The sequence below is a fragment of the Moraxella osloensis genome (assembly GCF_001553955.1).
Lineage (GTDB): Bacteria > Pseudomonadota > Gammaproteobacteria > Pseudomonadales > Moraxellaceae > Faucicola > Faucicola osloensis.
In genome coordinates this window covers 1,151,401-1,382,086 of record NZ_CP014234.1, presented here as the reverse complement: position 1 = coordinate 1,382,086, position 230,686 = coordinate 1,151,401, and the positions used below count along the sequence as shown (strand labels likewise).

General features: G+C 44.3%; 192 protein-coding genes, 6 tRNA genes, 3 rRNA genes and 3 pseudogenes (2 of these 204 running past the window's edge). 128 read left to right on the top strand and 76 right to left on the bottom strand.

Translation table 11 applies throughout. The features are described 5' to 3' along the window. The 8 genes and pseudogenes from AXE82_RS06015 to AXE82_RS05980 form a co-directional block, all read left to right on the top strand. Positions 1–363 carry the 3' portion of a chemotaxis protein CheW gene (locus AXE82_RS06015; protein ID WP_062332551.1) on the top strand. Its footprint begins 174 nt before the window's first position, so the window shows 363 of its 537 coding nt (coding positions 175–537); the start codon falls outside the window, past its left edge; its stop codon occupies positions 361–363. Positions 364–785: 422 nt separating this feature from the next. Then, a pseudogene (locus AXE82_RS06010) lies at positions 786–1,817 on the top strand (methyl-accepting chemotaxis protein); the annotation flags it as partial. Between the two features lie 237 nt (positions 1,818–2,054). After that, positions 2,055–2,366, top strand: a complete 312-nt coding sequence (locus AXE82_RS06005; protein ID WP_062332548.1) for a protein-glutamate O-methyltransferase CheR — start codon at positions 2,055–2,057, stop codon at positions 2,364–2,366. Continuing rightward, positions 2,323–2,919: a CheR family methyltransferase gene (locus AXE82_RS06000; protein WP_167541438.1), complete on the top strand. Its 597-nt coding sequence runs from the start codon at positions 2,323–2,325 to the stop codon at positions 2,917–2,919. The genes AXE82_RS06005 and AXE82_RS06000 overlap by 44 nt, the downstream gene beginning before the upstream one ends. Before the next feature lie 171 nt (positions 2,920–3,090). After that, positions 3,091–9,738, top strand: a complete 6,648-nt coding sequence (locus AXE82_RS05995; RefSeq protein WP_062332542.1) for an Hpt domain-containing protein — start codon at positions 3,091–3,093, stop codon at positions 9,736–9,738. A 28-nt stretch (positions 9,739–9,766) separates the two neighbouring features. Beyond that, on the top strand, positions 9,767–10,720 hold the full coding sequence (locus tag AXE82_RS05990; RefSeq protein WP_062332539.1) for a chemotaxis protein CheB: 954 nt from the start codon (positions 9,767–9,769) through the stop codon (positions 10,718–10,720). Between the two features lie 60 nt (positions 10,721–10,780). Next, positions 10,781–11,344 carry a hypothetical protein gene (locus tag AXE82_RS05985; protein WP_062332536.1) on the top strand — a complete coding sequence of 188 codons (564 nt, stop codon included), beginning with the start codon at positions 10,781–10,783 and terminating at the stop codon, positions 11,342–11,344. A 104-nt stretch (positions 11,345–11,448) separates the two neighbouring features. After that, positions 11,449–12,006, top strand: a complete 558-nt coding sequence (locus AXE82_RS05980) for a cytochrome b (protein WP_062332532.1) — start codon at positions 11,449–11,451, stop codon at positions 12,004–12,006. Between the two features lie 103 nt (positions 12,007–12,109). Here AXE82_RS05980 and minE read toward each other — a convergent pair whose 3' ends face one another. From minE to AXE82_RS05955, 5 genes are all read right to left on the bottom strand, one after another. Then, complete coding sequence (gene minE / locus AXE82_RS05975; RefSeq protein WP_007115412.1) at positions 12,110–12,385, bottom strand: cell division topological specificity factor MinE; 276 nt, start codon at positions 12,383–12,385, stop codon at positions 12,110–12,112. Between the two features lie 3 nt (positions 12,386–12,388). Continuing rightward, complete coding sequence (minD, locus tag AXE82_RS05970; RefSeq protein WP_062332529.1) at positions 12,389–13,201, bottom strand: septum site-determining protein MinD; 813 nt, start codon at positions 13,199–13,201, stop codon at positions 12,389–12,391. Between the two features lie 255 nt (positions 13,202–13,456). Beyond that, positions 13,457–14,479, bottom strand: coding sequence for a septum site-determining protein MinC (minC, locus tag AXE82_RS05965; protein ID WP_062332527.1), 1,023 nt, complete (start codon positions 14,477–14,479; stop codon positions 13,457–13,459). Positions 14,480–14,660: 181 nt separating this feature from the next. After that, on the bottom strand, positions 14,661–15,722 hold the full coding sequence (locus AXE82_RS05960; protein WP_062332524.1) for a hypothetical protein: 1,062 nt from the start codon (positions 15,720–15,722) through the stop codon (positions 14,661–14,663). Positions 15,723–15,856: 134 nt separating this feature from the next. Further along, positions 15,857–16,825, bottom strand: a complete 969-nt coding sequence (locus AXE82_RS05955; protein ID WP_062332521.1) for an acyltransferase — start codon at positions 16,823–16,825, stop codon at positions 15,857–15,859. Between the two features lie 572 nt (positions 16,826–17,397). Here AXE82_RS05955 and AXE82_RS05950 point away from each other — a divergent pair. Then, positions 17,398–18,048, top strand: coding sequence for an OmpA family protein (locus tag AXE82_RS05950; protein WP_062332518.1), 651 nt, complete (start codon positions 17,398–17,400; stop codon positions 18,046–18,048). Between the two features lie 180 nt (positions 18,049–18,228). Continuing rightward, the gene (locus AXE82_RS05945; RefSeq protein WP_062332516.1) at positions 18,229–19,335 is read left to right on the top strand and encodes an RNA-guided endonuclease InsQ/TnpB family protein; all 1,107 of its coding nucleotides are present in this window, start codon (positions 18,229–18,231) and stop codon (positions 19,333–19,335) included. 176 nt (positions 19,336–19,511) lie between these two features. On the opposite strand, the gene AXE82_RS05940 is transcribed toward AXE82_RS05945, so the two are convergent. Next, positions 19,512–20,216 carry a pseudouridine synthase gene (locus AXE82_RS05940; RefSeq protein ID WP_062332513.1) on the bottom strand — a complete coding sequence of 235 codons (705 nt, stop codon included), beginning with the start codon at positions 20,214–20,216 and terminating at the stop codon, positions 19,512–19,514. 277 nt (positions 20,217–20,493) lie between these two features. On the opposite strand from AXE82_RS05940, the gene AXE82_RS05935 reads away from it, so the two are divergent. The 3 genes from AXE82_RS05935 to glyA all read left to right on the top strand — a co-directional run bounded on the left by AXE82_RS05935 (position 20,494) and on the right by glyA (position 23,846). Next, on the top strand, positions 20,494–21,732 hold the full coding sequence (locus AXE82_RS05935; protein ID WP_062332510.1) for a GNAT family N-acetyltransferase: 1,239 nt from the start codon (positions 20,494–20,496) through the stop codon (positions 21,730–21,732). After that, positions 21,732–22,337: a chorismate--pyruvate lyase family protein gene (locus AXE82_RS05930; protein WP_062332506.1), complete on the top strand. Its 606-nt coding sequence runs from the start codon at positions 21,732–21,734 to the stop codon at positions 22,335–22,337. Before AXE82_RS05935 ends, AXE82_RS05930 begins: the two co-directional genes overlap by 1 nt. A gap of 249 nt (positions 22,338–22,586) precedes the next feature. After that, on the top strand, positions 22,587–23,846 hold the full coding sequence (gene glyA / locus AXE82_RS05925; protein ID WP_062332503.1) for a serine hydroxymethyltransferase: 1,260 nt from the start codon (positions 22,587–22,589) through the stop codon (positions 23,844–23,846). Positions 23,847–24,001: 155 nt separating this feature from the next. Here glyA and AXE82_RS05920 read toward each other — a convergent pair whose 3' ends face one another. The 5 genes and pseudogenes from AXE82_RS05920 to AXE82_RS05905 all read right to left on the bottom strand — a co-directional run bounded on the left by AXE82_RS05920 (position 24,002) and on the right by AXE82_RS05905 (position 29,838). Beyond that, on the bottom strand, positions 24,002–24,931 hold the full coding sequence (locus tag AXE82_RS05920) for a response regulator (RefSeq protein WP_197931441.1): 930 nt from the start codon (positions 24,929–24,931) through the stop codon (positions 24,002–24,004). 136 nt (positions 24,932–25,067) lie between these two features. Continuing rightward, positions 25,068–27,473, bottom strand: coding sequence for a sensor histidine kinase (locus AXE82_RS05915; RefSeq protein ID WP_062332497.1), 2,406 nt, complete (start codon positions 27,471–27,473; stop codon positions 25,068–25,070). 659 nt (positions 27,474–28,132) lie between these two features. Further along, positions 28,133–28,227: pseudogene (locus AXE82_RS12440) on the bottom strand (GTP-binding protein); the annotation flags it as partial. Further along, complete coding sequence (locus AXE82_RS05910) at positions 28,223–28,813, bottom strand: hypothetical protein (RefSeq protein WP_062332494.1); 591 nt, start codon at positions 28,811–28,813, stop codon at positions 28,223–28,225. The pseudogene AXE82_RS12440 and the gene AXE82_RS05910, both read right to left, overlap by 5 nt. 320 nt (positions 28,814–29,133) lie before the next feature. Next, entirely contained in the window at positions 29,134–29,838 is a 705-nt protein-coding gene (locus tag AXE82_RS05905) for a DUF4230 domain-containing protein (protein WP_062332491.1), read from the bottom strand. Between the two features lie 283 nt (positions 29,839–30,121). Between AXE82_RS05905 and AXE82_RS05900 the strand changes: the two genes are divergently transcribed. Together AXE82_RS05900 and AXE82_RS05895 are read left to right on the top strand one after the other, a co-directional pair. Then, entirely contained in the window at positions 30,122–31,894 is a 1,773-nt protein-coding gene (locus tag AXE82_RS05900; protein ID WP_062332488.1) for a proline--tRNA ligase, read from the top strand. A gap of 151 nt (positions 31,895–32,045) precedes the next feature. Further along, positions 32,046–34,229 (top strand): carboxy terminal-processing peptidase, encoded by a 2,184-nt coding sequence (locus tag AXE82_RS05895; protein ID WP_062332485.1) that lies wholly within the window; start codon positions 32,046–32,048, stop codon positions 34,227–34,229. Between the two features lie 332 nt (positions 34,230–34,561). Here AXE82_RS05895 and AXE82_RS05890 read toward each other — a convergent pair whose 3' ends face one another. The 3 genes from AXE82_RS05890 to AXE82_RS05880 all read right to left on the bottom strand — a co-directional run bounded on the left by AXE82_RS05890 (position 34,562) and on the right by AXE82_RS05880 (position 37,070). After that, positions 34,562–34,771, bottom strand: coding sequence for a CsbD family protein (locus AXE82_RS05890; RefSeq protein ID WP_036593367.1), 210 nt, complete (start codon positions 34,769–34,771; stop codon positions 34,562–34,564). Positions 34,772–35,084: 313 nt separating this feature from the next. Next, the gene (locus AXE82_RS05885) at positions 35,085–35,573 is read right to left on the bottom strand and encodes an FKBP-type peptidyl-prolyl cis-trans isomerase (RefSeq protein WP_007115434.1); all 489 of its coding nucleotides are present in this window, start codon (positions 35,571–35,573) and stop codon (positions 35,085–35,087) included. Positions 35,574–35,921: 348 nt separating this feature from the next. Continuing rightward, positions 35,922–37,070, bottom strand: coding sequence for an AI-2E family transporter (locus AXE82_RS05880; protein WP_172460482.1), 1,149 nt, complete (start codon positions 37,068–37,070; stop codon positions 35,922–35,924). A gap of 230 nt (positions 37,071–37,300) precedes the next feature. Between AXE82_RS05880 and AXE82_RS05875 the strand changes: the two genes are divergently transcribed. The 8 genes from AXE82_RS05875 (at position 37,301) to AXE82_RS05840 (ending at position 45,554) form a co-directional block, all read left to right on the top strand. Then, positions 37,301–38,881: a peptide chain release factor 3 gene (locus AXE82_RS05875; protein ID WP_050325426.1), complete on the top strand. Its 1,581-nt coding sequence runs from the start codon at positions 37,301–37,303 to the stop codon at positions 38,879–38,881. Positions 38,882–39,068: 187 nt separating this feature from the next. Continuing rightward, positions 39,069–39,395, top strand: coding sequence for a hypothetical protein (locus AXE82_RS05870; protein WP_065252203.1), 327 nt, complete (start codon positions 39,069–39,071; stop codon positions 39,393–39,395). A 172-nt stretch (positions 39,396–39,567) separates the two neighbouring features. Next, positions 39,568–39,753 (top strand): hypothetical protein, encoded by a 186-nt coding sequence (locus AXE82_RS05865; protein WP_062332479.1) that lies wholly within the window; start codon positions 39,568–39,570, stop codon positions 39,751–39,753. A gap of 131 nt (positions 39,754–39,884) precedes the next feature. Continuing rightward, positions 39,885–40,793 (top strand): TatD family hydrolase, encoded by a 909-nt coding sequence (locus AXE82_RS05860; RefSeq protein WP_197931442.1) that lies wholly within the window; start codon positions 39,885–39,887, stop codon positions 40,791–40,793. 8 nt (positions 40,794–40,801) lie between these two features. Then, on the top strand, positions 40,802–41,602 hold the full coding sequence (locus AXE82_RS05855) for a tRNA threonylcarbamoyladenosine dehydratase (protein ID WP_404932323.1): 801 nt from the start codon (positions 40,802–40,804) through the stop codon (positions 41,600–41,602). Positions 41,603–41,647: 45 nt separating this feature from the next. Beyond that, positions 41,648–43,315, top strand: a complete 1,668-nt coding sequence (locus AXE82_RS05850; protein WP_062332473.1) for a GAF domain-containing hybrid sensor histidine kinase/response regulator — start codon at positions 41,648–41,650, stop codon at positions 43,313–43,315. Between the two features lie 536 nt (positions 43,316–43,851). Then, positions 43,852–44,976 carry an N-ethylmaleimide reductase gene (gene nemA, locus AXE82_RS05845; protein WP_062332470.1) on the top strand — a complete coding sequence of 375 codons (1,125 nt, stop codon included), beginning with the start codon at positions 43,852–43,854 and terminating at the stop codon, positions 44,974–44,976. A gap of 209 nt (positions 44,977–45,185) precedes the next feature. Next, positions 45,186–45,554, top strand: a complete 369-nt coding sequence (locus AXE82_RS05840; protein ID WP_040403396.1) for a hypothetical protein — start codon at positions 45,186–45,188, stop codon at positions 45,552–45,554. A gap of 8 nt (positions 45,555–45,562) precedes the next feature. Here AXE82_RS05840 and AXE82_RS05835 read toward each other — a convergent pair whose 3' ends face one another. Then, the gene (locus AXE82_RS05835; RefSeq protein ID WP_062332467.1) at positions 45,563–46,486 is read right to left on the bottom strand and encodes a LysO family transporter; all 924 of its coding nucleotides are present in this window, start codon (positions 46,484–46,486) and stop codon (positions 45,563–45,565) included. 274 nt (positions 46,487–46,760) lie between these two features. On the opposite strand from AXE82_RS05835, the gene AXE82_RS05830 reads away from it, so the two are divergent. The 6 genes from AXE82_RS05830 (at position 46,761) to AXE82_RS05805 (ending at position 52,025) form a co-directional block, all read left to right on the top strand. Beyond that, positions 46,761–47,834, top strand: coding sequence for a DUF475 domain-containing protein (locus AXE82_RS05830; protein WP_062332465.1), 1,074 nt, complete (start codon positions 46,761–46,763; stop codon positions 47,832–47,834). A 345-nt stretch (positions 47,835–48,179) separates the two neighbouring features. Continuing rightward, positions 48,180–48,755 (top strand): TerD family protein, encoded by a 576-nt coding sequence (locus AXE82_RS05825; RefSeq protein WP_062332462.1) that lies wholly within the window; start codon positions 48,180–48,182, stop codon positions 48,753–48,755. A gap of 192 nt (positions 48,756–48,947) precedes the next feature. Next, the gene (locus AXE82_RS05820; protein ID WP_062332459.1) at positions 48,948–49,700 is read left to right on the top strand and encodes a TIGR00266 family protein; all 753 of its coding nucleotides are present in this window, start codon (positions 48,948–48,950) and stop codon (positions 49,698–49,700) included. A gap of 75 nt (positions 49,701–49,775) precedes the next feature. Continuing rightward, on the top strand, positions 49,776–50,384 hold the full coding sequence (locus tag AXE82_RS05815) for a TerD family protein (RefSeq protein WP_062332457.1): 609 nt from the start codon (positions 49,776–49,778) through the stop codon (positions 50,382–50,384). 277 nt (positions 50,385–50,661) lie between these two features. Beyond that, entirely contained in the window at positions 50,662–51,753 is a 1,092-nt protein-coding gene (locus tag AXE82_RS05810; protein ID WP_062332454.1) for a hypothetical protein, read from the top strand. Further along, a complete protein-coding gene (locus AXE82_RS05805) occupies positions 51,750–52,025 on the top strand; it encodes an RnfH family protein (protein WP_007115779.1) in 276 nt (91 codons plus the stop codon). Before AXE82_RS05810 ends, AXE82_RS05805 begins: the two co-directional genes overlap by 4 nt. An 86-nt stretch (positions 52,026–52,111) precedes the next feature. Here AXE82_RS05805 and AXE82_RS05800 read toward each other — a convergent pair whose 3' ends face one another. Further along, complete coding sequence (locus AXE82_RS05800; protein ID WP_062332450.1) at positions 52,112–52,495, bottom strand: outer membrane protein assembly factor BamE; 384 nt, start codon at positions 52,493–52,495, stop codon at positions 52,112–52,114. Between the two features lie 321 nt (positions 52,496–52,816). Between AXE82_RS05800 and fur the strand changes: the two genes are divergently transcribed. Beyond that, entirely contained in the window at positions 52,817–53,254 is a 438-nt protein-coding gene (fur, locus tag AXE82_RS05795) for a ferric iron uptake transcriptional regulator (RefSeq protein WP_062332447.1), read from the top strand. A gap of 130 nt (positions 53,255–53,384) precedes the next feature. Here the strand turns inward: fur and murJ are convergent, their stop codons facing one another. Together murJ and ampD are read right to left on the bottom strand one after the other, a co-directional pair. Continuing rightward, positions 53,385–54,974 (bottom strand): murein biosynthesis integral membrane protein MurJ, encoded by a 1,590-nt coding sequence (gene murJ, locus AXE82_RS05790; protein WP_062332443.1) that lies wholly within the window; start codon positions 54,972–54,974, stop codon positions 53,385–53,387. 10 nt (positions 54,975–54,984) lie between these two features. Then, positions 54,985–55,563 carry a 1,6-anhydro-N-acetylmuramyl-L-alanine amidase AmpD gene (ampD, locus tag AXE82_RS05785; protein ID WP_406946753.1) on the bottom strand — a complete coding sequence of 193 codons (579 nt, stop codon included), beginning with the start codon at positions 55,561–55,563 and terminating at the stop codon, positions 54,985–54,987. A 180-nt stretch (positions 55,564–55,743) separates the two neighbouring features. Here ampD and AXE82_RS05780 point away from each other — a divergent pair, with 180 nt between their 5' ends. The 8 genes from AXE82_RS05780 (at position 55,744) to gshB (ending at position 66,435) form a co-directional block, all read left to right on the top strand. Beyond that, the gene (locus tag AXE82_RS05780) at positions 55,744–58,860 is read left to right on the top strand and encodes a DUF2339 domain-containing protein (protein ID WP_062332440.1); all 3,117 of its coding nucleotides are present in this window, start codon (positions 55,744–55,746) and stop codon (positions 58,858–58,860) included. A 514-nt stretch (positions 58,861–59,374) separates the two neighbouring features. After that, positions 59,375–61,048 (top strand): DUF3999 family protein, encoded by a 1,674-nt coding sequence (locus tag AXE82_RS05775; RefSeq protein WP_062332437.1) that lies wholly within the window; start codon positions 59,375–59,377, stop codon positions 61,046–61,048. 83 nt (positions 61,049–61,131) lie between these two features. After that, positions 61,132–62,004: a carboxylating nicotinate-nucleotide diphosphorylase gene (gene nadC, locus AXE82_RS05770; RefSeq protein WP_062334819.1), complete on the top strand. Its 873-nt coding sequence runs from the start codon at positions 61,132–61,134 to the stop codon at positions 62,002–62,004. Between the two features lie 82 nt (positions 62,005–62,086). Beyond that, a complete protein-coding gene (locus tag AXE82_RS05765; protein WP_227713375.1) occupies positions 62,087–63,001 on the top strand; it encodes a Rossmann-fold NAD(P)-binding domain-containing protein in 915 nt (304 codons plus the stop codon). 67 nt (positions 63,002–63,068) lie between these two features. Next, on the top strand, positions 63,069–64,004 hold the full coding sequence (locus tag AXE82_RS05760) for a hypothetical protein (RefSeq protein ID WP_147285558.1): 936 nt from the start codon (positions 63,069–63,071) through the stop codon (positions 64,002–64,004). A 36-nt stretch (positions 64,005–64,040) separates the two neighbouring features. Beyond that, positions 64,041–64,790 carry an orotate phosphoribosyltransferase gene (gene pyrE / locus AXE82_RS05755; protein ID WP_197931443.1) on the top strand — a complete coding sequence of 250 codons (750 nt, stop codon included), beginning with the start codon at positions 64,041–64,043 and terminating at the stop codon, positions 64,788–64,790. Between the two features lie 70 nt (positions 64,791–64,860). Next, positions 64,861–65,442, top strand: coding sequence for a hypothetical protein (locus AXE82_RS05750; protein ID WP_062332425.1), 582 nt, complete (start codon positions 64,861–64,863; stop codon positions 65,440–65,442). A 42-nt stretch (positions 65,443–65,484) separates the two neighbouring features. Next, entirely contained in the window at positions 65,485–66,435 is a 951-nt protein-coding gene (gene gshB, locus AXE82_RS05745) for a glutathione synthase (RefSeq protein ID WP_062332422.1), read from the top strand. A gap of 75 nt (positions 66,436–66,510) precedes the next feature. Here gshB and AXE82_RS05740 read toward each other — a convergent pair whose 3' ends face one another. The 11 genes from AXE82_RS05740 to tpiA all read right to left on the bottom strand — a co-directional run bounded on the left by AXE82_RS05740 (position 66,511) and on the right by tpiA (position 77,151). Continuing rightward, entirely contained in the window at positions 66,511–67,575 is a 1,065-nt protein-coding gene (locus tag AXE82_RS05740; protein WP_062332419.1) for an IS701 family transposase, read from the bottom strand. 337 nt (positions 67,576–67,912) lie between these two features. After that, positions 67,913–68,857 (bottom strand): tRNA pseudouridine(55) synthase TruB, encoded by a 945-nt coding sequence (gene truB / locus AXE82_RS05735; RefSeq protein ID WP_197931464.1) that lies wholly within the window; start codon positions 68,855–68,857, stop codon positions 67,913–67,915. A 23-nt stretch (positions 68,858–68,880) separates the two neighbouring features. After that, the gene (locus AXE82_RS05730) at positions 68,881–69,897 is read right to left on the bottom strand and encodes an Lnb N-terminal periplasmic domain-containing protein (RefSeq protein ID WP_062332413.1); all 1,017 of its coding nucleotides are present in this window, start codon (positions 69,895–69,897) and stop codon (positions 68,881–68,883) included. A gap of 78 nt (positions 69,898–69,975) precedes the next feature. Continuing rightward, positions 69,976–70,365, bottom strand: a complete 390-nt coding sequence (locus tag AXE82_RS05725; protein ID WP_062332410.1) for a ribosome-binding factor A — start codon at positions 70,363–70,365, stop codon at positions 69,976–69,978. 105 nt (positions 70,366–70,470) lie between these two features. Further along, the gene (gene infB, locus AXE82_RS05720) at positions 70,471–73,200 is read right to left on the bottom strand and encodes a translation initiation factor IF-2 (protein WP_062332406.1); all 2,730 of its coding nucleotides are present in this window, start codon (positions 73,198–73,200) and stop codon (positions 70,471–70,473) included. 13 nt (positions 73,201–73,213) lie between these two features. Then, positions 73,214–74,695 (bottom strand): transcription termination factor NusA, encoded by a 1,482-nt coding sequence (nusA, locus tag AXE82_RS05715; protein ID WP_062332403.1) that lies wholly within the window; start codon positions 74,693–74,695, stop codon positions 73,214–73,216. 117 nt (positions 74,696–74,812) lie between these two features. Beyond that, a complete protein-coding gene (gene rimP, locus AXE82_RS05710) occupies positions 74,813–75,322 on the bottom strand; it encodes a ribosome maturation factor RimP (RefSeq protein WP_062332400.1) in 510 nt (169 codons plus the stop codon). A gap of 225 nt (positions 75,323–75,547) precedes the next feature. Then, positions 75,548–75,624, bottom strand: a tRNA-Met gene (locus AXE82_RS05705). A gap of 68 nt (positions 75,625–75,692) precedes the next feature. After that, a tRNA-Leu gene (locus AXE82_RS05700) sits at positions 75,693–75,777 on the bottom strand. Between the two features lie 108 nt (positions 75,778–75,885). After that, positions 75,886–76,206 carry a preprotein translocase subunit SecG gene (gene secG, locus AXE82_RS05695; RefSeq protein ID WP_062332397.1) on the bottom strand — a complete coding sequence of 107 codons (321 nt, stop codon included), beginning with the start codon at positions 76,204–76,206 and terminating at the stop codon, positions 75,886–75,888. A 90-nt stretch (positions 76,207–76,296) separates the two neighbouring features. Beyond that, positions 76,297–77,151, bottom strand: coding sequence for a triose-phosphate isomerase (gene tpiA / locus AXE82_RS05690; RefSeq protein WP_062332394.1), 855 nt, complete (start codon positions 77,149–77,151; stop codon positions 76,297–76,299). A gap of 433 nt (positions 77,152–77,584) precedes the next feature. On the opposite strand from tpiA, the gene pilB reads away from it, so the two are divergent. Genes pilB through coaE form a run of 4 tightly spaced genes read left to right on the top strand, consistent with a single transcriptional unit; the run spans position 77,585 to position 82,105 of the window. Then, on the top strand, positions 77,585–79,291 hold the full coding sequence (pilB, locus tag AXE82_RS05685; RefSeq protein ID WP_062332391.1) for a type IV-A pilus assembly ATPase PilB: 1,707 nt from the start codon (positions 77,585–77,587) through the stop codon (positions 79,289–79,291). A 56-nt stretch (positions 79,292–79,347) separates the two neighbouring features. Further along, a complete protein-coding gene (locus tag AXE82_RS05680) occupies positions 79,348–80,571 on the top strand; it encodes a type II secretion system F family protein (RefSeq protein ID WP_062332389.1) in 1,224 nt (407 codons plus the stop codon). Positions 80,572–80,576: 5 nt separating this feature from the next. Then, a complete protein-coding gene (locus AXE82_RS05675) occupies positions 80,577–81,452 on the top strand; it encodes a prepilin peptidase (RefSeq protein ID WP_062332387.1) in 876 nt (291 codons plus the stop codon). Next, positions 81,449–82,105, top strand: a complete 657-nt coding sequence (coaE, locus tag AXE82_RS05670; RefSeq protein WP_227713376.1) for a dephospho-CoA kinase — start codon at positions 81,449–81,451, stop codon at positions 82,103–82,105. The genes AXE82_RS05675 and coaE overlap by 4 nt, the downstream gene beginning before the upstream one ends. A 57-nt stretch (positions 82,106–82,162) precedes the next feature. Here the strand turns inward: coaE and AXE82_RS05665 are convergent, their stop codons facing one another. After that, entirely contained in the window at positions 82,163–83,569 is a 1,407-nt protein-coding gene (locus AXE82_RS05665; RefSeq protein WP_062332386.1) for a nicotinate phosphoribosyltransferase, read from the bottom strand. 68 nt (positions 83,570–83,637) lie between these two features. Then, the gene (locus AXE82_RS05660; RefSeq protein ID WP_082741424.1) at positions 83,638–84,741 is read right to left on the bottom strand and encodes a bifunctional nicotinamide-nucleotide adenylyltransferase/Nudix hydroxylase; all 1,104 of its coding nucleotides are present in this window, start codon (positions 84,739–84,741) and stop codon (positions 83,638–83,640) included. 297 nt (positions 84,742–85,038) lie between these two features. Between AXE82_RS05660 and nfuA the strand changes: the two genes are divergently transcribed. After that, a complete protein-coding gene (gene nfuA / locus AXE82_RS05655; RefSeq protein ID WP_062332384.1) occupies positions 85,039–85,656 on the top strand; it encodes a Fe-S biogenesis protein NfuA in 618 nt (205 codons plus the stop codon). Between the two features lie 133 nt (positions 85,657–85,789). Here the strand turns inward: nfuA and gltA are convergent, their stop codons facing one another. Beyond that, on the bottom strand, positions 85,790–87,076 hold the full coding sequence (gene gltA, locus AXE82_RS05650; protein ID WP_062332382.1) for a citrate synthase: 1,287 nt from the start codon (positions 87,074–87,076) through the stop codon (positions 85,790–85,792). Between the two features lie 780 nt (positions 87,077–87,856). Here gltA and sdhC point away from each other — a divergent pair. From sdhC to AXE82_RS05540, 23 genes are all read left to right on the top strand, one after another. Beyond that, positions 87,857–88,246 carry a succinate dehydrogenase, cytochrome b556 subunit gene (sdhC, locus tag AXE82_RS05645; RefSeq protein WP_082741423.1) on the top strand — a complete coding sequence of 130 codons (390 nt, stop codon included), beginning with the start codon at positions 87,857–87,859 and terminating at the stop codon, positions 88,244–88,246. Continuing rightward, the gene (gene sdhD / locus AXE82_RS05640) at positions 88,246–88,581 is read left to right on the top strand and encodes a succinate dehydrogenase, hydrophobic membrane anchor protein (protein ID WP_036594948.1); all 336 of its coding nucleotides are present in this window, start codon (positions 88,246–88,248) and stop codon (positions 88,579–88,581) included. The genes sdhC and sdhD overlap by 1 nt, the downstream gene beginning before the upstream one ends. Positions 88,582–88,677: 96 nt before the next feature. Further along, on the top strand, positions 88,678–90,540 hold the full coding sequence (gene sdhA / locus AXE82_RS05635; protein WP_172460505.1) for a succinate dehydrogenase flavoprotein subunit: 1,863 nt from the start codon (positions 88,678–88,680) through the stop codon (positions 90,538–90,540). 77 nt (positions 90,541–90,617) lie between these two features. Next, complete coding sequence (locus AXE82_RS05630; RefSeq protein WP_007115066.1) at positions 90,618–91,328, top strand: succinate dehydrogenase iron-sulfur subunit; 711 nt, start codon at positions 90,618–90,620, stop codon at positions 91,326–91,328. A 427-nt stretch (positions 91,329–91,755) separates the two neighbouring features. Beyond that, positions 91,756–94,698 (top strand): 2-oxoglutarate dehydrogenase E1 component, encoded by a 2,943-nt coding sequence (locus AXE82_RS05625; RefSeq protein ID WP_062332375.1) that lies wholly within the window; start codon positions 91,756–91,758, stop codon positions 94,696–94,698. Between the two features lie 139 nt (positions 94,699–94,837). Further along, a complete protein-coding gene (gene odhB / locus AXE82_RS05620) occupies positions 94,838–96,073 on the top strand; it encodes a 2-oxoglutarate dehydrogenase complex dihydrolipoyllysine-residue succinyltransferase (protein ID WP_062332373.1) in 1,236 nt (411 codons plus the stop codon). An 87-nt stretch (positions 96,074–96,160) separates the two neighbouring features. After that, complete coding sequence (gene lpdA / locus AXE82_RS05615; protein ID WP_062332370.1) at positions 96,161–97,609, top strand: dihydrolipoyl dehydrogenase; 1,449 nt, start codon at positions 96,161–96,163, stop codon at positions 97,607–97,609. A gap of 221 nt (positions 97,610–97,830) precedes the next feature. Further along, positions 97,831–99,006: an ADP-forming succinate--CoA ligase subunit beta gene (sucC, locus tag AXE82_RS05610; protein ID WP_062332367.1), complete on the top strand. Its 1,176-nt coding sequence runs from the start codon at positions 97,831–97,833 to the stop codon at positions 99,004–99,006. Between the two features lie 87 nt (positions 99,007–99,093). Next, the gene (gene sucD, locus AXE82_RS05605) at positions 99,094–99,996 is read left to right on the top strand and encodes a succinate--CoA ligase subunit alpha (protein WP_062332365.1); all 903 of its coding nucleotides are present in this window, start codon (positions 99,094–99,096) and stop codon (positions 99,994–99,996) included. Positions 99,997–100,209: 213 nt separating this feature from the next. Next, positions 100,210–101,097, top strand: coding sequence for a UTP--glucose-1-phosphate uridylyltransferase (locus AXE82_RS05600; RefSeq protein ID WP_062332362.1), 888 nt, complete (start codon positions 100,210–100,212; stop codon positions 101,095–101,097). Positions 101,098–101,114: 17 nt separating this feature from the next. After that, the gene (gene pgi / locus AXE82_RS05595; protein WP_082741422.1) at positions 101,115–102,761 is read left to right on the top strand and encodes a glucose-6-phosphate isomerase; all 1,647 of its coding nucleotides are present in this window, start codon (positions 101,115–101,117) and stop codon (positions 102,759–102,761) included. A 28-nt stretch (positions 102,762–102,789) separates the two neighbouring features. After that, entirely contained in the window at positions 102,790–104,052 is a 1,263-nt protein-coding gene (locus AXE82_RS05590; RefSeq protein WP_062332360.1) for a UDP-glucose 6-dehydrogenase, read from the top strand. An 8-nt stretch (positions 104,053–104,060) separates the two neighbouring features. Beyond that, positions 104,061–105,095, top strand: a complete 1,035-nt coding sequence (gene galE, locus AXE82_RS05585) for a UDP-glucose 4-epimerase GalE (RefSeq protein ID WP_062332357.1) — start codon at positions 104,061–104,063, stop codon at positions 105,093–105,095. Between the two features lie 139 nt (positions 105,096–105,234). Beyond that, positions 105,235–106,341, top strand: coding sequence for an RNA-guided endonuclease InsQ/TnpB family protein (locus AXE82_RS05580; protein WP_062332341.1), 1,107 nt, complete (start codon positions 105,235–105,237; stop codon positions 106,339–106,341). A 167-nt stretch (positions 106,342–106,508) separates the two neighbouring features. Then, positions 106,509–107,468 carry a 16S rRNA (cytosine(1402)-N(4))-methyltransferase RsmH gene (rsmH, locus tag AXE82_RS05575; protein ID WP_062332338.1) on the top strand — a complete coding sequence of 320 codons (960 nt, stop codon included), beginning with the start codon at positions 106,509–106,511 and terminating at the stop codon, positions 107,466–107,468. A gap of 183 nt (positions 107,469–107,651) precedes the next feature. Continuing rightward, on the top strand, positions 107,652–108,158 hold the full coding sequence (gene ftsL, locus AXE82_RS05570) for a cell division protein FtsL (protein WP_228140526.1): 507 nt from the start codon (positions 107,652–107,654) through the stop codon (positions 108,156–108,158). A 12-nt stretch (positions 108,159–108,170) separates the two neighbouring features. Then, positions 108,171–110,240, top strand: a complete 2,070-nt coding sequence (locus AXE82_RS05565; protein WP_101965082.1) for a peptidoglycan D,D-transpeptidase FtsI family protein — start codon at positions 108,171–108,173, stop codon at positions 110,238–110,240. A gap of 19 nt (positions 110,241–110,259) precedes the next feature. Beyond that, a complete protein-coding gene (locus tag AXE82_RS05560) occupies positions 110,260–111,837 on the top strand; it encodes a UDP-N-acetylmuramoyl-L-alanyl-D-glutamate--2,6-diaminopimelate ligase (RefSeq protein WP_065252166.1) in 1,578 nt (525 codons plus the stop codon). Between the two features lie 14 nt (positions 111,838–111,851). Continuing rightward, a complete protein-coding gene (locus tag AXE82_RS12100) occupies positions 111,852–111,965 on the top strand; it encodes a histidine phosphatase family protein (RefSeq protein ID WP_115304574.1) in 114 nt (37 codons plus the stop codon). A gap of 62 nt (positions 111,966–112,027) precedes the next feature. Next, positions 112,028–113,509: a UDP-N-acetylmuramoyl-tripeptide--D-alanyl-D-alanine ligase gene (locus AXE82_RS05555; RefSeq protein WP_062332328.1), complete on the top strand. Its 1,482-nt coding sequence runs from the start codon at positions 112,028–112,030 to the stop codon at positions 113,507–113,509. A 221-nt stretch (positions 113,510–113,730) separates the two neighbouring features. Next, complete coding sequence (mraY, locus tag AXE82_RS05550; RefSeq protein ID WP_050324892.1) at positions 113,731–114,849, top strand: phospho-N-acetylmuramoyl-pentapeptide-transferase; 1,119 nt, start codon at positions 113,731–113,733, stop codon at positions 114,847–114,849. A gap of 202 nt (positions 114,850–115,051) precedes the next feature. Further along, entirely contained in the window at positions 115,052–115,624 is a 573-nt protein-coding gene (locus AXE82_RS05545) for a hypothetical protein (RefSeq protein ID WP_062332325.1), read from the top strand. Positions 115,625–115,686: 62 nt separating this feature from the next. After that, positions 115,687–116,583, top strand: coding sequence for a putative RNA methyltransferase (locus AXE82_RS05540; protein ID WP_062332322.1), 897 nt, complete (start codon positions 115,687–115,689; stop codon positions 116,581–116,583). Positions 116,584–116,593: 10 nt separating this feature from the next. Here AXE82_RS05540 and xerD read toward each other — a convergent pair whose 3' ends face one another. The 6 genes from xerD to recN all read right to left on the bottom strand — a co-directional run bounded on the left by xerD (position 116,594) and on the right by recN (position 121,138). After that, positions 116,594–117,538, bottom strand: a complete 945-nt coding sequence (gene xerD / locus AXE82_RS05535; RefSeq protein WP_062332318.1) for a site-specific tyrosine recombinase XerD — start codon at positions 117,536–117,538, stop codon at positions 116,594–116,596. Positions 117,539–117,573: 35 nt separating this feature from the next. Next, positions 117,574–117,846, bottom strand: a complete 273-nt coding sequence (tusA, locus tag AXE82_RS05530; RefSeq protein ID WP_050324895.1) for a sulfurtransferase TusA — start codon at positions 117,844–117,846, stop codon at positions 117,574–117,576. Then, positions 117,839–118,291, bottom strand: coding sequence for a hypothetical protein (locus tag AXE82_RS05525; protein WP_062332315.1), 453 nt, complete (start codon positions 118,289–118,291; stop codon positions 117,839–117,841). The genes tusA and AXE82_RS05525 overlap by 8 nt, the downstream gene beginning before the upstream one ends. Continuing rightward, the gene (ruvX, locus tag AXE82_RS05520; RefSeq protein WP_065252164.1) at positions 118,288–118,773 is read right to left on the bottom strand and encodes a Holliday junction resolvase RuvX; all 486 of its coding nucleotides are present in this window, start codon (positions 118,771–118,773) and stop codon (positions 118,288–118,290) included. The genes AXE82_RS05525 and ruvX overlap by 4 nt, the downstream gene beginning before the upstream one ends. Further along, positions 118,766–119,332, bottom strand: coding sequence for a YqgE/AlgH family protein (locus tag AXE82_RS05515; RefSeq protein ID WP_062332311.1), 567 nt, complete (start codon positions 119,330–119,332; stop codon positions 118,766–118,768). The genes ruvX and AXE82_RS05515 overlap by 8 nt, the downstream gene beginning before the upstream one ends. Positions 119,333–119,431: 99 nt before the next feature. Continuing rightward, entirely contained in the window at positions 119,432–121,138 is a 1,707-nt protein-coding gene (gene recN / locus AXE82_RS05510) for a DNA repair protein RecN (protein WP_062332308.1), read from the bottom strand. 574 nt (positions 121,139–121,712) lie between these two features. Here recN and ppnP point away from each other — a divergent pair. The 5 genes from ppnP (at position 121,713) to AXE82_RS05485 (ending at position 126,001) form a co-directional block, all read left to right on the top strand. Beyond that, entirely contained in the window at positions 121,713–122,051 is a 339-nt protein-coding gene (gene ppnP, locus AXE82_RS05505) for a pyrimidine/purine nucleoside phosphorylase (RefSeq protein ID WP_007115041.1), read from the top strand. A gap of 61 nt (positions 122,052–122,112) precedes the next feature. Beyond that, the gene (gene rlmB / locus AXE82_RS05500; protein WP_062332305.1) at positions 122,113–122,889 is read left to right on the top strand and encodes a 23S rRNA (guanosine(2251)-2'-O)-methyltransferase RlmB; all 777 of its coding nucleotides are present in this window, start codon (positions 122,113–122,115) and stop codon (positions 122,887–122,889) included. Between the two features lie 75 nt (positions 122,890–122,964). Then, positions 122,965–123,624 carry a potassium channel family protein gene (locus AXE82_RS05495; RefSeq protein WP_062332302.1) on the top strand — a complete coding sequence of 220 codons (660 nt, stop codon included), beginning with the start codon at positions 122,965–122,967 and terminating at the stop codon, positions 123,622–123,624. A gap of 37 nt (positions 123,625–123,661) precedes the next feature. Then, on the top strand, positions 123,662–125,059 hold the full coding sequence (locus AXE82_RS05490; protein WP_062332299.1) for a TrkH family potassium uptake protein: 1,398 nt from the start codon (positions 123,662–123,664) through the stop codon (positions 125,057–125,059). Between the two features lie 231 nt (positions 125,060–125,290). Next, entirely contained in the window at positions 125,291–126,001 is a 711-nt protein-coding gene (locus AXE82_RS05485; RefSeq protein ID WP_062332296.1) for an exonuclease domain-containing protein, read from the top strand. Positions 126,002–126,045: 44 nt separating this feature from the next. Here the strand turns inward: AXE82_RS05485 and hemJ are convergent, their stop codons facing one another. The 5 genes from hemJ to aciT all read right to left on the bottom strand — a co-directional run bounded on the left by hemJ (position 126,046) and on the right by aciT (position 131,169). Continuing rightward, a complete protein-coding gene (gene hemJ, locus AXE82_RS05480; protein WP_050324904.1) occupies positions 126,046–126,489 on the bottom strand; it encodes a protoporphyrinogen oxidase HemJ in 444 nt (147 codons plus the stop codon). Positions 126,490–126,580: 91 nt separating this feature from the next. Continuing rightward, positions 126,581–127,732, bottom strand: a complete 1,152-nt coding sequence (locus AXE82_RS05475; protein WP_062332293.1) for an aminotransferase class I/II-fold pyridoxal phosphate-dependent enzyme — start codon at positions 127,730–127,732, stop codon at positions 126,581–126,583. Positions 127,733–127,804: 72 nt separating this feature from the next. Continuing rightward, positions 127,805–128,764 (bottom strand): biotin synthase BioB, encoded by a 960-nt coding sequence (bioB, locus tag AXE82_RS05470; RefSeq protein WP_062334807.1) that lies wholly within the window; start codon positions 128,762–128,764, stop codon positions 127,805–127,807. A gap of 223 nt (positions 128,765–128,987) precedes the next feature. Next, on the bottom strand, positions 128,988–130,391 hold the full coding sequence (locus tag AXE82_RS12250; protein ID WP_065252165.1) for a hypothetical protein: 1,404 nt from the start codon (positions 130,389–130,391) through the stop codon (positions 128,988–128,990). A gap of 343 nt (positions 130,392–130,734) precedes the next feature. After that, positions 130,735–131,169, bottom strand: a complete 435-nt coding sequence (gene aciT / locus AXE82_RS05460) for an AciT family ciprofloxacin tolerance protein (protein WP_062332289.1) — start codon at positions 131,167–131,169, stop codon at positions 130,735–130,737. A gap of 581 nt (positions 131,170–131,750) precedes the next feature. Here aciT and glyQ point away from each other — a divergent pair. The 5 genes from glyQ (at position 131,751) to AXE82_RS05435 (ending at position 139,378) form a co-directional block, all read left to right on the top strand. Then, a complete protein-coding gene (gene glyQ, locus AXE82_RS05455) occupies positions 131,751–132,689 on the top strand; it encodes a glycine--tRNA ligase subunit alpha (RefSeq protein WP_062334805.1) in 939 nt (312 codons plus the stop codon). A 269-nt stretch (positions 132,690–132,958) separates the two neighbouring features. Beyond that, positions 132,959–133,828, top strand: coding sequence for a sulfite exporter TauE/SafE family protein (locus AXE82_RS05450; RefSeq protein WP_062332286.1), 870 nt, complete (start codon positions 132,959–132,961; stop codon positions 133,826–133,828). A 122-nt stretch (positions 133,829–133,950) separates the two neighbouring features. Continuing rightward, positions 133,951–136,053, top strand: coding sequence for a glycine--tRNA ligase subunit beta (glyS, locus tag AXE82_RS05445; protein ID WP_062332283.1), 2,103 nt, complete (start codon positions 133,951–133,953; stop codon positions 136,051–136,053). Between the two features lie 362 nt (positions 136,054–136,415). Then, positions 136,416–137,861, top strand: coding sequence for a hypothetical protein (locus AXE82_RS05440; RefSeq protein ID WP_062332280.1), 1,446 nt, complete (start codon positions 136,416–136,418; stop codon positions 137,859–137,861). Between the two features lie 230 nt (positions 137,862–138,091). After that, complete coding sequence (locus AXE82_RS05435; RefSeq protein WP_062332276.1) at positions 138,092–139,378, top strand: O-acetylhomoserine aminocarboxypropyltransferase/cysteine synthase family protein; 1,287 nt, start codon at positions 138,092–138,094, stop codon at positions 139,376–139,378. 148 nt (positions 139,379–139,526) lie between these two features. On the opposite strand, the gene tsf is transcribed toward AXE82_RS05435, so the two are convergent. The 3 genes from tsf to msrB form a co-directional block, all read right to left on the bottom strand. Further along, positions 139,527–140,405 carry a translation elongation factor Ts gene (gene tsf / locus AXE82_RS05430; protein ID WP_007115804.1) on the bottom strand — a complete coding sequence of 293 codons (879 nt, stop codon included), beginning with the start codon at positions 140,403–140,405 and terminating at the stop codon, positions 139,527–139,529. Positions 140,406–140,633: 228 nt separating this feature from the next. Then, on the bottom strand, positions 140,634–141,407 hold the full coding sequence (rpsB, locus tag AXE82_RS05425; protein ID WP_050324911.1) for a 30S ribosomal protein S2: 774 nt from the start codon (positions 141,405–141,407) through the stop codon (positions 140,634–140,636). A 271-nt stretch (positions 141,408–141,678) separates the two neighbouring features. After that, positions 141,679–142,149 (bottom strand): peptide-methionine (R)-S-oxide reductase MsrB, encoded by a 471-nt coding sequence (msrB, locus tag AXE82_RS05420; RefSeq protein WP_062332273.1) that lies wholly within the window; start codon positions 142,147–142,149, stop codon positions 141,679–141,681. 160 nt (positions 142,150–142,309) lie between these two features. Here msrB and map point away from each other — a divergent pair, with 160 nt between their 5' ends. The 6 genes from map to rrf all read left to right on the top strand — a co-directional run bounded on the left by map (position 142,310) and on the right by rrf (position 149,225). Next, entirely contained in the window at positions 142,310–143,095 is a 786-nt protein-coding gene (map, locus tag AXE82_RS05415; RefSeq protein ID WP_062332270.1) for a type I methionyl aminopeptidase, read from the top strand. Positions 143,096–143,523: 428 nt separating this feature from the next. After that, positions 143,524–145,055, top strand: a 16S ribosomal RNA gene (locus tag AXE82_RS05410). Positions 145,056–145,218: 163 nt separating this feature from the next. Then, positions 145,219–145,295 (top strand) — tRNA-Ile (locus AXE82_RS05405). Positions 145,296–145,416: 121 nt separating this feature from the next. Further along, a tRNA-Ala gene (locus tag AXE82_RS05400) sits at positions 145,417–145,492 on the top strand. 384 nt (positions 145,493–145,876) lie between these two features. Then, a 23S ribosomal RNA gene (locus tag AXE82_RS05395) occupies positions 145,877–149,011 on the top strand. 100 nt (positions 149,012–149,111) lie between these two features. Continuing rightward, a 5S ribosomal RNA gene (gene rrf / locus AXE82_RS05390) occupies positions 149,112–149,225 on the top strand. The 16S, 23S and 5S rRNA genes sit together here with 2 tRNA genes alongside, the layout of an rRNA operon. Positions 149,226–149,370: 145 nt before the next feature. On the opposite strand, the gene AXE82_RS05385 is transcribed toward rrf, so the two are convergent. Continuing rightward, positions 149,371–150,156 carry a transglutaminase-like domain-containing protein gene (locus AXE82_RS05385; protein ID WP_197931445.1) on the bottom strand — a complete coding sequence of 262 codons (786 nt, stop codon included), beginning with the start codon at positions 150,154–150,156 and terminating at the stop codon, positions 149,371–149,373. A gap of 255 nt (positions 150,157–150,411) precedes the next feature. Here AXE82_RS05385 and AXE82_RS05375 point away from each other — a divergent pair, with 255 nt between their 5' ends. The 3 genes from AXE82_RS05375 (at position 150,412) to rapA (ending at position 154,694) form a co-directional block, all read left to right on the top strand. After that, positions 150,412–150,876 (top strand): diacylglycerol kinase, encoded by a 465-nt coding sequence (locus AXE82_RS05375; RefSeq protein WP_062332261.1) that lies wholly within the window; start codon positions 150,412–150,414, stop codon positions 150,874–150,876. A gap of 43 nt (positions 150,877–150,919) precedes the next feature. Then, positions 150,920–151,732, top strand: coding sequence for a DUF72 domain-containing protein (locus AXE82_RS05370; protein ID WP_062332258.1), 813 nt, complete (start codon positions 150,920–150,922; stop codon positions 151,730–151,732). A 112-nt stretch (positions 151,733–151,844) separates the two neighbouring features. Then, the gene (gene rapA, locus AXE82_RS05365; protein WP_062332255.1) at positions 151,845–154,694 is read left to right on the top strand and encodes an RNA polymerase-associated protein RapA; all 2,850 of its coding nucleotides are present in this window, start codon (positions 151,845–151,847) and stop codon (positions 154,692–154,694) included. A 110-nt stretch (positions 154,695–154,804) separates the two neighbouring features. Here rapA and AXE82_RS05360 read toward each other — a convergent pair whose 3' ends face one another. Then, entirely contained in the window at positions 154,805–155,008 is a 204-nt protein-coding gene (locus AXE82_RS05360; RefSeq protein WP_062332252.1) for a hypothetical protein, read from the bottom strand. Positions 155,009–155,173: 165 nt separating this feature from the next. Here AXE82_RS05360 and AXE82_RS05355 point away from each other — a divergent pair, with 165 nt between their 5' ends. Both AXE82_RS05355 and AXE82_RS05350 read left to right on the top strand, forming a co-directional pair. Further along, on the top strand, positions 155,174–157,066 hold the full coding sequence (locus tag AXE82_RS05355) for a putative nucleotidyltransferase substrate binding domain-containing protein (RefSeq protein WP_062332251.1): 1,893 nt from the start codon (positions 155,174–155,176) through the stop codon (positions 157,064–157,066). A gap of 52 nt (positions 157,067–157,118) precedes the next feature. Then, positions 157,119–157,766, top strand: a complete 648-nt coding sequence (locus AXE82_RS05350; RefSeq protein ID WP_062332250.1) for a 3'-5' exonuclease — start codon at positions 157,119–157,121, stop codon at positions 157,764–157,766. Between the two features lie 63 nt (positions 157,767–157,829). Here AXE82_RS05350 and AXE82_RS05345 read toward each other — a convergent pair whose 3' ends face one another. After that, a complete protein-coding gene (locus AXE82_RS05345; protein ID WP_062332249.1) occupies positions 157,830–158,588 on the bottom strand; it encodes a hypothetical protein in 759 nt (252 codons plus the stop codon). Positions 158,589–158,867: 279 nt separating this feature from the next. Between AXE82_RS05345 and AXE82_RS12355 the strand changes: the two genes are divergently transcribed. After that, complete coding sequence (locus tag AXE82_RS12355) at positions 158,868–158,990, top strand: hypothetical protein (RefSeq protein ID WP_257721693.1); 123 nt, start codon at positions 158,868–158,870, stop codon at positions 158,988–158,990. Between the two features lie 19 nt (positions 158,991–159,009). On the opposite strand, the gene AXE82_RS05340 is transcribed toward AXE82_RS12355, so the two are convergent. Further along, positions 159,010–159,609 carry an NUDIX hydrolase gene (locus AXE82_RS05340; RefSeq protein WP_062332248.1) on the bottom strand — a complete coding sequence of 200 codons (600 nt, stop codon included), beginning with the start codon at positions 159,607–159,609 and terminating at the stop codon, positions 159,010–159,012. A 20-nt stretch (positions 159,610–159,629) separates the two neighbouring features. Then, positions 159,630–160,289 carry an OmpA family protein gene (locus AXE82_RS05335; protein WP_062332247.1) on the bottom strand — a complete coding sequence of 220 codons (660 nt, stop codon included), beginning with the start codon at positions 160,287–160,289 and terminating at the stop codon, positions 159,630–159,632. A gap of 105 nt (positions 160,290–160,394) precedes the next feature. Here AXE82_RS05335 and AXE82_RS05330 point away from each other — a divergent pair, with 105 nt between their 5' ends. Both AXE82_RS05330 and AXE82_RS05325 read left to right on the top strand, forming a co-directional pair. Further along, positions 160,395–160,955 (top strand): NUDIX hydrolase, encoded by a 561-nt coding sequence (locus AXE82_RS05330; protein ID WP_062332245.1) that lies wholly within the window; start codon positions 160,395–160,397, stop codon positions 160,953–160,955. A 323-nt stretch (positions 160,956–161,278) separates the two neighbouring features. After that, positions 161,279–162,688, top strand: a complete 1,410-nt coding sequence (locus AXE82_RS05325; protein WP_197931446.1) for a patatin-like phospholipase family protein — start codon at positions 161,279–161,281, stop codon at positions 162,686–162,688. Positions 162,689–162,765: 77 nt separating this feature from the next. Here the strand turns inward: AXE82_RS05325 and dapC are convergent, their stop codons facing one another. The 6 genes from dapC to parC form a co-directional block, all read right to left on the bottom strand. Next, on the bottom strand, positions 162,766–163,974 hold the full coding sequence (gene dapC, locus AXE82_RS05320) for a succinyldiaminopimelate transaminase (RefSeq protein WP_062332241.1): 1,209 nt from the start codon (positions 163,972–163,974) through the stop codon (positions 162,766–162,768). Positions 163,975–164,169: 195 nt separating this feature from the next. Continuing rightward, positions 164,170–164,535, bottom strand: a complete 366-nt coding sequence (locus AXE82_RS05315) for a hypothetical protein (protein ID WP_062332239.1) — start codon at positions 164,533–164,535, stop codon at positions 164,170–164,172. Positions 164,536–164,652: 117 nt separating this feature from the next. Beyond that, positions 164,653–165,987, bottom strand: coding sequence for a RelA/SpoT domain-containing protein (locus tag AXE82_RS05310; RefSeq protein WP_062332236.1), 1,335 nt, complete (start codon positions 165,985–165,987; stop codon positions 164,653–164,655). 116 nt (positions 165,988–166,103) lie between these two features. Further along, positions 166,104–166,373 carry a hypothetical protein gene (locus tag AXE82_RS05305; RefSeq protein WP_147285560.1) on the bottom strand — a complete coding sequence of 90 codons (270 nt, stop codon included), beginning with the start codon at positions 166,371–166,373 and terminating at the stop codon, positions 166,104–166,106. Next, positions 166,360–166,674, bottom strand: coding sequence for a BrnT family toxin (locus AXE82_RS05300; RefSeq protein WP_062332223.1), 315 nt, complete (start codon positions 166,672–166,674; stop codon positions 166,360–166,362). Before AXE82_RS05300 ends, AXE82_RS05305 begins: the two co-directional genes overlap by 14 nt. Beyond that, complete coding sequence (gene parC / locus AXE82_RS05295) at positions 166,674–168,923, bottom strand: DNA topoisomerase IV subunit A (RefSeq protein ID WP_062332220.1); 2,250 nt, start codon at positions 168,921–168,923, stop codon at positions 166,674–166,676. Before parC ends, AXE82_RS05300 begins: the two co-directional genes overlap by 1 nt. A gap of 553 nt (positions 168,924–169,476) precedes the next feature. On the opposite strand from parC, the gene AXE82_RS05290 reads away from it, so the two are divergent. From AXE82_RS05290 to AXE82_RS05270, 5 genes are all read left to right on the top strand, one after another. Then, positions 169,477–171,198 carry an AMP-binding protein gene (locus AXE82_RS05290; protein ID WP_062334803.1) on the top strand — a complete coding sequence of 574 codons (1,722 nt, stop codon included), beginning with the start codon at positions 169,477–169,479 and terminating at the stop codon, positions 171,196–171,198. A 107-nt stretch (positions 171,199–171,305) separates the two neighbouring features. Continuing rightward, positions 171,306–173,060, top strand: a complete 1,755-nt coding sequence (locus tag AXE82_RS05285) for an AMP-binding protein (RefSeq protein WP_082741418.1) — start codon at positions 171,306–171,308, stop codon at positions 173,058–173,060. A gap of 132 nt (positions 173,061–173,192) precedes the next feature. Further along, the gene (rph, locus tag AXE82_RS05280) at positions 173,193–173,909 is read left to right on the top strand and encodes a ribonuclease PH (protein ID WP_060994509.1); all 717 of its coding nucleotides are present in this window, start codon (positions 173,193–173,195) and stop codon (positions 173,907–173,909) included. Positions 173,910–173,982: 73 nt separating this feature from the next. Next, a complete protein-coding gene (locus AXE82_RS05275) occupies positions 173,983–174,465 on the top strand; it encodes a hypothetical protein (protein ID WP_144918721.1) in 483 nt (160 codons plus the stop codon). A 165-nt stretch (positions 174,466–174,630) separates the two neighbouring features. Next, positions 174,631–175,194 (top strand): c-type cytochrome, encoded by a 564-nt coding sequence (locus AXE82_RS05270; protein WP_062332214.1) that lies wholly within the window; start codon positions 174,631–174,633, stop codon positions 175,192–175,194. 53 nt (positions 175,195–175,247) lie between these two features. On the opposite strand, the gene AXE82_RS05265 is transcribed toward AXE82_RS05270, so the two are convergent. Then, the gene (locus tag AXE82_RS05265) at positions 175,248–175,970 is read right to left on the bottom strand and encodes an elongation factor P hydroxylase (RefSeq protein WP_062332211.1); all 723 of its coding nucleotides are present in this window, start codon (positions 175,968–175,970) and stop codon (positions 175,248–175,250) included. A 210-nt stretch (positions 175,971–176,180) separates the two neighbouring features. Here AXE82_RS05265 and AXE82_RS05260 point away from each other — a divergent pair, with 210 nt between their 5' ends. The 5 genes from AXE82_RS05260 (at position 176,181) to acpP (ending at position 179,861) form a co-directional block, all read left to right on the top strand. Continuing rightward, a complete protein-coding gene (locus AXE82_RS05260; RefSeq protein WP_062332208.1) occupies positions 176,181–176,813 on the top strand; it encodes a YceD family protein in 633 nt (210 codons plus the stop codon). 246 nt (positions 176,814–177,059) lie between these two features. Continuing rightward, on the top strand, positions 177,060–177,245 hold the full coding sequence (gene rpmF / locus AXE82_RS05255) for a 50S ribosomal protein L32 (protein WP_007115626.1): 186 nt from the start codon (positions 177,060–177,062) through the stop codon (positions 177,243–177,245). Between the two features lie 496 nt (positions 177,246–177,741). Continuing rightward, positions 177,742–178,689, top strand: coding sequence for an ACP S-malonyltransferase (fabD, locus tag AXE82_RS05250; protein WP_062334799.1), 948 nt, complete (start codon positions 177,742–177,744; stop codon positions 178,687–178,689). Positions 178,690–178,706: 17 nt separating this feature from the next. Continuing rightward, positions 178,707–179,435, top strand: coding sequence for a 3-oxoacyl-ACP reductase FabG (fabG, locus tag AXE82_RS05245; RefSeq protein WP_062332205.1), 729 nt, complete (start codon positions 178,707–178,709; stop codon positions 179,433–179,435). 183 nt (positions 179,436–179,618) lie between these two features. Then, a complete protein-coding gene (acpP, locus tag AXE82_RS05240) occupies positions 179,619–179,861 on the top strand; it encodes an acyl carrier protein (RefSeq protein ID WP_007115622.1) in 243 nt (80 codons plus the stop codon). Positions 179,862–179,944: 83 nt separating this feature from the next. Here the strand turns inward: acpP and AXE82_RS05235 are convergent, their stop codons facing one another. Further along, a complete protein-coding gene (locus tag AXE82_RS05235; protein WP_172460484.1) occupies positions 179,945–180,742 on the bottom strand; it encodes a cytochrome C assembly family protein in 798 nt (265 codons plus the stop codon). 165 nt (positions 180,743–180,907) lie between these two features. On the opposite strand from AXE82_RS05235, the gene ffh reads away from it, so the two are divergent. Both ffh and AXE82_RS05225 read left to right on the top strand, forming a co-directional pair. Beyond that, positions 180,908–182,374: a signal recognition particle protein gene (gene ffh / locus AXE82_RS05230; protein ID WP_062332199.1), complete on the top strand. Its 1,467-nt coding sequence runs from the start codon at positions 180,908–180,910 to the stop codon at positions 182,372–182,374. A gap of 179 nt (positions 182,375–182,553) precedes the next feature. Next, positions 182,554–183,642, top strand: coding sequence for a sulfate ABC transporter substrate-binding protein (locus AXE82_RS05225; protein ID WP_082741417.1), 1,089 nt, complete (start codon positions 182,554–182,556; stop codon positions 183,640–183,642). A gap of 8 nt (positions 183,643–183,650) precedes the next feature. Here the strand turns inward: AXE82_RS05225 and AXE82_RS05220 are convergent, their stop codons facing one another. The 4 genes and pseudogenes from AXE82_RS05220 to AXE82_RS05205 all read right to left on the bottom strand — a co-directional run bounded on the left by AXE82_RS05220 (position 183,651) and on the right by AXE82_RS05205 (position 188,512). Then, positions 183,651–184,319, bottom strand: a complete 669-nt coding sequence (locus AXE82_RS05220; RefSeq protein WP_227713377.1) for a regulatory protein RecX — start codon at positions 184,317–184,319, stop codon at positions 183,651–183,653. Positions 184,320–184,392: 73 nt separating this feature from the next. Further along, positions 184,393–185,448 (bottom strand): recombinase RecA, encoded by a 1,056-nt coding sequence (gene recA, locus AXE82_RS05215; RefSeq protein ID WP_062332196.1) that lies wholly within the window; start codon positions 185,446–185,448, stop codon positions 184,393–184,395. A gap of 438 nt (positions 185,449–185,886) precedes the next feature. Further along, positions 185,887–187,527, bottom strand: a pseudogene (locus AXE82_RS05210) (acyl-CoA synthetase); the annotation flags it as partial. Between the two features lie 154 nt (positions 187,528–187,681). Continuing rightward, on the bottom strand, positions 187,682–188,512 hold the full coding sequence (locus AXE82_RS05205) for a DegV family protein (protein WP_167541437.1): 831 nt from the start codon (positions 188,510–188,512) through the stop codon (positions 187,682–187,684). 311 nt (positions 188,513–188,823) lie between these two features. Here AXE82_RS05205 and AXE82_RS05200 point away from each other — a divergent pair, with 311 nt between their 5' ends. After that, on the top strand, positions 188,824–190,929 hold the full coding sequence (locus AXE82_RS05200) for an NADPH-dependent 2,4-dienoyl-CoA reductase (RefSeq protein WP_062332190.1): 2,106 nt from the start codon (positions 188,824–188,826) through the stop codon (positions 190,927–190,929). 67 nt (positions 190,930–190,996) lie between these two features. Here the strand turns inward: AXE82_RS05200 and AXE82_RS05195 are convergent, their stop codons facing one another. Beyond that, positions 190,997–191,779: a YbjN domain-containing protein gene (locus tag AXE82_RS05195; RefSeq protein WP_062332187.1), complete on the bottom strand. Its 783-nt coding sequence runs from the start codon at positions 191,777–191,779 to the stop codon at positions 190,997–190,999. 284 nt (positions 191,780–192,063) lie between these two features. Between AXE82_RS05195 and ccmA the strand changes: the two genes are divergently transcribed. From ccmA to ccmE, 5 genes are all read left to right on the top strand, one after another. Then, a complete protein-coding gene (gene ccmA / locus AXE82_RS05190; RefSeq protein ID WP_172460485.1) occupies positions 192,064–192,726 on the top strand; it encodes a heme ABC exporter ATP-binding protein CcmA in 663 nt (220 codons plus the stop codon). An 11-nt stretch (positions 192,727–192,737) separates the two neighbouring features. Then, a complete protein-coding gene (locus AXE82_RS05185; RefSeq protein ID WP_007117161.1) occupies positions 192,738–193,406 on the top strand; it encodes a heme exporter protein CcmB in 669 nt (222 codons plus the stop codon). Between the two features lie 105 nt (positions 193,407–193,511). Continuing rightward, complete coding sequence (locus AXE82_RS05180) at positions 193,512–194,303, top strand: heme ABC transporter permease (RefSeq protein ID WP_062332184.1); 792 nt, start codon at positions 193,512–193,514, stop codon at positions 194,301–194,303. Between the two features lie 116 nt (positions 194,304–194,419). Then, positions 194,420–194,629 carry a heme exporter protein CcmD gene (gene ccmD / locus AXE82_RS05175; protein WP_062332181.1) on the top strand — a complete coding sequence of 70 codons (210 nt, stop codon included), beginning with the start codon at positions 194,420–194,422 and terminating at the stop codon, positions 194,627–194,629. 84 nt (positions 194,630–194,713) lie between these two features. After that, entirely contained in the window at positions 194,714–195,199 is a 486-nt protein-coding gene (gene ccmE / locus AXE82_RS05170; RefSeq protein ID WP_036602407.1) for a cytochrome c maturation protein CcmE, read from the top strand. Between the two features lie 188 nt (positions 195,200–195,387). On the opposite strand, the gene AXE82_RS05165 is transcribed toward ccmE, so the two are convergent. After that, positions 195,388–195,708: a hypothetical protein gene (locus tag AXE82_RS05165; protein WP_062332178.1), complete on the bottom strand. Its 321-nt coding sequence runs from the start codon at positions 195,706–195,708 to the stop codon at positions 195,388–195,390. A 577-nt stretch (positions 195,709–196,285) separates the two neighbouring features. On the opposite strand from AXE82_RS05165, the gene ypfJ reads away from it, so the two are divergent. Further along, positions 196,286–197,170: a KPN_02809 family neutral zinc metallopeptidase gene (gene ypfJ / locus AXE82_RS05160; RefSeq protein ID WP_062332173.1), complete on the top strand. Its 885-nt coding sequence runs from the start codon at positions 196,286–196,288 to the stop codon at positions 197,168–197,170. A 123-nt stretch (positions 197,171–197,293) separates the two neighbouring features. Here the strand turns inward: ypfJ and rho are convergent, their stop codons facing one another. Continuing rightward, the gene (gene rho, locus AXE82_RS05155; protein ID WP_007117155.1) at positions 197,294–198,562 is read right to left on the bottom strand and encodes a transcription termination factor Rho; all 1,269 of its coding nucleotides are present in this window, start codon (positions 198,560–198,562) and stop codon (positions 197,294–197,296) included. A gap of 583 nt (positions 198,563–199,145) precedes the next feature. Further along, positions 199,146–199,469 carry a thioredoxin gene (trxA, locus tag AXE82_RS05150; RefSeq protein WP_062332170.1) on the bottom strand — a complete coding sequence of 108 codons (324 nt, stop codon included), beginning with the start codon at positions 199,467–199,469 and terminating at the stop codon, positions 199,146–199,148. Between the two features lie 494 nt (positions 199,470–199,963). On the opposite strand from trxA, the gene AXE82_RS05145 reads away from it, so the two are divergent. The 5 genes from AXE82_RS05145 to AXE82_RS05125 all read left to right on the top strand — a co-directional run bounded on the left by AXE82_RS05145 (position 199,964) and on the right by AXE82_RS05125 (position 205,864). After that, positions 199,964–201,487, top strand: coding sequence for a Ppx/GppA phosphatase family protein (locus AXE82_RS05145; RefSeq protein WP_062332167.1), 1,524 nt, complete (start codon positions 199,964–199,966; stop codon positions 201,485–201,487). 130 nt (positions 201,488–201,617) lie between these two features. Further along, positions 201,618–202,427 carry an acetyl-CoA carboxylase carboxyltransferase subunit alpha gene (locus AXE82_RS05140; protein ID WP_062332163.1) on the top strand — a complete coding sequence of 270 codons (810 nt, stop codon included), beginning with the start codon at positions 201,618–201,620 and terminating at the stop codon, positions 202,425–202,427. A gap of 150 nt (positions 202,428–202,577) precedes the next feature. Next, entirely contained in the window at positions 202,578–204,065 is a 1,488-nt protein-coding gene (gene tilS, locus AXE82_RS05135; protein WP_227713378.1) for a tRNA lysidine(34) synthetase TilS, read from the top strand. A gap of 209 nt (positions 204,066–204,274) precedes the next feature. Further along, the gene (gene proC / locus AXE82_RS05130; protein ID WP_062332158.1) at positions 204,275–205,114 is read left to right on the top strand and encodes a pyrroline-5-carboxylate reductase; all 840 of its coding nucleotides are present in this window, start codon (positions 204,275–204,277) and stop codon (positions 205,112–205,114) included. A gap of 117 nt (positions 205,115–205,231) precedes the next feature. Further along, a complete protein-coding gene (locus AXE82_RS05125) occupies positions 205,232–205,864 on the top strand; it encodes a YggT family protein (RefSeq protein ID WP_062332155.1) in 633 nt (210 codons plus the stop codon). Positions 205,865–205,913: 49 nt separating this feature from the next. Here the strand turns inward: AXE82_RS05125 and AXE82_RS05120 are convergent, their stop codons facing one another. Both AXE82_RS05120 and AXE82_RS05115 read right to left on the bottom strand, forming a co-directional pair. Beyond that, a complete protein-coding gene (locus AXE82_RS05120; RefSeq protein ID WP_062332152.1) occupies positions 205,914–207,566 on the bottom strand; it encodes a phospholipase D-like domain-containing protein in 1,653 nt (550 codons plus the stop codon). Between the two features lie 10 nt (positions 207,567–207,576). Further along, on the bottom strand, positions 207,577–208,386 hold the full coding sequence (locus tag AXE82_RS05115) for a hydroxymethylpyrimidine/phosphomethylpyrimidine kinase (protein ID WP_062334792.1): 810 nt from the start codon (positions 208,384–208,386) through the stop codon (positions 207,577–207,579). 333 nt (positions 208,387–208,719) lie between these two features. Here AXE82_RS05115 and AXE82_RS05110 point away from each other — a divergent pair. Both AXE82_RS05110 and AXE82_RS05105 read left to right on the top strand, forming a co-directional pair. Further along, a tRNA-Ser gene (locus AXE82_RS05110) sits at positions 208,720–208,809 on the top strand. A 103-nt stretch (positions 208,810–208,912) separates the two neighbouring features. Then, positions 208,913–208,989, top strand: a tRNA-Arg gene (locus AXE82_RS05105). 38 nt (positions 208,990–209,027) lie between these two features. On the opposite strand, the gene AXE82_RS05100 is transcribed toward AXE82_RS05105, so the two are convergent. Next, positions 209,028–209,210, bottom strand: coding sequence for a hypothetical protein (locus tag AXE82_RS05100; protein WP_062332149.1), 183 nt, complete (start codon positions 209,208–209,210; stop codon positions 209,028–209,030). An 89-nt stretch (positions 209,211–209,299) separates the two neighbouring features. Between AXE82_RS05100 and AXE82_RS05095 the strand changes: the two genes are divergently transcribed. Then, the gene (locus AXE82_RS05095; protein ID WP_320159290.1) at positions 209,300–209,923 is read left to right on the top strand and encodes an RDD family protein; all 624 of its coding nucleotides are present in this window, start codon (positions 209,300–209,302) and stop codon (positions 209,921–209,923) included. Between the two features lie 17 nt (positions 209,924–209,940). Here AXE82_RS05095 and AXE82_RS05090 read toward each other — a convergent pair whose 3' ends face one another. The 3 genes from AXE82_RS05090 to AXE82_RS05080 all read right to left on the bottom strand — a co-directional run bounded on the left by AXE82_RS05090 (position 209,941) and on the right by AXE82_RS05080 (position 213,384). Continuing rightward, a complete protein-coding gene (locus AXE82_RS05090) occupies positions 209,941–210,516 on the bottom strand; it encodes a hypothetical protein (protein WP_062332142.1) in 576 nt (191 codons plus the stop codon). Between the two features lie 40 nt (positions 210,517–210,556). Beyond that, complete coding sequence (locus AXE82_RS05085; protein ID WP_062334790.1) at positions 210,557–211,462, bottom strand: polyprenyl synthetase family protein; 906 nt, start codon at positions 211,460–211,462, stop codon at positions 210,557–210,559. Positions 211,463–211,563: 101 nt separating this feature from the next. Next, positions 211,564–213,384 (bottom strand): acyl-CoA dehydrogenase C-terminal domain-containing protein, encoded by a 1,821-nt coding sequence (locus AXE82_RS05080; protein WP_062332139.1) that lies wholly within the window; start codon positions 213,382–213,384, stop codon positions 211,564–211,566. Positions 213,385–213,538: 154 nt separating this feature from the next. Here AXE82_RS05080 and AXE82_RS12095 point away from each other — a divergent pair, with 154 nt between their 5' ends. From AXE82_RS12095 to AXE82_RS05065, 4 genes are all read left to right on the top strand, one after another. After that, a complete protein-coding gene (locus tag AXE82_RS12095) occupies positions 213,539–213,682 on the top strand; it encodes a hypothetical protein (protein WP_156627504.1) in 144 nt (47 codons plus the stop codon). Between the two features lie 142 nt (positions 213,683–213,824). Next, positions 213,825–214,463 (top strand): MarC family protein, encoded by a 639-nt coding sequence (locus AXE82_RS05075; protein ID WP_007117140.1) that lies wholly within the window; start codon positions 213,825–213,827, stop codon positions 214,461–214,463. A 677-nt stretch (positions 214,464–215,140) separates the two neighbouring features. Further along, complete coding sequence (locus AXE82_RS05070) at positions 215,141–215,446, top strand: hypothetical protein (protein ID WP_007117138.1); 306 nt, start codon at positions 215,141–215,143, stop codon at positions 215,444–215,446. A gap of 155 nt (positions 215,447–215,601) precedes the next feature. After that, a complete protein-coding gene (locus tag AXE82_RS05065; protein WP_060994548.1) occupies positions 215,602–216,759 on the top strand; it encodes a 5-(carboxyamino)imidazole ribonucleotide synthase in 1,158 nt (385 codons plus the stop codon). Between the two features lie 246 nt (positions 216,760–217,005). Here the strand turns inward: AXE82_RS05065 and AXE82_RS05060 are convergent, their stop codons facing one another. After that, entirely contained in the window at positions 217,006–218,235 is a 1,230-nt protein-coding gene (locus AXE82_RS05060; RefSeq protein WP_062332136.1) for a toxic anion resistance protein, read from the bottom strand. A 301-nt stretch (positions 218,236–218,536) separates the two neighbouring features. Further along, complete coding sequence (gene efp, locus AXE82_RS05055) at positions 218,537–219,109, bottom strand: elongation factor P (RefSeq protein ID WP_007117135.1); 573 nt, start codon at positions 219,107–219,109, stop codon at positions 218,537–218,539. A gap of 154 nt (positions 219,110–219,263) precedes the next feature. Between efp and epmB the strand changes: the two genes are divergently transcribed. The 7 genes from epmB (at position 219,264) to AXE82_RS05020 (ending at position 229,279) form a co-directional block, all read left to right on the top strand. After that, on the top strand, positions 219,264–220,265 hold the full coding sequence (gene epmB / locus AXE82_RS05050) for an EF-P beta-lysylation protein EpmB (protein ID WP_062332133.1): 1,002 nt from the start codon (positions 219,264–219,266) through the stop codon (positions 220,263–220,265). A gap of 151 nt (positions 220,266–220,416) precedes the next feature. Beyond that, a complete protein-coding gene (locus tag AXE82_RS05045) occupies positions 220,417–222,183 on the top strand; it encodes a hypothetical protein (RefSeq protein ID WP_062332131.1) in 1,767 nt (588 codons plus the stop codon). 203 nt (positions 222,184–222,386) lie between these two features. Continuing rightward, complete coding sequence (locus tag AXE82_RS05040; RefSeq protein ID WP_062332130.1) at positions 222,387–224,576, top strand: GGDEF/EAL domain-containing response regulator; 2,190 nt, start codon at positions 222,387–222,389, stop codon at positions 224,574–224,576. A 42-nt stretch (positions 224,577–224,618) separates the two neighbouring features. Next, positions 224,619–225,059 (top strand): c-type cytochrome, encoded by a 441-nt coding sequence (locus tag AXE82_RS05035; RefSeq protein WP_062332127.1) that lies wholly within the window; start codon positions 224,619–224,621, stop codon positions 225,057–225,059. An 84-nt stretch (positions 225,060–225,143) separates the two neighbouring features. After that, complete coding sequence (locus tag AXE82_RS05030) at positions 225,144–226,103, top strand: AAA family ATPase (protein WP_062332124.1); 960 nt, start codon at positions 225,144–225,146, stop codon at positions 226,101–226,103. A 96-nt stretch (positions 226,104–226,199) separates the two neighbouring features. Next, positions 226,200–227,216, top strand: a complete 1,017-nt coding sequence (locus AXE82_RS05025) for a DUF58 domain-containing protein (RefSeq protein WP_062332122.1) — start codon at positions 226,200–226,202, stop codon at positions 227,214–227,216. Beyond that, complete coding sequence (locus tag AXE82_RS05020) at positions 227,186–229,279, top strand: transglutaminase TgpA family protein (protein WP_227713379.1); 2,094 nt, start codon at positions 227,186–227,188, stop codon at positions 229,277–229,279. The genes AXE82_RS05025 and AXE82_RS05020 overlap by 31 nt, the downstream gene beginning before the upstream one ends. 114 nt (positions 229,280–229,393) lie before the next feature. On the opposite strand, the gene metH is transcribed toward AXE82_RS05020, so the two are convergent. Beyond that, positions 229,394–230,686, bottom strand: the end of a protein-coding gene (gene metH, locus AXE82_RS05015; RefSeq protein ID WP_082741414.1) for a methionine synthase. Its footprint extends 2,475 nt past the window's final position; the window shows 1,293 of its 3,768 coding nt (coding positions 2,476–3,768); the start codon falls outside the window, past its right edge; the stop codon is at positions 229,394–229,396.

The following is a 230,686-nucleotide window of genomic DNA, read 5'->3' as shown; positions in this document are numbered from 1 at the left end:
TATACCTCAGTGCCTTTGTCAAAACCTTGGCTGCTCGGGATTGCCAATGTGCGGGGACGGTTATTACCGATTACCAATTTGTCGAAATTTTTAGGTTTACCTCCAGCAAGCTCAAACTACCAATCCGCCAATCAAAAGATTTTGGTGATTGATCAACCCAAGCTCTTTAGTGGCTTACAAGTTGATGAGATATTGGGTATCCAAACCTTTAGCCAACGGCAATATCAGCCTATCGAGATGCCGAACGATTCACCGCTCGCTCAGTATACGCATGGCGGGTTTAAACAAAATGAGCAGATTTGGTATGTGTTTATGCCAAGCTTATTGGCCGAAGACACGCGTTATTTAGAAGCAGCGCTATAACCTAATTTTCTAACTCATTAAAATAATTGAAGGATTACCGTGTCATGGATACTAAAACTTCGACCCTAAGTACCAATACCAATTCCCCTGTCACGGTCGGGCCTGGCAATAGTAATTATCGTATGGATAGGGGGCGCTCAACCAACTGGATTTTTTGGGCAAGTATCTTTGGTGGCGTGGCTGCGTTGGCATTTATTTATCAACTCTACCAGTTGCTGATTTTGGTACGTCAAGATAATAGTGTTGCCAATAGTTTTTTGACGATTTGGTTGCCCTCTATTTTGATTGTAATAGGCGTCATTGGGGCGATTTACTTTTTGACTCGCCAGATTAATGCTAAAACCTATCGAGAGAAGGCAGAAGGTGAGCGTGAAACGCTGCGTCAACGTCATGAAATGGAAGTTGAATCTGAGCGTGCTCGCAAAATCCAAGAAGAAAACGAACGTAACCAAAGGGCGATTTTGCGTTTGCTTGATGAGTTAGGCGATTTAGCGGAAGGTGACTTGACGGTGAACGCGACAGTATCAGAAGACTTTACAGGGGCGATTGCAGACTCGGTCAACTTTGCGATTGACCAATTGCGTCAACTGGTTTCTGCGATTAACGTCACTGCAGAGCGGGTCGCGCGCGCATCTGACCAAACACAGGCAACGGCAGTTGAACTGGCTGAAGCCTCTGAAAACCAAGCGCAAGAGATTGCAGGAGCTTCTGCAGCGATTAATGAGATGGCGGTGTCGATTGACCAAGTATCGTCAAATGCCGCCGAATCTGCGGCGGTTGCGGACCGTTCGGTTGCGATTGCCTATAACGGTGCAGAAGTGGTACAACGTACTATCGATGGTATGAATACCATTCGTGACCAGATTCAAGAAACCTCAAAACGTATTAAGCGTCTCGGTGAATCATCGCAAGAGATTGGCGATATTGTTGGACTGATTAATGACATTGCTGACCAAACCAACATCCTTGCATTGAATGCGGCGATTCAGGCATCGATGGCGGGTGAAGCAGGGCGTGGTTTTGCGGTTGTTGCTGACGAGGTTCAGCGCCTAGCAGAACGTTCGGCCACAGCGACCAAACAGATTGAAACACTGGTTAAAACCATTCAGGCAGATACGAACGAAGCCGTGATGTCAATGGAATCAACTACCGCAGAAGTTGTACGGGGAGCGAAACTTGCAAAAGATGCGGGTGAGGCGCTTGAAGAAGTACAAACCGTATCTAACAACTTGGCATCATTGATTCAAAGTATCTCGAATGCGGCGCGTCAGCAGGCAGCCTCAGCGGGTCATATTTCAAATACCATGAACGTCATTCAAGATATTACCTCGCAAACCACCTCAGGTACCATGGCAGCCGCTCGTTCAATCGGTCAGCTTAATGAAATGGCGGCGGCGCTTCAAGAATCAGTATCGGGCTTTAAATTGCCAGATGATACTTTAGCAAAAGCTTAATGGCTAATTAGGTTTAGTAATCAACAGTTGGCTAAAAGTAAAGGGTGGTTTTAACCACCTTTCTTTTTATGACTGTTAGATAAAATTATGAGTAGTAGCTAAGGTTACGAGTCTTGGATGAGGTATTGGACGCGCTTGTTTTAATCATTGATTGAGATTTTTTAACGCCAAGTCATGCACCGATAATAAGTTATTCACCCATAATAACTGGGGTAGAGGTAAGACTAAATAACGTTTATGCAACAATACCATCTATCTGAGCAAGCATTGTCACTGTGGCTCAACTATGTTGAACACCAAGTGGGTTTTATCCTACCAAAGTCTCAGAACAACTGGATAAAAGGTATCATTGAGCGGCATATGCGGCGCAATGCGCTTGACAGTACGGCGTTATTACAGACAATTGTGCAGAATACTACTATCTATCATCAGCTAATCGATGATATATTAATTCCTAGAACCCAGTTTTTTCGGCATTTACCCACTTTTGCGTTTGCTGAAGCAGTTGCCAACGCATTGGCATTTGCAGCCGCAAAACCAGCAACGTAGTTTTACAGCGTGGAGTGTGGGATGTTCGACAGGGCAGGAAGCTGTCACGATTGCGTTATGTCTAGAAAATGCCTCGGATGGGATGCAAGTTTATCAAGTGTTTGGTTCAGATTTTCACCAGCAATCATTGATTGATGCGACCCTTGGCGAGTATGAAAACGCGCAAAAACCGTTTATTCCTGCTGTCTATCATCAATACCTTAAAGACGTTGGCAGGGATAAATTTGCGCCAGTCCCTACAATAAAATCGCAATTGCATTTTTTTAGCAAAAATTTAGTCGATGCTAAGCAATCGATTCCTTTAGAGACAGGTCAATGCCAACTGATTGTCTGCAACAATGTGTTAATTTATTTTTGGCAATTTGAGCAGCGTGACATCGTGCGTTATTTAGCCCGTTATTTGGCGGATGATGGTGTTTTGTTATTAGGCGCAGGTGAAAGTCTGGGGTTTAGTGATCCAGATTTACAGCAAATTGCCGTACCGACAATCCATGGCTATTGCAAAACGGTTGCACCAGATTGGCTCAAGGCAGTGGCAAATATTGCGCGCTAATCAGGGAAGTCAATATTGAAGGGTATAAAAGCTATCAACCTAAGTTGACGCCAGACAGCGGGTAAGTTATTTTAAGTGATATAAGAAATTAATAAACGACTGCGTTACAGCTAAGTTAAAATCGAGAAAAATCGTCATCGTTTTTGACAGTCGTTGTCCTAGGAATATGGTATGAGTAAACAACGTAATTTGATCGCCTTAGATTGGTTGATGCCGGTTTTAAAAGACGTATTTAGTGAGCTTAACCAGTTGCTACAACGACATAACGCGCCCCCAGCGTGGCAGTTAATCGGTCAACATTTGCACCAAATCACCGGTGCGCTCGCGCTTGCCAACCAGCCAGCTTTATCAAAACTGGCAAAAACGCTTGATAAAACCACTATCGCTATTCAGCAAGAAACTCTATCCCCGCAGTATTTTAGTCAAATCAGCCATGCGGTGAGATTGCTGCAATTTGACATTGAACAAGTACAAGCTAAACAGCAGATTCATACTGACTGGGTCAATGACCGAATCGCTTATTTTGAGCAACTGCTTGGCATAGCGTCATCTTATGAGCCCATCCAAGCTGCCGCAGACAATACTTTATTATTTTTAAGCCAATTAGCCACGCCAGACATCAAACATTCATGGGACAGTGCCCAAGCCGATGACTTACTTAAAGTCTGGCGTTATACCAGTTTGCAGCTACTACAAAACGAGACCAACGACAGCAAACATTTAGATATACTGACCAAGGTTGCTGGCTATTTGTCCCAAGCTGCCATCAATCCTGCTTGGCGTCAATTTTGGCAGTTGGTCGCAGTGTGGTGCAATAACCTAACCCTCAATGAGCAGCCTGCGCCAACCGCTTATGCTACGCTATTAAACAGTCTGTCATTGGTGCTGACGCATGATTTGACTCTCACCCCTGATATTACCGTGTCTCGTCTGGCAGTTGATGTGTTATTAGCGCTCAATGCGTTAACCCACAAATCGCATGACGCTAAAGCCCTGCTATCAAGCTTGGATATCAATAGTAGCGACACGCTTGATAATTTATTTAGTCAAGTATTGGAAAAACTTGAAAAAATTATTTATCAAGTGCACGAGCCCCTCACCATTTTGCCGCTGCTTGAATCAGTCAAAAATAGTTTGGCAAATCGCGGTTGGGTGTTTTATGAAAACCAAATGGCGCAAATTATCGATGATGTGCGCTTAATGACGCAAGATACTTTGATGGCGTCATCACTGACTTGGCAGGTAGAACGCCAGCTACAAGATTTTTATAGCCAGTTGTTGTCAACGGTTGAAACCCTTGATAGCCAAATTGGCTTACAGCATTTTGCCTATGCCAGCAATCCGCAAAATGAAGCGCTGCGGCAAACGCGCGTGCATGTTGAAAATATCAAGCGCTCGTTTAATCAATATATCCAAACCCGTGATTTAAATAAGTTAACAGTTAATGACGAATTGATTGCCACTATTCAAGTTTTTGGGGCATTGGGCTTAACACGTCCCAAAGAATTGGTCGAACAAATTCGCTTACTATTTAGCCGTATCCATAAAAATTCGGTACACGTCTTAAGCTGGGAAGCCAGTGATGCCATCGCCGACATGATTGCTCGCTTTGAACTATTTTTGGATTATTTATCCAATCAGTCTGTCAACGAAGAATTTTTGGATCAAACTCAAACTCAGCTCAACCGCGCCAATTTATTGCTTAATCGTTTAATCGAAACGCCATTAACCGCCGCTGAAGTGGTAGCACCCACCAAGCACTTTGGCAAAGATACGGTGATTTACGATGATGAAGGCGAACGTATTGCCAGTGATATTAAATCACCAGCACAAGTGCTAGCTACTGCTGCAGAAGCGCCTAACACGCAAACGCCTGTCGTGCAAGAATCGCAAGCACTAGCGGCTGCAAGGCAAGCCCTCAAAGATGATGACTATAGTATGGATGAAGATATCCGAGATATTTTCATTGAAGAGGCGCAAGAAGTCCTCGCTGAGTTGGGTGAGAAGATTCCCGTATGGGAAGTGGATACCCATGAATTAGTCGCGCTCAAAGGTATCCGCCGAGGTTTTCATACTTTAAAAGGCTCAGGTCGTATGGTCGGCGCTCATCAAATTGGTGAGATGTGTTGGGCAGTAGAAAACATGCTCAACCGTGTGCTAGATGGCACTTTAGCGGTTAGTGATGCGTTAGTGGGCTTTATCAAAGATACCCATCGCAAACTGCCGATATTGGTTGAAGATTTTCAGCAGCAGCGGGCGCCAAGTATCGACCCTGCGGTTACCGTGTTGCAAGCGACTAATCTGTTACAGCAGCAGCCAATTAACACAGGCCTGCCAGAAACCAATGGCTTAGACAATCTTGTATCAGTCAGTGATAAGGTAGCTGAAGACAGTGATAATATGGCTCAAGGCAATGAGGTTACGAGTGACACTGCGCCATCAACCACAGGGGATATTCATGCCTTACCTGAGGTGGTGGCTCGCGAATATGAGCAGCTAACGACGGTCACAGATGCGGTCAGCGATCCTGATATTCAAGAAATTTATATCGAAGAAGCCAATGAAGTGATTGAGACAATTGCACCACTTAACCAAGCTTGGCAAGCCAATCCCGATGATTTTGATACCTTAAAAGAAATTCGCCGAGGTTTTCATACTTTAAAAGGCTCAGGTCGCATGGTTGGCGCCAATCAGCTAGGAGAGCTTGCTTGGTCGATTGAAAACATGCTCAATCGCGTGCTTGACCATACCATAGCGGTTGATGAAGGGGTTTTACGTCTAGTTAGTGATGTCATTGAGGCATTTGCTGGGCTCATCACGATTTTTGCCCAAAATCGTACAGCCTATCCTGCCGTGATTCAATTTTGGCAAGCTGTCGCTAATAGCTATGCCAAAAAACATGGCGACAGCTTTAGCTACCATCAAGCCTTATCCGCTTTCGCGGGGCAGGCAGCAGCTTCGCCAACTGCGTCACACACAGATGCGGCGCTTTCATCTAGTCACGCCACCGCCCAAACTCAAGCGCTACAGGATGTCAGTGGCATTAGTGACATCAGTGAAATGGATATCGCTGATGACGTATTTATTGAAGAAGCAGACGAGTTATTGGCCGATATTGATAACTTTATCACCCACCATTTGGGGGAGCCTGCAACGCATGTGCCTGATGCCATATTACGCGCATTTCATACCTTGCGTGGTGGCGCAGCGCTGATTGAACTCAACAATGTCTATCGCTTAAGCGCCGCGGTAGAACAAGCACTGGGCGACTTATTACATAATGAAATACCGCTCACGGCCAGCCAGTTATTGACCTTGCAAGAGGCCAAAGATCTGTTGCAAACCTACATTGATGAGCATAAAATCCATCATGATGTGACGATGGTGGAAGATAACACTGACATTGTTGCCGACTTGATTGAGCGGCTAACAGATGCCAATACCGAATCTTATGAAAGCACAAAACTGACGGTCAAAGACCTGATAGCGCTTGGGATTGATGACTTACTCGATGCCGATCAGCAAGCACAGGCTAGGTTTGCTGGTGAGAGCGAACAAGTTATTGCCTATGCCCAGCAGCTTGAACAGCAAGCGTCAAGGCTTGCGCAAGCGACTGACGGTTTGAGCTATTTCATCATTCCAAGCACCTTACAGTTTGCCTATAAAAAAATCGCTGATTATCCGCAGTTTGCCAAAAACGAAGCCATTTATGATGCCTTAATGGGCGTACACAATCAGCTCATCAATATGTTTGACGCCATTGCAGCAGGACTGCGCGTCAATATCAATGAAGAGGCGATTGAAACCTTAAGAAAATTATTGGCAAAAAGTCAGTACCAAGCCGAGATGGATGCTATCGAGTACCAACCAGTTGCTACCGACGATGAACTGTTGCAGATTTTCTTGGATGAAGTGCAAACCATTCAGCCCGATGTGCAAAATTACTACAACCAATGGCTCAATAACCTTAGCAATCTAGAAGTTGTCAAAGAACTAGCTAATTATATGCACATCTTAAAAGGGGGTGCAGAGCTAATCGGGGTATCGAGTATTGTCGAGATGGCGCTACGTGGTGAGCAAGTGTATAACGCCATTGACAAAGGTATTTTACCCAGTGATACCGATACTGCTTCATTGCTGCAAAAGCTGCATGAAACCATTGCCTCACAGATCAAGCAAGTTCGACAATTTAGTCGCTCTTTTGAAGCCACAGATTTTGCCCAGCAAATTGATGAGGTCATCGCTGGCACAGTACAAATTCGAGACTTGGTATTTGCGGTGCCACTGATTGTTGAAGCCAATCCTGAAGAGTCGATAGAGCAAAAACAATCTGCCAAAGAGGGTGATAGCGCACTTGCGAAAAATGACCCACTCTACATCGAAGAAATTATTAATAACTTTGAAGAGCGTCGTTTAGAGACTTGGAAAGGTCAAGAGCCTGATGAAGATATCTTAAAAGTGTATCTTGAAGAAGCCAAAGAGCTGATTGATAGCAGCAGCCAGCATTTACAAGAATTCCGTAGTAATAACAGTGATCTTGCAGCCTTACAAGCCTTGCAACGTGAATTGCACACCATCAAAGGTGGCGCAAGAATGGTCGGTGCAGAAGGGATTGCCACGTTGGCGCACGAAATGGAAACCATCTACGAAGAGCTAGGCAGCCGCCGCAAACCTGCGACTCGGATGATTGGCAACCTATTGGCGGTGTGTCATGACTGGTTAGCAAGTGCGATTTATGTCTTAGAAAATAAATTTAACCCACAAACGCCGGTGGCATTGGTTGCAGCGCTGCAACAATTCTCGCGAAAACCTGATAGCTTAAAAGAAATCCCCAATGCTAACCTCGCCAGCCAAATTGAACAAATTGATATCTATCGCAGTAGTCTCGGGCAAGACACGTTAGAAGTCAAACAGCGCGACCTAAGCGTCATGCCGCTGATGACGGGTAACTTTGAATCTGAGCAAGATCAATCGAGCCTTAATGCTGAGACGCTTAGGATTTCTGCAAGTACCATGGATCGCATGATTAACCTATCGGGTGAGTCCGCGATCAACCGCTCACGAATCGAGATGGGTATATCGAGTCTATCGAACAATATCGAAGAGATGGGTACAACCGTACAGCGTCTAGCAGATCAGCTACGCCGTATGGAAACCGAGCTTGAGATTCAAATTTTGTCACAAATTGGTGATGAGCATGCGTTAGAAAGTGACTTTGACCCGTTAGAGATGGACCAATATTCAGCGCTTAACCAACTGTCAAAATCGCTCTCGGAGTCGGCATCGGACTTATTAGACATCAAAACCACCATGCTCGATAAAACCCGTGAAACCGAAAACTTGCTACTGCAATTATCACGCACCCAGACTGATTTGCAAGAAGGGTTGATGGACTCACGTACTGTGCCATTCTCGCGTATCACGCCACGTCTGCAACGGATCGTCCGCCAAACAGCCACTGAGCTTGGCAAATCTGTTGAACTGCGAATCCTAAACGATGAAGGTGAAATTGACCGTAATATCCTTGAGCGTATTACTTCACCGCTTGAGCATATGCTACGTAACGCCGTTGACCATGGTATCGAAAAATCGCAAGAACGTATTGAAAGTGGCAAATCAAGAACAGGCTTAATCACACTTGAAGTGCTACGTGAAGGTGGTGAAATCGTTATCAATTTAACCGATGATGGGCGCGGTATTAATGTGAATGCGGTACGCCAAAAAGCGATTGAGCAAGGCTTGATTTCTGCCAAAGATACCAGTCTAAAAACACTTGATATCATGCAATATATCTTTAACGCAGGTCTGTCCACCGCCAAATCCGTATCACAAATATCAGGCCGTGGTGTCGGTATGGATGTAGTACAAAGTGAGGTCAAGCAGCTAGGTGGTGTAGTCACCGTCGATTCTGAAAGTGGCAGAGGCTCACGCTTTACCATGCGTTTACCATTGACGGTTGCTGTGTCTGATGCCTTGATGGTTAGGGCAGGGGATAAATACTTTGCTGTACCATTGGTGCAAATTGAACGTGTGATGCGGGTCAATGTCGATGCGATTGCTAATTTTTATACCACCAATGCCGATAGTATCACTATCGATGGACAAGCCTATCGTCTGCGCTATCTCAATCAGATTTTATACGGTAGCGACCCGGTGGATGCACTAGCCCACCAGTCAAGCAGTGTACCAGTGATTATTATTCGTACTGATTTAGGTCAGCGCATGGCGCTGCAAGTGGATATGATTGCAGGCTCTCGTATCGAAGTTGTCGTTAAACCGCTTGGTCGTCAGCTCTCGCATATCGATGGCATTTCGGCTGCTACCATCATGGGTGATGGTTCGGTCATGCTCATTCTTGACTTGGTGGCATTGATGCGTAATGTCAGCAATATCGCCAAAGTCGAGCAGCAAAAAGCCAATAAGTCGGTCAAACAAGCGCACAAACCCGTGGTACTGATTGTCGATGACTCAGTAACCGTGCGTAAAGTCACCTCGCGCCTACTGGAACGTAACGGCTATGAGGCTCAAGTGGCAACGGATGGTATTGATGCGCTAGAAAGACTGCAAGAAATGCTACCGGAAGTCATTGTATTGGATATTGAGATGCCACGTATGGACGGCTTTGAAGTCGCCAATCATATTCGCCATAACCCACGACTTAAGCATATCCCTATTGTCATGATTACATCGCGTACCGGTGAAAAACACCGTGAACGCGCGTTTGGTATCGGGGTAAATGAATACATGGGTAAACCATTCCAAGAACAAATGCTGTTAGACACCTTAGCGCGCTTTACCCAACAAGCAAAAACTGACTAAGCCGACCATGTAAAGGATACAATCATTCATGCTGTCAAAGCACTTAACGCCGCCGCGATTTTTTATCGTTGCTGAGGAAAATCAGCAGCGGCTTGCCTTTAGCGATACTATTCGTTCATGGGGGTTTGAAATCGTGGAATGCTTGGCAGCGTCACAGCTGACCGAAAAACATTTTCAGCAAAAAGTGGATGTGTGGCTAGTCGATACCCAAGACGATTACGCCGTGATTCAAAATATTGAAAAACAACTGAATGTCAATTTGACTAAGGTCGTACTACTGGGCTTTGTCACGGCGCCTTATATCAATGAAAGTCTGTTATATGCCAAATGGCAACGTCAACTCAAGCGAAAAATCGCCATAATGCTAGAACGTAGCGATTTGCTAGCGCACTATGAGCCTGCCAAGCGTGAAATCAAACCGTGGAAATATGTGGTATTGCTCGCGGCATCGATGGGCGGACCGCTCGCCATTAAGGAATTTTTAGATAATTTGCCCGAAGATTTGCCAGTATCACTGTTACTAGCGCAGCACTTTAACCAAAATATGCTCAACACCTTGCCAAGAATTTTAAATCGTCACAATGAGTGGCGCTGTGACATAGTGACCAATACCCAAAAATTATTGTCAGGGCGTTGTTTGATTTTACCGATTGAGCACAGCGTGGTATGTGATTCCAATGGACGGGTAATTTTGCAGCGTAAACCTTGGCAAGGCAGTTACAAACCGCCAATCAGTGAGGTCATGCGTAATTGCAGCGAAGCGTTTGGCAACAATTTAATCACTATCGTGTTCTCTGGTATGGGCAATGATGGTAGTGATATGGCAGCGACGGTCAAAAAAAATGGCAGTATTATTTGGGCGCAAACCCCTGATAGCAGCACCTGTGCCAGCCAGCCACAAAGTATGATTGAAAGCAATCAAGTTACTTTTGTTGGCACCCCTAAGCAGTTAGCCGAGCAGCTAATCGCCTTGTGTGGCTAATGCTATAGACTGGCTAAGATAACCGCTAAATTTCTTATTAATCACTAAAATGAGCAAGCCATGGCAAACGAGTTAAACCGTTACTTTAAGCAAGATGAAGATGTAGGCGTCCTAAGTATCACTACAGGTCAATTAACCATTGCTCGAATTCCTTCTAGCAGTTCGCCTGACTGGATTGTGCCGCAAGCCTTGATTTTGAGTATTGATAACTATGATGAGCGCATCTGGAATTATCTTTGGCGCGGTCAAGAAGTGCCGGTGTATCACTTGTTGCCAAAAGATGAGCAGCCCACCCACTTAGTGGTGTTAGAAAGCGTCACCGACATCCATCGTCTTGCCTTACAAATCCACGGGGAAGTGACTTTCCATTCTGTGCGTATTGCCGATCTCAAAGACGCTGATGACGCCACTTACCAAGCTGAATTAGCGACTAACTACCCTGACTTATTAACCGCCTTAAACGCGCCAGATGATGCGCTCGTCGAGAGTTCACGCGCACCGAATTTGGCAGATTACAGCCTACAGCACGCTTATATTTCTCAGCCAGTCATGTTGGCAGGTGAGCTATGTGTGGTGGCAGATTTGGACAAACTCTCGCATTTCTTGGTGGATTTAGATAGTTAGACGCAGTCCGCTTTTGTGCTATTTTACCAACAGTCTGTTACTTTTATTTTGCCCAAACATTGCTAGAATAACCCAAAACAAATCATGATAAGGTAAAATCCATTATGGCATTATTTCCTGCAAATGAAGCGCCACAGCCGATTGCCCCACACGGTATCAACAAATGGTCGCTATCGTCACGTATTTTCCATTGGATTAGTGTGGTATTGCTGATTGCAACTTGGGCAATGATTGAGCTGAATGAAGATGCGACTGACTTTACCTATTTTGATTTGCATAAAGCGTTTGGACTCAGTGTATTATTTTGGACAGTAGGTCGTATTATCAACCGTTTTGTCACCAAAGCCCCCGCCGATGTACCGATGCCAAAATGGCAAAATAAACTATCGCATTTAACCCATTTGGCACTGTACTTGATTTTGCTTGCCATGCCTTTGGCGGGCTGGTTTTCTGTTATGTTTGATGGGGAAGGGGTGAGTATGTTTGGGCTGTTTGATATCCCAGCCTTTGTCAGTGAAAACAGTGATTTGTCAGGCACGTTAGAAAAAATTCACAAAAATCTGTTGTGGACGTTGCTGCTGGTGTTCACGGCTTTGCATATCATCGGCGCGCTGTATCACCAATTTATCCAAAAAGACCATTTGATTCGCCGTATGCGCTAAGTTAGCTGATAGTATAAAAAAGCCCATGTATGATGGGCTTTTTAGTAACAATTTTTTAAAAGCAAGCTAGATTAAAAACAATCTAGATTAAGCGCAACATGAATTATTGGCGTGTACTATCAGGCAAGCTGATATTCATCTCCAATACTTCCATGTTCGCTTCATTGTGATGTTGAATATTGACGTCATCAATGTTGACACCTGACACGTAGGTATTGACCACGGCCAAAATCTCACGTTTCATTTTTTCGATACGCTCTGGGGTTAACCGATTGTGCAAGCGGTTTTCGCTGGCAACGATGACCTTTAGGCGCTCTGCGGCAGTATTGGCACTGTTTGACTTTTGCTCACCGCCAAATAAATTACTCCAAAATCCCATAGCCTAACCTCCAAACCAGCGTTGTAGGAAGCTTTTCTTCTTCACCTCGATATGGCGATAGGGACGTTCTTCCCCCAAGAAACGAGCGACCATGTCATCATAAGTTTGACCGGCTTTTGAATTTTGATCTAGCACCACAGGGACACCTTGGTTTGATGCCTCAAGTACGCTATTGCTTTCAGGAATCACGCCAAGTAGTGGCACTTTTAGGATGTCATTAGAGATACTGTTGATGTCCATCATTTCACCGCGCTCAGCACGCTCAGCGTTATAGCGGTTGATGACCAAGTGCTCGCGTACCACGCCTGTACCTTCTTCAACTTTTTTGGTACGGCTTTGCAAAATACCAATGATACGGTCTGAGTCACGCACCGATGAGATTTCTGGGTTGGTCACGATGATGGCTTCATCGGCATGGTACATAGCGAGCTGGGCACCGCGCTCGATACCAGCGGGCGAGTCACACACGATGTAGTCAAATTGTTTGGCTAACTCATTAATGACTTCCGCGACTCCTTCATCGGTCAAGGCATCTTTGTCACGCGTTTGGCTGGCAGGTAAAATAAACAAGTTATTGAGCTGTTTGTCTTTTACCAACGCTTGTGACAGGCGCGCGTTCCCTGAGATAACATCAACAAAGTCATACACGATGCGGTTTTCACAGCCCATAATAAGGTCAAGGTTTCTAAGACCCACGTCAAAGTCAATCACCACAGTTTTAAAGCCGCGAACGGCGAGACCCGTAGCGAAAGAGGCACTGGTGGTGGTTTTACCTACCCCGCCTTTTCCTGAAGTTACAACAACGATTTTTGCCACTTTGGCATACTCCTATTCATAGCACGGTGTCAGTGAGGCAGTATTGAATCATTCAAGCCATACACACATTCACGCTAAACTGGTTTGAAAAATATGGATATAAATTAACGTAAATCGTTAAAAATTAAGACTTAAATGTTAGTTAGCCTAAATTTGGTTAATTGGACTAGTTTAGCATAAAAAACTTTTCGAAGTTAATCGAGAGATTGACGATTTTTGCATAGATTGTGGTATAAGTGGTTGTTTAGGTGATTGTTATTCCATCAATTCAAACACCAAACCTTGTCCATCCAAGTAGCTGACTTGTACCGCTTTATCCAAATACTCAGTAGGAATATTTTCTTTTAGGCAATAAGTACCCGCAACTGATACCAGTGACGGGTTAAAACGCAAACAGAATATTTTGGCATTGGTGTCGCCCGTCGCCCCTGCGACCAATCGCCCTTCGGCTTTGCCATACACGTGTAGGCTATAATCGGTAATGGCTTCCGCGCCGGCATTGATGCCTTTGGTCAAAATCACGTCGCCACCAACATGGTTGATACTTTGACCTGAGCGCAACATTTGACTATGCACCAAATCGCCTTCAAGCTGCGATTGGTGATGCGGTGAGGCGACAAATTTGTCAGGTGCAGCTACGGTATTATTGCTTGTGGTCGCATTGCTTGCGGTATCATTGGTTACGATATCATTGGCGGTTTGGTGGAGAGTGGCAGCATGGGTGGGTCGTTTGGTTGCTTGACTGTCGGATGTGAGTGATTGGGTAGGGGATTGCGCAATGTGTTGAGACGATGGAGTATTTGCTGTGCTGTCTGATTTTCGCTCACTACCCGTCGCCACATTTTTTGCTGCTTTGCCGTCAATGCGTTGCCCATCTGCTGGAAAAATGGCAATGCGAAGCTCATTGGCCTGGGTGTCATTGGCGCCTGTGACCAACCCAATCGGCTGTAACCCTAGCACCCATAAGCCGCCCCAAAGCTGGGCTAAATTTAATGGCTGTTGACAGCTGACAATCACCGGTAAGTTGGACTGGCGTTGACGACCTAGCTTTTGTGCAATCTTTGTCAAAATTACTTTGATATCATTGCCTTCAATATTTAGGCGGGTAAAGTTCAGTAGCCTGCCCGTAAGTTTCACGCTAGTGGCTACAGGGTCGGTGGGTAATGGGTTGGCTGGCTGCTGACTTTGCGCTGAATCCTGCTCTGATAGGTTGGGTACGCTTTGTAAGTTTTGTGATGAACTATCTTGGGTCAAGTCAAGGGCAGCGGGCTGTGTCATGAAAAACCTTTTTATAATAACTTTTTATACATCAAAATTGATTCATACCGCATATTAGCAAGTATTATTTAAAACAACAACCATTCACCGCGCTATTTATTGTTTGGCAACCAAAGCCGTAATAGGGCAATAAAAAAAGCGTTGCACAGCCGTTAGCTGCCAGCCAAATTGGTGGATTGAATCAGCGTATTTGGTGCTTCCATTGTTGAATGCGAACTTGGTTGGCAAGTGACGTCAAACTATCATCAATAATATCGCTAACTAATTTTTCTAGCGCAGGGCTAGTGACATCAATTTGCACCAAGCTTTTGGCGATTTCTTCATACATCAGCGTGAGCGTTTGCGGTTTGGTAAGGTTGGTGGTCAAGATTAATGTCAGATTTTCCCCAATGTGTTGCCCGATGCTGTGCATTTGGTTCTCTATTATACTACCTGCAATTGGTATCAAGCGTAATATGCGATGCAGCTCGGGCGTATCGGTTAGCGCTTGCTGAATGGCTAGACCTACTTGTTTTGCCAAAGGTTTGGCAAAGATGGCAGGATGGTCGGGCGTGGATTGTAATAACGGTGTGGCTTCTTGCTGCAGCACTTCGACAATGACCTTTTGAATGTCATCTCGATGCTTGTCGATGATGTTTTTGACCAAATGCCCATCGGCGTTGCTAATTTCGGTGCGGATATTGTCAATCGCAGTTAAAATCACCCGATCAGAAATCTCTTCCATAATCATTTGATAATAAAATTTGATAGTGGCAAGCCAACTGGCGGGCAAAACTTTGTAGCCCAGCTCATGCAGCCGATAGCCAATCACGCCAACGCGCAGCAGTCGCAATGCGCGCAGCTGCGGTGCACAGCCCAACACTTCATACCAATGCACGAATGGAAAGAAAAACCAGCGGTAATAGCGTTTTTGGACGATGGCAATCAACCAACGAACCACAAGCTCGGCTACCAAAAAGATGGTAAACAGACCCCCTGCCACTTTGAGCGGCTCGTGCCATCCTTGCTGATAACTGACGATACTGTCAACAAACCCCAGCCAACTTGCTATTTTTGCCATAAAACTACTTAGCATCAAAGTGTCAAACCCCATGAGCAGCAAGTCCAACACAATGGCAACCATCATGATGATATCGTAGGCTAACTGCCAACGACTGGGTTTGGCAGGGTGGGTAGTGAGCGGTTGGTTAATATTCGGGCTTGGCGTTGGGCTGGATTTTGGGTCTAAATTAGCAGTTGGCATAAAAAATTGCTCAAAATGGGGTCGATACCGCAAAAAATGTGAGTGAGGACAAGGCAGGTAAGTCATATATCGCATGGCTTACCTGAGATTTTAACTAGTAGTGTCACTAGTGATATGTCACTAGTAAGGCGTCGCTAGGGATGACGGGTAAAATCATCGAGCATGGCTTGGATACGTTGGTCCTTTTGTTGCCACAAGTCATTAAGCCAACGGTACATATCTTTTTTGGTTTGTTCATCCTGTTGGTATTTGCCATCCATGAGCCGCTGTAGCAAGTCATCTGGCAATGCAATTTTTTGAATATCAACCCCGATGCGTTTGATATTACCTTGCCACAAATCCTGATAGCTAGGAACACCGTCAGGATACACAATCGTCATATCAAGCACGGCGTCTAGATCATCACCCAACGCACCCAATGCAAGTGCAATGCCGCCCGCTTTGGGTTTTAGCAAATGTTGATACGGTGATTGTTGCAAATCACGTTTTTTTTCGGTAAACCGCGTGCCTTCGATAAAGTTAAGTAAGGTAAAAGGCTTGTCGAGTAAGTTTTGACAAGCGCGTTTGGCTTCGATGATATCGCGGTCTTCTAGCGCTGGATTTTTAGCAATCGCTGTTTTCGAGTAGCGTTTCATCATCGGAAAGTCTAAAAAATAAAAGGCCTGCCCCACAATGGGGATATAGATTAGCTCGTATTTGGCAAAAAATCGCGTTAATGGCAGTCGGTTTTCACTGATATATTGGATGACAGTGGTGTCGACCCAAGATTGGTGATTGCTCAGCAAAATATATTTGCCATCAACCGACAAATCATCAGGCAGGTTGACGCGAAAATCAATATCGGGCAGGATATTTTCAATTAAGCGATTGTTGGTGTTGATCCAGTGATTGGCTATTTTTAACACGGATTTATCGGCCAATGTATGACCCGTTAATGTTTTTACCGCGCCCATCGCCCAAAGCGGTAGACTAAACAGCACTGAATTGCCGGTAATGGTCCCTACCGCCATTGCTAAGCTGGCGTTTTGCGCCAAAGGTAATGATGTTTTACGCAGTTTATTTAACGTGTTTTTGAGCAAGGATGGTTTATTGTTATTTGTCATATCTGGCTCTAACTCCCACAAAGCTTCCTTGAAAAAGCGTATTTAAATGAGACATAAAAACATACTTGGCTTTATTCACTTAGCTTTATTAACTTAGCTTCGCTAATTGTAAAAATAAGTGTTAGTTTAGCAAACGTCAAAAATGTTCACTAATAAATTTTTATACACTGGCAAGCACAAATCTTGCAGGTTTATTGGTGCTACGCTATACATCCCAGTAAAGTTAATTGTCAAAAAATTTTTTTAAAAATTAACAAGTTATTGAATAAGCTATGGATAATAGATTGACCATCCAGCACAGTTTTCATCAAAATCACGAAGCATTTAATATATAAAAATAAATAATATAGATAATGAATACTTGAAAATATTTTGTAACAAATTATGCCATCCTACAACATCCTTAAGACAAATCATTACATATAACGAAAAAGTTTATTGCATAATGAGCTCAATCACAAAGCAACTGAGTGTTGTCAGGTTTATCTGGCAAATGAGATAAAAACAACAAGTTGGTGCGTGACAATTATAACTAAGTAATTATAACTAGAGGAATTCAAAGGAGATTACTCATGCGTACTAAATTATTAGCAGCTACTTTAGCATCAGGTGTTATCTTAACAGGTTGTGCAACAACGCCAACTGGTACGACAACAACAGGCATTACCGACAATAAAGCGCTTATGGGGGGTCTATTAGGGGCAGCCGCAGGCGCGGGTATTTCAAAAGCAACGGGCGGTGAAAAAACCGGTCGTGATGCGGCAATCGGTGGTGTACTAGGTGCAGGCGTGGGTTACTACATGCAGCAACAAGAAGCAAAACTTCGTGCAGAAACCGCAGGTTCTGGCGTAACGGTAACGCGTGACCCAGTGACTAATAACATTAACTTGTCTATCCCAGAAGCGATAACTTTCCGCGTTGGTGATTCTACTATTCTACCTAACTTCTATAATACGTTAGACAAAGTAGCTACCACACTACGTGACTATAACCAAACTAACATTCAAGTAAATGGTTACGCCTCAGTGGAAGGTGATGCAAATAGAAACCAAGCGTTATCACAACGCCGTGCATCAGCAGTCGCTAATTACTTAGTCAATCGTGGTATCTCTAGTAACCGTATCAGCGCTATTGGTCGCGGTGCGACAACACAATTTGGCTCAAGCTATGAACCAAACCGCCGTGTAGAGATGATTATCCTTGCACCACAGTCAGTTAACTAATCAGTCAGTTAACTAATCAAGTCAAGCTAGCTGATATTTTCATCCGCGAATTGATAAAAAAAGCACCTTTTATAAGGTGCTTTTTATCATCCGTTGCCGTAAAACCACCGACTTTAGGCGGTGGATATAAGGCAACTTGTACACTATAACGCTTGCATAAATTTTGCTAAAATAATTTGCATGAAAACACTCAAGCTACGCATACGAGATAAACACACAGCAAAGCTTAACCGCCTAAGTGGTTTGGTTAATTTCGTATGGAACTATGTCAATGCGTTAAGCTACGAGCATCTTAAGCGTACTGGCAAATTCTTTAGTGCGTATGATTTAAACGAATATACCAAAGGTAGTGGTGAACTACTTGGCTTACACAGTCAGACTATCCAAGCCATCAATGAAACCCACGCCAAATCGCGTCGCCAATTCAAAAAAGCCAAACTAAACTGGCGAACCAACAACCCAAATTCAAAACGTAAATCATTAGGCTGGCTACCATTCAAGCAATCGGCTATTAAACACATCGCCACCCACCAAACAGGTAAAAAAGGCTTAAAATCAACCCTACAGCTTAGTTTAGCTAAAGGGCAAAAGCTCATCATTGACCTATGGGACAGCTACAACCTTAGCCTATATCAAATTAACACACTAGAAATCGTCCAAGATAGCCGTAACCGTTGGTATGCCTGTATCACCGTCAAAGACTACCCTAAAACACAATGCGGAACGGGTAGCGTAGGCATTGACTTAGGGCTTAAAGACAGTGCCACTACCTCAAGCGGTGACAAACTCACCATCAAGCAAACGCTAAAATATGCAAAACAATTAGCTATAGCCCAACGCTCAAACAACAAAAAACGTATCAAGGCTATCCATGCCAAAATCAAAAACACAAGGCAAGACCTGATACACAAATTCACCACCCAATTAGTTAAAGATAATGCGCTAATCGTGGTCGGTGATATTCAGAGTAATCAATTTAATAGTAAAAAAGGCAAACTCGCCAAATCGGTTTACGATGCAGGCTGGTTTGAACTGAAACGACAACTGACCTACAAATGCGAGAACGCAGGTTGCCGTTTTGAAATCGTGAATGAGAGATACACGACCCAGCGATGTTCGTGTTGCGGTGAAATCACCGCCAATAGTCCGAAAGGTAGAAAATCGCTTGGAATAAGAGAATGGACTTGTGCAACGTGTGGCACACGGCATGATAGAGATATCAATGCCAGTAAGAACATTCTTGCGGTCGGGCTTGACCGTCTTGTAGAAGGAATCCCCTTGCTTTAGCAAGGGGAGGAAGTCAAGTTAAGACGAGGACCACAAGCGAAGATAGTATAACTCATACCGCAAGCGATTTTGACGATATACTCACTTGAATTGAACCGACTTATTTAGCTGACTTATTTAACTCTAACCGATTAGACCCGCTGACATATTGATTAACGAGGCTAATGGCTGTCTGCTCATGGCTGCCTGCGCCGGCTTGTTGGGTGCTTTGATTGTGGCGATTTAGGCATTAAAACGCGAGGTTTTTTGCGCGCTTGTGGTTTTGTCGTTGCCGCGGATAAAGGTTGGACACCCAGTCGCTTTAAATCGGCAGGTGATAGCGGTATTTGTGTGGATGCGCCAACCTCTAAATTCCCCAAGCTAAAGCCACTTGATGCCATGCGAATCAGCCGCAAACAGGGCAGTCCCACATGGGCCGCCATGCGACGCACTTGACGATTTTTACCTTCGAAAATAGTGATGGCTAGCCACGTGGTGACTTTGCGTTTGGCAATCTTGTCCGGCGCTTGCCAAATATGCTCGGCAATTTGTGCTTCGCTTAGCCGCACAACTTCGGCAGGTAAGGTGATACCGTCTTTGAGTGGCACCCCTGTTTGTAGTTGCTGTAGCTGGGCATCGCTTGCATCGCCTTCCACTTGTATCCAGTAGGTTTTGCCTTGTTGTTTGCCTGCATTGGCTTTGGGTGGATGGGTCAAGGCTTTATTGACTTGCCCATCAGCGGTTAGCAGTAGTAATCCTTCGGAAGTGGCATCTAATCGCCCTGCAACGCGTAAGCTTCTGTCGCTAAAATAATCGCTGAGCGTCGCAAAGTTGTTATTGTCATCGCTGCGAAATTGGCTAAGTACGCCATAGGGTTTGTTAAATAAAATCAGTGTCGGCATGGTAGAGGATGACAAGTGAGTGAAAAAAAAGCTTAAAGTGCATCAAGCAGATAAGTTACTCAGTGTAAACGCTAATCCTGGCTATTGCAATTTGGCTATTGCAATAAAGTCACCGTTATAAACCACACCGCCCAACGCCATACATATTTTGCAAAATTGTGCCAAATTGTGCCAGATTGTGCCAGATTGTGCCAGATTGCGTAAAAGGATAAGCCCGTATTTTTGGCTAAAAACAAGGTATAATAATCCGTTCATACAACTACAATAATACTGACATATGTCCTATCACTATCAATTTACTACTGAGTTTGATTGGCGCTCACAGACACAGTGGCAGACGCCTGATACGCCCTTTATGTCCTTTGATTTTTGGCAAGCGCTGATAGATGCAAAGCTGATTGGCGGGCGCAGCGATTGGTGGGTGCAGTATGTGCAGATTGTCGATGACAGCGCTCAACTGATTGCCGTGATGCCCGTGTTTATCAAAAAGCATCACCAAGGCGAATATGTGTTCGATTTTAGCTGGGCAGAAGCCTTTGAGCGCTATGGTAGAAATTATTATCCAAGATTGGTGACAAGCGTCCCCTTTACCCCCGTCACCGGCGAGCGGATTTGGGTGGCACAAGGCAAGTCATTAACCGCGTCACTGTATCAGACCTTACTACAAGCGATTGATGAATTGGCAAGCCGCTATCAAGCATCCACTTGGCACGGACTGTTTTTCTCCCCAAAAAATGTCCAAGCGTTGCAAAATGCGCCCAATCTTTGCGAGCGGCTAAGCTGTCAGTTTTTATGGCAAAATCGCAATCTACAGGATAAAAAATGCGCCAATTTTGATGAGTTTTTGGCAACATTAACTGCCAAAAAACGCAAGTCAATTAAGGTTGAACGCCAAAAGGTGCTCAAACAAAATCTAAGTTGTCAGGTTAAAATCGGTGACGATATCACCGAGGCGGATTGGGCAGTTTTTTATCAATGCTATGCCATGACCTATCTGGTCAGAGGGCGGCAGCCGTATTTGAATTTAGCGTTTTTTAAGCAGGTTGGGCAGACTATGGCAGACAAGCTGATGCTCGCTCAAGCGCATAACGCGCATGGCGATATCGTGGCTTGTAGTTTGTTTTTTTTCGATGACGATGCCGCTATCAGCACGTTATATGGTCGCTATTGGGGCTGCCTAGAAGAATATGATTGTTTACATTTTGAGCTGTGTTATTACCAAGGCATTGAGTTTGCTATCAAGCATGGCCTTCGCTACTTTGACCCCGGTACCCAAGGGGAGCACAAGTTGATTCGCGGCTTTTATCCGGTGTTGACTCATTCGCTACACCGTGTCTACGACAAGGTGTTTGCCCCTGCCATTGCCCAGTTTTGTCAACACGAACAGCACGCTGTATTGGCGTATCAAGCCGATGCGATGACCGCGTTACCTTTTAATGACACCTATAAAAGCCAATTTTTTGGTGACGGTGCCGCGCAAGGCACAATACCCGATAATGAGTTTTTGAAAAAATAATGATAAATGTTGGTTTAAACCTAAACTTAGCTTTCGCGCATTTGAGCGTGGCACACAAACAGCAGATACCGCCGAAACTCATCCCTTGGCTGACGTCAACAGGGTCGCTCACCGCCAAATTTGAAGCTTTATCTCGGCATAAACTCATCGTACAGCCGACGTTTGAAGGGCGGCAAACCTTGTCCCTGAGCGAAAAGCGCCAATTGCAGTTACCGCTTGGGGTGAGCCAATCGGCATGGGTACGCGAAGCCTTATTATTCGGCAAGCCTAATCAAGAGGCGTGGGTGGTGGCGCGGTCTGTATTTCCGTTTGCTAGCCTCATTGGTAATGCGCGAAAACTGGCGAATTTGGGCACAACACCGATTGGCTATATACTGTTTCGTCGGCATGGCGCAGTGATGACCAATCGCTGGATTGATGTGACAGCGCAAGGCTGGCGACGCACCACCCTTTACCAGTGGCAGGGCAGGCATTTTTTGATTAGTGAGACTTTTTTACCGGCATTTGAAAATAGTCTTATGGGCGAAGAAGAAAACGGCATGATTCATGTCAGTAGCGATAAAGGCGAAGGCTGGGTACAAAAACCATTGGTTGCTGTGCGCTAGTATTTAAATAGTTAGCCAAAAAAAGACAGTTAGGGTAACTGTCTTTTTTTATGAAAATTTTTTGGATGGCGCGTTGTATTAATGAGTTTTTCAAACCAATATCAGTCAGGTCATTAGCCGACGACAAGTAATAGGACAAATTCAGCCAAATGGCTGGATTATTCACTAAAAAAAACCAAACCATGCTAAACTAAGCCATATTTTCGGTTTTATCCGCCCATTTTTTGACTCACTTAAAAGGAAATTGCCATGTTTAAAAATGTGACTATTCACCAGTTTGACGCTGAACTTGCCCAAGCGATGGACAATGAAGCCAAACGTCAAGAAGACCATATTGAACTGATTGCTTCAGAAAACTACTGTTCACCAGCGGTGATGGAAGCGCAAGGTAGCCAATTGACCAATAAATACGCTGAAGGCTATCCAGGCAAACGTTATTACGGTGGCTGTGAATATGTTGACGTGGTCGAGCAATTAGCGATTGACCGTGCCAAAGAATTGTTTGGCGCAGACTACGCTAACGTACAGCCACACGCCGGCAGCCAAGCCAACAGCGCGGTATTTTTAGCCTTATTAAAAGCGGGTGATACGGTACTTGGCATGAGCCTTGCTGATGGCGGTCACTTGACGCATGGTGCGCATGTAAACTTCTCTGGTATCAACTATAAAGCCGTACAATATGGCTTAAACAAAGAAACGGGCATCATCGACTATGATGAAGTCGAACGCCTAGCCAAAGAACACCAACCCAAAATGATTATCGCGGGTTTTTCTGCTTATAGCCAAGTGGTTGATTGGCAAAAATTCCGTGACATCGCAGACAGCGTTGGCGCATACTTGATGGTCGACATGGCGCACGTAGCAGGACTGGTTGCTGCAGGGGTTTATCCAAGCCCTGTGCAAATCGCTGACGTTACTACTACCACTACCCACAAAACCCTACGCGGTCCACGTTCAGGCTTAATCCTGGCAAAAGCCAACCCAGAGATTGAGAAAAAACTCAACTCTGCTGTGTTCCCTGGCAACCAAGGTGGTCCATTGATGCACGCGATTGCGGGTAAAGCTGTGTGTTTTAAAGAAGCGTTAAGCGAAGATTTCAAAGCCTACCAACAACAAGTGGTTAAAAACGCCAAAGCCATGGCAGACGTCATCATGTCACGTGGTTATGACATCGTCTCGGGCGGCACGGAAAATCACTTAATGCTGATTAGCTTAATCAAACAAGAAATCACCGGTAAAGAAGCGGATAAATGGTTGGGCGATGCCCATATCACCGTCAACAAAAACGCGGTACCAAATGACCCTAAATCACCGTTTGTGACTTCTGGGGTGCGTATTGGTACGCCCGCAGTCACTACCCGTGGGTTTGGTGAAGCGGAAGTAAGAGAATTGGCTGGCTGGATTTGTGATGTGCTCGATAGCCGCGGTGACGAAAACGTTATCGGCGAAGTGCGTGAAAAAGTCCAAGCAATTTGCGCTAAACACCCAGTGTACGAGCAAACAGCTTAATCATCGGCTATTAAAAACCGCTCAAAAAACCGCCTAAGTCGTGACTCTGGGCGGTTTTTTTATGGCTAGCATTTATTGACCCAGACGGCTCAAAAGCGACGCTTTGAACCTGTTATCTTACGCACTAGATTTTAAGCTAGGCAAAGCATTTTAAGCTAGGCAAAGCGCGATTTACCAATACCAAAGCGTGATAAGAATTTTTTGACTTTATTACCAAAACTACGGGTTTCAACTTCAGTGACTGCATCAACGACATGTCGTGCTTGTAATTTTGGTTGATTGACTAAGGTTTGGTGATAATCATAAGCGCGCTGAATACTGATTTCGAGTAACAACAAATTACTGGGGCGCGGTAGGTAGCGATAGACTTGCCCTTTATTGATCAAGTCGATTAAGGTGTGGCTATCGTTGAGTGAGGTGAGTACCAATACCGCTAAATCTGGAAAGCTTTGTTTTAATGCATAGATTACGGGTGAAATATTCTCGCCACCCAAGGACACATCGGTGATTGCCACGCCAAAACGGTCATTTTCAAGTAACTCAATCGCTTTTTCTAATGAATTTGCCCAGTGCGTTTCAAACTGGGTGAATTTTTGCTGCATCTGTAAATATACCATTTCACTGTCATCGATAACCAACACTTTGCGTTTGGCGATGGTTGGCTGAGCGACATGCAGATTTTCTTTGAATACATCTTTGGTTTGCAGCGCGATTTGGGTGGCTTGATTAACGATACTTTTAAGTTCATCCGTCTGCCAAGGTTTGGTGATATAACGAAAAATCTCCCCTTCGTTGATGGAATCAATTACCGCAGTTAAGTCTGCATAGCCGGTCAATAAGATGCGGATAGTATGGGGTGATACGTTTTTGACATCTTTTAGTACTTCGACACCCAGTTTTTTTGGCATGCGTTGGTCGCTAATCACCACTTGGACCTCGTTATTTTGCACATAGCTTAGTAGCTCATCGGGCTCGGTAGTGGTAAACACATCATGGGTGGTGCGAAAATGCATTTTTAGGCTGCGTAGAATGCGGTCTTCATCATCGATAAAGGCAATCTTAGGTTTAGTTACGGTCGTTATCATGGTCATGTCACTTATGCATGTTGACTAAAATCAAGGTTGACTACAATTAAGGTCGACCACAATCAAGTGTGGCTCGTGTATGGCTGAGCAGATTGCCTGTCAGCCGCCATCGGTTATCGGTTATCTAACATTAGCATTAACTTTCTTCTGCGATTAAAAGCTTGGGTGATTGCTCGCTGCTAATCGCTGTTTTAGGCAATCTGATGGTAAATGTCGTGCCTTCGCCAAGTTGTGATTGCACATGAATATCGCCGTTATGCTGCTCCATGATTTGGGTCGAAATGGCAAGACCCAGTCCCGTACCTTCGCCTGCCGCTTTGGTGGTAAAGAACGGTTCAAAAATCTTGGCTTGGGTCTCAGCGCTCATCCCCGTACCGTTGTCTGCCACGCTGATATACACATTGGCGGCATCTTCTGTGCTAGTAATGTGTAATGTAGGGTGCTGATTTTGCCCCATCGCTTGTGCCGCGTTATTAAATAAGTTTAGCAGCACTTGGTTAATCTGGGATGGGTTACAACTAACCGGTTCGATAGCATTTAATTCAGTTATCACCTCTAAATGCTTGATATTGTTACGGGCAATGACTAGGGAGTTTTTGATACAGTCGTTGATATCGACGGCTTTGATTTTGGCTTGGTCGATACGAGAAAAATCACGTAAATTGACGACCAATTCTGAGATTTGGCTAACCCCAAATTTGGCGTCATCCACCAATCCATGCAAATCATCACTCACCGCATCAGCGACCAATTCATCACTGCAAGCAATGGTTTGTTCAATGGTTTGGTTGATGGTTGCTGTATCAGTCGGCGACGCTTGCATCAGATGTTTGAGCTGCTGGGTATGGTCAATCAATTCGTCATAGCGTACGATATTTTCATCAATCAACTCTAAGTTACTACCCACATAGCCCAATGGCGTGTTCACTTCATGGGCAACACCTGCGACCATTTGACCGATGGTTGCCATTTTCTCTGATTGTACCAACTGCACTTGAGAGGCTTTTAAATCTTTTAATGCTTGGTGTAAGTTTTCGGTACGCTCTGCCACTTGCTGCTCCAAGCGTTCATTGACTTTTGCTAATGCGCCTTCGTTCTCGACCACCCGATCAACCAGCTGGTTCATCGAGTCAGTAATCACGCCAATTTCTTGAATGTTTGCCGGTGGCAATTTGTGATCACTGAGTGACAGATATTTTTTTTGTGCAATCAACTGACCGATTTCACGGACGTTACGAGCGACTTGGTGCAGCGGTACCGCCAAAATACGGTGGAAAATATAACCACTTAATAGCAGTACCGGTAAGAAACCCAATAGCATATACCATTGCAGCTGTTTACCTAGTTGATTGGCAAATAACATCAGTTCTTGATTGGGTTTGACGATGACCATTTTCCAATTGGTCATCGGCATGGCAAAAATAAACGCGGTTGAAGGGGTTTTGAGCAATAAATCGTTGTCTAAGCTTACTTGTTCGACAAAATGGGTGGCGTTGAGATTTTCATTTTGCCCGCTTTGGGTCATTAGCATGGCTGAAATGATGCGTGCTTCTGAGGCGGAGATTTTTTGTAGATTGGTACTACTTACTAGCGTATTGGCCGTAAAATCAAATTTACCACCGTCTATTTTTTGCGCTTGTTTGATGATGTTGTCATTGATGTTGTCTAAGCTTTTGGCAATGGGGGCAAAATCAGGGTTTTTCTTGGCAAAACTATTAACATCAATCATCTCGCCTTGCGGGTTAGTAGCAGTCACTTGTTTGACTTGGGCTTCATTGGGGAAGGTCAAAAAGTTGTTGTTCATATCGACCAAAAACACATAACCGCCTGTTTTGCGCTGCCATTCTTTGACCATCGACTGCATACGCCCGAGCAGCACATCAAAACTCACCACCCCTTCAAAGCCATTGTTTTGGGCATTAAAAATCGCCTTGGCACAGGTCATGACGGGCTGTTTGGTGGTCGGGTGAATATAAGCACGGCTCCACACACAGTGGTCATGATTGGCATATACGGCGGGCACATACCACCAATCACGGTAATAGGGCATGGCAAGCTGTGGTTGGGTTTTTTGGTCGGCTACCCGATTTGCGGTAAGTTTGCTTGGTGCTTGATAGCCAGGATTGATGGTTTGATATTGGCTGGCAGACTGCATGACACCCTTCATATCGCGTTGCCAAACAAACGCGGCTTCATCGACGTTAGGTTTGTACATCAAAGGGTCGTACCACACACCGCCGCCGACAATGCCTTTATCCATATTTGCCATTAAATTGCCAACACTGGTGTTGATAATATCGGCATTCTTGGGCAAACTGCCAGTCATACGACTGGCTGTCACTGCCATGCCATCAATTTGACTCACACGCGACAAAATACCATTCACTGCCTCATTGCCAGTTTCAATGATAGTCTGAGAAGTCAGTTTGGCGACTTCAGGCTTGGCTTGCTGGTCAATTATCCAATACACCATCGCCAAAAACACCAAAAAAACCAGCAATAATACGCATAACAAGCGTGTGGTAAGGTTGGAAAAATTCATCATTGTCACTTATCTGTTGGCAAATTGATTGGCTAATTAAATGACCTATTGCATCGCTTAGCGCCCAAGTAAAAAAGCTTATAACCTCTTAAAGCCGCCGTTAACGCAAAATAAAAACGATGGTTGATCTAAATTTCCCAAATTGCGTCATCCTGCTTAGAAAATCGATTGCACCATCGTCGGTGGCGGTAGTTTAGTGAGGTTATATGACAAAATGATGAATTATATCGATGGAAGGTAATGAGGCAATCTATAGCAATTTTTGACGGGCATATTTTTAAGTTATTAAACTTAAGTTGTATAAAAAGTCGGATGAACTGTAGAAAATGTTAAGAATGGATTGTTTGATATGGTTGACATGAGGGACATGAAAAAAGCCCTGAATGCTGTTGAGCGCTTTTCCATGGCTAATAGTTAATGGTGAACGGTTACCGTGTAAACTAACGCTACATTAATGAGATGCTTTATCGTGCTCTGTCAAACGATTAGCTGCTTTATTCATAGCCACTTATGGTATGGATTAATTCGTGCAATTCTTCATTAGATAGCACAGTAAATGGCTCACTGGGCTTAATACGGCTGTCCATTTGAAACAACTAATTATTCATATTTGTATCCAAATATTTACTAGCGTAACGGTTTTAAAAATGCCCATCGCTTTGCGATAACATCGGCCAAATAAAGCTAAAGCGTTCCTGCCCAGGTGTGCCATATAGACCAATGCGTTAATGCCGCCCTCTAGCGCCAATTCACCGACTGACTAGATTTGGCAAGAGGGTTAGGGGCATTCGGGTATCACTGATGGTAACAGCTAAAACTTGCGCAGACTGCGCAACACCAGATAATGGATTGGCAACTTGAGCAGGCGGATTTGAAGCTACGCGTTGGTTGGCTGTAGTGTCTGTCGCTGATTGATAAGCGTGAGCGACATCAGCGGTGAGTTTAGCGGCAGTCGATGCCTTATTGCGGACAGGGACACCAGACAAAAACGGCAACTGTGAAAACAACCACTCACTCAGCGGCTCTAAATCTTTGAGCGGCAATACCAATAAATCTTGCGATAAATAGCCGTTTTCCGTCTCACTACGCGCGGTATAAATAGTGGCTGTATTGGGTTTGCTATTAATTAACTTTTGAACGCTTTCAGCATGACGAAAATCATGATTGACCATAAATAAATCAATTTGCTGATTGTTCGCTGATACCCATTCAAGGTCTGCTTCGAGTCTCAGCAAGATGCGTAGATACCCTTTTAGCATCACTTGGTCGCCAGGCTTGATGCCAACCAAAGCAATCCGCATCACTTTTTTTAGACGATCTGAGGCAGACGTGACATTCATTGAGTAAACTCTCCAACAGCTAGCGAATTGACCTTTTACACAACTAAAACGCCATCAAGCATCCTTGCAATAAATTAACCTAACCCTTGGTGAAATGGATACGTTAATTTATTGCAATTTTTGATGAGAGTAGCAAATAAATGTCGTCTAAAACTAGCAGGTTTTAAAGTTGAGATTTTAGCAACATTCTTATGATTAAGGTAGGTTACATATCTATTATTTATGCCTTTCATACCAATTCTGACAGCCCCAAAAACAATACAAAACTAAAAAAACGCTTTTATCCTTGGATTGGTGTTATTGATAGGCAAAAAATCGGTTTAACCACAATTTTTAGCAGGCGCGGTGACTTTCACAGTGACTGGTACATTTGCCAGCGCAAATAACGATTGCACTTGCTTTTGGGCATTATCATTGGCAGTTTGTAAAATACCAGAGCGGCAAGCCGATGTCAGCACTTGGTTTTTGCCAGCCTCTTGCGCTTGGTTAAATATTTGCGGGTCGGCTTGTACCATGCCAAATACCCCTGTTTGAATATCATACACTTCAATGTTATCTAAATAACTATCCAAAATCTGCGCAGCGGGCAAGGTAATACTGACATGGCTACCATCTGGGGTCACTTGTACATCAGTGGGTTTTAGTTGATTTAAGTCAATGCCCGCGGTCACCCGCCCATGAGCAACAAACAACCCCTTTTGCTCATCTTGCCACAGGGCGTACCAATTGCCCTCTTTTTGGCTAGTGATAACGGTATCGACATTATACGCCACGGTTTGTAGTCGATTGAGGCTTTGAATCTTAGTGACCACCCCTTCGCGGGTTAAAACCTCAACTTTTTTAGGCGTATTTGCTTGTTGCCACTGCAAAAATAGCCAACCCGCCACCGCAATCACCGCCAGCAAAAATAAACTCACCCAAAAAGAAACCGGTTTTTTATTGCCCGGTGCGGGCGGTTTTGGCAAGTTTGTAGTCGGTTTTGCCTCAGGTGATGGCGTGGAAGACGAAGTGGGTAGTTGGGTCATATAGCCATTCCTAATCGTTTATTTAATAGTGGATGCTATTTTGTATGGTTATGACTTGCCATAATTTCAATGTAGCTAGTTTAAATAGCCAATGGGTATGACCAAATTGTCATAATTATTGTCCTAATTTATAAAAATGCTAAGTCCAAAAATACGGCATCGACTTGGCAAAAATTAAAAAAACTATTGCGCCACCCAGTGGCATAAAATAAGATAATCGGTTTACCAAATAGTCTATCCATTCTCGTTTTTCTTATTTCAAGCCGTACAAACAAGGTGTGCCATGCGAGCCAGTCAATTTACTTTTGCAACGTTAAAAGAAACCCCAAGTGATGCTGATATCATCTCCAGCCAATTAATGCTCCGTGCAGGGATGATTCGTAAATCTGCGTCGGGTCTCTACACGTGGCTACCGATGGGTCTAAAAACCTTACAAAAAGTCAAAAAAATCATCCGTGAAGAGATGGATGCCATCAACTGCCAAGAGCTGCTCATGCCTGTGGTGCAATCGGCCGAGCTTTGGCAAGAATCAGGTCGCTGGGAAGCCTATGGCCCTGAATTGCTGCGGTTTAAAGACCGTCACCAACGCGACTTTGTGTTAGGTCCAACGCATGAAGAAGTGATAACCGACATCGCGCGTAACTTGCTAAAAAGCTATAAACAGCTCCCTGTGAGCTACTACCAAATACAAACCAAATTTCGTGACGAAATTCGCCCACGCTTTGGGGTGATGCGTTCACGTGAATTTATCATGAAAGATGCCTATTCATTTCATATCGACCAACCCTCACTACAGCGCACCTATGATGATATGTACCGCGCTTATCATAATATCTTTACCCGTCTTGGGTTAGACTTTCGTGCGGTGCAAGCCGATACCGGCTCGATTGGTGGATTTGCGTCGCATGAGTTTCAAGTGCTCGCTGGCAGTGGTGAAGACGATATCGTATTTTCAGATAGCTCAGATTATGCTGCCAATATTGAGCTTGCTGAAGCGGTGGCGGTCGGTGAACGTGCTGCCCCAACGCAGGACAAAGCCGATGTCAGTACGCCCAATATGCCAACCTGTGAGCAAGTGGCTGAGCATTTAGGCTTGCCATTGTCACAGACGGTGAAAACTTTAATCGTCGAAGGCGAACCTACCGCAGAAGGTAAAAGCACCTTAGTCGCGTTAGTGTTACGGGGCGATCATACCCTAAATGAAATCAAAGCCGAAAAATTGGCGCAAGTCAAAGCCCCACTCACCATGGCGAGCGAAGAGGCGATGCAAGCAGCGGGTCTGCACAAAGGGTATATCGGGGTGTTTGATTTGAACATGCCAGTGATTGTAGATCGTGCTGCTGCGGTGTTATCAGATTTTGTTAGCGGTGCTAACAAGCCAGATTTTCATACCACAGGCGTCAACTGGGAGCGTGATGCGTCCATCACCGAAATCGCCGATATCCGCAACGTGGTAGCAGGCGACCCAAGCCCAGATGGAGAAGGTACTTTACAAATCCGCCGCGGTATCGAAGTCGGTCATATTTTCCAGTTGGGTGACAAATACACCAAAGCATTCAACTGTGCGGTGATGGGCGAGCAGGGCAAACCTGTCATTACTATGATGGGCTGTTATGGTATCGGCGTGACCCGTATCGTCGCCGCCGCCATTGAACAAAACCACGATGACAATGGTATCATTTGGAAAACCAGTAGCACAGGTGAGAGCCTTGCGCCATTCACTGTGGCGATTGTACCGATGATTAAAGGCAAAATGAAAGATGCTCTAGACCCAGCGAAAGGGGACAAAGCAATGCAACTTGCCGAAGCGCTTTACACTGAGCTAAAAGCCCAAGGTGTTGATGTGCTACTTGATGACCGAGACGAGCGTGCGGGGGTAAAATTCGCCGATTTAGAGCTCGTTGGCATTCCCCATCGTATCGTTATCTCAGAGAAAAATATCAGTGAAACAGGCGAGGTGAAATACGAATATGTCAATCGCCAAGACGGTGAAAAACAATTACTCACTGCCGAGGAATTAACCCAACTGTTTAAAGACAATCAATTGATTGGCTAATACAATAAGTTACCGCTACAAACGGTGAGGTTTGATAGATGATTTGAGTCGAATATTTACACGTTTTGTATGGTATGGAAAAACTGACAGTGCTAAGATGGGCTGTCAGTTTTTTCTGTTTATCGCTTCATTAAATAGAGTAAGGAAAGTCATGCAATACAAACAACTTACCGCCAGTGTATTTGCCCTGTTGATGGGTGGGGCGATACTGGGACAAAGTTACCAAACCGCAATTGCAGCATCGACGAGCGTCGGACAGATTAATAACGAGCAGCGGCAGGTGACACGGCAAGTCGCAGCGTTGTTGGATCGTAGCCATTATCTAGATAAAAGAATGGATGCGGCAACGGGCAGGCAAATTTTAAGCGACTATTTTGATGCGCTTGACCCCAATCATAGCGTGTTTTTGCAGTCCGATATTGATGAATTTACCCAAAAATATGGCAATAGTTTTGCCGATTATCTCAAACGCGGTGATTTAAAACCAGGTTTTGAAATCTATCAGCGCTTTATTGAGCGCTCAAAAGCGTATTATAGCTTTGCCGACAGCTTTTTAAAATCCCCTGTGAGCTTACAGAGTAACGAAACGGTCATTATGAACCGTGAAAAATTGCCACGGTTTAAAACCGTTGCCGAGCAACGCGATTTTTGGCGCAAACAGCTGACCTACCAGCTCATTGGCATGACCATCAATCAAGATGAAGACAAAAACAAAGACAAGTTTTTGCAAGAAAATGCCGATAAATACAACGCCAGTGATTTAGTCAAAAACGAAACGCGCTCACCAAGCCAAGTGCTAGACCAGCGTTTAAAGCGCCAATATGCGCAGCTACAGCGTATCGATAGCGACCAAATCGTTGAAACCCTGTTAAATGCAGCGATGGCAGCCTATGACCCGCACAGTAATTACTTTGCCCCCGTGCAAGCCAATGAGATGCAAATCCAATCGACCCTTGAATTGGTCGGTATTGGTGTCTCGATTCAGCCTGATCGCAAGAATCCTGACTACACCCGTATTATCAGCTTAGTTGATGGCGGGCCTGCCGCTCGTTCGGGTCAAATCAAACCCAATGACTTAATCATCGGCGTATCCACTGAAGATAAAGGCATGGTCGATACCGTCGGTTATTCGACACGGGAAGTAGTGAACCTCATTCGCGGTAAAAAAGGTTCATCCGTCACCGTGCGCGTCAAAGCGCCTAACACCCCAGACAGTAGCGCGCGTAATGTCACCCTCATACGTGACGTGATTAAGCAAGAAGAGTCGGGCGTCAATCATCGGGTAATTAGTGTCAAAGATAAAAACGGGCAAGCCAAAAAAATCGGTGTGCTAGAAATCCCAAGCTTTTATCTCAACTATAAAGCCCGCCGTGCGGGAGAAGACTATCGTAGCGTCAGCATTGATACGGAAAAGGCGTTAAAAGCCTTGAACCAGCAAAATATCGATGGCTTAGTGGTAGACCTGCGTGATGACCCAGGCGGCTCACTCGATGAAGTTGCCAAAATGATTGGCCTGTTCATCAAGTCAGGTCCGCTGGTACAGATTCGTGATAACCGCGGCAATATCCAAGTGTATGAAGACGAAGACAAAGGTAAGCAGCTGTATACAGGCCCGATGACCGTACTCATTAACCAAGGCTCGGCATCAGCCAGCGAGATTTTTGCCGCAGCGATTCAAGATTATGGTCGCGGTCTGATTGTCGGCAGCACGAGCACAGGTAAAGGCTCAGCACAAATTCAGCTTGATAACCTTGCTTTAGGGTCAGCGACGTTAACCCAGCGCAAGTTCTACCGTATCACGGGCGGCAGTACCCAAAATAAAGGCGTGGTACCCGATGTGCCCTTAGTCAATATCTATGAAGGCATGGAGTTTGGTGAACGTAGCATGAAAAACGCATTGGCATGGGATACCATTCGTGCCGCGCCGTACCAACCTGCGGGCAACTATTCCCGTGAGACCTTGCAATCGCTCAATGCCTTGTCACAGCAGCGTCAAGCAGCCAATGCCCAGTTTGCTTATCTAAGCCAACTCAACAGAATCCGTAATGAGGAAGATGATAAGAAACCTGTCAAATTAGACATCAATGACCGCCGTACTTTCCGCAAAAACATTGAGGCAAAAATGTTGGCAGCAGAAAATGCCAGACGCCAAGCCAATGGGGAAAGCCCCTATAGCACGTGGACAGCGTACCAAGCTGCGCAAGATGCAGAGTTAGAAGTCCGTAGCCGTTTAAAACAAGCCGAACGTCCAAAGCTGCCTGAAAATGAAGCGTTTGTGATTGAAGCGGCTAATGTCATGCTTGATGCACAGACCGCCAACAACCAGCGCCCCTAACTAATGGCAAAATGCGTGTAAGCAAAAGCTTACATGCATTGACGTTTGTACCACTGTTACCGAATGGTAAATTTTGTAATAATACATTCAACGGCACAGGGATGGTTCTCAAGGATTGAGATAGGGACAGAATTGCCAATAAAGGAATGGTTTATCATAGTATTAAGGAATGATGCTTGATAAACACGTGGAGTGAGACTTAGGATAAGTCAAGAAATTCACTACCAGTTAGTAAGGACCTTAAGGATGAGGTCAGTGATGCTAGGATAGCAGGTAAAAAAGCCATATCATCTGATATGGCTTTTTTACTTTGGAGGAGGGGTTAATCTATTCTAGAAACGATAGTTGTGACGTGTTGACCAGTCGTCGATTTCTTTTTCTACTACATCTTCGGCGCGGCCATAACGCTCTTGGATTTTACCTGATAGCTTTTGGCGATTACCTTCCAATTGGGTGATTTCATCATCAGTTAAGTCACCCCAAGTTTCTTTTACAGCGCCTTTAACTTGTTCCCATTGACCTTTAATTGTATTCTCGTTCATGAGTAGTATCCTTTTTTGTGATTAGTTTAATGTTATATAACTAAAAATATATACCCAATCATACGTCTTTATTGTTTCTTAGGTTGTTTGTTGGGTATACAGCTAGTATGCCAAAATTTAGCGCAGGGTGTGTGGTAAAAACTGTAGTAAAGCATCAAAAAACGTAACTAAATCAATGATTTTGTAAATAATATCAAGCGTTTCTTACATCCCGTAAAATTATTTCATAGGATAAAATTTTGCACAAAAAAAGAAGGCTATAAATATAGCCTTCCATTTAATCTGTCTAAGCTTGCTGAGCTTTAAGGGTGACTTAGTGGTGATGACCGCCTGCACCGTGTACATGACCGTGTTGCAACTCTTCATCTGATGCATCACGAATGCTTGCTACTTCTACATCGAAATGAAGTTTTTTGCCCGCTAAAGGATGGTTAGCATCAACAATCACTTTGTCCTCTTGTACATCTTTCACAGTGACTAACATCACATGACCGTCTTCAGTTTGCGATTGGAACTGCATACCTGGTTGGATATCTTCGACACCTTGGAAGTTTTCGCGTGGGACTTCTTGTACTGCCGCATCATCAAATTCGCCATAGGCGTCTGCAGGTTCAATGCTTGCAGTAAATTTGTCACCCACTGATTTGCCCGCTAATTGTGATTCAAGACCAGGGATAATGTTTTGATGGCCATGTAAATACGCTAAAGGTTGACCTTCTGGTGATTGGTCAATGACGTTACCTTCGTCGTCTTTTAAGGTGTAATGAAAATGTACAACGTTGTTATTATTGATAGTAGACATCGCTAAAATTCCTTATGAATCAATGAATGGATTGGCAAATCGCTTTTTTGGCACAATAAATTAAAAATTGCTAGAAATTAAAAATTGCTAGGATTTTTCACTATCATTACCGTGAAAATCTTTCAAATTTTGGTTAAACCTCAAAATACGCCAAAAAGTGTTAATGTAAATTGTAACATCAATCATTAAAAATTTGGCAGTTATAGACTTTAAAACACATTTTTAATCATTCAACCATACAACACTGTAACAATAAAGCCGTGTTCTGTTATTAATGGCGATAAGATTTAAAAATTCAATTTATCGGGCAAATTATTTGTTAAAGAGTCCTGTAGCCAGTAGGGGCGTTTATATAACCCAGCCCCTATCTGCCAAAATGCGTTTGATTTGGGCATAAATTACTGGCGCACTGATAAGTCCCGCCAACCCAAACGTCGCTTCAAGCACCAAAATAAATAACAACAATTCCCAAGCAGAGGCTCGGATTTTGTGACCAATGATTTGCGCATTTAAAAAGTATTCAAGTTTATGAATGCTCACCAACCACACAAGCGATAAAATGCTGATGCCAAGCCCGTGAGTCAGGCTAAGCAAGACGATAACAACGTTTGAGACCAAATTACCAACGACAGGGAATAGCCCTGCACAAAAGGTGATAAGCACAACGGTCCAAGCCATCGGTAGCGGATGACCGAGTAGCGGTAATATGCCTAGCAAAAACACCGAAGTTAAGATGGTATTGATACTAGAGATTTTGACTTGCGCAAAAAATACATCATTAAACCCCATGATAAGTTCATCAAATTTTTGGCGCAAATGCTGGGTAAATGGGGTTTTATGCGCTGCGCTATTCACAGGTACTTGCAGTGCCACAATACAACCAATCACAACGCCCGCTAGCACATAACCAAGCCCGCGTAACGTATGAATACCCACTAGCTGTAGTTGTGGCGCATGACTTTTGATAGTACTCATGAGCATAGCTTGAAATGAACTGACTGAAATGGGTAGATGCTGAGAGATACTTGCGGGTAGTAGGGTATGAAGCTGATCAAATATGTCCAATATCTGTCGGATAAGATTATTAAAGACATCAACACTGGCTTTATCAGCAATCCAATCGCCAAATACATACACAGTAAGCGAAATTATGGTCGCCAAAATGGCAATAGCAAACCATTCTGCGACTTTACCCATACGCTGCTGACGCGAGGCGCTATGCATATAGGCAATGACATGCCGATGAATCCAGCCAGCAATGCCGCGAATCAGCGCATAAGTAATTAAGGTGGCAAAAAGCACTAAAGTCAGGTGGAGCAATAGCACAGGCAGCCAGACAACAATCACACTGCTAATCGCTAACAAAAAACTTTTCATATCTGACCACTGTAGCCGATCGTTGGTCAAAAAAGAATCGCTCAAATGAGCACTGGTCGAAACTTTGTTTTTATTTTCAAGTGCGGGTTCAGGATTGTTGCCAAGGGGTTCAGCGGTCATAAATAACATCTTAACAAGATAAAAAAAGATAAGCTAAAACTAACACAATTTTAGTGATTAAAGTATTAGATTTATGACAAAATTTTGTCAAAATCGCGTGCGTGATGCGCAATAATCACCCATGAAAATCGCAATCAAACGTAAAATCGGCTACAATATGCCATCTTTTTTATTCTTTCTTTTATCAGTTATCAAGCCCCGCTACTTTTAAGTCAAATAAGTCAAACACTATGTCACTACATTCTGAAATCGCTAAACGCCGCACTTTTGCTATTATCTCGCACCCCGATGCCGGTAAAACCACCATGACCGAAAAATTACTGCTGTGGGGGCAAGCAATTCAGCGCGCAGGTGAAGTCAAATCACGCAAAACCGACAAACACGCGACATCTGACTGGATGAGCATGGAGCAAGAGCGTGGTATCTCGATTACCACCTCAGTGATGCAGTTTCCCTATGCTGACAACATGGTCAATCTGCTAGACACCCCAGGTCATGCCGACTTTTCAGAAGATACCTATCGTACCTTAACCGCGGTGGACAGCGCACTGATGGTGATTGATGGGGCAAAAGGGGTTGAAGAGCGAACCATCAAGCTGATGGAAGTATGTCGGATGCGTGACACGCCGATTATCTCATTTGTTAACAAGCTTGACCGCGAAATCCGTGATCCGTTATCACTGCTTGATGAAATTGAAAACGTCCTTAAAATCCAATGTGTGCCGATGACGTGGCCAATTGGTACAGGTCAGCATTTTGTTGGGGTGTACAACATCAGCGAAGATAAAACTTACTTTTATCAAAAAGGTCATGGTACTGAGATTGTCGAGATTGAGAGCCGTGATGGCTATGACTATCCAGATGTCCGCGAGAGAATCGGTGAAATTGCCTTCCGTGAATTTGAAGAAAGCCTAGAGCTTGCAAAAATGGCACATGAAGATTGGGATGTTGATGAGTTTTTGACCGGTAAACAAACGCCCGTGCTGTTTGGTACGGCGTTGGGTAACTTTGGCATTAACATGGTGCTTGATGTACTCACCCAATACGCCCCAGCGCCTAAAGACCATGACACCGTCGAACGCACTGTCAAAGCCGATGAAGAAAAATTCTCCGGCTTTGTCTTTAAAATTCAAGCTAACATGGACCCAAAACACCGTGACCGTATTGCCTTTATGCGGGTGTGTTCAGGCAAGTACGAAAAAGGCATGAAAATGAAACATGTGCGCTTGGGCAAAGAAGTACGCATTTCAGATGCCTTGACCTTTTTGGCAGGTGACCGCGAAGCGCTAGAAGAAGCGTATTCGGGCGATATCATCGGCTTACATAATCACGGCACCATCCAAATTGGCGATAGCTTTACCGAAGGCGAAACCTTAAACTTCACAGGTATTCCCCACTTTGCGCCAGAATTGTTTCGCCGTGTGGTACTCAAAGACCCACTAAAATCCAAACAACTGCAAAAAGGTCTACAGCAGCTATCAGAAGAAGGCGCCACCCAAGTATTTATGCCGCAAATCAACAATGATTTGATTTTGGGCGCGGTAGGGGTACTACAGTTCGAAGTGGTCGCGCATCGGCTGCTTGAAGAATATAAAGTGCAATGTACCTTTGAGCCAGTGTCGATTGCGACAGTACGCTGGGTGCATTGTGATGATAAAGTGGCGTTTGAGAAGTTTAAGAAAAAAGCCCACGACCAGTTATCTGTCGATGGCGGTGGTTATTTGACCTATCTTGCCCCAAGCCGGGTTAATCTTAAATTGATGCAAGAGCGTTATCCAGAAATTACCTTTAGCGCCACCCGTGAGCATTGATAACGTGATGAGCATTGATACATTGATACATTCATCACCATAACCGCAGAAAAGCTGACAAACCCTGTCAGCTTATTTTCAACCGTAAAAGGATTTTACCCAATTTACCAAACGATAACCCAATGATGGCAAATAATAAATATTGGTAACCTAATTACTTTAGTAAAAAGCTTAAATTTTGGTTAAAATGTATTTATTAGCAGTTATTACTACTTTTAATACCAGTAATTTAAATTTTCTAACAACCAAAACAAGACGTGAGGATACTATGCAATTTCCTAATGGTGTAAACAAATCAAACCTTATTAAACTTGGCGTACTTGGTGCCGCTTATTATATGTTAAAAGGTCGTAACAAAACCCAGCCAACCATTGAAAATAAGGCTGGAAGCAAAGCGAATAACCCTGTACCTGCTGATAATGACAATGACGCTGCAGATTCAACTGCCACTAAGCCTACCGTATTTACCATGGGTAAAGAGCTGGCTGCTAAAGTATTGGGTAAAAAATTCTAATAATTATCCCCTACTTATTAAGTCACGTTATTATTTAACGGCATTTGAAAACAGCCCATTAGTCCGCCATTAAACCGGTATCGACTGATGGGTTTTTTTATGGCATTACTGTTAAAAACTGCAATACTGTTAAAGACTAAGGCTTAAAAACCAAGGTAAGGCGAGGAAAGATATGAGCATATCGAGGGTGATTAAACTAACGGTTGCTGCGACAGCTTTATTGTTGCTACCTAGACGCAGTAGTCTAAGGGCTGATAAAGTAGCCGATTGCCGTAACAGTCTATCCGCTAAAAATACAGTTGAGCAGCCTGTCAATAAAAATACTGAGCCTAATAACCATAACTTAAACAATGGCTAAAATTTTTATGTTATGGGCAAATAACAAATAAAGGTTAAATAGATGATGTTCATGGGCTGCACTGCAATTGACGGTGCCTTACAGCGAGTTAAACGGCATTGTCAAACCACAGTAGTTGAAATGATATGACTATGATAAATGATAACGCTCTCCCGTTTGATTCGCCATTAATTGATACGCATACCCATTTTGATGTGGATAGCTTCGATCATGACCGCGAAATCCAATCACAATTGGCATGGCATAATGGCGTTCATCATTTGGTTTTGATAGGTTTTTTAGCAAAGTATTTTGCACAAATGGTGGCGTGCCAACAGCAAATGCAAGGCTATGGGCAGCAAGGCAAAGCCACACCTTTGGCGCATTTAGCCTTTGGTTTGCATCCTTTTTATATTACTGAGCATAAAGACAGCGATTTGCAGCGGCTAGAGCAGTATATTGAGCAATATTCACCCATTGCGATTGGGGAAATTGGGCTTGATACTTTCACTGCGCCGATGAAAACTGCGAAGAATTACGCTAGGCAGCAAGATTTTTTTGGTCAGCAGCTTGAATTGGCAAAACACTATCAACTGCCAGCGCTGCTACATATTCGCCGCGCACATGGCGATGTGATTAAGATGTTAAAAGCACAAAAATTCACCCAAGGGGGGATTGCCCATAGTTTTAGTGGCGGCATCCAAGAAGCCAAAGCGCTGGTCAATCTGGGCTTTAAAATCGGTATCACCGGGCAAGTGACCAATCCAAATGCCAAAAAACTGCGCCATACCCTTACAGAGCTTGTCAAAACCGTCGGGCTTGAGGCTATTGTGATTGAGACGGACTGCCCAGACTTTACGCCGCTGCCCTGTCATGAGACGCACGGTAGGCGCAATGTACCTGCCAATCTGCCGTATGTGCTGACAGCGTTATCAGATTTATTAAAAAAAGATCAATCACGGCTCGCCAAGCAACTGTGGCAAAATAGCTGCGCTGCGCTGCAAGTGAGCTGGGAGTATCCCATCCCAAACAAATTTAACATAAACCCTGACCAAGATTAAGATAAACCATGACAATGACAGCTGAGATGACGCCTGATATGACATTAACTGACGCGCAATACCAACGCCGTTTTGCCGGCACCCAAAAACTGTACGGTGCCGCGCAATTTAGTAAGTTTGAGAATTTGCATGCGTATGTGGTGGGCGTGGGCGGGGTGGGCTCATGGGCAGCTGAGGGGCTGGCTCGTACAGGTGTGGGCGAGATGACATTAATTGACATGGATGTGCTAGTAGCTTCCAATGTTAATCGACAATTACCTGCTACCGATAGCAATTTTGGTAAAAGCAAAATTGAAGCCATGGCAGAACGTATCAAAGAAATCAATCCGCATATTAAATTGCATTTGATTGACGATTTTTTGAGCAAAGATAACGTACAATTATTAATACCTAATCGTGCTTTGCAATCACAGCTTAAACAATCAGGTAAACAGCTTGTGGTATTAGACTGTGTCGATGATATGAATGCCAAGCTTGCGCTTGCCTTGCATTGCCGATTCAATAAATTAAAATTAATTATGGCAGGCGGCGCAGGTGGCAAGACGGATCCGACCCAAATTCAGGTGGCAGATCTTAAGGATACTTACCAAGATCCGCTACTGGCTAAAGTCAGACAGCGACTTCGCCAAGATTATGGTATCAATCGTGCGATGAAAGAAAAATTTGGTATTCGTTGTGTATTTTCATCACAGCCGCCGATTGTTGATAAGTCCTGTCAAGCAGGTGGTCTGCATTGTGGCGGCTATGGGTCAGCCGTTGCCGTGACCTCAGTGGTGGGCATGATGTTGGTGGCTGAAGCGTTAAAATAACCTCAGCGTTTAATTTTTATCACGTAGTAGGACGGTGTTAATGAGATGATATCATATCCTATAGCAAGCAATGAAAAACAGCGCCTAGCGGTATTGGATGAGTACCATATCATCCAAACAAATAAAGAAGCCGAATTTGAGCGTATTAGTGCTTTGGCTAAGGCGTTTTTTGGGACTAAGATTGTCGCTATCACTTTTTTGGATGCTGATATCCAGTTCTTTAAATCAAGAATTGGGCTAGAAGCGCACTCAACCAGCCGTGATGTTGCTTTTTGCAATTACACCATTACACAAAACGACACCTTTGTCACGCTCGATACTCACCAAGATGCACGATTTAAAAACAACCCTTTGGTTACCGGTTATCCTTATATTCGGTTTTATGCTGGTGCACCCATCGTGGTTCACGACAGTCAAGGTAGGGAATTTGCTTTGGGCACGCTGTGTGTGATTGACGACCAGCCGCATCAAGATTTTGATGCCAGTCAACAACGCGTGCTAGCGGATTTGGCAGCGCTGGTGAGTGATACCTTAAAATTACGTCAGCAGCGTTACCAAGCTGAGCGCGCCGATGAGGTAAAAACCGCATTTTTGGCCAATATGAGCCATGAAATTCGCACGCCGATGAATGGTATCATGGGCATGCTTGAATTACTTGAGCAGACACCGCTTGATACGCAGCAGCAACACTATATCAAATCGATTAAAACATCCAATGAGCATCTGCTGACCATCGTCAATGATATTTTGGATTTATCCAAAGTAGAATCAGGTAAGATACGTTTTGAGAGTATCCCGGTTGATTTAGCACAGCTATGCCAAGACGTGTATCAATGCTTTTTAGCCGCTGCAAAAGACAACAGCGTGGCACTAACCTTCGATTACCCTGATAACTTGCCCAAATATGTCAACACCGATCCTGTGCGGGTGCGACAGATTTTAATGAATCTAGTCAATAACGCCATCAAATTTACCCCAAAGCAGGGTAAAGTGACCATTCAAGCAATGAAAGGCTGTGATAAGCATCAAATTAAATTCAATGTGATTGATACGGGCGTTGGCATCAAACCTGAGTCGTTGGAGGTGATTTTTGATGCGTATAATCAAGCTGATAAGTTTACCCATCGTGTATATGGTGGTACAGGGCTGGGGCTATCTGTGTGCAAAGCGTTGGCAGAAAGGATGGGCGGCACGATTAAGGTAACCAGTGAAAAAAATAAAGGCTCGACCTTTACCCTATCTCTACCAATGATAGCAACTGATGAAATCAGCTATCAGCAGTGGCACCAAAGTCATGATGAAACCGCAATACAACCGCTAGAACGTCTGCCTGCCCATGTTCTGCTAGCAGAAGACAATGAGCTAAATGCCATGGTCGCGGTCAAAAGCCTAAAAAAATATGGCTATGAAGTCACCCGAGCCAAAGATGGGTTAGAGGCCGTCAATTTTTATAAGGCTGACCCTAGCAAATATCACATCATTTTGATGGATCATCAAATGCCCATCATGGATGGGGTGGAAGCCACCAAGATGCTCAAACAATCGTTCAATCAGTTGCCGCCTATCATTGCCGTGACGGCACACGCCATGCATGGGGATAAAGAAGTATATCTTAACGCGGGTATGCAAGATTACTGTACCAAGCCCTATAAGCCTGAAGCGCTCGATGTGATGATTCAGCGCTGGCTGCATCATGTCGCCAACAAGGGTTAAGGGATATCAATCACAAAAAGTGATAAGTACGCGGGCATTATCAGGGACAAGATTAGCGAGTTCTTTGATTTGACCTTCGCCAAATACCATACGCACAGGGTTGTAATATTGGAAATTATTCATGCCGATCCTTAAGAATTTGTTATTGTTAATACATTGCCACTTGTAAAAATGCAGCATGGCACTTATTAAGTAAACGTTATGCTCAAACACCGAGCTATCATAGAATAAAATAGTGAAAGCAATTGCAATAATTTGTCTAAAAAACTCGCAAATGCTTTTTAAAAACAGATGCTTTTTAAAAACAAATGTTTTTTAAAACAAATGCTTGCTAAACGGTAGTCTTTGCGCAAGTTTCTAATAGCAGATTAACCTGTGAAAATTACGCTGTGACGACGTTTGCTAGCAACGTATATAAGTCTAAAACCCTTATAAACAAGGATGCTGCAACAATTTTTTTATCAAGTTTGTTATGACTTGAAGCTAGCAGCGTCCAATCACTCAACGAAAGATGAATTAACCATCACGAGGAATGTATGTCTTACTCCGCTCTTTTGTCACCGATTAACGTGGGCGCGATGCGCTTGCCAAACCGCGTCTTTATGGCGCCATTGACCCGTCTGCGTAGTGCTGATTTGCCAGATGGCAAAAAAGGGATTGGTGGCTTGCCAACGCCACTCATGGCAACTTATTATACCCAGCGCGCTAGCAGTGGTTTGATTATCACGGAAGCCACGGATATCTCAGCCGATGCCAAAGGCTACGCAGGTGCGCCAGGTATTTTTAGTGCTGCGCAAATTGCAGGCTGGAAAATGATTGCTGATAGCGTACATCAAGCAGGCGGTCATATCGCTATGCAGCTATGGCACACAGGGCTGGTATCGCATTATAGCTTGCGCCCACAAGGTCAGCCACCTGTATCAGCATCAGCCGTGGATTTGGGTGATGCGGTACGCACCTCGTTAAAAGATGAGGAAGGCAAAGTATACCGTGTGACTGCCACGCCAGCGCGTGAGATGACCATCGCAGAAATCAAACAAACCGTCGATGACTTTGCCAATGCCGCGCGTAATGCGATTGAAGCGGGTATGGATTTTATTGAAATCCACGGCGCACACGGCTATTTGATTCATCAATTCTTGTATGAGAGCGTCAACCAACGCAGCGATGAATACGGTGGTAGCTTAGAGAACCGTATGCGCTTTTTGAAAGAAATTCTAACTGCAGTCACTCGCGCGATTGGCAGTGACAAAGTGGGTATCCGTATCTCGCCACTGGGCCAATTCAATGGTGTGGATGCCGGTAGCGAAGACGATGCGTTAGCAATCATCAAACTGATTGATAGCTTTAACCTAGCCTATTTACATATCTCCGAGCCAGACTGGGCAGGTGGAAAACCCTTTACAGCAGAATTCCGTCGCCAAATTCGTGATACTTATCACGGCGTGCTTATCGGTGCTGGTGGCTATACGGCAGAAAAAGCAGACACGCTAATTCGTGATGGCTTAATTGATGCGGTCGCTTTTGGTCGCAGCTATATCGCAAATCCAGATTTGGTTGAGCGTTTTCACCAAAATGCGCCACTTAATCAACCAAACCCAGCCACTTTTTATGGTGGCGATCAAGAAGGCTATACCGATTATCCTGCGTTAGCACAATAATTTTACTAGCGAAAATAATCGTATTAGCGAATATGAAAACCCCGATTGTGTGATGACATGAGCGGGGTTTTTTATTGTGCTGACAAAAAAAACAAATGTTTTTTACTGAACTTATCATGAAAGTGACTAGAAAATCTGTTAATAATAATCAAGCGGCAATAGGAAATTGTCATATTAAAAAATAGTCAAACAAAGACAAGGAGAATGAGATGAAAAGACGTTTTACAGCCCCCTTATTTGGAGCTATAGCCATGCTATCGGTAGCGGCAACCACCCAAACTGCCACTGCCGCGACAGCTACCAAAATTATTTTTCCAAAGGGTAGCTACTGCGCCAGTTATTCAGGCGATTTTAGTAAAACTAAAACTTATAGCCTGTATCTGCTAAAAAATCAAGATTTTGAAGTGAAAGCCGCCAATATGGAAGACGGTATCCACATCAGAGATGCACGGGGTGTGCTGCGAGGTCAATGGATTGACGACAATACCTATCGTATTCATACGCGCATGAAAGGTCTGCATTATGTGACAGTACGCAGTCCGTATGGCGACCAACAAGTTGAGTTTTGCGCGTATTGATTGTGTGATTAGCCAAAACTTGAAAATACCACCATTAACACTGGTGAGATGATATTGACCAAAAATCCAAAGCTCATCGCAAGCGGTACCACTTCATTTCCCCCTGAGCTTTGGATGACCGGCAAGGTAAAATCCATAGTAGTCACCCCGCCCAAACCCACCGCCGTGGTTGGGTATTTGCCAATCAGCATAGGGATAAACAGTAGTGCCATAAACTCACGTAACAAATCATTGAGCAATGCCACACTTCCCCAAACTGCGCCATACGCATCGGTCATGATAATCCCCGACAACGAATACCAGCCATAGCCAGAAGATAGTGCTAACCCTTGCGTCCATGTCACATCAGGCATTATCAGCGCGTACAGTAAACCACCGACTGCCACACTAAGACAAAAAATCACACAGGCTTGTACGCCGCGTTTGTTGACCAATACCTGCCGTAACGTCATCCCAGAATGCGACAACTGAAAACCCACCAATAAAATTAGTAAAATCAACAAGCCCTTGATGATGCCATCAATCGGCAAATCCATTATTGGCAAAAATATTGGCAGCAATTTGCCCAGTACAAAACCCAACACCACACAGCACAACTGAACGAGGCTTCCGGTGATGCTAAAACCTGCTTGGCTATGCTCATGGGGAAGGGTACGTTGCCAAGGATGCAGCCTATCAAACATCAGCAAACTGATAAAACCTGCACCTAGGGTACAAATCGCCAATACTGCCACATTGGTGCCAATAAACCCAATCTGCGCGCCTAAGTTAGCAATCTGCGACAACGAAAGACCAATAAAGGTTAAAATCACAAACACCAAGTTGGTCAGTAGCTTGTCTACCAGCGGCATGAATCGTTGCGGTAATGGTAGCAAAAACCCGACCACCAAGGGGGTAAGAATCAGAACAAGGGTGATAAAGTTTTCTAACATACCGCGACGCTTCCAAACAGGGTTTAAACACAGGCTAATCGCAATATTTTGCAGTTAGCACTTGGTTTAAAAAATTAAAAGTGGCTATTGTACCCATAAATGCACCAAGTTGGCGAATATTTGCCATAATGCGTGGTTTAAGCGTGCAATCAATTGTTTGGTAACACATTTGTAGTATGATTGAACAAATAGTTGTGTAAGATAGGCACATCCAATCATCTTACGCGTTAGATGACTTTATTAGCCGTTAATTTTTTCAATTTGTAGGATTATTATGAGACATTTTTATTTTGATATTGTCTTTACCACGATTGCGCTGGCAATTGCAGCGTGGTGGGGTTTTTCACATGGTGGTGTCAGTGCCATGCTCTCGGCGTTATTTATCACCTTGATTCTGGCAGTGATGGAGATTTCACTGTCGTTTGACAATGCCGTGGTTAATGCCTCGGTACTCAAAACCTGGGATAAGTTTTGGAAAATGATTTTCTTGACTGTGGGTATACTCATCGCGGTATTTGGTATGCGTCTGGTATTCCCGATTGTCATCGTCGCAGTGACTGCCGATATGGGCATGATGGATGTCATCAACATGGCGCTCAACAACCCGAAAGAATACTCTGCCAAACTGATGGAGCATCATGCAGAGATTGCGGCATTTGGTGGGATGTTCTTGTTGCTCGTTTTTTTAAACTTCATCTTTGATGAAAAAGAAGTGATGTGGTTTGAATGGCTCGAGCGTAAATTGGCACGATTTGGCAAGGTCGATGCCATGAGCGTGTTTGTGGCATTGGTACTGTTAATGACCGCCTTATATTGGGTGGAAGACGCCAAAAAATCAGTGGTGTTAACCGCAGGGGTATTTGGTATTTTGATTTATCTAGCCACCAATGTGTTATCAAGCCTTTTAGAAGGGGCGAGTGATGATGATGAATCAACCCCCGATGTGATTGAAGGCAAAGAAGTAGCGGGCGCGATTGCCAAAGGCGGTATCGCAGGTTTCTTGTATCTAGAAGTACTCGATGCATCGTTTAGTTTTGATGGGGTGATTGGCGCGTTTGCCATTACCAATGACGTGATTATCATCATGCTTGGGCTTGCCATTGGTGCGATGTTTGTGCGATCCATGACCATTTTCTTGGTAGAAAAAGGCACGCTCGATGAGTTTGTTTATCTAGAGCATGGTGCGCATTATGCGATTGGCGCGTTGGCGGTCATCATGCTATTGGCAACTGTGCATATCGAAGTGCCAGAAATCGTGACAGGTTTGATTGGGATTGCCTTTATCGTATGGGCAGTGATTAACTCTATCAGCTACCGTAAGCGCGAAGCAGCCTTGGCTAAACACTAAAAGATGCTAAAAAGACTGGGGCTCATGCGTAACCGTAGCGGTATTTAGGATGCTGACTTGAGCTTAATATCCCTTAAGCTTTTGACACATAAATATAACAGCTTAATGTAGCCGAATGGTGGACAAATTCTATCACCAAAGGTATAGTTAAAACGTGGGTTTCGGCTCACGTTTTGTTTTTTTAGGCGATTTTTTATGGTGTTTGAGCCTTTTATTTTGGGCGATTTTAGTCTGGGCGCGCTTTTGTTCTAGGCACTTGTAGTCTGAGCGTGAAAGGCGCAGCGCATGACAACGGACATCGATTTTCTTATTTGACTTCAAAAATTTATTACAAAGGATAAAACAATGGCAATTAGCTTAACCAAAGGTGGTAATGTTAATTTATCAAAGGAAGCACCGAATTTAACCAACATGGCCGTTGGTCTAGGCTGGAACCCACGTGCCACTGACGGGCAAGCCTTTGACTTAGACGCGGTCGCGTTTTTGGTCAATGAATCGGGTAAAGTACGGGCAGATGCAGATTTTATTTTCTTTAATAACCTAAAATCATCCGATGGCTCAGTAGAGCATACGGGTGATAACCGCACCGGTGAAGGCGATGGCGACGATGAAGTCATCAAAGTAGATTTGTCTAAGGTCCCAGCCGATGTAAGCAAAGTGGTATTTTGTGCGGTGATTTATGAGGGTCAAGCGCGTAACCAAAACTTTGGGCAAGTAGCAAACGCTTATATTCGTATTGTGAATACCCAAGGCGGCGCTGAAGTGGCTCGTTATGATTTGTCAGAAGACAGCAGCACCGAGACAGCGATGATTTTTGGTGAGCTTTATAAGAACAATGGCGAGTGGAAATTCCGCGCGGTTGGACAAGGTTTTGCTGGTGGTTTAGGGCCATTGGCTGCGTCATATGGCGTTGCTGTTTAGATTTTTTGCTAAAATTTTTAACATTTTTTTAACAATGGGGTGGCATCGGCTTGCCCCTTTTTTTCAACATAACCATTTTTTTAACCTGAGCGCTTTTTAAGCTTGAGCGCTTTTTTAAGCCTAAGGGCTTTTTCAAACTTAGCTACTTTTATCATCATTTTTGCCACTTAGTTTATAAGGATACATTAACCTATGGCAGCGACGTTTAGTATGATTGGGACGATTGAGCCATTTTTACATTGTAATCTCAAAAAAGGTGATTCGATTTATTGCGAATCCAATGCCATGGTCATGATGGAGTCAAATCTTGAGCTTAAAGGTCAGATGCGTGGCGGCATCATGCAAGCTTTGATGCGCCGATTTGCCAATGACGAGTCGATTTTTCAACAGCAAATTGAAGCGGTAAATGGTGAGGGTGACTGCTTACTGGCGCCCACACTTGATGGCGATATGCAAATTTTAGACGTCGGCGCCAATCAGTATACACTCAGTGATGGTGCCTTTGTGGCAGCCACCCATAGCGTTGATTTGCGTGCCAATATCCAGCGCAATTTAGGCGGCGCTGTATTTGGGGATACGGGTGGTTTTATGGTCATGCAAACGCAAGGTCAAGGTCAGGTCGTGGTATCTGGATTTGGTTCTTTGTTTGAGATTGATGTCACGCCTGATAAAGATGTGATTATTGATAATGGTCACGTGGTATGCTGGGATAGCCGACTGCAATATAGCCTGTCAATGGCGACCAGCCAGAAAAAAGGCTTTTTGGGCAATATCATCAATTCAGTCACGAGCGGCGAAGGCATGGTGCTAAAGTTCTCAGGTCAAGGCAAAGTAGTGATTTGCTCGCGTAACCGTGATACTTACCAAGGCTGGATTCAAAGTTTACTGGGGTCAAACTCAGGTGGACGCGGTGGCAATGAAGGTATTTTAGGCGGTTTGTTATAGTCAGTTTGTGCCAAGCCGTTATCCACCGCTTAAAACGTAGATAGAATAGTAAAAAAATAAAATAAGGATACCAACATGGCAGTGAATTTATCAAAAGGTCAAAAAATCTCGCTAGAAAAAGAAGCAGGTGGTACACTCAGCCAAATCAAAATGGGTCTGGGTTGGGATGTCGGTGCTGCGCCGCAAAAATCAGGTGGATTTTTGGGTGGCTTGTTCGGCGGTGGTGGCAGCGCAGGCGGTAGCATTGACTTGGATGCGTCGTGTATCATGCTTGATGCCAACAAACAAATGGTAGATGCGATTTGGTTTGGACAATTGCAGTCAAAAGACAGTAGCATACAACACACAGGCGATAACCGCACCGGTGCTGGCGATGGCGATGACGAAGTGATTAATGTCAATTTATCTCGTATCCCTGACCATGTGCAAGCCTTGATTTTTACTGTCAATAGCTTTACAGGTCAAACCTTTGCCACGGTTAATAATGCGTTTTGTCGTTTGGTGAATGCCAGCAATAACAGTGAAGTTGCCCGTTACGATTTGTCAGCCCAAGGCAGTCATACCGCGCTGATTTTGGCAAAAATTTATCGTCATAACGGTGAGTGGAAAATGCATGCCATTGGTGAAACCGCGTCAGGTCGTACCTTTCATGATTTGATGCCTGCGATTTTACCGCACGTGTAACCGCGCTTTTTAATATGAAGCAATAATGTGAAGCCATAAAGTAAGCCCTGTGACAAGCAGGGTTTTTTATTTTGACCACTATTTTTGATAAGTTTGTGTGGATTTTGCGTTGGTGGGTTTTGCATACGGTGTGGGTTTGCTAAAATAGCGGCGATTTAGTTTTGCACTGTTAAATTTTACAGTCATTTTTTTAAAATCACTTTCTTAAAATCACTTTAGCGAAGCGAATCAAATAATTTTGTGACAATAAACCACCGCTACAAAGGAATCCAACACCATGCCATTTAATCGTTTACAGCCGATTTTGATAGCAAGCTTGCTGCCGCTGCTGGTTTTTACTTGGTTTAGCCGTGACTACATTGGGCAGATTGATTTTTGGTTGTTGTGGCTGGTGGCGATGACCTTGGTCGGGTTGCCATTGGTGTTTGCAGAAATTGGTTTGGCGCATCGTAGTGGTACGTCGCCGCTGGTCGGTTTGCCCATGCTGACCCGTGAAGCTGACGTGTCAACGGTTTGGCGCGGGTTTGGTTGGCTGACTATTGTGCTGCTGCTGGCGGTCGTGGGGCATTTACTGGCGAGTAGTGGCGAGATTATCCATCCGCTGGTGAGCAATATTGCTCTGCCTGCCTTGTTAGCCATCATGGTGCTGATAGTGATTGGTTTGAGTTTTATCAAGCATTTGGCAGGTTGGTTGGCGGTCGGTTTTGCCGTTGCCGCGTTGGTTGTCAATGTCATGCAGGGTGGGTTTGTGGCGTGGCAGGTGACAGCGACGTCCTTGACGGAGTGGGCAGGGGCGGTAGTGTTAGCGCTAGTCTGTGTGGGCGCAGGTACGGGATTATACTGGCATGCGCGCACCCACCAAATGCTCACGATGAGCAATACGGCGACAGATCAAGCACGCGAATCCGCGAGTCGTTATGTGTTACCTGTGTGGAGTTTTCAGTTATTAGTGGGTGCGCTGATTGCCATGACTTTATCGCCAAACAGCACGATGGCGGCAGTGCTGAATGCATTGGCAATGCTGGCAGGGGCGGCTTATTTACTGCATATCTTGACCCATCAAGTGTCACTACGCTTGCAACAACAGCAATTTAATTTTTTGGCATTGGTGGTATTGGCAGTGCTTAGTCTTGCGCTAGCCATGGTACCAACTGCTTGGCTCAATCAGCTGATTATCGTGATAAGTTTAGTCACGGCGGTATGGCTAGCCGTATTTGCAGGCTGGCAAATGAAAATCAGCCATTTGCGCAAATCATTGAATTTTAGCTCGGAAGGCTTATATAACCTTTGGCGCATTGCGGTGCGTATTATTGTGCCATTGGCGGTGATTTTGGCGATGGTGGGGTGGGTGCTAGGACTGGCAAAATGATTACTGTTGATATAGCCTTTGCGCCCGATAGCCAAACACAGTTGCGGTTAACCCTGCAACTTGCCGATAATAGCCGCGTGATTGATGCAGTCAATGCCACAGGTTGGCAACAGCAGTATCCGCAGATTTTTAGCTATAGTGTCGGTGTTTTTTCCCATAAATTAGACTGGCAAAGTGCGATCAACACAGGCGATAGAATCGAAATCTATCGCCCTTTGACCATCGACCCGCAAAACAAACGCAAATTACTGTCCAAAAAATCCAACCGATGAGGGTGTGAGCCGGTATTATTGTGTAGTGCACAAAAAAAGCCAATCACAGCATCACGGCAATGATTGGCTTTTTTAATCAGACAAACTTACTGAGTCACCGCTGGGCGCTCGATGCTGGTGACAATACCATTTTGGTCAAAATAAATTTTGGCGTATTGTTGGGCGTTGTGAATCGCGGGCTTATTGGCGCGTTTGGCGTTAGTACCTGGGGTAAAATCGTACAGGTAATCCCAACGCATAGGATTTAGGGTGTCTCTAAAGGTTGGGCTACCTAGTATATAGAGCACTTGATTGGCATTCATACCCACTTGCACTTGGCTTAATTTGTCTGCATGAATCGGCTTGCCTTGTGGGATATCGATTTTGTACACGCTAAACCATGAGCAACCTGGTAATACGCTGACGCTGCTAATTACGGCAACCAAAGGCAGGACTGCCAGTTTTTTTGATAGTGTTGTGATAGATGTCATTTGTCAAACCGCTTTGAGATGGTGAACGATAAAATTTACGACTTATCATACGTGATTTGGGTTTTTTTGCCTACCTATTGACCGCAAAATTTAAATTATTTTACATAAAGTTAATGTTTGGGTGTAAAACGCCGCGGTGGTTTGGTATTTGGCGTTCTGGTGGTTAGCCTACTTTGTCTCTAGCCTGCCTTCGCCTGTTATCTGTCAACGCGCGCTTTTGCCAGTGGTGTCACGTTTTTTTACTGTGGGATTTTATCGAATTTGTTATTATAGTCATAATGTTCAGTTTATAAGCGACACCTAATAGGTGCGAGGATTTATATGTCGTCTTTTACCAACCAAGATTTGCGTCGTGCCGGTTTGAAAGTCACGTTACCGCGTTTGAAAATTTTAGAATTATTAGAAAAGTCCGAATCTCATCACATGAGCGCGGAAGATGTGTATAAAGCCTTGATGGAGCACGGTGAAGACGTGGGACTTGCGACTGTTTACCGGGTGTTAACCCAGTTTGAACAAGCGGGGATTGTCGAGCGTCACAATTTTGAAAACAACTTGTCAGTGTTTGAAATCGCCAAAGATGAGCACCATGACCACTTGGTATGCGACCAATGCGGCAAAATCATTGAATTTCACAATGAAGAAATCGAAGCGCTACAAGAAAAAGTCGCCAAAGACTTTGGTTTTACCCTAGCAGGGCACTCGTTGGTGCTGTATGGAATTTGTGACAACAAAGATTGCCAAAATTCAGTAAAACGCTAAAACATTGTAATGCATTGATAGGTTAATGCACTAATGTTTTGCTGCGCTAAAAAAGCTCAGTCACAAACTTCAGTTAAAAAAGCGGCTAGATAAATTTTATTTAGCCGTTTTTTTATTTGTTGTCCGTTGTTTATTGAACGCTATGATGCGGCTTTAGTTCTGATAATTTAAAGCCAGCGACCAGTAGCGCTGCGCCATACACCACGGCGCCCGCCACACACAGCGCCAATAGCGCCACAATACGAATACCTTGATGCGCAGTAACTGGGAAATAATGAATACCAGCGGCAAGTGCCAACCCCATCGCGCCATTTGCCATGGCAAAGATAACCGCTAATCGTCGCCAAGCCGCACCAAACCGATAAATACCTTGGGTATGTAAATAAAAATATAACAGCCCCGCATTGATAAAAGACGCCAGTGTATTGGCAAGTCCTAGCCCGGCATGGGGCGCGATTTGCCACTGTTTAAATAATTCAGCCAGTATTAGGCTTAGCACGACATTGGCAATCACGCTAATCACACCGATTTTGACAGGGGTGCGACTGTCATGACGGGCAAAAAAAGCCGGTGCAAATATTTTAATCAGCATAAATGCCAAAATCCCACCCGACAAGCACTGTAGCGCAAGCCCGCTCATCATGGCATCTTGCCGCACAAATTCCCCATGTTCAAACAAGGATATCATCAGCACATTACTAATCATGCCAAGCGCGATGGATGCAGGCACGCCGACCAACACCGTCAGCCGCGTCGCCCAATCTAGGGTGTGTCCAAATTGCTGATGGTCGTCGCTTGCGATACTTTTGGATAGACTGGGCAAAATCACCGCACCAATCGCCACCCCAATCAGCCCTAACGGCAGCTCGCTCATCCGCTCTGCGGTATACAGCCAAGAGACCGAGCCATCAACCATGGTTGAAGCCAGTACCGTGTTGACCAGCATATTGATTTGGGTGACCGATACCCCAAACAGCGCAGGCAGCATGAGTTTTAAAATCCGTCGCACGCCAGGATGACGAAAGCTAACCTTGGGTATCACCAGCAGCTGATGGCTGTGCAGTTGCGGTAATTGAATCAATAGCTGCAGCAAACCTGCCACCGCAACTGCATAACCGACCGCCAAAATTGGCTTGGCAAGCAGCGGCGCTACCCAAATCGCGCCCACAATCATACACACATTTAAAATCACCGGTGCAAAGGCAGGCAAAGCAAACCGCCCCACGCTTTGTAAAATACTACTAGCAAACGCAGTCATGGCGATAAATAATAAATAAGGAAAAGTGATACGAAGTAGCTCAACTGCGGTTGTAAATTTGCTGGGCTCATGCAGATAACCGACCGCAAACACAGCAATCACGGCGGGCGCGAAAATGACTATCACGGCAGTTAAGCCTGATAAAATCAACAATAACGTACCAGCCACCCGACTGATAAGAATTTGAATGCCGAGCAAGGCTTTTTTGCTATCGGTCATGTCGTTATTTTGGGCTTGGTGTTGATAATCGGATAGTACAGGGACAAAAGCTTGGGCAAAAGCGCCTTCAGCAAACAGCCGCCGCAAAAAATTGGGCAATTTGAATGCCACCAAAAACGCATCCATCATGCCGCCCGTACCAAACACGCTCATCAATACCATGTCGCGTATCATTCCCAAGATGCGTGACAACAGGGTAAAAAAGCTAACAATTGCGGTGGATTTGACAAGTTTGTGAGACATTAAACAATTCTTAAAATTTATTAATCATGCTTCTTAGTCTCACCCAATCAAAATACAGACCAGGGTCGGATTTGCGGCCGCGTGCGATATCACTATGACCGGCTAGATGATTGACGGTTTTGGGATAAGCTTGATAAATCGCGGCAATCACGCCACTTAAAGCTTGGTATTGCCTGTCATCAAACTCGCTATAATCATCGCCTTCCAGCTCAATCCCAATCGAATAGTCATTGCAGTTTGGTACGCCCAAATAACTAGATTTGCCAGCATGCCAAGCACGCTCATCAAAGCTTACAAACTGCGTGATGCTGCCATCGCGCTCAATAAACAAATGCGCGGAGACCTGCTGCTGATAGATGGTTGCAAAATACGGATGGGCTTTGGGGTCTAACTGATTTTGAAAAAATGCACGAACAAAATGCTCGCCTTGGTCATCTTTTATACCAAATTCACTGGGCGGCAAGCTGATATTATGTATCACAATCAGGTGAATATCGTTAGGGTCGGGGCGCTCACCAAAATTGGGTGACGCCACAAACTCGCATGGGCTTAACAAACCCTGCTCAATGCTAAATCCCGACATAACCATACCCCGCCCAATCATCCAAATGGTGTTTAAAATAGTTGGTAAAACGCTACTCAATCATGTGGCTAATTTAGCATAAAATGGGGCTTATCATCACCTTAACCGAAAAACACAGTTAAAAAAAGCAATTTTGCAAAAAAATGGTATGCTATCGCTAAGCTGATAACAAGGGTAGAGCATCTGATGGATACGATTATAGCGGCGTTGATACTGGCAGTCGTGGGGGCGCTTTATAAAATTTTTGCCCAACAAAAAGCAATCACTAGGCTTGAATCCAAGCTCGACAACCTGCAAAAACAACTCGCTGATGTCATGGCAACCGTGTATCTCTTAAGCAGCGAGGCAAAGTCATCACCTACCCAACAATCGGCAAGCGATATTCGCCAAAATCAGCCTGTTACTGAACCTATTAATGACCCTATCACGCAGCCCATCGGTCAAGCTCCTGTCTCAGCGCCCCTTCTAGTGCCACTCCCAGCGCCCCTCCCAATAGTTGCCTCTTTGCCAATGGCGAACACGCTTGACGCTTCGACTAGTTCAGCGCCGCCAACGGCAACACAGCCGTCCGTGAATGACGCAGCCCCACCGCATCAACCTAGCGTATCACAGCCATCATCTCCTTCTTTAAAAGAGGATGAAAGTGCTACCAATGTTGTGACATCGCTTTGGGCAAGTGCCACCCAATGGTTCTTTGGGGAAAACTTGGTGGTGCGTGTCGGGGCACTGGTGTTGCTAGTGGGCGTGGTGCTATTACTCAAACTTGCCAGCCAATATATTGAGGTATCGATGCCCGTGCGTATGGCGCTGGTAGCGTTGGGCGGCTTGGTGATAACGACAATCGGCTATCGCACCACTGCCAAAAAACGCAGTTATGGGTTGACTTTGCAAGGTGTCGGCTTTGCAGTGATTTATTTGACGGTGTTTGCGAGTTTTAAATTGTATGGACTATTGCCATCAACCTTAACCTTCGGCGTGCTTGCGTTACTGGCAGGGTTAACAGTGATGTTTTCGGTGTGGCAAAATGCGCTGCCGCTTGCGGTCTTGGCGTTCGGTGGGGCGTTTTTTGCGCCGATACTGGTCAGCCGACCTGACGGTAGTGTGGTGATGCTATTTAGTTATTATTTATTACTCAATATAGCGGTTGCGGTGATTGCCCATTATCGCACTTGGAAACTGCTCAATGCGCTAAGCCTAGCGGTGACTTTTGGGCTTGCGTATGTGTGGGGATTTCGCGCATTTAGTGGTAATAGTGCAGGTGCAGGCTGGCTGTCATTACGCTGGCAACTGCTCGGGTTATTGGTTGGGCACATGGCGCTGTATCTGTTTATTGCGGTTAGATATTCTCAGCAGGTCGTAAGTTATAACCAAACGCTGCTACAAATGAACAGGGGGGTAGCCAAACGCCCGATTCTATCGATAGATTCAGGCTTGTTGTTTGGCACCGCGTTACTGGGGTTTGGGCTGATGGCAAGCTTGCTCAATGATTTGCCTTATCATCTTGCCTTTGCTAGCAGTGCGTTATCAGCTATTTATTTGAGTCTAGGATTGTGGCTGCTCAAACATCATCGCCGTAGCATCGCAGGCGACCGACAAGCCAATAACCAATTTGATAACAGCTTTGAGCTGCTCATTGAAGCCAGCCTTGCGCTCGGCTGTGGGTTTTTGGCTTTGGTGATACCACTGGCGCTATCAGCCAAATGGATTAGTATCGGTTGGGCAGTGCAGGGTGCTGCATTGGTGTGGCTCGGTGCGCGTACCCAAAGACGCTGGACGGTATATTTTGGGTTGGCATTGCAAGGCTTTAGTATCCTGTTATTGGTGGGCTTTGATACCATCATGCGGCATTGGTATGGGCTACTGGATCAATTGTCAGTTCCGCACCAAATGTCTATAGTGGCGGCCTCATCCACCTTGCCACTGACTGTATTGACAGCATGTGTGCTGCTGTCTGCTTTTATTTTGCGTCACGGTAGAGCCAATATCGCGGCAGCCACACCCCAAGCTAAAGCCCAGCCTCAACCTCAACCTGCGGCAGTCAAAACGACGCATAAAAGGTTTCAACAAATTGCTGATAATGCCAGTCACAGCTTTGTTGCGACCGCGCTTGTGGTTGTCGGGTTTGTGCTGTATCTGTCGGCGATTTTATCCGCTGACCCCTTTTGGAACAACGGTGGCAAAACCACCACTATCAAACTTGCCGTGGCTATGGCGGTATTTTTAATTGTGGGGCAACTGATGCATCAGCGTTTTGTTTGGCGCAGTATGCGTAAGGTGAGCCGCTTGATTTTACCGTTTGCGATGATGAGCTGGGTGCTAGTCTGTCTAACCCATGTTAAGGTCGAGACGGTTGTAGACCTAAACGATTATCACATCAAAGCATTTAGCGGGTTGGGGCGTTATTTGCTCGCCATGCTCGGCTGTTTAGCCATCGCAAAATTGCTAGGGGCGTGGCTGCTTAGTCGCTGGCACCGCGACCGACTCGATACAAGCGTTGACGCGCTCGTTTGGTTTTTGGTACTGATTGCCATGCTAACTTGGATGCTGCAACAAGTGCCATTTAACTATTGGCAGCAGGCCCAAGAGCTTCGAGCCATTGTGACTATTTTACCGACCGTGCTAGCTGTGTTTGGGCTGATGAGTTTGTTGTTGTTGCCAAAACTTCAGGCGCTGAGGGCTCGTTTGCTTGGTTGGTTAGAAGTTGATACGCTACTGAAACACAGCGCTTATATTTTGGTACCGATGACCTTTATTTGGAGTTTATCTGCCAATTTCTCGTTAGACGGTCAGCTATTGGGCGTTTATCTACCGCTGCTCAATCCGCTGGATTTGACCCTAATCAGCATTTTACTGTACCAATCTTATGTGGCACTCAAAGTTGATAGCAACTATCGTACTATCGTTTTGGTGGCTTGCGGTTTAGGGGCATTTGTGACGGTCAGTAGTATGTTGGTGCGTGGGTTTGCCAGCGTTTGGGGCACACCGACGTGGGAACATGGCGCTTGGTCAGTCAGTATGGTACAGACTGGGCTGACTATCTTATGGACCGTCATTGCGATGGTATTGATGTTCTTGGCAAACAAAAAAGCCATTCGCTTGGTATGGTTTGCCGGTATTGCATTATTGACTATTGTGGTTGCCAAGTTGGTATTGATTGATATGTCGAATACCAGTGCGGTACTGCGTGTGGTGTCTTTTATTGGGGCAGGCTTATTGATGCTCGTGATTGGTTATCTTGCACCTTTACCCCCCAAAGTAGGCAAACCCAAGCTAGACAAACCCAATGCAGCCAAAAAAAGCTAAGTAAACCTCTGCTAAGCATGGTGAATAATATCGGTTATTTGTCGTATTTACAGCAGGTAGGCTTAGCTAAATACACAAAAACTTGCTGCCTAATTGTCTTTAAATTGTAACATCTGGCTAGAATTTATCCAAAATATCGGTTCTCTTGTTAGTGGTTTGTAGCACGGTATAGAAGTTTTGAATGGCTATTGTTAATATCCTTATAGGGCAAAGCTTTATATTAACCAAATTATAAATCTAATTACTATCAATGAGTTAGAATGCTATTTATTATTTTCTAACATAACAAATTAAGGTTGATACTGCCTGCTGATGCTAACCATGCGATGCTAGGGTTTTCAAATTCTTTAGATTAACTATGACTGACGGCTTTATGTCGATAACCCAAAAACGGGCTACGCCGTTTTTTGGTTAAGTCTAATTGGTCTGGGTTTTTGTGAGTGGCCATCGCAATCGGTTAGCTTATAAAGTCATATCAATTTTATAGTAACTATGAATTAACAATGAAGTAAAAATGAAAAACAATAAGCACTGTCAGGTTAAATTAGCCAAATACCGCGCCTGTATTTTATCGGTGACTTTAGTTTCGCCACTATTGTTAGTAGCTATCATTTACACGCAAGCAGATGCCCAAAACCCTACGCAAACGGCATCCGTCACTGTTGCCTCGCAAAAAACCACCACCAGGGTAGCGCCCGCCATCGTTGACAACTTAGAGCAAGAGCAAAAACATGACACTGACAGTATCAGCTATGGCTTTGAGGCATTGCAAAATAGCTTTGTAATCGACATTGATTTACCGGTCGAAGACCTACAGGATAACCCCAACAGCGCCCAACTGGTAAAATTTTCATCGTTAACGCCCAGTTTGTTGGCTTTAATCATGCAGCAAAATGGGGCAACTATTAGCGATAAACAAAATTACCGCTTGATTGATGCCAAAGGTCATATTATGCCGATGGCGATTCGTCCTGTCAGCAAACAATCATCCGTCAATCAAGTATTGCAAGTAGTGAGCGTGGAGACAGATAACCCCAATGCGGTGGAAAAATTACGCCATGCGTTGACCGTACAGCTTGATAACCCAGACAACCAACCATCGATTAACATTGACCTTAGCAATTTACCTTCAAACCCAGTCGCCGCCGTTACCAATAGTCCAGTCAGAACTTGGTGGTTAACCAATCCCAACTTTGCCAAAACCGAACCTACTTTATCAACCGAGCAAGCGGTCAATCTTTGGCTAAAATTTTTACCTGTAAATGCAGCCCAGCCCAGCAAGCGCCCACTGCAACTGCAAATTTATGGCAGTGATGACTTGCAAAGCTGGCAGATGGTCAGCCAAACCGTGGTCAGCCCCTTTAGCCCTAGCCAGGCTACCCAACCTAGCCAATCTAGCCAAATGGTAGCAGCGCAAGCTGACGGCAGCAATCAGCCGATAGCGACAGGCCATGCGATTGCCATCGAGCCGCAGCAAGCCAATTATCGGTATTGGCAAGTGGTGGCAAATCAGCCTGTCAATCTTGAGGCAGCCAGCTTAAATCGCAGGGTGAGTGAGCCAAGTTTCTTCTTGACCCGCGCCAGTTTTTCAAAAACCAAAGAGGACGCCAACCAATGGCGGCTTAGCCTTGCTCAGCCCATGTTGACCACAGGGGTGAGTTTTTTTGTCCCCGAAAATCAGCTGTGGCAAGTGCGCATCAGCGTACCCGAACAAGAAGCCAATCAATTGGCTAAAATCAATAAAACCGCCAATGTAAGTAATGATAAAACCTTAGCCACTACCCAAATTGATAAAAACCACACAGTGGTCAGTTGGCAACCGACATTGACCAAGTCGCTGCATTTGGACGGTCAAATGCAGCAAGATGATTTGCCGGTCAATCTGTTAACGCCCATGTATGAGATGTATTTTTTGGCGCAAGGCACAGCGCCTTATCGACTGGTAATCAACGAGCCGCGCGTATTACAACAACCCAATATCACGCTATCGGACCAACAACTTACCCGCCTTGGCAATACCGCCGAGGGACAAATGCAAAATATCGAGGCATTGAACAATCCCAACGCGTCGTTTGAACGCTATAAAACATGGGCACTGTGGGGTGTACTTGCCGCGATTGTGGCGGCTTTGGCGTTGATTGCGCTGCGTTTATATCAACAAACTACTACCCAAGCCCCCAAAGAATAGGCGATAATACAATCGAACATACCTCATCGAAAATACCCCATCGACAATAAGGGATTATTTGCATGTCTGCTGCTAGCCAAACCATGAGTGACACCTCGGCCACCACGCCCCAAATCAGCTCACTACTACGTATTGAAATCGCCAAACAAGTCGCACTTGCGCTGCAAGAAGACATCGCCACTGGGGATATTAACGCGCAGTTAATACCTGACACACAGCGCGATACGGCAACCATTATTTGTCGTGAACCGATGGTGGTTGCGGGTAAGGCATGGGTGGATGAAGTATTTCGCCAGCTTGACCCCAATATGCAGCTTGATTGGGCAGTCAAAGACGGTGACGCTGTAGCAGCCAATCAAATTTTGGTGACGCTCATCGGTAACACCCGTGCGCTACTGACGGGTGAACGTACCGCGCTCAATTTTTTACAAACTTTATCATCCACTGCCACTGTGGTTGCAAACCATGTGGCGGTTATCGCAGAACTGCCGACCAAATTGTTAGACACGCGTAAAACCATCCCAATGCTACGCCATGCGCAAAAATACGCCATGCTGTGTGGCGGCGGCAATAATCACCGTATCGGGCTATACGATGCCTTCTTGATAAAAGAAAACCATATCATGGCGTGTGGCGGTATCGCCCAAGCAGTCAGTCAGGCGCGTCAGATTGCCAATAAGCCAGTGGAAGTTGAAGTAGAAAATTTTGATGAGCTCCAGCAAGCCATCGCTGCCAATGCCGATATCGTCATGCTCGATAATTTTACCATTGAAGATACCCAAAAAGCGGTCGAGTTGGTTGCTAGTCTTGGCAAGCCTTGCCAGCTTGAAGCTTCAGGTGATATTAGCCTTACCAATCTACGTCAAGTGGCAGAAACAGGGGTGGATTTTATCTCAATGGGCGCGTTGACGAAGCATATCAAAGCCATTGATTTATCGATGCGTTTTCAACAATAAATCGGTTAAAAATAAATCGGTTAAAAATAAATCGATTAAAAATAGTCAGTTTTTTTTATTGCCATTCGCGATAGGTCATAGCATGATGCAAACCATTTTAATGATTGGACTTGGCAAAATTGGTTTACCAGTTGCTAAGCAATTAGCGATGCAGGGGCACTGCGTGATTGGTGTCAGCCGCTCTATGCCTACAGATTTGGCTTTCTGTAGCCCCATGGCAGCCAAGCTGCCACCCGATAATGACCATGTATATCAGGAAAATCTACATTTTGTTGCCAGTGACGCGCGCACGTTAGCCGTTGCGCAGCTAAGTCAATGGTCAAGCCAAATTAGCCAAATCTGTATCATTGTCAGTCCAGATACCTTGTCGCTACAAGGTTACCGTGACAGTTATTATGCGATTGCCGAGAATGTGGTGCGATTGGGTGACCATCTGCCAAACCTCAAGCGAGTGGTATTTATTTCTTCGACAGGCGTTTACGGACAAAACGCGGGCGAAGTCATTGATATCACTACCCCTGTGTTCGTGCCAACAAGCGCCACTTCTCAAGTGATTTTACAGACTGAGCAGTTGTTGCAGCAGCACTTTGAAGATAAGAGCATCATCATTCGTCCAAGTGGGATTTATGGGCAATCACGACTACGTTTACTGACCATGGCAAAACAGTTAGCAGCGCAGTCAGCAAATAGGGCTAGCGATTATCCGAGTAACACATGGACTAATCGTATTATGGACACAGACTTAGTCAGCATCATTGTTACTGTCATCAATGCAGGTCAAACCGTGCCAGTTTACTTGGCGACAGATAAGGCGCCAGTCCCGCTTTATACTGTGCTAAACTATTTGGCGACTGCACAGGGCTTGAGCTTATCGCTGCCCTGTATGGAGCCAACAACGGGCAAACGCATTATCAATAACTTGCCAGCTAGTTGGCTCAACTACCCAGATTGGCAGTCAGGCTATCAGTATATTTTGTCGACTTTAGGCGATGAGTGATGGGTGGTGGGTTTCAACAAAAATTTTTCATCATTTATCTATCAGTGATTTTATAGCCGTGTATGCCATGACTTATTCCAACACCGAGCGCCAAGCCGCAACAAGCCAAATTATTAAAGACCAAGACCAGCTACGCCATCCCAATGTGATGACAGAGGCAGAAAGATTGGCTTTGCCCGATCCTTGTCGCCCGATTGATAAGCGCGTCATACCCGCGCGTCATACCATTGACGTCTATATGCAAAAACCGCTGTCATTGCCAGTGGCGGATAGCAACAACAATCTCGCCGCTAGTGTAAAAGACGTTGCCAAGCCCTACCGAATGAGGGATAACACAACAAAAATCCTTAAAAAAAATCTGCAAAGTCATCAATCTGAGATGCTAGAGCAGTTACTATCTGAGCAAAGCATTGAGATGCGGCACTTTATCCAGCAGCAGCAACAGCAGGCCAATAGCAGCCAAAGCAAACACCCATCATTGCATTTACCGCTATCTTTGTTGCCAAGGCTCGTCAATGATAGCAGTATTTCACTGATGAAAGCGGTGATGGGTCAATACCCGAATTTAGCGCGTATGAATACGCTTACCACATCCTTACCAAAGCAGACATTGCAAAATTCCTATGAACATCAAGCCAACGATGCCGCCAGCACACAGTCTGACGCCACCTATAACCAAGCGCTACTCAATATCGAAACCAAACTGTATCTGATGGGACAAATGTACCATCTTGCGCTTTGTGTATTTTTGCTATGCCAATGCAAATCACGCAAATCACTCAACCCCCAAATCACCTTGCAAGACTTGGCTGATGCTATCAATCAATACATCGAGGCGCATCGCACCCAATTGCATTTTTTGACCCGGCATAACGATTTATATATCGAGCCGACGCATGTTGCACTTGCTGCCCTTGCCATGGATTGGCAAGTGGGTAAGCAAACAGCCATCAGCAAACGTACTGTCACCATGAGCTCGCAAAACCCCATCACAGGCGGCTAATGGTATTTTTTAACTTGTTCTTTTTTGGAGTCGCGTATGTCCCAATCATTTCAAACCCAATTATCTCAAGCCCAAGCATCTCAAACCCAAGCATCTCAAGCCCAATCCTCTCAAACCCAAGCCGTTCACGCAACGCAGTTTATTCCTCAGTATTTTATTGAGGTGGCACTCAAAAACAATGTATTAAAATTTGGCGAATTTACCCTAAAATCAGGTCGTATAAGCCCGTATTTTTTTAATGCAGGTTTGTTATCAACCGGTGAGCTATTGTCTGTGTTGGCAAATGGGTATGCCGATGCCCTTGCCAAGCAGCTACAATCTACCGACAGTAGCGAGTTGGTGATTTTTGGGGCAGCCTATAAAGGCATTCCGTTTGTGGCGGCGACCGCACAAGCACTGTGGAACAATCACCAAATCAATGCCGATTGGGGCTACAACCGCAAAGAAGCCAAAGACCACGGTGAAGGCGGTATGCTGGTTGGCGCCGATCTCAAGGGCAAATCGGTTTGGGTAATTGATGATGTGATGACCGCGGGTACGGCGATGCGTGAAGTCGTTGTGCTACTAGAAAAATCAGACGCCAAAGTCGCGGGAATCATCGTTGCGCTAGATCGTAAAGAAAAAGGTCAAGGCGAACAATCTGCCATTCAAGAATTGGCGCAAAGCCTCAATGTGCCGGTACTTGCCTTGGTCACGATGGATGACATTACTGAGTATGTCGCCAAAAATGGCACGCAGGAGGAACTTGCCAAAATGCAAGCCTACCGCGAGCAATATGGCGTTTAATCAGCGGTTGCTATCATCCAATCCCGCTAATCATAGATTGTTTTTAAATTAACCATTGAAGAGGACGGCTATGTTGACAAAAGCCTTGCCCACCACACTAACAACGGCACACCTTTTGCGTGTTGGCACTGCACTTACCTTATCGGCAGTATTATTTGGGCTTGCAGGTTGTAGTAGTATCAATGAACTGATGGCGGAGGGTAGCAAACCGCCTGCGATTGTCAATGTGGCAACTGACCAACAGCCGTTTTATGATGCGTTAAATAGCCTTATCTTGCCGCCAAAATCACCGCAAGCTGCGCCACAAGGCATTGCCGACGGTCCTTATAATGGCGTAATGCCAGAAGGCGAGCAATTTACCACCTTTGTGAAGAACGGTTACTTCGATGAATTTTTGGTGGTGTACTACCCAAACTTTGTGACCCAGCTTCGCACCGACTTGGTTAACGGTTTATATAATGGTTGGGTGACGTATCGATTGTCCGATAGCCGTATCAAACAAAAAGTATTGTTCCGCCAAGGTGCAGTACAAGAAGCGATTGTTTACAGCCAAGCGGGAAATCCTGAATACCATTTTTGGTTTACCAATGAACAACCGACCAGCGGTATGCGCTACGATAACAATGGCAATGCGGTCGAATCGATGTTTTAATAGCAAAACGAATAATTGATAAAAATTGAACAAGGATAATAAATGAAACCACTGAATTTTCTGATCGTCATGGACGATATCCACACCATTAATTATAAAAAAGACACCACGCTTGCGATGCTATGGGCGATTGCAGATCGTGGTCACACAGCGCATTATTGCCAAATTCACGATTTGTGGCTCGATAATGGCGCATTGCAAATTGATAGCCAATCGCTCAAAACGTTTAAAGACCCTGCACATTTTTATGAACTGGGTGAAAAAACCACGCAGCCTGCTAGCGCATTTGACGTCATCTTGATGCGTAAAGACCCCCCGTTTGACATGCAGTTTTTGTATAGCCTGTACTTGCTAGAATACGCTCAGCGAGCTGGCGTATTGGTAGTCAATAACCCAGAAAGCGTACGTGACTGTAACGAAAAACTGTTTGCGACGCAATTCCCTGAGCTGATGACACCGACGATTGTCACCAACAAACAAACCCATATCCGTGATTTTATCAAAACCCACCAAGATGTTATCGTCAAACCGCTTGATGGCATGGGGGGAATGGGCATTTTTCGTCTGACCGCCGATAGCCCTAATATCGGCTCAACCCTTGAGATGCTAACCCAGCTTGAAAGCTTGCCTGTGATGGCGCAAAAATACTTGCCTGAAATCAAGGACGGGGATAAACGCATTTTAATTGTCGGTGGTAAGCCTGTAGATTATTGCTTGGCGCGTATCCCAAGCCAAGGCGAAACGCGTGGTAATCTAGCTGCAGGTGGTCGTGGTGTCGCCATGCCACTGTCAGCGCAAGAGCGCCAAGTTGCTGAGCAAGTGGCGCCTGTGCTACTGCAAAAAGGCTTGTACTTTGTCGGACTCGATGTGATTGGTGGCAAAGTGACAGAGATTAACGTGACTAGCCCCACCTGCGTGCGTGAGATTGACGACCAATGCGGCACGCATATCGCAGAGGATTTTATTGCGTTTATTGAAACTAAAATTAATTAATAGTTTACGTTAAAAAGAGGATAACTTTATGAATATTGTTATCCTCTTTTTAGTTTGATTATTTAATAACTGAAGTTACGCACCGCTAATAGCCTTAAGCTGGGCAAAAGCCGACTGATTAGCGGAAATTAGTAACTTCGTACGCAAAGCGAAATGATTTAACTTGGTTTTGATTTTCAAACACTCAAGCTTAAACACCGCATACGTGGCTAAAAACATATGATTAAACCGAGCCCTTTGGCTATGAGCAGGCGACTTACCCAAATTGGCATTTTGCTTTAACGACTTATGATACACTTCAACCTGCCATCGTTTTTGATAGCCGTTGATAAATTTATCCTTGTCGCATTGCAAATCTGAGCATACCAGATATAACACCCCTGTAGAACCGTCCTTGTTTGTAAAGACTCGGCGTAATAACAAGACTTCATCATGATAGTCATTTAAAAAGCCGTGAACAGGGGTATTATCGGGTAGATTAGATTCATCAATACGTACAAAGTTCCCTTTTTCTCTATCATCCGGGGTTAAAGCCACCAAGCGATTTGACTTTAACGCAAAGATGAAATGCTTGTTGGCTTTACGAATATGTTTGAATGTTGCTTTGGCTGAAAACCAAGAATCGGCTAATACATAGTCGAATTTGACTTGGTTTTTGATTGCGCTATCAAACATATCAAGCAGTCGCTGATTTTTGGTTTTATCACTTTTACGTTTAACCTTGCCTTTGTCATCGGTAAAGACATTGGGTTTGGTGATGATGTCAAAGCTTAAGGGTATGTCGATATCTTTGCGATGATACAGACAGTTAAGCAGGTTAATGCCTTTAACATTTTTGTTTTGGGTGTGGTCGTAGTGCCAGCAGTTGATGTCGTCGACGCTTGTGTGTGGTTTGGGCTGTATGGTGTCATCAAAGATGAGATAGCCGATGGCATTGGGTGTGGCATTTTCATGCTGTCTTAGCATGGGTTTAATCAGTTGCCATTGTTCTTTGGCGGTGAGTGTTTCACTGTTTAGAAAGCGGGTGATGCTGTCATGGTAGATGCTCCCTTGTAGTAGATTGGCAAGTCCTGTGGCGGTGGTTTGCCCAAAACTTGCGATGAGGTAGTCGCTGTAGAGTTCTATCATGTCTTTGTTCATTTGTTTACTCTCGCTGACTGCTTTTTTTGTTATGATAGCGCTTTTTTAAAGGGCTGCGTAACTTCAGTTATTAATAATATTTCTATTAATTGTAGAAAGTTATCTAAATAAACCGCTGTATGGTCTTTATTAGCAAAGCTTGCTAAGCAAAGAAGCAAATGAATCAACACCATTAAGCATAAATCACTAGACGGGTAAAAACTGCTAGCAAAGCGTCACGTTTTGTATCAATGCATAAAAAACGTACTCGCTTTGTGACATCACACCGCTCTGTGAGCAAATTATGTGAAGATAGTAAAAATTTAGCAAGGTAATTAGATTGATTGAATTACTGTGGCTAGTTTAAATTGACCAGCTTCAGCGGTTGTAAACGACCATTGGGTTCAAGTAGTCCCGTGCCCAAAAATTGCTGCTGGTCGTCAAACAAGCGAAACGTTTGACTGGCGGTTAAGTTCAGCTGCTGAGTTAACATGGTCGCCTTGACGTTTAAGCGTTGACCTTGCCGGATGCGCTTTGATTGGCTATCGTCTAATACTAAGCTTGGTAGTGAGTGAACGCAGGCATCCACCGCTAATAGCTTATCAAACCGCGCTGCAACATCGAGCGCTGCAAAATCGGCTAATGGGATGGCATCGGCAATTTCAAAATCACCCGTGCGTATCCGTCTAAGTGCTGTTAGATGGCCTAGCGTGCCCAGCGCTTTGGCAATATCTTCAGCCAGCACGCGCACATAGGTTCCTTTGGAGCAAGTAACGGTTAATTGCAATTGTTGAGCGGATAGGGGAGTGAGTGACAGCTCATAAATGATGAGAGGACGTGCTGCTCGCTCCACCTCAATACCTTCACGCGCCAGTTCATACAGTTTTTTGCCGTCTTTTTTGAGCGCGGAGTACATGGGCGGGACCTGCATTATCTCACCCAAAAATTGCTCAGTGACGCTTTGTAACATTGCTTGTGTCACATTTGGTACAGGGATAGTGGCAATTATCTGACCTTCAGCATCCCCTGTATCGGTTTGCTCGCCGAGTTTGATAATGGCTTGGTAAGACTTGATGGCATCCAGTTGGTAATGGCTAAACTTGGTCGCCTCTCCCAAACAAATCGGTAGCAAGCCTGTTGCCATTGGGTCAAGGGTACCGGTATGACCCGCTTTTTTACTGTCGTGCACATCAGATTTGAGCAAGTATTTGACTTTTGATACCACTTGCTGGGAGGTCATCCCTTGCGGTTTATCAATCAGTAAGACGCCAGAGACGATGGATTTTGTTTTTGGTTGGGTCATCATGTTATGGATTTATCAATTCACTAAAAGTCGGTTCGAATCAGCCGCGAGTAATCTGCTGCGCTAATAGGGTGGTTGACAGAATACGGCTTTGATTTAGGGTTAATGTGTGCCCGTTGTTGCCACTGTTGCAAGCTATAGCGGTTATCAATCAATTGCTGGTCATACAGATAACTGGGAATATAGCCTGATAACAAGATACGATAATCAAATGGCAAAGGTTCGATATCGTCAATCAGCTCATAAATTGCCGTGGTACAGTTATTTACCAATGAATTATACCATGTTGGCTGCGTTTTTAAGGACTTGGCTTTCGCTAGATACGCAAGCAGCAGCGCTCGAATATGGTCTTTTGGCATGTTGATGGGATAAATATAAACATCTTCATGACGGATATTACTACGGGTATAAATAATATCTTTTTCATCGGCAGCGATAATCACCAATTCAAACTTGCGAAAAAATCCACCCAGCGTACTAAACTGTTCATTGACTTCTTTGCGAATCTCGATGGATAACGCAAGCTGCTTGCCATCACTAAACCCAAAACTCACTAGCGTATGGGCAATGGCATCGCCCATCCAATAGGAGGCGATAAAATCGACAGTTTGCAGTTTCGCCAAGTCGTATTGCCTAGTTTCCCAGCGCGGCTGAAAATGGGTTTTATCTTGCCAATCAAAATTTCTAACATTGCTAATGGTGAGTGTGTTGCCATCACGGTCAAGCCGATAGTCTAACATTTGGGCAACTTCGGGGTTCCAATCACGCTCATTGCTAGCTGACATCGAAAAAAAGCATGCAATGGCAATCGCCACCACCGCAAAAAAAATCAATAATAAAGACTGATGAGAAAGCAGGGATGAAAATAGGGTGGGTTTGATGATACTGAGCAAAACAGTAAGGGTAAAAAATACCCATACGCTAATCAGGGCCAGACTGACATATCTGCCTAAGGGCTGATGCGTCCATACAAACACCCCGACCCACAGGCTTGAGAGAATAATGACGATAAACTTAATGATACCCCAAAGTAACTGCATTCAACATCCCTGTTAATGGCTCAAAGTGACGAATAGGCTCGTCTAGGCTCGTCTAGGCTCGTCATGGCCTACAACGAATCAGTCGTCTGATGGCTGACCTTCGCTACTTTGTACGGCTTTAGAAATGAGGTTCATCATATAGTTAGCGTTAGCTGTCACTTCATCATAGTGAAAGCGTAGACGGGGCGTAGTGCGAGTTTTTAGCAAATGACTGAGCTCAGTACGCAAAAAACCTGATGCTTTGTTCAGCACTTCTAAGCTTTCGGTATGATAATCTTTTGCCATGGCATCATCCATCGACTTTTCCATGATGGTGACATAAATATCAGCATAACCCAAATCTGGGCTAATTTTGATACTAGAAATGGTCACAAACCCGGTCAAGCGTGGGTCGTTAATCTCGTCACGAATCAAAACCGCTAGGTCGCGCTGAATTTGATCGGCAAGACGTTGTAAACGTTGATTCATTGGTAATCCTTTTTATAGTAAAAAAAGGTCTAATTAACCTAGATTAATTAGACCCCTTGGAAGGTTGCTAATAGCAAGCTGGCAGTATTAGGTTGTCAGCTTAACTTATAAGGTACGTTTGACTTCATGAATTTCGAAGACTTCAATCTTATCGCCTTCTTTGACTTCATAACCTTTTACCGCTAGACCACATTCCATACCAGCGCGCACCTCATTAACATCCTCTTTAAAGCGACGTAATGATTGTAATTGACCAGTGAAAATAACTTGATCATCACGCAATACCCGAATTGGCTTATTACGGATAATATTACCTTCTGTCACCATACAACCGGCTGCATAACCAAAGCGACTAGAATGGAAGACTTCACGTACTTCTGCGATACCCAAGATTTGCTCACGATGTTCTGGCGCAAGTAAACCGCTCATTGCTGCTTTCACATCATCAATTAAGCCATAGATAACACTATAGTAGCGAATATCTAAGCCTGCTTCATCCGCTTTGCGTTTGGCAGCGGTATCAGCACGAACGTTGAAGCCTAATAACACCGCTTCACTTGATTCGGCGAGTACCACATCCGATTCGGTGATTGGACCGACACCCGATGAGATGACTTTGACTTTAACTTCATCGGTAGATAATTCATCAAGCGCGGTTAACAAGGCTTCTAATGAACCTCGAACGTCAGTTTTAAGAATCAAATTAACGGAAGGTAGTTTGGCATCGCTCATTTGGTCAAACAAGTTTTCTAAGCGTGATTTGGCTTGACGTTCAAGCACTTTTTCACGCTCACGAACCGTGCGATATTCTGCAACTTCGCGCGCACGTTTCTCATCTGAAACCACCATAAACTCGCTACCAGCCGCTGGCGTATCAGGCAGACCTAAGATTTCAACAGGAATCGAAGGACCCGCTGAGGTGATTTTTTGACCGTTTTCGTCGGTCATAGCACGGACGCGACCATAATATTCGCCAGCAAGTACCAAGTCACCTTGATTTAAAGTACCTTGTTTAACCAGCAAACTGACCACGGCACCGCGACCTTTTTCAAGACGTGATTCAATCACCACACCTTGTGCTGCACCGTCAGTAGCAACTTCAAGTTCCATCACTTCTGCTTGTAGGTTAATCACTTCAAGCAATTCATCGATACCTTGACCTGTTAACGCAGAGACTTTGACTACCGGTGTGTCACCACCCCATTCTTCAGGAACGACTTGTTTGGTGGTCAGTTCGTTGAGCACGCGGTCTGGATCGGCGCTGTCTTTATCCATCTTGTTGATAGCCACGATAATCGGTGTACCTGCGGCACGCGCATGGTCAATCGCTTCAGCCGTCTGCGGCATCATACCGTCATCGGCTGCGACCACTAACACCACGATATCCGTCGCTTTGGCACCACGAGAACGCATCGCGGTAAATGCGGCGTGACCTGGGGTGTCTAAGAAAGTAATAACGCCTTGGTCAGTCTGCACATGATAAGCACCGATATGCTGAGTAATACCACCTGCCTCGCCTGATGCCACTTTACTTGAACGGATCTTATCGAGCAGGGACGTTTTACCATGGTCAACGTGACCCATGATGGTAACCACAGGCGGACGCGCTTGGACGTTGCTACTTTTCTCGCCAACCGCTTCACGTAGTGAGTCTTCAACTTGCGTTGAACTCACAAGCACGGGGTTATGACCCATTTCTTCAACAAGTAGGGCAGCGGTCTCTTGGTCGATGGATTCGTTTTCACGGACCAACTCGCCCATTTTCATTAACATTTTGACGACTTCGCGTACTTTGATTGCCATTTTTTGGGCAAGTTCAGATACCACGATGGTCTCACCGATTTCAACGTTATGCACGATTTTCTCAACCGGTTTTTCAAATTTGTGTTTATTGGCTTGCGATGATTTTAAGCCGCGACCACGGTTTTTAATCTCTTGCTCACCCTCATCACCACGGCGACGACGACGGTTTTTGTTTGCAGTGCTTGCGGTTCCGCGTTTGATTTCACGGCGTTCTTGTTCAAATGAATCTTCAAGCGCTGCGCCCACCAAACCTTCTGCCAATGGTTCATCTTTTTTGACAACCATCGTAGTTTCAGTATCAGTTTCGCTGTATTTACTTGCCATTTGACGCATTTGCTCAAGGGTACGCTGCTGAGCTTCTTCAGCGGCTTTACGGCGATTTTCGGATTCGATTTGACGTAAGCGTTCTTCTTCTGCTTCACGCGCTTTGCGTTCACTATCCGATTCTTTTTTTGGCGTAGGTTTTTTGTCAGCTTTTTTGACTTCGATTGCAGCGGTTTTATTGCCTTTTTTCACTACCACACTGGTGGTTGTGTGCTCTTTGGCAGCTTGACTACCGCCACCTAAGTTAGCACGCATTGCCGCAAGGGTAGCTTGCTGACGGGCTTCAGCGGCTTGTTTGGCTTTGTCTTTTTCAGCTTGTTCTTGGGCTGCTTTTTCTTTTGCCAAACGCGCTTTTTCTTCAGCGTCTTTATTCGCTGCTTCACGAGACGCGAGTTCTTCAGCAATTTTATTGGGATTTGGCTTATCAAATACCATTTTTTTGCGTACTTCGACATTGACACTTTTGGCTTTACCAGAAGTGCCTGTCACACGCGCAGTAGAAGTAGTTTTGCTTTTTAAGCTAATCCGAGGTTTGTCATTTTGACCATGACTTTGTTGTAAAAAGCTGACCAGTTTTTGTTGTTCGCTATCGGTGACGATGTCATTGTCACCGCGCGCAGACAGCCCTGCCTTGACCAGTTGATTATTAATTGCTTCAACGGTCTTTGTGGTCATTGCTGCAAGTTCTTTTACGGTTTTATCTGCCATTCATACACCTTTTTTAATTAAACCATGATTCACGGGCTTTCATAATAAGCTCACCTGCGGTCTTTTCATCAAGACCTTCGATATCTTGGATATCAAAGATGGCTTGTTCGGCAAGGTCGTCGACGGTGATGACATCACGTTCGGCAAGCTTGTAGGCCCATGCTTGAGTCATGCCTTCAAGGTTTAGAAGCTCTTGGCTTGGCTCTTTAATATTTTGTTGTTTGACCAATTCATCGGCAATCACCGCTTCTTTGGCACGTTCTTGGATTGCGTCGATGGCGTCATCATCTAGCCCATCGATGTCATAAAAAGTCTCAGCAGGGACATACGCCACTTCTTCAAGTGAGGTAAATCCAATATCCACCAAGGCTTGTGCCAAATCTTCATCGACTTCAAGACGTGTGTAGAATAGGTCGCGATACACTTTGGTTTCTGATTCTTGTTGTGCATTGTACTCGTCTTCGAGCATCATGTTAAGACGATAACCTGTTAATTCTGATGCAAGGCGCACGTTTTGACCTTGTGAGCCAATCGCACGGGCCAACTGATCGTTAGTGGCAAAGATGATATCCGCCGTTTTGGTATCTTCATCAAGAATAATACGATCAACATCCGCAGGTTCCAAAGCGCTGATAATGTACTGCACCGGATCATCCGACCATACCACTACGTCAATACGCTCGCCGTCAAGCTCTTGTTGCACGGCTTGGATACGGGTGCCACGCATACCAATACAAGCACCGACAGGGTCGATACGATGGTCATTGGTTTTGACTGAAATCTTAGCACGTAAGCCAGGTTGACGCGCAACATCACGAATTTCAATGATTTGCTCAGCAATCTCTGGTACTTCTTTTTGCATCAGTGCTGTCAGCATTTGTGGTGAAGTACGGGACAATACCAGCTGGGCACCACGGTTATCACGATTGACTTGTTCTAAAATCGCATTGATACGACCTTTGATGCGTAGCTGCTCACGCGGCAACATTTTATCGCGCGGTAGATAGGCTTCGACATTATCGCCCAAATCAATGATGTAACCATCGCGCGCCGGTTTTTTGACTTCACCGGTAATCATCTCGCCGATACGATGTTCAAACGCATCTGCCACCAGTGAGCGTTCAGCTTCACGGATTTTTTGAATGATGACTTGTTTGGCTTGGGTAGCAGCAATACGACCAAATTCAATGGACTCGATTTGTTCTTCTTTAATGTCGCCGATTTTCCATTCGTTTTCATCCAAATCGCTAATCGCTAGCTGACAGGCAGGCATCTCATGATCTTCATCTGCCACTACTGTCCAATAACGGTAAGTGTCATAGTCACCTGTTTTGCGATTGATATGGACGCGAATGGCAACTTCAGGTTGCTCACTATAAAGTTTCTTTTTGGTCGATACCACCAATGCTTGCTCAATCGCTTCAAAAATATCTTCAGGATTTAAGCCTTTTTCATTACTGACGGTTTCAACGACCGTTAAAATTTCTCGATTCATGTAATCACCTATAATTTAAGTCATTCTAGACTTTATTCTTTAAAATCTTGCTTTTAGCTAGAAAAAAGTTAGCTAGAAGACATAGCGTAAAAAAGGCATTAACCCCAAATTTAAAAGCTAAAATTGGTAGACCAAATTGGCTTTATCAATATTATCAAGCTCGATGGCTAAAAGTTGGTCATTGCCTTGATCGTTTTCGGTTTTGACTGTCAACTGGTGCTCGTCAATATTGACCAATTCGCCTGTTACTTTACGGCGCTTATCACTACCTTGTCCAATCGCATGAATCAATCGTAAGCTGAGGGTTTGCCCCACATAGTCATGCAGCTGCTCAGCAGAAAAAAACGCGCGGTCCAAACCGGGTGAAGACACCTCAAGTAGATACTCGCCTGCAATCGGGTCGTGCAAGTCCAACACACCACCGACTTGGTGGGTGACCGCAGCACAGTCTTCAATAGTGACTTGTTTGCCTTCGGCACGGTCTTCAGGTAGGGCTTCAATATAAATACGAAGAAGAGAGCGTCGACCTTGTGGTACAAACTCAATACCCCACAAGCTCACATCACAGGCAGTTACTGCTGGCTCAATGATTTGGGTCAGTTCAGCAACTTTCGTTGATAGTTTCATGATATCCTTTAGAGTTGATTATTAACATCTTTGTTGATTTTAAAAGCTGATTTTAAAAATTGGCAAATTACTAAAATGCAACCGCTAATTTAGCAAAACTTAAGTTTTTTCGAAACCAATAGATACAAAAAAACCCACAAACTAATTGGTGGGCTTTTAAATCAATAAAAGTGTGTCTAAATTGATTTTTCTAGTAATGATACCAAAGCAATGCTACTAGAAAAGTGGTAGCGGGGGCTGGATTTGAACCAACGACCTTCGGGTTATGAGCCCGACGAGCTACCAGACTGCTCCACCCCGCAACAATTTAGAGAGCGTATTATAGAGTGAGATATTAACCTTGTCAACAGTTATTTAAAATTAATTTAGTTGGTGCGAATGGAGGGACTCGAACCCTCACACCTTGCGGCACTACCACCTCAAGGTAGCGTGTCTACCAATTCCACCACAATCGCAAAAAACCAAACTACTTTAACCAAGCTATTTTTTAAATAACAACACTCTAAAATAGACGCTGTATTCTAGGTCAAAACTACCAATAACGCAACATTTTTTTTAATGACTTATTTGGCGGGTGTAGGCGTCGTTGGTGTAGGGCTTGCAGGCGCAGTATTAGTCGCTAGGCTGGTATCAAGGGTACGACTAGATAGCGATTGCTGTTTGGCAAATACTGCCAGTGTCATACTGGTGATAAAAAAGATTGCTGTTAAAACCGCCGTCAAGCGCGTCAAAAAATTGGCAGAGCCAGACGCACCAAATACGGTTGCCGAACCCCCTGCACCAAATGAAGCACCCGCATCGGCACCTTTGCCATGTTGAACCAAAATCAGACCAATCATTGAAATGGCGACAATGATATGAAACACTAAAATTGCATTATACATACTTATCTCTACAAAACTTGATAGCACTGATGCCAACAACAAAGCTGTCAGTGGCAAAAGTAAAAATTTTTAAATGGGGGATATTTTACCTTAAATTTGGGCAAATGCTTGAATAATTTGTGTAAAGCTCGTCGCGTCTAGTGATGCCCCGCCTACTAACACCCCATTTACATTTGGGCATTGGGCGATTTCTGCCGCATTATCCGCTTTCACGCTGCCGCCATACAATATCGGTGTGGTCGCTAAAGAGGCATCGATGTCCGTTAAAGTGGTGTTGATAAAGGCATGAATGTTTTGTACTTCTTGTATCGTCGGGATTTTACCTGTACCAATCGCCCAAACGGGTTCATAAGCAATAATCAATCGTGATGCTAAGTTACCCAATTGAGCGTTATCCACTTGAGCGCCTTCAAATTGGGCGTTAGCAAATTCGGCGGCTAGTTGTTTAACTACCATTAATTGTGCTGCTAGCACATCTTGGGTCTGATTTTGCTCATACTGGGCTTGTGTTTCACCGATACAAAAAACAACGGTTAAATCGTGTGCAAAGGCATTGCGAATTTTTTGGATTAAACAAGTGTCATCTTCATTAAAATATTGACGGCGTTCTGAATGTCCGACCAAGACATAATTTACCTGAGCGTCTTTGAGCTGAGCACCCGAAACCTCCCCAGTAAACGCGCCTTTATCGGCGTGTTGTGCACATAAGTTTTGCGCAGCTAGTCCGATGTTCAATGATCCATGTTGGATGGCTTGTTGTGTGGTCGATAAATGCATAAAACTCGGCGCGACAACCACGTTACAGCTTTGCAGTGCATCTGCCGGTATCTGCTGCTGCAAATCGGTCATGAGGGCTGTGGCAGTCAGCTGTGTGCTAGGATTCATTTTCCAATTAGCAATCACCCAAGAATTCTGCCAATTTGCTACATAATCAGATGCTTTCATAATGTCCCTGTCAATTGAGGTAAGTGGTTATCTATGAATTTGCAAAGTATAAATGTCAAGATAACCTTAAAGTATAAGTAACGCTATTTAACATATCATGAGGTAAAGCATCACCATTTAAAGATATCAAGATATGAAAATAGAAATATTTAAAATATCAGGCGTAAAATGGTACCTATTATATAAGCAATTGCCGCGATTTGCCGAATAAATTATTGGGTTACGCAAGTGAGATGTTTGCAGAGGGAATAAAGTATAAAACAGTTTTATGAAGGTTAATGCATAGGGATAAAATACGATAAAAAATTATTTATCGCTTAATTCACGGATTTGTCTAGAATGATTTGTTAATATATAAATGAATAGTTTACACTAACAAATATTAGCCAAACATTAGCCCATTTGAATCAATATTGAGTAAACGAGAAAAACGATGGCGGCACCCCTTCCTAGTTTTGGTGGCATTGCCTCGCGATTAGTGCATGAAGGACTAATTAGCGAAGCGGCAATGCAAAAAGTATTGGCAGAATCGCAGCAGCAAAAAGTAAATTTAATCGCCTATGTGGTTGATAATAAGCTTGCACAAGCTGACGCGGTAGCGTGGGTGATTTCTCGAGAATTTGGCGACCCACTCATTGATTTGGATGCCATCAATGTCAACTATATTCCAAAAGAAGCGGTTGATGAAAAAATTATTCGCGAATTTAATATTCTGCCGATTTTCCAACGAGGTAGTCGCTTATTTGTTGCCATGAGTGACCCAACGCGGGTAGATGCTTTAGACGCGCTGCGGTTTGGTACAAGGTTTACGGTAGAAACCGTGGTTGCCGAACACCACAAAATCAAAGCACTCATCGAAAAAATCTTTACTACCACTAATTTAGCTGATTTTGATGATATGGATGCGGTGGAGTTTGATGAAACCCGCGCCGATGAAGACAGTAGTGCCACCAGTCATTTAGATATCAATGATGAAGCCCCTGTCGTCAAGTTCGTTAATGGGATGCTCATCAAAGCCATTACCATGGGCGCCTCGGACTTACACTTTGAACCCTATGAAAAATCTTATCGCGTGCGTTTTCGTATTGATGGGGTGTTACAAAAAATGGCAAATCCACCGACGCAGCTAGCGGGTAAAATTGCTGCCCGCCTCAAAGTCATGTCACAAATGGACATCTCTGAGCGCCGCGTGCCGCAAGATGGTCGTATCAAGTTAAAAATTTCCAAGGATAAGGCGATTGATTTTCGTGTCAACTCATTGCCAACCTTATTTGGTGAAAAAATTGTACTGCGTATTTTAGACCCCTCATCAGCGATGCTAGGCATTGATGCACTGGGCTATGAGCCTGACCAAAAGCAGCTATTTATGGATGCGCTGGCAAAACCGCAAGGGATGTTATTGATTACCGGTCCTACTGGTTCGGGTAAAACCGTATCCTTGTATACGGGGCTTAATATCTTAAACACAGTTGAGACCAATATTTCCACCGCAGAAGATCCCGTTGAAATTAACCTTGAAGGCATCAATCAGGTCAACGTGAATAATAAAGTTGGCTTGACATTTGCCAGTGCGCTCAAATCATTCTTGCGTCAAGACCCTGATATTGTGATGGTCGGTGAGATTCGTGACTTAGAAACGGCGGAAATTGCTGTCAAAGCTGCCCAAACAGGGCATATGGTACTGTCAACCTTGCATACCAACTCAGCGCCAGAAACCTTAACGCGTCTACGTAATATGGGGGTGGCATCCTTTAACATCGCCACCTCGGTCAATTTGGTAATCGCACAGCGCTTAGCCCGTCGCCTGTGTAAAGCTTGTAAGAAACCGACAGATGTACCAAAAAATAGCTTGCTTGAAATGGGCTTTACGGAAGAAGATTTGGCAGATCCCAGCAATGTCATTTATGAGCCTGTTGGCTGCGCTGAATGCCGCGATGGCTATAAAGGACGTGTTGGTATTTATGAAGTGATGAAAGTAACACCAGAGATTGCCCGAATTATTATGGAAGACGGCAACGCTATTGAGATTAAAGACGCTGCCTTAAAGCAAGGGTTTAGGGATTTAAGGCGCTCTGGCATTTTAAAGGTTCTACAAGGCACGACCAGTATCCAAGAGATGTATCGTGTTACTAGCGAATAGTGCGTTTTTCATCCGTCTTTATTGAAGATTAGTTGAGATAGTAAGGGGTTAAGGGTATGGCAAAAGTCCAAACAGAAATGTTATTAGACTTTGTCTATGATGGGGTCAATCGCCGTGGCGAAAAAGTCAAAGGCGAAACCACCAGCCGCAATATTGAGCTGGCAAAAGCACAACTACGCAAGCAAGGCATCCAAGTCAAGACGATTAAGAAAAAACCCAAGCCTATTTTTCAAATGAAAAAAAGCATCAAGGCAATCGATATTGCTATCTTTGTGCGGCAGTTGGCTACGATGATGAAAGCGGGCGTCCCCCTTACTCAGTCGTTTGAAATCGTTGCAGATGCGCTCGATAACCCCTCAATGAAAGAGTTGGTGCTTAGTGTCAAGTCAGAAGTGGAATCAGGGAGCACCTTTGCTGCTGCGCTGCGCAAACATCCCAGATATTTTGATGACCTGTTTTGTTCATTAGTAGAGGCAGGTGAGCAATCAGGTGCGCTTGAAACTATGCTTGAGCGTGTCGCAACGTACAAAGAAAAAAGCGAGCTACTAAAAGCAAAAATTAAAAAAGCCTTGAAATACCCGATTGCGGTTATCGTGGTGGCGATTATCGTTACCATTATTTTGCTGGTCAAAGTGGTACCGGTGTTTGCTGATTTATTCAATTCATTTGGCGCAGAATTACCCGCGTTTACCCGAATGGTAGTCAGTATGTCGGAGTGGATGCAAAAATGGTGGTGGTTATTGCTATTTAGCATTGCAGGCGCTGTGGTTGGCTTTTCTGAAGCTAAAAAACGTAGCAAGCCCTTTAATGACTTTTTAGACCGACTTACCTTAAAATTACCAATCTTTGGCAATATTGCTTATCAAGCGGTGGTTGCCCGTTTTTCCCGCACCTTGTCTACCACTTTTGCGGCAGGTGTGCCGCTGATTGATGCGTTAGATTCAACCGCTGGGGCAACCAACAATGTGGTATTTTATAATGCCACGCAAAAAATTAAAGGTGATGTTGCGACGGGTCAACAGCTGCAGTTTTCGATGCGTTCTACCAATCTTTTCCCCAGTATGGTTATCCAAATGGTCGGTATTGGTGAGGAGTCAGGTAGTCTAGAGGAGATGCTTGATAAAGTGGCGACTTATTATGAAAACGAAGTGGACAACGCCGTAGATGGGTTAACAAGTCTGATGGAACCGATGATTATGGCTATTTTGGGGGTGCTGGTAGGGGGTCTGGTGATTGCCATGTATCTACCAATTTTCCAAATGGGCTCGGTGGTGGGCTAAATACGATGGGGATTTTTTCAGATTTTATTTTGTTGTTACAACAGTCACAATGGCTGACGTTGATTATCGTAGCTTTATTGGGATTATGCGTGGGCAGTTTTCTCAATGTGGTGATTTATCGCACGCCTTTGATGATGGAGCAGCAGTGGAAGAACGAATGCCAGCTATTGCTTCATCCAGAAACCATTGTTGACCATCATGAATCCATTACCTTAAGCCGTCCTGTTTCTCGTTGTCCGCATTGTGGGCATTCAATACGTTGGTTTGAAAATATGCCTGTTATTAGCTGGCTACTGCTAAAAGGAAAATGTAGTCAGTGTCATCACGCCATTAGTTATCGTTATCCGCTTGTAGAAATCATCACCGCTATTTTGTCTGTGCTGGTGGTGATGAAATTTGGTGTTACTTGGCAAGCGCTGGCAGGATTGGTACTCACATGGACATTAGTGGCTTTGACAGGCATTGATTTTGATACCCAATTGTTGCCTGACCGATTTACATTGCCGTTAGCGGGATTAGGCTTATTTGTCAATGCCTTTGGCTTGTTTGTCAGTCCCACAGCGGCTATTTTTGGCTATGTGTTTGGGTTTTTATGCTTGTGGATTGTCTACCAACTGTTTTTGCTGATTACGGGCAAGCACGGGATGGGGCATGGCGATTTTAAATTATTAGCGGCTTTGGGGGCTTGGCTAGGGCCTTTGATGCTACCGTTAATTGTGCTTTTATCTGCATTTGTCGGCTCGGTTGTGGGTGTAATATTGATGAAGCGCTCAGGTGAGAGTAAACCTTTTGCTTTTGGACCCTATATCGCCATTGCTGGCATGATCGCACTTTTGTATGGGCAATCAATAATGTCGTGGTATCTAGGCAAAATGTCATGACGTCATTTATGGGTCAATTATCCGTGAATCAAGGAGGGGTTGTGATGTTGGTAGTTGGGCTTACAGGTGGCATCGGTAGCGGCAAATCACAAGTGAGCCGTTGGTTTGCTGAGCATGGAATTGTTATTATTGATGCCGATGTATTGGCACGTGAAGTCGTTGCCAAAGGTTCGCCAACGCTAAAAAAAATTGTCGCCAAATTTGGTGACTGGGTGATTGATGAGGCAGGTGAGCTTAATCGCCGTGCTATGCGAGAGCATGTATTTGGTAGTGTGCAAGCGTTAATGGATTTGGAACAAATCACCCATCCTGCCATTCGCAGCCGTGCCAAAGAATTACTAAGAGCTGCCCAGTCGCCCTATGTAATTTTGGTAGCACCCTTACTGCTAGAAGCCTCCGAAGCAGGGCTGGCCAATCTGTGTGAGCGAGTATTGGTGGTCGATAGTCATGAATCCTTGCAGATTGAGCGCGCCAGTCAGCGTGATGGTCAAACGCCTGAACGTATTCAAAATATCATGGCAAATCAACTGTCGCGTCATGACAGGCTCAGACAAGCCGATGACATAGTCGATAACAACGGTAGCTTAGACGATTTGTATTTAAAACTTGAACAGTTGCACCAAAAATATTTGGCAATGGCAGGGGTTAATTAGCGCTAAAGATAAAAAGCCGTCTGATTAAGACGGCTGTTGAGATTGCGACAAGTTCAATTATGATTTTACCGATGAGCGTTGACGAATCGCGGTTAGCGTATCATCAACTAGTAAATCACCGTTCAAAAATACATCTTGCAACAAATTATTTTGCTCGGCAAGCTCATCTTCACGCAGCGTCATATAACTACCCTGATGTTTGACCAAGGCTAAACGCCCGCGTTTGCTGCGTTTACTCACACTGGTAATTGGGTCTTTATACACGTCTCGCCAAAAACCGTCCACCCGTGCGCTGCTGGTCTTCATGGCAAAATTCAAGGTATCGCGGTTGACTTGTTGCAGTAGCCCGCCACCCATCCCAAAGGTAATATTGTCACTACTAAAGCCTGCTTTAATCACCGCATCAATTATTTTACCCATGCTAGTGGGATTAATACCATCCCCTTGGATGAGTCGCACATAGCTTGGCAGTAGCTTATAGCCTTTTGAATTGGTGGTGGTGCCAAATTTTGCTGCAAGGCGCTGCAAGGCTTCACGCACCACTTTAATCGGATCGCCACTATCAGGGCGAATCACTAACGTGCCGCCTGTTTGCGCCACTTTTTCTTTTAGCTCACCACCCCAAATATTATCAATGGCATTCCATAAATCGTAGCTATCACTCACCACCGCAAAGGTTTTACCTTCACCGCCAAATTTGGCAATCATATTGCCATAGGCATCTGCTTCATGCTCACGACCCCAAGTGGTCATGGTGCTATGCTCTGCTGCGGGAATGGAAAAAGCCGTCATGTCATTTTGCATACCATACCAACGATTGGCAGCCACAATTGCGCTTAAGGTATCCGTACCGGAAAAATTTACCAAGTGGGCAAGCGCGCCAAGCGCAGCTGATTCAAGGCTAGACACACCACGGGCGCCAAAATCATGCAATTTAAACGGTAGATTATTTAAGTTATCCGCCGATTTTTCCAAGCCTGCTTTGATGATTTGTTTACAATAATAAGAAAGGCTTGCCACAGTGCTAGGATACCAAATAGCGCGCAATAGCGCAGTTTCGATATAGCTTGTCAACCAGTAAAACTCAGGGTCGGTATTCACCACCTGACACAATACTTGACCCGTTGGTACCACCATGCCTTCGGGTATCGCTTGAATGCGAAGTGGTAAAAGACCGCCATGTTTGGCGACTAATTGTCGCCAGCCTGCTTCATTAAACGGTACGCCATGAGCAGCAAGTAGCACTTTGGCTTCTTCTATATCAGCGTCGGTAATGGGTTTGGTAAGATACTGTTTTAAAAAAGCTTGTAGTCCAAAAAATAGCACATTTTCAAAGTTGCTATTGCCGCCACGCGCTTCAATATAGCTAGATACGTACTCGGTATTTGGCGGATATTGCAGCCAATGCGACGTCTTATAGCTATCGGTATTTAAAATAAAATTGTCAAAATTTTGACTAAACATCACAGAACTCCTCTGGTGATTGCTTGCGCAGGTTAAACCAAACCGTCTATCAGTTTGGCGGGAAAAAATCAGAGACCGACCATTTTACAAATAATGGCATAATGGTCTTCAAACAGTTTATCGGCTTTTAATTCAGCCAAGGGTAGCCAAAACGCTTTTTTGGCATCATCACCACCTTTCACCGACGGTAAGCCTTTGGGGTCATTTTTGAGCATAAAGTAAAACGCTTGGGTGATGGTACGCCCACGAGCTGAGCGATATGGGTCATCAAAGGTATGTTGACTATGGCGCGAGCCGCGCAGAACCGCTTCAGGTACTTTTAACCGAGTCTCTTCACGTAGCTCACGAATACAGGCGTCAAATAGCGTCTCTTTCGGGTCAATAAAGCCACCAGGCAATGCCCATAGTCCTTGACCTGGCATACTACGACGTTCAACCAATAAGATGTGTCCTGATTGAATGACCACCGCATCAACCGTCATAAAGGTGGGTGGGTAGGGGCTTGATTCCCATTGTTTTTTGTATTTATCAATGAAGCCCGCTTCTTCATGCAAGCGTTTATATGCTTCGGTTTTTTTAAATGCCTTCATGACATCGGCTGTCGATTGCGGTACCGTATCGGTTAACGGATCGGCACCCAGCAAAAAGCCCTCGCGGATTGGCGTAGCAGACAACTCATGAAAATTGGGCACTGCCACCGACTGCCAATTTGGAAAAAGTGACAAGTAATATGATGAGCTGTCTTTTGAATGTCCAATCAGACCAATATTGGCGTTTAAATCGCCTGTCACTGACTTCACGCACTGCTGCACGTATTGAAGCCACTTGGTGTCATTGTATAAGGCATCATCCAAACCGACACAATGGATGCGTTTGGCATCTTTGTTGTCAAAGGCGCCCAAAATCATTTGGCTACGTGCTTCGACACTAAAGCTATTGCGGATACTACTTGGCAAATTGGCAGAGCCAATGAGCATAATCACATTTTCAGCAAGCTTTAATGCTTCATCGACAACCGATTTATGACCTAAGTGAAACGGCTGAAAACGTCCGATAAACACCAAATAATCATATTGATAACCTTTTTTATTTTTGGGTGTGCTAAAACGCCCTTTATCTTCGGTAACGTCGTTTTTAGTAACCGTGATAGTGTCAGTCGTGTTATTTGGCATGACGCAAACTCCTTGCGAATGATAACGCTCTCGGTCTATCCAATGGCGTTTTGGTGATAAAGTTCGGTGGTAAAGCATATTTTTTAACTATCTTGCCTAAACTTTCCAGCCATGCCAAGTTATTTTTGGTTAAAGATTTTTGGTTAAACATAATGGCTATATTCAAGTTTTGACTTAGCTAAAAAATATTGTGACGACCCTTGATAAGCCAAACAACCACCCCCAATAAAATCCGAGTAAATTACTCAAGTTTATGCTAAAATATGGGTAAAAATTGATGACAAGCTAGGGTGACATATGAGCGATACAGAAAAAAGCACAAATATCAAAATTACCGATTCAGCGCAAGGGTATCTGACTGAGTTGTTGGCAAAACAAAACACCGACGGCATCGGCGTGCGTATTTTTGTTGAACATCCAGGCACGCCGCGAGCAGAATGCTGTATGTCATATAGCCAGCCAAATGAACACAATCCTGACGATTTAAAATTGGACTATGAGACATTTACCGCTTATATAGACACCCCATCTATTCCTTATCTTGAAGATGCAGTGATTGATTACAATAAAGACCGTTTTGGCGGTCAATTGACATTCCGTGCGCCCAACTCAAAAGTGCCAAAACTGGGTGAAAATGCAAGCCTAGAGGAACGTATCAATTACGTGTTATCTTCAGAAATCAATCCAAATCTAGCGGCGCATGGGGGTAACGTGCAATTGGTGGATTTGGTACATGAAGAAGGGGTTGGTATCACCGCCGTGCTCAAATTTGGCGGCGGCTGTCAGGGCTGCTCTGCAGTTGATATGACGCTAAAACAAGGGGTTGAAGTCTCGCTAAAACAGCAAATACCAGAATTAACCCAAGTGATTGATGAGACCGACCATACGTATACTGCCAATGCGTTTTATAAGTAAGGTGAAGTGATTAGCAAGTTATAGTTAAATGAAAAGGGCGTTGCAAAACGTCCTTTTTTATTGATTAACATCTAATAATAAAAAACCCAGTGTAAAACTGGGTTTTGGTTCGAAGCATTTTTGAAGCATTGGCTTAGTCGCGGTCTTCAACAGCCACAAAATCACGCTGGGTATAGCCAGTATATAACTGACGTGGACGACCGATTTTGTAAGGTGCAGAGTGCATTTCTAACCAGTGGCTGATCCAACCAGAAGTACGTGCTAAAGCAAAGATTACGGTAAACATAGAGGTTGGAATACCGATGGCTTTTAGGATGATACCTGAGTAGAAGTCAACATTTGGATATAGGTTACGCTCTTTAAAGTACGGGTCATTCAAGGCGATTTGTTCAAGCTTCATCGCAAGTTCAAGTTGTGGATCTTTGATACCAAGCTCGCCCAATACTTCGTCACAAGTTTCTTTCATCACTTTGGCGCGTGGGTCAAAGTTTTTATAAACACGGTGACCAAAGCCCATCAATTTCACTTCTTTACGTTTTACTTTTTCCATGAATTCATCAACGTTGTCTACGCTGCCGATTTCATCAAGCATTTTAAGTACAGCTTCGTTGGCACCACCGTGCGCAGGTCCCCATAGAGCCGCAATACCTGCCGCGATACAAGCGTATGGATTAGCGCCCGTAGAACCTGCTAGACGTACAGTTGACGTCGAAGCATTTTGTTCGTGGTCAGCATGTAAGGTAAAGATTTTGTCCATCGCTTTTGCAAGGATTGGATTGACTTTATAGTTAACATCCGCTGGGGTTGCAAACATCATGTGTAAGAAATTTTCAGCGTAGTTTAAATCATTACGCGGATACATGAATGGTTGACCATTGCTATATTTGTAGCACATGGCGGCGATGGTAGGGACTTTAGCAATCAAGCGAATCGCAGTGATTTCACGATGGTCTTGTTTGCTGACATCAAGATTGTTGTGGTAGAACGCAGATAATGCACCCATTACACCGACCATAATCGCCATCGGATGAGCATCACGGCGGAAACCTTCAAAGAAGCGACGTAATTGGTCATTTACCATTGAATGTTTACGAACTTTTTCATAGAAGTCAGCTTTTTGCTCAGCATTGGGTAATTCACCATGAATGAGTGCATACGCAACTTCTAAGTATTCGGCTTTATCAGCTAATTGGTCAATTGGGTATCCACGGTGTAATAAGATACCTTTATCACCGTCAATGAAGGTGATTTTTGATTCTGTGGAAGCGGTTGACATGAAACCTGGATCGTATGTCCAAAAACCAGCTTGGGGTACTGCCTTAATATCGAGTACAGGATCGCCTAATGTTCCTTCAATGATAGGAAGCTCATAGTCCTGGCCATTGACGTGCAAGGTTGCAATATTGTCTTTCTCTGACATAAAATCCTCTCAGACGTGTAAAAAAAAGAAGACCTATACTTGCTCAAATGCATTGGCGCAATGACAAGGATAGGTGACTGCCCAGCCACACAGAGACGTGTAGGGCGACTTTATTAATAGCGAAAAAATAGCGAAAACCCAAAACTAAAACATATCTATATTAACAGTATTTTTGCCAAAAATGAAAGTAAATTTACGCCTTACGCTTACAAACAGTTAGTTATAATTAACAGAAGTTAGCTAAAACTATGCTCTCTGCTACTGACATTCTATCGACCCTTGATGCGGTTAAATATCTAGATAGGTAAGTCTCAAAACGCGCAATCTTATCAAATTATTTCTAAATTTTAAGGGTGTGCTACAGTGGTTGGATAAAAGATGGTTTTTTTTCTGTTTTTGTTTGTATTTGTAATCAAAGACTCTTATAATTATAAAAATTTTACTGGTGGCTAGCTTTGTATTATTAATCTTTGCTAAACATAATTTACCTTTTAGCTTTGTGGTTTAACAAAATTAAAAAGTAAATTGTGGGTGGCTTTTTGTCGATTATTAGTTTGTAATTTATTAGTTTTTAATTGTGAGATACGATTAGGTTTGCGGCTAATAACTATCTATTCTGTGAATAATCCAAAGTACGCTAGCTATTCCTTATCTTCGATTTACCTGTTTTTTGACAGGCTATGTGATTCATCAAACCCTGCAAGTGATGTGAAGTTCGTGCTTGATATTTTGGATATTGGCATAGCGATAACACAGGTAAGTTATAACTGCGAATAAAGGATGCCCGCTGTGAAAAGCAAACGACCGATTGACCTTCCTTTAAGCCAAGTAATTAATGTTAATTCAAAAAACCCAATTGCTTTGGCTTCAATTACCCACCGTGTTTCTGGTGTGGTGCTATTTCTCCTAATTCCTGTGATGTTATGGATTTTTCAAACGTCGCTTGCCAGTGCTGAAGGCTTTGCAGATATTTTCACTAGCCCCTTGGTGAAGTTTTTGGCTTGGATCTTTGTGGCTGCATTAGGCTACCATTTTGTGATGGGTTTGAAACATTTATTTGCCGACATGGGCATGAATGAAGAATTAAACAGTGGTCGCACCGCGACATTCATTGGCTTTGTACTTGCAGCGCTTTGGGTTGTGGGTTCATTTGTATGGGTGATGTTCTAATGAAAAGTGCAACAGGTTTAACAGGCTCAGGCTCGCGCGATTGGGTGGTACAACGTATTAGTGCGGTTGTATTGGCAGTTTATTCATTGGTGATGTTGGGCTGGTTCTTAACCCACCAACCAACCTTTGAATTATGGCAAGGCTTTATGCTAAGCCTACCGATGCGCTTATTTACGCTATTGATGATACTAGCATTAGTGGGTCATGCGTGGGTAGGGATGTGGACTGTATTAACAGACTACGTTAAGTCAAATGGTTTACGTTTTGTGCTGCAATCTGCCATGATTCTTGCAGTCTTGGTTTATTTATTTTGGGGCGTGATGATTTTCTTCTAAACATCCTGTTAGATAAATTTTGTTAACGTATTTATCGATTTCTACCTCAGGGCTTTTAAGCATTTATGGGGATAAAATCGAACCATCATTTAGGAAATTAAAGCAATGGCAACAAAACAAGACAACACCATTAGCAATATTCAAACCTTAACCTTCGATGCGGTTATCGTTGGCGGCGGTGGCTCTGGTATGCGTGCGTCGTTACAATTGGCGCGTGGCGGTATGAATGTTGCGGTATTAACCAAAGTGTTCCCAACGCGTTCTCACACGGTTGCTGCGCAAGGTGGTATTGGCGCAAGTTTGGGTAACATGAGTGATGATAACTGGCACTTTCACTTTTATGACACCATCAAAGGTTCTGACTGGTTAGGTGACCAAGACGCCATCGAATACATGTGCCGTGAAGCACCAAAAGTAGTCTATGAACTTGAGCATATGGGTATGCCATTTGACCGTAACGCGGATGGTACGATTTATCAGCGTCCCTTTGGTGGTCATACTGCCAACTATGGTGAAAAAGCGGTACAACGTGCGTGTGCGGCAGCTGACCGTACAGGTCATGCATTATTGCATACCTTATATCAAAAAAATCTTGAGCAAGGTACAGAGTTTTTTATCGAGTGGATTGCGCTAGATTTGGTCAAAGATAGCAAAGGCGACATTAACGGCGTTATCGCGCTGGAGCAAGAAACAGGTCGTGTCGCGGTATTCCAAGCAAAAACAACTGTCCTAGCAACGGGCGGTGCAGGTCGTATTTTCGCTGCGTCTACTAATGCCTTTATTAACACCGGTGACGGTCTCGGTATGGCAGTGCGTGCGGGTATTCCACTACAAGATATGGAATTTTGGCAATTTCACCCAACAGGCGTCGCAGGTGCGGGCGTATTATTGACCGAAGGTTGTCGTGGTGAAGGCGCGTTACTTCGTAATAAAGATGGCGAAGCCTTTATGGAGCGCTATGCACCAACCCTAAAAGATTTGGCACCGCGTGACTTTGTATCACGCTCAATGGACCAAGAGATCAAAGAAGGTCGTGGTTGTGGTCCACAGGGTGATTATGTGGTACTTGATATGACGCACTTAGGTGTGGATACCATCATGAAGCGTTTACCATCGGTTTATGAAATTGGTAAAAACTTCGCGAACGTTGACATTACCAAAGAGCCAATCCCAGTTGTACCGACTATCCATTACCAAATGGGCGGCATCCCGACCAATATTCATGGTCAGGTTGTCATGCCAGATCTTGAGGCAGGTACGGATGCGGAAGGTTTATACGCCCAGCAAAAAATCGTGAAAGGCTTATATGCAATCGGCGAATGTTCATGTGTATCGGTTCACGGTGCCAACCGTCTAGGTACAAACTCACTACTAGACTTGGTAGTATTTGGTCGTGCAGCGGGTCAACATATCATTGATGAGTTCCATGCCGCTGACCGTCATGACTATGAGCCATTATCACCGCGTGTTCTTGACAAAACTTTGGCGCGTTTGAATGTGTTACAGCAATCTACGCAAGGCCTCAATGCGCAAGATGTGGCTGACGAAATCCGCCGTATCATGCAGCAACATGCGGGTGTTTTCCGTACCCAAGCGTCAATGAATGAAGGTGTACAAAAAATCTTGGCACTTGAAAGTAAGGTCAATAGTCTTCACCTAGCTGATAAATCGCAAGTGTTTAATACCGCACGTATTGAAGCGCTTGAAGTGGCGAACCTCTATGAAGTTGCCAAAGCAACGATGATTTCAGCTTCCCTGCGTCAAGAATGTCGTGGCGCGCACACTGTTGTTGACTACGAACGTGCGGCAGATGATGCGTATGCCCCGCTTGGTCGTAATGACCACGAATGGATGAAACATACCCTTTGGTTCTCTGAAGGTAACCGTGTTATCTACAAACCTGTTCGCAAGAGCCCACTGACTGTAGACTATGTTGAGCCAAAAGTGCGTACATTCTAATTAACATTTTTTTGGTCTTTGCAAACTATTGTAAAGACCCTATAAACCAATACCATAAACGTGTGGAGTTTAGCATTATGAGCAGAGGTACTCGCACCATCGAGATTTTCCGCTACGATCCAGATAAAGACGCAGCACCCCGTATGCAGACATACCAAATTGAGCTTTTAGACTCTGACCGTATGTTATTAGACGTACTTGTCCGTTTGAAAAAAATGGACGAAACCATCAGTTTCCGCCGTTCGTGCCGTGAAGGTATTTGTGGCTCTGACGGTATGAATATCAATGGTAAAAACGGACTATCATGTCTTATCAACATGAACACACTGCCACAAAAAATTACTTTACGTCCGCTACCTGGTTTACCTGTCGTGCGCGACTTAGTGGTAGATATGAACCAATTCTATGAGCAATATGAAAAAGTTCATCCGTACTTGATTAATGACCAGCCAGCGCCACCGACTGAACGTCTACAATCACCTGAAGACCGCGAAAAGTTAAACGGTCTATATGAATGTATTTTATGTGCCTGTTGTTCAACCAGCTGTCCATCATTCTGGTGGAACCCAGATAAGTTCTTAGGTCCATCTGCGTTGTTGAATGGTTACCGCTTTGTGGCAGATAGTCGTGATACTAGCACACAGGAGCGTTTAGCGCGTTTAGACGACCCATTTAGCTTGTTCCGTTGCCGTGGCATCATGAACTGTGTATCAGTTTGTCCAAAAGGCTTGAATCCTACCAAAGCGATTGGTCACTTACGTAACATGCTGTTAGATCAAGCAGGTTAGTACCAAAATTTGGTGACAAAAAAGCTCTGTATCGACAGGGCTTTTTTTATTGGGATGTGATAAATTCATAGTAACTGGCTATCTATTAATTAAAGTAATAAATCATATCCCAATATCATAATATTTTTTATACCTTTTCAGCCTAATGAATGAGATAAATTATCATTAATTTTGTATAATATACGATAGGTATCTATAGGGAATATTCATTTAGGTTTTCTAAGGAAGGAGAAATCTAACTTTCACATTACTCTTCTTTTACTGCCATTTGATAGCCATTTATATACACGCCAAGCGGCGTGAGTCGCTATATTTAGTAAATGAATGGTAACTATTACCTTAACAAAATTTTTTGTTAATTATAAAAATGCTAGGCTATTCCCTAAAATTTTTATTTCCACCTTTAAATACTACAGTAGAAAGAATCATGGCTAATCAAAACCAAACTTCTGTCTCATCTGCTCAGTTTACTGAACTGTCAGCAGATAACGCAGTCTATCTTGAATCACTCTATGAACAGTATCTTCAAGATCCACAAAGCGTTGATGAAAAATATATTCCTTACTTTGCGCAGTTTGCCAAAGATGATGATAAAAACGCCCTTCACCATACTATCCAAGACCAATTTTTGCTATTAGCTCGCAACACCACTGCCCACAAAGTTACCGGTCAATCAGCTGCAGGCGCCGTCAGTCCTTCTGAAATTCGTGAATTTGCGGACAACCAAATGGGCGTGCAAAAACTGATTACCAGTTACCGCCGTCGTGGTCATCGTATTGCTAATCTAGATCCATTAGGACTCATGCCACGTCCCGAAGTTGAAGAATTGACTTTAGCTTACTATGGTCTATCTGAAGCGGATTTAGACACTGTTTATCCGGTCAGTGACCTAAATATTGGTAAAGATAAAGCTACACTGCGTGAAATCATTCAAGTGTTAGAGCGAGTTTATTGTAGCAGCATCGGTGCAGAATATTTCCATGTGACCACCGCCAAAGAGAAACGCTGGATTGAAAAATACCTAGAGCAAAATCTTGGCTATGTCAAATTTGACAATGAAAAACGTAAATCTATCCTTGAGCGTTTGACAGCAGCGGAAGGTTTAGAAAAATACTTAGCACGTAAATACACCGGTGTAAAACGTTTTGGTCTTGAGGGTGGTGAAAGCTTTATCCCGATGGTCAATGAGATAATTCAGCGTGCGGGTGAAAACGGTACCAAAGAAATGGTTATCGGTATGGCGCACCGTGGACGTTTAAACTTATTAGTAAATATCTTAGGTAAAAACCCTAAAGATTTATTTGATGAGTTTGATGGTAAAAAACAACCGACCGTGGGTTCAGGTGACGTAAAATATCACAATGGTTTTTCATCCAACGTGATGACACCTGGCGGCGAAGCGCACTTGGCATTGGCATTTAATCCCTCGCATCTTGAGATTGTATCGCCTGTATTGCTCGGTTCAGTGCGTGCGCGTCAAGTACGCCGTCAAGATAAAACCGGTGATGCTGTTTTGCCAATCGTGGTACACGGTGATGCCGCGTTCGCCGGTCAAGGTGTCAACCAAGAAACTTTCCAAATGTCACAAACTCGTGCGTATTCAACAGGTGGTACGCTGCATATTATTATCAATAACCAAGTGGGTTTTACCACCAGCCGCTTAGAGGATGCGCGTTCAACTGAATATTGTACCGACATCGCCAAAATGGTACACGCACCGATTTTTCATGTAAACGGTGACGATCCAGAAGCTGTGGTATTTATGGCGCAGCTTGCCCATGACTATCGCCGAACTTTCCATAAAGATATCGTGATTGATATGTACTGTTACCGTCGTAACGGTCATAATGAAGCGGATGAACCCTCAGCCACTCAGCCGCTTATGTATTCGGTCATCAGAAAACTGCCAACTACTCGTGAGATATTTGTCAATAAATTGGTTGCCGAAGGCGTTATTAGCCAAGCAGAAGCAGTGGCACTTGAAAATGACTACCGTGAGTCGCTCGATAAAGGCGAATATGTTGCTAGCGCACTCGTGCGTGAGCCAAATAAATCGCTGTATGTAGATTGGACACCTTATATTGGTCATAAGCTTGAAGACAATTGGGATACTAGCGTTGATATCAACAAGTTAAAAGCGTATGGTGAGAAAATGGCGCAACTGCCGGAAGGCTATGAGCTACAACGCCAAGTGCAAAAATTGGTTGAACAGCGCAAAGCCATGCAAACCGGTCAAGAGCCCTTGAATTGGGGCGCGGCAGAAACCTTGGCTTATGCGTCACTGGTCGAAGAAGGCTACCCAGTCCGTATTACGGGTGAAGACGTGGGTCGTGGTACTTTCTCGCATCGCCATGCAGAATTGTTCAACATGAAAGACGGCAGTATGTATGTACCGCTTGCCAACATGAGCCCTAACCAAGCACGCTTTGACATTTTTAACTCATTATTGTCAGAAGAAGCGGTATTGGCATTTGAATATGGTTACGCAACGACAGTACCCAATGCCCTAGTGATTTGGGAAGCGCAGTTCGGGGACTTTGCCAATGGCGCACAAGTGGTCATTGACCAATTTATTTCTTCAGGTGAAACCAAATGGCAACGTCTGTGTGGTCTGACCATGCTATTACCACACGGCTATGAAGGTCAAGGTCCTGAGCACTCATCAGCGCGCCTAGAGCGTTATTTGCAGCTATGTGCTGAAGAAAATATGCAAGTGGTAACCCCAACTACACCTGCACAGATTTTCCATGTCCTGCGTCGTCAAGTGGTTCGCCCAGCGCGTAAACCGCTGATTGTGATGTCACCAAAATCACTGCTACGTCATAAATTGGCGGTGTCAACGCTTGAAGAGCTTGCGCAAGGTCAGTTCCAAACTGTGATTTCAGAGATTGACCAACTTGATAATAATCAAGTGACGCGTTTAGTGTTGTGTGGCGGTAAAGTCTATTATGACTTGCTTGAAAAACGTCGTGAATTGGGTCTCAATCATGTGGCGATTGTGCGTATCGAGCAGCTTTATCCATTACCTGAAGCACGTATTTTGGAAGAAGTGGCAAAATATCCAAACCTTGAAGGCATTGTCTGGGCACAAGAAGAGCCACGTAACCAAGGCGCTTGGTACTATCTAGCACCGCACTTATTCCGTTTGATTGCACCGCCAAAACCAGCGACTCGTCCGACCAAAGCTTACTTGCTTGAGCCAGTTGCTCGCCCACCATCGGCGGCACCTGCCGTAGGTTCGATGCAAATGCACATAGAGCAGCAGCAAAAGGTTGTCAACGAAGCATTGGGTCTACCAAAGAATGAAGATTCAACCGAAAACGCGCTAGAAGCTAAAGCAGAAATCGCAGAAAAACAAGCGACTGACTAAGCGTTTTAAAGGATTAGTACCAATAGCTGTGTACTAATCCTTCTTGGTTTTTGGTATAGACAATTGCGCCGAGTGCTAAGACAACAATGAATTTAACCCATTAAAAATGAAAGAATGTGAAATTAACTAGGAGTTTTCCATGAGTGAGATTAAAGCCCCCGTATTCCCAGAATCCGTTGCTGACGGTACAATTGTTGCTTGGAATTTTAATGAAGGCGATCAAGTAAGCCGTGACGCTGTATTGTGTGAAATCGAAACCGATAAAGTTGTGATGGAAGTGGTGGCACAAGCTGACGGCGTGCTTAGCAAAATTCTTAAACAAGTTGACGACACAGTGCTTTCTGGTGAAGTCATCGGTGAGCTGACTGAAGGCGCAACCGCGGCTGCACCAGCAAGCCAACCTACTGAAACCCAAGCACCGGCTGCCCAAGCTGAAGCCGCGCCTGCAGCTGCACAACAAGCACCTAGCACTCAAGCGACTTCTGAAGCAGATTATAAAGACCAAAGCCCAGCAGTTCGTAAAGCCGCGAATACCACAGGCGTCAATCCTGCAGACGTTGAAGGTTCAGGTCGTGGCGGCCGTGTGACCAAAGAAGACATGGCAAACCCAACCTTAAAAGCCAACAATGCAATTAAAGCAGACAACGGTCAAGTGGTCGCCAATGCCGTCGGTCAACGCGTAGACAAACGTGTGCCAATGACGCGTTTACGTGCCCGTGTTGCTGAGCGTCTGTTAGCCGCTACCCAAGAAACTGCGATGTTGACCACGTTTAACGAAGTGAATATGAAACCTATCATGGACTTACGTGGTGAGTTCAAAGAGCGTTTTGAAAAACGTCATGGTGTAAAACTAGGCTTTATGTCATTGTTTGTAAAAGCTGCTACTGAAGCGTTAAAACGTTTCCCAGCGGTAAATGCCTCTATTGATGGCAGCGATATCGTTTATCATGGTTATTATGATGTAGGTGTTGCGGTATCGAGCGATCGTGGTCTTGTGGTGCCGGTATTACGTGACACTGACCAAATGGGTATGGCAGATATCGAACGTGCGATTGGTAACTATGCATCAAAAGCGCGTGAAGGTAAATTAGGCATTGAAGACATGACGGGTGGCACTTTCACCATTACCAATGGTGGTGTATTTGGTTCACTCATGTCAACCCCAATCATCAATCCACCACAAACAGCAATTTTGGGTATGCACGCTACAAAAGAACGCCCAATGGCGGTTAATGGCGAAGTGGTAATTCTACCTATGATGTACTTGGCATTGTCGTATGACCACCGTTTAATTGACGGTAAAGAAGCGGTACAGTTCTTGGTGACCATTAAAGAATTGGTCGAAAACCCAGCGATGTTACTTCTCGATTTATAATGAAAAAAGCCTGTATTAGCAAAGGTTGATACAGGCTTTTTTGTTTAACAACTTTAACAATAACAACTGAAATTTTTGGTGAAGATTATGAAAGAAAGCTATGATTTGGTAATTATCGGTGGTGGCCCTGGTGGCTACGAAGCAGCTATCCGTGCAGGTCAATTAGGTATGAGCGTGGCTTGTATCGAAAAACGTATTAATAAAGGTGAGCCAGCGTTAGGTGGTACCTGTTTGAACGTCGGTTGCATTCCTTCAAAAGCATTGCTAGACAGCTCACATCGCTATGAAGCAACCAAGCATGACTTAGCCGACCACGGTATAACCACAGGTGAAGTGGCGATTGACATCAGCAAAATGTTAAGTCGTAAAGACGCTATCGTTAAACAATTAACCGGTGGTGTGGCTGCATTGTTAAAAGGTAACGGTGCTGACTGGCTACAAGGTACAGGTAAATTACTTGATGGTAAAGGTGCGGATAAACAAGTTGAATTTACCCCATTAGATGGTTCTGCGCCTACTACTATTACCGCTAAAAATGTGATTTTAGCCTCTGGTTCTGTGCCCATTGACATCCCTGTTGCCCCGATTGATAACGAATATATCGTTGATTCAACCGGTGCGTTAGACTTTACCGAAGTGCCTGCGCGTCTAGGCGTCATTGGTGGTGGTGTGATTGGTCTTGAACTCGGTTCGGTATGGCGTCGTTTGGGTAGTGAAGTGGTAGTGTTTGAAGCCATGCCAGAATTTTTGGCAGCGGCAGACAAAGCGGTGAGCAAAGAAGCGGCAAAACTACTAAAAGCCCAAGGCATGGATATCCGTATTGATACCAAAGTTACTCAGGCTCAAGTAGAAAACGGTAAGGTACTGGTATCGTTTGATGCCAAAGGTCAAGCAGGACAAGAAACCTTCGATAAACTCATCGTTTGTGTGGGTCGCCGTGCTTATAAAGAAAACCTACTTGGCGAAAATTCAGGGGTGGAGCTTACTGAACGTGGTCTGGTAGCGGTGAATGACTTCTGTCAAACCAACCTTGATGGCGTCTATGCAATCGGTGACTTGGTGCGTGGTCCAATGCTGGCACACAAAGCGATGGAAGAAGGCATGATGGCAGTTGAACGTATTCATGGTGAAAAAGTTCAAGTCAATTATGACACCATTATTAGCGTGATTTATACACACCCAGAAATTGCATGGGTTGGCTTAACTGAAGAACAAGCCAAAGAGCAAGGTCATGAAGTCAAAACAGGTCAATTTAGCTTAGCTGCCAACGGCCGTGCGTTAGCCGCTGGTGAAGCTCAAGGCTTCATCAAAGTGGTTGCCGATGCCAAAACTGACCGTTTATTGGGTATGCATGTCGTGTCAGCGGGTGCAGGTGATATCGTTCATCAAGGCATGATTGCGATGGAATTTGTGTCAAGTATTGAAGACTTGCAGTTGATGACGTTTGCTCACCCAACCATTTCTGAAGCGGTACACGAGGCGGTGCTATCAGCGGATGGTCGTGCGATTCATGCGATTCAACGTAAGCGCAAGTAACCTAGTTCACAAGTAATTTGGCTCACAAGTAGCTTAGTTCACAAGTAACTTGACTCACAAGTAACTTAGTTTACAAGTAAATGGACTAACTAGTTTAAGCGTCAATAGTTTGGATAAAGCAAGTGAGCTAACTAGATTATCAAACATGTTAGCTCACTGTTGACCACACTATTCAAAAATAATTTTAAAACAATGTAAACCAAAACCGAGAGGATAAATTCATGAATTTACATGAGTATCAAGCCAAAGAATTATTAAAAAGCTATGGATTGCCCGTACAAGAAGGTATCATCGCTAAAAATGGCGACGAAGCCGCAGCAGCGTTTGATAAAATGGCAGGCAATGCCGGTGCCGTGGTTGTTAAAGCCCAAGTACATGCTGGTGGGCGTGGTAAAGCGGGCGGTGTAAAGATCGCTAAAACGCGTGAAGAAGCCAAACAAATTGCTGAAGAATTAATTGGTAAAAACTTGGTAACTTACCAAACTGACGCCAACGGTCAACCTGTTAACAGCGTACTTATCGCCGAAGACATGTATCCAATCGCAACTGAATTGTATTTAGGTGCAGTCGTAGACCGTTCAGCCCGTCGTGTGGTATTTATGGCGTCAACTGAAGGTGGTGTGGAAATTGAAAAAGTTGCCGAAGAAACCCCAGAAAAAATCTTGAAAGTAGAGGTTGACCCACTAGTGGGCTTACAACCTTGCCAAGCTCGTGAAGTGGCTTTCAAACTGGGTCTAAAAGACAAACAAATCAACGAATTTGCCAAATTGATGACAGGGGCTTATAAAGCCTTTACGGAAAATGACTTTGCGTTATTTGAAATCAATCCATTAGCGGTTCGTAAATCTGGTGAATTAGCCTGTGTTGACGCCAAAATCGGCATCGACTCAAATGCGCTTTATCGCCTACCAAAAATTGCTGAACAACGTGATAAATCACAAGAAAATGAGCGTGAATTAAAAGCTTCAGAATTTGACCTAAACTATGTTGCGCTTGAAGGTAACATCGGCTGTATGGTGAATGGCGCCGGTCTTGCGATGGCAACCATGGACATCATCAAACTATACGGCGGTCAACCTGCCAACTTCCTAGACGTAGGCGGCGGCGCGACCAAAGAACGTGTGGTCGAAGCGTTCAAATTGATTCTTGAAGACAAATCAGTCCAAGGCGTACTCATCAACATCTTTGGTGGTATCGTACGTTGTGACATGATTGCCGAAGCGATTATCGAAGCGGTGAAAGAAGTCAACGTTACCGTACCTGTGGTTGTGCGTCTTGAAGGTAATAATGCTGAAAAAGGTGCACAAATTCTACGTGATTCAGGTCTTAAATTAATTCCTGCTGAAGGTCTTTCTGAAGCCGGTCAAAAAATTGTTGATGCGGTTAATAATGCCTAATGAAGAAAGTATAGGCATGAGCGAGTGGGGCTATGTGCCCTACTGGTTAATCGTTTAAATCAAACATAAAAAGTAAAAGGAAAAACAATGAGCGTATTAGTTGGAAAAGACACTAAAGTATTAGTGCAAGGTTTCACAGGTAAAAACGGTACCCTACACTCAGAGCAATCAATTGCTTACGGTACCAACATCGTTGGCGGTGTGACCCCAGGTAAAGGCGGTACAACCCACCTTGACCGTCCAGTATTTGATACCATGAATGAGGCAGTAACAGCCACGGGTGCCAATGCCTCTGTTATCTTTGTACCAGCACCATTCGTATTAGACTCAATCGTTGAAGCGATTAACTCTGGCGTAAAATTGATTGTGGTCATCACCGAAGGCGTACCTACCCTAGATATGCTAAAAGCCAAACGTTACTTAGAAAACGTCAACGCTGACCTACAAGCCAAGGGCGAAGAAATCATCCGTATGGTAGGTCCAAACTGTCCAGGCGTCATCAGCCCAGGTAAATGCAAAATCGGTATCATGCCAGGTCACATTCACCAAGAAGGTAAAGTCGGTATCATCTCGCGTTCTGGTACATTGACGTATGAAGCGGTTGCCCAAACCACTAAACTTGGCTTTGGTCAATCAACCTGTATCGGTATCGGTGGTGACCCAATCCCAGGTATGAACCAAATCGATGCATTAAAATTGCTTCAAGACGACCCACAAACCGAAGCGATTGTATTGATCGGTGAAATCGGTGGTACGGCTGAAGAAGAAGCGGCTGCATACGTTAAAGACCACGTGACTAAACCCGTCATTGGTTATATCGCAGGTGTTACAGCACCAAAAGGTAAACGTATGGGACATGCCGGTGCGATTATCTCAGGTGGTAAAGGTACGGCGGAAGAAAAATTCAAAGCCTTTGAAGAGGCTGGTATTGCTTATACCCGTGACCCTTCAAAAATCGGTGAAAAAGTAAAAGAAGTCACTGGTTGGTAATCATCCGCTATTTTGACTAATCAAAAGCAGATAATTATTGGGTTATCTGCTTTTTTATTATCCGCTGGTGTTAGCCAACGCTGGTGTTAGCAAAATACCCTCAATCAATGTGAATAATGCCCTTAAAATATTCGGGCAGAAAAAATATTTGCCATAAAAATATGTTAAGCTTGATGTAAATTATTTGAACAACTTGTGTTATTAAGAGTCACTATGTCGACAAAAATCACTCACGCTGTTATTCCTGTGGCAGGGTTTGGCACGCGTATGTTACCACTATCAAAAGCCGTGCCAAAAGAGTTACTACCACTTGGCAATAAACCAGCCATTCAATACGTCGTTGAAGAAGCGATTGCCGCAGGTTTAACCAATATTGTCTTGGTCAATCATGCGCAAAAAACCGCCATTGAAAACTATTTTGACATCAATAGCGAGCTTGATACCCAGTTACGCGGTAAAGGCAAAGCGGCGCTAGCAGATAGTTTAAACTGGCTACCTGCAGGGGTCACGGTTACCAGTGTACGCCAAGGCAAACCGTTAGGGTTAGGGCATGCTGTGTTGCAAGCCCGTGCCATTGTAGGTGATGAACCGTTTGCTGTGCTATTACCGGATGTGATTTTAAACCCTTATAATACTGACTATACTCAGCAGAATTTAGCCTACATGCTACAGCAGTTTGCCAAGCAGCAGCATTCACAGATATTGGTTGATCCAGTCAAAGAAAGTGATATTTCTAAATATGGCATTGCCAAGTTAGCCAGCACACAAATGGTAGCAAAGTCTGGACAAAACCAGTCATTTGCTGTGACGGGGTTTGTGGAAAAACCCAAAGCTGAGGATGCGCCTTCTAACTTGGCTGTCGTTGGGCGCTATGTGTTTAATAATGCTATTTTTGATTATCTAGCCAACACGCAGCCAAGTGTGGGTGGGGAAATTCAGCTGACCGATGCCATTGATGCGCTCATTAGCACGCAAGGGGTAGACGTGGTTAGCATGGTGGGTAATAGCTTTGATGCAGGTGACATGAATAGCTACTTACAAGCCATGGGTTATTTTGCCACCCAATTGGGTATTGAAGCATTTCAACATACAGCAAATTAATATAGGGTCATAGACGAATGTCAACCGATACAAGTGCGAATCGTACATGGCAAACACTGTCTATCCAAGCAGATAGTATGCCCACGCTTAATCAATTGTTTAGCCAACAATCCAATCGCGGCTCACAGTACCGCGTTGCTGCGTGCGACATGATCATGGATTTTAGTAAACAAAAAATTGATGAAGCTGTGCTTAGCAATTTAATCACCCTGGCAAATGAGCGTGAGTTAGCGCAACAAATCCATCGGCTGATGACAGGTGAAATCGTGAACGATACTGAGCATCGTCCGGCATTGCATACCGCGTTAAGACAGCCACAAGGTGAGCAAGTTTGGGTCGAAGGTATCAATGTCATTGAGCAGGTGCATACCAGCTTACAAAAAGCGGAAAAGTTGGTAGAGCGGATTCGTAATGGGATCTGGCGTGGTTATTCTGGTCAGGCAATCACCGATGTCGTGAATATCGGCGTCGGCGGCTCAGATCTAGGGCCAGTGATGGCAACAACAGCCCTAAAAGAATGGACAGATACCGCTATCAGTGTGCATTTTGTCTCCAATATGGATGGCACCCAGCTTGATAGTTTGCTTAAGGTATTAAATCCGCAAACCACGCTGTTTATTATTTCGTCGAAATCATTTTCCACCATTGATACGCTGTCCAACGCCAAGACGGCGATGTCGTGGTTGTTAGCCAGTCATGATAACAAAGCCACTATTTTGCGTCGTCATTTTATTGGGATTTCTACCAAAGCCGATAAGATGTCAGAGTGGGGTATTCATGTCGATAACCAACTCATGCTCTGGGATTGGGTTGGGGGTCGATTCTCTATGTGGTCGGTGATTGGACTGGCGATTGCCATAAAAATTGGCATGCACAATTTTTATGAATTGCTAGCAGGTGCCTATGAGATGGATCGGCATTTTGCCACCGCCGATTTTACTCAAAACATGCCTGTGTTGTTAGGGCTACTCGGTGTTTGGAACAGTACGTTTTTGCACATTAATGCCCATACGGTGTTACCTTATGATGGTCGGTTATCTTTTTTCCCCAACTACTTAACCCAGCTTGAGATGGAGAGTAACGGTAAATCCGTCAATCGCCAAGGTGAGGCAGTGGCTTACAGTACTTGTCCGATTTTGTGGGGTGATATTGGCTCCAATGCCCAGCATGCGTTTTATCAGTTGCTGCATCAAGGCACACAGGCAGTCAGTTGTGATTTTATTGCGCCCATCAAACGCTACGCAGATGCCCAAACAATCAATAAAAACTTGCTTGAGCAGCATGGACTTTCGCTTGCCAACTGCTTAGCGCAAAGCCAAGTGCTGGCGTTTGGCAATGCCGCCATCAAAGACAGCAATAATGGTGTGGATAAATTCAAACATTATCGCGGCAATCAGCCATCAACGACCATTCTACTCAAACAGCTGACCCCAAGAACGTTAGGGTCATTGATTGCGCTGTATGAACACAAAGTATTTGTTATGTCAGTCATTTGGCAGATTAACCCATTTGACCAGTGGGGGGTTGAAGTGGGTAAAGTGATGGCTAATGCCGTCTTTGATGCCTTGGTATCAACGCAAGAATTATCGCCGCAACAAGCGCAGCCATTTGATAGCTCAACCAATCAGTTGCTAAATACCATTAAAACAACCTTTGCAAGCTGATGATAGATAGGGATAAAAGAAGAAAACAATGACAAAAACTGTATATGTAATTGGCAGTACCAATGAATCAATCAATGCCTGTATTTTGCTTGCCACCCTTCAATACCAAGTCAGGCTATTGACCGATGATGATAGCCTTCAGCAGGTCATGAATGATTACCAGTTTGATCGGCAGATGGTGCTACTGTGGCAGTTGTACCAATCTCAAGGCAACATCGTTACCCAGCCTTTGCCAACCCATGATTTTTCAGCCTATGTCAGCGCAGATGATATTTGGTTGTTTGTCGATGGTGTATCAGCGCAGGCGCTTGCGCAATTTGGCTCATTTCACTTTAACCCAACGACCCAGATTATCATCAGCGGTGTCAAAGCCATTGGTGAGATTGAACAATTCGCGCGCAAATTGACGACTACTTGGGTGTATTATCTTCCGTTTATTTTTATGAAAGATGGGGCGAATTTTAGTTCTTTTTTCCAAGCCGATTTGGCACTGATTGGTGAAAAAACGCAAGGCAGTAGCGCGCACAACAACATTTTGCTATTTTTTATTGAAAAAAGTGACAAGCACTTTATTACCGATATCAAAACAGCAGAATTTGCGCGTAGTAGTATCATGGGAATGCTGGCAACACGTTTGTCTTTCATGAATGAAATGGCACGTCTCGCCGCCAGTGAACAGGTCAATATCAAACAAGTCGAGCAAATCCTTGGGCTTGATAAACGCATTGGTAAAGATTATCTCAAAGCAGGTTGGGGATTTGGTGGTAAGTCATTACCGCTAGAATTGGATTTTTTGATTGATGGCTTTAAGCACAATCAAGTAGAGACATCATTGCTTGAGGCGGTAAAATCGATTAATGAAGACCAAAAAGAACTGATTTTCCGTGAATTTTGGCAATATTTTGATGGCTTTATCGAAAATAAAACGGTGATGATTTGGGGCTCAGGCTATCGTAATGGTACCGGACGCACCACCCATTCAGCGTTTCATCCACTGATTAAATTATTATGGTCATACAATATCAAGACGATTGTGTATGCCAACAATACCAAAGAAGAATTGTTAGAGTTATACGGTAATCATCCGCTGTTTTCATTGACCGATGATGCCTATGCGCCGCTCACGCAAGTGCAAGCGTTGTTTATTGTCAATTGGTCGCTACCAATCAAACCAGATATCAATCGTTTAAATAACATTGCATTACCCATTTTTGATGCAAAAAATACGTTAACCGAACCACAAATTCAGCAGCTCGTGGGTTTTTATACGGGTATAGGCTGTAAAAAATAGGCAAAACAATGACCAATCAAAGCAAAAAAATCTTAGTGACTGGCGGCGCAGGCTATATTGGCTCACATACATTAATTGAGCTAATTGCCGCAGGATTCACCCCTGTGGTGTATGATAATTTATCCAATAGTAGCCAGACTTCGCTGGCGCGCGTCCAACAAATTGTAGGGCAGCCTATTGAATTTATCGAAGGCGATATTTTGGACACACAGCTGCTTGCCAAAACCTTTGCCGCGCATGATTTCACTGCGGTGATTCATTTTGCAGGGCTAAAGGCGGTCGGTGAATCGGTTGCCAAGCCACTGTGGTATTATCAAAACAATGTCGCAGGCACGCTGAACTTACTGGATGCGATGACGCAAGCCAATGTCAAAAACTTGATTTTCTCGTCATCCGCAACCGTCTATGGCGACCCAGAAGCCTTGCCGATTGTCGAGTCCTCACCGCGTTCTGCCACCAATCCATATGGGCAAAGCAAGCTGATGATTGAATATATGCTCGAAGACTTGGCAAAATCAGATAACCATTGGCAATTAATTTCACTGCGCTATTTTAATCCCATTGGTGCCCACCATACCGGAACCATAGGGGAAAATCCCAATGGCATTCCAAACAATTTGATGCCGTATGTCAGCCAAGTGGCAGTGGGTAAGCTGCCGCAATTAAGCGTGTTTGGCAATGATTATGATACTGTGGATGGGACAGGCGTGCGAGATTACATCCATGTGGTTGATTTGGCAAAAGGGCATGTCGCCGCTTTACAGTATTTGGAACAGCAAACCCAGCTCGGATTTGAGCCGATTAACTTGGGTACAGGTAAAGGGACATCTGTATTAGAATTGGTCAATGCCTTTATCAAAACTACCGGTCAACCCGTGCCTTATAGCATAGCGCCAAGACGACCTGGCGACATTGCCAGTTGTTATGCCAGTAGTGATAAAGCCAAGCATCTGTTGGGCTGGCAAGCCGAGTTTGATATCGAGCGTATGTGTACCGACACTTGGCGTTGGCAAAGCCAAAACCCTAATGGCTATGACGATTAGGCGCTCCTTTAATACTGGCGATGGCGAGTATTAACGACGGTTTTATCAGCCGTTGCCGTAAAACCACCGACTTTAGGCGGTGGATATAAGGCAACTTGTACACTATAACGCTTGCATAAATTTTGCTAAAATAATTTGCATGAAAACACTCAAGCTACGCATACGAGATAAATACACAGCAAAGCTTAACCGCCTAAGTGGTTTGGTTAATTTCGTATGGAACTACGTTAATGCGTTAAGCTATGAGCATCTTAAGCGTACTGGCAAATTCTTTAGTGCTTACGACCTAAACGAATACACCAAAGGTAGCGGTGAGTTACTTGGTTTACACTCGCAAACCATTCAAGCCATCAATGAAACCCACGCCAAATCGCGTCGCCAATTCAAAAAAGCCAAACTAAACTGGCGAACCAACAACCCAAATTCAAAACGTAAATCATTAGGCTGGCTACCGTTTAAACAATCTGCCATCAAACACATCGCCACACACCAAACAGGTAAAAAAGGCTTAAAATCCACCTTGCAACTAAGCCTAGCCAAAGGGCAAAAGCTAATCATCGACCTATGGGACAGCTACAACCTTAGCCTATACCAAATCAACACATGCGAATTGGTACAAGACAGCCGTAACCGTTGGTATGCCTGTATCACCGTCAAAGACTACCCCAAGACACAATGCGGAACGGGTAGCGTAGGCATTGACTTAGGGCTTAAAGACAGTGCCACTATCTCAAGCGGTGACAAACTCACCATCAAGCAAACGCTCAAATATGCCAAAGATTTAGCCATTGCTCAAAGAGCTAAAAACAAACAACGTGTCAAAGCGATTCATGCCAAAATCAAACATACACGCCAAGACCTCATCCATAAATTCACCACCCAATTAGTTAAAGATAATGCGCTAATCGTGGTCGGTGATATTCAGAGTAATCAATTTAATAGTAAAAAAGGCAAACTCGCCAAATCGGTTTACGATGCAGGCTGGTTTGAACTGAAACGACAACTGACCTACAAATGCGAGAACGCAGGTTGCCGTTTTGAAATCGTGAATGAGAGATACACGACCCAGCGATGTTCGTGTTGCGGTGAAATCACCGCCAATAGTCCGAAAGGTAGAAAATCGCTTGGAATAAGAGAATGGATATGTGCTTCGTGTGGCACATGGCATGATAGAGATATTAATGCCAGTAAGAACATTCTTGCGGTCGGGCTTGACCGTCTTGCAGAAGGAATCCCCTTGCTTTAGCAAGGGGAGGAAGTCAACATAAAAACCTCGTCAAGGTTATGATTTTACTTGACCCTAGGCTTGCTTCAGCGATAATAGGGGATTAGATAAAGTATGATTTTTAGTTGTTTTCACCCTAGCGATTGTTTAGCGAATTTGTTTTTTCTTACTGTCCCATTGAGCCTGTTATGACCATTAGCGCACCTGAATTTATCCATGAAACTGTTTTGCTAAAAGAAACGGTGGCAAGTGTGCTCAATGTAACTGTAGCGGAGCTAGAAACAGGAACCGTCAAAAAAACCGGCACCTTTGTCGATGCGACATTTGGGCGCGGCGGGCACAGCCGATTGCTGTTAGCTTATTTGGATAAAGACAGTCGTCTGCTCGTATTTGATAAAGATCCCCAAGCCATACAAACGGCACAAGCATTGGCAGCCAGTGATGCGCGCGTGATAGTGATTCATGATAGTTTTGCCAAGCTGCAAGAAAATCTGCAGCGATTAGGGATTGAACAGGTCGATGGGATTATGGCAGATTTGGGCGTGTCCTCGCCGCAGCTGGATGACGGTAGCCGCGGCTTTAGCTTTATGCGCGATGGTGCGGTCGATATGCGCATGGATACCACCCGTGGCGAATCGGTCGCCCAATGGTTAAAACGCGTGGATGAAACCGTGCTTGCCGATGTGCTGTATAACTATGGCGAAGAACGACACAGCCGCCGTATTGCAAGGGCAATCAAACAAATGGACCACTACGATTCTACCCTAGCGCTGGCAGAAGCCATCAAACAGGCGCATCCCAACTGGCAAAAAGGCAAGCACCCTGCCACCCAAAGTTTTCAAGCCATGCGTATTTTTATCAATAATGAACTCGGTGATATTGACAGCTTTTTGGATCAATCGCTTATGGCGCTTAACGTAGGGGGACGCTTGGCGGTGATTAGTTTTCATTCGCTAGAAGACCGCATCATCAAGCAGTTTTTGCAAAAACACAGTAAAGGTCAATATCCTGAAGATGCCAATTTGCCGATGCCACCCAAACGCCCAAAACTGCTATCTAAACCTGAGCGTGTCGCCCCGTTGGATACGGAAATAAAAACCAACCCGCGCGCCAGAAGTGCTTGGCTTCGTTCCGCCACCCGACTGTAAAAATCGCCGTTTTTGTAACATGATATTTATAACAGACAATAAAAAACGATTGCATTAACCAAACTTAGATGGGTTGCGTTATAATGACTTGTTTTACCTTGATACCCTGCTCTTTGATATAAAAAGCTCTTTGATATAAAAATGCCAAAATCTCAGCCCCTGCCTCCCATGACGAGTGACCCCATGTCAAATGGCCGCGATAACCAAAATTCGCCGAAAAAAACGCGTCTTTTCTCCGCCAAAAATAAAGAAGCTACGGTAAAAAATAATACGACGATGAAAAAAAGCAGTGAAGGCTTGGGTGCCAGTATTAGCGAGATGCTCGATACTGAGTATCGCGGCGTTAGTCTATATACGGTTGCGATGATGCTATTAGTGATTGCGATTTTGTGGACAGGGGTGAGCGTCGTCGAGCAAATCCAAACTTATCACCAACAATATGGCGAGCTGCAAAAACTCAAAAAACAATTTCGCCAGCTGCAAATGGAACACCAACGTATGCTGATTGAGCAGCAAACCTTTAGCGCTACCCCGCAAGTGACCAAGCGCGCGGTGACTGAACTCAATATGTTTTACCCTAACTTGTCCGATCGTATGATTATTCACGACAACAAAGTCACGGTATTTACTAGTGACGCCAGCAGCAACGAGTCAAATACTCCAGCTATCAATCCAGAAAACCAGCATTGATGAGGCAACCGCGTGACTACTCGCAATAAAAAATCGATACCCACCAAAGTTGCCAATGCCATGTCAGGGCGACCCACCAAAGTGCCTGTGCTCAAAGTCACTGCCCCTAAAATCAATGCGTCAAAGCGTCGTAGTGGTGCCTCACGCCAAGGCAGTATTGAAGAAGATGCCATTCGCTTTAAGTCCATTTGGATAGCGATGGGGCTGGTATTTGTGGCGATTTTTGGGCGATTGGCATACATCCAAGTCATTAATAAGTCCTACTATCAAGGTAAAGGTAATTCGCTCATTACCACCGTCAAAAAAGAGCCTTCTTACCGGGGGATGATCACCGACCGCAATAACATGCCGCTTGCGATTTCAGCGCCATTAACCTCTGCGTATTTTAGCCCGCATGATTATGCGGTGGAATACTATGAGCTCAAAGGGCGCCAGCAAGAATTGCAAAAGTCTAAACCGAGTAAATCAGTCAGTCGTGAGCTTGAGCGGGTTGCAAAACGTTTGCAAAACATGGATTTAGCCAAACTTTCGGCATTGACAGGCATTAGTGTCAGCGAATTTAAAAATGCGGTGCGTATCAATGACAATATCAATCTTGCCGATAAAGAGGCGGTAAAAGCCGTATTGCCCACGGGCGCAGGGTCGCATTATTTTCCATTGATGAAAAATGTGCAACCTGAAGCGGCACAGCCGCTCATTGATGCCAATTTTGCTGGGGTCAGTACCGAGACGTTTTATCAGCGCTACTACCCACAGCCACAGCCCAATGCCCACTTATTGGGCTTTATGGCGCGTACCAACATGACAGATGGCACGCATTATCAAGGGCAAGCTGGGGTAGAGCGCGTATTTAATGACATGCTATCGGGCAAAGATGGTGAAGTCATGGTCATGCGTGATGCCAAAAACAACAGCATTAAAGAAATCGAACAAGTCAAACCTGAAGTCGCTGGCAAGGATTTACAATTAACCGTTGATTCACGGCTACAATACATCTTGTACCAAGAGCTTGAAAAAGTCGGACGTGTACAGCAAGCGCGCTGGGCAGCGGGCATGATTGTCGATGTCAACTCCGGTGAAGTGATGGCGATGTCCAACTGGCCGTCGTTTAACGCCAATGACTTAAATAGCTTGTCCAATGAAAACCAGCGTAACCATGCGGTGATGGATGTATTTGAACCCGGTTCGGTGATGAAACCCATCACCGTTGCCGCGGGTTTAAAGTCAGGACAATACAATGCCAACTCACTGATTAATACCAGTCCAGGTAGCATGGTGGTGCAAGGGTATACTATTCGTGACCATGGCAATTTAGGTACCATTAGTCTGCGTACCCTACTGCAAAAATCGAGTAATATCGGCTCAGCAAAAATTGCCCTTTCTTTGCCTGCCACCGCGATGAGTGATACGCAAAAAGCCTTTGGCTTTGGCGCAAAAACCAACCTAAAATTACCCGGTGAGTCCGCAGGCCTAGTGCCAACGCCTGAGCAAAACGAAATCGCACGCCGCGCAACTGTATCTTACGGTTACGGTCTACAAGTCACGCTGGCGCAGCTTGCGCAAGCTTACAGTGTGTTAGGTGCAGGTGGCGTGATGCATCCGTTGACGCTGCTTAAAAGTACCCGTGATAACGCGCTTAATAGCAGTAGTACCAATAATGTCTCCGTCCCTTTTGCCAAACCTGCTGCCAAGCAAGTCATCAAAACCAGCGATGCACTTACCATTGTCGACATGATGACGTCAGTCACTGAGCCTGGTGGTACGGCAACCTTAGCCGCCATCGATGGCTATCGTGTGGCGGGTAAAACCGGTACGGCAAGACGCACCAATCCCAAAGGCGGTTATTACAATGACCAATACCGCACCGCGTTTGTCGGTATTGCCCCTGCTTCCAACCCACGTTTTGTGGTCGCCATCATGGTTGAAGACCCGCGTGTGCACAAATTTGGTGGTTTAGTTGCAGCACCCGTGTTCCGCAGTGTGATGAAAGAAGCCTTGCGTTTGTACAATGTACCGTTTGACAAGCCGCTATCGGGTAAAGAAACCACTGCCGCCAGCATCGAAAGTGTCAATGACTTATAACAACCCTATGGAAAAAGCTATGATTACGTTGCAACCGATGATGTCTGCGCTATCGCTACCAGAAAGCGTGCGACAACTGTTAAACCCTGTCATGAACCAACCATTTGGTCAGTTTGTGGTCGATAGCCGTCAAGTGGGTCAGGGCGATGTATTTGTGTTGCTTAAAAGTCAAAACGCGACCGACAGCATCGATTTAGAAAAAGTTGCAGCTTATCTTGCCCAAGTCGCAGACAAAGCGGCGTTTGTGTTATCAGAAATTGATGTATCCGCGATCCAGTCGCAGTTTATGTTGCCGATTATTTATTTGCCCACCATTCGTGATTTTTTAGGTTCTCTCATTCAAACCAGTTTGCAACAGCAACATCCCACCAAGTTGCCTGCGGTCATCGCGGTGACAGGCACCAATGGCAAGACCACGGTAAGCCAACTGGTCGCCCAGCTTATCAGCCAATCGGGCATCAAAACTGCGGTCATGGGCACGGCAGGTAATGGCGTGCTTGGTGAAAAAGGGCAGCCCAATCTTACCCCAAGTACCCACACCACCCTAGAAGTCTTTAATCTACACCATGCCATTGATGATTTTGCCAAGCAAGACGTACAAGCCTTAGCCATTGAAGCCAGCTCTCACGGGTTACACCAGCAGCGCTTGCAAGGCGTCCCTGTCAACGTGGCGATATTTACCAATTTAAGTCGTGATCATCTCGACTATCATACTGACATGGACGATTATGCGCAGGCGAAAGCGCGACTGTTTGATAAAGCACATTTTCCCACCCTCACTCACGCGATTATTAATTTAGATGATGAATTTAGTGAATTGATGATTGAGGCAGCCAACGCCTCTAATTTAACCGTGTGGACGTATAGTTTGACCAATGACCAAGCCGATTTTTTTGCCAAAACTATTCTGCCTAGTTTGCAAGGGGGTGATTTGATCATTGCTCTTTCAAAAGCTGTCACGCCACAAAGTGAATTAAGGGTGAACAGTCCATTATTAGGGCGATTTAATGTGGCCAATTTGTTAGCGAGTATCGCAGGCGCCTTAGCGTTATCGCAAAGTGCCGCGATGGGATTGAGTGTGTCGCAAATCCAAGCGGCAGTGCCAATGCTTCGCGGCGCCACAGGTCGTATGGATCGGGTGCCATCGACCAGCAGCTGTTTTATCGTGGATTATGCGCATACGCCAGATGCGCTAGAGCAGGTGTTGACCAGTTTAAAATCGCATTGTATAGGTGAGCTGTGGGCAGTATTTGGCTGTGGTGGCGACCGTGATAAGGGTAAACGTCCCCTGATGGCGCAAGCAGGACTTCGCCTAGCTGACAAAGTGATTTTGACTGCCGATAACCCACGCAGTGAAGACCCCAACGCGATTTTGAACGATATGCAAGCGGGCATGACTTGTGAGCAGCACTATCAAGCCATTATCGAGCCAGACCGTCAAAAGGCGATTGAATATGCGGTGCAACATGCCAAGCCTAGCGATATCGTGGTGATTGCAGGCAAAGGGCATGAAACCTATCAAGAAATCAAAGGGGTACGCTACGATTTTGATGATAAAGTGGTGGTAAAAAATGCCATTGACAAATTTGGCAAATAACTTAGCCTAGCATCATGAAAAAAATCTACCTAATCCGTCATGCCCAAAGCCAGTCCAATGCAGGGCAAGCCGTGCGCCCCAATCATGCCATCAATCTTACTGACGTTGGCAAGACGCAAGCGCAATGATGGGCAAGATGACAAGATTCGCTAGTAATAAACTATAAAGAGACCCCAATAAAGAGACCCCAATGACTGCATATATTTGGCAATCTGCCAACTTAACCGAAGCGGTGAAAGACCTAAACCCAACCTTTCACAGTGATTTTACCCAGACATCGACAAGAATTATCACCGATACCCGCAAAATCGAACAAGGCGATATTTTTCTAGCCATCCAAGGCGACAACTTTGACGGCCATGATTATGTACAAACTGCCAAAGATAAAGGCGCGGTCCTAGCGATTGTCAGCCGTGCAGTCGAAAGTGACTTGCCGCAACTTATCGTGACTGATACAAAATTGGCACTCGGCAAATTAGGTGCTTATCGCCGTGACCAACATCCCAATCTAAAAGTCGTCGCGATTACAGGCTCTAGCGGTAAAACCTCCGCCAAAGAAATGCTCGGCAGTATTTTAAACCGTATTGCGCCGACACTTATCACCCGCGGCAATCTCAACAATGATTTGGGCGTGCCGATGATGCTGCTAGAGCTGACCGATGACCATCGCTATGCCGTGATGGAGCTTGGCGCCAATCATGTCGGAGAGATTGCTTATACCACCCAGCTTGTCAAGCCCGATGTCGCTTGTGTGCTCAATATCGGCACGGCACATTTGGGGGAGTTTGGCGGGCGTGATAATATCGCCAAGACCAAATCTGAGATTTTTCAAGGGTTAAGTGACACAGGTACAGCGATTGTGCCATTTGGTGATGATTATTTTGATACGCTATTCAGTAATGCCCAACAATTTACCCAAAATATTCTAACCTTTGGCGAGCGTGACGTGTCCTTGGCGGATGCTGGCGTGGATATGCAACAAGCCAAAGAAATTGGCTTAACAGATGAAGATACGGTGCTACTGATGGGCGATGTGTTTGCCGATGATGTAGAAGTTGGTAATACCAGTACCTTTAGCCTAAATTTCAATTTTGACATTGATGAAATCGAGAGTCAAAACGTCACTTTAAACTTTGCAGGTGAACACAACATCAGCAATGCCTTAGCCGCTGCGGCCTGTGCGCAAGCCTTGGGGCTGTCGATTGATGATATTGCCAAAGGACTTGATGCCGCCAAACCTGCCAAAGGTCGACTCAATTTTATTGAGTTTGGCAAATATACTTTAATTGATGATACTTATAATGCCAATCCCAGTGCCGTCGTTGCTGCTACGCAAGTATTGGTGAGCCAAGGTGCGCCTACCATGTTGGTGTTGGGCGATATTGGTGAGTTGGGTGATGCCGCGCAGGAGGAGCATCGCAAGCTCGGTGAGGCTATTGCCGCCTCTGGCGTGACTGTGCTGTATACGGTGGGGGAGTTGACGCCTGTTACCGTCGCGCAAGCGCAAGCATACGGCATGCAAGCACAGGCATATCCAGATAAAGCCACCCTACTTGCGGCGATCAAAGATAAGTTAGCGAGTAGTGATGACGCCTGGCATATCTTGTTTAAAGGCTCACGCTATATGATGATGGAGCAGGTAATGGACGAGTTAACCGGTCAGCCATCCTAACTAAAAACAGCGCTTTCATCAGCCATTTGATAAAAATTGGCTGATTTTTTGTAAATTTTTACTTAAAATAGTCAACTTTTCATGATGGGTTTTTGATGATGAGTCAACGTGAGACAGTTTTTATAGATAGTTTTCACAGCAAATTTTTATTTATCTTATCATGATAATGACAGGGACCTTAAGCCCCTGTTTTTACCCAGAACCCCCTAAGGAGTCCACTCGTGCTATTGTGGTTATTTGAATGGCTAAGCCAATTTTATTCCCCATTTTCGGCTGTGTCATCGCTGACCTTACGCGTTTTATTAGCGGTGCTGACTGCGCTGGGTATCAGTATGGTATTTGGTGGCCGCGTCATTGAACGGCTGCGTGCGCTCAAATATGGACAAGCCATTCGTAACGATGGTCCACAGAGTCACCTTGCCAAAACAGGCACACCCACCATGGGCGGGATTTTAATTTTAGGCAGTATTTTGGTGACCACGCTACTGTGGGCGAATCTAACCAACCCTTACGTATGGATTTTGATGGTGGTGTTGGTGATTTTTGGCGCGGTGGGCTGGGCAGATGACTGGCTAAAAATCAAATATAAAGACCCAAAAGGCTTGATTGCACGCAAAAAATATTTTTGGTTGTCAGTTGGCGCTTTATTTGTGGGTGTGTCCTTGTACTGGATTGCCAGTCAGCAGCCGCATGTGGCGACAGCTCACGCCATGCAAGATTTACTGATTCCGCTGTTTAAAAACGTGTCGATTCCTTTCTCCGCTGTACCATTGGGTTTGGCATTTATTATCTTTACCTATTTTGTGATTAATGGCACCTCAAATGCGGTCAACTTAACCGATGGTTTGGATGGTCTCGCCATTTTTCCTGTGGTGTTGGTCGCCGCAGGTTTAGGGGTGTTTGCTTATGTGTCAGGGGATTTTCGCTTTGCTGAATATCTCCACGTGCCCTATATTGCTTATAATAGCGATGTGACAGTCGTATGTGGTGCCATGGTCGGGGCGGGCTTAGGGTTTTTATGGTTTAATGCGCATCCCGCCCAAGTGTTTATGGGTGATGTTGGTGCATTAGCGTTAGGCGCAATGCTTGGCACCATTGCCGTGATGACGCGCCAAGAGATTGTGCTGTTCATCATGGGTGGTTTATTTGTGGCAGAAGCGGTATCGGTCATGCTACAAGTAGGCTCTTACAAACTGCGTAAAAAACGCATCTTTCGCATGGCGCCGCTGCATCACCATTTTGAAGAAGGCGGCTGGAAAGAAACCCAAGTGGTTACCCGTTTTTGGATTATTACCATTGTCTTGGTTATTTTAGGGCTGATGACGTTAAAACTTCGCTAACTTTGCTAACTTTGCTACGCTCGCTAACGGCGCTTTGCATCAAATGGCATCTTTGGATGTCATTTTTTTTGTCTGTATTTATTTGCGCATGTGCAAAAAATTAAATATGTTATAATTTTTCTATGGTGATGACTAAATTATATGCAGGAATTTTGATGACAAGCCACTGATATAGCAGAGCACTGTCACAATAAGGAGGTGTGTGTTGAAAGTAACTATCAATGAAATCCCTGTTACACTAGCTTGTAGTGAGGCAGGCAAACAAGCGCTTAACACGGTTGAAATGACGCTTAGACAACGCCAGTTTATCTTATTGATTAAAGAAAATACTAGCTTGGGCGAGCAAGCGGTGAGCAATTTATTGTCTAAGTTAGATTTACAACAACTGATTGAAAAAGGCTGGATTAGCTGCGATGTGCCGCTAGGGCAAATTTTCAAACAATCTAGCACCCCTGTTGCAGCGTTGGCAAGCGCTATTGCCAGTACAGACGCACCATCCGCTGAAACTGTATTAAGCAAAAAATGCTGTGATAAAAAGACGGGCGTGAAAAATTTACAGTCATTCCTAAATACTTATACCAATGCTAAGCTAGCGGCTCCTACCATCCCTGATGTGTCAAACATTGACTTGCCATCGCTGCGAGCAGCGGACACCTCACAGCAGCATCCGATAGCAGATTCAGCACTGGCATTAAAAATACCTGAGGCACTGCAGCCAAAAATGGCTCAAGTGCATGAAGATATTATGATTTTGCAAAGTCTGATAGACGACTGATTTTGCGCAGTTACAGCGGGTTACACGCTTTGGGTTTTTAAAAGCTTTTTTGAGATATTTTTATGGTGGCATTCCCTTCGACATTTTCTGCAAATTTTCGCTGCCCGATCTGCCAAAGTCCGCTAAAGGTGGGTGAAAAAGTTTGGCAATGCAGCGGTGAAAATCCGCAGCAGCGGCAACATGACTTTGATGTCGCTAAACAAGGGTATGTGAATCTACTGCCGGTGCAAAATAAGCATAGCAAAAACCCTGGCGATAGTGATGAGTCGATTATGGCGCGTCGTCGTTTTCTGCAAGCGGGGTTTTATCAGTCGCTGCAAGATGGGCTGTATGACTTTTGCAAAGGGCTATTATCCTCCCAAACATCGGTAAATTGGCTAGACATTGGCTGTGGCGAAGGATATTACACTGAGCGATTTTTACAGCTTAACCCAAGCAAGTTAGTCGCGCTTGATATCAGCAAACCTGCCGTACTTGCTACGGCCAAACGACTTAAACCAATTAGCACGACCACACAAAAATATTGCTTAGTGGCATCTGCTTCGCAAGTACCATTGGCCAGTCAGGCGGTGAGTATGTTGACCAGTATTTTTAGCCCGATTTTGGCGGATGAATTTCATCGGTTGGTCAGCGATCAGGGTTTTGTAGTGATTGCCAAGCCTGCCGTCAATCACTTGATTGAGATGCGTGATGGGCTATTTGAACAAATCGTGGCGCACGACTCAGACAAATTTATCGATGAATTAGCACCGTATTTTGAGTTGGTTAAGCAAACGCGGGTGGAAACCACGATTTCGCTTACCGCTATGCAGTTACAAGATTTATTGACGATGACGCCCTATGCGTTTCGGGCGCAGCCAGCCAGACGTGAAGCATTAATCGAGCGCTGCCAGCAAGCAGGGTCAATGGGCTTCACGACCGATTTTATGATTTATGGGTTTCAAAAAATTTGTCTATAAACAAACAGCCTTAAGCGCGCGGATGATGCTGCTGATGTAGCTGTTGCAGTCTTGCCGTAGCCACATGGGTATAGATTTGGGTGGTTGATAAATCGCTGTGACCCAATAACATCTGTACACTGCGCAAGTCAGCACCGTGATTGAGCAAATGAGTAGCAAAGGCATGACGTAAGGTATGCGGAGAAATTTCGCTTTCGATGCCGGCTTGCTTGGCGTAGCGTTTAATGACATACCAAAAGTTTTGGCGGGTCATGTAGCCGCCTTGTTGGGTCAAAAATACCGCTTGGCAGCGACTTTCTCGACCATTTTTCATGATACATAATTGCGGTCGCGCTACGGTCAAATAATCGGTCAATACATCAATCGCCACTTCGCCAAGTGGTACTAGCCGAGTCTTATCGCCTTTACCGGTAACCTGTAACCAGCCCGCATTGAGATTGACTTCACTGAGCGACAAATGAATAAGCTCAGAGACACGCAGCCCGCAGGCATAGAGCACTTCAAACATGGCTTGGTCACGCATGCCCAATGGGGTCGATGTATCTGGGCTGGCAAGTAGGGCATCGACATCACTTTCGGATAAATCTTTGGGCAGCGCGCGGCCAAGTTTTGGGGTCTTGATATGCTCACACGGGTTGTCATCACGTTGATTGGCGTTGATTTGCCATAAAAAAAACTGTTTAAGGGATGATAAGGCACGCGCTTGGCTGCGCGCTGTTTTGCCTTGTTTATAGAGCGCCGCTAGGCAAGCTAACACGTCACTGGCGTCCCAACGGGTGATGGCTTTGCTACAGGTGGCTTCACACAGCATCAAGTCACGAATATAAGCATTGCGCGTATTGGTGGCAAGTCCTCGGGTTAGCAATTCTTGGCGAAACTGCTGAATATAACTGGGCTCATCATGAAGGTGTAAGGCTTTGACTTGGCGAGGTTGGCGCGCGGCGACTTGGGACATAAATGACTTGAAATCTCGGGGTAAGGGGGCGTTTTTTAACCAGCTTTTTTCTTAATCCAGTAATGATACACATTGGCATACGGATCAGGGTTTTGGTGTTGTTGCGGGTTGATGATGTCTTGCTGCTCGATAAGTTCATGCCCCAGATGACGACAAAAATTGGGGATATCGCGCGTGGTCGCAGGGTCAGTGGCGATGACATGGATCACTTCCCCTGACTGCGCTTTACGAACAGTTTTATGCAGCAGCATAATCGGCTCTGGGCAAATCAGCCCTTGGGTATCGAGTTGGTAATTGGCATCAGGCATGTTGAGTCTCTGTTTGTGGACTTTCTTGGATAAAATTAAAAAAACGGGTTAAATTGGCTTTAAACATAAACGCCACCCCAATCCAGGCGGCTAGAGCGACATAGCTACTGATAACAAACAAGCCAAATCCCATACCGATACACAGCGCAAGCATGCTCGGCTGGCTTAAACGATAACGGTATAAAATAAACGCCACATAGCATGATAGCGGTATGGTCAGTCCAACGAGTCCATAAGGCACCCAATGAAACAAAGTATAAATCGTTTGGCTGTCCTTAAACTGTGACAAGCTCTTTAGGGTACCAAATAATAAAAATAGCGCAATTGCCAAATAAAGCAGATAAATTGACCATTTGTTGAGTCGCTGTGCGTGCTCAATCAAGCCAAGAACAGGGGCAGAAAAGCCTTTGGTCGTTGGCGTAGCAGGTGCATTCAATTGAGTCATGATAACAGCGCCCCTTCGCCACTTCTAAGCCAACTGCCAAGCATAATTGCCGAGGCGATACTATCAATCGGCTCTTTGTCACTTTTGATTAGCCCATATTCCCAAGCCAAACTTTTGGCTTCACGGCTAGTTAAGCGCTCATCCGCCAAAATAATCGGGCGTGGTCGATGCGCTTCTTCGAGCTGGTGCTTGAGCCTACGAGCAAATTTTTTGGCACGATTGCCAAGCTCAGATGCAGTGCCATCCACATTCAGCGGCAAACCGATGATGATGGTACTCACTTGCCATGACTCGATAAGTTTTAGCAATTCATCCCAATTGGGTTTGCCATTATCCATTTTAAACTGCATCAACGGGCTTGCGGTCTGGGTTAAGGTATTGCCCAAGGCGATACCCATTTTTGCGATGCCAAAATCAAGCCCCATCACCGTTTCGATGGTATGGATGTGATGGGTATCTTGCGCCATAGTTAGGTTAAGCATGCCCGATATCCGTACTCAGTTTGTTAAAATCAACACCCAACTGCTGAGCGGCAACTTGCCAGCGAGTCTGATGGTCGATATCAAATAGTAGCCCCATTGATGCCGGCAAAACAAACCAATCGCCTTGGTTGATTTCTTCTTCTAGCTGCCCTTTTCCCCAGCTGGCATGACCCAAACAAAGCTCAAAATGCTCAACGCCTTGACCACCCGCGATACTTTGTAAAATATCCTTGCTAGTGGTGATACAGACGTTTTCGGTGATGGCAAACGAAGAGACCCAATCGGGCTGTCCAGTATGGAGCACAAACCCAACTTCCGGGTTCATAGGACCCCCATCTAAGGGTAATTTTCGGTGCAAGTCGCTGATTGTCACATCAATATTTAATTCTTCAAACAGTTTGGCAACGTTGCTGGTTTCGATGGGTTTGTTAATGACTAGCCCTAACGTCCCTTGTTGGTCTTGACGGCAAATATAGACCAAAGATTGATAGAAAATCCCGCCGTCAATATTGGGCGAGGCTATCAAAAAATGGTTAGTAAGATTTTGGTTTTTTGACATTCAGTGGCATACCTAATTAAAAGCGACTTAAAAGCGGCAAACATTAAAAACAATAAGCATTAAAAGCGATAAACATTAAAAGCGACAAGCAATGTTAAATTAACTGACACGGCGACTTGCTAGCAAACTGCGCGCGTGTTTGAGCGTGTCTTCGGTGATATTGACCCCGCCCGACATGCGCGCTAATTCCTGCACTTGGTCATCGCCCGACAGGATTTTTAAGTGAGACTGGGCTTTCTCTTGCTGGGTTTTGTACACCAAAATATGCTGATGGGCTTGTGCCGCGACTTGCGATTGGTGAGTGATCGCAATGATTTGTTGTTCTTCACCCAGCTCACGCAGTAACTCGCCTACCACTTGCGCCGTGCCACCACTGATACCTACATCTACTTCATCAAATACCAATAACTGACGGGTGGTGGTTGCCATATCGGTCATCGTATTACGGCAAACCCCTTGCGCATCAATGACTTGCATGATAAGGGCTAGCCGTGATAATTCACCGCCTGAGGCGATTTTGTGAATCGGTTGCATCGGCATGCCGACATTGGCACTAAATAGCAAATCGATTTGCGATAACCCGATACTTTGTGGTTTATCAAGTGGGGTAAATTCAAATGCCGCTTGCACATTGGGCAATGCCAATGCTTTTAACCGTGCAACTAGGGCTTCAGCTAATGTCGTGGCATTGGCTTGGCGACTGTCATCCAACGCTTGGGCTTTTTGCAAGTAGGCTTGATAAGCTTGTTCAATTTGCTCTGCCATTGCTTCAGGCGACATCACCGATTGCAAATCATCTAATTGCTGTTGCCAGGCTTGGCTGTCTTCAACAAGGCTTTCAGGGGTGGTGTGATATTTACGCGCGAGTCGGTGGAACGTCGATAACTGCTCATCAAGTAACGCTAACCGCTTGGGGTCAAGGCTTTGTCCTTCGGCATAATTGCTCAAAGTGCTAGCCACTTCAGCGATTTGGGTATGTGCTGAGTACAACTGTTCAACGCAATCCGCATAGGTTTGGCTAAGCTCGGTTTGCGCTTCACACAGTTTAATCGCCCGATTAAGCAGGCTTACCACATCGGGCTCATCACTGTCATTATCCAGTAATTGCACCGACAAGGCGGCTTGCTGCATGAGGTTTTCAAGGTTAGATAATTCATCGTATTCAGCTTCAAGTTCACTGTATAAGACAGTGGCAATTGGCTCAATATCGGCTAATTGATTGCTCAATAGCTGAATTTGCTGCTGGCGCAATTGCTCGTCTTTGGCGTGCTGGGCGGCTTGTGATTTAAGGCGTTCGTACTGCAAAAAAGCCTGTTTTACGTCGTTTGCTTGGCTATTTAAGCCCGTGGCGCTATCAAGCCATTCCATCACAAACTGCGGACGCAGCAAACTTTGCTGGGCATGTTGGCTGTGAATATTGACCAGTAACCCACCCAAGGTTTTAAGCTCATTCATACTAATGGGCATGCCATTGAGCCAAGCTTTACTACGAAGCGCACCGTTTTGGTTAGCAAGTTGCCGGCGAATCAGCAGCGTATCGTCTTCAAATGGGTAATTTTGCTCACTAAGCCATGCCATGACTTCGGGTAATTGACCGATATTAAATTCTGCAAAAGCGTCTGCCGTGGTCTGTCCATGCCGAATCAAACCTGCGTCACTACGACCACCCACGCACAAGGTCAAGGCGTCAAGCAATAGTGATTTACCAGCACCTGTCTCGCCAGTGATAATGTTAAATCCAGCATTCATCTCAACCTCAGCATTGGTGACGAGGGCTAAATTTTGTAAGGTTAACTGTGTCAGCATATCAATCCTATCATTGACGTTAAGAGTGGCACATTGGCGGTCAAATTTGCAAAAACTTTATTGTAACCTTGTCATGAAAAGCTCACAATAATCCTAGACAAGTCTTCAAAAATCAGTAAAAATTCCATCTAGCTGTTTCACACTAAACAATAGCATAATTGGGACAATTACAAAATAAGCAACGCAAAAATCCAACTTTCAGTCAGCTGGGTATCTTTGATGGGTATCTGTGTCTAGCAATCTTCGCCTAGTCAAGTTGAGGGCGGTTTCATCGATTGTCATAAAACATAGATTGTCATAAAAGTTGACTAAATTTGATGATATTCTATTGGTCTAAACAACGTCTGCACAAGGATAACGGAACATAATTTTTTATCAACCGTTAACAATCTATCGGCAATACCATTGGCTGATTGCGACAAGTCACGGACTGCGTTTGATTATAAAACCCATTTGTCGATTAAAAAAAGCGGGTTGCCGCAAAACGACTTGCCCATCTTTATAATTCTTTATAATTTTTTATAACAAGGCAGCGTTATCAAGTCAACTGACTGTGTATTTTAAGGAGAATCTCATGACGTCACCTAATCGTTTCGACCATGTATCGGTAGAAAAAATAGCGAATGTTTACTATGAAGGTCGTACTTTTAGTCGGACCGTTTGGTTTGAAGATGGACGCAAAAAAATGCTAGGAATCGTGCTACCTTGTGATGCCGATGTGCCCGCCTATGAATTTAAAACCGACTCATCTGAACGTATCGAAATTTTGGCAGGCGAGTGTGAAGTCAAACTGGCAGGCGAGGAAGAATTTACTTATTACCGTGCCGGTCAAGCGTTCTTGGTCGAAGGGCATAGCAGTTATGAGCTACGTAATGAAGCAGTCGTGCAGTACATTTGCCACCTAGAAGGCTAGCGAATAATATACAAAGCTAGCGGCAAGGCAAATATAAAATCGAAAAAAAGGGTCATCAATCATGGCAAAACCGAGTTATTTTTATGGCATTCATGCCGTGCAATCCATCTTGCAACACCGCGGTATCGATGGGTTGACACTCTTTATTCAAGACGGTAAAAAACAAGATGATGCCACGGTAGCCAACATCACTGAGCTTGCCCAAACCTACGGGATTGCGATACAAATCAGCGCCAAAGACAAACTCACCAAGCTTGCAGAAAGTCCGCAGCATCAAGGCGTGGTATTGCAAGCCCGCCCTGCTGAACTCCAAGATGAGGCAGATCTCAAATACTTAGTTGACAAACATCAAGCCGAGCGAAAACCGCTATTACTACTGGTACTTGATCAAATCACCGACCCGAACAACCTTGGCGCGTGTTTGCGTACCGCCGTGGCAATGGGTGTCTCAGCCGTCATTATTCCCAAAAATCATAGCTCAAGCATTACCCCAGCCGTGGCAAAAGTCGCCGTCGGTGCGGTGGAATTAATTCCTTTTATCCAAGTCACTAATCTTGCGCGTACGCTCACTGACATCAAAAAACAAGGGGTGTTTGTGTTTGGTACGGCACTTGATGATACGGCAAAGCCCGTGCAAGACTGTGATTTGACAGGTGATGTGGCGATTGTGATGGGCTCAGAAGGTGACGGTATTCGCCGTTTGACCGCAGATACCTGCGACCAGCTGGTTTATATCCCGATGCCCGGCAATGAACATGGGCAAATCCAAAGTTTAAATGTCAGTGTCGCCACTGGCATGGTGCTGTACGAAGCCAGTCGCCAGCGCGCTAAAAAATAATGAGAAAATATGTTATCTGTATTGATGATTTAAAAAAAATTGCTCAGGAAGTGGGCTAAGAAAGGAAAAATCAAAATGCAATTTGCCATTATCGGACTGGGTGTTTTTGGTATTACCTGCGCTAAAGAGCTTGAAAAATTGGGCAACCAAGTCCTAGCGATTGATATTGATGAAAAACTGGTCGATGACATCAGTGAACATGTCACCCGTGCCGTGATTGCTGATGCCACCGACAAAGACACCATAGAAGAGCTTGACCTTGCAAGTTTCGACGGCGTGCTCGTGAGCATTGGTGATAACCTTGAAGCCAGCTTGCTATGTACACTCAACCTACTAAGCCTAAACGTACAAAACCTATGGGTGAAAGCCAAAACCGACTCCCATCACCAAATCCTAAAAAGCTTAGGCGTGAATAATATTATTCACCCCGAACAAGACATGGGGATTCGTATTGCCCAAAAAATGAACTATCCGATGGTCAAACAATACATGGCATTGGGTGACGAGCAGTTTTTGGTTCGTCTAGACCCGCCTGAGCAGTGGCGAGGGCACCCGTGGTCGGATGTACAACACAGCCATCCTGATATTACTTTTATCATGCTAAAACGCAACCAGCAAATCTTTAACCAATTACCCGATGGCTTTTTCTTTCAAGGTGGGGATAAATTGGTGGTGGGTGGTGATACCCAAGCGCTGCGTCGCCTTGCCAAAGCCATTCGCCAAACGGCTATTTAGCTCACCACTCACGCAAAAAAGGTAATTAGGTGTAGATATGCCGTTTCGTGAAGTCAAAAAAGGCGAAAAACCAAAGATTGTTGATAAATCAAAACCCAGCACTCACGACCTAGAGCCGCCTACCAAACAGGGACTGCAGTTGTCCTCGCCTGCGATTTTGTCCTTGGGGTTTTTAGCGTTAATTGTGATGGGGACGGTTTTGCTGTCATTGCCAATCGCAACAATTCAACCGATTAGTCTGTTAGCAGCAGCCTTTACCGCGACGTCTGCGGTGACGGTCACGGGACTAAATGTCGTAGATACCGCTAACTATACCACGTTTGGACAACTGGTGATTGCCGCGCTGATTCAATTTGGCGGGCTAGGTTTTATGACCTTTGCGATTTTGGTATTGACCAGTTTGCAAGGTAAAATGGGATTATCCGGCTCAATCACGGCGCAGGAAGCGTTGGGTACCCATAGCAACCAAATTGGTAGTACAGCCAAAGCGGTAATCAAAATTGCCTTTATCACCGAGAGCTTGGGTTTTTTAGGATTAACGCTATTTTTAGCACCGCTAAAAGGGCTAAAAGATGCGATGTATGAAGCATTTTTTCTGTGTATCTCAGCGTTTAACAATGCAGGTTTTGCGCTAAATGGCAACAATATGACTGCCTATGTGCACCAGCCGATGATTAGTTTTATCATAAGTTTGCTTATTATCACGGGTGGTATCGGATTTTTGGTGATTTTAGATATCATCAAACACAAGCGCTGGCAAAAATTTACCCTGCACACCAAAGTCATGGTTTTGGGCACGATAGCGCTCAATGTCATCGGTTGTATGGGGTATTGGTTACTTGAGCGTCATAACGCCAAAACGATTGGCGGATTGAGCGAAGCTGGGCAGTGGTTTGCGTCTTGGTTTATGGCGGTGACGTCACGTACCGCAGGCTTTAATAATATTGATTATAGCCAAGTGACAGATGCCAGTACGTTATTGACCTTTATATTGATGTTTATTGGCGCAGGCTCAATGTCCACAGGTGGCGGTATCAAAATCGGTACCTTTGTGATTATCCTAGCATCGACTAGGGCATATTTGCGTCAGCACCCGCAAGTGACAATTTTTCATCGTGCTATCTCTGATCACTTGGTAAAAAAATCGTTTGCGGTGATGAGCACCTCGATTTTGATGATTGCTTTAGCGGCGTTTATTTTAACCATATGTGAGCCAGAAGGGCATTTGGTTGATATTTTATTTGAAGTGATATCGGCATCGGCAACGGTCGGGTTATCGCGAAATTTCACCCCGACATTGAGCGAACCTGGGCAATGGGTGATTATGTTTATGATGTATATGGGGCGTCTTGGACCGTTAACCTTGGCGTATTTTATCGCAACCCCTAAGCCGACCCGTATTCGTTACCCTGAGACCCATACCCTTGTTGGTTGAGTTGGCGCCCTTATTGGCTAAGTTGGCTAATTTAACAGGGTTAGTGAAGCAGCAAAGACCAAGCAGAACCTTTAGACAGCGATTGATGTAGATAGCGATTGGTGCACCCAAGATACTAAAAATAAGATACCGAAAACCCAAGATACTGAAAACCTAACGAAGCTATCGCCAAATCGTGTATGATGATTGTCTACAACGGGTGAATTGAGCGATTTAGTAAGTTTTAAGGTTATGAGTAGTTATATTTTAGATACAGAAGCGCATGGATTGGTTGAGCCACATGCAACCGAAATTGCCTACATTGGCGTGGTGTTTAGTCCAGCAGGCGAGCTGATATTACAGACCCACAACGCCTTTGAGCAGCGCTTTAACCCACACAAAAAAATTACTTTGGGCAGCCAAGCCATCACAGGGATTTTTGACGACGATGTGGCAGACAAGCCGCCGCATACTGATTTTCAGTTACCAGAAGACTGCGAGTATCTTATTGGGCACAATATCGACTTTGATGCTGACGTACTGACCAATGCCAAATGTGATTTATCAAACATTAAGCGTATTTGCACTTTGGCACTGGCACGGCATTTTTTCCCGCAGTTAGATAGCCATAGTTTGGGTGCGTTACTGTGTTTTTTTGAGCCGCAGGTTGCCAAAAAAAATATCAAATTCGCGCATGGTGCCAAATACGATATTTGGTTTACCTTTTTGGTCTTAAAAGCTATCTGCTATCAGCATCGCATCACCGATATGGCACAGCTGTATCAAGCCAGTGAACATGCCCGAAAACCCACGGTAATGCGCTTTGGTAAACATAAAGGGGTTGCCATTAAAGACTTGCCGGCTGATTATGTCGATTGGCTGCTCAAACAAGCTGACCTTGACCCGTATTTACACCTTGCGCTCACCGAACATAGCGCAGGCAATCATGGCAACCTTCTATGATTGAACCCTTGCGCTATGATTTGATCCCTGAAGTGCTAAAATGATTACGCGCCAAATTGCGGTTTAACAATCACCAAAATCACCACAGCGACTAAAATAAACACAGGCACCTCATTAAACCACCGCCAAAAAACATGGGTTTTATAACTAGGGTTATCAATGAGTTTTAAGCGAAATCGACCACAAGCTATATGATATACCGTCAACGCAATGACGCAGGCTAGCTTGATATGTAGCCAAACTTGGGTTTTATAACTGTCCCAATTGGGTAGCAGCATACACAAACCAAAAATCCAAGTGGCAATCATCGCAGGTGTCATGATGCCGCGATACAGTTTACGCTCCATCAATGCAAATCGCTCTTGACTGATTTTATCGGCACTCATGGCATGATAGACAAACAAGCGTGGTAGATAAAAAATCGCGGCAAACCAACACACCAATGAAATCACATGCCAGGCTTTAAACCATAAAAAATATTCTGTCATTGCTTACCCCGATGATGATGCAACTAAATAAGCTTAACCTAAATCAGCTTACTCTAAATAAACTTGCCCTAAAAAAGTCTGCAAATAGCCGTTATTTTAAAGTTTGCATGATGGCAAGTAAATCCGAGATTTGTTGTTCACTATGACGAGCGCTTACGCAAAATCGTAGCCGTGCTGTGCCTACCGGCACTGTAGGTGGACGGATTGCCGAGACCCAAAAACCGCGAGATTTTAACGCGTTGGCGAGCTGCAGGGTTCTATCATTATTGCCAATGACCACAGGAATAATGGCTGTGGTCGGTATTTGATTATCAATAGCTACTTGCCAATTTTGCTGCAATAGCCCTTGACTGAGCTGTTTGATGTTGGCAAGCAATTGCTCGCTGCGCAACGTATCGGTGTGCGACATGGCTATGCTAGTTTCAGTCACGCTGGCAAACACAGGGGGCATCGCCGTGGTATAAATAAATGAACGGGCAAAATTGGTCACATAGTCAATCAACTCAACTGAACCTGCGACAAATGCGCCACTGGTGCCTATCGCTTTACCAAAGGTACCGATATAGATATCCGCTTGCGGTTGGGCTTTTTTATAAGCTTGATAGGGCAAACCAAAACCGTGGGCATCATCTACCATCAAGGCGCATTCATAATGAGTAGCTAACGCATGTAGCGCAGCCAAATCCGCAATGGTGCCATCCATACTAAAAATATGATCCGTTACAATCAGTTTTTGCTTAGCGCTACTTTGCGAGAGCAGCTGTTCTAATTGGCTATAATTGCGATGCCCAAAACGCATGACTTTGGCACGGCTAAGGATTGCCCCATCGACAATGGAGGCATGATTGAGCTTATCGCTAAAAATCACGCTGTCTTTACCACACAACGCTTGAATCACACCGACATTTGCCATATACCCTGTGCTAAAAGTTAAGGCCCGTTCATAGCCTGTCACTTGGGCAAGGGTGGTATCCAACTGTTCATGCCAAAGCGTATGCCCCGTAATCAGGTGCGACGCGCCACTACCGACTTGCTGGATAGTTTTTGCAGCTTGGCTAAACGCTTGTATGAGTTGTGGGTCGGTGGCAAGTCCCAAATAATCGTTGCTGGCAAAGTTGACGTAGGTTTTGCCATCTATGTCAATGGTGGGCGTCACGCCATGGCTAATGGGTGTCAGTTGACGATACAAGTCTTTTTGGCGCTGTTCATCAAGGGCTGATTGAAGGGCAAAATTGGCTAACATACTGTTGAACTCTGTTAAAGCATCGTTAAAGCATCTAAGAAAAAACCGCCACTTCGGCGGTTTCTTGGCATATCAAACGACAGCCAAACTCCCGATGCGACCATTCATCGCATTGGTCACCGGGATTTGTCTAGGCTCGGCTTTTTCAACCGTCAACCCTAAATCGGCAATCAACTGATCATCATGGTTGGTGGTAGCATTATCGGTAGTCAATAAACGATTCCCATAAAAGAAAGAATTGGCACCTGCCATAAACAACATGGCTTGCTCTGCATCGGTTAGGCCTTCACGACCTGCGGCAATACGCACATAGCTGGTTGGGCAAGCAAGGCGCGTAACAGCAATGGTACGAATCCACTCAAGCACAGGCAAGCGCGTGCCTTGCAGCTGATCTGCAATCGGCGTGCCTTCAATGGGTACTAGCATATTGATTGGGACTGATTCAGGGGGTTTTGGCAAATTAGCCAGTTCTGTCAGCAGGTTGATGCGGTCATCACGACTTTCACCCATACCGATGATACCACCTGAGCAAATATTAATGCCTGCTTGACGCACATGGTCAAGGGTAGTTAGACGGTCATCATAACTACGGGTGGAGACGATATGGTTGTAGTACTCGCGTGAGGTATCAAGGTTGTGGTTATAGTAATCTAATCCCGCCTCAGCAAGTACTTGCGCTTGGTTACCCGATAACATGCCAAGCGTCATACAAGTTTCTAACTCCAATGCTTTGACTTCTTTAATCAGCTCAACCACATAGGGCATATCTCGATCATTGGGATGTTTCCATGCCGCACCCATACAAAAACGGCTGGAGCCAGATGCTTTGGCTTTTTTGGCCTCGATAATCGCTTTTTCTACTTCGATTTTCTTTTCAGGTTGTAAGTCGGTGCTATGGTGTCCTGACTGTGAGCAATAGCCACAATCTTCAGGACAATTGCCTGTTTTTATTGATAGCAGGGTACTGACTTGTACCGCATTGGGTGGAAAGTGTTCGCGAAGTTTGTTTTGCGCGAGCAATAGTAAATCCATCAAAGGTAATTCAAACCAAGCTTGGATTTGCTCGCGAGTTGGGCGGCTTTGGGGGGTCAGTGTGGTGCCAATCGGTTGCTCTGATTGTTGAATTGCTAATAAGTCTGCCATGACAGCTATAATCCTAATTAAAACAAAGCTAAAAATGATAAAAGGTGTCTCATCATACCAAAAAAAAACAACCACCTAAAGTGATTGTTTTTTATCATTTAATGACAATGGCTTACTTGTCTTGAGAGCTATCACCACGGGTAATGGAAATATTGGTGATAGGTGATTTATCATCAGTGACTGCGCTAGTTTTGACATTGTCGGCAATGACCTCATCAGACGCATGCTTTGCCTCAATTTCAGCAGATTTACGCAGCGCAGGCGTTAAGTTGTCATTATCGGCTGATTTGGCAAACACGTTGTCAGGACGGATACTATCATCATCTGCCGTACTATCTTGAGCATTAGTAGTATTTTTAGCCGCTTCATACTTCTCTTCGATGGCTTTATTATCGGATGCATCAGAATCACTCGTCGTTTCATCGGTCAGCTTTTGCTTAGCTTGTTCGACTTTATCTTTTGCCTCGCTGACTTTTTCTTTGGCTTCATCGTTTAGCGCATCTAGTTTGTCATCGGCTTGGGTTTTTAATTCCTCAACCTTTGATTTAGCATCATCTAGTTTTTCACCCGCCAAGCTTTTAACATCGGCTAATTTTTCAGCTGCTTGGTCTTTGACGTCTTCAAGCTTGGTTTTAGCATCCGCAAGTTTATCATCTTTGGCTGCTTTTGCTTCATCAAGCTTTTCAGTGGCAGTTTCTTTAGCGTCATCAATTTTATCAGCCGCTTGCGCTTTAACCTCATCCAACTTTTCTTTGGTTTCGCCAAGTTTTTCGTTAGCGGTGTCTTTAATATCCGCTAATTTTCCGCTCGCATCTTCTTTGAGTGCATCGATTTTTTCTTTGGCTTCGGTTTTTAGCTCATCAAATTTTTCCACGGCGTCATCTTTGATTTCAGCCGCTTTCGCTTTAAGAGTATCTAATTTGCTCGTAGCTTCAGAATCACTGTCAGCATTGACATCTTTGGTGTTGGCTTCATTAAAGTATTTGCTGCTACCAGATGCTTTACCCGCGCTCGCGCCCCCAATCATTGCTAGGGCTTTGCTGCAAAGTTCTTTAGCAAAAGGTGTGGCTTTTTCAATCAAGGGTTTTGCTTGTTCAACCACAGGTTTAAGTGGCTCAGGTACTTTTGGCACAATAAATTTTGCGATTTGGTTAAACCACATCAGCAGTGAATAATCACCGGACATTTTTAAGTCACCATTTTGGATGCCCGTCATAAATGCCGTCGCCTCACCTTTAGTGAGCAATTTCACACCCGTCATTGAGTCTTTAAAGGTAATCGTCAATGTTGGCTCTTTGGCTGGACCTGCATGTTGGCTAAAAGTACCGTTATTAATCTCATAATAGCGTGACGTTTGTTCCGCGTCGCTGCCGAGTTGAATGGTAAAATTACGGTTTTCTAATAAGCCTTTAAATTTGTCATCGCCCATTTTGGCAAGTTGGGTTAGACGCAAGCCAACGGCAAACAATAATACGTCAAGCGGATCTGATTTGATTTGGGTTAATTGAGATAACATACGTGTCCTCCAAAATTATAGATTTTATAGATATTGCAATACGCAAGGTCTTGAAATAAATGACGATACTTAAGTCACTCATTTCAAAGAAATTATAATTCGCTACTACAAACGATTTAATAGCTTTGTTATACAATATATTATAAGGGCATCCATGCCAAGTTACAGTAATGTTTAACATATCAGTATCATTTTTTGTAATCAAAGCGTTTGATTTGTGTATTTAAGCAGCGTTAGACAGTGAATATTTTAGCTTCTATCAAGCTAAAGCGCATAAAAAACCCATCAACATGATGGGTTAAATAACTTGCTACTAATTAGCAATAAGGGGATAGGGTTGTTATTAGTGTTTTGAGTCAAACACGGAGGCATGACGAACAAAGTTTTGATGAAAATCGGTATCTTTTTCTAACACCACAGGGCGATGACCGGCGCTCATTTGAACACTACTTTTTAACATGGTTTGGTTAGTAGCAGGTTGATTTGCGGCTTTGTTAAACTTGGGTTTTCCATTTAACGCTATCACAATGGGAATCATCGATAAGCCAATTGCCGCTACATACGCATCCGTACCAGTCAATGATGACAGCGTGACGACTGCCCAATGCAGCCCTTCCACCGAAATCCAGTACACCATGCCCAACATAAAATAGCCCAATACAAAACGGTAAGGGGTAAACGCAATCGCTAGCATACCGACAGTCACTAGAACGATTAAAAACAACCAATTAGAAGTTAACGACGTAGCAGCTAATAATAGACTTGCCGAAATAAGCATGGTTGACCTCACGAAAAGTTATTAAAAACAAATACTTAATCTAAATTAAGTAAAAGCTTGTACGGGGTATTATGGCGGTAAAAAATGAAAATTAAAAGTCAAAACCCAACTAAAACGACAATGGATGACGTATCAAATTTGGCTGATTTATCTTAAAAAAAGCGATTAAAAAGGCTAAAATCGCATAAAAAAGCTAACAATCAATCGTCGAAATCTCTTGTTCAGCGTAACAGGAATTTTCGTAAATCTAGTAAAAAAGTGCTAAAATGCGGTAACTGATTTGTCGCGAAATGTATATTGTTTTAATGCTTTGTAGTTTTGCCAGCCAATTAATTTACTCAATAACCATTGCTATACCTGTAGCTGAAAAATTGGATAAGTTTGCTATTTTGGGCGTTTTAAGTAAAAATATCGTTCGGCAATTGTACCGCTTATTTTAAGTGCTATTTGCGACGCAAAAAAATTTAAATTTTTAATGTGACTAATTAAAAAAACTGACGCTTTATCAAAATCACGTGGACAACTATTTTGATAAACACGGTTTGCCTAATCACCGACTATATAGTGGTAATTCTCGTATGATGACGTTTCAACAATTGATTTTAACTTTGCAAAATTATTGGGCAGAAAAAGGCTGTGTGGTGTTACAGCCTTACGATATGGAAATGGGTGCAGGCACGTTTCATACCGCCACTTTCTTACGAGCATTAGGTCCAGAGCGTTGGCATGCCGCCTATGTGCAGCCATCACGCCGTCCCACGGATGGTCGCTATGGCGACAACCCAAACCGTTTACAACATTATTATCAGTTCCAAGTGGTACTAAAACCCAATCCACCTGATATTCAAGAATTGTACTTGGGGTCACTCAAAGCAATTGGCATCGATACCCTAACGCATGATGTCCGCTTTGTAGAAGACAACTGGGAATCACCAACGCTTGGCGCATGGGGACTTGGTTGGGAAGTTTGGCTCAATGGCATGGAAGTTACCCAGTTTACTTACTTCCAGCAAGTCGGTGGTATTGAGTGTTTCCCAGTGACAGGAGAAATCACGTACGGTCTTGAGCGACTTGCTATGTATATCCAAGGCGTGGACAGTGTGTATGACTTGGTATGGACGGATGGCGAATTTGGTCGTGTCACCTATGGCGATGTGTTCCACCAAAACGAAGTAGAGCAATCAACCTACAACTTTGAACATGCCGATGTGGCAAAAATGTTTGAATTATTTGATTTTTATGAAAGCCAAGCTGACAAATTGGTCGGTCTTAATTTGCCGCTGCCTGCGTATGAAATGGTACTCAAAGCGTCACATACCTTTAACTTGTTGGATGCGCGTGGGGCGATTTCAGTCACTGAGCGTCAGCGCTTTATCTTGCGTGTGCGTACATTGGCACGTAAGGTCGCACAAAGCTATGTAGAAACGCGCGCCAAATTGGGCTTCCCATTGGCAGATGACGCACATAAAGCGGATGCGTTAGAAAAATATCTACCAAAAGAAGCTATTTCAAAACAATAGATGAAAGAAGCGGATAAATCACAATAGTTTCACCACATCGACGAAAAAATTTTTTTGAACAGCAAAATTGAAAAAGGCAATAGATAGTTTCTATTGCCTTTTTTCTTGCCTTATTTTATTGATTATTTTGTTATCAACGCTAATAAAAAATATCAAATTATCAGAATATTCTAATCTCGCATATTTATATCAAAAATCGCCACAGGGCAACGACGCGCTATTCTACTACAATAGCCGCAGCAAGTAAGCCAGGTAACAAGGGGCGGTGAGTGGAACTTTATTTTATTTTAGCGGGTATTTTTGTCGGATTTTGCGTGGGTGTGACCGGCGTGGGCGGTGGGTCACTGATGACGCCGATTTTGATTTTACTGCTAAAAGTAGAGCCGCATATTGCTGTCGGCACCGATTTGCTATACGCCGCTATTTCCAAGTTTTTTGGTGGGGTGGTACATTTTAAAAAATCGAATGTCGTTTGGCCAATCGTGCTATGGCTAGCGATTGGTAGTATTCCAGCCTCCATTGTCACCAATTATCTCGTCGCTACTTACTTGGGTAATATCAACGCCATCAAACTAATCATGACCTTGATATTGGGCGTGATGTTGACCATTACTGGGATTTCGCTGATTTTTCGCAACCGTATCGAAGCGTTTTTTGACAAATACCGCAAAAATGACCAAACTGACAGTCTCACCTCCCAAATCCCTAAATATAAATTGGTGCTGATGGGCATATTGCTCGGGGTAGTAGTGACCTTATCATCGGTTGGGGCAGGGGCATTTGGCGTCATGGCGCTGGTGCTAATTTTTCCCCAATTACCCCTCATTCGTATCATCGGCTCGGATGTGGTACATGCGGTGCTGTTAACCTTGGTCGCAGGCCTCGGACATTTGCTGTCAGGCAGTGTGGATTTTCACATGCTGACCTTTTTGCTCATTGGCGCGATTCCTGCCATTATTGTAGGCACATTATTGAGCAGTAAATTACCTGAGAAAAAATTGCGCCCGATTTTAGGGGTGACGCTGTTGCTGTTAGGCATTAACTTTGTGGTCAATCCTGCCAAAGCCAAACCAAAAGCGGCACCAAATACGCCAGTCGCCAAAACCGCTGTAACGACTTCGGCAAGTGCTAGCCGATAAGTTTAATTTTGGTTTTGCGCTGACGGTTTTCTTGATTTGCCCCGCTGATGGGGCATTTTTATGGCTTAAATTTCTGCTATAATCGCCTATATTTACCTTATTTGAATCAACAAGGCTTTAGCATGTCTACTATTTTATTTGAACTTGGCACCGAAGAATTGCCCCCAAAAAATCTAAAAACATTGCGTGATGCACTTAGCGACCATGTCACCCAATCACTAACAGATGCCAATATTCGCTTTGATACCATTAAAAGCTTTGCCGCCCCGCGTCGCCTTGCCTTGCAGATTCAAGGAATTAGTGAAAAACAGCCCGATAAAATCGAACAAAAACGCGGTCCTGCAGTCAAAGCTGCCTATGATAAGGACGGTAACCCAACCAAAGCGGCACAAGGATTTGCCCAAGGCTTGGGTATTGACGTCAAGGATTTGATTACCATCAAAGGTGATAAAGGCGATTATATCGGCTATGAAATGAATGTCATCGGTCAGCCTGTGGCTGAGTTACTGCCGAGTATTTTTCAAAAAGCCTTAGATGAGTTGCCGATTGCCAAACGCATGCGCAGTGGCGCAGAGCGTTCTGAGTTTGTTCGCCCTGTCAAATGGTTGGTGCTACTCAAAGACGACCAAGTACTGCCAGCGACGATTCAAGGATTAACGTCGGGTGAGACAGGGTCGCAGGGCGTTGAATTGGGTCGTTATAGTCTTGGACATCGTTTCCATCATCCTGATAAGGTTAGAATTGACACGGCGGACAGCTATGAGCAAAACCTTGCCGAGGCGCACGTTATCGCTGATTTTGACAAACGCCAACAACAGATTAAAACGCAAGTCCAACAGCTTGCCGATGAAGTAGGCGCGACTGCTATCGTACCACAAGATTTGCTTGATGAAGTTACTGCGCTGGTCGATTATCCAGTAGCGCTACGCGCAAGCTTTGAGCCACGATTTTTACAAGTGCCACAAGAGGCCTTGATTAGCACCATGCAGGCGGATCAAAAATATTTTTGTTTGACTGACAGCCAAGGTAAATTACAGCCTTATTTTATCTTTATCAGTAACATCGACAGTAAAGATAAAGCGCAAGTGATTGCCGGTAACGAAAAAGTGGTACGTCCACGCCTTGCTGATGCTGAGTTTTTCTTTTTACAAGACCAAAAACAGCCATTGTTTGCGCTGACTGAAAATCTTAAAACCCGCGTATTCCAAGATAAGTTAGGGACAATTTGGGAAAAATCTGAGCGTATTGCCAAGCTAGCTGCCTTTATTGCTACCCAAATTGGCGAAGACGTTGAGCAAACGGCACGGGCAGGCTTGCTGTCAAAAGCAGACCTTGCCAGTACCTTGGTGGGTGAATTTCCAGAATTACAAGGCGTGGCAGGGACTTACTATGCGCGTTTAAACCAAGAGCCAGAAGCGGTGGCGGCGGCAATCGAAGAGCAATATCTGCCAAAATTTAGCGGTGATAAATTACCGGCGACCAACATTGGAACGGCACTGGCATTAGCAGACCGTTTGGATACGCTGGTCGGTATTTTTGGCATTGACCAAGCGCCAACGGGTTCAAAAGACCCGTTTAGTCTGCGCCGCGCGGCGATTGGGGTACTGCGTATTTTGATTGAGAAACAACTGCCACTAAATCTAGTAGTATTGCTTGAGCAAGCTTTATTGGGTTATGTAGGCAAAATTGATGACTTACCAAAAACTTTTAAACAAGTGATGGAGTTTATCAATTCACGCTACCGTGCCATGTATGAAGACCAAGGCGTGAGCGTGGATACAATTATGGCGGTACAGGCGCTACAACCGCAAGTGCCAATGGATTTTGACCATCGTATCAAAGCCGTCCAAGCTTTCCGTGATTTGCCACCCGCCAAACAACTTGCCGAGGCCAATAAACGTGTTGCCAATATTTTAGCCAAGGCTGAGGGTGAGATTGCAAGCCAAATACAAACGGCTTATTTACAAGAACCTGCCGAAAAAGCATTGTACCAAGCGGTGCAAACTGCAGCGCAAAGTATTGAGCCGCATCAACACACTGACAACGCCAACTACACCCAGATTTTACAATCTCTAGCGACACTGCAGCAGCCATTGGATGACTTCTTTGAGCAGGTGATGGTGAATAGTGAAGATGCTAACCTCAAAGCCAATCGGTTGGCGTTGCTAAAAAAAGTGCGTGGGTTATTTTTAACGGTTGCAGATATCAGTGAGTTACAGCTATAAGCTAATTTAGACACGAGTTAACGCTTTAATCATAGGGCTTCGATACTATCGCTTTAATACCCCTGCTTTAATATCATTGGTTAAACCCATACTGACAACGGTCATTATGGGTTTTTTTACAAGCCAAAGATACTTTTACACTTGTTTTTGCTAAATTGGCAGGCTAGTTTATGCGTATTTGATACTATTTTAAGGGTGTTTTTGTCTGAATTGCTCTCTAGGGTTTATGATGGTATAAGCAGTATAACCCATATAACCAGGTTCAAAGCTTTTGGTAAATTGTGTATTTAATGGTGAGTTTTATCTATTATTTATTTTTTCTAATTTATCTTTTCTAATTTATCTTGGTCTAGGGTAATTACGTGAAAGTCAGCAATAACGATAGCTTGTTTCAATATATGGTGCGTACCAAAAGGTATCGGCTTCTTTTACAAAGCTTAGTGGTGCTGTGTTTGTTTGTGCTATCATTCGTGATTATCAATGTATACATTGCGCGTTTTTTAACCCAGTCTACCCAGCATATGGATATCATTGGCAACATCAGTGATTTGACGCTTGAGATAGCAACCAGTGCGCAGCATCTAACAGTAACGCCTCACAACGATAGTCAACAAATCATTCAGACCTTACAAAAACAGGCGGCTGAGTTAGACGGTTATATGGCACAGTTGTCCCGCTATCCAAAGCAAGAAACGGCGATGGATGAATTTGCCATTATTTGGCAAGACTATCGCCAAAGAATCGCGCAAGTCTCTGAGCAAGATGAAAAAGGCAAAGTTGAATTGGCTGAGTTTGCTTATCATAACCAAGCCAAAATTTGGTCGTTGATGAATATTGGCTATGACACTTATCTCAATGACACCTACCGTACCGCAGATTATTCGCGCTATTTGACCTATTGCAGTTTTTTTGCTTTGATAGCCTATATCATCTTTTTTATCCATTACACCATCAGACACATGTATCACGATGATGTGGCGATTGATAAAGCGCAGACCGATATGCGCGATATCATGAACACAGTCAAAAAAGGCTTGTTTCTCATCGATGATAAAATGGTCATTGGTGAGCATTATTCCAAAAAACTAGAGCAGTTATTGGGGCGCAAGCAGTTAGCTGGGCTGACATTACCCCAGCTGCTACAAAATATGGTCAGCGAAAAAGATATCAGAGCGACACAGCATTTTATCAATTACCTGTACCAATCCAACGTGGATGAAGAGTTGATTCAAGATATCAACCCACTTAAAACAGTCGAGTTGATTTTTTTAGATGAAACAGGCGTTACCAACAAGAAATACCTGCATTTTGAATTTTTACGGGTGGTGAAAAGCGCGAATAAAAAATCTATTCATTTATTTGTCAGCGTGGTAGATATTACCGAAACGGTGCTTTTAACAAAGCAAATCGATAAGGTAAAAGATGAATACCATAAATTTATCAGTCGTGCCGTCTATCTATTAAGTTTAGATACGCAAACAGTTGATGATTTTATTGCCACCAAAAGAGCCACTGTTGCGGTCATAACGGATACCTTATATGGGCAGGTATTGGACAAAGAGCAGTTAGTGACAAAAGCCAAGACCTTGCTAACAGTGACACAAACACTAGCAGATGATACCCAAATTTTACGTCTCAAACAATATGATGATATTGTCAATAGTTTGGTGTATGAGCTAAAATGTTTAACGCGGTTATCCCATATTCAAACCAATGATTTTACTAGCTTTATGCTTAAACTTGATTCCTATCAAGAAATGTTAAATTTAACTGAATATTTAATCAATGAACAAGCCGAGCAAGCCTGATTAATTATCTATAAAAAATTAAAACTCACATCAGCTATAGTTTACAATGTACTGTCTTATAGCTGTGTTAAACGCGGGCGTTTAGACGCCAATTCACCACGAATCGATATTCCAAAAAACAGCATTAATGTTCCAATAATGCTCTATTGTGAATTTGCAAAACTGATTAATAACTCGTTACAATGCAAAAGAGATTTTTTTGCTAATTAAACTAAATTAAAGGAATATGTATGAGCCCACCGCATCGCCCAGAAACGCTCGCCATTCATGCAGGGTACGAACCAGAACCGACCACCAAAGCTGTCGCTGTCCCTATCTACCACACCAGTTCGTATGCCTTTGATAACACCCAACACGGTGCTGACCTTTTTGATCTTAAAGTTGCCGGCAATATCTACACCCGTATCATGAACCCAACCAATGCGGTGCTTGAAGCGCGTATGGCAGCGTTAGAAGGCGGCATCGGTGCATTGACGGTGGCATCCGGGATGGCGGCGATTACTTATACCATCCAAACCCTATGTGAGGCAGGCGATAACATCGTCTCAGTATCAACTTTGTATGGCGGTACTTACAACTTATTTGCCCATGCGTTGCCACGTCAAGGTATCGAAGTGCGTTTCTTTGATTATACCAAACCTGAGACTTTGGTTGATTTGATTGATGAGCGTACCAAACTGATATTTGGTGAAAGTATTGGTAATCCATTGGGTAACGTGCTGGATATCGCAAAAATTAGCGAACTTGCTCATAGCAAAGGCGTACCTGTAGTGATTGATAACACCGTCGCCACGCCAACATTGTGTCGTCCATTTGAGCATGGTGCTGATATTGTGATTCATTCATTGACCAAATATGTGAGTGGTTCGGGCACGTCGGTGGGTGGTGTGATTATCGATAGTGGCAAATTTGATTGGGGCGCTCACAAAAAACGTTTTGCGATTTTAAATACCCCAGATGCCAGCTATCATGGTGTCAATTTTGTTGAAGCCATGGGTGCTGCGGCGTTTATTGCCCGCGCACGCGTTGCGCCTTTACGTAATACCGGTGCGGCACTGAGTCCAATGAACGCTTGGCAAATTATGCTTGGGCTAGAGACGTTAGCCTTGCGTATGGAGCGACATTGCCAAAATGCCCAAGCCGTGGCAGAATTTTTAAACCATCATTCACAAGTGGCTTGGGTCAAGTACGCAGGATTAACCGACCATCCAGAGCATAAGCTTGCGCAAACATACTTTGGCGGTAAGCCATCAGCGATTCTAACCTTTGGGTTAAAAGGCGGCCGTGAGGCAGGGGCGAAATTTATTGATGCGCTACAATTAATTACCCGTCTGGTTAATATCGGTGATGCCAAGTCACTCGCTTGCCACCCCGCCACTACTACACACCGCCAGTTAAATGCTGAAGAGTTGCAAAAAGCAGGTGTCAGCGAAGACATGATTCGTTTATCCATTGGTATTGAGCATATTGACGACATCAAAGCTGACCTTGAGCAAGCGTTAGCCGCAGCCAATTAATCGCCTTACATATAAATAAGCGCTTGACATAAAAAAGCGAGCCTTCAACGCGCTTTTTTGAATTTAAAAAATAAAAAAATTAGACAAAAAAATACCCCAAATTTATGGGGTATTTTTAACAAGTCTACGACCTAGCGGTTGTCACTTATTATTTAGCTGCTGCTGCTTGAGCCGCCGCCACTTCTTCAGCGAAGTTTTCTTGTTTTTTCTCGATGCCTTCACCCACTTCTAAGCGTTTGAATGCTTTAACCGTCATACCTTCAGATTTTAATATATCACCAACTTTTTTCTCGTTGTCGATAACGTAAGGTTGGTTCAGCAAAGTTACTTCGTTCAAGTACTTTTGTAGACCACCCGTAATCATTTTTTCAATTACGGCATCTGGTTTGCCAGATTCTTTCGCTTTCGCTTCGATGATGTCTTTTTCACGCGCTAGCGTATCAGCAGGTACATTGGCTTCATCAACAGCGATTGGGTTGAATGCCGCAACTTGCATCGCAACGTGTTTTGCGGTGTCAGCGTTACCGCCTTCAACAGAAACCACTACACCAATACGAATACCGTGACGGTAAGAGGCTAGGTTGTCACCTTCAATCACTTCTGCACGGCGTACTTGGATGTTTTCGCCGATTTTTTGTACGAGCTCAACACGGGCTTCTTCAACCGTTTGACCATCGCCATACGGCAATGCAGAGATAGCCGCTACATCAGTGGTATTGTTGGCAAGTGCAAGTTCAGCTACTTTGTTCGCAAATGCGGTGAAGTTAGCATCTTTTGCCACGAAGTCAGTTTGACAGTTTACTTCAAGTAGTAAGGCTTTGTTACCTTCTTGGGCGATAATGATAGCGCCATCAGCAGCAATGTTACCTGCTTTTTTAGCAGCTTTTGCTTGACCTGATTTACGCAGGTTATCGATTGCGGTTTCGATGTCGCCGTCTGCTTCTTGCAGGGCTTTTTTACATTCCATCATACCAAGACCTGTACGGTCACGTAATTCTTTTACCAGTTTTGCACTAATTTCTGCCATGAGATACCTCAATTGATTATCATTATAGATGAGAATTGGGTTGTTTATTGTCTAAAAATTTGAAGATTAAAGGACAAAAATTGGTGATTTTTGCCCTTTAATATTACGCTACAAATTCGAATTTTTAGAAGCTAATTTTGTGTTTACCCATCAAAGTTAGTTTATAAAATTTTGATGACAGTATCATAACAACCTAAACAATGCGCTGCTATGATACGGCGATAACCCTTATTCTGCCGCAGCTTCTGCGGGTGCTTCAGTTACTGCTTCTTCTTGATTTGCTGCTTTGCCGCCTTGAGTTTTAGCGTATTCTTTACCAGCGATAATTGCATCTGCAACCGCTGATACGTATAGCGTTACCGCACGAATCGCATCGTCATTGGCAGGAATGACATAATCTACGTCATCTGGGTTTGAGTTTGTATCAACGATACCAATAACAGGGATACCTAAGTTTTTTGCTTCTTTGATTGCAATCGCTTCATGGTCAACGTCAACCACAAAAATTGCATCAGGTAAACCGTTCATGTTTTTGATACCGCCTAAGGCACGCTCAAGTTTTTCCATTTCACGAGTACGCTCTAACGCTTCACGTTTGGTTAACTTAGCAAACGTACCATCTTCAGCTTGTTTTTCGTATTCTTTCAAACGCGTAATTGACTGACGGATGGTTTTCCAGTTGGTTAACATACCACCTAACCAGCGATGGTCAACATACGGCATACCAGCGCGAGCGGCTTGTTCGCTAATAACATTGCTTGCTGCACGTTTAGTACCAACAAATAGTACTTTGTTGCCACGTGCTGCTTCACGGTTAACGAAGTTTAGTGCTTCGTTCATCGCTTTAACTGTATGCTCAAGGTTGATGATGTGGATTTTGTTACGTGCACCAAAAATAAATTTGCCCATTTTTGGATTCCAAAAACGAGTTTGGTGACCAAAGTGTGCACCGGCTTCTAAAAGATCACGCATTGAAACTTGGGTAGGATTAGCTGACGCCATGAGATTTCCTTAAGTAAAGTTGGGTTATGCCTCCACATTACCGATTAAGCCGATTTGCAAACACGCATCAAAATCTACAGGATTTTAATTAATCAAATTTGCAAACACCCAGCTTAACTCTTATCAAGCTTGTCAGCTTGAAAATAGCAATGTGTGTGTCATGTTAGTAAATAAAAAAAGCAATTTGCCATTTCAAGATAAAATGACAAACTGCTATTTTAACATATTTTTATATGGTTAAGCTATATGTTTTAGCAAAATCACATGGCGATTATTCAACCAATCCGATTAAGTCACCATAACCTTCTTGTTCCATCTCATTTAAAGGGATAAAACGTAGCGACGCGCCATTGATGCAATAGCGCATGCCGCCAAGCTCAGGAAGACCGTCATTAAACACATGGCCTAAATGCGAATCAGCCACACGGCTACGCACTTCAGTACGTCGCATACCGTGACTGTCATCAAACAATTCATTGATTACTGCGGTATCAATCGGTTTGCTAAAGGCGGGCCAACCACAACCTGAGTCATACTTATCTGATGAGCTAAAAAGCGGCTCACCGCTGACAATATCCACATAGATACCACGTTCAAATTGGTGATCATACTCATGGCTAAAAGGGCGTTCAGTGCCGTTTTGCTGTGTCACATAATATTGCTCATCATTCAAATTTGCCTTGATTTCAGCTTCAGAAGGTCTTACATACTTCTGTGTATCGATATTAATTGAATTAGCCATAGACGTTCCTAACCCTTGTTGTCATTGTAGAACATCACAATAGTTACAACCCATACAAAATTCAAGTAACAACTGTTTAAACAAATAGTAGTTTTGTGAACAAGGCGAAAAGGGCTATAATACGTCTTCTTAAATTTTTGCAAAATCAGATAATTATTGTATGAAAACACTATTAAATAACCCTGAAGCCGTTGAAAAAATGCGCGTCGCTGGTAAATTAGCCGCCGACGTTTTAGTGATGTTAGATGAATATGTCAAAGAAGGTGTAACGACAGGGGCATTAGACAAGCTTGCCCACGACTATATTGTTGATGTCCAAAAAGCCATTCCTGCCAATGTCGGCTATCATGGCTACCAGCACACGCTTTGTACTTCAATCAACCATGTGGTTTGTCACGGTATTCCCGATGACAGCCGTATCCTAAAAGATGGCGATATCGTCAATATCGATGTCACAGTGATAAAAGATGGCTATCATGGCGATACTTCAAAAATGTGGATTATCGGTGAAGGCTCAATCATGGCGCAGCGTATCTGCAAAATCGCCCAAGACGCACTATACGCAGGAATGAAAGCTGTTCGCAATGGCGCCTATGTAGGCGATATTGGCGCAGCGATTCAAGCGGTGGCAGAGCCAGAGCGTTTTAGCGTAGTAAGAGAATATTGCGGACATGGAATTAGTGACGTATACCATGATGAACCACAAATTCTGCACTATGGTAAAAAAAATACCGGTCTACAACTGACGACAGGCATGACATTTACCATTGAACCAATGATTAACCAAGGTGTATGGCAAACCAAAACCTTACCCGATAAATGGACAGTGATTACTAAAGACCGTAAATTGTCCGCCCAATGGGAACACACACTGATGGTTACCGAGAACGGCTGTGAAGTGTTTACCAAGCGTCCAGAAGAAGATTTGAGTTTTTTAAACAGTTAAAATATGAATAAAATCATCAGTATAAAAGAAAGTTAGCAATTAATTTAAAATTAGTTATATTTTCCTGTTGACACCCATTCCAATTCACGTATAATACGCCACCACTGAGCGACAAAGAGTTTACAAATAAGTAAACAAGTTACGAAGCTTAGAAAGAATTAAAATAAAGCTTGACAGAGTAAACCAAAGCGTATTACAATATCAAACTCACCAAATGATAGACGATATCTTTGGTACACTAAATAACAACGAACACAAGAACAACTTGTGTGGATTTTCACTTAGGGCGATAAAATTAAGACTTTAATTAATTATATTGTCAGAGTGAAGATACTCGTAAGTTTATTTGAGCAAAGACAGTATAAATAATTGAGTCAACAAATTAAATCTATTGACACCGCTACGCGGTGACAATAGATAGAAAGATTAAACTGAAGAGTTTGATCATGGCTCAGATTGAACGCTGGCGGCAGGCTTAACACATGCAAGTCGAACGATGACTCTCTAGCTTGCTAGAGATGATTAGTGGCGGACGGGTGAGTAACATTTAGGAATCTACCTAGTAGTGGGGGATAGCTCGGGGAAACTCGAATTAATACCGCATACGACCTACGGGTGAAAGGGGGCGCAAGCTCTTGCTATTAGATGAGCCTAAATCAGATTAGCTAGTTGGTGGGGTAAAGGCCCACCAAGGCGACGATCTGTAACTGGTCTGAGAGGATGATCAGTCACACCGGAACTGAGACACGGTCCGGACTCCTACGGGAGGCAGCAGTGGGGAATATTGGACAATGGGGGCAACCCTGATCCAGCCATGCCGCGTGTGTGAAGAAGGCCTTTTGGTTGTAAAGCACTTTAAGCAGGGAGGAGAGGCTAATGGTTAATACCCATTAGATTAGACGTTACCTGCAGAATAAGCACCGGCTAACTCTGTGCCAGCAGCCGCGGTAATACAGAGGGTGCGAGCGTTAATCGGAATTACTGGGCGTAAAGCGAGTGTAGGTGGCTCATTAAGTCACATGTGAAATCCCCGGGCTTAACCTGGGAACTGCATGTGATACTGGTGGTGCTAGAATATGTGAGAGGGAAGTAGAATTCCAGGTGTAGCGGTGAAATGCGTAGAGATCTGGAGGAATACCGATGGCGAAGGCAGCTTCCTGGCATAATATTGACACTGAGATTCGAAAGCGTGGGTAGCAAACAGGATTAGATACCCTGGTAGTCCACGCCGTAAACGATGTCTACTAGCCGTTGGGGTCCTTGAGACTTTAGTGGCGCAGTTAACGCGATAAGTAGACCGCCTGGGGAGTACGGCCGCAAGGTTAAAACTCAAATGAATTGACGGGGGCCCGCACAAGCGGTGGAGCATGTGGTTTAATTCGATGCAACGCGAAGAACCTTACCTGGTCTTGACATAGTGAGAATCTTTCAGAGATGAGAGAGTGCCTTCGGGAACTCACATACAGGTGCTGCATGGCTGTCGTCAGCTCGTGTCGTGAGATGTTGGGTTAAGTCCCGCAACGAGCGCAACCCTTTTCCTTATTTGCCAGCGGGTTAAGCCGGGAACTTTAAGGATACTGCCAGTGACAAACTGGAGGAAGGCGGGGACGACGTCAAGTCATCATGGCCCTTACGACCAGGGCTACACACGTGCTACAATGGTAGGTACAGAGGGTTGCTACACAGCGATGTGATGCTAATCTCAAAAAGCCTATCGTAGTCCGGATTGGAGTCTGCAACTCGACTCCATGAAGTCGGAATCGCTAGTAATCGCGGATCAGAATGCCGCGGTGAATACGTTCCCGGGCCTTGTACACACCGCCCGTCACACCATGGGAGTCTATTGCACCAGAAGTAGGTAGCCTAACGAAAGAGGGCGCTTACCACGGTGTGGTCGATGACTGGGGTGAAGTCGTAACAAGGTAGCCGTAGGGGAACCTGCGGCTGGATCACCTCCTTAACTAAAGCACTAAGTGAGAATTCACAGCAAGTTGTTCTTGTGTATAAATAAGCTAATAATCGTTAATCTACAGCAGCGCAAATAGCAAGGCTAAGACTAAAATCCTTAGCAAAGGATTTTAGCTCGAACCTAAAATTGCGATGCAATTTTTTAACGGTTCTCGGGGTCTATAGCTCAGTTGGTTAGAGCACTGCCTTGATAAGGCAGGGGTCATAAGTTCAAGTCTTATTAGACCCACCATTAGATGAGCTTAGTAAGCGCAAGCGAACTTAGCGAAACCTATGTACCGCTACTTAATTGAGTCGTTACTTAATCGAGTAAAGATACATAAAACTTTAACCAGCTACAGTAATTAAGTAGCGGGGCCATAGCTCAGTTGGTAGAGCGCCTGCCTTGCACGCAGGAGGTCAGGAGTTCGACTCTCCTTGGCTCCACCATAATTAGCTTAACGTTATAAAGCAGACAGAGTAATTTAGTAAGTATTAAGAGATTACTTCAATCTGTTTTATCAGAAATCACGACCTGACGAAGGTCTGATAATTCAATAACAACATAGAGAAATGAGTCTGGGTTAATTATCAAGTTCCAACGAAGATAATTAACCTTTACCGCACCTTGCTGCCTTTAGCAGACAGGTGCGGTATAAAAGTAAAGAGAACTGAATCAAGCGTAAACATAGGTGAAGATCGTTACCATTACGAATATAACTCAAATAGAAAAGTGCAGTAAGCACTTGCTTGAAATCTCGAATTATTTCGAGATGCAAAGCAAGTAATAGCTGTCACTCATTTGGCAACAGATGAAGCTATTTAGGGTTGTATAGTCAAGTAATGAAGTGCACATGGTGGATGCCTTGGCAGTCAGAGGCGATGAAAGACGTGACAGCCTGCGAAAAGCGTCGGGGAGGCGGCAATATCCTGTGATCCGGCGATATCTGAATGGGGAAACCCACTTGTCATAAGACAGGTACCCCGCTATATTTTATAGCGGGGGGCAAACCGGGAGAAGTGAAACATCTCAGTAACCCGAGGAAAAGACATCAATAGAGATTCCCCTAGTAGCGGCGAGCGAACGGGGAGGAGCCGACTGATTATAATTTAGAGGAATGACTTGGAAAGGTCAATCGTAGAGGGTGATAATCCCGTACTCGAAAGGTTATAAGAAGCATATTAAGTAGGGCGGAACACGAGAAATTCTGTCTGAAGATGGGGGGACCATCCTCCAAGGCTAAATACTCCTGACTGACCGATAGTGAACCAGTACCGTGAGGGAAAGGCGAAAAGAACCCCTGTGAGGGGAGTGAAATAGAACCTGAAACCGTGTGCATACAAGCAGTCGGAGCCCCGCTACTTAATTATTTTGGAATGATAATGTTCTACGTATATATACTCAAAGGTGAAGATGGTTCGCATTATTGTGGATACACATCAGACCTAAGACAACGATTTGCCGCCCATAACAGTGGTGGAAACAAATCGACCAGTTACCAGCAATGGCAACTACTATACTATGAAGCATATCAAACAAAACAATTAGCAATGAGAAGAGAGCAAACGCTCAAACATCATGGCAAAGTTTACCAGTCCTTAATCAAGCGACTGGCAGAATAATTAAGTAGCGGGGTGACGGCGTACCTTTTGTATAATGGGTCAGCGACTTATATTCTGTAGCAAGGTTAACCGAATAGGGGAGCCGTAGGGAAACCGAGTCTTAATAGGGCGTCTAGTTGCAGGGTATAGACCCGAAACCGAGTGATCTATCCATGAGCAGGTTGAAAGTGACGTAACAGTTACCGGAGGACCGAACCCACTGTCGTTGAAAAGCCAGGGGATGACTTGTGGATAGGGGTGAAAGGCTAATCAAACTCGGTGATAGCTGGTTCTCCCCGAAAGCTATTTAGGTAGCGCCTCGGACGAACACCATTGGGGGTAGAGCACTGTTTCGGCTAGGGGGTCATCCCGACTTACCAAACCGATGCAAACTCCGAATACCGATGAGTGATATCCGGGAGACAGACGGCGGGTGCTAACGTCCGTCGTCAAGAGGGAAACAACCCAGACCGCCAGCTAAGGCCCCAAATTCCTAGTTAAGTGGGAAACGATGTGGGAAGGCACAGACAGCTAGGAGGTTGGCTTAGAAGCAGCCATCCTTTAAAGAAAGCGTAATAGCTCACTAGTCGAGTCGGCCTGCGCGGAAGATGTAACGGGGCTCAAACTAGGAGCCGAAGCTGCGGATTTAATTGTTTCAATTAAGTGGTAGGGGAGCATTGTGTAAGCCTGTGAAGGTGTGTTGTAAAGCATGCTGGAGGTATCACAAGAGCGAATGCTGACGTGAGTAACGACAATGCGAGTGAAAAGCTCGCACGCCGGAAGACCAAGGGTTCCAGTCCAACGTTAATCGGGGCTGGGTGAGTCGACCCCTAAGGCGAGGCCGAAAGGCGTAGTCGATGGGAAATCGGTTAATATTCCGATACTTGTTTATGATGCGATGGAGGGACGGAGAAGGTTATGCCAGCTTGGCGATGGTTGTCCAAGTGGAAGGATGTAGTTAGGTTTAGTAGGCAAATCCGCTAGACTATTAATGAGATCTGATAGCAAGCTGTACTTGTACAGCGAAGTGGCAAATACCCTGCTTCCAGGAAAAGCTTCTAAGCGATAGTCATAAACAAATCGTACCCGAAACCGACACAGGTGGTCAGGTAGAGAATACCAAGGCGCTTGAGAGAACTCTGCTGAAGGAACTAGGCAAAATGGTACCGTAACTTCGGGAGAAGGTACGCTGCCGATGGTGAGTAGTCACGCACTACAAAGCTATTGGCAGTCGCAGATACCAGGCCGCTGCAACTGTTTATTAAAAACACAGCACTCTGCAAACACGAAAGTGGACGTATAGGGTGTGATGCCTGCCCGGTGCTGGAAGGTTAATTGATGGGGTCAGCCGCAAGGCGAAGCTCTTGATCGAAGCCCCAGTAAACGGCGGCCGTAACTATAACGGTCCTAAGGTAGCGAAATTCCTTGTCGGGTAAGTTCCGACCTGCACGAATGGCATAATGATGGCGGCGCTGTCTCCAGCAGAGACTCAGTGAAATCGAAATCGCAGTGAAGATGCTGTGTACCCGCGGCTAGACGGAAAGACCCCGTGAACCTTTACTACAGCTTTACATTGAACTTTGACCTTACCTGTGTAGGATAGGTGGGAGGCTTTGAAGCAGGCACGCCAGTGTCTGTGGAGCCATCCTTGAAATACCACCCTGGTAATGTTGGGGTTCTAACTCAAGCTTAACAGAGCTGAGGACAATGTATGGTGGGTAGTTTGACTGGGGCGGTCTCCTCCTAAAGAGTAACGGAGGAGTACGAAGGTGCGCTCAGAACGGTCGGAAATCGTTCGAAGAGTATAAAGGCAAAAGCGCGCTTAACTGCGAGACCCACAAGTCGAGCAGATACGAAAGTAGGTCTTAGTGATCCGGTGGTTCTGTATGGAAGGGCCATCGCTCAACGGATAAAAGGTACTCTGGGGATAACAGGCTGATACCGCCCAAGAGTTCATATCGACGGCGGTGTTTGGCACCTCGATGTCGGCTCATCTCATCCTGGGGCTGAAGCAGGTCCCAAGGGTATGGCTGTTCGCCATTTAAAGAGGTACGCGAGCTGGGTTTAGAACGTCGTGAGACAGTTCGGTCCCTATCTACCGTGGGCGTTGGAAATTTGAGAGGATCTGCTCCTAGTACGAGAGGACCAGAGTGGACGAACCTCTGGTGTTTCGGTTGTCACGCCAGTGGCATTGCCGAGTAGCTATGTTCGGATGGGATAACCGCTGAAAGCATCTAAGCGGGAAGCCCACCTTAAGATTAGATTTCCCTAAAGAGCCGTTGTAGACTACGACGTTGATAGGTTGGGTGTGGAAGCATAGTGATATGTGTAGCTAACCAATACTAATTGCTCGTTTGGCTTGACTATACAACGCCTAAATGGCTTTGTATGATAATGTATGATGTTCACCTCGCTTGATATAGCTGATACTTTACTTCTAAAACAACTCATTCCTCTATCCCCCTTTGCTGACGATAATAGCTTGGAGGTACCACCTGATCCCTTCCCGAACTCAGAAGTGAAACTCCAATGCGCCAATGGTAGTGTGGTTCGCCCATGTGAGAGTAGGTCATCGTCAGCTCCCTATTCCAACACCCCCTTACTGATGTAAGGGGGTTTGCTTTGTAGCTTTTCGAATATCACATAAGATTTAAATAGATGTTATTTAAGAAATTGGGTTGGAAGCCTTCTAATGAAAGCTTCCACCTTAAACATCTATGCTAAAATCAGTCGATTTTTTCTACGTTAACTTTCATATATTTTAATTCAAATGGCGCGAAAAAAGTTGCAAAAGCAACATCCGCAGCATCCCTTCCATAACCTAAGATCACCCGACCGCCTTTAGGCGCTGATTGCGTGGCGTCAAATGTGTACCACCGGTCGCCAATAAAAACCTCATACCAAGCATGTAAGTCCATTGGGTCAAGTTGATATAAGTAGCCAACCACCATGCGAGCGGGCATATCTAATGCCCGTGACAGGCTAATACCCAAATGGGCAAAATCACGACAGACGCCTTTTTTATGTTGCCACGTCTCTAGTGCTGTGGTGTCTGCTGTACTGCTACCATATTGGTAAGTAAAGTTTTGATGAATATAGGCGCAAATTGCCGCCGCTTTGTCATAACCTTCAGCAGAATCTTGGGTTATCATTTGGGCTTCTTGAAGTAGAAATTCTGGCAGACAATAGCGACTGGGTAACAAATATACCATTGTATCTGAAGGCAGCTGCTCAATCGGTGTTTTTGGCATACCGGGTGCGACATCTATCCATTCGCTAGTATATAGCTCAACTGTTAGGCGAACTTGGTAATCACCCATCGGAAATAAAACCCTGTCACATAAGTTACCAAAATTGTCGTTATAGCTTGTAACTGGTAAGGGTGGCGTGACTTGCCATTCTTCTTGAGTGATCTGCTGTGCTAACCCTGATTGCGGTCGTAATAGGAACACTGCAGGGGTTGGCTGGGAAAAGTAATAATCGAGTTGGCAAGTGGCGCGTAATTTCATCATACATTCTTCATCAAATAAGGTGACAGCACTAACTAAAAATTGCAAGGTGGCGTGGTTGCTGCAAAAAAATAGCAGAAGGCTTAGAATTTATGTCATTATCATTAAAATGGCAATCAATATTTATAGATTTTATTTGCACTTAAATTCTCATAATTTAAAGCTTGTTTATAAAGGGCTACCAATGCTCGCGGCAGTATATATTGTGAAAATTCTAGGATTAATCTATGGTAGAATGAGAAAATTTTTTATAACCCAATGACCACCATGACATCACCTAGTTCAAATCAGCGCTCTGATAAATTCGCTAGCCATTTAGCCAACCATTTAGATGGATATGCCGCGCAGACCAAGGGAAAAACAGGGCTCAAACGTATCATCAATGCTGCAGGTTACTCAAAAGATGGTTTGATTGCGGCGTATCAAAATGAAGCGGCTTTTCGACAGGTTGCATGGCTCAATAGCATTTTATTAGTTGCGCTGATTTTTTTACCTTTTATGATGCCGATTAAAATGATACTGGTGTTTTCATCGTTTTTTTCTCTGATTGTTGAGTTGTTTAATACCGGTATTGAAGCGTCAATTGACCATACATCGACAGAACGTCATCCGTTGGCAAAGATTGGTAAAGATGTAGGTTCTGCCGCGCAGCTATTAGCCTTGACGATGCTGTTTTTGTTATGGATGATGGCGCTATATACGACTTTTATTAATTTTTATTAATCAATGATGGGCTAATTTTGCAATTAAGTAGAACCAATTTTCTATGAGCATTTATATCGGAACCGGTGGATACAGTGATACGGATTTTTTGGGAATCCTATATCCTGCTGGCACCAAAAAAACCGAATTTTTAACCGAGTATAGTCGTCATTATGCCACTGTTGAAATCAATAGTAGCTTCTATGCGCCTTTAGGTCGAAAAGCATATGAAGGTATGCTCAAAAAATCCAACGGGCAGCTAAAATTTTCGATTAAGATTCATCAAGATTTTACCCACCGATTAACCGGCACTGCAGAGACCGCGCAAGCTTTTTTGCAGGCAATTGAACCTATCTTGACGGCAGATTGCTTGGCTGCGTTATTGATTCAATTTCCGCATGGTTTTGATAGAACGGTGGCACATCGTCAGTATTTGGCAACCTTGACCAGTTGGTTTGATGGGTTGCCATTGGCGATAGAGTTTCGCAACCAAAGCTGGCATATCCCGCAAGTTTATGCCAGTTTTCAGCAGCAAAATTTGATTTGGTGTAGTGTGGACTATCCAAATATCTATGGTTTACCGCCCAGTCGGCTGTTGTTTACTAGCCGCATCGGTTATTTACGCATGCATGGGCAAAACTTAGACTGGTGGGATGCCCATTCGGCGGCCGAGCGGCATGATTATCGCTACAGTAATGTAGAAATGCAAGCTTGGGCAAAGACGATTGCCAATCAACAAGCCAATTTTGATACCTTGTATATTTACTTTGAAAATACGGTAAAAGGTCACGCGGTGTATAATATCGAGATGCTCACACAAGCGCTCATGACCGAAGGTATGCCAGTCGTCAGTCCGTTGGTAGCGAATGATGAATAAGTAAACAGCAGTTATCAACAAAATCATTCACTTGAAAATGTAATTTTTGCTATCATAAAAAGTTTTACTTTTCATCATTTAAATTTCTAATTTGGAAGCATGGTTAAGCGGTATGACTGATTTTGCGATTGGACAACGTTATCTGTCGGATACAGAGAATGAATTGGGGCTGGGCGTCGTCGTGCTCGTTGATGAACGCTGCGTGCATATTTTGTTCCCGCAAAGTGAAGAAACGCGTGTGTATGCCAAGACATCGGCGCCTTTGTCGCGTGTGACTTTCAAAGTCGGGGATACCATACACGACCAAGATGGCGCGTCGTATGTGGTCAGCGATTTTGAAGAAACCAATGGCGTCTATAAATACTCGGTTGAAGGTCATGACCGTGCGATTATGGAAACCCGCCTTGCGGCTAATATTAATTTGGCAAAACCCCTTGAGCGCTTGCTCGCCAGTCGTATCCACCAAAATGATTGGTACGAACTGCGCCAAGAGCTACTGCGTACCCAAGCCTATTTGGCGTCTCATCCATTAAGAGGCTTGATGGGTGCACGTGTCGATATCATTGAGCACCAGCTGTATATCGCCCATGAAGTCGGTAAACGTATCGCACCGCGCGTGCTACTTGCCGATGAGGTAGGGCTTGGCAAGACGATTGAAGCGGGTCTGATTATTCATCAGCAACTCATCACTGGCAAATCTGAGCGTGTTTTGATTTTGGTACCCGATAGTTTGCAGTACCAATGGATGATTGAAATGCGTCGTCGTTTCAATCTTGAGTTTGCGATTTTTGATTTGGTCAGAACCGCGGCGATTGCAGAGCATGACCCTGAGCAAAATCCTTTTACCACTGAGCAGTTGATTATTGCCAGTATCGATTTGCTACTTGACCATGAAGATTTGCATGAAAAAGCCTTGGAGGCGGGGTTTGATTTGCTGGTTGTGGATGAAGCGCACCATCTGCATTGGGACAGTGAGCAAGGCGGCAATGACAAATACGATTTGGTTGAAGATTTTGCCGAACAAACCGCAGGGGTTTTGTTACTTACAGCCACCCCCGAGCAGTTAGGTTTAGAAAGCCATTTTGCGCGGTTACGATTGTTAGATCCCAATCGTTTTAATGATTTAGACGACTTTATCGATGCAGAAGAAAATTTTGCGCAAACCGCAGCAATTGCTGAAGTGTTATTGGGTGACCAGTCGCTGTCAGATAAGCAAAAATCGGCATTAGCGCAGTTGTTAGGTCATGACATCAGTGATGACGAGCAAGGTCGTGCGCGCGCCATCAATGAATTGTTAGATCGTCATGGTACTGGCCGTGTGCTATTTCGCAACACCCGTGAGAGCGTCTCTGAGCTTATTTCTGGCTTCAAAGGTCGGCGCTCAATGGCGTACCCGCTGCCGCTCCCAATAAGTTGGCAAGACAGTTATCACACCCAAGGTAAATTGCGCGAACAATTATGGCCAGAAGAGTTACAGCCCGATGGTAGTTGGCTGGAACAAGACCCGCGGGTGCCTTGGCTCATTGATTTGCTTAAAAACAGCTTGAAACATCACAAGGTGCTGCTGATTGCGCGCAGTGGGGCAACGGTTGAGAGTTTAGAGGCAGTATTGCGATTGCATGCGGGCATTAAAACCGCGATTTTTACTGAGCAAATGACCCTGCTGGAGCGTGACCAAGCCGCTGCGTATTTTGCTGATATTGAAGGCGCGCAAGTCTTGTTGGCTTCTGAAATTGGCTCTGAGGGGCGTAATTTTCAGTTTGCCAGTGATTTGGTGTTGTTTGATTTGCCCGCCAATCCTGATACATTAGAGCAGCGTATTGGTCGTCTCGATCGGATTGGTCAGCAAAACGAGATTACCATTCATGTGCCTTTTGTCGAAGGCACGGCAACTGAACGTATGTACCGCTGGTATAACGAAGCGCTAAATATTTTTAACCAAATCTCACCCACGGCGCAAACCGTTCAAGAGCAGTTTATTGTGGATTTAAAACCGCTACTTGAAGGGCAAAAAGTCGAAGATAATGGTCAAGAAATTACGTTAGATCAGTTGATTGAAGAAGGCAAAGCCCAGCGCCTCGCACTAGAAGCAGCCATGCAAGCAGGGCGTGACAGGCTGCTTGAATACAATTCTTGTCGCCCGCGTGTCGCCAGTAAAATCGCTTACACCATGCGTGATTTTGATGATACCCACATGTTGCCACGTTTGTTTGAACGCTTTATGTCGTCCATCAATATGGAATATAGTGGACAGCGTGATGGCTCATTGATGCTACATCCGAGCGATGAAGTACAAGTGCAAGGACTGGCAGTCCCTGAAGATGGTATGACCTTGACCTTTGAGCGTGATCAAGCGTTACTACGCGAAGACATGGAATTTATGACTTATGAGCATCCTTTGATGCAAAGTATTTTTGAAACGGTCAACTCAGGAACGTTTGGTAATACCACGGTTGCCACTTTACAAAGTAATGCCATGCCCGAAGGACTGGTATTGGTCGAAGTCAATTTTCGTGTTGAAGCGATTGCGCCAAAATTACTTAATTTACCCGCATTTTTGCCAAAGCCGCTCATTCGGGTGTTTTTAAGCCAGCACGGGACTGATTTTAGCGATAAGATTGCGCCTGATATGATTGTGTCGCATATTCATCGCTTGGATAAAACCCGAGCGCGTCAAGTTATCAAAGCGCGTAAAGACATCATCGAAGCGCGCTATGAGCAAGCGGTTGAGCTGGCAAACCAGCAATTACCTGCGATAAGTGAGCAAGCCAAAGAGGTATTTAATCAGCGCTATGAGCGTGAAGTGGAGCGCCTGCAATATTTGCAATCCATCAATCCGAATGTGCGCGACGCAGAAATCAATCAATTAAAACGTTTGCAAGAACAGGGCTTACATGCACTGGGTCATTTATCGTTAATTCCTGATAGTATCCGTGTGCTAGTCGCTGTCAAGCCAACTTAATTGTTTTGAATTTAGGTTAAAGGTTTGTGTTATAGGTTTGCATTTTCCATTTTTTGGTTAAGACCAGTTACCAGGTCTAGTTATCAGGCTTAGTTAGCAAAGCTAGTTATTTACACCTCAGGATTCACCACACTCATACTAAATTTAAGTCCGATACTAATGAGTACAATCGCCAGTGGCAACAGCACCATCGCAATGCGTTGGGTTTTATACTTGACAGGCGACTCCTTACTGACTTTAGATAAAAAACATAGCATACCCGCGACCAATGTCAAAATTCCTAGACCTAAACAAAGAAAACCTAAATAATTCATCTGTTTACCCATTACCCATACTGATATGTTTGACTGGTTTAAATAACACCACGACCCATCGATATTTGTTGAAACACGATTGTTGCCTCAGACAACTTTGATTATAATCTAACAAGACTCATAGGACATGAGATTTATTTTTAGCCGCAATACAAGGATGGTGATATGAGTGGCTCAGCGATACAGACTTTGGATATACAACATCTACACCAGCCCCCGTTTGATACCCTAAGCGCTCAGCAGCGAACCTATCTGCAGCAGCACAGTAAAATCGTCTATTTGGACAACTTGCAGCCTATACCCACTGGATGGCAAGGGGATTTTTTTATTATCCTTAAAGGCTTTGTTCATCAATTACAAGGTGAGGCGTTGATTGCTACCTTAAATGCAGGCGATTGGTTTGATACCAAGGTCAGGCAAAGCGGCGTGTTCAACTTTATCACCCAGCAGCAAAGTCTGATGTACCGTATCGATGGGCAAGTGCTAAGTGCAATCACCGAGCAAAATCCCACCTTAAAAAACGCCTTGTTTGCCGATGTCGCTGCCCGTCTTAACCATCACCAAGCCCGCCTTGCCCAAAGTGAAAGTCAAAAACTGCTATATCAACCGATTGCCAATTTGGGACAGCATATCAAACCGCCGCATTTTGTCGATGATACGGCAACGCTATACGATGCCACGATGGCGATGAACCAATTTGACATCAAGCATATTTTGGTTAAGTCACAAGCGCGAATGACCGAAACGGAGCGTGACAAACTCATCGCACAAGGCGTGGAAAAATCCACCATTGCAGCGTATGTCGAGCGTATCGGTATTTTTACCCAAACCGATGTATGCCGAGCGATTGGACAAAAAGCTGATTTTGCCACCACGCCTGTGCTGGACTTTACCAATTTTAAAATCCATACCGTGCATCAATCGCAAGATGTCAGTGAAGCCTTGCTAACCATGCTACAAACTCGTACCCACCGTTTACCCATTATTGATAGTCAAGGTCAAATCATTGGGATTTTGGGGCAAACTGAATTACTGAGCTTTTTAACCAACCATTCTAATCTTATCGTCGCTCGTATTGAGCAAGCGCAGAGCTTAGATGATGTTGCAGTGGCGGTAGAATTGATTGGTAAATTTATCCGTGAGCAGCACGCCAGCGGCATCAAAATCCATGTTATCAGCCGTATGGTGCAAAGCTTGAATTTACAAGTGTTTGCCAAGGTATGGCAGCTGATTGTGCCTGCTATCACCTTCTACAATACCTGTCTGTTTGTGATGGGCTCAGAAGGGCGGGGTGAACAAATCTTGCGTACTGACCAAGACAATGCGCTAATTATCCGCAATGGTTTTAAAGATGACAATCTGCCCAGCTATGCCGCGCAGTTCAATGAGGCATTGGCGAACATGGGTTATCCCTATTGTGATGGCAAGATTATGCTTAGCAACGAGCGTTGGCGAAAAACTTCAACCGCCTTTGAAAAACAAATCACCGCATGGTACATGAGTGGCAGTAGTGAAGATATGATGTGGATTGCGACCTTAGTCGATGCGCATTTTGTTTGCGGGGATATTAAGCTTTTTGAGCAGCTGCAAAAACACTGGCAAGTCAGCGCAAAAAATGTGGCGACTAGCAACTTTATCAACCGTTTTGCCAAACCGATTCTACAATTTGGCGATAGCAGTGGTTGGTGGCAAAAATTTGTCGGTGCCAGTGAAACCGATATTGACCTAAAAAAAGCAGGGATATTCCCGATTGTCCATGGCGTGCGAGCCTTGTCATTGGAATATCAAATCACTGACACCAATACCAGAAGCCGACTGCGACAGCTGGCACAGCAACAGGTACTAAGTGACACCATGGCGCAAAATCTGGCAGAAGCACTGGATTTTTTTATGGCAAAACGACTGGATGTGGCATTGACCACCCAGGATAGAACAGCGCGAGCGGTAAATCCCAATCACTTATCAGCACTGGAAAAAGATTTGTTAAAAGAATGTTTGGCGATGGTCAAAGATTTTAAAACCTTTATTACCCATCATTATCGCCTAGATATTTTTTAATTGAAGATATTTTTTAACTAAATAGATAGTGTTAATTGCCTAGAGAAAAGCCATGTTTCATCGCATCAAAAATCTGTTCGGCGGTCAAAAACTTGCGCGACAAAAACAGCGGCTCAGCAAGCCGGAGTACGCTTATCTGTTTGATACCCCGCTATCTAAAGTCCCCCATGAGTGGGTGAGCCTAGACCTAGAAATGACCGGGCTTAATGCCAAACAAGATTATATTTTAAGTGTCGGCGCAGTAGGGGTGCGCAAGGAAAGCAACGGGTTTGTGATTGATACCGATAGCGCGCTGTCCTTGGTATGCCGTCCGCCTGTGATGCCCACCCATGACACCATTGTGATTCACGGATTAAGACCGATAGATGTCGACAATGGTTTATCATATGACGAGATGCTTACCCAATTATTGCCAATGCTTAAAAACCGTCCGATAATTGGGTTCTGTGTGGACATGGATATGGCGTTTTTAAATGCCATTGCCAAGCCGTTTTTGGGGGTGGAACTGGCTAATAAACTTGTCGATGTCAGTCGTTTGTATCAACAAAATCAGCATCGACATGACCCCAGCCAAGTTGGGCAGTTACCACACCTCAATCAACTGCTAGAAGAATACCAAATCCCGCGATTACCTGCCCATAATGCCTTGAATGATGCCATCATGACTGCCATGTTGTTTACCCACCTGATGAAGTCATAGCAGGCTTATGCAAGCATACATAAAAAAACTCTCATCATGAGAGTTTTTTATTTAAAGATGACGTTATTTTTTACTGGGAGCGGCGTCTGCGCCTTTTGGCTTGATGCCTGCTTCCTCAGTTAATTGCATCAACATAGCACGGGCTTCTTCCGCGGATTTTTGCGCTTTTTCCATTGACTTAGCAATTTCTGGGTTGGTCTCTGGGGTTGCTGTTGGTTTTTTGATTAAAGCCGCTGTACCGGCACGGCTATGGGTAATACTTTCAACCATTTTATCGCGGGTTTGTGCGACACGGGGGTCATTAAATTTTAATTTGTTGAGCGTGGCTTTTTGCAAATCTAACTGCGCCACCACTTCTTTAAAGAAAGCTTGTTGGTCAGCAGGCGTTTTGGCGTTTTGCATTTTTTTTGCCATTTCTGCTTGTTTGGCTTGAGTAGTGCGGTCAAGCTCGTTTAAGGTTTTAAATAACTGTGTCAAATCCGCTTTTAGGGCGAGATTGGGTGTCGCAGCCGCGGCATTATTGGCGGCAACTGTAGGGGCGCTGCTAACGTTGGCGGTTTTTTCTGCAGTCGCTGGCGTGATGACAGTTGTCGTGGTTGACGAATCTGTGGTGGTGACAGCCACACTAGCAGGCGCGCTAGAGGTGGCTTGGGAAGCTGCCACAGGTGCAGTAGTTGTAGAGGTTGACGTGGTAGTGGTCGTCGTTGCAGAAGCGGTGGTGGTTGCGGCTTTGTCATCTTTTTTTGAGCATGCAGATAACGCTAACACAAGACTCATAGCGCCTATGGTCATAGCAGAGGTGGCGGTAGATTTGTTTAACATAGAGTTTTTTTAACCTAAATAGCTTGTTAACCTAAATGATTTTAATCCAAATAACTTGTTAACCTAAATGATTTTAATCTAAATGATTTTAATTTAAATAACTTTTCACCCAAATCAATGGGGTTAGAATCCTCAACTAAAACCCAAAACGGCAATAGCAGTGACTGCAATGTGGCAATTAGGCGACAGTTTAGCAAATATCTAAAAATCGAAATGTAGAGAATTGCAACAGAAGGCTACGGCAGTTTGTCTAAATGGCTTAATTTTAGCCGATTTGCTATGAAATCCAGTGGATTTTTATGGTATGCAGTGGTTGGGATGATTAATGCCGACAATGTCAAAAATAATAGCAATGCCAAAGCTGTGCTGGATGAAATGCTAGCGTGGACAGCGCTGCAGTGATTGGTTTGTGGTTGATTGGCTATTTATCGTGAACATTAAAATACCAATCAATCTGGCGGTCGAATCCCATTTCTAGTAGGCTTGCGGTGATGCGCCCAGTCAAGCCCCACACGGTCTCGCCATCAATGATAAAGCTGGGTGATACCATCACTTGGCGACCCAAATCATACGCATAATCGATAGTCGGCTGGCGAATAAGCGTGGCTAAATCCGCCCAAAATAGCCTTGCAATTTCGCACATCTCTGGCACAAGGTTAACGCTGGGTGGTATCACCCCCACAATCGGCTTGACAGGTCTACCGCTTTTGGCAAATTGTAGGGGTAATTCGCCCAACACAGTCACTTGACTGGGATGAATACCGGTTTCCTCATGCGTTTCTCGTAACGCGGTAGCTTGGTTGCTATCGTCTGTGTCTTCGCGTCTGCCACCTGCAAATGATACTTCGCCGGCATGTTCTCGCATATCCGAAGCGCGCAACGAGTACAAAACTTTTGGCTCAGCTTCATTGGTAATGGCGATGAGTACCGAATACGGCTGCGGCGTGGGGTCGAATGGCAGTTTTGCGATCCGCTCTGCCAGTTGGTTCAGTAAAGGACTTTGAAATCTTGTTGTGGACATATTTTTTAATTCATCAAAATTTAATGGGCAATTTCGCAATGTTTATACGGCGCTTTGAGTTGACCGAATTTATCTAAAACTAATTGTCTATTGTCGATATCACTACCAAACTGCATATAGATTCGACGATTTAATGCACTGCCATTTTCACTATGCTCATTAGCAATGGCGTTATAGTCACCGCAACCGATTGCGATGGTATTATTTGGGTCAGTACCCATGAGTTGAATAAACGTATTTTTTAATTGTAACGCACGTTGTTTGGATAGCTGCATTTTTTCGGCTTTAAAGTCACCTTCGTCAGAAGAAGTGCCAGCAATGATGACAGCTGTAACATCACTTCGACTTTTAAGCCTATTTTTCACCACCTGGTGCAATTCTTGTAAATACATAGGTTTTATTGCGGCAGAGTTTTTATCAAAAAAAACTCGAAATTCAAACATGCTTTCACTTGGCAAATTGTATTCTAAAGGACAACCAACACTATCAACTATCACGTTTAGGGGTGTATTCATACATTGGTCGTTTTTATCATCCACACCGTCTTTATCACTATCAAGCGGTAAAGCTGTCATAGATGAGACAGGTTTTTGCATATTAGACTGGGTATGCAGCGCGTTACAACCTGCTAATAATCCCAAACTTAATACCCAGCTAAGCACTAAGCTAAACTTTTTCATAATCGGCTGCTCAAATTATTTTTGTCATGTAAAAACCTGCAATCAATGCTACCATACTTAAAACGACTTTCACCTCACAAAACATAAAAATAATAGGAAAATACCATGCCTTACTGCCTGCAATGCGGTCATCTAGCCGAAACCAAAATCCCGCCGATGGACAGTCTGCCGCGCATTGTGTGTCCGTCTTGTGGTTACATCCATTACGAAAATCCCAAAGTCATCAATGGCTGTTTACTCATCCATGAGGATAAAGTTTTGCTCTGTCGCCGCGCGATTGAACCGCGGCACGGTTATTGGACGCTGCCTGCAGGCTTTATGGAGCTTGGTGAGACTATGAAAGATGGCGGCAATCGTGAGTGCTTTGAAGAAGCTGAAGCCATCGGCAGTGGATTAGAGCTATATTGTCTATACGACATACCCGATATCGGACAGATTCATGTGATGTTTATCGGCTCGCTCAAAGATGGCAAATTTGGGGTGGGCATCGAGAGCCTAGAATGCGCGCTGTTTGCCGAAGAAGACATTCCTTGGGAAGACTTGGCATTCCAAAATGTCATTGAAACACTGCAACATTATTTTGCTGACCGTAAAGCAGGGGCGACGCTGGGTAATTTCCCCATCCATCAGCAAGTGATTGCCAAATACGTGCATTTGGGCGATTAACTGTCCATTTAAACGGCAAATTGTTCGCCAAAAAAATACGGGCGTGGTGCATACGCTCTAAATAGCTAGGCTTCAAATTTCCATGCCCCAAATACCCCAATGACGGCACCGCTGCTTTTTTTAATATAGCATTGAGTTTTTTTAAAAATTGCGCGTATTCACCTTGATTCAATTTATGTTTAAGCAAAGGTTAATGAATGACAAAACCCTCAAAAAAGTCACGCATATATCATTTTGTCGCTATAAAATCTTGCTACAATACTTGAGTGATATATATTCTATACTAGATAAAAACCACTATACTTATGGATGATAAGATTATTATGTCAACTAGAAAAACCATCCCCACACCTTCGCAACCACCCAAGCCATCACCTGATATTAAGCCATCACCTGATAATTTATCACCGCTCAAGGCGATAGAGCCACCAAACCCTAACCCCAATCAACTCACCCCACAAGGCACACCACCGCTCAAAGAATTGGTCAAACAATACGATAGCGTGTCGTTGCTGCTCCAAGGTGGCGGTGCGCTTGGTGCCTATCAAGCAGGGATTTATGAAGGACTGCATAAACAAGGCATCAAAATTGACCGTATCTCAGGTATTTCAATCGGCGCGCTCAATACCGCCATCATCGCAGGTAACCGTCCAGAGAACCGCTTGGCGGCGCTGCAAGGGTTTTGGAACACCATCACCCATCGTAACTACACCCCTGCAGGGATGAACATCTACCGTCAAACAGCCAATGAGCTAGATAAACTCAGCAAAATTGACATGGTAAGCCATTTTATGCCATGGATATTTGAAAATGGCTTTTTAAAGCAGCAGCTGCGGGTGATGGAATCTACCACTGAGGCTTGGCAAACCATGATTGAAGGACAGCGTGGTTTTTTTAAACCGCGTTATTTTGTGCCGTATGACACCACCCCCAATCACTTAAGCTATTACACCACCGACAAGCTGCGCGAGACCCTTGAGCGTTATTGTGACTTAAAACTGGTCAATGACGTCAATCGGATGAAAGTGTCGGTGTCTGCGGTCAATGTGCGAAACGGTAACTTTGCCATTTTTAGCAATGAAAATGAAGAACTGCACTACGATCACTTTATCGCATCGGGCGCATTGCCGCCAGGTTTTCCAGCGGTTGAGATTGATGGGGAGTATTATTGGGATGGCGGCTTGGTGTCCAACACGCCGCTCAATGAAATCTTAAGCCATGAAGAGCACCTCAAGCAATTGATTTTCCAAGTGGATTTGTGGAATGCCAAGGGCACGGTGCCAGAGAATATGATGGAAATTGACGAGCGCATCAAAGACATTCAATACTCTAGCAAAACCCGCATGGTTACTGACTTTATGGCGCAAAAGCTGCGTTATACGCGCCTTATCAAAGAGTTACTCGAAATCATCGATAACGAGGCTAAAGTTGATAAAGTTGAAGAACTGTGCGTCAATAAAGCCCGCGAAATGACAGAAGTCGGTGTCAAAAACGTGATTCATCTGATTTATCACAAAAAGACTTATGAGCGTGGCTATAAAGACTATGAGTTTAGCGCCTCGACCATGCGAGAGCACTGGGAAAGTGGCTTACAAGATATTGAGAACACTTTTCGCCACCCAGATTGGTTTATGCTGCCAAAAACCGATGATATCTTTGTCACCCATGATATCCACCAAAAACGCAAGAAATTGGCACAGGTGAGTACCCTGCTAAAAAATCTTGAAGACTAGCCGTCGTTGCACATTGAATCTTTACAGAAAAGTCAAAAAAAGTGATGGTAGCTAGCCCTCACTTTTTTTGTGGAAAATTACACCAAATTTGATAAGTCTAAGCTCAGCAGTCGGTCAATCGCCTCGCTGCTTTGTGCGATATCTGCAACCAATGCCATGCGCACATGGTTTTTGCCAGCGTTGCCGCTGTTGTTTTGGTATGGGGGCGTATCACGAGATAGGTAACGCCCTGCAAGTGCATGGATATTTAGCTGTTCATAAATCACTTTGACAAACTGCTCATCATCTTGTACCGGTAACCAAAAATAAAAACCGGCATCAGGACGGCGTAGCGGTAATTTGTCTGACAGCTTGTCTATCCACAAATCAAACTTTTGGCGATATAGTTTGCGGTTTTCTGCCACATGGGCTTCATCTTGCCACGCGGTAATCGAAGCCAGCTGATGATGAATCGGCATCGCGCAGCCTTGGTAAGTGCGGTACTGGGCATACGGCGCTAGTAGCTTGGCATCACCTGCCACAAATCCTGAACGCATGCCAGGTAGATTGGAGCGTTTTGACAGCGAATGAAACACCACGCAATTGGCAAAATCATCGCGTCCGAGTTTGGCGCAGACGTCAAGTAGTCCAATTGGCGGCGCCTCAAAATATAGCTCACTGTAGCACTCATCACTGGCTAGGATAAAGCCGTATTTATCCGATAGCTCAACCAGACGTTGCCACTGCGCCATATCCATCACTGAGCCAGTTGGGTTGTTTGGACTACATACAAACACCAGTTGAGTCTTTTCCCAAACCTCGCTTGGCACACTGTCATAGTCACCGACAAAGTTATTGTCGGCGGTACAATTGACAAAATACGGCTGTCCACCAGCGAGCAGCGTAGCACCTTCATAAATCTGATAAAACGGATTGGGCATCACCACGTAAGGTCGTTTGCTATCCTCACGGTCAAACACCGCTTGCACAAAACTAAATAGCGCCTCACGTGTACCCATCACAGGTAACACTTGGGTGTCGGCATTTAATTGTTTGACCTGAAAACGGCGCTGTACCCAATCGGCAATCGCTTGGCGCAGCTCGGGCAAACCGTTGGTGGTGGGGTAATTTTGGATTTTAGCCAAATTGTCTTTGATGACGTCTAACACAAACTGTGGCGGCGTGTGCTGCGGCTCACCGATACCCAGTTTAATTGGGGCATAGTCTGGGTTTGGCGTGATGCCTTGTAGCAAGGTTGCCATCTTGGCAAACGGATAAGGATGCAAAAGTTGTAATTGCGGATTCATAAGGGGTTGGCTGTCCATATATGCGAGAGAACTAATTTTAAAATACTGTGATTTTAAAAGTACCGGGATTTTAAAAACACTCTGATTTTAAAAATACTGGGGTGTTAAAAATACTGTGAAAAATGAGGTTACTTTACCCCGAATCGCTGAGTTTGCCAATATTGAACCAAAAGTTTGCTAAAAGTTGATACCCAATTAACGTTTTGAACCATGAACTTGGGCGATGTTTCGCTCAAAGTTTCGCTCAAAAAAATGGGTAAAGGTGAGTATCAAGGTAAAAAGGGTCGGGAAAAAGCAGGTGTTTACTATATCATGCACACTGCCTTGCCAGTACCAGTGCTTGCTGATTATAAGCTGGTCATGTCTGTCTAGCACTTCACCCATGCTGGCAGCAGCAATCACTACAAATAAGGCGATAAGCCAACGGTAGCGGTGATTTTTAAAAAGTAGACTTGTGATAAGAAATACCCCAATGCCGACATAGATATGTAGGGCATCTCGCTCTAAGCCTGTGAAGCTAACGATATGGGTTTTGATATCTTGGAATACGAATTCGTACATAGGAAGATTAATTTTGATGAGAGGGTTGGCAGAGCATAGCGATTTTCTGCCAACGGTTAAATACGGTTTTTGTGTTGATTTATCACGGGATTATAGAGATTAGGACTGCTTAAGAGCTTAATCTTCATCTTTATCATCGGTCAAATTAGGTAATTTATATAAGGAGTTAATAGGTAAAGTTACTGACTTCATTAAATCATCTCTTTGTTTTTGAGCTTTCATTGCTTCTGTAAAAGCGGAAGAGTTATTGTTTATTGAATTTTTCAAATAATTAGTTGCACTTGCAAAAGATTTTGTAAGTTCACTATTTCTCATAGACTCAATTGCTAAGCTTTGAGCGGAGTAAGCTTTTTGAAATGTACTTAAAATATCGGAGGGTATAGCATTTTGAATTAAATTAGCATTGGATAGGGCAACTCTATTTTGCTCTGGTAACGTATTGTAAATTTCTGCAAAACGTGTATTCAACAAATCATTTTTTGCTTTATAAGATGCTATATCCATAACAGGTCTAGCAGATTGAAGAATGTCATTGTACTCACTTAATTGTTGTATTCTGTCTATTAAGTTAATATGATTTGTTTGTATAAGATTGGATTCTTTCGAATCAGATTTATCATAATTTCCTTCAACTTGCTTTTCTTTGATTAAGTTTTCATCATTTAAAACATTTTCTTTTGTTTCTAATAGCTCTTTATTTAATTCATTAAAAAAATCATAATCGGAATTCACTAACTCAACACATCCGCTTATCACATTATTTAAAATAGACATTCTTCTAACTAATTCTGGATGTTTCTCAAAATTTGGATAACGTATATGGTGGTCAATTTCCCCCCATGCTTCCTCAAAAATAGTTCTTGTTTGAATTTCAAATTTAAAATTACTAGGTTTCTGCCCAATTGCTAAATAATGAGTTGAGCGATAATCACTATCTTTTGTTTTTCTTACTATTCTATAATCTTTACCCTTAAAGTTATAATAACCTTCTTGAGCCATATATCCTAAATTATCATTTTCGGTGTGATAAATGATAATTTCTTCATCAGCACAGACTTCAAAATTTTGTAAAATAAAATCATTCATCTCTTGCCAATCATATTTAAAGAGATAAATGGCTCTTAGACCTATTAAATCATTTACTAAATCCTTATAGTTCTTAATATTAATCTCAAGATACTTAGAATTAGATTTTTCTTTTTTTAATTCTTCTTTTCTTTTTCTTATAATTTTTTCAATTAAATGGTTTGGGTCTTTAACACGCCACTTAACAGAGTTAATTTTATTACCTAATTGCAAAAGATTAGCATAATGCTGAGCTTGAGATTTTAATTGAGGTATGATATTCACATAATCCCAATAAATTTCTAATATTTCTTCTTTTGAAATATCTGCCTCTTGCAAATCGATAGCATTTACTGAATACTCCTCAGTAGGGAAATTATTTTTCATCAAGATTTCTCCACGCCACTCACCTTTTGAAACCCTTTTGGTAAGAGTGCTCCGCGTCTATCGCGCACGCCCATAAAGTTGGTAATATCCAAAGACTTTAACGCAACTGTTATACGCTAAACAGTGTTAAATTGTTTAACATACGACTGCATCAACTGATTAATCACCTCATTCATGCTCAGGCGTTGGCTTTGGCAGACTTTAGCAAAGTCTTCAACCAAATGCTTATCTGATTCAATAGTTAAGGCTTCCAAGTCGCCCCAATCATCACTGGTATCAATCTCACTATCGGACATTGCTTTCAACCGAGTAAGCATCGCTTTTTGCTCAGCAGTTAAGGCAGGTGGTCGTTCCCCTTTTTTAAATGTCATGCTAACGGTAGCCATAGTATTCTCTCTCTTCTTGTTTGGTTGCTTTGCGGGCAGTAATTATCCTTACAACCTCAGTATCTTTATCAGCATAATGGGTCAAATGCCCCACAAAAACAACCACACAACCATCAATCATACCCAAAGTACGCCAACGCTGTTCACCATCGACAATTTGATGTCTTTCACTAAAACCCTGTTCGTCAAAGAACGCATAAATCGCTAATTCAAAGGATAATCCATGTTTGGTTTGATTACTAGCATTTTTACTAATGTCCCATTCAAAGCGAATATAGTCAAAATCTAATGGTTTATCCATTAGATTTTTTGAACCCCACTCACTTTTTGAAAACCTTTTGGCAAGAGTGCGCCGCGTCGACCGCGTGTACCCATAAAATTGGCAATATCCATCGGTTTGAGCGTCAAGGTGCGTTTACCACTATTTAGTACCAGACTATCACTTTCGGTCAAGGTGGTGATGGCGACCACGCTGTTACCGTCTTTTAAATCAATCAGCTTATTGCCTTTGCCTTTTTTCATCATCGGTAACTCAGTCAATGGGTATACCAGCAAATGCCCTGCCGAGCTGACCACGCCAACTAGCGTATCTTGCTCACCAATTTGGTGGGTTATTAAACGACAGCCGTCATCAAAATTAATCACATTTTTGCCCGCTTTTTGGTTGGTATCAAGATCCGCAAAGGTGTTGATAAAGCCATAGCCTTGTGAGCTTGCCATGATGAGCTTACTGTCATCCTGTCCCATCAGCACATTGACAAAATTTGCCCCGCCCGTGGGTTTTAGCAGGCTGGTAAGCGGCTCGCCTTGTCCCCGCGCAGAGGGTAAGGTATGGGCATCGATGCGATAACTGCGACCGGTGTTATCCATGAGATAGACTTTTTCATTGGACTTGCCTTGCGCATGGGCAAGATAGGCATCGCCCGAACGGTAATTCATATTGGCGGCATCGACATCGTGACCTTTGGCGGAGCGAATCCAGCCTGATTTTGACACGATGACCGTTACAGGCTCGCTTGGGGCTAGGTCAGTTTCTTTAAGCGCGGTGGCTTCCGTGCGTTCTACAATCGGCGATTGGCGTTTATCGCCATGCTCTTTCATATCGGCAGTGAGCTCTTCAATCATTAAGCCAGTCAATTTGTCTGGGTTGTTCAAGTATGCTTCGATTTGGGCTTTTTCTAATTCTAAGTCACTTTGTTCACGTCTGAGCTCAATTTCTTCAAGGCGTGCCAATTGACGCAGACGAATGTCCAAAATTGCGTTGGCTTGGATTTCAGTCAAATCATAGCGGGTCATCAATTCTGCTTTTGGGTCGTCTTCCTCACGGATGATACGGATCACTTCATCAATATGCAGATAGGCAATCAGCAAACCTGCCAAGATATGCAGGCGCTGCTCGATTTTATCCAAGCGGTATTGCAAACGGCGCGTGACGGTATCTCGGCGCACAGAGAGCCATTCGATAAGAATGGTCAGCAGTGATTTGACTTGGGGTTTGCCATTGGTGCCAATCATGTTGAGATTCACCCGGTAATTACTCTCAAGGTCGGTACTGGCAAACAAATGGCTCATCATCGGCTCGATATCAACACGGCTTGAGCGCAGCTCTAGCACGATACGGCAAGCGTTTTGGTGGTCGGATTCGTCATGGATGTCAGTTACCCAAGGCAGTTTTTTGGCATTTATTAAATTGGCAATTTGCTCAATGATTTTATTGCCAGATATTTGATAGGGTAGCGCATCGATGATAACTAAGTTTTTTTCTTTGTCATCGACATGATAAGTAGCGCGCATTTTGTAGCTACCACGACCCGTTGTATATAGCTGTAGCAAATCCTCAGGCGAGGTGATGATTTCTGCTTTGGTCGGCAAATCGGGTGCAGGGATGTACTTTGCCAGCTCTTTTTCCGTCATCGTGGGTTTTTTAAGTAGCGCAATGCAGCCTTTGACCACTTCAGACAAGTTATGTGGCGGTATATCGGTTGCCATACCGACCGCAATGCCCGTTGTGCCGTTGAGCAAGATGTTCGGTAGACGGGCAGGCAAGGTGACGGGTTCTTGCAAGGTGCCGTCAAAGTTGTCTTGCCAATCGACCGTGCCTTGACCAAGCTCGTTTAGTAAGGTATTGGCATAAGCCGATAGCTTGGCTTCGGTATAGCGCATCGCAGCGAAGGATTTTGGGTCATCGGGCGAGCCGAAGTTGCCTTGACCGCTAATGAGTGGATAACGGTAGCTAAACGGCTGACTCATCAATACCATGGCTTCATAACAGGCGGAGTCGCCATGCGGATGGTATTTACCAATGACGTCACCGATAGTGCGCGCTGATTTTTTGGGTTTGGCAGTATTTTTGAGCCCAAGCTCGCTCATCGCATACACGATACGGCGCTGCACAGGTTTTAACCCGTCGGCAATGTGTGGCAATGCCCGATCCATGATGACGTACATCGCATAGTTCAAATACGCGTTTTCGGTAAATTCAGCGACTGAGCGAGTGGGGTTGTTCAAATCTTTTGATTTGTTAGTTTTTGCTACAAGGGTATCAGACATAATGGTTACTTAATCAATGATAAAAAATAAAAGCAAGTGCAAAAGAAAGTTCAAAAGAGAGATAAGAAGTACGAGGAAATATCATAAAGCTTGAGAGTAGAAAAACAAGTATTAATCCAAGAAATGGCAAATTTGCCCAATTTTACACGTCAAACTGTGTCGCAGAAAGTTATCATCTAACGTTAGCTATACATACAATAGTGCGCCGCTTCACCAAAAATGAATGCTGCATAACTATTTCGAAACGAAATCACTTTTTTTGTACCATAAGTGCAGATAATAGACTTGAGAATTGGGTAAATATTTAGTATGTTAACAATACATTTGGCCGCGATTTTTAATATAATTTTTAGTAGTGGGATTGACCTTTTTATAAAAATTCTTTTAATTATCAATATGCTATTCGCTGATAGACCGCATACTTACTGATAGATGGTATACCTTAAGGAAATAACTTCTCATGAATGAATCAACCACCTCAGCTCAAACCCCTGACAACAATGCCCAAGACACTGCGCCCATCGATACTCCTATCGATACTCCCGTCGATAATATGGAAGCGCAGCCCCATGCGCCAAAGCTTACCGATCATCATGAGAAACCTTGGTTAAAGACTTACCAGCATTACGGCATGAACTATAACATACAAATACCCGGTGACGAAGTCAGCCTAATAAATGTTTTTGAAAAGAATTTCGAACAATTCAATGACAGTGATGCCTTTGTGTGCATGGGTAGTAGCATGACCTATCGTCAGTTAGATACTTATAGTCGCCAAATTGCGGCGTATTTGCAGGGATTGGGTCTAAAAAAAGGCGATACCGTTGCAGTGATGATGCCAAATATCTTGCAATACCCAGTGTGTATGATTGGTATCATCCGCGCAGGTTTTATCTTAGTTAATGTCAATCCCTTATACACCGCTCATGAATTAGCGCATCAGTTAGAAGACTCGCAAGCCAAAGCGTTATTTATCGTTGAAAACTTTGCCAAAACTTATCAAGATATCGGCAAAAAAATGGTCGATCATGTCATTGTCTGTTCAATCGGTGATTTGATGGGTACGTTCAAAGGTATGCTCATCAATACCGTGGTCAAATATGTCAAAAAAGCCATTCCAGCTTGGCAAATTGACGGGCATGTGACCTTTAAGCGTATTATCAAGCAAGCTTCTGCCAGCCGCTATCAGCGCCCAGAGGGTATCAAAGGCAGTGATATTGCGGTACTACAGTACACTGGCGGCACCACAGGGGTTGCCAAAGGTGCGATGCTTACCCACAACAACTTGGTATCCAATATGCTACAGTGCCAGGAGTTCGCCAGACAAGTATTCCCCAATCAAATGGTGGGTGAGTACGTCGTCGTTGCCTTACCGCTTTACCATATTTTCTCATTTACCGCCTGTGCGTTACTAGGTATGAACATGGGCTTTACGGTTGTATTGATTCCAAACCCCCGTGACATGGACAGTTTTGTCAAAGAATTAGCAAAATATAAGCCAGTCTTCTTCCCAGCGGTAAACACATTATTTAATGGTTTGGCGCACCACACTGGTTTTCGGGCATTAGACCACAGCAAATTGCGTTTGTCGCTAGGCGGTGGTATGTCGGTATTGCCTTCAACCGCTGAAGAGTGGAAACGTATTACAGGCACCAATATCTTAGAAGGCTACGGCTTGTCCGAAACCTCACCCGTTGTCACCCTAAACCCCTTGACACAGGAGCAATTTAGCGCCAAAATCGGTATCCCGATGCCCAATACCGACATCAAACTGCTCGATGACAACGGCAATGAAGTCGCAGCAGGTGAGCGTGGTGAGATTGCAGTTAAAGGTCCACAAGTGATGAAAGGCTACTGGCAGCGTCCTGAAGCCACTGCAGAAGTGATGACAGCAGACGGTTATTTCAAAACCGGTGACATCGCTGTCGTTGATGAGCAAGGCTATTTCAAAATCGTTGACCGTAAAAAAGACATGATTTTGGTATCAGGATTTAACGTCTATCCAAACGAAGTTGAAGAAGTGCTAGCGGCGCATCCTAAAGTATTAGAAGTCGGGGTGATTGGGGTACCGAGCGAAAAAAGCGGTGAAGTACCAAAAGCGTTTGTGGTACGTAAAGACCCAAGCCTCACCGAGGAAGAGTTGCTGCAATATGCGCGAAGCGAGTTAACCGGTTATAAACGTCCGCGTAAAGTTGAGTTTGTGGATGAATTGCCAAAATCAAACGTTGGCAAAATCCTGCGTAAAGAACTGCGTAAACTTGAAGAAAAAAAGTAAGCTAACGCTTGTTAACAAAACCCAGCTTTTCTATATCAGATTAGTTGGGTTTTTTATTGCATCGCGCCCAATTAACCTTATAAAATTGGGCATACCACTAGGCTGTTATGAGCAATACTGAGTTTATGGATGACGCTATTTTACCAATCAATGACCGCCCGATGCATGAGATGTATGAATGGGAAGAAAATCAGCAACCGTGGCTGATTAGCTACGAGCGCTATAACATCTGTAGCACCATCGATATGCCAGATGAACAAACGTCGCTGATTGACATGTTAGAAGCAAGGTTTGCTAAACATGCGCGGCAAGTGGCGTATTATTGCGATGATCAGCATATTACTTACGAGCAGCTAGATAAACTGAGTCTAAAAGTTGCCATTTATCTGCAGCAGTTAGGGCTCAAGGTCGGTGATGCTATTGGCGTGATGTTGCCCAATATTTTGCAATATCCTGTGATTACCCTTGGCGTCATCCGTGCTGGCATGGTGCTAGTGAGTATGAACCCTTCCTACACCAGTCGCGAGCTTGAGCACCAAATCGATGATGCCGATATCAAGGCATTGTTTATATTAGATAAATTTATTTATACCTATAAAGACATTGCCGATAACCTTAACCGCGATTTACATCATTTAATCATCTGTCGTTTGGGCGATTTAAAAGGTAAGCTCAAAGGTGCGTTAATCAATTTGGTCTCAGCGACTACCGATTTACCGCCAAAAGGTAATTGGATTTATTTTAGTCAGTTATTAGCTGGCGCTAGCAAGGCTTATGAGCGCCCAACTCTCACGTTATCGAATATTGTATTAATTCAATATACCGGTGGTACCACAGGGACGGCAAAAGGCGCGATGCTCAGTCATGGCAATGTGATTGCCAATTTGCTGCAAATCGATGCGTTGATTCGCAGCGCGTACGATGAAGAAGGGCAGGAAGATATTATTTTGGCGTCGTTGCCACTGTATCATGTATTTTCATTCACCATTTGCTGTGTTTTTATTTTGTATCGTGGGTTTGCATCAAGGCTCGTGCCCAATCCACGTGATATCAATGAACTGGTCAATACGCTAAGGCGTACACCGCCGCATTTTATTTTAGGAGTTAATACGCTATTTAGCGCCTTGATACAGCATCCTGAATTTCGAAGGCTCGATTTTTCCCAACTCAAAGCCACCATTGGCGGGGGCATGGCAATCTTACCTAGTGTTGCCAAAAAATGGCACACCATCACAGGGTTACCGATTATCGAAGGGTATGGACTTTCAGAAACCGCGCCTGTGATTACCTTTAATCCATTAACTATCGCAGAATTTACCAACAAAGTCGGGCTACCAACCCCTGCCACTGACATTATCTTATTGGATAACAACGACCAACCTGTACGCATTGGCGAACGCGGAGAAATCGCCGTCAAAGGGCCGCAAGTGATGGTGGGGTATCGCAATCTACCGGTTGAGACTGCTAATGCGTTTACCGCAACAGGCTATTTGCGCACGGGCGATATTGGCATCATTGATGAGCGCGGTTTTATCAAAATCGTTGACCGTAAAAAAGATATGATTGTGGTGTCAGGGTTTAATGTCTACCCAAATGAGATTGAGTCGGTGATGCTTGAGCATGCCGATGTGCTCGAGTGTGTGGCGATTGGCGTACCAAGCGCGACGCGCGGGGAAGAGCCCAAAATATTTGTGGTCAGAAAACACAACCGCGTCACTGCTGAGCAGCTACTGGCGTTTGGTAAACAGCACTTAAGTGGCTATAAACGCCCACGCTATGTCGAGTTTGTCGATAGTCTGCCCAAGTCCAATGTTGGTAAGATTTTACGTAAAGAGCTGCGTAAGCGCGAAGGGCTTGAATAGCAACCTGCCATGTTGCTGACGGAATTATCTTGCTAAAACTGGGTTGGCAAGGTAGCATAAAACCACTGTAATTTTTGCCCATTGCTTAAAAACTATCTACCAAACCGTCAAGGCGGTCTTTTAGGGAATCTTATGCGTATCGATAATCGTGAAAACAACCAACTTCGCCCAATTAGTTTTGTGCGTAACTTTACCAAACATGCCGAAGGTGCCGTGCTGGTTAGCTATGGTGACACCAAAGTGCTATGTACCGCCAGTATCGAAACCCAAGTACCGCGCTGGCTCAAAGGCACAGGTAAAGGCTGGATTACTGCTGAATACGGTATGTTGCCACGTGCGACCCACGAGCGTACCCAACGCGAAGCCGCCAAAGGAAAGCAATCAGGTCGTACCCAAGAGATTCAGCGGTTGATTGGTCGTAGCCTACGGGCGATGGTAGATCTTGAAAAGCTTGGGGAAAATACCATCCATATCGACTGTGACGTGCTGCAAGCCGATGGCGGTACCCGTACTGCCAGTATCACAGGTGCAGCTGTGGCATTGGTCGATGCGTTAGAAAAACTGCAAGCCGCCAAAAAACTCAAAGCCGATCCTTTGGTTGGCTTGGTAGCAGCGGTCTCTGTGGGTATCAAAAATGGTGAAGTACTCTTGGATTTGAATTATAGCGAAGATTCAAGCTGTGACACAGATCTTAACGTCGTGATGACGCAAAAAGGCGAGTTTATCGAGATTCAAGGCACTGCCGAAGAAAAACCGTTCACCCGTGCCCAAGTGGACGAAATGCTAGCAATTGCCGAAGAAGGCATCAAACAGCTGATTGCTGAACAACAAGCGGTGCTAGGTTGGTAAAATAGCCTAACAAAACAGGCTGGGCTAGTAAGGGCGTAGCGCATACGCCCTTTTAATTGTCATAGAGATGATTATGTTAAAAGTCACCGAGACAGGCGTTACCATTGGTTTGCAAAGTCAAGCGGTGACATCAAACAAGCTGACCCAAATACTGTGGGTGGGTATCGCTATTGCCGGGGTAGGGCTATTGATGGTATTTAAAATGCTATCAGTTGCCATCGGCTCGCTTATGATTTTACTAGCCATCATCGCAGGTATTGTGTGGCAATCATTCAACCGAAAAAAAGAGGTGGCGACTTTAGCAGGGGGTGAGCTGCGACTGACCCAACAGGGTTTTAGCCATCACCAAGGTGCTAAAGTCACAAGCTATCAATTATTGCCTAGCGATAGCATTGAGCCGACCACTGATGGGATGACCATCTACAATGCTGACGGTCTAACCTTGTATCACATCACAGGTTTTCATGACCCTAAACATATCAAAATCGCCCAAGCCGTCCTACAAGGCAAGCCAATCAAAACCCAAGGCAAAGCAATCAAATTACAAAGCACTTAATCAAAAAACCACACCCTATCTCAAACAGTGGTTAGGCTTAGTTACCAAATCATAATAATTTTTTTGCCAATACTTGTTAAAATCCTTAGAGATGATTAATCCACACTCTGATAATAACATTAATTATTTAATTCATATAAACCAAAAACACGGAAGGAAAGGACGATGTCGACTGCATTAAAATTTGCCACCCCATTAATCGTTGCGATGGCGCTGGTAGGCTGTAATAAAAAAACAGAAACCACAACCACAACTACTGCTTCAGCGCCTGCTACCACAGTTACCGCTAGCGCCAATGGTGCAACTGCAACCGCTACGGTAAGTACCACGACAACCTCGACCACGGCAGTTGACCCTAACATGACGCCAGAAGACCACAAAAAAGCGCGTGAAAGAATCATGAAAGATTGGAAAAAAACCAACCAAACCATTGGTGCCATGGTCAAAGATCCAAGCAAATTTGATGCCGCGCAAGTCAAAGCCGCTGCCGAGAAACTTAACCAAAATCCTTGGGTGCATTATCCAGAGACAGCTAAGGGCGGTGAAGCAAAAGATGAAATTTGGAGTGATGCTGCAGGGTTCCAACAGCAGATTGATAAATTTAAAACCGCTGCCAGTGCTCTTAATGCCGCCGCTGCGACTGCAACCAGTGTCGATGGCATCAAAACCCAATTTGGCGATTTGGGCGCTAGCTGTAAATCCTGTCATGACAAATATAAAGAAGATTAATTTGTTATCCCCGATAAAAAAGGCAGTCATTGAACACTGCCTTTTTTATTGACTTAATTCACTTTGATAAAATTGTGAAAGATATCAAACGAGGCCAATGGTAGCGGGCGCAGTTTGGTTAACTGGCTTAGCAAGAATTTGGCATCGGTTGACAGTTTTTGACCCGTTTGCCAAAACTTCACCGCTTGGGCTTGTACATCGGCTTCAAAAGTGCTCTGACTGGTATCAAAATCGGCAAACAAATTATCTTTAGACACGCTAAAGGGTTTGTTGCAAGCCAGCGTCAATAAACATTCAATCGCCTGCGGCAGGATTTCTACTTGTTCGAACTGTTGCTGCTGCTGCTGATTACGTCCATCGGGCGCATACCAGTAGCCAAAATCATTGAGCAATCGGCGTTTTTGGCCTGCCATACACCAATGGCTAATTTCATGCAAGGCACTGGCAAAAAATCCATGCGCAAATACAATTTTGGCAGGCTCGCTATCAGTCGCGGCAAAATATTCAGGCTCATGCTCGCCTTTGACCAAAATCGTATCACGATGGCAAAACCACCGTTTGAACCAACCCATTAGCCATTGCACTTGTAATGCTTCCACCGATACCCATTGATAGTCAGTCAAAGGGCGATTTTTTGTCTTTGATATACTGGCTAGTACGGGGACAAAATTAACCCTTAATGCTAAATTCGCACTTTTTTGGTCAATCACAGTTGTGTCAATATCATTGGCTAACACAGGCAACACCGCGAATTGGCTGACAAAAGGCAGTTTCATAAAGGGAAAAATAGCAAGGGTTCGTGGTGATATTTGTGCAGATATTGGCGATAGGTGTGTGGACATAGCAAAAGTAGGATTGATAAAAATTGCTATTATACAATTTAACAGCCCGTATCGACTAGGAAATCACGCCAACAACATGCTACCATGCAATGGACGTCAGTATGCTTTATACTACAACGTAAAATAACTAACAGGAGCGGTGAAATGACGCTACATTCTTCATCAAACGTACTAGCACAATCATCGCAAGATGTACCGACAACTGCCTCATCCAAAACCGCCAATAACACCACCAGTGAGATTGGCTCTAGTGCCAGCTTGGTTAAGTTTATTGACTTGGCACGTTGGGAGCATAACAATGACAACCATTATCACTGGGAAGGCAAGGTGAGTCTCAAGGATTTGCCACGTATCTATGCCTTGGGTGATGAACATCATGACAACGATCAGCCACTGGATGTGATATTAGATATCCAGAAAAAAGGGGACGTGGTATTTTGGCAATTACACACTACGGGCGCGCTTTGGCAAACCTGCCAGCGCTGCCTAGACCCCGTTGCAGTGAGTCTGGATGTCGATAGTGAGCTTGCACTGCTTGAAGATGAAAATCACGTCGCATTGCTTGATGAAGGCACAGAAATCATCCTGATTGATGAGCTAACGGATGACAATAAACTGTGGCTATTACCAATGATTGAAGATGAGTTATTGGTTGATTTGCCATTAGCGCCCAAGCATGATGACTGCGAAATGGCAGTCACTGAGGTAGGCGAGTTGCCAGAGGCAGTGGCAGAAAAAGAAAATCCGTTTGCGGTACTGGCAAGCCTAAAAAGCTAATAACAACCACGCCATTATATACGCCGTAATACACGTAGTAACAAAAACTTGCCACTAAATGTCGGTTAAGGCTTTGCTAAATAGGTTTTTTTACGTATAATATGGCGTTTATAAATTTATCTGATTGTCTGTTCCAATAGTTTGCCTTATATCCATGCCAAATATCGATATCAAGTTGTTTGCATGATGATGTAATGAGGTTAAGGGAACGATGTTTTAATAGCGAGAAGCACAGGAGCTAACCTCATGGCTGTTCAACAAAACCGTAAAAGCCGTTCACGCCGTGATATGCGTCGTTCACACGACCGCATCACAATCAATGCTGTTGCTGTAGATGCAACCACTGGTGAAAAACACATCCGTCACCATGCGACCAAAGACGGTTTTTACCGTGGTCGTCAATTATTCAAAGTAGCAGCCGTTGCTGAATAATTAACGCAAAATGTAGGGCTTTGACATAGCTTAGTATGCATTGGCTAAGCACCAAAAAGGCTGATGATAATTCATCAGCCTTTTTTTATTTGTTTTTGATGTAAAAATACCCGAAAGAAAAAACTAGAATTTTTTTTTCAATATGCCATAATAATCAGAGTACAATTGTACACATAAATTTACTGGCTTACTTTGCCTACTGGCTTGATAGTAAGTTATATTATTGCCAGTTAAGTTTGATAAGCTTATAACGTCAATCTAAGCTACTGACGCCATTTTGATTTTGCTGATAACTTTTGGTAAAGTAATCGACCAAAAAATCGCCTAAGCAAATTTTTTTGACCATGTTTTTTAGCGGTCTAGTAGACGCAATACAACATAAGCGGTACAACATAAGCAGTACAATATAATAAGTTAGGACATTATGGATAACCCAATGCAAAGCCAAACCAGCGCAAATCAACCAGCCACTTCATCCCAAGACAATGCTGCCTCTATGAAATATGCTGTGATTTTCCCAGGACAAGGCTCGCAGAGTGTGGGCATGCTAAACGATTGGGCAGCCCAGTATCCTACTGTCAAAGCAACGTTTGATGAAGCCTCAAAAGCGCTTGGGTTTGACTTGTGGGCGATATGCCAAGGGGCGTCAGGTGCCGCGTCTTTAGATGATACTGCGTATACCCAACCTGCACTATTGACCGCTAGTATGGCAATTTGGCGGGTGCTGCGCGATGAGCTTGATTTACAGCCGGCATATGTTGCCGGGCATTCACTGGGTGAATACAGTGCGCTGTGTGCCGCTGGGGTGTTGAGTTTGGCAGATGCGGTAAAGCTGGTGCATCATCGTGGCCAGTATATGAGCGCCGCCATGCAATCACAAACAGGCAAAATGGCGGCGATTTTAGGTCTCCCTGATGAAGATGTACAACAAATATGTGATGCTGTGGTAGCGGAGCATACGCAGGCAGTGGTCAGTCCAGCCAATTTTAACGCGCCAGGGCAAGTGGTAATTGCAGGCAATGTGGCAGGCGTGGATTTAGCGTCAGAGAAAATTGCTTCACTCGGTAAAAAAAGCATGCCGCTAAAAGTTAGTGTACCATCACATTGCCAGCTGATGACACCTGCCACCGATAAGCTTGCCGCAGAATTGGAAAACGTGACATTTAACCCACCCAGCATTCCGGTGATACAAAATCGCCATGCACGGGTAGAAACCGATGTCACTGCAATCAAACAAGCCTTGATTGAGCAACTCAATATGCCCGTGTTATGGTCGACTATTGAGAATAATTTAGCAGACGCGCAAGTCAGCTTACAAATCGAATGTGGCAGTGGTAGCGTGCTGACAGGACTAGCCAAACGTCAAGCGCAGAAAATTAACACTCTAGCGACCGATACAGTGGCTAAACTAGATAATATAAAACAACAATTATCAGCCCAATAAAAAAACCAAGGAAGTATATGACTCAACGTATTGCATTAGTGACAGGCGCTAGCCGTGGGATTGGTCAAGCAATCGCCAAACGTCTGGCAAATGAAGGCTATCTTGTCATCGGCACTGCTACCAGTGAAGAAGGCGCAGCGGCAGTCAATGATTACCTACAGGAATTGGGTGGTGCAGGTCGCGTGCTCAATGTGCAAGATGCCGAGCAAATCAACCAGTTATTTGATAGCATTGAAAAAGAATTTGGCAATGTACAGGTACTAGTCAACAATGCCGGTATTACCCAAGATGGTCTGCTCATGCGGATGGATGACAATGCCTGGGAGCGCGTGCTCGACGTGAATTTGACCTCGGTGTTTCGCACCAGTAAACGCGCCATAAAAGGCATGATGAAAGCGCGGCAGGGTCGCATTATTAATATCACTTCCGTAGTCGCTGCGATGGGCAATGCCGGACAAACCAACTATACGGCAAGCAAAGCAGGTATTGAAGGGTTTACCCGCTCACTGGCTCGGGAGATTGGATCACGCCAAATCACCGTCAACTGCGTGGCACCAGGCTTTATCGACACCGACATGACTAGCGAGCTTGATGAAGCATTGATTCAATCCATGCTTAATGCCGTTCCGCTAGTCAGACTGGGCAAACCTGAAGACATCGCCGCTGCGGTAAATTTCTTGGCAAGTGAAGAAGCAGGTTATATTACCGGCACTGTGCTTGACGTCAATGGCGGCATGTACATGTAAATGGTTTAGCCTGCCAAACACCAACCTAACGAGCGTTAAAATGCAGTTTTTGAACTTAAAATACAGTTTTTGAAATAGTAACAGGTTGCATTATTTTATTTTGAAATAGGCAATGAGCATGATAATATGCTCTAATATGTAGTTTACTCGATATATCATATACCCCAATGCAAGGAGAGAAGCATGAGTAACGAAATCGAACAAAAAGTAAAAGCCGCAGTAGCTGAGCAATTAGGCGTGAATGCAGAAGACATCAAAAATGAATCTTCATTTATGGATGACCTCGGTGCAGATTCACTTGACCTTGTTGAATTGGTGATGTCTTTTGAAAACGAATTTGGTATTACCATTCCTGACGAAGACAGCGCACAATTGACCACGGTGCAAAGTGCTATCAGCTACGTACAATCAAAATTGGCTAACTAATTGCTAGTTATTTAATTTAGCCGCTTACTTATCACTTAGTTAAGCGGCATTTTACCCCAGTTTTAGCGATAAAATTGGGGTTTTTATTTGTTTAAAATCAGCTCCAACACAAACTTCGTCCCGATAAACGCCAAGCCAAGCAAAATCACACCATATAGCGTCATATTAGCCGCGCGTTGACCTCGCCAGCCAAAGCGCCAATGTCCAACCAATAACGCCCCAAATACCAGCCAAGACAACAGACTAAACACAGTCTTGTGTACCAAATGCTGCGCCAGTAAATTGGTCGTATCAATAAAGCCCAACAACAGCGAAATCGACAATAGGCCAAAACCGACAGTAATCATATCAAACAGCAAGGCTTCCATGCTTTGGAGTGAAGGTAGTTTATCGACCCAGACACGGTGAAAGGTTTGACGTTTGAGTTCGCTGATTTGTAGCCGCAGCATAATCGCGGCAATCGCTGCCATAAATAGTACCGAATAGGCAGCCAAAGACATGATGATATGGGCTTGTAAGATAGGACTGATGGTTGATAGCGGGTGATACGGTGCATCGCCAAAAAAACCAATCATCATGCCCAAAAATGCCAACGGCGTTGCCAAAATCCCAAGCGGCAAAATTTGGCGGTAAAGACAAAACCCCCAATAAAATAACAGCATAAACAATGTCGTCAACGACACGACATTAAAAATATTAAAGTTTAGCCCGCCTTGGGTAATGATATCAGGATATAACACCACCGCATGACCCAATAACCCAATCAGCAATTGCCCAAGCACCATGCTTTTACGGATGGGCTTTTGTTGCGTAACTGCCCACATCAAATAGACGGTAGTTAAGCCATAACAGACTAACGCAAGTACAAAGATTACAAACACCCTAGCCTCATCAAAAATCATCAAATACGTGCAAAATGCGATGGTTATACTAGCATGACCCATGCAACAAATCGCGATTTTATCGGTATTATATTAGCAGTTTTAGCTAATTTAGCATAAAATAGTAAGATTATAAAATTGATAGCAATAGATTAGAGAAATTATATGTTTGAAACCTTAACCGAACGCCTGTCGACGAGTTTACGTAGTATCTCTGGTACAGGGCAGCTAACTGAAGACAACATCAAAGACACCTTGCGTGAAGTGCGTATGGCACTACTAGAAGCTGATGTCGCCTTGCCAGTGACGCGCGATTTTGTGTCACGGGTAAAAGACAAAGCCCTAGGTCAAGAAGTCCTTAAAGAACTCGCCCCAGGTCAAGCCTTTGTTAAAATCGTCTATGACGAGCTGACCGAGATGATGGGCAGTGCGAACCAATCACTTGAAATGACAGGTAAACCACCTGTAGTCTATCTACTAGCGGGTTTGCAAGGGGCGGGCAAAACCACCACAGCCGGTAAACTTGCCAAATATCTGCAAGAGCGCCATAAGAAAAAAGTCATGCTAGTCTCTGCCGACGTCTATCGCCCTGCGGCAATTAAGCAGCTTGAGCAAGTCGCTGAGCAAGTCAAAGCCAATTTTGTGCCATCAAGTGCTGACCAAAACCCGATTGATATCGCCAAACGCGCCATCGAACAAGCCAAAGTACAGTTTCAAGATATTTTGATTATCGATACCGCAGGTCGTCTGCACATCGACGAAGCCATGATGGACGAAATCAAAGCCTTAACCGCAGCCGTCACTCCGTCAGAAACTTTATTTGTGGTTGACTCAATGACCGGTCAAGATGCGGCAAATACGGCAAAAGCCTTTAATGATGCGCTACCTTTGACTGGCGTGATTTTGACCAAGACTGACGGTGATGCGCGTGGTGGCGCGGCGTTGTCGGTACGTGCTATCACTGGCAAACCGATCAAATTCTTGGGTCGTGGTGAAAAACTTGATGCGCTTGAGCCCTTCCACCCTGAGCGTGTGGCACAGCGTATCTTGGGCATGGGTGACGTATTGTCACTGGTCGAAGAAGTCGAGCAAAAAATTGACCGCGAAAAAGCGGAAAAAATGGCGAAAAAAATCCAAAAAGGCGGCGAGTTTGACCTTGAGGATTTGCTAACCCAATTCCAGCAAATGAAAAATTTGGGCGGCATGGCGGGCTTCTTGGATAAGATGCCAGGCATGAGCGGTGCGGATGTCCAAAAAGCGGTATCAGATGCCAAACCAGAAGAAAAGGTCAAAGAAATGGAAGCACTTATTCATTCAATGACCCCGTTTGAACGTAAAAACCCCGATAAAATCAACCCAAGCCGTAAACGCCGTATTGCGGCAGGCGCGGGTAAAGACGTACAGCACGTCAATCAGCTGTTAAAGCAGCACAAGCAAATGGCAAAAATGATGAAGATGCTATCTGACCCATCGGGCATCAGCAAAATGATGAAAGCGGTACAAGGGTTGACCAAGGGTATGGGCGGTGGCGGTGGTCCATTATTTGGACAAAACAACCAAGCAGGGGCGAATGCTACGACAGTCAACGGTCAGGCCAATCCAGTTGCGCCAAAATTTAAAACCCGTTTTTAAAATTTTAATCGCAGGATTGTACTTTCAAAGCCCGTATGCATTACGGGCTTTTTATTCATCTAAGGAATAATGAAAGTATTAAATATTCCAAGACAGTATAAATAAAAATCCTTACTATATTTTCAATCATTAAGCCATTGGATGTTTAGCGTGGCACTTTGAAAACTTATGAGGAAAACATGACAAACGCGACCCAAAATCACCCATTCACCACCCGTACGCAATTTAAAGGCAAAGTCTTGGCATTAGCCGGTATTTCAGTGATGGCAGTGGCAAGCTTAACTGCCTGCCAAAAAGCCCCGCCCAAAAACGACAGTGCAGCCAGCGCTTCAGCATCTAACGGCAATGGGGTATCTTTGCTAAACGTATCTTACGACGTGTCCCGCGAGTTGTATAAAGAATACAACCCGATTTTTACAGGGCAGCAAAAACAGACCGTCACTATCCAGCAGTCGCATGGCGGCTCAAGTAAACAAGCCTTGAGCGTAGCCAATGGGCTTAAAGCGGATGTGGTGACCATGAACCAAACCTCAGATGTAGAACTGCTAGTAAAAAAAGGCTTGGTGGATAAAAACTGGCAACAAGCGTTTCCCAATAACGCGGTACCTTATACCAGCACCATGGTACTATTGGTTCGTAACAACAACCCCAAGCAAATCAAAGACTGGGATGACTTGGCAAAACCCGGTGTCAGTATCGTGATTGCCAATCCAAAAACCAGTGGTACAGCGCGATATGGTTTCTTGGGGGCGTATGGATATGGCTTGCACCACTTCAATAATGACGAAGCCAAAACCAAAACGCTGGTGAAGCAAATTTTGAGCAATGTGGCAGTGTATGACAGTGGCGCAAGGGCAGCGACAACGAGCTTTTTACAACGAGAAATCGGCGATGTGCTGATTACCACAGAGAATGAAGCACAAATCACCAAAAAAGAATTTGCCGATAAAAACTTACAGATTGTTTATCCCAGCTATTCGGTCAAGATTAGTAACCCTGTCGCTGTGGTGAATGCCGTTACCGAGCAAAAAGGTACCACTGAATTGGCAAAAGCCTATTTAGCAGGTTTGTGGGATACGCCTGCCCAAGAGATTATGGCGAAGAATTATTTACGCCCTGTGGACGCGGCGATTTTGGCAAAATACCAAAGCCAATTTCCTGCAATTGCCACGTTTGAGCCAAATCAAGTTTTTGGTAGCTGGGATGAGATTATGAGCAAGTTTTTTAAAGATGGCGCAATTTTTGACCAATTGGCGGTAAAAAAATAGCCGTTGCCCTAGCGATTGGCGAGCGTAGTTAAGTCATACTTTAAGGCATCAAAACACACATCGGCAGTAAAGCCCCGATATTGCAAAAATCGCAGTTGACGGGCTTTTTCTTTAGGCTCTGTCGGGATGGCATCACCGTATTTTCGTACCCGTGCTGCCACCGCTTGGGCAAGCCAATCTACTTCATAGGTCTCATCTGGGTCGTCATCCGCCGTGTCTGATTCAATATCATTGAGTAATAAATCCTCAAAAAAATCATTGTGCGTCTCAATCCATGTATTAATCGCACTGACCGAACGGACGGTGGTCAATCCATGTTTTTTTAACGTTTTAAATATCCGCTGGGTACCATGCTGCTTGCCAATACCTTCTTTGATTAATGCAGATGTCATACGCTCATCACTTTGATAGCCTTCTGCTTCAAATTCGCTCAAAAGCGCTTCGATAGCCGCCGCATCACATCCTTTTGCCAATAGTTTGTCCCGCAGCTCTTTTTTAGACTGCTCACGCCGCCCAAGATAATAAAACGCCAGCCAACGCATGTAGCTCTCGGCTTTAAGTTTGTCATGGTAAGCTTGGCGTTGTTCATCAGTCATTAACTGATTTTCGATATTTTCTAACAAGGATTTAGGATCTGGCATAGCGGTTTTAAGGGTGATTAAAAAAAGATTAAACATCGGCTATCGAACAAGTCGAACAGTATAAAAACAAAAACCCCAGTAAAAACTAGGGTTTTGGTCAGCTAGGCAATTATTGCATACCTTCGACAAACTCAGGGGGTTCAACGTCAAGGGCTTCTTCTGGTACAGGTTCGACATTACCAAGCTTAGCAGCGCGCACTTTGGCTTCAATCTCTTGGGCGATTTGGGGATTTTCTTCCAAGAATCTAATGGCGTTGGCTTTACCTTGACCAATTTTACTGTCATTGTAGCTGTACCAAGCGCCCGATTTTTTGACCGCATCAATATCGACACCCAAGTCAACCACTTCACCTAGATGATTGGTACCTGTCCCATACATGATGTCAAATTCTGCTTGGCGAAACGGCGGCGCCAGTTTATTTTTGATTACCTTAACGCGGGTCTCAGAACCGACGATGTTTTCACCCTCTTTAACCGCACCAATACGACGAATATCCAAACGCACTGACGCATAGAATTTAAGGGCGTTACCACCCGTTGTGGTTTCTGGCGAGCCAAACATGACACCGATCTTCATACGAATTTGGTTAATGAATATCACCATACAGTTGGAGCGTTTGGCGTTACCGGTGATTTTACGTAGCGCTTGGCTCATCAAGCGCGCTTGCAGACCCATGTGGCTGTCGCCCATCTCGCCTTCAATCTCTGCGCGTGGGGTAAGCGCGGCGACCGAGTCAACAACAATCATATCCACCGCACCTGAACGCACTAACATATCGGCGATTTCAAGCGCTTGTTCACCGTTGTCAGGCTGCGTGACAAGTAAAGCATCGACATCAACGCCCAATTTTTTGGCATAAATAGGGTCTAGCGCATGCTCAGCATCGATAAAAGCACAGGTACCGCCTTGCTTTTGACATTGGGCGATTGCTTGCAAGGTTAACGTGGTTTTACCCGAACTTTCAGGACCATAAATTTCGACGATACGACCCTTTGGCAAACCGCCAATACCCAGTGCGATATCCAAACCCAATGAGCCTGTGGAGACTACATCCACGTTGATTTTTGCTGACTCATCACCCAGGCGCATGATGGTATTTTTACCAAATTGTTTTTCAATTTGTGATAAAGCAGCAGTTAAAGCTTTGGCTTTATTGTCGTCCATAAGGACTCCTTGTCATAAAAAAGGTTAATAAAAACGGGAAAAATTTAAAGGTAGTGATAAGTTAAAAAAGAAGTGAATTGATAAGGCTATAATAACAAAATATACGAAAAATTATAGGGCTAAATCACTCATATACGACATATATTGTCGCTTCTGATTGTTAATAATTAATTAAAAATAACATGAGAAAATCTCTAAATAAATGGGTGTTTTTTGGGTGTTTTCAAGCTATATGTTGCAACAAAAATCCCCACTAACAAAGTGAGGATATGCAATAGGAGGCGCTAATATTGAACCTTAGTGTGCCTCATCTTCTAGTGAATCGTTAGATAGGGTTTGGGTGTTGCTAGGTATGCCGGAACTAGGCATGGCAGTGCTCGGATTGGAGTCGGTTGTCGCTGCCAAATAGCTTTGCGGATGATGGTGAGTGATTTTTGCTTCTTCATGCGCCAGTGAGCGCGCCGCTTGACGTAGCTCAAATTTTTGCACTTTACCTGTCGAGGTTTTTGGAATTTGCGCAAAAATAATATGTTTGGGCACTTGGAAACCTGCCAAATATTTACGGCAATGGGCAATGATGTCTTCCCGATCTAGTGTCGAGCCTTCGCGGATTTCGATAAAGGCTACCGGTACTTCACCCCATTTGTCATGGGGAGCAGCAACTACCCCACAGCTTTCCACTTCTGGCATACGATACAGTACGTTTTCTATTTCAATACTTGAGATATTCTCGCCGCCCGAGATGATGATGTCTTTGAGCCGATCCATAATTTTGATGTAACCATCTGGGTATTTAACGCCCAAGTCACCGGTCTTAAACCAGCCACCGTTAAAGGCTTCTGCGGTGGCTTTGCGGTTTTTTAGATAGCCTTTCATCACCATATTGCCGCGGATAGCAAGCTCACCAATTTCGCTACCATCGGCTGCAACTGGGGTAGTGGTGCCTTGTTTGAATACATCAAATCCCGCTAGCAGATGTGAGTTCATGCCTTGGCGGGATTTTTTTTGCGCGCGTTCACTGACAGTCAAATCATCCCATTCTGGGCGCTCGACACACAGGGTGACGGGACCATATACTTCTGTCAAACCGTAGACGTGGGTGATTTTAAAGCCCATTTCTTCCATTTTGGCGAGCAAAGACTCAGGGGGTGGCGCGCCTGCGACATTGCAGCGTACTTCATGTTTGATAGCTTTTTTCAGCGCTTCATTACCATTGGCAATCATGTTATGCACGATAGGCGCTGCGCTATAATGAGTGACTTTTTCATCGGCAATCAACCGTAAAATCAAATCAGCATCAATTTTGCGCAAGCACACATTGGTACCCGCACGCTCGCCAATGCTCCAAGGAAAGCTCCAGCCATTACAGTGAAACAGGGGGAGCGTCCATAAATACACAGGGTGCTTTGGCATATCCCAATCTAAAATATTAGAGACGGCATTTAAGGTGGCACCACGATGGTGATACACCACGCCTTTTGGGATACCTGTAGTACCTGATGTGTAGTTGAGCGCGATGGCATCCCATTCATCAGTTGGTTTTTCCCAGTTGTCTAAGTCGGTCCCTGAGGCGATCAATTGTTCATACGTCATATTGCCAAATTGTTCAGTGGGCGTGACAGCAGGGTCGGTGGCATGAATGATAATTAAGTTAGGAAATGACTCTTGAACCAGCGCAATATGCTGTTCAAACTCAGTATCGACAATCAATACTTTCGCTTCACTGTGCTGCAGGCAAAATACCAAGGCATTGATATCCAAACGGGTATTTAAGGTACATAGCACACCACCAGACATGGGTACGCCAAATGCGACTTCAACCATGGGTGGGGTATTGGGCAGTAGCACTGCAACAGTATCGTCTTTATCGATGCCCAGTTTTTTTAGGGCATCCGACATTTTGCGGCAGCGATTATAGGTTTCGCCCCAACTTTGCCGTAGGTCATTGTGCTCATAATCTTTATACACAATCGCCGTTTGATCGGGATAGATGCTAGCAGTACGCTCAATAAAATCAATGGGCGTAAGCGGGGTATAGTTGGCAGGATTTTTTTCCAGCCCTGTATGGAAGTTTGGCATAACGACATCCCTGTAGTTAATAAATAAACGCCTTTATCATAACAAGGATTTTGACCAAATCCTATATATCAATCTGCTTTTTCACAAATATAAAAAAATGACAAAAACAGACAGCCCGCCTGTTATTTTATAAGCTAGCAAACCCAGTCAGGGTTTAGTCTTCGACAAATACGCAGCCAAGGGTGAACACACCGATATTTGCTATAGAGACACTGGCGGCAGGAAGAACTTCGGTGTTAACGTAACCGCGTGACGATAAATAGTTAAGTAGTGATTTAGTATGAGGGTTTAAATTACCGCTAAGCACATACATTGTACCTTTTTTACCATTGGCGGCGGTGATGGCAGCATCCGCGAGTCGCTCAATACATTTTTCAAAACTGCGCACCTTTTCAAAGGCGACCATTTGACCTGAGTCTTCCATTTTTACAATCGGTTTAATACCGAATAAATTGGCGAAAAAGCCGACTGGCGCTGAAATACGCTTGGTACGAATCATACCTTTAAGGTTATCAACTGCCAAATAGATATGGATTTTATCGCGCAGGCGGTTGATTTCGGTGATGATTTGTGGGACTTCCATGCCTTGTTTGAGTAAGCGTGAGGCTTCTTGTACAAGAACCGCTTCGCCATGTGAAATCGTGCGTGAATCATAGAGATAAATTTTCATGCGATGACTAAACATGGAGCTGATATTGAGCAAGTTTTTGTAGGTCTGGCTTAAAGAAGAGGACAAACAGATGAATAAAACTTCTTGCACGTCTTCTTTGATGAGCTGATAAAAGAATTCAATGAGCTGATTTTCAGTGGGGGCAGAGGTACTGATGTCGATATTGGGGGTATCGAGTAGAATACGCGATAAACTGTCTAAGCTTAGGTTTTGTCCATCTAGATAATTGGCACCGCCCATATGGATATTCATTGGCAACATTTTGACATTTTCTGGAATGCCAAGGTCGTCAAGACAAGACGTAGACGTGCTCACAATCATTTTCTTCACAGTAATTTCCCTCCTGTTGTACTTTTATCCTAGCGTGATATTAACATTGTCGCAAAAATAAGCATGATTTTTTTGTAGACTCATCGGGACAAAATTTGCCTTATGCTTTCAAAGATGACTATTTATAATAGGTTGACCTATTTTTGGTTTGATGTATGCTTAAGGTATGTTGATATAGCTACATTGCGTGACCACATTGACGAATTGATTATGATAACGAACTCATTTACAAAATGACAAGATTAGTTCCTTAATGTGACCAAATAGTGAAAGGAAATTACTGCCAAGGATTATTTATGTCAAATAACAGCCAGATATCTACTCATAACACCCATTATCCGCATATTTTTGAACCACTGGATTTAGGATTTACCACGTTAAAAAATCGTATTGTGATGGGCTCGATGCACACAGGGCTTGAAGATCGGTTTTTTAACTATCCAAAGCTAGCCGCTTATTTTGCCGAGCGCGCTAAAGGGGGAGTTGCCATGATGATCACGGGCGGTATCTCGCCCAATCATGAAGGTTGGTTAGTGCCGGCAGGCGGAACGCTCAATCACAAAGGCGATGTAGTTAATCATCGTAAAGTCACCAAAGCTGTGCACCAATATGACTGCAAAATCATCTTGCAAATTCTGCATAGCGGTCGCTATGGTTATCATCCATTGGCGGTATCAGCCAGTGCCATCAAGTCGCCTATTTCACCTTTCAAACCTCGTCAAATGAGTGAAAAAAATATTTTGGCGACTATCAAAGACTATGCCAAAACTGCCAAACTTGCACAAATGGCGGGCTATGATGGTGTCGAAATCATGGGTTCAGAAGGCTATTTACTCAATCAGTTTTTAAGCAATCACGTCAATCAGCGCACCGACCAATGGGGTGGCAGTCTAGAAAACCGTATGCGTTTTGCGCTCGAAGTCATCAAAGCGGTACGTGCGGCGGTGGGAGAAGCGTTTATTATCACCTTCCGTTTATCGATGATTGACTTGGTGCCCGATGGCAACACCATGGATGAAGTCATTACCATCGCCAAAGCCATCGAAAAAGCCGGCGTGACCATAATAAATACCGGTATTGGCTGGCATGAGTCGCGTATCCCGACCATCGTCACGTCGGTGCCACGCGCAGCATTTGCCGATGTGATTGCTGAAGTCAAACGCCACGTGACTATCCCTGTGATTGCTGCCAACCGTGTCAATATGCCAGAGACTGCCGAGCAGCTGCTAGCAGAGAACCAAGCTGACTTGGTACAAATGGCGCGTCCGTTCTTGGCAGACCCAGACTGGGTGGCAAAAGCCAGTTTAGGACAAACTGACTTAATTAATACCTGTATCGGCTGTAACCAAGCGTGTCTAGATCATACATTTGAAAATAAACGCTCAACCTGTCTGGTCAATCCCCAAGCCTGTTATGAAACCGAGCTGGTCTATAAACCTGCCAAAAAAGCCAAAAAAATTGCCGTAGTGGGCGCGGGCATGGCAGGCTTATCAGCGGCGACGGTCGCCGCCAAACGCGGTCATCAGGTCACCTTGTTTGAAGCACAGGATAAAATCGGCGGACAGTTTAACTATGCCAAAGTGATTCCAGGTAAAGAAGAGTTCTTTGAGACCATCCGTTACTTTACCAATTTGGTGGACAGTTTAGGCATTGAGCTCAAACTGAATCATAAAGTGAGCAAAGAAGAGCTAGAGTCGGGTCAGTTTGATGATGTGATTATTGCCACAGGCGTTGTGCCACGGGCGCTTGACTTTGAAGGGGTGGAGTTACCGCAAGTGATGAGCTATGCCGAATTGCTATCGGGTCAAAAAGTTGCAGGTAAGCGAGTCGCGGTAATCGGCGCAGGCGGAATTGGCTTTGATGTCAGCGAATATTTAACATCCACCCATGTGAAACCGTTTGAAAAAGATGCGCAAGGCAACGTGATTTATCAACCCCATCCGCAAAGCGCAGCCTCATGGAAACGTGAGTGGGGGGTGGACACCAACGCACACTATGACAGCGAAGGTGGACTGGTAAAACCAGAGCCCATTACCCCGACCCGTGAAGTGTATTTGATGCAGCGTAAAAAAGGTCGCTTGGGGGCAGGTCTCAATAAAACCTCAGGCTGGGTGCACCGTGCTCATATCAACAAGCATGGCGTCAAACAGGTGAGCGGCATTGGCTATGAGAAAATTACCAATGAAGGGATTTGGATTACTAACCCAGACGGTCATAGCCAATTATTGCGCGTTGATAGTATCGTTATCTGCGCGGGGCAAGAATCGGTCAATGACTTAATGCCGGCCGTGGGTGATGACTTGACAGCGCAATATCACTTGATTGGTGGGGCAAAATTGGCAGGCGAATTGGACGCCAAACGTGCCATTCGCGAAGGCGCGGAAGTCGCTGCCATGTTGTAGCAGCTTTTACTATGTCATAAAAAAGGCGATGAATGAATGTCATCGCCTTTTTTATATCGACCGCGTGTTATTGAATGGCATCAGATGCTAAGAAAAAATTGCGCGCTTGCTGAGAGTCAATCAGTTTGTCTACAGCACCTTGCAAATCATGGGTAGTATGCGGCTGCTCAATCATCTCGCGAATGGTGTCATACAGCCGTGAAAACAACGAGAAATTACTCTGTAGCAAATAACTCATAATGAGCTCGCTCACCCCCGTCACTTCCAAATCAAGCGACGTCTTAAAGCGCAGCTCGCCATCCATCACATCCATTTCCAAATTGCCAATCATCAAATCATAATTTAGATAAGCCAGCATGGCGAGCATCTCAGGGCGATTGGCTTCAGCAATCGCAGTAGGATAAATACTATACACCGCAATCAATTGCTGCTCACTAAAAAAACGAATCATACAACCCCAATGGCGCTCTTTATCTGACACTTGCATCGTATAATGATGAATGCTTTGCTCATCTTGTTCGCTGGCAGGGTGATACATAAATTGATAACCCATGCTGGCTAAGATATGCTCTATGTCATCGGGGGTAATCGGTTGTAGTTCTAATTCGTCATCTGCATCAAGCGACTCACTGGCTAAAAGCGGTTCATCTTGTGAATGGCTATGTTCATCAAACGCCGCATTGACTCTATTTTTGACAAAAGGCTGATAGCCAGTAGCATCGCTATGCTCACCTGTCTCAGCACAATGACTAGGGTCAGTTGTTTTATCATCTACAGGGAGCGGCACTGATGTTTCAGCAGTAAAGAACAGTTTTAGGCGTTGCCATAAACGCTTCGGATTTTTGGACATTGATTTCACTTACCCAACAAAAAATAGCTAAAAATAGAAAGAAAAACGAAAAGCAGAACAGTTAAAAAACAAAAAAGTTAACAAACAGGTTGGCAAAACTTTGACGCTATCACCAAGCTTTATATGGATACTTTATATTGATAATAGCAAAGACCTGTCGCAAGTTGGTATATAATAAGCTTTCTACACAACTTTAGCCAATTATCTATACAATGGGTATAAGGCCGTGATTTATCAATTTAATCTGTTATCTATTTAATGACTTGCAAATTTTAATCAATGCTATGCCAAATCCAACACCCACTGCTATGCCTATCTCGGCGACCAGTTCGCTGCTAAACTGTCAAAATGTCACCATACAACGTGGCGAATTTCCGCTGTGTGAAGCGGTGAATTTGGTGCTAAACCGTGGCGATATTTGTCATTTGGTGGGTGAAAATGGCACCGGCAAAACCACATTTTTGATGCAGCTTGCAGGGTTGATTCCTGTGTTGACCGGTGATATCAGCTGGCAGGGCAAGGCAGGGTTACCTGTGCAGCCATTTTATGTGGCGCACCAATTGGGTATTCATTTGCAACTCACCGTTGAGCAAAATTTGCGATTTTTGTTAGCCTTGTATGGCATCAAACCAAGCGCAGAGGCGCTTGAGCAAGCACTCGATTGGGTTGGGTTAGCAGGTTATGAGAAAATCAACTGCTATCAACTCTCGGCAGGGCAGACGCGCCGCGTGGGTCTGGCACGTTTGCTGTTTGCGCTGGAGTATGTAGCGCAATTTCCTTGCTGGCTACTTGATGAGCCGCTGACCGCGCTTGATGTCAATATGATTGCCAAAATTGAACACTTGATGCAAACATTCGTTCAGCGCGGTGGGGCAGTGCTCATGACCAGTCACCAAACTGTCGCCGTCGCCAACAAGCAATTAGATTTAACCTTGTATATGGTTTAGGGGCAACTGCAATGATTGATTTTTCTGCCCTGTGGCAACGTGAATGGCAAATCAAGCAGCAAAATAAAGTGCAGTGGTTATATCCACTGGTGTTGTTTTTAATTATCATCACCTTATTTCCACTGGCGATGGGGACGGAGCCAAAATTATTGCAGCAACTAGGCGTGCCTGCGGTATGGATTGCAGCGTTATTGTCGCTGATCATGGGTATGGAAAACTTATTTCGCCCAGCACTTGATAACGGTACACTGGCACAATTGGTTGTCGCTCGTGCCTCGATTCCCACTTGGGTGCTAGTACGGCTCATCGTGCATTGGCTGACCAGTGCGGGGATGGTGTGTCTGCTCGCATTTTTAGCGATGCCGCTTTTTGGCTTGACCAGCCAAGCAGCCATTGCCCTGAGTGCGTCGATTTTGGTGGGTAGTCCGATTTTGCTATGCTTATCAGCGATTGCCAGCAGCTTGACATTATCGCTAAAAAACGGCGCGGTGTTAGTGCCATTGATTTCGTTACCGATGCAGCTGCCTGTGCTGATTTTTGCCACAGGGGCAGTGGGGCAATTTGCCATGGGGCTTAACGGTTATCCGATTTTAGCACTATTACTGGCGGGCAGTATTTTGGCAGTCATCGTCACGCCTTTTGTGATTGCATTTTCATTAAAACTGGCTTGGTTAAGCTGATGATTTTTAGATGAAAAAATCCCCAAATACCAGTAAAATAAGCGAACAAATATCTTATTGTTGATGGCTTACATTCATTTTAGAAAAAAAAGCAAGGCGCATTCCATGGCAGAAATTACCCCAAACGTTGGCAAAACTGGCTTTTTTTCTCGCCTTTGGCAAGGATTTCTTAAAACTGTTGGCACCAAAGAGTTTTATCGTATTTTTGCCCCTTGGGTGAGATATTTAGCTGTCATTGCTGCGCTGCTATTAGCGGTGGGTGCCGTTTGGGGATTAGCGTTTGCGCCTCCTGACTATTTGCAAGGCAATAGCTATCGCATTATCTTTATCCATGTCCCCACTGCCAGTCTAGCCATGTCAATTTATTTGGGCATGGCAATTTTAGGGGTGATTTTTTTGGTCTGGAAAATTAAAACCGCCAATTTGGTTGCCCAAGCGATTGCGCCGATTGGCTTCATGCTTTGTGTGTTAAGTTTACTTACAGGCTCTATTTGGGCAAAGCCTACTTGGGGCACATACTGGGTATGGGATGCGCGTCTCACTTCTATGCTGATTTTGGCGTTTTTATACGCAGGCGTGATGGCGCTATTTGCTGCATTTGAATATACCGCTAGTCGTGGTAAAGCGGCGGCGATTTTATCGATTGTAGGTGCGGTTAATTTGCCGATTATCAAATATTCTGTCAACTGGTGGAACACCCTACACCAAGGCTCGACATTTACCGTAACTGAGCGTCCAAAAATGCCGCCTGATATGTATATTCCGCTGTTGCTGATGATGTTAGGCAGTTATTTTTTGGTGGCTGCGCTGACAATCTATCGTACCAACACCTTGATTTTGCAACGCGAAAGTAGCAAACAGTGGGTGATTGATGAGTGCAAACGACTATATCGTTAAAGTGTTATCGTTAGAGCCTGCTTATTGACATAAAGTATCGCCATTTAACTAGCGATAGCTTTAATCCTATGCCATCAATCTATTCTCTAAACCTACATTCAAACCTGAGGTGACCAATGAGCCCGTATTTTCGTAATTTTGCCGAGTTTATCGCCATGGGTGGGCATGGTAGTTATGTGTGGTCAACTTGGCTACTGACTTTACTAGGCATTATCGCGCTCGTCTTTTTTAGTCGTAGTCAGCGTAAAGCGACCTACCGAGATATCACTACCCAGCAGGCGCGCCAGCAACAGCGTCATCAGCGTACGGCTAAGGGCAGCGGATAATAGTATTTATCGCCCTAATCAGTGTTATAATAGACAAGTAGCCCCATAGGGTTTGGTTCATCAAAAGTGAGATGAAAAAAAGCGATGAATAAAGTACGACAAAAAAAATTAATGTGGGTGATGGCAACCTTATTTGGCGCAATCATTGCCGTCGTCCTCGTGATTTATGCGGTAGGACAACAAACCGACTATTATTTTGACCCCACAGCCATTAGTCAAGGCAAGGCACCTGAAGATACTCGTATCCGAGCAGGGGGCATGGTCGTGCGCGGTAGTGTCGAGCGAGATAGCACAGACCCGCTCAATGTCAAATTTAAAATCACCGATTTTAAATCCACCGTACCGGTATCCTATAAAGGCATTTTGCCAGATTTATTCGCCGAAGGTTCGGGCGTGGTCGCCACAGGTGCGCTTGAAGGCAATACCTTTGTCGCAAGCGAAGTATTAGCAAAGCATGATGAGAATTATATGCCGCCAGAAGTAGCAAAATCACTAAAAACCCAGCATCAAGCCAATGGCACGGATGTCAACCAAGCCCAGTTTATGCCAGCTACCCCTGTCAAACAATAAATTCACTTAGCTAAAAAGCCAATTAGCTAAAAAATTAATTAGCTAAAAAATCAGCTGGCTAACAAAGCTATAGAGCTAAGAAAGTGGGCAATGACCCACTTTATTAAAAATTTTATGCCATACAAAATCTTTAACCATAAAAAAAGGAAACCGCTTGGGTTTCCTTTTTGTTCAGTTTAAAAAACTGATTATTTTGCAGCAGATGCAGAAGCATCAGCAACATTTGCAGCAGCAGCATCAGCAACTTGGTTAGCAGCGTCAGCAACAGCAGAATCTGGTGCAGCAGCAGATGCAGTTTCTACTACAACAGTAGAAGCGTTAACAGTTGCAGCAGATGCAGTTACTGCAGGTGCAGAAGCTTCAACAATGGTAGTCGTAGTTGATGAAGCAACTGTAGTTGAAGCAGTAGTAGATGCAGCAGCTGGTGCAGCTTCTTCTTTTTTGCTACATGCAGTCATAGCTAAAGATGCAGCAACTAAACTTGATACAGCGATTAATTTAATGTTCATTACGTGTTCTCCTAAAGAAAATAACCCCGTATTCACTCGACGATACTCTAAATAAAGCGTTTATTTAGAATTAAAGACACACGGGACATGAAACTGGTGATATTGTAGCTGAAACTTAGTCAAGATAAAATAACTTTCGTATAAAAAAATATAATAAATCTGATAAAAGGTTGTAACAAAATAACACCGTAATCACAAATACAACTTTTTGGACTTATTAATATCGTACGAAAAAGATATCTTCTTTTAGCTTTTCGCAGAAAATGACGTATTATACGCATAAAAATCTGGCAAGGATATCTTTATTTTTGTAAATTTACAAAATTTTTTCTATTTCCCGTACTGTATTAAATAATGCCTAAAAAATAATTTTTTTTTGGCAATAAATGGTTAATTTTAATCAGGTTTGGCAGATTATAGATAGGTAATAATAAGTTACATTAGTGGTATATTGTTAGGGTTTATTGTCAAAAATCTGTATAAAACTACGATTTCACACAGTAATTTTTAGGCAAAATGCTACAATGCCAAAATAAGCATATTATAAAAGCAAGATAGTATTTAAGGAGGTATTGGTATGAAGTGGGAAGATCGTGATGGTAGCTCGAATGTATTAGTCAGCGGCGGTAAAGCCGTGGGTGGCGGTATTGGTACTATTATCATTGGTTTGATTTTATGGCTGGTGTTTGGTATGAATCCTATGACTGCGATGCAAACAGGTTCTGCAATCACAGGTGGCAATAGTAGCGGTCAACAAACCCTTGACCAGCAAACGGCTGACCGCGACCAAAAATTTGTCTCAGTGGTGTTAAAAGACACGGAAGAAGTGTGGGGTCAGATTTTTAGTGAAAACAATATGCAATACCAACAGCCTAAATTAGTGTTATTTAATGGTATGGTACGTTCGGGTTGTGGTAATGCGTCTTCAGCGACAGGGCCTTTTTACTGTCCTGCTGACCAACGCATCTATCTTGATACCAGTTTTTTCCAAGAAATGCGCCAAAAATTGGGTATTACAGGTGACCAAAATGGCTCAGGTGATGCACAAAACCAAGGTAAAGCAGGTGACTTTGCACAGGCTTATGTGATTGCTCACGAGGTGGGTCACCATGTACAAAATCAGTTAGGTATTAGCCAAAAAGTAGATGAAGCCAGTCGCCGTGCCACGCAAGCACAAGCCAACAATTTATCAGTGCGTCAAGAACTACAAGCAGACTGTTTTGCGGGTGTTTGGGCAAACCGTAACCAACAGCGTGTTCAATTCTTGGAGCAAGGCGATATTGAAGAAGCGATTAATGCGGCGCAGCAAATCGGTGATGACCGTTTAGCCCAAGCCAGTGGCCGAGCAGCGGTGCCTGATAGTTTCACCCATGGTACCAGTCAACAACGTATGACATGGTTTTCACGCGGTCTAAAATCGGGTGATATTAACCAATGCGATACTTTTAGTGGTGCAATTTAAGTAGCGGTGTGATTTAAGCGCAAAGGATGCCAATAAAAAAGACGCCAACAAAAAGCTCAACACCAGGTTGAGCTTTTTTATTTTTATAAGTCAGCTAATTAATACGATTAAGCGGTAACATGATTAAGATTTATCTTTACGCGTCATTTGCTCAAAGAATTCATCATTGGTTTTTGAGTCTTTAAGTTTTTCTAGCAAAAACTCAGTGGCTTGTAATTCATCCATGGGGTGTAGCAGTTTGCGCAGAATCCATACTTTGCGTAGCATTGCTTCATCCATCAAACGCTCTTCACGGCGAGTGCCCGATTTTTTGATATTGATGGCAGGGAATACCCGTTTTTCGGCAATGTCTCGCTCAAGGGTAATTTCTTGGTTACCTGTCCCCTTAAACTCCTCATAAATTACCTTATCCATGGTACTGCCTGTGTCAATCAAAGCGGTTGAAATAATGGTCAAGCTACCGCCTTCTTCGACATTACGCGCGGCACCAAAAAAGCGTTTTGGGCGTTCTAAAGCATTGGCATCAACACCACCCGTTAGTACTTTGCCAGATGAAGGCAAAACCGTATTATAGGCGCGGGCTAGACGCGTAATGGAGTCAAGTAAAATCACCACGTCTTGTTTGTGCTCAACCAAGCGTTTGGCTTTTTCAATCACCATTTCGGCAACTTGTACGTGACGGGCTGGCGGCTCATCAAAGGTCGATGCGACCACTTCACCACGCACCGTGCGCTGCATTTCGGTCACTTCTTCAGGACGCTCGTCAATGAGCAGCACGATGAGATAACATTCTGGGTTGTTTTTGGTGATGGATTGCGCGATGGATTGTAGCAATACGGTTTTACCCGCTTTTGGTGGCGCGACGATAATCGAGCGTTGACCTTTACCAATCGGGGCAATCAAGTCAATGATACGACCCGTTAAGTCTTCTGTGGTACCGTTGCCGAGTTCTAGGCGAAGCTGCTGGGTGGGGAAAAGTGGGGTTAAGTTTTCAAAAATCAGTTTGTGGCGAGAGCGATCTGGGGTGTCAAAGTTGATTTCGTTGACTTTTAATAGGGCAAAATAACGCTCAGAATCCTTGGGTGGGCGAATCGTACCAGCGATGGAGTCACCCGTCTTGAGATTGAAACGACGAATTTGGCTCGGACTCACATAGATATCATCGGGACCTGCTAGATAAGAGCCTTCCGACGATCGTAAAAAACCAAAGCCATCGGGCAAAATCTCAAGCACGCCATCCCCATAGATAGCTTCACCGTTTCGGGCATGGGTTTTTAAAATGGCAAAAATGATATCTTGTTTGCGACTACGGGCCATGTTTTCTAGACCCATTTGCTCGCTAATCAACAACAATTCAGCAATCGATTTTTTTTTGAGTTCAGTCAAATTCATAGGTAAATCATCAATAACTAATTTTGAACCACCTCAAAACGTGAGTCGAGTAAAGGCGCTGCATCGTTTTAAGACAGTAGGGGTGAAGAGAATGTAAAGAGAAAAAACTAGAAACGTTTGAAATGATTAACTAAGCGTTGCAAACAGACAATACCAACTAAACCAAATAATAGTAAATGCCTGCTAACGTGACGTTAAGCATATCGATAAGATAGTTATTTTGTGAAACACACTATACGACTTGACATATTCATTTGTCAATGTATCGACATAAAAAACCGCGATTTTTTTACTCACAAGTATCAAAATCGCGGCGAATCTCATTGGTAACTATCAAAAAACAGACAGTTACCAATGTAACAATTGTAACAATTCAATTTAACCTATGCTAGGGCGTGTCCCTAATTCGGAACAAAGTATTTTTAATGGCCTAAATATGCCTAAATCTGGCAAAACTGCGTTAAATTGTTTGACAATATTCCAATATTATCTGCACAATTTGCCTTGTTTTGCTGGCGATTTAGTCTATTTTTAGCCTCATTATCCAAATAGGGACACGCCCTAGTGATTCTTCCCCTAGCGATTATAGGTGTTTGTTGATAAGGGCAGCTAATTGGGCTTTTGGTTGCATACCCATAGTGGCATCCACTTTTTCACCGTTTTTAAACACAAATAAGGTAGGGATACTACGGATACCATATTGCGCGGCTAGGTTTGGATTTTGGTCAACGTCGATTTTAACGATTCGCGCTTTACCCTCATATTCTGAGGAAAGCTCGTCTAATACAGGTGCGATGGCTTTACATGGACCACACCAAGTTGCCCAAAAATCGACCAATACTGGGGTATCTGATTGTAGTACTGCTTTTTCAAAAGTACCTTCATCGGCATGAATAACTGAAGACATAGTAACTCCTACGTGTTGATGTTGTTAACTGTTAGGTTTTGGATTACGGTTAAGTAATGACCCAAACCCTTGTTTTTGCCCAGTGCTTGTTTTTGCCTAATAAAAAAATCTTAATATTGGATACAATCAAACAGTGATAGAAACAATGATAGGATAATGAAATCTATTAAACAGACACCCAACGGCAAATTACTTTATAGTGATTATCATGATAGGGTCATATTAGCATAACACAACCCCAAAACAGGGTATGGCTATGGTTAATTGTTTTGATAGTTATGATAAGAAACATTAATGGCATCTAATTAATTGTATCTAAATGATTGTAACGATAGAATTTTTTAGAAAATATTACAGTCAATTTTTTTCACCGATGGACAGGCATGGGAGGAGGCAAAAATGGCAGTTGCAATAAAATGGCTTTTACTCAAGGGTGAAAATGCGTAAAATGGTGTTTAATCGAATTATTGACTTTAACCGACACTAAGTGAAATATGCCTGACTTACTTGCTAACAACGAACTTATGGCCGCCATTGATATTGGCTCAAATAGCTTTCATCTTGCCATCGCGCGGTTAGACCATGGGGAAGTACGCAAATTAGCATCAATGTCAGAAAAAGTGCAGCTTGCCGCTGGACTTGATGAAAACAACTATTTGTCGCTTGAGGCACAAAAACGTGGGCTGGATTGTTTGACCCGTTTTGTTGGACGACTAGACGCTGTCTCACCACAGCGGTTGCGGATTGTGGCGACCAATGCCCTGCGCCAAGCCAAGAATGCCGATGAATTTATTCGACAAGCCAATTTAATTTTACCCAAACCCTTAGAAGTCATTGCTGGGCGAGAAGAAGCGCGTCTAATTTATTTGGGTGTTTCTCATACCAATGCCAGTACCGACAAACGCTTGGTGATTGATATTGGGGGTGGTTCGACGGAGTTTATTATTGGCAAAGGCTTTGACCCGATTCTGACCGAAAGCTTACAAATGGGCTGTGTTGCCTTTACCAAATCCTATTTTACAGACGGCGCTATCACCGAAAAAGCGTTTGAAAAAGCGATTGCTGCGGCGAGAAAAGAAGTGCTTGGCATTAGCCGCTTGTACCAAAAAACGGGCTGGGACAGTGTCACGGGCTCAAGTGGCACGATTAAAGCGGTCAATCAAATTTTGCTGCAATTTGGACTTGCCGATGAAAATGCTCGTGTGACCTACAGCGGTGTCAAAGAAATCCAAAAATTACTGATTAAAGCAAAACATATCGACAATATTGATTTTGCCGACATTAAAGACACCCGTAAAGTAGTGTTGCCGGCTGGTGTCGCCGTGCTGCTCGCAGCGATGAATGTTTTGGGCATTGATACCATCTCTTATTCAGATGGTGCGCTGCGTGAAGGTGTCATGTACGACATGCTCGGGCGTTTTGCCAGTGAAGATGTACGCGATCGCAGTGTACAAGCCTTGATGACGCGTTATTCGGTTGATAGAAAACAAGCAAAACGTGTGGTACGTACCGCGCAGCAGCTGTTTGACCAAGTGAGAAATCGCTTGGGGCTTGATGAAGAAGACGCGGATTTACTTCGCCGTGGTGCCTATTTATATGAAATTGGTCTTGCCATCAGCCATAGTAGCTATCACAGGCACAGTGCCTATTTGGTAGAAAATTCGGATATTGACGGGTTTTCACAAGTGGATAAAACACGCTTGTCACAGCTAGTAATGCACCATCGCCGTAAATTAAAACCTGATAGTTTGGATGAAGTCAAAATGGTCGGCGGTGATAATCTGGTGTATTTAACTTTGATTTTACGCCTAGCGGTACTGGTGCATCACAGCCGTAGCAAACATGATACGCTACCGATTCAGCTAGCGGCTAAAGATAACCATACTTGGGAAGTTTCGGTAAATTTAGCGGATGATAACGCAAGTCTTGTGCTGTCAGATTTGCAAGATGAAATTGATATTTGGCAAAAGTGGGGCATGAGCTTATCCGTTACTACTTATGAGCCAGCTATTGCGTAAGCAAATGGCTAAGTAAATAGTTAAACAAACAGCTAAGCAAATTTTTAAATTTTAAATAAAGTTAAGCGTTTAGGTCTGTCATACTCTTTTGAGATGACAACAGTCGCAGTAAAACAAGGGAATAACGACAATGAGTGTTTGGGAAAAAGTACAGCTTGCACGTCATGCAAAACGACCATTATTTTTGGATTATGCCAACCAGCTGTTTACGGAATTTGATGTGCTCCAAGGGGATCGCGCGTATGCCGATGACAAAGCGATTTTGGGCGGGATGGCGATGTTTAACGACCAGCCTGTCATGCTGATTGGTCAGCATCGCGGTCGCAGCACCCGTGAGCGTATTGAATACAATTTTGGTATGGCGAACCCAGAAGGCTACCGCAAAGTAGTTAGACTGGTGCAAATGGCAGAACGGTTTAAATTGCCGGTGTTGACCTTTATTGATACCCAAGGCGCATATCCTGGCGTAGGTGCAGAAGAGCGTGGTCAAGCGCAAGCGATTGCCCAAAGTATTGCGGTATTTTCATCCTTGAATGTGCCTGTGATTGCCACGGTAATCGGTGAAGGGGGTTCAGGCGGTGCATTGGCGATCGGCGTCGCTGATCGTATCAATATGCTAGAAAACAGCATTTATTCCGTGATTTCGCCTGAAGGTTGTGCGTCGATTCTATGGAAAACGGCTGAAAAAGCGCCCCAAGCCAGTGAGGCATTGAAACTCAGTGCGGTAAATTTAAAATCCCTTGGCTTGATTGATGAAGTCATCGCAGAAGGCGAGGGCGCGCATATTAACAGCGATGTGGCTATGACCAACCTTAAAGCCACACTTGAGCAACAGTTAGCGGTGCTTATAAAGCTTGATGAGCAAACGCGTCTGCAACAACGCTATGAAAAACTGATGAGCTTTAATTCTACGGTGTCATTACCAAAAGCCTCTGCTTGATAGTCAGTGATTTAACCTATTTTAATTTTTAATGATTCATGGGCGTTTATTGAGGCGCCCATTATTTTATCCAATTTGTTTTATCCCACTTGTTTTATTTCCTGGTTTTTCTCTTGCCGCATGAGCTTGAGCACTATGTCGTCTATCCCTATGTCATCTGTCCTTATGCCACCTGTCCCCATGTCACCTGTTATTGAAGCGACTCAGCAAAGTTATCAAACCCATATCAACCCGCACCCCAAGGCTACCACTAAAATTTTTATTGCGTGCAGTGGCGGGCGAGACTCGATGGCATTACTGTTCGCCTGTCAGCAGCTACAACTACCGATTCATGTCATTCATATCAATCATAAATTGCAAAAAATCAGTGATGACTGGCAACAACTGGTAGAAGGCTATTGCCACAAGCACCACATTGACTATGACAGCGTTTGTATCGATTGGCAATCGCAGCAAATTTATGCCGCCGATAGCACAATTAACCATGAACAACAAGTCAATGAACAACAAGGCAGTACACAGGAAGTCAATGAACAACAAGCTAGAACCGCCCGCTATCATGCCATCATACAGATTGCAGGCGAAAATGCCATTGTTGCCTTGGCGCATCACGCCAACGATCAGGTGGAGACCTTGTTGATGAACCTATGCCAAGGGACAGGATTGACGGGGCTGACAGGCATGACGGCGTTTGGGGTGCAGCACGAATTTGGCACACCCATTTGGTTATGGCGTCCGTTGCTCGGGATAACGCGTGATGAGATTAGCGACTTTGTAGCAGCGCAACATATCCCTTATGTCGATGATCCTACCAATTTTGGCGTAGCTAATCAGCGCGCTTTTTTACGTAATCAGATTTTGCCACTCCTTGATGAGCGCTTCCATAAGCTAGTGCAAAATATCACCCGCACTCAGCAAAACCTAACCGAAGCGCAGCGTATAGTCGAAGAGCAATATCAACAAGATTTGGCGCTATGCCAGTGGTCAAATGGCTGGACAAGTCATCAGCAATGTTTGCATATCCTTAATCTAAAATCACTGAGCCAAGCCAGACGCTTTAACCTATTGCATCATTGGGTCAAAGGCTCACAAAAATTTGCCCCAACTCGGCAATTGATTGTACAAATTGAGCGGTTACTACAATCAGCGCAAACAGACCAGCAAGCCATTTTGCAGTGGCAGGGGATTGAAATTAGAAAATACCGCGATACGTTATACCGCCTTGATGCCGATTATGTGAAGGCGATTCATGGCAAGTCAGATAACAGGGTATTAGCCAATTTGGCTGCCGATGTGGCATTATCTGTGGGGCTGTCTCTAGAATTGGCGCTTGCTAGCAGAGCCGTATTGCCAAATGAGTCTTTTCAATTATTGTCACAATCGTTTCACCAATCGTTTAAAAAACTGTGCCAACGATTTGACATTCCTAGCTGGGAGCGACAATTTGCTAAAGTGGTCATTCTGGAGGACAACAACGAAAAGGCGCTCACGGCATCTCAAACACCAAAACGGCTTGCTTTATTATTGCCAAATATCAGTGTTTGGCTGGCAGATGCCAGTGAGCTGAATTTGGCTACCCAAGCGCCTTGTCCGTGGCACTTGGTTTGGACAGACAGTCTTGATAGTCAATCTCATTGATTTAACACTAGCATGGACTGAGACTGTCATGGACTAAGACTATCAAACCACTAATAATCCCTTGAATTTGCGCCATATATACCAATTTACGCTGTAAATTTGTCATCAAAATTTGCCGTAGGTATGGTAGACTTATTTGCGAATAATAGCGAGGGCGAACCCTTTAACTGCTTTCGTGACCCCACAAAAAATGATTACAAAGGACATCTATGGCAACCACAACTTCTCTTAATATCGCCTTTATTGGTGGCGGTAATATGGCATCGGCGCTTATCGCAGGGCTATTAGCAAAAGGTCAGCCAACTAGCCTACTGCATGTGGTAGAAACCGATGCTAAGAAGTTAGCGGATTTTCAAGCCCAAGGGTTAAATACCTACAATGCGAGCAATATCGACGATACCAAACGCGCCATCGAAAAAGCCGATGTGGTCGTGCTCGCCGTCAAACCGCAGGTCATTAAAGATGTGTTACTGCCAGTCAAAGATAGCTGGGGCGAGCAAGTGGTTATTTCAATTGCCGCAGGGATTGGTACCGAGAGTTTAGCCGAGTGGTTGGGGCCGCAAGTCAAGCTAGTGCGGGCGATGCCAAATACCCCTGCGATGATTCAAATGGGTGCCACAGGCTTGTACGCGACAGCAGCGGTCAGCGAGGCGCAGCAGCAACTTGCGCAGCAAGTGATGTCCGCGGCAGGACTGGTGTTATGGGTAGATGACGAAGACCTACTGCACGCCGTGACCGCTATCTCAGGGTCAGCGCCTGCGTATTTCTTTTATATGTTAGAGAACATGATTGCCACGGGTGAAAAATTGGGGCTGACCCAAACCCAAGCAACGGCTTTGGCAATGCAAACGGCACTCGGCTCAGCGCAAATGGCATTGACCAGTGATGATACGCCAGCTGAGCTGCGTCGCAAAGTGACCTCGCCCAATGGGACTACCCAAGCGGCAATTGAAGTGATGGATGCCAAACAAATGCATCAAATTATTGCCGATGCCATGCTAGCGTGTGAGCAGCGCTCGCGTGAGATCAGCCAAGCGTTTGGCAAATAACTCGACTTGGCTAAAACATGGGCTACAACATTGGCTACAACAGCAAATTTTAATTAACTATCTTAACGTCTTATCGTTAACAAGTGTGTAAGCAGCAAATAAGGATAAACACAGGGCATGACTAATCTTTTGGCAGGTTTGTTTGATATCGTCGTCGCGGCGGCGATGATACTGGTTTTCTTTCGATTTATGCTGCAGTTTGCTGGCATTACCGCAAAGGATGCGTTTGCTAAACCCATTTATCGTATGACACGCATTGTCGATGTTTTTGGACGTATTTTCCCAACCCTTGGTGATGGCAGAATCAATACCGCAAGTTTGGTGTTGCTGTTTTTGCTGCGGATGATTTTTATTTGGGGCGTGCTTGGCATGATGCGCATTGATAGTCAAAATATTGGGCTGTTTTATATGCCAGAGGTGAACTTAGCCATGATCGATTATCTATCGCGGCATTTTTCACCTGTCATGATGTTTTTTGTGGCGGCGGTGACCTTGCTGATTGATTTTTTAAGAATGTGTCAGTACATCATTATTGGCTCGTTTATCGGGGGCTGGGTGATGCTTTTTACCCAAAAAATGCCAGCGATTTTTGGACTCCTCACCTTGCTTAGTGAGCCAATTATTCAGCCATTTCGCAAAGTATTACCTGCCACAGGTATGCTTGATTTGGCACCTATGCTGGGTTTTTTCTTGATTATTTTGCTAGAAACCTTGGTACAAACCGTAGGCTTTTATTTATTAACCCTCTAGTCTTTGTAACCCTATAGTCTTTGGCAAACGACGATTAAATGAGTAAGCTTTAAAGCAGTGGGCTAAACAGGCGAATAGCGTTGTCCAAGAATTTTGCCCCAAAGCTACGCTGCTGCCATCCATCGCGCTGTAATGGCTCACTTTGTCGCAGATATTTATGCTGGCAAGTGAGTATTTGCTGGGTCATGGTACGATTATAAATCGCCATACTCACCTCCATATTCAGATAAAAACTGCGCATATCCATATTGACGGTACCAAACAAGCAATAATCGTCATCCACGCACAAAATCTTGGCATGTAGCAAGCCTGGATTAAACAAATAAATCTGCACCCCTGCTGACAACAGCGGCTCAAAATAAGCCTGTGAAGCAAACTGTACCAACAGTGAATCTACTTTTTTGGGTACATTTAAAATCACCTTGACCCCACGCTTGGCAGCGGTAGTCATAGCAAGCAGCAGCGCATCATCTGGCACAAAATAAGGCGTGGTAATAACCACTTGTTTTTTGGCGGCAAAAATTGCACACACCAAGGTTTCGTAGATGACATGCTCCGTTAATTCTGGCGCCGATGGAATCAGCTGCAAGCTGACTTGACTCACCGATGGGTAAGCTTGTAGGCTGCTTTGCAGCGGCAAAATGTTAAGCAGGGGCGGGTTAGGGACACGCGTGTTAGCGTTTTGACCTGCCCCGCGAGCGTTAGCCTCGTGTTGTAATTTGCGATGATGCAGCTTTGAGGTGTCAATATACAGCGACTGGGTATAGAACGACTTGGTAAAGCGATTAACGATTTTTTCAAGGTTTGAAAAATTGGCGTTGGTTTCTGCGCTGATATCCGTGGTCGTGACAAGTGCCATGGCTTTCACCGAATTGACGGTATCATGACTTTCCACCCGTATCATGGCATCAATCCATTTGCCCACATGCGCGTCTCGTTTGAAAAAATCTGGGTCGATTAAATTAAAACTTCCCGTATAGCCATAGCAACTGTCAAAAATAGCCAGCTTACGATGGTTGCGGATATCAATACGTTTGACAATGGTTTTGAACAAGCCTACGGGCAACGACTCATGCACAAAGACATCAGCGGCTTTGAGTTTTTTTACCCACTGACTGCGAAAAAACGCATGACTGCCAACGCTATCAGCGAGCAAATGCACGGATACGCCGCGCTGGGTAGCCGCCATCAAAGCTTCTAATAACTCAATCACCCGGCCTTGTGGCGACACAATATAAAACTCTAGCAAAATCATCGTGTTTGCCGCACGGATATCGGCTAATAAACTGGCAAAAATATGGTCAGCGTCTGTTATCAGCGTCAGCGTATGATTGTCGTACACGCCAAGCCCAGTTTTTAGTAGGGCGATATTGCTCAGTTGCCGTGCTTCGGTGTCTAAGTTTTCGGAAATTTGATTAAAATCAATCTGATGAGCATTGGCAAAGTCACGCAGTAATTTTTGCGCCATCAAACTGCGCTTACGGTACTGGTGTCCAATATTGATTTCACCAAATAGCATATAACCGATGATGCCAACAACAGGCAGGGCAAATAATACCGCAATCCAAGCAATTGCTACGCTTTGGCGGCGCTGCTGTTGAATAACCCGCACAACTAGCCAAAGCATGATAAGAAAATGGGCAATAACACCTAGCTGCCATAGCAACGTCTTGACAATCGACCACTCCAATAATAAGCCCATAATAGCTTGCCTAACCTAGCATTGAGGTGTAATGAAAGCGCTTGGGAATTCTTTGACCATGAGGGTGGACAATGTCAGCGACTTTGAGCACGTGTTGTATCCAAATATCTGCGCATTGTACCGCTGTCACAAGCTTATCACCCAGTGCCAAGCGACCTGCGATATAACTTGCCAGACTGCAGCCTGAGCCATGATATTCACCCGCCAGTCTTGGCAAAATCGCTTGGTATGCCAGTCGGCAGGTTTGGTTATCATTAACGTATAAATATTGCTCGATACCAGCGGCTTGGCTATCGTGAGACGTCTTGACTAGCACTGCTTTGGCACCTTGTTGACACAAATCTTTGGCGGCGGCATGTAGATTGTCGATGCCTGTCAAATCACGCAGTTCAATGCTGTTGGGAGTCATTAGGGTCGCAAAAGGGGTCAACTGGGCAAAGGCAGCCACCAAAGTGTCTTTGTCACCTAAAGCACCGCCACTGTTGGCCACCAGTACGGGGTCAAGCACATACGGCGTACCTGTTGCAATACTGCCATCGGTGAAAAGCTGCGCGAGCATTGCAATATTGTCAGTGGTGCCAAGCATCCCTGACTTGATGGCTTTGACAGGCAAATCATTAAGCACCGCCAGTGCTTGCGCTCTTACCAGCTCACTTGCGCATGCCTCAAACCCAAAAACTTGCTGTGAACTTTGAACGGTCACTGCGGTACAAGCAATCGCTGCATGACTCCCTGCTTGCCCAATCGACTCAATATCCGCTTGCAAGCCTGCGCCACCTGATGGATCTAACCCCGAAAAACACAATACAGTGGGGCGCAGTGTCATGCTAGGTAATAAAATAGGGGCAAGGGTAGCAGGGGTTGACATAAGATTTTCACAGGCTGGCTATCAATCCTCATAAAGGATTGGTTAAATGGTTTTTTTAATCATTATTTTCAAACAGATTATCACATAACGATTGGGTTGTATAGGTAGGCGTTATAGCTAGGCACAGTACCACTGCCAAGGTGCTGCAATTATTCTCACATAATTTTTTTAAAAAGTCTTGCAAATTTGGATTGGTTTGTTATAATGCCCACCCACAATGCTTGAGGTTAATGGCGACATTGACTAAAATTATTGTACGGTGTTATAGATAAGTAAGAGCAATTCGGTGACGTGGGTGAGTGGCTGAAACCACAGCCCTGCTAAGGCTGCATACGGGAAACTGTATCGAGGGTTCGAATCCCTCCGTCACCGCCATTTATTGAACCAAAATTAGTTTTAAAATTATTTAAAATAAAGTTTGACAAAATAAATACTCTAACTTATAATAGCGCCCACTTCAAACGAAGACATTAGTTAAGCGCTTGTAGCTCAGTTGGATAGAGCATCAGGCTACGAACTTGAGGGTCGGGGGTTCGACTCCCTCCAAGCGCACCACTAATTATTTTGTTAAAATTAATCGCCACTCTTTGAGTTTAGGCGATTTTTTTATGTCTTATTTTTTTATACATCATATTACTCGGCGGGTTATTTTGCCGTTCCGTTTTTTTCACCCCTGCCTCACTATTGCCTAAGGCATTTTCATCCCAATTGTGTTTATCCCAGTTATGTTTATCTGAGCCATGCAATGATGGGTCTGTAGTTGGCGTTTGAGTCATAGCCTTTTGGTTGTATTTAGGCTACAATTTCGTTTAATTACTCCTATCATTCGCCCGCTATACCTATGCCTAAGACCAAGACCCCAATATTGAAAACAGCTGAGACCAACAGCCAGCCGCAATCCATGCAATCAGCGCCATTGCCAGAACAACAACCCGTGATGGCAAAAGCGGCTACTCGGCTGATTGCTATGCTGTATGATGGTATGTTGATTTTGGCGATGCTATTTTTTGTGCAAATGCTGCTTATTGTATTGGGGACTAAACTGCTAGGTTTGGCAGGGACGGATATGAAGCAAGCGGCGACATTACCGCTATGGTATCGTAATGTTGTGCAAATCCCTGCGTTTGTGATTATCTTAGTCGGGTTTTATGGGGTGTTTTGGCGTAAGGCAGGGCAGACGCTTGGCATGCAGACTTGGCGGCTTAAAACCATGAACCGTGATGGCTCATTGCTAAGTTGGCGGCAATCGATGATGCGGATATTAGCCGCCTGTTTATTGCCGGTGGTCTGCGGGATGATAGGCTATCTTATCCACCAGTCGGTGGGCGCGCTGTATTTTAGTATGTTTATTGGGCTGTTGTTTAATTATTGGTTTGCATGGGTCAATAAGCAAGGCTTGGCGCTGCATGATTTGCTGTCAAACACCGTGACCATGAAAATGCCAAAAATTAACCACGAAGGCTTGTTTGCTGGGTTTAGGAAAAAATAAATATTTTTGACGTTTATCTAGGAAAAAATGAATGGAAATTGTTCCTGACATTCTGTTATTAATTTGTCATATAAATGGTCTGTATTCTCCCCACGCAAAGAATGTTCGCTTAACATAAGATAATAATTCAAATTATCATAAGGTATATAAATTATCCAATCACCAGTAAGAGAGCTATTTTCTTTTTTAACTTTCAATGTGCTCTTCAAAATATTTTTAGGAAGATTATTAGCATAATCATTAAGTGAATTAGATGATATCAGAGTCTCTTCATTGATTTTTTGAAAGTTGTCTGATGCTTGAATATGATTAGATGTATTAACTGCAATTTGTTTAATGGTTCCTAAGAAATAGTGCTTATGCCAAAACCCCCTTAGTTTACCTTTGTTAAACTGAGCTTCTTTTTTGGTTTTAGTCTCATTTATTAAACCTTCTAAATAATTTATTTCTTTAGTAACTGCATCTACATCTCGTCCTGAATCAAGCATTTCCTGTAATTGGCGTTTTAGCAAATTCGACAGTCTATGTTTATAGTTTGGTTTTATTCCAAAATGAATATCTTGCTCTTCTTCTGTATAGCCAAATATCTTCATATATATTCCTAATACAATTATAAATCGCATTTATTGAGATTCATTTCTCTCTTTCCCATAACCAATCCGCCAAATCAACGAGATAGTTTTCCATGCCAAATTCAGCAACGATGGTATTTTTTGCCGTATCAAACAAGCTTTGGGCATAGTCTTTAGCAGCTTCCACGCCCAGTAATTTGACATAAGTGGATTTATCCAATTTTTCATCACTACCCGCAGGTTTGCCAAGCTGTTTGGTGTCAGCAGTCACATCCAAAATATCATCTTGTACTTGGAAAGCCAAGCCAATCTGCTCGGCAAAGCTATTGAGTGCTTGGCGTTCGCTGTCAGTCGCGTTGGCACAGATGGCACCCATCAATACTGACGCTTCAATGAGCGCGCCTGTTTTGTCACGGTGGATGGCCTCAAGCTCAGTTTGGCTAAGCTGTTGGTGTTCGCCATTTAAATCCAGCATTTGCCCCATCACCATCCGCCGTGCCCGTGGCGCAAACGTGGCAGAAAGCGGGGTAGCAAACTCACTGTTTTCACCAAAATACGTATGGGTTAGGGCTTCAAATGCTAAGGTCTGTAGCACGTCACCGGCAAGCATCGCAGCGGCTTCACCATAGGCGATATGGGTGGTAGGGCGCCCTCGGCGCAGCGCATCATCATCCATACAAGGCAAGTCATCATGCACCAGCGAATAGCCGTGTAGACACTCTACCGCCATCATGGCACGGCGCACGTCATTAGATAATTGATGGGATGGGTGGGTAAGACTGCTTTCGGTTTTTACTGTGGCAAAAGTTGCTGCAATCAGTAAAGGACGTACCCGTTTGCCGCCATTGGTCATCGCGTATAGGCTTGCTTCATGCAGCGGCGAGGGTAACTTACAGGCTTGGAGGTAGGCTGTGATATCCGATTCTAATTGGTCAATGACTTGGCGCGAAAAAGCAGTAAATTCCATAATCAATTCTTTTGTATGTGTTAAAATTTTGAGCAATAAAAAAGCTGCCCCCGTTAAGGTTGAGCAGCCTTTTTGCAAAATGGCGCAACAAGTTTAACCCATTAGTCTAGGAAATTAAAGCTATCTAAATCCATCGCCATTAACTCGCTTGGTGCCAACATGCTCTCTGAGTGACCTGAAGCGCGTGGCAATAGTTTTTCAAAATAAAACTCAGCGGTTTTGATTTTGGCTTCATAGAATTCTTTGGTTTCGCTGCCGCCATTTTTGAGTTTGTCATACGCTACCGCCGCCATGCGTGCCCAGTGATAGCCCATGATGACATAGCCTGAGTACATTAAGTAATCATCGGATGCTGCTGAGACGATTTCACGGTCTTTACGAGCCGTGAGCATAATACGTGTGGTAAGGGTATTCCACTCTGCACAGTATTTGGTCAATTCCCAAACAAATTTACGCATCCCTTTATCTAGTGCGTATTCACTACACCATTTCATGATATTGGCGGTGTAATCCAGCAGCACTTTGCCTTTTGATTGGATTAACACTTTACGACCTAGTAGGTCAAGCGCTTGTACGCCTGTGGTGCCTTCATAAAGGGTTGAGATACGTGCATCACGGGCGATTTGTTCCATGCCCCATTCTTTGATATAGCCATGACCGCCGTAGATTTGCATACCATGTTTGGCGCATTCAATGCTTAGTTCAGTTAAGAAGCCTTTGAGTATTGGGGTATAAAAGCCCAATTTATCATCCCATTTGTGGAACTCAGCATCGTCACCGAGCATCGCTGCTTCAAACATTTTGTCAGCATAGCGTGATGCGTGATAAATCATTGAGCGCGCGCCTTCTGAGAAGGCTTTTTGGGTGAGTAACATACGCGCAACATCGGCATGATGGATAATCGCATCAGCCACTTGGTTTGGCTCTTTGGTACCTGATAGGGTACGCATTGAGCGGCGTTCTTTGGCATAGGGCAATGAGTTTTGGAAAGCCAATTCCATATGCGCTAAACCTTCCACACCTGTGCCTAGGCGGGCAGTGTTCATAAAGGTAAACATGGCTTTTAAGCCTTTATTCGGCTCACCGATTAAATAGCCTGTCGCATTATCAAAGTTGAGTACCGCCGTGGCTGATGCTTTGATACCCATTTTGTGCTCAATTGAGCCACAGTTAACTGGATTACGCTCACCAATGTCACCGTTTTCTGTGACCAAGAATTTTGGCACGATAAATAACGAAATACCCTTAGTACCTTCAGGCGCATCGGGTAGGCGTGCTAATACGATATGCACGATATTTTCTGTTAGGTCATGTTCACCGGCTGAAATAAAGATTTTGGTACCACTAATCTTATAAGTACCATCCTCTTGTGGAATGGCTTTAGTTTTAACTTGACCCAAGTCGGTACCACATTGTGGCTCAGTCAAACACATGGTGCCCGACCAACGACCTTCTACCAAGGCTGGCATATAAGTGGCTTTTTGCTCAGGGGTGCCGTATTGCATGATGGTATTCATACAGCCCACCGACAGCCCTGGATACATGGCAAATGCCCAGTTTGCCGTGCCCATCATTTCACTTTTGATGAGGTTGACAGACATTGGCATATTTAAGCCACCGAATTCTTCAGGAAACGGTATGGCTTGATACCCAGCTTCAACGAACATATCATAAGCTTCTTTAAAGCCTTTTGGCGTGGTGACAACACCTTTGTCAAAATGGCAACCTTCATCGTCGCCTGATTGGTACAGTGGCATCAACACATTGCTACAATAATCCGCAAAACTCTCAAGCATCATATCCACGGTTTCAGGATCGGCATTTTCACCACATTTTAAGGTTTTATAGTGTTCTGGGTAATTAAATACTTCATTGGTTAAAAAGCGAATATCACGCAGGGGGGCTTTATATGATAATGGCATACGCTGAAATCCTTTTAAGAGACTATTAACTAAGATAGAAAGTGAAAGGTAAAAATAAGTCCGCTCAGTATAAAGGTATTTGCCCCTAAAAGCTTCAAATCATAATAAATATTCATAAATAATACTAATTATCATAAAATTATTTTATGATTTTGTGGTCATCGAGCAAGGGCGCGTGGTGGAGACAGGCACGCATGATGAACTGTATCGCAAGCAAGGCAAATACTATGAGATTTTTAATGCCATGTCCGATAGTTTAAATCTTGATAAAATCACCCAAACGTTAGACAGCCACTAATTTTGTGTTCATTGTGCAGGCTTAGCACGCGCACTGGTAGCGCTAAGCGGATTAATGCCGTAACCTGGCTGACTTAAATTTATGCTACCATAACTGTTTTGTTATATTCACCCAACTTCACCCAACAAGTTAGTCAATACTCATGGAATCTCAAGTCTTAAAAATATTTTTGGCACTGGTGGTACTGGTCAATCCCTTTGCCGCGTTATCGTTATTTATTGATATCACCAAAGACGCCAATCGACAACAAACTCGCAAAGTTGCACTGATTTCAGCGATTACCGTGTTTGTGACCATTGCGATATTTTCGCTGGCAGGCGAGCCTATTTTAAAGGTGTTGGGTATTTCGCTTGGGTCATTTCGTATCGCAGGCGGTATCTTGGTATTGATTATTGCCATTGGCATGATGAATGGCGCTGGCAATGTTGCCAAACCGCATGTCGGCAAATCCGGGGATTTAAATGGCGTGGCGTTTCAAGGGGCGGCATCTGCCGTGGTGCCGTTGACGATTCCGATGGTGATTGGCCCTGGTGGGATTTCTACCGTGATTATTTATGCCGCAAGCGGGCATAGTTATTTTAATATGCTAGCGATTATCACCGCAGGTTTGATTATCAGTATTATCACTTATCTAAGCTTTATGGCAGCGGGGCAGGTGAGTCGTTTCTTAGGTGACACAGGGCTTAATGTGCTCAATCGTATCATGGGGATGCTACTTGCAGCCGTTGCAGTAGAGATTTTTGTGGGCGGTTTAAAAAGTGTATTTCCGCAGTTGTTGTAAGTTCAATGGTTCAAGCTGCATGGTTCGCTCAATAATTTATCTGACCTTGCCGTAAAACCACCGACTTCAGGTGGTGGATATAAGGCAATTGCTTAACTCCATAAGATTTGCTATACTCATATCACTATATTCAATGTCTTACACTCAACAGTTAAATTAAGACTAAATTGCGAGTACGCAGTAACTTAACTGGTAAGACATTCCAAACACACACTTGAGCTAATCCGTGTCTATTGACAATCCTAACGGTAGGATTAGCTTAAAATAAGAACCTTAAATGTACGGTGTGTAGTACGGGCGGTTGCCACTATTTAAGGTTTGCGGTGGGGCTTCACCGTCTTGCAGAAGGAATCCCCTCACTTTAGGGAGGGGAGGAAGTCAACAGAATAGCCCTTAAGCATTAAGTAGTGTAGTCGCTGTGTTAATATCACAAATTATGCTTGATTTTTACCGCTAAAGTCGCCATTTTAATAATCATGCAATATGCCAAACCCTGTTAACCTGTTAATAAGCTGTCAACAAGCTTCTAAAAAGATGCAAAGCGTTAAACCATGCTAACGTTGATGAAAGCGATATGACAGGGTGACTAACAGGTTGATTACCCTAGTTAATCAGATAGTTACTAAGGTAGTAACCCAATATAGTCACTGGGGCGGATAAAAGATAGAGGAGCGACGATGCAAAAAGATGCAAAAACAGATTACCAAAGCCTACTGCAAGCGGCAAAAGAGGCCAAAGCAGAAGCGATGATGCTAGAGTTTATCGAGCAAGCTGACGGCAAAATGGTACTACGTACCTCGAATGACGAATCAGAAAACTTGGTAAGTATTGAATTTTCTGACAAAGTGAAAGAACTGTTGGGAGAGGATACCCAGCTGATTGGGCAAAGTATGATTCATGCTGCCATTCAAACCTTAATGCAAAAGCAGCTTTCGCAGTGGCATGCCAATGTGTATGACGAAGAACCCGTGCATTACAGTTAACGCGTAAAACCTATTCATTGATTTTTTGAACCCGTAAGACTAAAGACTTATGGGTTTTTTTATGCTTGGATTTTTTATTTGTGAGCAAATCCTTTATAATTAGCCATAATTTTTCTTCTGTGTTTCACTTATCAAAAAGAGCCGCTACCATGCCTATGCAAACCGCCAATTTTTATACCATCAATCATTCCAATTATCCTGTCAAAACCATTGGAATTTTAGGTGGCGGACAGCTAGGTATGATGTTGGCGCAAGCGGCATTGCCACTGGGTATCCGCTGCGTGTTTTTGGAAGATAGTGCCAATTGCCCGGCACGCTTACTGGGCAAAGTGTTTAGTAGCGAGCAATTTGAAGATTTTGCCCAAAGCTGTGATATTTTTACCTTAGAGTTTGAAAACACCCCGCTCAAACCTGCCCAGTTTTTGGAATCAACCAAAACCTTGTACCCATCATCATTTGCGCTATCGGTGGCACAAGATCGGTTAAATGAAAAAAAATTGTTTAATCAATTAGATATCGCCACCGTGCCTTTTATGGCAGTGCATGACAAAGCCGATATCCAGGCCGCCGCCGACAAATTGGGGCTACCCTTGGTACTCAAAACCACACGCGGGGGCTATGATGGCAAAGGGCAGTTTGTGGTCAAATCCGCTGACCAAATCGACACCGCGTGGGCAGAGCTTGGTGACGCAACCAAAACAGCGCCGCTCATTGCCGAAGGCTTTATTCACTTTGAGCGCGAAGTATCTATCATTGCAGTGCGCGCCCAAAACGGTGAAATCCGCTATTATCCGCTCGTGCAAAATGAGCATAGCAATGGTATCTTGGCAAAATCAACCGCACCAGCACCGAACGTCGAGCAATTGACCGAACAAGCCCAAAGTAATATCAAAAAATTGCTCGAACATTTAAACTATGTGGGCGTGTTGACGTTAGAATTATTTGTGACTTCTGAAGGCGGCGCTGAAAAATTGCTAGCCAATGAAATCGCACCCCGCGTGCACAACTCAGGGCACTGGAGTATTGAAGGCGCGGTAACCAGTCAATTTGAAAATCACATGCGCGCGGTGGCTGGATTACCACTTGGCGATACGTCCATTGTTAAACCATCAGTTATGTTAAATGTCATCGGCAAATACCCAAAACTGGACGAAGTCCTAGCCATCGCTGGCGTGCACGTGCACAATTATGATAAAGAAGAGCGCGAAGGTCGAAAAATCGCTCATATCACAGTAATGCCGAGCGATAGCAGTCAACTGGATAACACGGTCGCGCAAGTGGTTGCAAAATTACCCAATAAATTGTCTGACTAAAGCCATGTAACTAAAGCTATGTGTCAGCAAAAACACCGCACTCATGGCGGTGTTTTTTTAAGCTAAAAATACTTTGTTTTTCAAAAACTTTGCTTTGCAAGATTAGTCTTCACCAGCTGACACTTTGATAGTTTTTGCTTGTTAGTTGTCATCAATTATCCTTTTATTATTACTGATAAAAGATGGTGATAAACAGTAAAAGCCGCAATCATCCGTGAGGTTGCTCATAGTCAAATCAAACGGGGATTAAAGTTTGACATTACCCAGTTTCTCCTCATCAATTTGTAGCTCGTTGGCAACCTCACTCACCGTTTGGTGATTGGTGCGGTCAAGGTAGGTTTGTGCGCGGTCAACTTCTTGGGTCAGTACATTGAGCGTTTGCTGCATATTGCCCAGTGCTTTGACTTTAAAGGCGTCAATGGCATGCATGGTCTCATAGATGTGATTAAAGGATTTTTGCAGTTTTTCCAAGTCCAGTGAGCTGCCGCTGGCTTGCTCATGAACTTGCGCGGTTTGGCGTTTGAGCATGACTGACGTTGATTCAATCAAGCTACTGGTCGTTGAGTTAAGCGCATTGATTTGGTCAAGCACCAGTTTTTGACTGCTCAGCGCTTGTGACACCATCACCGCAGTACGTAGCGCAGCAATCGTTGTCGTCGTGGCACGGTCAACGCCTTTGATAAGCTCTAAGTTGTTTTTGCGAATCATATCAAGCGCCAAATACCCTTGGATGTTCACCGCCAGCTGGGTCAAAAAATCCATGTTTTTCTGGCGCACATAAAACAGCAGTTCTTCTTTGACCACGCGTGCTTTTTCAGGGTCGGTGGCTTCAAGCTCACCGATTTTTTGCTCTAGACGTTCATCAATTTTTTGACCGACATAAATATATTGACGGAGCGACTGCATCAGTGCCCACATATTGACCTTTTCTTGCTCAATGCTAGCATTGTCTTTCATCAGTTCATCTTTGCCGTGATACAGGCTTTCAATGATGGCATTGATATGGGTTTGCGAAGATTGGTATTTGCGAAAATAATCTTGCACGGATTTGCCCATCGGGATGATGCCCAAAAATTTGCGTGGACTTGACAGCGAACCTTGTCGGGCTGGATCTAGGTCTTCGACCACGCTGCGTAGCTCAGTCAAGGATTTGGCAATCGGGGAGTTGTCAAATAAGGCTTTATCCATGCTTTTAGCAGGACGATCGAGCATGCGATTTGCAATCTGCGCGGAAGCGCGAATTTCGGTACTACCCAGCTGATGAATGGCGTTGACTTTCTCATCGAATACTGACGTGTTGACAGGGGTTTGTAATACATGCATCACAAAATTGTTCACTTTGGCATCAAGTTCAGGCACTTTGGTTAGGTCAAGTTTGACCAGTTGGTCGGCTTCGTCTTGTGGCACAACGGCAACGGGTTGCGGCGCTTCAAGGGTGATGACAGGGCTGGTTTCTGGCGGGGTGAGTTCTGGCATGATATATCCTTGAGTTGTCTATATTGGTATTTGTATGTTAACTTGCCTTTTAATTTGTCTTGGTATTTTAGCGGTTTGAGCTAACGCTAGTTTGATTATCTTGGTGAATTATTTCATTTGTTGTTCTATTTGGGTAATCATTTTTTCCATGCGTGTTTGACGAATGATTTTTATGATTTATCGCATAATGCTACGTCAATATGACAGCGTGACAAAAATTTTTTCAATCACATGTTAAAAAAACGAAAGCCCAACAGTTAGTTGGGCTTTTATTTTTTAAAATTATTGGTAATAAAATATATTATTGTACCCGTGATAGATATTCGCCAGTGCGGGTATCGACTTTGATTTTTTCGCCTTGTTGGACAAATAATGGCACACGAACCACCGCGCCTGTTTCAAGGGTTGCAGGTTTGCCGCCGCCACCTGAGGTATCGCCTTTTAGACCTGGGTCAGTTTCGGTAATCACTAACTCAACAAAATTTGGCGCAGCAACGCTTAAAGGTACGCCATTGAATAGGGTAATGGTACATTCTTCGTTGCTATTTTCTTTTAACCATTTTGCCGCATCGCCCATCGCGTTTTTGTCGGCTTGTAGCTGCTCAAAGCTTTCTGGGTGCATAAAGTGCCAGAATTCGCCATCGTTGTATAGGTAGTTCATTTCAGTATCGACAACGTCAGCGCCTTCAAGGCTATCGCCAGATTTAAAGGTGTTTTCTAATACTTTACCCGTTTTTAGGTTACGCATTTTGACGCGGTTGAATGCTTGACCTTTACCTGGTTTAACGTATTCATTTTCTAAAATTGCAAAGGGGTTGCCTTCGTGCATGACTTTTAAGCCAGCTTTAAATTCATTGGTTGAGTAAGTTGCCATAAAATTTCCTAATAAGGTGTTGCGACTAAAAAATAACCGAGGTAAATCAAATCTTTGTATAATAGCCAATTTGCATAAATGCGCTACCTACGCTGTAACCCTATCCGCAACAGGCGTTATCAGCAAGCGGCATTGACAATTGGATAAACACTATATGATAAACTATTTAGCGACACAAAAAAACTGGCAAAATGCGTTTTCTGACACCATCACGAGCTTTGCTGAATTAGGGCAAGCGTTAGATTTGCCGATAGATAGCTTTGACAGTCAGGTCGGTCAATTTCCCCTAAAAGTGCCACGTCGCTTTGTGCAAAAAATGGTGAAAGGCGATATTAATGACCCTCTGCTTAAGCAAGTGTTGCCGACGTTTCAAGAAACGGTACAAGTCACCGGCTTTGTCACCGACCCACTCGATGAACAACACGCCAATCCCGTCAAAGGCATCATCCATAAATATGCATCACGGGTGCTGATTCCTGTCACCGGGGCTTGCGTGGTCAATTGCCGCTATTGTTTTCGCCAGCACTTTGACTACCACGAAAATCTACCGACCCAAAACGATTGGCAAGCCATTAGTGCCTACATCACAGCGCACCCCGCGGTCAATGAAGTGATTTTAAGCGGCGGCGACCCATTATCACTGAGCAACCGTCGTTTATTAGAGATTTTCACCACCCTTGAAGCACTACCCCAAGTGCAGACCATTCGTATCCATACCCGTGTACCTGTGATGATTCCTGAGCGCTTAGATGAGCCGTTACTTGCGCGATTTGCCAACAGCCGCTGTCACATCGTTATGGTCATTCATGCCAATCACCCCAATGAAATTGACCAAGAAACACAAATATTTCTGGGTAAGGCAAAAAAAGCAGGTGTTACGTTACTTAACCAAACCGTGCTACTCAAGTCGATTAATGATGATGCAAATACGTTGGCAAGCTTAAACGAAAAATTATGGCAAGCGGGCGTCTTACCCTATTATTTGCATGTGCTTGATAAAGTTGCCGGAGCGAGCCATTTTTATATTTCAGATGAGCAAGCAGTCGCGCTGTACTGGGAATTACTCGCTAAATGTGCTGGCTACTTGGTGCCAAAGTTAGTACGAGAATTACCTAATAAGCCATTTAAAACCCCCATTGATTTGTATAGCTACTAAAATTTGTTGAAAAACAACAACTAAATAAGGGGTTGTCTGTTATTTGTCTGTTAAATAGTGCAATTATCCTAAAATAGCTAGATAAAATGTGGCTTTTGTGTTATTTATTGCTAAATAAGTCGAAAAATGTTGTGCATTTTGGTGCAAAAAAATGGTTACGGATCTCACACTAGACGATTTCTTACAGCGCATAAACGATACACCGACCAGTCCTATTGAACTTAAAGTGACCCAGAGTTCATTGCAGGATACAACCGATTGGCAGATGCACTTTAATCGTATGTCTGTGTGTGAGATGTATGACGAATATAAATTCGTGATAAACCAGTTGATGTTTGCCGATATTGACGATGTCAAACGCTTTGCCTTGTTTGAGGAGGTTAATAAAGCCGTCAGCGTATTACTCGGTAAATTACGGGTGAATTACCAAACCCAGCCCGGGATTTTGGATGAAGAAAAACAGCAAGGCTTAGATACCGTATTATCGGTGCATTATCTAAGCATCATGTTCTACCATGTCATTTGGCAGCGTGCATCGGCTCGCCCTGAAGTGGCTGATAAAAAAGGCATCACTGGCTTATTTCGCCGTAAACCTCAATCCCTTACCCCCACCCAAGTCATTCAGCGCTGCCTATATAGTATCATGCTATTACTGCGCCAATCGCTGTTTGAAAAATATATCGGCTATCGTAAAGATACACAGGTAATTTGGCAATATCTGAATGCCTGCTATCGATTTGCGGTCACCAATGATTGGCAATCTATCACCCTGCCAGTCAAACTGCATTCTGCCAATGAATATAGCAAACAGGGCGCACCGCTATCGATTGAGGATATTTATTTTCACTGCTTGATGGTGGCGGTCACCAATCCGTATGCTTGTCGGCGTGCCGATATTTTAGCCATTCAAAAAGTAAGTACCCAGTTGATGCAAGAGCTCATTATCAGTAAAGATTTGGTTGAAAAACCTTACCTGTATATTGATTTAGAAGGTAAACAGCCGCCCAAACTGCTAGAAATCGATGATACATTCAATCCCTTTGCAGCAACCAGTAATTGCCTGTTTGTGATGTTTAGTCGGTTATTTAAACGCTTGCATCAAACCATTATCCAAGGTCAAATCGGCACTGATGCTGAGATAAAAAATAGCGCGCGTCAGGCCAAATTGATATTGAATAATCTGCAAGATGGGTTAAAACCAGCGGCAGAGTATTATCATAGCCATGCAAAATGTGAAGTCGTGCTCGGCTTTAATAATATCCATTACATGCTTGCGAATAAAACCAGTTTGGGTAATCTCATTCAGGCCAATGAGCTGCCTGAGCGGTTAAAACCCAAAACTCAAAATACTGAGTATCTTAAAAAATATACCGTTGTCGCGCTGAACAAAGAAAATCCTCAATCTATGTGTCTGTCGCATGTGTTTAGCTACCACAATCAGCTCGTTGACCAATATCCGAGCATCAGCCGTGGCGATAACTATCACCCGCTGAGTCAATTGCAAGTCAATTCCTTAATTGCGATGCGAAAGGTTAATGGTTCAAAAACTTGGCAGCTCGGCTATATTAAAGACAACCGTCAGGGTTTTATCGATACGCCCGCTGGGCAACCAACCAACAAGACCTACTTAGAAATTGAGGCACAAGTGCAAGTGCATTGTCAAAATGCGATTCCCTGTGGCGTGCGCTTTCAAAATGCCGGTAGCCGTCAGCCACATTTTGTTGCGGCATTTATAATTCCAACCGCCCCAAACAACACTGATAGCCAGACCCGCTTGCTAATGGCGCGTTTTGGCTACCAAGTGGCAGACAAGCTGGTGATACGTATTGATAACAAAGAAATTAACGTGCGTTTAACTGAGCTACTTAATATGACTGATGATGTCGAGGAATACGCTTTTGTGAGAATTCAGTTTTAATCGCTAAAAAATGGCAACAAAAGTTGCCAAAATAAATCTAACCCATTAAAAATAAAAGATTTTCATCGCTTTATAGCCGTTTTGATTGATTAATCATATAATAAGAAATTGAATCTAATATTATAAATAATTTATCAAAAAATTCGCTTATAATAGCTCGCTTAGTGCTCTATAAACCAAGCGTTTAATGGGATAGTGAATCGATGCAAAAACAAAAACAACTCAACCTGTTAATCATTGATGATAACCAGCTGTATGCCGAACATTTGGTTGGATTACTAGAAAAACATTATTATAGACAGGTTAATTTAGGATTTTTGGATGCCAAAGACGAGCTGATAAAGTTATTGCGCCAGTCTTGGGACATTATTTTGATGGGGAATGCGTATGATTTATCGTTTAAAGACGTCAAAGAGATTTTAAAAGCCCACGATGCTCACATCCCCGTCATCGCTTTGTTGCCTGATGACGCGACTGATTACCCAGAGGCATTAACTGCCAATGAGCAAGCCCAGACCCAGCTTGTTAGCGGCCCTGATAAAACCCATAAGTTATTACCTTTATATACCTATTGGGGTGCAGCGGATGCTTTGCGCAAAAATAAGTTACTGCGCATGGCCATTCGTATCTGCCGTGAACACGAGCATCATAAACTCGTCCGCGAGCTTGAGCGCCTAAAAATGGTATTGAGCGATGCCGAACAGCGTGCCAATATTCTTATCAAAAACTCCAAGAGTGCAGTGGCTTATATTGAAGATGGTTTACATATTTATGCCAATGAGCCCTATCTTGAAATGTTTGGGTTTAAAACGCTCGATGAATTGATGGGGATACCCGTTGTTGACTTGATTGCGCGCAACAATATCCAAGATTTTAAAACGTTTTTAAAAGACTTTGAAAAAGGCAACCGTAAAAACGTCGAATTTAAATTTGAAAGTGTGAGAAAAGATAATACCACCTTCGCGGCTAAGCTGCAGTTAGCGGCTGCTACCTATGATAGTCAGCCGTGTCTACAAGTCATTATCCAGCCCAACGAACAAGCCAATAGCGCTGAGCTTGCCAAAAAACTTGAGGCGATGGAACGCATTGACTCAATCACAGGGCTATTTAATCGTCATGGTTTTGAAAGACTGTTTAACCGACTGCGTGACGTGATTGTTGAAAAAAACCTATCTGTGGGTTTGATGGCGTTACGAATCGATAATATTGGTAAAATTCATGCCAGTGTGGGGATTGAAGGGATTGATGGGGTGGTGGTTGCCGTTGCCAATATTCTTGAGCAACATCTCACTGAGATTATTGGGGTAGAGCGGGTGAAAAATGGCTATTTGAGCCGTTTTAATGATAGCATGTTTATGCTAATTATCCCTAATATGCGACAACAAGATTTGACAGCGTTAGGACAAAAATTGGTTACCGATATTAATAGCACCATTATTGAAATTGGTCATCGTACGGTTAAGACCACAGTAACCATTGGTGCAACCTTAGTCAACGCCAGTGCACCTGATACCAATAGTCTTATTAACCGTGTCATCCAAGCCGTCGACATGGCAACCAAAGCCCATAAAGACAGCAACGACGATAAAGATTTATTCTATCTATATGACCCAAGTAGTTTTGCCAGCAGTGATGACAGTGCGCTGTACGAATCGCTACGTGATGCGCTAGAACACAGCAAATTTAAATTATTATATCAGCCAATTTATGACGTTGAAAACGATGTCAGTAACATGTTTGAGGTGTTTTTACGCCTGCCGCTAGCCGATGGCAGCTTAATGGCACCTGATAAATTCTTAGAAGTGGCGACCCGGCATCAGTTAATGGATAAAATCGACCGTTGGGTATTGATTCAAGCCTGTAAAGATTTAAAACGTTACCGTCATGAGGTCGATGCCAGTGCCCGATTATTAGTGCATTTAAGCCCGATATCACTAGCAGATGCCACCTTGCCAAGCTTTATAAGTCGATTGATGCAAGCATTAGGTACCAGCGAGCGGGGGGTATTGACGTTACAGTTTAATGAAACCATGGTAATGGATCATCTAGCGGTGGCAGCCAAACAAAGTAATGCGCTTAACCAAATAGGTTGTCACCTAGGTATCTATAATTTTGGCTCGGCGGTCAATGCGATGGAAGTATTGGAATTTGTCAAACCGCAACTGGTACGACTCGATCGCAGCTATATCAAAGATTTGAGCAATAATGACAATGTCAATACCGTGGCAACGGTGGTGCGCGAAATCACTGAGCGCGGTTCTAGTTGTTTGATGCCTTTTATTGAAGACCCTGCCGCCATGTCAGCGGCATGGACAGTCGGTGCGCGTTATTTGCAAGGAGCATATTTGCAAAAAGCGAGTGACACCATGCACATCGAGACTGAACCAAGCTAAATCTAAGCGCTGAATTTATAAAGTAAAAACGAGTTAGCCAAAATGCACCAAACAATCATTCATAAAACCAAACCATTGCCTATGCTAGGATGGGGTCTTTGTATCGTCATTGCCACAGGGTGTCAGCATCAGCCACCCGCCGAGCGCCCAGCAGTTACCTTACCTGTTTATAGCCAAGGGGATGCCGATAACGGTAAAAAGCAATACGAGGAAGCTTGTCTCAAATGCCACAAGCTGCAGCCAGGAAATAACGAGAAAGGCCCGCAATTAATGCGTATTTATGGGGCAAAATCCGCCTTATTAACCGATTATCAATATACAGACGCACTAAAAAACAGCAATATGACGTGGACAGCGGAAAATTTGGATAAATATATCGCCCATCCAAAACAGACCATCGCAGGAACGCGTATGCGTTCTGACCCGATTGCTGATGCCAAAGTCCGCCAAGATATTATTGCCTATATTTCGACACTTCGTTAAATCGCTTTGTGGCTATGCCTTTTAGCGATATTTTGAGTTAACATGATTGATAAACAACATTTAAACCTTTAAAGGATAGACCACATGGTGATGGGTAACTTAGACAATCAGCCGTTACAACAACGATTGCAAGCCATGCTGGTAAGTATAAATGATATCGTCTTGGATAAACCTGCCGTGGTGAAGCTGGCGGTTGCTTGTTTGTTGGCCAATGGTCATTTACTGCTTCAAGATTTACCAGGAATGGGTAAAACCACACTGGCGCACGCGATTGCCAACCATTTGGGGTTATCGTTTAATCGGGTGCAATTTACCAGCGATATGCTACCTGCCGATATTCTAGGGATTTCGCTGTATAAAACCGATACTGGCACATTTGAATTTAAGACAGGGCCGATATTTTGCCAGCTGTTACTTGCCGATGAAATTAATCGCTCAAGCCCAAAAACCCAATCTGCGCTGTTAGAGGCGATGGAAGAGCGGCAAGTGTCGCAAGATGGGGTAACGCGAAAACTCCCTGAACCTTTTTTTGTGATTGCCACCCAAAACCCGACGCAGCAATCGGGTGTGTTTATTTTGCCTGAGTCACAGCTGGATCGGTTTTTGATGTGTTTATCGCTGGGTTATCCCTCGGTTAATGCAGAGCGAGAGTTGCTACTGGGTAAAGATAGACGTCAAATGCTGAGCCAAATTACCCCGATGTTAGATACCCAGTCATTGCAGCAGGCACAAGCGCAAGCCAAAGAGGTATATATCGCAGATGTTGTGATTGACTACTTGCAGCGATTGGTAGCAAAAACGCGTGAAAGCCGAGACTATCATGGTCTATCTACCCGTGGTGTGTTAGCGCTCAAGCAAGCGGCACAGGCCTTCGCTTATTTGGGTGGCTACAATGAAGTGACGCCAGAAGATATCCAAGCGGTATTTGCTGCCGTTGTCGATCACCGCTTGGGGCAAGCTTTTATCCCATTTAATCATTTGGGCGGTGAGCCGCCGCAATCGATTGCCACCCAGTTATTACGCCAAGTGCCGGTACTGGTGTAAACCATGATGTATAACGTATTTTAGCGTTAAAAACTTTCTCATTGCTGTATTTTTATGATTCGATGAAATTATCCCAATTAAGAGCCCGCGCCTATCATGTTTGCCATTCGACAGCGACTTGAAAACTACTTGCAAACATGGTTTAAGCGTCGAGCGCCGATCAGCCGCGACATCACCCTAAACCTTCGCAACGTATATATTTTTTTAAGTAAAGAAGGATTGCTGTACGCTTTTTTACTCGTCATTCTCTTTGTCGCAGGGATTAATTATGCCAATAATTTGGTGTTGGGTTTGTGCTTTTTGCTAGGTAGTCTACTTGTGGTGACTATCCATTATACCTTTGCCCACTTGGCAGGGTTGCAAATCAAATTGGTGGATATCAGCGACACGCAAGTGGGTGGCAAAGTGCAAGTGCGACTGCAAATTAGTAGTGAGTCAAGTCAGCCGCATCGGCAAATTCGGTTAAGTTTTACCAACAATGCCTTTGACTTTAAACAGCCGATACACCGCAAACCCAATACACAGTCCGCACCAAATGATTGGCTGTTGCTCAGTCAAATACAAGCGCCGCAACAGGTCAGCTTATGGTTAGCTGCCGACAAACGCGGCAAATTTGTGTTACCCAGACTCACGGTGAGTACCCTATATCCCTTAGGGATTTTGCAAGCTTGGTCGTATGTGTTTTTTGAAGGACACGCGTGGATATATCCTGCACCACTGAGCTATGAGATGAAAGCCAGTCAGTTTGTGCCATCTGATGACGAGCAAACTGCTGCCTTACACACCCAAGCAGGGCAGGAAGATTTTGACCAGCTGGATAACTATGTCCCAGGGGAATCATTGGCGCGTATTTCGTGGGCGCATGTCGCGCGTGGGCAAGGACTTATGTCAAAACGTTTTGTGGAGAGTGTGGGGCAGCAGCAATTGCTGGATTACTATCAGATGCCTGCGGTGACGCATGAGGAAAAACTCAGCCAGCTGCGCTACGGGGTGGATAGTTTGACCCAGAGCCAAATCGCTTTTCAATTGCGACTGCCGGATGGTGAAGACGCAATAGGTGAAGGACAAGCATTTCGTCAGCAATGTTTGCTAAGATTGGCAAAAACGCCATGAATCGCCCTAGCCCAAATCGCGCCAGCTTAACCTTATCTGCGCGCCTAAACCAAATCTCAGCGTATCAGTGGCTATTGCTATCTCAACTGTTGATTGTGGCTTTTCACGTCAAAAATCTACCCATTTGGCTATCGGTGTATGCCTTTTTTATTATCATCTTTCAATTGCAACCCCTGCGACGTTGGTTGCCCAATGCTTTGTATCGTCCGCGCTCATTACAGTTGATACAGTACACAGGATTCATTGCAAGCTTGGTGGGGCTGTATTTGACCTATCGTACTGCCTTTGGATTGGATGTCGGTATCGCGTTTTTGCTATTGTGTGCCGTCAGTAAGCTACTAGAATTGCATACCAGGCGTGATGGCTATGTGGTGCTCAGTTTATCGCTATTTGTGCTTGCTGGGCTGTTTTTAATCAACCAAGATTTGATGACAACGCTACAAGTGGCGATTGGCACGATGGTCGTGTTGTTTGCCATGATTGCGCAAAATGATGATGGTACAGGACGCTACCGTACGCTTGGCTTATTGGTCGGTCAAGCGATTCCTCTGACCATTATTCTGTTTTTATTTTTTCCCCGATTGCCGCCGCTATGGTCGGTGCATTTGAGCGGCGCGCAAGCAAAGACCGGCATGTCAGATAGTATGTCACCGGGCGATTTTGCCAACCTCAGCCAATCGACTGAATTGGCGTTTCGGGTAGAATTTTTAGGCAATCAGCCAAGCCAACAAAATTTATATTGGCGCGGTTTGGTATTTTCTGATTTTGATGGTACCACCTGGCGAGCCAATCCTAGCTCCTCGCTTTGGACGCCCGACCAGCCGATTGCTGATTGGTTGTTGCCGACGTTGAAGCTGAGTAAACGCTTTACCTTAGCCGTTATCCCTGACTATCGGGTGATTTTAGAGCAGACGGGACAAAATTGGTTGTTTGGGCTTGATTATCCGATAACCAGCCAAAAAGGCATTGGGCTGACGTCGGATTTTACCCTGCGGTATTGGGACACTGTCAATCAGCGGTTTACTTATCAAGTGCATTGGTTAGATGATGCGCCTATCAATTTAGCCTTATCTACCCAGCAACGTCAGGTCAATTTAGCATTGCCAGCAGGCGGTAATCCGCAAAGTCGCCAATTTGCGCAGCGACTGTATCGCCAAGCAGGCGATGACCCAATTGCCTATACCAACGCCATCGCCCAGTGGATGCGTAGCCAGCAGTTTCGCTACACCTTATCACCCCCTACCTTGGGTAATAATCGCATCGATGATTTTTTATTTGCTACCCGTGCAGGGTTTTGTGAGCATTATGCGTCAAGTTTTACTTACCTTATGCGAGCGGCAGGTGTACCTGCTCGGGTGGTAGCCGGGTATCAAGGTGGGCAGTTAGGGCGTGATGGCAAAAGTTGGGAAGTACGGCAAATGGATGCCCATGCATGGAGCGAGATTTGGGTGCAAGGGCGTGGCTGGGTGCGTGTAGATCCTACGGGCTTTGTCGCACCCAATCGGGTCGAGCAGGGTATGGACACTGTCACCCAAGACGCTGGGGCAAAAATGTTTGGTGAGGGCGTGGCAGGACAAATTAGCTATCAGCAGTTTCAAATGCTGCAGCAAGCGCGCCGCTTGTTTGACCAGGCTAGCTACTATTGGCAACGCGATGTGGTCGGCTATGACCAAGACCGCCAGCGGTCATCGCTGTTTAAATGGCTTAATATCCAATCTGTCTATCAGCAAGTGATGGTGATGTTTGTCACCCTTGTCAGCGTCCTTGCACTATTGGGATTGTGGCTGTGGTGGCGTCGCCGCCGGGTGTGGGATAAGCATGATTGGATTATGGTACAGTTATCCAATCGCTTGGCAAAAAAAGACAAAACGCTTGCCAGGCAGGATAGTGAAGGGGTGCTGGCTTGGCTTACTAGACTTGAGCCAAAAGTCAGCGATAAGGCAGCCCTGCAAGCACTTGCCGCGCTATATCGACAAATCCGCTATCAGCAGCCCACGGATAACAAACAACCCATACGGCAATTAGACAAGTTGGCGAAAACCATCGCGCTAAAAAAACATTAATATTCAATATGTTTTGGTGTGACAAGAGTAAAGATAACAAACGAGATACATGCGCTAATTAACACCAAGCGATAAAAAAACGACAACCCTACATTGTCGTTTTTTCACTTAAAATCACAAATTCGGATTTAGCCATTTTTCTGCGGTAGCTTTATCCCAACCCTTACGTCTAGCATAATCTTCAAGCTGGTCTTGGCTGATTTTACCCACATTAAAATAATCACTCTCTGGGTGACTATAATAAAACCCACTCACACTAGACGCAGGGTACATGGCATAGCTTTCCGTCAAATAGGTGCCGATGGCGTTGGTGGTGTCAAGCCAGTCAAACAGCTTGCCTTTTTCGGTATGGTCAGGGCAGGCAGGATAACCCGGCGCAGGGCGGATACCGACGTATTTTTCTTTGATGAGTTCATCATTGGTTAGGCTTTCACTCGCTTGATAGCCCCAATATTGCTTACGAATCAACTCGTGCAAATGCTCAGCAAATGCCTCAGCAAAGCGGTCGCAAAGCGCCTGTACCATGATGGCACTATAATCATCGCCTTTGGCTTTATAGTCATTAGCAAGTGCTTCTGCGCCAAACAATGACACGGTAAAACCACCGAGATAATCGGTTTTCTCAGGACTGATAAAATCCGCTAGGCTGTAATTAGGTTTACCACTGGCTTTATCAGATTGCTGGCGCAGGTGCTCAAAGGTATGCACGACATTGCCTTGCTCATCGAGTACCTGCACCGTGTCTGAGCTTGGGCGTTGGGCAGGGCTTAGTTTAAACACCGCTTTAGCTGTGACCAATTTTTCCTTGATTAATTTGTCAATCATGGCTTGGGCATTGGCAAATAAGTCTTTGGCTTCCTCCCCGACGATGTTATCGTCAAAGATTTTGGGATATTTGCCGACCAATCCCCAAGAGATAAAGAAAGGTGTCCAGTCGATATAAGGCAATAAATTTTGTAACGGATAATCGTCCAAAATGACTTGTCCTAATTGGTTGGGCTTAGGCGGCGTGTAGTTCGCCCAGTCGTATTGGAAGCCTTGTTCAATCGATTCTGCATACGACAGCTTTGCCGCTTTGGGTTGGCGATTGGCAAGGCGTTCACGGACTTCGCCATACTCTTGACGCAGCGCACTGATAAAATCGACGCGTTTTTCTTTGGATAGTAAGGTCGTCGCTACGCCCACTGCGCGGCTGGCATCGGCAACATAGACAACCGCATCGTTTTGATAGTTGGGCTCGATTTTTACCGCGGTATGGGCTTTTGACGTCGTCGCACCGCCAATCAGTAGGGGCAGATTAAAGCCTTGCTCCTGCATTTGTTTGGCGACATACACCATTTCATCAAGGCTTGGGGTAATCAAGCCTGACAAGCCGATGATATCGACGTTTTCATCTTTGGCGACTTG

Excerpts from the sequence above, each read along its gene's own strand:
- AXE82_RS06005 (WP_062332548.1), top strand. The coding sequence starts at position 2,055 with ATGCAACAATACCATCTATCTGAGCAAGCATTGTCACTGTGGCTCAAC.
- AXE82_RS05995 (WP_062332542.1), top strand. The coding sequence starts at position 3,091 with ATGAGTAAACAACGTAATTTGATCGCCTTAGATTGGTTGATGCCGGTT.
- AXE82_RS05990 (WP_062332539.1), top strand. The coding sequence starts at position 9,767 with ATGCTGTCAAAGCACTTAACGCCGCCGCGATTTTTTATCGTTGCTGAG.
- AXE82_RS05985 (WP_062332536.1), top strand. The coding sequence starts at position 10,781 with ATGGCAAACGAGTTAAACCGTTACTTTAAGCAAGATGAAGATGTAGGC.
- AXE82_RS05980 (WP_062332532.1), top strand. The coding sequence starts at position 11,449 with ATGGCATTATTTCCTGCAAATGAAGCGCCACAGCCGATTGCCCCACAC.
- minE (WP_007115412.1), bottom strand. The coding sequence starts at position 12,385 with ATGGGATTTTGGAGTAATTTATTTGGCGGTGAGCAAAAGTCAAACAGT.
- minC (WP_062332527.1), bottom strand. The coding sequence starts at position 14,479 with ATGACACAGCCCGCTGCCCTTGACTTGACCCAAGATAGTTCATCACAA.
- AXE82_RS05960 (WP_062332524.1), bottom strand. The coding sequence starts at position 15,722 with ATGCCAACTGCTAATTTAGACCCAAAATCCAGCCCAACGCCAAGCCCG.
- AXE82_RS05955 (WP_062332521.1), bottom strand. The coding sequence starts at position 16,825 with ATGACAAATAACAATAAACCATCCTTGCTCAAAAACACGTTAAATAAA.
- AXE82_RS05950 (WP_062332518.1), top strand. The coding sequence starts at position 17,398 with ATGCGTACTAAATTATTAGCAGCTACTTTAGCATCAGGTGTTATCTTA.
- AXE82_RS05945 (WP_062332516.1), top strand. The coding sequence starts at position 18,229 with ATGAAAACACTCAAGCTACGCATACGAGATAAACACACAGCAAAGCTT.
- AXE82_RS05940 (WP_062332513.1), bottom strand. The coding sequence starts at position 20,216 with ATGCCGACACTGATTTTATTTAACAAACCCTATGGCGTACTTAGCCAA.
- AXE82_RS05935 (WP_062332510.1), top strand. The coding sequence starts at position 20,494 with ATGTCCTATCACTATCAATTTACTACTGAGTTTGATTGGCGCTCACAG.
- AXE82_RS05930 (WP_062332506.1), top strand. The coding sequence starts at position 21,732 with ATGATAAATGTTGGTTTAAACCTAAACTTAGCTTTCGCGCATTTGAGC.
- glyA (WP_062332503.1), top strand. The coding sequence starts at position 22,587 with ATGTTTAAAAATGTGACTATTCACCAGTTTGACGCTGAACTTGCCCAA.
- AXE82_RS05920 (WP_197931441.1), bottom strand. The coding sequence starts at position 24,931 with ATGATAACGACCGTAACTAAACCTAAGATTGCCTTTATCGATGATGAA.
- AXE82_RS05915 (WP_062332497.1), bottom strand. The coding sequence starts at position 27,473 with ATGAATTTTTCCAACCTTACCACACGCTTGTTATGCGTATTATTGCTG.
- AXE82_RS05910 (WP_062332494.1), bottom strand. The coding sequence starts at position 28,813 with ATGAATGTCACGTCTGCCTCAGATCGTCTAAAAAAAGTGATGCGGATT.
- AXE82_RS05905 (WP_062332491.1), bottom strand. The coding sequence starts at position 29,838 with ATGACCCAACTACCCACTTCGTCTTCCACGCCATCACCTGAGGCAAAA.
- AXE82_RS05900 (WP_062332488.1), top strand. The coding sequence starts at position 30,122 with ATGCGAGCCAGTCAATTTACTTTTGCAACGTTAAAAGAAACCCCAAGT.
- AXE82_RS05895 (WP_062332485.1), top strand. The coding sequence starts at position 32,046 with ATGCAATACAAACAACTTACCGCCAGTGTATTTGCCCTGTTGATGGGT.
- AXE82_RS05890 (WP_036593367.1), bottom strand. The coding sequence starts at position 34,771 with ATGAACGAGAATACAATTAAAGGTCAATGGGAACAAGTTAAAGGCGCT.
- AXE82_RS05885 (WP_007115434.1), bottom strand. The coding sequence starts at position 35,573 with ATGTCTACTATCAATAATAACAACGTTGTACATTTTCATTACACCTTA.
- AXE82_RS05880 (WP_172460482.1), bottom strand. The coding sequence starts at position 37,070 with ATGACCGCTGAACCCCTTGGCAACAATCCTGAACCCGCACTTGAAAAT.
- AXE82_RS05875 (WP_050325426.1), top strand. The coding sequence starts at position 37,301 with ATGTCACTACATTCTGAAATCGCTAAACGCCGCACTTTTGCTATTATC.
- AXE82_RS05870 (WP_065252203.1), top strand. The coding sequence starts at position 39,069 with ATGTATTTATTAGCAGTTATTACTACTTTTAATACCAGTAATTTAAAT.
- AXE82_RS05865 (WP_062332479.1), top strand. The coding sequence starts at position 39,568 with ATGAGCATATCGAGGGTGATTAAACTAACGGTTGCTGCGACAGCTTTA.
- AXE82_RS05860 (WP_197931442.1), top strand. The coding sequence starts at position 39,885 with ATGATAAATGATAACGCTCTCCCGTTTGATTCGCCATTAATTGATACG.
- AXE82_RS05855 (WP_404932323.1), top strand. The coding sequence starts at position 40,802 with ATGACAATGACAGCTGAGATGACGCCTGATATGACATTAACTGACGCG.
- AXE82_RS05850 (WP_062332473.1), top strand. The coding sequence starts at position 41,648 with ATGATATCATATCCTATAGCAAGCAATGAAAAACAGCGCCTAGCGGTA.
- nemA (WP_062332470.1), top strand. The coding sequence starts at position 43,852 with ATGTCTTACTCCGCTCTTTTGTCACCGATTAACGTGGGCGCGATGCGC.
- AXE82_RS05840 (WP_040403396.1), top strand. The coding sequence starts at position 45,186 with ATGAAAAGACGTTTTACAGCCCCCTTATTTGGAGCTATAGCCATGCTA.
- AXE82_RS05835 (WP_062332467.1), bottom strand. The coding sequence starts at position 46,486 with ATGTTAGAAAACTTTATCACCCTTGTTCTGATTCTTACCCCCTTGGTG.
- AXE82_RS05830 (WP_062332465.1), top strand. The coding sequence starts at position 46,761 with ATGAGACATTTTTATTTTGATATTGTCTTTACCACGATTGCGCTGGCA.
- AXE82_RS05825 (WP_062332462.1), top strand. The coding sequence starts at position 48,180 with ATGGCAATTAGCTTAACCAAAGGTGGTAATGTTAATTTATCAAAGGAA.
- AXE82_RS05820 (WP_062332459.1), top strand. The coding sequence starts at position 48,948 with ATGGCAGCGACGTTTAGTATGATTGGGACGATTGAGCCATTTTTACAT.
- AXE82_RS05815 (WP_062332457.1), top strand. The coding sequence starts at position 49,776 with ATGGCAGTGAATTTATCAAAAGGTCAAAAAATCTCGCTAGAAAAAGAA.
- AXE82_RS05810 (WP_062332454.1), top strand. The coding sequence starts at position 50,662 with ATGCCATTTAATCGTTTACAGCCGATTTTGATAGCAAGCTTGCTGCCG.
- AXE82_RS05805 (WP_007115779.1), top strand. The coding sequence starts at position 51,750 with ATGATTACTGTTGATATAGCCTTTGCGCCCGATAGCCAAACACAGTTG.
- AXE82_RS05800 (WP_062332450.1), bottom strand. The coding sequence starts at position 52,495 with ATGACATCTATCACAACACTATCAAAAAAACTGGCAGTCCTGCCTTTG.
- fur (WP_062332447.1), top strand. The coding sequence starts at position 52,817 with ATGTCGTCTTTTACCAACCAAGATTTGCGTCGTGCCGGTTTGAAAGTC.
- murJ (WP_062332443.1), bottom strand. The coding sequence starts at position 54,974 with ATGTCTCACAAACTTGTCAAATCCACCGCAATTGTTAGCTTTTTTACC.
- ampD (WP_406946753.1), bottom strand. The coding sequence starts at position 55,563 with ATGGTTATGTCGGGATTTAGCATTGAGCAGGGTTTGTTAAGCCCATGC.
- AXE82_RS05780 (WP_062332440.1), top strand. The coding sequence starts at position 55,744 with ATGGATACGATTATAGCGGCGTTGATACTGGCAGTCGTGGGGGCGCTT.
- AXE82_RS05775 (WP_062332437.1), top strand. The coding sequence starts at position 59,375 with ATGAAAAACAATAAGCACTGTCAGGTTAAATTAGCCAAATACCGCGCC.
- nadC (WP_062334819.1), top strand. The coding sequence starts at position 61,132 with ATGAGTGACACCTCGGCCACCACGCCCCAAATCAGCTCACTACTACGT.
- AXE82_RS05765 (WP_227713375.1), top strand. The coding sequence starts at position 62,087 with ATGATGCAAACCATTTTAATGATTGGACTTGGCAAAATTGGTTTACCA.
- AXE82_RS05760 (WP_147285558.1), top strand. The coding sequence starts at position 63,069 with ATGACTTATTCCAACACCGAGCGCCAAGCCGCAACAAGCCAAATTATT.
- pyrE (WP_197931443.1), top strand. The coding sequence starts at position 64,041 with ATGTCCCAATCATTTCAAACCCAATTATCTCAAGCCCAAGCATCTCAA.
- AXE82_RS05750 (WP_062332425.1), top strand. The coding sequence starts at position 64,861 with ATGTTGACAAAAGCCTTGCCCACCACACTAACAACGGCACACCTTTTG.
- gshB (WP_062332422.1), top strand. The coding sequence starts at position 65,485 with ATGAAACCACTGAATTTTCTGATCGTCATGGACGATATCCACACCATT.
- AXE82_RS05740 (WP_062332419.1), bottom strand. The coding sequence starts at position 67,575 with ATGAACAAAGACATGATAGAACTCTACAGCGACTACCTCATCGCAAGT.
- truB (WP_197931464.1), bottom strand. The coding sequence starts at position 68,857 with ATGACCCAACCAAAAACAAAATCCATCGTCTCTGGCGTCTTACTGATT.
- AXE82_RS05730 (WP_062332413.1), bottom strand. The coding sequence starts at position 69,897 with ATGCAGTTACTTTGGGGTATCATTAAGTTTATCGTCATTATTCTCTCA.
- AXE82_RS05725 (WP_062332410.1), bottom strand. The coding sequence starts at position 70,365 with ATGAATCAACGTTTACAACGTCTTGCCGATCAAATTCAGCGCGACCTA.
- infB (WP_062332406.1), bottom strand. The coding sequence starts at position 73,200 with ATGGCAGATAAAACCGTAAAAGAACTTGCAGCAATGACCACAAAGACC.
- nusA (WP_062332403.1), bottom strand. The coding sequence starts at position 74,695 with ATGAATCGAGAAATTTTAACGGTCGTTGAAACCGTCAGTAATGAAAAA.
- rimP (WP_062332400.1), bottom strand. The coding sequence starts at position 75,322 with ATGAAACTATCAACGAAAGTTGCTGAACTGACCCAAATCATTGAGCCA.
- secG (WP_062332397.1), bottom strand. The coding sequence starts at position 76,206 with ATGTATAATGCAATTTTAGTGTTTCATATCATTGTCGCCATTTCAATG.
- tpiA (WP_062332394.1), bottom strand. The coding sequence starts at position 77,151 with ATGAAAGCATCTGATTATGTAGCAAATTGGCAGAATTCTTGGGTGATT.
- pilB (WP_062332391.1), top strand. The coding sequence starts at position 77,585 with ATGGCGGCACCCCTTCCTAGTTTTGGTGGCATTGCCTCGCGATTAGTG.
- AXE82_RS05680 (WP_062332389.1), top strand. The coding sequence starts at position 79,348 with ATGGCAAAAGTCCAAACAGAAATGTTATTAGACTTTGTCTATGATGGG.
- AXE82_RS05675 (WP_062332387.1), top strand. The coding sequence starts at position 80,577 with ATGGGGATTTTTTCAGATTTTATTTTGTTGTTACAACAGTCACAATGG.
- coaE (WP_227713376.1), top strand. The coding sequence starts at position 81,449 with ATGACGTCATTTATGGGTCAATTATCCGTGAATCAAGGAGGGGTTGTG.
- AXE82_RS05665 (WP_062332386.1), bottom strand. The coding sequence starts at position 83,569 with ATGTTTAGTCAAAATTTTGACAATTTTATTTTAAATACCGATAGCTAT.
- AXE82_RS05660 (WP_082741424.1), bottom strand. The coding sequence starts at position 84,741 with ATGCCAAATAACACGACTGACACTATCACGGTTACTAAAAACGACGTT.
- nfuA (WP_062332384.1), top strand. The coding sequence starts at position 85,039 with ATGAGCGATACAGAAAAAAGCACAAATATCAAAATTACCGATTCAGCG.
- gltA (WP_062332382.1), bottom strand. The coding sequence starts at position 87,076 with ATGTCAGAGAAAGACAATATTGCAACCTTGCACGTCAATGGCCAGGAC.
- sdhC (WP_082741423.1), top strand. The coding sequence starts at position 87,857 with ATGCCCGCTGTGAAAAGCAAACGACCGATTGACCTTCCTTTAAGCCAA.
- sdhD (WP_036594948.1), top strand. The coding sequence starts at position 88,246 with ATGAAAAGTGCAACAGGTTTAACAGGCTCAGGCTCGCGCGATTGGGTG.
- AXE82_RS05630 (WP_007115066.1), top strand. The coding sequence starts at position 90,618 with ATGAGCAGAGGTACTCGCACCATCGAGATTTTCCGCTACGATCCAGAT.
- AXE82_RS05625 (WP_062332375.1), top strand. The coding sequence starts at position 91,756 with ATGGCTAATCAAAACCAAACTTCTGTCTCATCTGCTCAGTTTACTGAA.
- odhB (WP_062332373.1), top strand. The coding sequence starts at position 94,838 with ATGAGTGAGATTAAAGCCCCCGTATTCCCAGAATCCGTTGCTGACGGT.
- lpdA (WP_062332370.1), top strand. The coding sequence starts at position 96,161 with ATGAAAGAAAGCTATGATTTGGTAATTATCGGTGGTGGCCCTGGTGGC.
- sucC (WP_062332367.1), top strand. The coding sequence starts at position 97,831 with ATGAATTTACATGAGTATCAAGCCAAAGAATTATTAAAAAGCTATGGA.
- sucD (WP_062332365.1), top strand. The coding sequence starts at position 99,094 with ATGAGCGTATTAGTTGGAAAAGACACTAAAGTATTAGTGCAAGGTTTC.
- AXE82_RS05600 (WP_062332362.1), top strand. The coding sequence starts at position 100,210 with ATGTCGACAAAAATCACTCACGCTGTTATTCCTGTGGCAGGGTTTGGC.
- pgi (WP_082741422.1), top strand. The coding sequence starts at position 101,115 with ATGTCAACCGATACAAGTGCGAATCGTACATGGCAAACACTGTCTATC.
- AXE82_RS05590 (WP_062332360.1), top strand. The coding sequence starts at position 102,790 with ATGACAAAAACTGTATATGTAATTGGCAGTACCAATGAATCAATCAAT.
- galE (WP_062332357.1), top strand. The coding sequence starts at position 104,061 with ATGACCAATCAAAGCAAAAAAATCTTAGTGACTGGCGGCGCAGGCTAT.
- AXE82_RS05580 (WP_062332341.1), top strand. The coding sequence starts at position 105,235 with ATGAAAACACTCAAGCTACGCATACGAGATAAATACACAGCAAAGCTT.
- rsmH (WP_062332338.1), top strand. The coding sequence starts at position 106,509 with ATGACCATTAGCGCACCTGAATTTATCCATGAAACTGTTTTGCTAAAA.
- ftsL (WP_228140526.1), top strand. The coding sequence starts at position 107,652 with ATGTCAAATGGCCGCGATAACCAAAATTCGCCGAAAAAAACGCGTCTT.
- AXE82_RS05560 (WP_065252166.1), top strand. The coding sequence starts at position 110,260 with ATGATTACGTTGCAACCGATGATGTCTGCGCTATCGCTACCAGAAAGC.
- AXE82_RS12100 (WP_115304574.1), top strand. The coding sequence starts at position 111,852 with ATGAAAAAAATCTACCTAATCCGTCATGCCCAAAGCCAGTCCAATGCA.
- AXE82_RS05555 (WP_062332328.1), top strand. The coding sequence starts at position 112,028 with ATGACTGCATATATTTGGCAATCTGCCAACTTAACCGAAGCGGTGAAA.
- AXE82_RS05540 (WP_062332322.1), top strand. The coding sequence starts at position 115,687 with ATGGTGGCATTCCCTTCGACATTTTCTGCAAATTTTCGCTGCCCGATC.
- xerD (WP_062332318.1), bottom strand. The coding sequence starts at position 117,538 with ATGTCCCAAGTCGCCGCGCGCCAACCTCGCCAAGTCAAAGCCTTACAC.
- tusA (WP_050324895.1), bottom strand. The coding sequence starts at position 117,846 with ATGCCTGATGCCAATTACCAACTCGATACCCAAGGGCTGATTTGCCCA.
- AXE82_RS05525 (WP_062332315.1), bottom strand. The coding sequence starts at position 118,291 with ATGACTCAATTGAATGCACCTGCTACGCCAACGACCAAAGGCTTTTCT.
- ruvX (WP_065252164.1), bottom strand. The coding sequence starts at position 118,773 with ATGCTTAACCTAACTATGGCGCAAGATACCCATCACATCCATACCATC.
- AXE82_RS05515 (WP_062332311.1), bottom strand. The coding sequence starts at position 119,332 with ATGTCAAAAAACCAAAATCTTACTAACCATTTTTTGATAGCCTCGCCC.
- recN (WP_062332308.1), bottom strand. The coding sequence starts at position 121,138 with ATGCTGACACAGTTAACCTTACAAAATTTAGCCCTCGTCACCAATGCT.
- ppnP (WP_007115041.1), top strand. The coding sequence starts at position 121,713 with ATGACGTCACCTAATCGTTTCGACCATGTATCGGTAGAAAAAATAGCG.
- rlmB (WP_062332305.1), top strand. The coding sequence starts at position 122,113 with ATGGCAAAACCGAGTTATTTTTATGGCATTCATGCCGTGCAATCCATC.
- AXE82_RS05495 (WP_062332302.1), top strand. The coding sequence starts at position 122,965 with ATGCAATTTGCCATTATCGGACTGGGTGTTTTTGGTATTACCTGCGCT.
- AXE82_RS05490 (WP_062332299.1), top strand. The coding sequence starts at position 123,662 with ATGCCGTTTCGTGAAGTCAAAAAAGGCGAAAAACCAAAGATTGTTGAT.
- AXE82_RS05485 (WP_062332296.1), top strand. The coding sequence starts at position 125,291 with ATGAGTAGTTATATTTTAGATACAGAAGCGCATGGATTGGTTGAGCCA.
- hemJ (WP_050324904.1), bottom strand. The coding sequence starts at position 126,489 with ATGACAGAATATTTTTTATGGTTTAAAGCCTGGCATGTGATTTCATTG.
- AXE82_RS05475 (WP_062332293.1), bottom strand. The coding sequence starts at position 127,732 with ATGTTAGCCAATTTTGCCCTTCAATCAGCCCTTGATGAACAGCGCCAA.
- bioB (WP_062334807.1), bottom strand. The coding sequence starts at position 128,764 with ATGGATTTACTATTGCTCGCGCAAAACAAACTTCGCGAACACTTTCCA.
- AXE82_RS12250 (WP_065252165.1), bottom strand. The coding sequence starts at position 130,391 with ATGTTATCTCAATTAACCCAAATCAAATCAGATCCGCTTGACGTATTA.
- aciT (WP_062332289.1), bottom strand. The coding sequence starts at position 131,169 with ATGCTTATTTCGGCAAGTCTATTATTAGCTGCTACGTCGTTAACTTCT.
- glyQ (WP_062334805.1), top strand. The coding sequence starts at position 131,751 with ATGACGTTTCAACAATTGATTTTAACTTTGCAAAATTATTGGGCAGAA.
- glyS (WP_062332283.1), top strand. The coding sequence starts at position 133,951 with ATGTCTACTATTTTATTTGAACTTGGCACCGAAGAATTGCCCCCAAAA.
- AXE82_RS05435 (WP_062332276.1), top strand. The coding sequence starts at position 138,092 with ATGAGCCCACCGCATCGCCCAGAAACGCTCGCCATTCATGCAGGGTAC.
- tsf (WP_007115804.1), bottom strand. The coding sequence starts at position 140,405 with ATGGCAGAAATTAGTGCAAAACTGGTAAAAGAATTACGTGACCGTACA.
- rpsB (WP_050324911.1), bottom strand. The coding sequence starts at position 141,407 with ATGGCGTCAGCTAATCCTACCCAAGTTTCAATGCGTGATCTTTTAGAA.
- msrB (WP_062332273.1), bottom strand. The coding sequence starts at position 142,149 with ATGGCTAATTCAATTAATATCGATACACAGAAGTATGTAAGACCTTCT.
- map (WP_062332270.1), top strand. The coding sequence starts at position 142,310 with ATGAAAACACTATTAAATAACCCTGAAGCCGTTGAAAAAATGCGCGTC.
- AXE82_RS05385 (WP_197931445.1), bottom strand. The coding sequence starts at position 150,156 with ATGATGAAATTACGCGCCACTTGCCAACTCGATTATTACTTTTCCCAG.
- AXE82_RS05375 (WP_062332261.1), top strand. The coding sequence starts at position 150,412 with ATGACCACCATGACATCACCTAGTTCAAATCAGCGCTCTGATAAATTC.
- AXE82_RS05370 (WP_062332258.1), top strand. The coding sequence starts at position 150,920 with ATGAGCATTTATATCGGAACCGGTGGATACAGTGATACGGATTTTTTG.
- rapA (WP_062332255.1), top strand. The coding sequence starts at position 151,845 with ATGACTGATTTTGCGATTGGACAACGTTATCTGTCGGATACAGAGAAT.
- AXE82_RS05360 (WP_062332252.1), bottom strand. The coding sequence starts at position 155,008 with ATGAATTATTTAGGTTTTCTTTGTTTAGGTCTAGGAATTTTGACATTG.
- AXE82_RS05355 (WP_062332251.1), top strand. The coding sequence starts at position 155,174 with ATGAGTGGCTCAGCGATACAGACTTTGGATATACAACATCTACACCAG.
- AXE82_RS05350 (WP_062332250.1), top strand. The coding sequence starts at position 157,119 with ATGTTTCATCGCATCAAAAATCTGTTCGGCGGTCAAAAACTTGCGCGA.
- AXE82_RS05345 (WP_062332249.1), bottom strand. The coding sequence starts at position 158,588 with ATGTTAAACAAATCTACCGCCACCTCTGCTATGACCATAGGCGCTATG.
- AXE82_RS12355 (WP_257721693.1), top strand. The coding sequence starts at position 158,868 with ATGAAATCCAGTGGATTTTTATGGTATGCAGTGGTTGGGATGATTAAT.
- AXE82_RS05340 (WP_062332248.1), bottom strand. The coding sequence starts at position 159,609 with ATGTCCACAACAAGATTTCAAAGTCCTTTACTGAACCAACTGGCAGAG.
- AXE82_RS05335 (WP_062332247.1), bottom strand. The coding sequence starts at position 160,289 with ATGAAAAAGTTTAGCTTAGTGCTTAGCTGGGTATTAAGTTTGGGATTA.
- AXE82_RS05330 (WP_062332245.1), top strand. The coding sequence starts at position 160,395 with ATGCCTTACTGCCTGCAATGCGGTCATCTAGCCGAAACCAAAATCCCG.
- AXE82_RS05325 (WP_197931446.1), top strand. The coding sequence starts at position 161,279 with ATGTCAACTAGAAAAACCATCCCCACACCTTCGCAACCACCCAAGCCA.
- dapC (WP_062332241.1), bottom strand. The coding sequence starts at position 163,974 with ATGAATCCGCAATTACAACTTTTGCATCCTTATCCGTTTGCCAAGATG.
- AXE82_RS05315 (WP_062332239.1), bottom strand. The coding sequence starts at position 164,535 with ATGTACGAATTCGTATTCCAAGATATCAAAACCCATATCGTTAGCTTC.
- AXE82_RS05310 (WP_062332236.1), bottom strand. The coding sequence starts at position 165,987 with ATGAAAAATAATTTCCCTACTGAGGAGTATTCAGTAAATGCTATCGAT.
- AXE82_RS05305 (WP_147285560.1), bottom strand. The coding sequence starts at position 166,373 with ATGGCTACCGTTAGCATGACATTTAAAAAAGGGGAACGACCACCTGCC.
- AXE82_RS05300 (WP_062332223.1), bottom strand. The coding sequence starts at position 166,674 with ATGGATAAACCATTAGATTTTGACTATATTCGCTTTGAATGGGACATT.
- parC (WP_062332220.1), bottom strand. The coding sequence starts at position 168,923 with ATGTCTGATACCCTTGTAGCAAAAACTAACAAATCAAAAGATTTGAAC.
- AXE82_RS05290 (WP_062334803.1), top strand. The coding sequence starts at position 169,477 with ATGGAAGCGCAGCCCCATGCGCCAAAGCTTACCGATCATCATGAGAAA.
- AXE82_RS05285 (WP_082741418.1), top strand. The coding sequence starts at position 171,306 with ATGAGCAATACTGAGTTTATGGATGACGCTATTTTACCAATCAATGAC.
- rph (WP_060994509.1), top strand. The coding sequence starts at position 173,193 with ATGCGTATCGATAATCGTGAAAACAACCAACTTCGCCCAATTAGTTTT.
- AXE82_RS05275 (WP_144918721.1), top strand. The coding sequence starts at position 173,983 with ATGTTAAAAGTCACCGAGACAGGCGTTACCATTGGTTTGCAAAGTCAA.
- AXE82_RS05270 (WP_062332214.1), top strand. The coding sequence starts at position 174,631 with ATGTCGACTGCATTAAAATTTGCCACCCCATTAATCGTTGCGATGGCG.
- AXE82_RS05265 (WP_062332211.1), bottom strand. The coding sequence starts at position 175,970 with ATGAAACTGCCTTTTGTCAGCCAATTCGCGGTGTTGCCTGTGTTAGCC.
- AXE82_RS05260 (WP_062332208.1), top strand. The coding sequence starts at position 176,181 with ATGACGCTACATTCTTCATCAAACGTACTAGCACAATCATCGCAAGAT.
- rpmF (WP_007115626.1), top strand. The coding sequence starts at position 177,060 with ATGGCTGTTCAACAAAACCGTAAAAGCCGTTCACGCCGTGATATGCGT.
- fabD (WP_062334799.1), top strand. The coding sequence starts at position 177,742 with ATGAAATATGCTGTGATTTTCCCAGGACAAGGCTCGCAGAGTGTGGGC.
- fabG (WP_062332205.1), top strand. The coding sequence starts at position 178,707 with ATGACTCAACGTATTGCATTAGTGACAGGCGCTAGCCGTGGGATTGGT.
- acpP (WP_007115622.1), top strand. The coding sequence starts at position 179,619 with ATGAGTAACGAAATCGAACAAAAAGTAAAAGCCGCAGTAGCTGAGCAA.
- ffh (WP_062332199.1), top strand. The coding sequence starts at position 180,908 with ATGTTTGAAACCTTAACCGAACGCCTGTCGACGAGTTTACGTAGTATC.
- AXE82_RS05225 (WP_082741417.1), top strand. The coding sequence starts at position 182,554 with ATGACAAACGCGACCCAAAATCACCCATTCACCACCCGTACGCAATTT.
- AXE82_RS05220 (WP_227713377.1), bottom strand. The coding sequence starts at position 184,319 with ATGTTTAATCTTTTTTTAATCACCCTTAAAACCGCTATGCCAGATCCT.
- recA (WP_062332196.1), bottom strand. The coding sequence starts at position 185,448 with ATGGACGACAATAAAGCCAAAGCTTTAACTGCTGCTTTATCACAAATT.
- AXE82_RS05200 (WP_062332190.1), top strand. The coding sequence starts at position 188,824 with ATGTCAAATAACAGCCAGATATCTACTCATAACACCCATTATCCGCAT.
- AXE82_RS05195 (WP_062332187.1), bottom strand. The coding sequence starts at position 191,779 with ATGTCCAAAAATCCGAAGCGTTTATGGCAACGCCTAAAACTGTTCTTT.
- ccmA (WP_172460485.1), top strand. The coding sequence starts at position 192,064 with ATGCCAAATCCAACACCCACTGCTATGCCTATCTCGGCGACCAGTTCG.
- AXE82_RS05185 (WP_007117161.1), top strand. The coding sequence starts at position 192,738 with ATGATTGATTTTTCTGCCCTGTGGCAACGTGAATGGCAAATCAAGCAG.
- AXE82_RS05180 (WP_062332184.1), top strand. The coding sequence starts at position 193,512 with ATGGCAGAAATTACCCCAAACGTTGGCAAAACTGGCTTTTTTTCTCGC.
- ccmD (WP_062332181.1), top strand. The coding sequence starts at position 194,420 with ATGAGCCCGTATTTTCGTAATTTTGCCGAGTTTATCGCCATGGGTGGG.
- ccmE (WP_036602407.1), top strand. The coding sequence starts at position 194,714 with ATGAATAAAGTACGACAAAAAAAATTAATGTGGGTGATGGCAACCTTA.
- AXE82_RS05165 (WP_062332178.1), bottom strand. The coding sequence starts at position 195,708 with ATGAACATTAAATTAATCGCTGTATCAAGTTTAGTTGCTGCATCTTTA.
- ypfJ (WP_062332173.1), top strand. The coding sequence starts at position 196,286 with ATGAAGTGGGAAGATCGTGATGGTAGCTCGAATGTATTAGTCAGCGGC.
- rho (WP_007117155.1), bottom strand. The coding sequence starts at position 198,562 with ATGAATTTGACTGAACTCAAAAAAAAATCGATTGCTGAATTGTTGTTG.
- trxA (WP_062332170.1), bottom strand. The coding sequence starts at position 199,469 with ATGTCTTCAGTTATTCATGCCGATGAAGGTACTTTTGAAAAAGCAGTA.
- AXE82_RS05145 (WP_062332167.1), top strand. The coding sequence starts at position 199,964 with ATGCCTGACTTACTTGCTAACAACGAACTTATGGCCGCCATTGATATT.
- AXE82_RS05140 (WP_062332163.1), top strand. The coding sequence starts at position 201,618 with ATGAGTGTTTGGGAAAAAGTACAGCTTGCACGTCATGCAAAACGACCA.
- tilS (WP_227713378.1), top strand. The coding sequence starts at position 202,578 with ATGTCATCTGTCCTTATGCCACCTGTCCCCATGTCACCTGTTATTGAA.
- proC (WP_062332158.1), top strand. The coding sequence starts at position 204,275 with ATGGCAACCACAACTTCTCTTAATATCGCCTTTATTGGTGGCGGTAAT.
- AXE82_RS05125 (WP_062332155.1), top strand. The coding sequence starts at position 205,232 with ATGACTAATCTTTTGGCAGGTTTGTTTGATATCGTCGTCGCGGCGGCG.
- AXE82_RS05120 (WP_062332152.1), bottom strand. The coding sequence starts at position 207,566 with ATGGGCTTATTATTGGAGTGGTCGATTGTCAAGACGTTGCTATGGCAG.
- AXE82_RS05100 (WP_062332149.1), bottom strand. The coding sequence starts at position 209,210 with ATGACTCAAACGCCAACTACAGACCCATCATTGCATGGCTCAGATAAA.
- AXE82_RS05090 (WP_062332142.1), bottom strand. The coding sequence starts at position 210,516 with ATGAAGATATTTGGCTATACAGAAGAAGAGCAAGATATTCATTTTGGA.
- AXE82_RS05085 (WP_062334790.1), bottom strand. The coding sequence starts at position 211,462 with ATGGAATTTACTGCTTTTTCGCGCCAAGTCATTGACCAATTAGAATCG.
- AXE82_RS05080 (WP_062332139.1), bottom strand. The coding sequence starts at position 213,384 with ATGCCATTATCATATAAAGCCCCCCTGCGTGATATTCGCTTTTTAACC.
- AXE82_RS05075 (WP_007117140.1), top strand. The coding sequence starts at position 213,825 with ATGGAATCTCAAGTCTTAAAAATATTTTTGGCACTGGTGGTACTGGTC.
- AXE82_RS05070 (WP_007117138.1), top strand. The coding sequence starts at position 215,141 with ATGCAAAAAGATGCAAAAACAGATTACCAAAGCCTACTGCAAGCGGCA.
- AXE82_RS05065 (WP_060994548.1), top strand. The coding sequence starts at position 215,602 with ATGCAAACCGCCAATTTTTATACCATCAATCATTCCAATTATCCTGTC.
- AXE82_RS05060 (WP_062332136.1), bottom strand. The coding sequence starts at position 218,235 with ATGCCAGAACTCACCCCGCCAGAAACCAGCCCTGTCATCACCCTTGAA.
- efp (WP_007117135.1), bottom strand. The coding sequence starts at position 219,109 with ATGGCAACTTACTCAACCAATGAATTTAAAGCTGGCTTAAAAGTCATG.
- epmB (WP_062332133.1), top strand. The coding sequence starts at position 219,264 with ATGATAAACTATTTAGCGACACAAAAAAACTGGCAAAATGCGTTTTCT.
- AXE82_RS05045 (WP_062332131.1), top strand. The coding sequence starts at position 220,417 with ATGGTTACGGATCTCACACTAGACGATTTCTTACAGCGCATAAACGAT.
- AXE82_RS05040 (WP_062332130.1), top strand. The coding sequence starts at position 222,387 with ATGCAAAAACAAAAACAACTCAACCTGTTAATCATTGATGATAACCAG.
- AXE82_RS05035 (WP_062332127.1), top strand. The coding sequence starts at position 224,619 with ATGCACCAAACAATCATTCATAAAACCAAACCATTGCCTATGCTAGGA.
- AXE82_RS05030 (WP_062332124.1), top strand. The coding sequence starts at position 225,144 with ATGGTGATGGGTAACTTAGACAATCAGCCGTTACAACAACGATTGCAA.
- AXE82_RS05025 (WP_062332122.1), top strand. The coding sequence starts at position 226,200 with ATGTTTGCCATTCGACAGCGACTTGAAAACTACTTGCAAACATGGTTT.
- AXE82_RS05020 (WP_227713379.1), top strand. The coding sequence starts at position 227,186 with ATGTTTGCTAAGATTGGCAAAAACGCCATGAATCGCCCTAGCCCAAAT.